We start from the raw sequence: 230686 nt of genomic DNA, 5'->3' as shown, positions 1-230686 counted from the left end.
TCATTGGCGTTGTACAAATGGGGCTTCCATTTGCAGAAGCGGCAACTCATTTTTCGAAACTAACAGTTGGGGACGGTATTGTATCCCAAATTCCTGCCTTGCTTATTTCGACTGCTACAGGGATTGTCGTAACACGAGCCTCTTCTAAAGGGAGTCTTGGTCAAGACATTACAGGCCAATTATTTGCTCAAGCTAAGCTGCTTTATGTAGCAGGAGGTACCATTGTATTACTAGGGCTATTTACGCCAATACCAAACTGGGTAACGCTGCCAATAGGCCTTTCGTTAATTGCGGGAGCTTATATGATGGAACGTAAGAAGCCAGAGGATGAAGAAGAATTACAAGAGATTGAAGAAGAAGTGGCTACTGACGGCATGAAGAGTCCTGAGAATGTTGTGAATTTATTAAATGTGGACCCAATTGAATTCGAATTTGGTTATGGATTAATTCCCTTAGTAGATGCCGCTCAAGGTGGGGATTTATTAGACCGTGTTATCATGATTCGTCGACAGCTTGCCTTGGAGTTAGGTATCGTGATTCCAGTAGTCCGTATTCGAGACAATATTCAGCTTCAACCAAATGAATATCGAATTAAAATAAAGGGGAATGAAATGGCACGAGGAGAACTTTTACTAGATCATTATTTAGCGATGAGTCCTGGCGACGATGATTCTATTGAAGGTATTGATACTGTCGAGCCATCATTTGGATTACCAGCTAAGTGGATTACAGAGCAAGTAAAAGAGGACGCGGAAATGTACGGTTACACAGTTGTGGACCCACCGAGTGTGGTGTCAACACATTTAACAGAAATAATTAGAGCAAATGCTCATGAGTTATTAGGCCGTCAAGAGACAAAGCAGTTAATCGATCATTTACGCGAATCCCATCCAATTTTAGTAGAAGAATTAACACCTGCACCTTTATCTACTGGAGAAATTCAAAAGGTACTGGGTAAGCTTCTTCGAGAGAATGTATCAGTGCGTAACTTGCCAATTATTTTTGAGACGCTTGCAGACTATGCAAAATTAACGAGTGATACAGATATCTTAGCTGAATATGTACGTCAAGCATTGGCTCGTCAAATTACAGCACAGTATGTTGGGGATAGTTCAGTATTAAAGGTGATTACGGTTTCTGGTAAAGTAGAAAAAATGATCGCTGATAGTATCCAACAAACGGATCACGGAAATTATTTAGCGATGGATCCACAAGATTCTCAAACAGTATTAGAAACTATTGCAGCGGAAGTAGAGCGTGTTTCGTTTATGGAGCAATCAGCTATTATATTATGCTCTCCAGCAGTTCGAATGTATTTACGTCAACTAACGGAGCGTTATTTCCCACAAATTCCGGTTCTATCCTATAATGAATTGGATGCTTCGGTTGAAATTCAAAGTGTTGGGGTGGTGAATGTTTAATGAAAATGAAAAAGTATTATGCATCATCCATACCAGAGGCGATGAAGCAAGTGCGAGCAGAATTAGGTGAGGACGCAGTCATATTAAATTCAAAAGTCGTCATCACAAAGAAATTTTTTGGCATGATAAAAAAGAAAAGTTTTGAAGTGGTTGCGGGTATTGATGCAATGGAGCCACAACAAGTGGCTTCAGTACCAACACCACCAGCTGGACTGCCAGTAGTAAAAAAAGAAAATGCAAGGTTACAAGAGATTACAAATGCTATTCAAGCAAAAATACATCAGGAGCCACCCCTTGGTGTAGCAGCAGTACATGAGGACGCTAGCATGTCAGAAGAATTGAGAAAAGAAATTGCTGATTTAAAATCATTAATGCAATCGATGCATAAAAAGACTACCCAAGCTCAATATCCCGATGAACTCTTACCCTTCATTGAATACTTAAGACAGCAAGAGCTAAGTGAAGAGCTCATCACAACGATAGGTGATGAGCTTTTTATGCATTTTAAAGAAGCATCCGAAATAAATTTCTCGCAATGTAAATTGATAGCAAAAAATTTACTACGTAAGAAGCTAGAAGTACTTCCCATCGGAGGATTATCCTACGAAAGAAAATATATAAACATTTTAGGACCAACAGGGGTTGGAAAGACTACAACCATTGCCAAAATGGCAGCTAGAGCTGTGTTAGAAAAAAAGAAAAAGATTGGCTTTATTACGACAGATACTTATCGGATTGCGGCAATAGAGCAGCTCAAAACATATGCTGGTCTCTTACAAGCTCCTGTTGAAATTGCTTACAATGCAACAGATTTTGAACAAGCAATCCAGAGATTATCACATTTAGATTTGGTTTTTATTGATACAGCTGGTCGAAATTATAAAGAAGTCAAGTATGTTGATGATCTCCAACGTCTCATAAAATTCGATGATCATGCAGAATCTTATTTAGTGCTTGCAATGACAACGAAAGAAAGGGATATGGAGAATATTGTAGATCAATTCAAGCAATTACCAATTGAAAAATTCATTTTTACAAAAATTGATGAAACAAATTCTATTGGCACAATGATCAATTTAATGATTAAATATAATAAAGGACTTGCTTACTATACGAATGGTCAAGAAGTACCAGAAGATATTGAAGAAGCTGATTTAGAAGCAGTACTTAATTTGTTTTTTCAAGGTGAAGAAAAATGAGAGACCAAGCTGAAGCATTACGCTTAAAAATGATGAAACAGCAAGGCGAACTAGGTAGAGCGATTGCAGTTGTAAGTGGCAAAGGTGGAGTAGGTAAAAGTAACTTCACAATGAACTTTGCCATGACTTTGGCCCAAAAGGGAAAAAGAGTTGTCATTGTAGATATGGATATTGGGATGGGGAATATCCATATCTTAATTGGGAAAAATGCTTCTTATAGTTTAAAAGATTACTTAGAAGGAAATAAGCTACTAGATGAGGTAATATTTGAAGGGCCTTATGATTTAAGGTATATTTCAGGTGGGTCAGGTATGACGAGCGTGCTTGATTGGTCTCATAGTATGTTTGAACGACTTATTCAAGCATTTGAAGAACTTCAAAAAAACTATGATTATATTTTATTTGATATGGGCGCTGGTGCTACTAATTGGTCGTTAGATTTACTCACATCCATTGATGAAATTATCGTCATTTCAACAGCGGAACCTACTTCTATTACAGATGCGTATTCCATGATGAAATATATTCATGTTCGAGATCCAGATAAGCAGTTTTATATTCTCTGTAACCGCGCTTTCAGTAAAGAAGAAGGAATAGAAACGAATGAACGTTTGCAGTTAACAATGAAACGTTTTTTAGACAAAGAAACGATCATTCTTGGTTCATTACCTGAAGACCCTGTTGTGCGTAAGGCAGTGCGCGAGCAAGTGCCATTCTCACTTGCTTATCCAGACGCATTAATATCAAAGACAATGCAACTTATAGTCGTTCGTTTTATGGAGCAACGTGCGGAGGAAATACATGCACATGATCAAACAACGAAAAAATTTTTAACGAAACTTAGAAGTATTTTCTCGAAAGGGCGTGATTAATTGGACTTTTTGCATAAAAGCAAGCTTTTAGTTGTGGATGATTCTGCTTTTATGAGAAAGCTAATTAGTGACTTTTTTGTTGGCAACTCGAAGGTGGAAGTAGTTGGAACAGCTCGAAATGGAAAAGATGCGATCAAAAAGATACAATCGTTGAAGCCAAACGTTGTAACAATGGATATTGAGATGCCTGAAATGAACGGGCTCGATGCTTTAAAAGAAATTATGATACAATGTCCAGTTCCTGTAGTAATGCTCTCAAGTACCACTCAACGTGGGACAGACAATGCAATTGCAGCAATTGAGAGCGGGGCAGTCGATTTTGTTGCCAAGCCTAGCGGGACCATCTCCCTTGATTTACATAAAATTCAAAATGAACTTGTGCACAAAGTGGAACAAGCTGCAACGGTGCCAGTTTCCAAATTGAAAAAACCTTCTGGAAGTAAACGACAACACGAACAAGTGACAAGGGTGAGTACCGTAATAAAGGAACCACAACAGCATGGACGAACAAATACGTCTACTAATGTTGTTTCTACTAAGGTAGCCGTAACTAAACCAATGGTAGAATGGAGTAAAATAGGAAAGAAGATTGTGTTAATTGGCACATCAACAGGAGGACCTCGCGCGCTTCAGGAGGTTGTTACTAAAATTCCTAAGTCTATTCAAGCTCCAATATTAATTGTTCAGCATATGCCTGCTGGATTTACTAAATCGCTTGCTAATCGACTTGATCAGCTAAGTGAAATTTCTGTTAAAGAAGCTGAACAGGGCGATATTTTGCAAAATGGAGTGGCTTATATTGCACCAGGTGGATATCATTTAAAACTTAGAAAAGTAGGGACAACTTTTGGCATTGTTCTTGATAATCAGGAAGCACCAAGATCTGGCCACCGACCTTCTGTAGATGTCATGTTCGAAGATGTTAGTCAATATAAAGATTTTGATAAAGTAGCAGTGATTATGACAGGTATGGGCCATGATGGCTCTAATGGTCTAAAAGCATTAAAACATACTGGCAATGTCATTGCTATTGCAGAATCAGCAGAAACTTGCATTGTATATGGTATGCCAAAAGCAGCAGTAGAAACGCAACTTGTTGATGAAGTTGCAGATGTAGATGATATTGCACAAACAATAATGAAATATTTGCCTTAAAAGGGGTGTCCTCTTATGGAAGTCAATCAATATTTAGAGATGTTTATTGAAGAAAGTAAAGAACATTTACAAGCGTGTAGTGAACATTTATTAGAATTAGAAAAAAATCCAGATGATTTGGCAATTGTTGGGGAAATATTCCGCTCTGCACACACATTAAAAGGTATGTCTGCCACAATGGGCTTCGAAGATTTAGCAGATTTAACCCATAAAATGGAGAATGTTTTAGATGCCATCCGTAATGAGAAGATTCATGTAACACCTGAAATTTTAGATGTTGTATTTGAATCTGTTGATCATTTAGAAGAAATGGTGATGGATATTGCGAATGGTGGAGATGGTAAGCGTGATGTTTCCTCAACTGTCGCACAACTAAAGCGTATAGAACTAGGCGAGGAAGCAGCAATACCAGAGGTGGTAGCAACGGTTGCTGCACCGGTTGTTGAAAGTGTATTAGAATATGATTCGTTTGAACAAACAGTCATTACACAATCGGCTGAACAAGGCTTTAATGCTTTTGAAATTTTAGTAACATTACGTGACGATTGCCTTCTTAAGGCAGCACGTGTATTTATGGTGTTTGAGATTTTGGAAAAAGATGGGGATGTCATTAAATCAAGTCCATCTGTTGAAAAGTTAGAAGATGAACAGTTTGATCAACAATTTTATGTAGCTTTTGTCACAAAAACAACAGCTGAGGATATGCAGAAAAAGCTAATGAAAGTTTCTGAAGTTGATGAGGTTATAGTGACTACAATTGACCAACGGAAATTTAGTGAAAAAGTATTTGAAGCGCAACAAGAAGTAGCAGCAACTGCAACAGCAGTGGCTGAGGTAGCTGCTATACCAACAAGTACGCCTGCTGCTAAAGCCGAGCCTATTGCAAAACCTGCTAAAGAAGCTACACCTTCCAAGGCTGACAAAAATCATGCACCTGTAGGTAATAAAACAATTCGTGTAAATATTGAACGTCTAGATATTTTAATGAACTTGTTTGAAGAGCTTGTCATTGATCGTGGTCGACTGCAATCTATCTCTACTGAAGTAAATCATGGCGAACTAAATGAAACAGTAGAGCGTATGAGTCGTGTGATGGGTGATTTGCAAACTATTATTTTAACAATGCGAATGGTACCTGTAGAAACAGTGTTCAATCGTTTCCCGAAAATGATTCGTCAGCTATCACGTGATTTAAATAAGAAAATCAACCTTGAAATTATTGGTGCTGAAACCGAACTAGATCGCACAGTAATTGATGAAATTGGAGATCCGCTTGTTCACTTGATTCGTAATTCTGTGGATCATGGCATTGAGAATCCAACTGCTCGTCGTGCAAAAGGCAAGCCTGAAGAAGGAACGGTCGTATTGCGTGCCTATCATAGCGGAAACTACGTCTTTATTGAAATTGAAGACGATGGCGCGGGCATAAATAGAGAAAAAGTGTTAGCGAAAGCTATTTCAAAAGGTATTGTTACACAAGAACAATCCTATTCAATGTCTGATAAACAAATTAATGAGCTTATTCTAGCTTCAGGCTTCTCAACTGCAGATGTTATTTCAGATGTATCTGGTCGTGGAGTAGGTTTAGATGTTGTAAAAACAACGATTGAATCACTAGGTGGCAATATTTCAATTGAATCAACACAGGATGTTGGATCCATCTTCTCGATTCAATTACCACTGACATTATCAATTATTTCAGTTATGCTTGTGGAGATTGAAAAGGAAATTTATGCTATTCCACTATCTTCTATTATCGAAACATCTATTATCCGTTCATCAGAGATTATGAATGCGCATAATCAAAAAGTAATCGACTTCCGTGGCAAAGTTGTGCCGTTGGTATTCTTAGAGGAAATCTTTGAGGTACCTCGTCAAGAGCATCAAGATGAAGAATTCCACTCAGTGGTGATTGTCCGTAAGGGTGAAAAACTTGCTGGTTTAGTGGTGGATTCATTCATTGGCCAACAAGAGATTGTCTTGAAGTCTTTAGGAAATTACTTAACAAATATCTTTGCCATTTCAGGAGCAACAATCTTAGGCAATGGTAAAGTAGCCTTAATTGTAGATTGCAACGCACTAATTAAATAAGGTGAATGAATAAGAGAGGTGTAAAGTATGACAAATGCAGTGGAGCAAGAAAGTATTAAAGTAATAGTTTTTCAGTTAGCAGATAAAGAATATGCAATTCCTGTGTCCCATGTTCAAGGAATTGAGAAATTAATGCATATTACACGTGTACCGAAAACAGCGAAATATGTAAAAGGTGTAATTAATCTACGAGGTGTTGTCACACCAATTGTGGATTTACGTGAACGTTTTGAATTACCTATTTCTGAACATGAGGAAACAACACGCATTATTATTATTTCATTAGAAGATATGGAAGTAGGCTTTGTAGTGGATTCTGCTAACGACGTTATTGATATTCCTGCAAGTGCTATTGAACCCCAACCAGAAGTCGTTGGCTCACTTGAAGAAGAATTTATTTCAGGCGTTGCTAAAGTAGAGAAGCGATTATTAATCTTATTACATTTAGAAAAAGTATTAAATCCACTAAAGTAGGGATCGATAATGACATTTAATCAAAAAATTACATCACTACATTTAGATGTATTAAAGGAGATTGGAAACATCGGTGCTGCGCATGCCGCGACAGCACTTTCCAATTTACTTGGGAAAAAAATTGATATGCGTGTGCCAAAGGTAGAGATGGTGTCCTTTAACGATATGATGGAGTTGGCTGGCGGATCAGAAAACGTAGTTGTTGGCATTTTCCTTCGTATTGAAGGTGATGCAGAGGGAAGTATGTTCTTTATTTTACCGATCGAACAAGCAAACCGCTTTATACGCCGACTTATTTTTGATGATTCTTTTGACTTTAAAAAACGACCTGTTTCAGAGTTAGGTTTATCAGCCATGCAAGAGATGGGTAATATTTTATCGGGCTCCTATTTATCTGCCTTATCGGATTTTACTAATTTGAAAATTTATCCAACTGTGCCAGGTCTAAGTGTTGATATGTTTGGAGCTATAATAAGCATTGGATTAATAGAATTATCTCATGTCAGTGATAATGTTATTGTTATAAATACATCCATTTTTGAAGAAGGTGTGGAAGACCATGAAACGGTGAGGGGCCATTTCTTCCTACTACCAGACCCTGACTCGTTTGATGCAATTTTTAAAGCATTAGGGGTTTCGTGATATGTTAACCAATAGTAGTGGACAAGTGATTAAAGTGGGAATTGCACAAATGGATGTAGTAAAGCTGCCTAACACGATTCGAACTTCTGGTCTTGGTTCATGTGTTGGTGTTATTTTGTATGATGAGTCAAAAAAAATTGCTGGTTTAATCCATGTGATGTTACCAGATTCAAGTTTAGGAAGAGCTGAGTCAATCAATGTCGCGAAATTTGCAGATTCAGGGATTGCTGCAATGATTGATTTACTAAAGTTAGAAGGCGTTCAAAAATTTAAACTCAAGGCAAAAATTGCAGGGGGTGCGCAGATGTTCCAATTTACTTCAGACAAAGATACAATGCGTATTGGTCCCCGCAATGTAGAAGCTGTCAAAAATGAATTAAAGAGGCAGGGCATCCCTTTAGTAGCCGAGGATACTGGTGGAAATAGTGGTAGAACGATTGAATTTAATCCTGCAACGTCGATATTACATATCCGAACAGTTAACCAGGGAGTGAGTGAAATCTAATGTTTGGTTCTATATTTTACAACCTATGGGGAGCATTAATTGCCTTTTCTATTTATTTTTTTAGTACATTTCAAAAACCATTTACGCCTCTGCGAATCCTGATAGGTTCTTTTATTGTAGCAATCATCGCATTTTTTGTAATGTTTATTGTACGTTTTCTAATTGCTTACATCTTGTTTACACCAGAGGAAGATGAGGAAGCGGTTGAAGGCGATATAGAAGAAAAGGAACTTGAATCAATAGAAGGCGTAAAACAAGAAGTGCCAATAGCTAATTCTACGGTTGAATTTCAAGATGAAAATTCAGAGGAAATTGCACAAGTAGTAAGAACGATGATGAGTCGAGAAGAAGATCAACAAGTAAATGCGTAACAGTAAGAGTCGTGAATAACGACTCTTTTTTATTTTGCTTTGGAGTATGTAGCATATGAAAAAACTTAAGTGAAATTAATTATTTTTATATAGCCATACCTTTGGGCTAGGAGATGTTTCACACGCTGAGGCAGAAGAAATGGCGAGCATCTTACGTGATGCAGGTATTACGATCGTGACGAGTGTCCCCCCTACGTAGAAAGTTTCCACCTGCTGGTTTATAACACAGAAAAGGAGTAACTGTTGTAATTGGGTGTGACAATATCTTTGATGTTTGGTCCCCATTTGGTAACGGGAATTTATTAGAACGAGCTGGTCGTTTGGCAAAAAGCTCAGGTTGGGGGGATGAACGCTCATTAGCCCAAATCCTTCAATTTATTACAGGAGGAAAAACTCCACTCAATCAAGCAGGTGAGCAAACATAGCCAAAAGTGAGAGATAGTGCAAATATGGTGTGTGGAGGCTTCTTGCTCTGCTGTAGCAATTGCTCGAAGGTCTCTACGTAAGGCAACTATATTCAATGGAAACCTTGTCTTTAGTTCGTTGTAAAGCATAATTTATTGATAAAGAGTGGTTTCTATATATTGGGTAGTATTGCTCTTTTGTTCAATTTGTTCTTTGCGCTACACTAGTGCTAAAACTATATCAAAAGAATGCAGTAGCTACCTACAAATAGCTTAATCATATCCAACTGTATCCAAGTGTCGTTACACAATCAGGATACAGTTTTTCTATGTCTTTCAAAAACAAAGGAATATATTAGAGACTAAGAGAAACAAATGAAATTATAGTCGATTCTTGTTATAATATAGGAAAGATGGCAACTGCTTATCGGGCTTAACTATTCAGGGCTCACGTCTAGATTAGCTTAAATGTGGATTTTTATAAAAAATAACTGAGAAATCCTGTTGAATGATAAATTTTAAGAGCGCAAGTAGTCGTTAGTAAACAGGCGTGAAAAAGCGTTTTTTAGAGAGGTGGATTTCATGACACAACCAATTCTGAACGATGAGCAAAAACTATGGAATCGCTGGATACATGAGCGTGACCCCGATGCGGGTGATTTACTTATAAAAAAATACATTTCTTTAGTATCTTATCATGTCCAACGTATTGGTGCAGGTCTGCCAAAAAGCGTCTCACGAGACGATTTAACGAGCTTAGGGATGGTAGGACTTTTTGATGCATTAAATAAATTTGACATTAACAGAGATTTAAAATTTGATACATATGCTTCGTTTAGAGTAAGAGGAGCCATCATTGATGGTTTACGAAAAGAAGACTGGTTACCACGGTCAGCGCGTGAAAAAGCTAAAAAATTAGATGCACAAATTGAACAACTAGAACAAAAATATATGCGTCATGTAACACCTGAGGAGCTTGCGGAGCATATGGAAGTATCTGTTGAAGATGTCTATCAAACTGTGCAAGAGCATTTTTTTTCAAATGTTCTTTCTATTAATGAACAACAAGACCAAGAAGAAACAGATGGCAAGTCATTTGTCATACGAGACGATACAACAAAAACACCTGAGCAAGCTATCATTAAATCAGAGTTGTTAGATGATCTTGCGGAAAATATTCAGAAACTCAATGAAAAAGAACAACTTGTCCTAAGTTTATTTTACACGGAGGAGTTAACTTTGACAGAAATTGGTGAAATGCTTGAACTATCAACCTCTCGTATTTCACAAATTCATTCAAAAGCGCTATTAAAGCTACGAAAGCTATTATCTAGTGAAATGATTAATGCGTAAATATCCTTGAGGGAGAGATTCCAATGAGTTTAAAAGGTGTCGAGTTACAGATTGCTATTCCAAAAACATTTGAAGCAGGAAAAATGGCGGATCAGGCACAGCAACAAGTATTGGCTCAGCAAGCACATGCAAATGAAGCATTAAAAAAAGAAGTAGAGCGCAAACAAAAAATTGTCAACACATCAGAAGGTATGGATGAAATTAGTGAGGATGAAGATGCGGGTGGTGAGTATTTAACAGGGATTCATAAAAAGAAAAAAAAGCATCAACAAGAAAAACAGGCACAACATCCGTTTAAAGGGAATTTCGTGGATTTTAGTGGATAGGAGTTTACAATGACAACCATTCTAATAGCGGTGCTATTCTTTTTACAGCTAATTTCATTTTATTTTCTTATCATTTTAAATACAAAGTTAGCAAAGTTTAAAGATTTGGAAAAGAAGCAAGAACGATTAATGAGGGAAATGGACGACACCATTAGTGTATATTTAGCTGAAATGAAAGATGAAAATGACCGTCTTATTAAAGAGCTACAAAATGTCTCGCAGTCAGAAATAGCTGCTAGTAGCTTGCAGCAAACGGAACAATATGTAACTCCTCAGGAGCAGCCATCTTTGCCAGTAGTACACGAGGTGAAAAGTGATAGTTCTCTATCCTTAGAAAAGGATGCTCGTATCTATGTACCTAAAAATATTGTCGCAAACGCTTATTCACGTCAGCAACATACTGGCTCGAAAATGGTGAAAACAGCTCCACCTTTAAAAGTGGAGGAGCAAAAAGAAGCTGAAAAATTACTGACAGTGGAACAACAAGCTCTAGAATTAGCAAAGCAGGGAAAATCACCAGAGGAAATAGCGAAACAACTGCAAAAGGGTAAAACAGAAATCGAGCTTTTACTGAAATTCCATCACTAAATTGTTGCGAATTGTTCAAAGCTATGATATAGTTGCAAATGGTGTTATTACTACACACGCATTTTGATGCAGTAAGTGGTGCTCTAAGCTTAGGGTAGCTTGTTGTAGATGATAAATGCGGAGGATAAAAACCAAACATATTAGGAGGAAATTCACATGTCAGTAATTTCTATGAAACAATTACTTGAAGCTGGTGTACATTTCGGTCACCAAACTCGTCGTTGGAACCCAAAAATGAAGAAATATATCTTCGTTGAACGTAACGGGATCTACATCATCGACTTACAAAAAACTGTTAAAAAATTAGAGGAAGCTTATGACTTCATGCGTCAAGTTGGTCAAGACGGTGGTAAAGTTCTTTTCGTTGGTACGAAAAAACAAGCACAAGAAGCGATCAAAGATGAAGCTGAACGTTCAGGCAACTACTACATCAACCAACGTTGGTTAGGTGGTACTCTTACAAACTTCGGTACAATTCAAAAACGTGTTGCACGTATGAAACAAATCGAAAAAATGGAAGAAGAAGGAACTTTCGAAGTTCTTCCTAAAAAAGAAGTAATCCAACTTAAAAAAGAACACGAACGTCTAATCAAATTCTTAGGCGGTATCCGTGATATGCACGATCTTCCAGACGTAATGTTCGTGGTTGACCCACGTAAAGAACGTATTGCGGTTGCAGAAGCTCGTAAATTAAACATCCCTCTAGTAGGTATTGTTGATACTAACTGTGATCCAGATGAAATCGACTACGTAATCCCTGCTAATGATGATGCTATTCGCGCTGTTAAACTTTTAACTGCTAAAATGGCTGACGCTTTAATCGAGTCAAAACAAGGTGAAGAAGAAGCTCCAGCTGTAGAAGCTGCTGCTGAGTAATTCACGTTTACAAAAAGGTGATAAGTGGCTCAAAACCCTTATCACCTTTTTTAGAACCTATCATTAAATTATGTTCAACCAATTTGAGGAGGAAACACTAAATGGCAAACATTACTGCACAATTAGTAAAAGAATTACGCGAAAAAACTGGCGCTGGTATGATGGATTGTAAAAAAGCGTTAGTACAAACTGATGGCGACTTAGAAGCAGCTATCGACTTCCTACGTGAAAAAGGTCTTTCTTCAGCTGCTAAAAAAGCTGACCGTATCGCTGCAGAAGGTACAACTTATATTTTAGAACAAGGTAACGAAGCAATCATCCTTGAAGTAAATGCTGAAACTGACTTTGTTGCGAAAAACGACAAATTCCAAGTATTAGTTGCATCTTTAGCTGAGCAATTACTTGCTGCTAAACCTGCATCAGTTGAAGCTGCTTTAGAGCTTGCAAATGCTGAAGGCGTAAAAATTGTAGATCAAATTTCTTCTGCTATTGCAACAATTGGAGAAAAAATTACACTTCGTCGTTTCGAAATTAAAACAAAATCTGATGCAGATGCATTCGGTTCATACTTACACATGGGCGGCCGTATCGGTGTATTAGTAACTTTAGAAGGCTCTACTGATGCAGCAGCTGCTAAAGATGTTGCTATGCACATTGCAGCAATTAACCCAACTTATGTTTCTCGCGATGAAGTTTCTGCTGAAGAAGTTGAACGTGAGCGTAAAGTATTAACTGAACAAGCTCTTAACGAAGGTAAACCAGAAAACATCGTTGCAAAAATGGTTGAAGGCCGTCTTGGTAAATATTTCGAAGATGTTTGCTTACTTGACCAAACTTTCGTTAAAAACTCAGATCAAAAAGTACGTGATTTTGTAGCTTCAACTGGTGGTTCTGTAAACGGCTTTGTACGTTACGCTGTTGGTGAAGGTATCGAAAAACGTGAAGATAACTTTGCAGAAGAAGTAATGAGCCAAGTTAAAGGTAACTAATTTAGCTTGCATTTGATTCTAATCAAATAATATCTAGATTATCTAGACAAAAAAATGGGGAACACAACATAGCGTGTTCCCTATTTTTCCGAAATGAATGAAAAAAATTGAAGATAATTTTCTATTCTGCCTTATTCACAACTAGCAATTATTGTTAGATATACTATAATGGAAAAGGGAATAGGGATGTTTTAAATAAAGTCTTACGGAGGTTTACAATGAGTGTACCGCAATATAAACGAGTAGTTATTAAACTAAGTGGTGAAGCGTTAGCTGGAGAAGCGGGCTTCGGTTTATCACCAAAAATAATCAAGTCTGTTGCAGAAGAAGTAAAAGAAGTAGTAGATCTTGATGTAGAAGTTGCTGTTGTTGTAGGTGGCGGTAATATATGGCGTGGAAAAATAGGTAGTGAAATGGGAATGGATCGTGCTGCTGCGGACTATATGGGCATGCTGGCAACCGTAATGAACTCCCTAGCTTTACAAGATGCACTTGAAAAATTAGGCATTGAAACACGTGTTCAATCTTCTATTGTGATGACTCAAGTAGCGGAGCCATACATTCGTCGTAAAGCAGTTAGACATCTTGAGAAAAAGCGTGTTGTTATCTTTGCAGCAGGGACAGGTAATCCGTTCTTCTCTACTGATACGACTGCCGCATTACGAGCAGCAGAAATTGATGCTGATGCAATTTTAATGGCTAAAAACAATGTCGATGGCGTTTATTCAGCGGATCCTAAAGTGGATGAGACAGCCATTAAATATGATACACTCACATACTTAGACGTTATCCAACAAGGCTTACAAGTAATGGATTCAACGGCTTCAACTTTATGTATGGATAACGATATCCCGCTAATTGTTTTCTCAATTACGGAGCCGGGTAACATTAAACGAGCTGTACAAGGCGAAAAAATCGGAACAGTTGTTAGGAGGAATGTATAATGGCTAAACAAGTATTAGAACAAGCTAAAGAAAAAATGAACAAAACAATCGCAGCTTTCTCACGCGAACTAGCATCTATTCGTGCAGGTCGTGCGAACGCATCTCTATTAGATCGTATTTCGGTTGATTACTATGGAGCAGCAACACCAATTAACCAACTTGCGGGTGTTTCTATACCTGAAGCTCGTTTATTAGTAATTACGCCTTACGATAAATCAATTTTAGGTGATATTGAAAAAGCAATTATGAAATCAGATATTGGTATTACACCAACAAATGATGGTTCTGTCATTCGTCTTATGATTCCTGCTTTAACAGAAGAGCGTCGTAAGGATCTAGTAAAACAAGTGAAAAAAGAAGCGGAAGATGCAAAAATTGCTGTACGTAATGTTCGTCGTGATGCAAATGATGATTTGAAAAAACTTGAAAAAGCTGGCGAAATCACAGAAGACGATCTACGTGGCTATGGGGAAGATATTCAAAAGTTAACAGATGAATTCATTGTGAAAGTAGATCAAGTAGCGAAAGATAAAGAAAAAGAAATTTTAGAGGTGTAAAGAAACCTTTTACACGTCTATGATGGAACTTTTTGATGAGATGAAGGCGTCCTATACTTAACAGGACGTCTTTTCTCTTTATTATTCATAGCCAAATTGCTTACTCAAATAGAGAGCATGTATGAATGTGAAAAGGTCATTAATGATACAATCATCATTATTTAACAAACTCATTCTTTAATATGTGTATAGTTCTAAAATAAGCTAGTACATACATAGTCAATTTAGAGGGAAAAAAAAGACAAAAGGCGCTTTTGTTTGTTATGATAGGTTAGTATACGTCCGATTAGTTGTAGTGGGGGAGTTAGCATGTTTAAAAAGCTATTAGGTAAACAAATAAATATGGATACACTATCATTGGAGGAGCGTGTGGCCCTAGCTAAAAGCGAGCCGATTCCTGCCCATGTAGCGATTATTATGGACGGAAATGGACGTTGGGCGAAGAAAAGAGCTATGCCACGTGTAGCTGGTCATCATGAAGGAATGAAGACGGTGCGTAAGGTGACAAGATTTGCGTCAGACTTGGGTATTAAAGTCTTAACTGTCTATGCATTTTCCACTGAAAATTGGAAGAGACCAAAACCTGAGGTAGATTTTCTTATGCGGTTACCTGTTGAGTTTTTAGGTTCCTTTTTACCAGAAATGATGGAGCGTAATGTACGTGTCGAAATGATTGGAGACCCATCTTTATTACCTGCCCATACACAAAAAGCGTTGTATGAGGCAATGGAAGAAACGAAGCATAATACAGGGCTTATTTTAAATTTTGCACTGAATTATGGTAGTCGTTCTGAAATGGTCAATGCCATGAAAATGATGCTTCAAAAAGTGCAGGACGGTCAATTAACGATGCAAGACATAACAGAAGATTGCTTAACATCTCATTTAATGACGGCACATTTACCTGAGCCAGATCTTTTAATTCGTACAAGTGGTGAAGTGCGATTAAGTAACTTTATGCTATGGCAGCTCGCCTATACAGAATTTTGGTTTACAGATACATTGTGGCCAGATTTTAGTGAGGAAAACTTACTCGAAGCGGTGGAAAACTATCAGAAACGTAATCGCCGTTACGGTGGGTTGAAGGGAGAAGAAACAACTTGAAACAACGAATTATTACCGCAATAATTGCAGCAGCACTTTTCATTCCATTCGTTATTTATGGAAAAGTACCATTTGCCATACTTGTGCTAGCAATGGCTATTGTCGGTTTTTATGAAATACTTAAGATGAAAGGTATTTCCATTTTTTCTGTACCTGGCTTCTTAGGACTGATCACTTTAATTTTACTGGTTGTCCCGAAGGACTGGAGTGAAAGGGTTGTAGAATTAATAGGCTATTCGTCTAATCTAATGGTAGTCTATGGTCTAATGATGCTACTTCTTATTTACGTGGTTTTAGTAAAAAATAAAATAACTTTTGATGAAGTTGGCTTTATTTTATTAGGCGCTTTTTATGTGGGATTAGGATTCCATTATCTAATTGAAACTAGAAATATTGGATTAGAGTATGTTGTCTATTGCTTATTAGTTGTTTGGACAACGGATTCTGGTGCATATTTTGTAGGGAGAAAATTAGGGAAAAATAAGTTATGGCCAGAAATTTCACCTAAGAAAACGATCGAAGGCTTTATAGGTGGAATAGTCATTGCTGTTATTTTTGCAGTCGGTATGCAACTCCTTTACCCATTCGCAAATGGTTATATATCACTTGTTTTTGTAACGATTTTTGCCTCTATCATTGGTCAAATGGGCGATTTGGTAGAGTCTGCTATTAAACGTCACTTTGATGTAAAAGATTCAGGCAATATTTTACCAGGGCACGGAGGAATTTTAGATCGCTTTGATAGTCTATTATTTGTCGTGCCTCTACTTCATTTTTTACATTTATTTGGTAATTAATTGTATAGGAAAAGACATCTTGCTAAATCATTTGCTTAGATAGAAAAAGGGGACAATTTGTTGTGAAAAAAATTAGTTTATTAGGTGCAACGGGTTCAATTGGTTGGCAAACCTACGATATCTTAAAAGAACAACGTGATGCTTTTCAATTAGTAGCTTTTTCATCAGGAAAGAACCTAGAGAAAACGCGAGAAATGATTGAAACATTAAAGCCAGAATTAGTTTCTGTGCAATTAGAAGAAGACGCACTGACACTAGCTAAAGAGTTTCCAAATATCCAATTTACGTTTGGAGCAAAAGGACTTGTAGAGGTCGCAACACATCCAGATTCGACTGTACTTGTCAATGCTGTGCTTGGAAGTGTAGGCCTTGAATCAACATTAGCAGCCATTCGTATGGGCAAAACGATTGCTATTGCTAATAAAGAAACGCTTGTAACTGCTGGTCATTTAGTGATGGCAGAGGCCAAAAAATACAAAGTAGCCATCTTGCCTGTAGATAGTGAGCACTCTGCCATCTTCCAATCGATGAATGGTGAGAATCCGAAAAATATCGAACGTTTGATTATTACCGCTTCTGGTGGTAGCTTCCGTGATAAAACACGAGAACAATTAAAAGACGTGACGGTCGCAGATGCACTGAATCATCCAAACTGGTCTATGGGTGCAAAGATTACGATAGATTCCGCTACAATGATGAATAAGGGATTAGAAGTCATCGAAGCACATGTTTTATTTGATATGCCTTATGATAAAATAGATGTACTTTTGCATAGAGAAAGTATTATTCACTCTCTAGTTGAGTATCATGATACTAGTGTTATTGCTCAGCTAGGTACACCCGATATGCGTGTGCCAATCCAATATGCTTTAAGCTACCCAGACCGTATACCATTACAAAATGGTCAGCGACTAAATTTAGCGCAAATTGGTCAACTACATTTTCAAGAGATGGACTTTGAGCGATACCCTGCTTTGCGTTTAGCGTATGAGGCTGGTCGTATGGGTGGTACAATTCTGACAGCAATGAATGCAGCAAACGAAGCGGCAGTTGCAGCCTTTTTACAAGGGAAAATCACATTCCTTGAAATTGATGAGACGATTGAACGTGTGATGCAGGCACACCAAAACATTGCAGTACCAGATTTACAAACCATATTACATGTGGATAGTGAGACAAGAAAAATAGTGTTAGACATGGTAAAATAACGAAAGCACTGTATCGTTAAACTAATCGCTATTAAAGGTGGGGTATTATGCAAACAGCCATTGCATTTATATTAATATTTGGTATGCTCGTCTTCTTCCATGAACTTGGACATTTCTTATTCGCCAAACGTGCAGGTATCTTAGTACGTGAATTTGCGATCGGAATGGGTCCCAAAATTTATGGAAAAACGCATGGTGAAACAATGTATACTATTCGATTATTACCAATCGGGGGATACGTACGTATGGCCGGCGAGGATATGGATGGCACGGAATTACAGCCAGGCTACCGAATAGGGCTTATTGTGAATGAAGATAATGTTGTTAAAAAAATTATTTTCAATCAAAATAATAAGCAATTACCAGATTTATTATTTTTAGAAGTTGAACGCGCCGATTTAGAGAAGGAGTTATTTGTAGAGGGTTATGATGAAGAAGAACGTCTAGTTCGTTATCAAGTAGCTAGAGACTGTGTGCTTGTGGAAAATGGTCGTGAACTTGTCATTGCGCCACACGATCGTCAATTTAATGCAAAGACAGTTGGTCAACGAGCAATGACTATCTTTGCAGGCCCTTTGTTTAACTTTATTCTCGCGTTTGTGATTTATTTAGTGATTGGATTGATCCATGGTGTACCAACATACGAGCCAATTATCACAGAGGTAGTAGAGAATGATCCAGCTGCACAAGCAGGGATGCTGGCAGGAGATAGAGTAACAGCTATTAACGGACAAGCAGTTGAAAAATGGCAAGATTTAGCTGCAATCGTTCAAGATCATCCAAACGAAGATATTGCTGTGACAGTTGAACGAAATGGACAATCAGTGAACTTAAATATGACTGTTAAGGAAATCCAGCAGGATGGCGAGAAATATGGTCAAATAGGTGTACGCTATGAAAGTCCCAGAGAATTTAACCCATTAAAGGCAGTTGTTTATGGAGCTCAAGAAACCTATAATATGACAGTGAAAATATTTGAACTATTAGGTATGCTAATAACTGGTAAGTTTACAATAGACGCACTTTCAGGTCCTGTAGGTATTTATAAAGCAACAGAGCAAGTTGCCCAATATGGTATTATGAACCTAATGAATTGGGCAGCAATGCTAAGTATTAACTTAGGAATTATGAACCTACTTCCATTACCAGCACTTGACGGAGGCCGTTTATTATTCTTTGGCTTTGAAGCTTTACGTGGTAAACCAATTGACCGTCAAAAAGAAGGTATTGTACATTTTGTAGGAATCGTCCTACTCATGATTCTAATGGTGGTTGTTACATGGAACGATATACAAAGATTTTTCTTTTAATTCATTGACAGTTAAATGAAATTTGATTTCCTAGCTTTGAGCGCAATTTCGATGAAACATTGCGCTCAAAGCTAAATTTGTTTATGCTATTGAGAGTATAAACTTATCTATTGAAAAAGGTGGAACACTGAATGAAGCAAAGTAAAACATTTATCCCAACGTTACGTGAAGTACCTGCTGATGCTGAGGTAAAGTCACATAAGCAATTACTACGTGCAGGGTTTATTCGTCAAAATACAAGTGGGGTATACTCGTATTTACCGCTTGCAAAACGTGTGCTAACAAAAATTGAAACAATTATCCGAGAAGAAATGGAAGCTATCAACTCCATTGAGCTACTAATGCCATCTCTACAATCTGCTGAGCTATGGCAGGAATCAGACCGCTGGGAAAAATACGGACCTGAATTAATGCGCTTAAAAGACCGACATGACCGTGATTTTGCATTAGGGCCAACACATGAAGAAGTCATTACAACTTTAGTCCGTGATGAAATTAAATCATATAAAAAATTACCGCTAACATTGTATCAAATTCAAACCAAATTCCGTGATGAAAAACGTCCTCGCTTTGGCTTACTACGAGGAAGAGAATTTATCATGAAAGATGCTTATTCTTTCCATGCGTCACGTGAAAGTTTAGATGAAACATATGAAGATATGTATCGTGCTTATTCTAATATTTTCTCCCGTCTCGGCCTAAACTACCGTGCTGTTATTGCAGATGCAGGTTCGATTGGCGGTAAAGGAACACATGAATTTATGGTCCTTTCTGAAATTGGGGAAGATACAATTGCGTACTCAGATACTTCTGATTATGCAGCAAATATCGAAATGGCTGAAGTTATTGTTGACTATCAACCATCTGATGAAGCTTTAAAAGATGTAGAAAAAGTAGCAACTCCAGAGCAAAAAACAATTGAAGATGTTTCAGCATTCTTAAAAGTAGAACCTGCTAATGTCATCAAATCTCTAGTTTTTGATGTAGATGGAGAGCTTGTAGTAGTGCTTGCACGTGGGGATCATGAAATTAATGATATCAAATTGAAAAATGCACTTGATGCAGGATCTGTGGAACTTGCAAGTGAAGCAGCGATTCAAGAATTATTAGGTTGTGGTGTTGGCTCAATTGGTCCAGTGAAATTACCGGTAGACGTAAAAGTTGTAGCAGACCATGCTATTAAATCTATCCGAAATGGTATTGCAGGTGCCAACGAAGATGGATTCCATTTAGTCAATGTTAACCCTGAGCGTGATTTTGCAGTTAATGACTATTTAGATATTCGTTTTATTCAAGAGGGAGATCCTTCTCCTGATGGACAAGGTAACATTAAGTTTGCAGAAGGTATCGAGGTTGGTCATATTTTCAAATTAGGTACTACATATTCTGCTAAAATGAATGGTACTTTCTTAGATGAGCAAGGTAAGGCTCAACCATTTATCATGGGGTGCTATGGTATTGGTGTTTCTCGTATTCTAGCTGCTGTAGCGGAGCACTTCCAAGATGACAATGGCTTTACATGGCCAACACAATTAGCGCCATATGATATTCATGTTGTGCCAGTAAACACAAAAGATGAGGCACAAGTGACATTAGCGGAGGAGCTTTATGGCTTATTAAAATCATACCGTTATGATGTGTTACTTGATGATCGTCCTGAACGAGCGGGTGTAAAATTCGCTGATGCTGATTTAATTGGCTTACCTGTTCGAGTAACTGTTGGTAAAAAAGCAACAGAAGGTATTGTAGAAGTGAAATTCCGTCAAACGGGTGAAACATTTGAATGGAAAAAAGAAGAAGTAATTGATCGTCTGAATGAATTTTTCCGTAAAAATTAATGACGAGCTAAAAATTGGTGATAATTAGAATTTGATGCTTTTAATAGAGGCTTTCGTATAATTTTGATAAGATAGATATAAATAATTCGCGACACTTCTGCGGGACAGTGAGCCAAGCAAGCAACAACAGATGGTAAAATATCTGTTAAACTTGAAGAGCGCCCGCAGTGTGGGAGCGAATTTTTTTCTTGAATTCATCACGCGTTTGAGACGAATTAGAACATGAGGCTAAAGAAATTGCCTCTTTCTGAAAGTAGGTGTCATTAGATTGGAACAGCAACAAGAGGCAAGAATGAGACTTCGAATGCTCTTGCAACAACTAGAGTTAACAGATGATGTATATATGTCATTTTTTGAGGAAGGTGAACTATCACGCCTGACAGTTCATAAAAAGGATAGACTTTGGCATTTCACAATTAAGTTAAAGGATATATTACCGTTTCCGTTATATCAGCTTTTCCGTACGCATTTGACAGAGAAATTTTCAGCAATCGCGCAAGTTAATACAACATTCGAAACATTGGAAAAAAATGTAACGGAGGAACTGGTGCAAGCGTACTGGCTAAATGTTGTGGAACAAATTGATGAGATGGCTCCAACGCTTAAAAATTGTCTCATCACCCAAATACCAACGTGGAACGGCCAAAAGATGACTTTATCCTGTATGCAGGAAATGGAATTTATGATGCTCAAAACAAAGTATGCTGACAAACTAGCAGAAAGCTATGGTCAATTTGGTTTCCCTCGTATGGCAATCGACTTTGTGCTACAAGAAGAAACAGAAGAAATGATAGCAGCACAGGAAGCATTTATGGAGCAGAAACGTCTGGAAGAAGTGGCTCTGGCACAGCAAGCGATGCAAGATTTCCAAAAGCGTGAGCAAGAGAAGAAAGACAATCCGGCACTGGCCAACCTTGGTGACCGTCCATTCCAACTTGGGATGCATATTAAAGATGATGAAATCATGGAAATTAAGCGGATTGTTGAAGAAGAGCGCCGTGTTATTATTGAAGGATTTGTCTTTGATACGGAAATAAAAGAATTAAAAAGTGGCCGTTCCTTATTACAAATCAAAATTACCGACTATACAGATTCCATCATTGTTAAAATGTTTTCTCGTGACAATGATGATGCTGAATTAATGCAACATCTGAAAAAGGGCATGTGGGTGAAAGTTCGAGGCTCTGTGCAAACCGATACGTTTATTCGTGATTTAATCGTCATGGCGAATGATATTAATGAAATCAAAAAAGAAACACGACAGGATTTAGCACCAGAGGGTGAAAAGCGTGTTGAATTACATTTGCATACACCAATGAGCCAAATGGACGCTGTTACACCTGTTGATCGGCTTGTTGCTCAAGCTGCAAAGTGGGGGCATCCAGCGATAGCTATTACAGATCATGCGGTGGTGCAATCTTTCCCTGAAGCATATGCAGCGGGCAAAAAACATGGCATTAAGATTATATATGGTCTGGAAGCAAATTTAGTTGATGATGGTGTACCAATTGCCTATGCTCCAGAGCATCGTTTATTAGCAGACACAACGTATGTTGTTTTTGACGTAGAAACGACAGGGCTATCAACTGCCTATGATACGATTATTGAATTGGCTGCAGTTAAAATTAAAGATGGACAAGTGATTGATAAATATGAAAGCTTTGCAAATCCACATCATCCACTTTCGGCCACTACCATTGAATTAACAGGTATTACAGATGATATGGTGCGAAATGCACCAGAGGTAGAGCAGGTCATTAAAGAATTTCATGCCTTTATCGGCGATGCAATCGTTGTCGCTCATAACGCATCATTTGATATAGGCTTCCTATATACAGGCTATAAAAAATTTGGTCTTGAAGAGACAATCCATCCTGTCATTGATACATTAGAGCTAGCAAGATTGCTTTATCCTACAATGAAAAACCATCGCTTGAATACACTGTGTAAAAAATTCAATATTGAATTAACACAGCATCACCGAGCAATTTATGATACAGAAGCGACAGGATATCTATTGTTGCAGCTATTAAAGGATGCTGATGAGCTAGCTATTAAATACCATGATGACTTCAATAAGCATATTGGTGGTGGGGATGCCTATAAAAAAGGTAGACCTATGCATTGTACAATTTTAGCAGTTGATAATGCAGGCTTAAAAAACTTATTTAAAATCGTCTCACACTCTCATACAAAAACATTCTATCGTGTTCCTCGGGTGACACGTGCTGTGCTTGAACAATATCGTGAGGGTTTATTAGTTGGATCAGGTTGCAGTAATGGTGAAGTATTCGAAACAATGATGAATAAGTCTCCAGAGGAAGCAGAGAAAGTCGCTCGTTTTTATGATTATATTGAGGTGCAACCGAAGGCTGTATATGCACCATTAATCGAACGCAATGTTGTACGTGATGAATGGACATTAGAAGATATTATCCGTAAACTTGTTAAACTCGGGAAGAAGCTAGATAAACCTGTTGTTGCAACTGGAAATGTTCATTATTTAGATCCGACAGATGGGATGTTTAGGCAAATACTTATTGGTTCACAAGGTGGAGCAAATATTTTAAATCGTTCTAAGCTACCAGAGGTACATTTTAGAACAACTGATGAAATGCTGAAAGAATTTGATTTTTTAGGACCCGATCTTGCAAAAGAAGTGGTTGTGACGAATGCTCAAAAAGTAGCAGCAAGTATTGGAGACGTTAAACCGATTAAGGATGACCTATATACACCAAAAATTGAGGGCTCTGATGATGAAGTAACCAATTTAACTTATGAAATGGCCCATCGTATTTATGGTGAGGAATTACCGGAAATTGTGAAAGCTCGAATTGAGAAAGAGTTAAAATCGATTTTGGGACACGGTTTTGGTGTAATTTATTTAATTTCTGCCAAGCTAGTGAAAAAATCATTAGCTGATGGCTATTTAGTAGGGTCACGTGGTTCGGTAGGTTCCTCATTAGTAGCCACTTTTATGGAAATCACAGAGGTTAACCCATTACCTCCTCACTATATTTGTCCTAGTTGTAAACATTCCGAGTTTTTCGATGATGGATCTGTCAGCTCAGGCTTCGATTTACCAAATAAAGACTGTACGGAATGTGGAACACCTTATAAAAAAGATGGACAAGACATACCATTTGAAACCTTCCTTGGATTCAAAGGTGATAAGGTACCAGATATCGATTTAAATTTTTCGGGTGAATATCAGCCTCAAGCGCACAACTATACAAAGGTGCTATTTGGTGAGGATTATGTATTCCGTGCGGGAACAATTGGTACAGTTGCGGAGAAAACAGCATATGGCTATGTGAAAGGCTATGCAAATGATCATAATTTACATTTTCGTGGAGCAGAAGTTGATCGTTTAGTTCAAGGCTGTACAGGAGTAAAACGTACAACTGGGCAACACCCTGGAGGAATTATTGTTGTTCCAGATTATATGGATATTTATGATTTCTCTCCAGTGCAATTCCCTGCAGATGCGCAGGATGCAGAATGGCGTACAACCCATTTTGATTTCCACTCTATTCATGACAATATTTTAAAGCTAGATATACTTGGACACGATGATCCAACGGTGATCAGGATGTTACAGGATTTATCAGGAATCGATCCTAAAACAATTCCGACCGATGATCCTGTCGTCATGAAAATTTTTAGTTCTCCTGAATCTTTAGGTGTTACAGAAAAGCAAATTGGCTGTAAGACAGGGACACTAGGTATACCAGAATTCGGTACGCGTTTTGTACGTCAAATGCTAGAAGATACAAAGCCTTCGACATTTTCGGAGCTTGTACAAATTTCTGGACTTTCCCATGGAACAGACGTATGGCTAGGGAATGCACAAGAATTAATTCAAAACGGTACATGTGTGCTAAAAGAAGTAATTGGTTGTCGTGATGACATTATGGTGTATTTAATTTATCAAGGTCTAGAGCCGTCACTAGCCTTCAAAATTATGGAATCTGTTCGTAAAGGGAAAGGTTTATCAGAAGAATTTGAAGCGGAGATGCTCGCTAATAAAGTACCAGGTTGGTATATTGAATCTTGTAAAAAGATAAAATACATGTTCCCGAAAGCCCATGCCGCAGCATACGTGCTAATGGCAGTACGAATTGCTTGGTTCAAGGTACATTTTCCAATCCTTTATTATGCAGCGTATTTCACAGTTCGAGCAGATGATTTTGATTTAATTGCAATGGTACAAGGATCGCAAATGATTCGAGCAAGGATTGATGAAATCAATATGAAAGGCTTAGATGCATCTACTAAAGAGAAAAACTTATTAACGGTGCTAGAGCTTGCACTGGAAATGTGTGAGCGAGGTATGAGTTTCCAAAAGGTTGACCTATATCGTTCCCAAGCTAGTGAGTTTGTCATTGATGGCAATTCACTAATTCCTCCGTTTGATGCAATTCCGGGTCTTGGAACCAACGTGGCGAAAACGATTGTAGCTGCTCGTGAAGAGGGAGAGTTTTTATCCAAGGAAGATTTACAGCAACGTGGTCGTGTTTCCAAAACACTTATTGAATACATGGACCAGCTTGGTTGTTTAGAAGGCATGCCTGATGCTAATCAGCTATCGCTATTCTAGTTTTGCAATTGTTTTGCATGGAAAGGTCATAATGTCAATTCAAATTCCTGACACAATATGGTTATCTATAATGAAGGAAATTTGCATTGTGTCGAGAACTGTGCTATTCTTATGGTAATAATTTGTTGATATTTTTCCAGCAAAAGAGTGGGGCATACCCGCTCTTTTCTGTTGTTTAACCGTAGCAAAACAAATTTTGACTAACAGCAGGTAAGACCGTAAAATTTCACCAAAGCAACTGGTGGAATTTCTGTTTTATTATGGTTCATTACTGCGTTAACTTGATAGTGATGAACAATTCATACGCTAGAATTTGATAAATACAGGAGGAAATAATGAGCAAAGTACCATCTTTAATTGAAGAGCTCGCTAAACCAATTGTGGATGAGTTAAATCTTGAGCTAGTGGATATTGAGTTCGTAAAAGAAGGACGTAACTGGTTTTTACGTGTCTATGTTGATACACCTGAAGGTGGAATTGACATCGATCAATGTGCTCAAGTGAGTGAACGACTAAGCTTGTTATTGGATGAAAAAGATCCAATTACACAAAACTATTATTTAGAAGTTTCTTCGCCTGGAGCGGAACGTCCATTAAAAAAAGATACAGATTTTGTCAAAGCAGTTGGCAAGTTTATTTATGTAAAAACCTATGAGCCCATCAAGGACATGAAGGAATTCCAAGGCTACTTAACGTCATACGATGAACATACATTAGTGATGGAAGTGCGTATTAAAACACGTAAAATAACAGTAACAATTGAACAAGAAAAAATCGCATTGGCACGACTTGCCATTGATTTTTCAGCATAAAGCATATTTAGGAGTGAAAACAAAATGAGTAGTGATTTGTTAGATGCGCTGAATGCGCTAGAAGAACAAAAAGGAATTTCAAGAGATGTGTTAATCGAAGCCATTGAAGCGGCATTAGTTACAGCTTACAAACGCAACTTTAACCAAGCACAAAATGTTCGAGTAGACTTAAATTTAGATAAGGGCTCAATTCGTGTATTTTCACGTAAAGATGTTGTGGAAGAGGTAGAAGATGATCGTTTGCAAATTTCTTTAGAAGATGCAAAAGTCATTAATCCAGCCTATCAGCTAGAGGATATCGTGGAGCAGGAAGTAACACCACGTAACTTTGGACGCATTGCTGCACAAACAGCAAAGCAGGTAGTTACACAACGCGTACGTGAAGCGGAACGAGGTTTAATTTATGAGCAATACGTAGATCGTGAAGATGATATCGTAACTGGCGTTGTTGAACGTTTAGATGCTCGTAATATCTATGTAGGTTTAGGCAAAGTAGAAGCGGCATTGCCTGTTAATGAACAAATCCAAGGTGAATCTTATCATCCGCATGATCGTATTAAAGTGTATATTACAAAAGTGGAACGTACAACACGTGGACCTCAAGTGATTGTGTCTCGTACACATCCTGGTTTATTACGTCGATTATTTGAGATGGAAGTACCTGAAATTTATGAGGGTATTGTAGAGATTAAATCAATTGCACGTGAAGCTGGAGATCGCTCTAAAATTTCTGTTTTCGCACATAATGAGGAAGTGGATCCAGTTGGTTCATGTGTTGGAGCAAAGGGAGCTCGTGTACAAACGATTGTCAATGAACTAAATGGCGAAAAAATTGATATCGTAGAATGGTCTGAAGACCCAGTTGTATTTGTAGCTAATGCATTAAGCCCATCAAAAGTATTAGATGTACAAGTGAATGAAGAAGAAAAGTCGACAACAGTCGTGGTACCAGACTATCAATTATCTCTAGCTATCGGTAAACGTGGGCAAAATGCTCGCCTAGCAGCGAAGCTTACTGGCTGGAAAATTGATATTAAGAGTGAGACTGATGCTCGTGAATTAGGTATTTATCCTTCGGCTACAAGCACTTTCATCCCTGCTGATGATGAAGAAAGTGATTTTGATGATGTAGCAGTTGACTTATATCAAGACGACGAAGAATAAGTAAGAAAGCCCGTGTGACAAGTTAGCTGACAGTATTCAGTGGGCCCCCTACGCCGACTGAATACTGTCAGAGCGTCAAGTAGAGCATGACTTGTCCACCTCTTACGACAAGCTTCAGAGAGGAATGGTGATTCTTATGGCTGTAAACAAAAAAGTACCTCTTCGTAAATGTGTAGCAACTGGAGAAATGCTACCAAAGAAAGAGATGATACGTGTTGTTCGTTCGAAAGAGGGCGAAGTAAGTGTAGATATCTCCGGGAAAAAGCCTGGGCGTGGTGCCTATGTCTCTAAATCAGAGCAGGCAGTTGACCTCGCGCGTAAGAAAAATGTATTAGGGCACCAACTTGATGTGAAAATTCCTGAAGAAATATATGAGGAACTTATTTTGCTGATTCGTAGGGAGTCTATTTTATGATGAATCAAGCAATATTTAATTTGCTTGGAATCGCGGCAAGAGCACGTAAGGTGATTTCAGGAGAAGAGTTAGTAGTAAAGGAAGTCCGCAATGGCAATGCTAAACTAGTACTGCTTGCAAACGATGCTTCTAAAAACTCTAGTAAAAAAATTCAAGATAAGTGCACGTACTACAACGTTGAGTATCATGTAATTGGAGATCGATATGATCTAGGACATGCTACAGGTAAGGAGGCCCGAGTGGCTTTAGCTATTACCGATAAAGGTTTTGCAAGTAAATTGTCTAGTCTACTCAACGAAAACTAATCGGGGGTGAGCAGATGACCAAAATCAGAGTTCATGAATATGCGAAGCAAGTGAATAAAACGAGTAAAGAGGTTATTGAAGCACTAAGTAAATTAAATGTGAGTGTAACAAACCATATGTCTATGTTGGAAAAAGACGCTGTGGCAAAGTTAAATCAAACATTTAAAGCAACACCTGAGAAAAATGTAGCAAAACAATCAACTCAAAACATGGCACAAAAGCCTCAATCAAATGGCCAGCAAAAACCACAGCATTCGGTGAAAAAGCAAGTAGGACAAAGGCAGCAATCTGCTACTTCTAAGCCAAAAGCAAACAATCAGCAACATGCACAGCAAAACTCAAATTCGTCTAACGAAAAATCTAAGAATACAAAAGGTAATCAAAATAGAAATATGACACAAAATAATAATAATAACAATAATAATCGTAGAGGTGGCGGTGGTTACAACCAACGTCCAAAACCAGGGATTCATGGAGGCAAACGTCGCCATCCAAAAACGCATCAACCATCAATTCCAGTGAAACAAAAGGAACTTCCAGAAAAAATTACTTTTGTTGAATCATTATCAGTTGCAGAATTAGCAAAAAAATTACACCGTGAGCCATCTGAAATCATTAAAAAATTATTCATGCTTGGCGTAATGGCAACAATTAACCAAGAATTAGATAAGGATGCAATTGAATTAATTTGCGCAGACTATGGTGTAGAAGTGGAAGAAGAAATTCGTGTAGATATTACGGATTTAGAAACACACTTCGAGCAAACAGAAGAAGTAAACGAGGCAGATTTATCAGAACGTCCGCCAGTTGTAACAATTATGGGTCACGTTGACCATGGTAAAACAACTTTATTAGACTCTATTCGCCATACAAAGGTAACAGCAGGAGAAGCTGGTGGTATTACACAACATATTGGTGCATACCAAGTGACAGAAGGCGACAAGAAAATTACATTCCTTGATACACCAGGACATGCGGCTTTCACAACAATGCGTGCGCGTGGTGCAAAAGTAACGGATTTAACAATTTTAGTCGTAGCTGCTGATGATGGTGTTATGCCACAAACAGTAGAAGCTATTAATCACGCCAAGGCAGCTGAAGTACCAATTATTGTGGCTGTGAATAAAATGGATAAACCATCGGCAAATCCAGATCGTGTAATGCAAGAATTAACAGAGCATGGCTTAGTTCCTGAAGCATGGGGCGGGGACACAATTTTCGTTCCAATTTCAGCGTTAAAAGGTGAAGGCATTGATACATTGTTAGAGATGATTTTACTTGTAGCTGAAGTAGGCGAGCTTAAAGCCAACCCAGAACGTTTAGCACTTGGAACAGTAATCGAAGCGCAGCTTGATAAAGGTCGTGGCTCTGTTGCTACGCTTTTAGTACAAGATGGAACATTAAAAGTAGGTGACCCAATCGTTGTAGGTCATACGTATGGTCGTGTACGTGCGATGGTAAATGATAAAGGTCGTCGTGTAAAAGAAGCTGGCCCATCAACTCCAGTTGAAATTACAGGTTTAAATGATGTACCTCAAGCAGGTGACCGTTTCGTTGTCTTTGAAGACGAGAAAACAGCGCGTCAAGTTGGGGAAACAAGAGCAATGTCAGCGATCCAAGCACAACGTTCAGAAAAACAACGTGTAACGCTAGATAACTTATTTGAACAAATGAGCCAAGGCGAAATGAAAGAGCTTAACTTAATTGTGAAAGCTGACGTTCAAGGTACTGTTGAAGCAATGGCAGCCTCTCTAATGAAAATTGATGTGGAAGGCGTAAATGTGAAAATTATTCACACAGGTGCTGGAGCTATTACCGAATCTGATATTTCTCTTGCAGCAGCTTCTAATGCGATTGTTATTGGATTTAACGTCCGTCCGGATGTTAACGCAAAACGTGCAGCAGAAGAAGAGGGTGTAGATATTCGCTTACACCGCATTATCTATAAAGTAATTGAAGAGATTGAACAAGCAATGAAAGGTATGCTTGATCCTGAATTTGAAGAAAAAATTATTGGTCAAGCAGAAGTTCGTCAAACAATTAAAGTATCAAAAGTTGGTACAATTGCTGGTTCATATGTAACAGAAGGAAAGGTAACACGTGACTCAGGTGTACGTGTGATCCGTGATAACGTCGTTATTTTTGAAGGTGAGCTAGATACGCTTAAACGCTTCAAAGATGAAGTAAAAGAAGTGGCAAAAGGATACGAATGTGGTATTACGATTACAAACTTCAACGATATTAAAGAAGGCGATATTATTGAAGCCTATATTATGGAAGAGGTTAAACGCGCCTAATGATCGTGTATGCAGAGGTTGAATTTATCATTCAAACTGCCCATTCGTTAAAGGAAAAGCGTGCTGTCTTACAGCGTATGATTACCCGCACAAAGCAGAAATTTAATGTTTCTATTGCGGAAATTGACCATCAAAATGTATGGCAGCGTACGAAATTAGCACTTGTTGCTGTTTCCTCATCAAAGGACGCAGCTGAGCGGGAAATTAATCACGCGCTCCATTATTTACAGTCAAATCCGTCATGGGAACAGCTTAATGTGTGGCGAGATTATTTATAAGTAATAGTAGATAGTTGAGAGTGTGAACAGCAATAATATATCAACTATCTGTACATCGAAATAGAGGTGACAAATTATGTCTCTACGTTCAAACCGTGTTGCCGAGCAAATGAAAAAGGAGCTTGGTGATATTCTTGGCCGTAAAATAAAAGATCCGCGTGTTGGTTTTGTGACTGTTACAGGTGTTGAAGTAACGGGTGATTTACAGCAAGCGACTATTTATATTACATCTTTAGGCAACGAACGTGAACGAGAGGAAACGCTTAAAGCTTTAGTAAAAGCTTCGGGCTTCATTCGCTCTGAAATCGGATCACGTATTCGTTTACGACGTACACCAGAATTAATCTTTGAATTTGATTCATCGATTGAATATGGTAACCGTATTGATTCATTGCTTAGAGATTTACACAAAGAATAAGCTAAAAAAGTCTGCCACATGCATGTTTATGCAGGCAGACTTTTTATCTTCATGGAAAAGGTTATATTGCCAATGAATTATAGAGTAGGCAATTTGGGAGGAGCTATATGAACGGTATTTTACCGCTTTGGAAAGAAAGAGGCATGACGAGCCATGACTGTGTCTTTAAATTACGCAAAATTTTACGGACAAAAAAAGTTGGGCATACAGGGACACTTGATCCAGGTGTTGAGGGCGTACTGCCAATTTGTATTGGCCAAGCAACTCGAATAGCAGAATATTTAACTGACGCAGGGAAAACCTATGAAGCCATTATCTCAATAGGTCGTTCTACGACAACCGAGGATGCAGAGGGTGAAACCGTTGAAGAAGATCTTACGGTAAAAAATTTTTCTCGTGAGCAGGTGTTAGAGGTTTTAGCTTCATTAACTGGCGTTATTGAACAAACACCACCCATGTTTTCAGCAGTAAAAGTAAATGGGAAGCGCCTCTATGAATATGCGAGAAAAGGCGAAAGTGTTGAAAGACCTACTCGCCAAGTAACAATTTATGATTTGGAGCTACTTGATGAGCTAGCACAATATGAGGGGCAAGAAATCACAATTCCAGTACGTATCGCTTGTAGTAAAGGGACATATATTCGAACATTAGCTGTGCAAATTGGTGAGGCTCTTGGCTATCCAGCACATATGAAGGAGCTTGTACGAACTGCTTCCGGTACTTTTACACGGAATAATTGTTTTACGTTAGCACAGGTTGCTGAGCTAATGGAGGATGAGCAAATAGCTACCTGTATTTTACCTGTCGAGTATGCATTAGCAGACTATCCATATATTGAGATTACGAGTGCTAATGAAAAAGAAATTTTCAATGGACAAGTGCTTCCAGCAGATGCATTATTAAATAGTCATGATAAAATTGTGTATGGAATCAATGGAAAGGCAGTTGCGGTTTATCAAGCTCACCCAACAAAGGATGGTTTGATGAAGCCACATAAGATGTTTCCGACGATAGAGTAGGAGGATTTTTCAATGGAGGTCATTCATTTAAAATACCCACATCAATTACAGCAACGAGAAAGCATGCAGCCGTATTCATTAGCTCTTGGCTTTTTCGATGGTGTACATAGAGGGCATCAAGCAGTTATCAAGGCGGCTAAGGAAGAGGGCAACAAGCGACAAATTCCAACTGCAGTGATGACATTCGATCCACATCCTTCATTAGTCCTTGGTGGACGTAACGAAAAGGTTTTTTATATTACACTCTTACAACAGAAATTACAGCTGTTTGAAGAACAGGGTGTGGATACGGTATTCGTTGTCCACTTCACTTCAGATTTTGCCAAACTTTCACCAGCGGCATTTATTGATACATTTATCCGTGGATTAAATATTCAGCATGTGACAGCTGGCTTCGATTATTCGTTTGGAGCATTTGGTAAGGGAACAATGGAAGATATGCGTTTATTAAGTAATGGTGAGTATGGCGTTACAATTGTTGAGAAGAAAACAGATGATGTTGAGAAAATCAGCTCTACTCGTATACGCAAGCTATTACAAGAAGGCGATATGGAAGAAGCAACAGTTTTATTAGGGAGACCGTTTGAAATCAATGGGATTGTTGTCCATGGTGATAAACGTGGTCGTACTATTGGTTTCCCTACTGCAAATGTCCAAGCATTAGAAGGAACGTTTATTCCAGCAAGTGGTGTTTATGCTGTACGTCTGCTTGTACAAAATAATTGGTATGATGGTGTTTGCAACGTGGGCTATAAGCCAACTTTCAAAGATCCAAATGATAAGCAATTATCGATTGAAGTTCATATTTTAAACTTTGATAAAAATATCTATGGTGAAGAAGTACATGTGGCATGGTATAAACGTATACGAAGTGAACGCAAATTCGATGGTATTGAGGCCTTGAAAACACAAATTGAAAAGGATAAACAAGAAGCAATCCGTTACTTTAACCAGCTATAAGAAGTCCTTCATTATTGTCGTCACATTAGCCAAGTCGACGTTTTACTTGCTTGACTATGTGATTTATGGTAATATTCATAAGTGCATAAATGCTTAACCTTAGCTCGGTAGATCGATGACTCCAACGTTTACTGTGCTAATGGGGATTAATTATAATTTAGGAGGTCCATACAAATGGCTATTACAAAAGAACGAAAAAACGAAATTATCGCTGAGTACCGTACTCACGAAAGTGACACTGGTTCACCAGAAGTACAAGTTGCAGTATTAACAGAGGAAATCAATGCTCTAAATACTCACTTACGTACTCACAAAAAAGATTTCCACTCTGAGCGTGGTCTTCTTAAAATGGTAGGTCGTCGTCGTCACTTATTAAAATACCTTCGTGAAACAGACGTACAACGTTACCGTGAATTAATCAACCGTTTAGGCTTACGTCGCTAATTAATAGCAAAAGTAATCCTATATTAGACTGTAGACAAACTGATGCTTGTCTACAGTCTTTTTTTTGAGATAATCTTGTTAATTTTGTTCAACAATAAGCCATAACTTTTTTACACTACGATGAACGATAGATAAAAATGATTTGATACTTGATAAAAGGGTGATATATTCTAATCACATTTCACAGCCCATTTATAGTCATTGCGTTCATCATTGCAGTGTAATTGAAGTAGATAAATTGAAGGCTAGATTGCTATTATATTTCATGAAATACAATCCAGCCAATTATAGGATAGAGGCTCAAAATTGGTACATAAGCGTCAATCATACAATCTAAATGCTATCATTGAATACTAGTAAACGATGGCTATGGGTTAAAAACTTTCTATGTTAATAGTTGGTGAAATGTAAACTAAATCATTTAGAAGGGTGAGTAGGATGTTTAACCAATTATTAAGAGAGAATAATATTGTTGCAGGTATTTTAACAGTTATTCGTGTTTATTTAGGCTGGCATTGGCTTACAGCAGGTTGGGGAAAATTGTTTAATGGCTTTGATGCATCTGGCTTTTTAGCCAATGCTATTGCAAATCCAGTGACAAGTGGAGAAGAGCTCGCATACCCACTGTATGTAAAGTTTATTGAATCATTTGCTTTGCCAAATGCTGAGCTAATTAATATTCTTGTGCCTTGGGGAGAATTTTTAGTAGGGCTAGGATTAATTCTGGGATGCTTAACGACATATGCTGCATTTTTCGGTATGGTCATGAATTTTGCCTTCCTAATGGCAGGTACTATATCTAGCAATCCTTGGGATATTTTACTTGCAATCTTTATAGCCGTTGCTGGTTACAATGCTGGGAAATTCGGGCTTGACCGCTTCATTATGCCAATCATAGGTGAAAAGATGGCGAGAAATAAGAAAAAAGAAGTTGTTCAACCTGTTAAAATTACATAATAAACTTTTTACATATCTACTATTAGGAGACTACTCATTAGTCTGAGTATACCCCGCCCATTATATGGGTGGGGTATTTAAGTTGTTGAAAAAAGAAATGTCACTAGCAGAAAAGCAAGGTGAGGGGGTGATTTCCGTTCCACTGGGCGTCCGATGATCCAGCTTTACTCACTTACGCTACTTTCACAAAAATTCTATTGATGGTTTTACTTTTCAATACTATGTAAATCCCGACTATTATTTGCCTGACTTACTAACTTTCCTAGATGAGCCAACTTTCTTTTACCTTATAGGATGTTGTATGATAAGCTCCATGTTATAATAAGTCTATTGTTTAAACTTGTATTTGAAAAACTAATGTTAGCGAAGCAGTTATTTCCATTTACATACATTACTTTTCGTCAAGAAGGAATCAATATAAAAAAATCCATATACCAAAAATGCTTTTTCAATAAAATAATGAAATAAATCTTAAATAAATTGGCAATAACTGAATTTAAATGTATGATTATTTCATGAAATATTATTTAGCATAGAACAAGCATTTTTGGTACACTTACTATTAGTACATACAGACGAAGTAAGTGTTTTTATAATAGAGAGGGGTTCATTGAATGAACGAAAAGAAAGTCTATTCCTATGAATGGGCTGGCCGTCCACTTGTAATTGAAGTAGGACAGTTAGCAAAACAAGCAAACGGAGCCGCATTAGTACGCTATGGCGATACTTCTGTACTTGCTACAGCAACAATGTCAAAATCACCTAAACCACTTGATTTCTTCCCATTAACAGTAAACTATGAAGAGCGTCTATATGCTGCAGGTAAAATTCCTGGCGGCTTTATTAAGCGTGAAGGACGTCCATCTGAAAAGGCGATTTTAGCAAGCCGTTTAATCGACCGTCCGATTCGTCCGATGTTCCCGGATGGTTTCCGTAATGAAGTACAAGTTATTTCTATGGTTATGTCAAATGATCCTGACTGTACATCTGAAATGGCAGCAATGGTTGGTTCATCATTAGCATTAGCGATCTCTGATATTCCATTTGATGGGCCAATAGCAGGTGTACAAGTTGGTTATATTGATGGACAATTCATTGTAAACCCGACAGTAGAGCAATCGAATCGCTCAACAATTCATTTGTCTGTAGCGGGGAACAAAGATGCTATCAATATGGTTGAAGCGGGTGCACTTGAGGTACCAGAGGAAATCATGTTAGAAGCAATTATGTTCGGTCATGAAGAAATCAAAAAAATCATTGCTTTCCAAGAGCAAATTGTGGCAGAGGTTGGTAAAGAAAAGTTACCAGTGACACTATTTGAAATTGATGAAGCAATTCAAGCCGATATAAAAGCAGCTTGTGAGACTGATATGCATGATGCAATTCAAACGGCAGAGAAACATGCTCGTGATGAGGCAATTCAAGCTGTGAAAGAGCGAGTTATCGCTTCCTATGAAGAGCAAGAAGCAGACGACGAAACAATGAAACAAGTGTACACAATTCTTGACAAGATGGTAAAAGAAGAAGTACGCCGTCAAATCACGGAAGATAAGATTCGTCCAGATGGTCGTAAGCTCGACGAAATCCGACCACTTTCTTCTGAAACAGGCTTATTACAACGTACACATGGTTCAGGTCTGTTTACACGTGGACAAACACAAGCACTTTCTATTTGTACATTAGGTGCGCTTGGTGATGTACAAATTATTGACGGTTTGGGTGTGGAAGAGTCAAAACGCTTTATGCACCATTATAACTTCCCACAATTTTCTGTAGGGGAAACGGGTCCAATCCGTGGGCCAGGTCGTCGTGAAATTGGTCATGGTGCGTTAGGTGAGCGTGCACTTGAAGCAGTCATTCCTGATGAGTCGGTCTTCCCTTATACAATTCGTTGTGTATCAGAAGTACTTGAATCAAACGGATCAACTTCCCAAGCTTCTATTTGTGCGTCTACATTAGCCATGATGGATGCAGGTGTTCCATTAAAAGCACCAGTTGCAGGTATTGCAATGGGCCTTATTAAAAAAGGTGAACATTATTCTATTTTAACGGATATTCAAGGAATGGAAGACCATTTAGGCGATATGGACTTTAAAGTGGCTGGTACAGCTAAAGGTGTAACAGCTCTACAAATGGACATTAAAATTGATGGTTTATCTCGCAATATTTTAGAAGAAGCACTGACACAAGCAAAAGTTGGACGTATGCATATTCTAGAATCAATGCTTGCTACACTGCCAGAGCCACGTAAACAATTATCTGCGTTTGCACCAAAAATTGTTATTGTAAAAATTAATCCTGATAAAATTCGCGATGTAATTGGACCAGGTGGTAAACAAATTAATAAAATTATTGAAGAAACGGGCGTTAAGATTGATACAGAGCAAGATGGTACAATCTATATTTCTTCTGCCGATGAAGCAATGAATGCACGTGCAAAACAAATTATTGAAGATATCGTACGTGAAGCAAAAGTAGGGGAATACTACTTATCAACAGTGAAACGTATTGAAAAATTCGGCGCCTTTTGCGAAATCTTCCCAGGGAAAGATGGCTTGCTTCACATTTCTGAAATTCAAGAGGAACGTACAAAGCAAGTGGAGGATGTCTTAAAACTTGGTGATCAATTACTTGTGAAAGTGATTGAAATCGACAAGCAAGGTCGTGTGAATTTATCTCGCAAAGTAGTAATTCAAGAGGAAAAAGAGCGCGCTGAACAAGAAAAATAATATCGATTAAAAGGCTGCGTAGATTGCGCAGCCTTTTTCGATAGTAGCAAGAAGAAAAGTAGAGGATTTTTATAATTGGGGGAGATAGTTTGGTTCAAGTACATACATGTCAGAATGGTGTTCGTATTGTATCAGAGCAAATTGATCATGTAAGATCAGTGGCATTAGGTATTTTTGTGAATGCTGGCTCTCGCTATGAGCTACCTGAAGAGAATGGTATCACACATTTTATTGAGCATATGTTGTTTAAAGGCACAACAACTCGTTCAGCTCGTCAAATTGCTGAAGAATTTGATCGAATCGGAGGAGAGCTAAATGCCTTCACATCGAAAGAAAATACATGTTACTATGCTAAAGTTTTAGATCATCATGCGGAGCTTGCGGTCACAATACTAGCAGATATGTTTTTTAATTCTACATTTGCGGAAGAAGAATTAGAAAAAGAGCGACAAGTAGTATTAGAAGAAATTTTAATGAGCGAAGATGCTCCTGATGATGATGTTCATGAGAAGCTGTGGGGTGTCATGTATCCGAATGATGCACTCGGTCGTCCAATACTAGGCACAGCTGCTACATTAAAGACATTTACAGCAGATGCTATACGACAATACATGGATAAACATTATGGGCCAGAGTCCGTTGTTATTTCTATTGCAGGTAATATTTCATCTCAGCTTATGCAAACGATTGAAGATTTATTTGGTCACTATCAACCTTCACCGCATGCTATTGCGCCTGTCCTGACAAATCCTTCATTTTATCCAGGGGAAATTACAAAAATACGCGATACAGAGCAGGCACATGTCGCGATTTCCTATCCAGCAATTGGTGTAAAAGATCCAGATATGTATAGCTTTATTGCGCTTAACAATATAATTGGAGGCAATATGAGTTCTCGATTGTTTCAGGAAGTACGAGAAGAACGTGGACTAGCCTATTCTATTTTCTCCTATCAATCGTGTTATGCCGATGTAGGTGCTTTTACGATTTATGGTAGTACTAGTCGACAGCAATTAGCACAGCTTCAGCACACGATTGATGCCACTTTATTAGATATTGTAGCGGGTGGTGTTACAGAGGAGGAGCTTGATAATGCGAAAGAGCAGCTTAAAGGCAGCTTTGTCCTTGGGCTAGAAGGGACGGGGGCTCGTATGAATCGTAATGGAACAAGTGAACTTGTCCATCGCAAGCATCGAACAGTAGACGAGGTTCTTAAATCGATCGATGCCGTATCGATGGAATCGGTGGATCGACTGATTGCCAAAATTTTAAAAGCAGAGCCAGCTATCTCAATCATAGGTCCTAGCGAATAAAGATATTTTAATTAGAAGCATATAAAAAGGAGAACTTTGATTAATTTCGAAGTTCTCCTTTACTATCTGGGAAAGTCTGTTATTTTCAATGTGGATAAGTGTCAACAACCCTCCATAAGATGAGTAGTGAACACCTTTGCTAAAAAGGTAGCACTTTATGAGCTGGTGTGGAAAACTTTACCCTCGAGGGATAGTGAGACTAGTTTGCCTTTAAACCAAGAAGGTAGCGGCCCTGCATATGCCCATAGGAAAGCAAGTAGCCTGCAATGGGAATCCATTTCCTATTTTTAATGAATGTTTAGCAAACTTCCTTTGCCATATATAAATAAAGACATTTGTGAAACACAAGAAAAGTGATGAGGATACTAACCAGTGTTGGTATGAATAAGATAATTAAATTTGCAGCTACTAGTGATAAATAATAATGAATAACAAAATTTAGCAGAATGATAAGCACAATAGCTGTAAGCATTCTAACCGTTCGCATTCTCTCTATTTCATCAAGATGCTGAATATAAAATTGACTACAGATGAGGAAAGAAGCGCTACTTATATAGGCACAGTACATAGCAAGATGCTCTATAAAATTTTCAGATGCATCAGGTTGTGAGAAATACATAGGCGCAAGGACAATAAAGAGCAATGCAATAAGGCCATAGCAAAATAAAAAATCGGATTGCAATTGTTTTTTCTTTGATAGAGGTAGCGTATTGACATACATTGTCCACTTTACTTGACGGTCGCCTCTATATATATTATCTACGATGTTGGCTGAAATTACGACAACAAATAATCCGATAGAAGGACTATCTACAAAAGGTAAATGAACAAAATGAAGAAGTAAACATATCGTCATTGTAAAAAGAATAGTCCATTTTTGTACGACGATTCTTTGTAACAACAGTGCTCGCATGGGATCCCTCCTAAAACTCTTTTCTTTTATAAATAGCAGTAGAAACAAGAGAGGAGAGGCAGAGCAGTATAAGTCCGCCCAAAGGTGCTAAATAGACATATTGCTTTAAATATAAAAAGGTTTGAGTCATATCAGGGATATATTCTTTAAACATCCCCGTTAAGAAGCCAGGGATAAAACAAAACGCAATGAGGACTATTCTTCCTTTAATAGAGCCAAATTTAATATAGATAGGTAGTAATACGGCTAATAAACAGAGCGCCGATGTTACGATCAAATTAAACGTTAGGAAAAATTCTGAAGTAATGTCGTTATTGGTAAAAAAATTGATGAAAAATAGGATAGGTAATGCCATAACAAGGCCGATAATCATTAACATCACACTAAGTATATATTTACTTAAAACGATATCCGTTTTAGGAATTGGTAAAGTATTAGCGTATTTATCCCACTTACTGTGTTCATCGTAGCTAAGCGCAGTTATCGCTTGTATCGTAACAATAAAAACAATAACAGCTAGAAGCATTGCGCTTTGCTGCATAAAAATCGCCATCACAAGAAGAAATACAAGAACAAATGCTTGTGCTTTCATTTGTCGTTGAATGGTCATTAAATCTTTTAGGATAAGTCCTACCATATTTAAACACTACCTTTCACGAAAAATAGCATAATATCTTCAATAGAAGGTCTTTCAAGTCTGAAAGCCTCATTTACTTCATTTTTCAGAACTAGTGCTTCTATTCCAAATGCACCAGGACGGGTTCTCAGAATAGCATGCTCTGGCAAGTCGTTTACTTCCTCATTGTTACCTTTGAAAATACCATATTCATATAATAAAGCATCTTTACTCTCGCTCAATAAAATCTCACCATTATGAATTAATGTAATATAGTCAGCAATTTTTTCTAAATCGCTTGTAATGTGCGAAGAAAATAAAATGCTGTGGGTTTCATCCTGCATAAATGCTAAAAATAAATCCAGAATTTCATCCCGAATAATAGGGTCTAAACCACTTGTGGGCTCATCTAAAATCAATAATTTTGGATGATGTGCCAATGCTAAGGCAATTGATAGCTTCATCCTCATTCCTCGTGAAAGTTCCTTAATCTTCTTCCTCTTTGGTACCTTAAATTGAGCCAATCTTTCAAAATAATAGTCTGAATCCCATGTTTGAAATACTTTTCTCATGATTTTGTCGAGTTGCGTCGCATTTAGCGTTTCTGGTACATGTAAATCGTCAAATACAACGCCGATGTCGTTTTTTATCGATAGTTCGTGTTCGACATGATCTTTGCCAAATAGCAAAATTTCGCCATATTCCTTTTTTAGTAAATTCAGCATGCATTTTATCGTAGTTGATTTGCCAGCCCCGTTTTCTCCAACAAATCCCATTACAGTGCCTTGAGGGACAGAAAAACTTATATCTTTTAGAAAAAAGCCTTCAAAGCCCTTATGTAAATCATGAATTTCAATGGCATTCATATTACTTATCCTCCTCTAACATTAAAGATAGTAGTTCTTGTAATTCTTCACTAGAAAGTCCAGCGGTTTTCGCTATTTTTGCTGCCTTTTGCAAGTGCCCCTCTACCTGCCGTAATAGCTCCTCGCGTAGAAAGTCTTGATTTCGTTCTGTGACAAAGCTCCCTTTACCAGCGACTGTTTCAATGAAACCATCTCGCTCTAAATCAGCATAGGCACGTTTAGTGGTCATCACACTTATTTTTAAATCCTTTGCTAAAGCGCGGATAGAAGGTAGTGCATCACCTGCCTGTAATTTATTAGCTAAAATAGCCTCCTTGAGCTGTATGGTGATTTGCTCATAAATAGGTTTTTCACTCGCATTACTTAAATGGATATGCACAAATCATCACCTCTTATAACTGTATATATACACTATATACAGATAGCGATGAAAATGCAACATATTCGTACTTTTGGTAGGGGTCACGATTTGCAAAAAGTCGGCATATATTGAGGTAACGGCTCAAGGAGGGAGATGAGGCATGTTACTATCTGAGATGGTGGATAAGGAGTTAATTCAAATTGAGGGTGGCGTACATTTTGGCATCCTGGCACATACAGAATGCCTATTAGATGTGCAAACAGGGAAAATACATGGTTTTGAAATTGTAAAAGATAAACTACCATTCCAAAAAAAGAAAATGAAAGTTAGTGAAATGATACCTTGGCATGAAATTATTTTAATTGGTGAAGATCGTATTTTATTTAATAAGACATCTACAGTACAGTCAGAATATTTACAGTGAGGTGAGCTTTTGGAAAACGAAAAATGGCTTGTTATCGGTGAGGACTCCCGATTAAAGGAACTAGCTACAATGCTAAGAAGTCCATCGAGAACAGTGTTTTATAAAAGAACGACCGTATGGAACGAAGAGTTAAATAAACTTGTTTTAGAATTCCAGCCTAATAAAATTGTATTACCTATTCTTCCATTAAAAATAGAAGTTGAGCAGCTCTATGGTATATCACAAGTGAAATTTTATACAGGTCGATTAACAATGCATTGGAAGCAATTACTAGAGAAAAATGAATCTATTTGCTATTTACAACAAGAATCATTTATTTGGCAAAATGCTCGATTAACAGCGGAGGGATTTATCGCCACATTTTACGGACTCGAGCAAAAATGTATTTACGGACAAAATTTCACAATCGCAGGTTTTGGTCGTATCGCAAAAATGCTCGCCTCTTTACTAGTTAAGATGGGTGCAAATGTTCATATTGTTGCACGTTCAGTTGTACAAGTGAGTGAAGCAAAAGCATATGGTTATAAAGCCACGAATTTAGATGATCGTCAATGGTCTATTACAGATGGCATTTTTATTAATACAATTCCTGCTAAATGGATCACAGAATCATTTATAGAGCATGTTCCAACTGTTTTATATGACTTGGCTTCAGAGCCAGGATGTTTAGATATAGATTCTGATCAATTACAAACATATGTACTATTGCCATCATTACCTGGGAAATACTTTGCACATGATGCAGCTACAATATTGTGCAAGGCAATAGAGGAGGAAGAAAATTGTTAACGGGGAAACGAATTGGCTTAGGTATTACTGCTTCTCATTGTACGTATGAAGATGTAGTACCTAAAATCCAAAATTTTATTGATGTCGGAGCAACAGTAATTCCAATCATTACCCATTCCGTTTTACATGCAGCTACACGCTTTGGTACAGGTGAAGAGTGGATTGCCAAAATAGAAGCTTTGACAGGAGAAAAAGTTATTTCTTCTATAAAAGAGGCAGAGCCATTTGGTCCATCCAATCCATTAGATGCAATGGTCATTGCCCCCATGACAGGCAATAGCATCAGTAAATTTGCTAATGCAGCAACAGATAGTCCTGTGTTAATGGCAGCAAAGGCAACTTTGCGTAATGGTTCACCTGTAGTTTTAGGTATTTCCACAAACGATGCACTAGGCTTAAATGGCATAAATATTATGAAGCTGTTAAATGCCAAAAATATATATTTTATTCCCTTTGGTCAGGATGCCCCTCACTCCAAACCAAATTCTTTAATTGCTGATTTTGAGCAAATGGTGGATACTGTTCATGCAGCAATTACGCAGAAAAAGCAATTACAACCGCTGTTGATACAATATTTCAAATAAATAAGAGATTACACACAATTTTCAGTATTTTTGTGATACAATAGCACACATTATGGAACATGTATTCAAGGAGAGATGACAGATGACAAAGCAGTTAACAGTTGCGGTTGTTGGGGCAACAGGTGCAGTAGGATCGAAAATGATGGAGCAGTTGATTAAACGTAAATTTCCGATTGGACATATTAAATTTCTAGCTTCTGCTCGTTCAGCAGGAAAATCAATCGAATTTGATGGGGAAACATATACAATTGAAGAAGCGACACCTGAGGCTTTCGAAGGCGTCAATGTCGCTTTATTCTCAGCTGGTGGTTCAGTATCAGCTGTGCTTGCACCAGAAGCAGCTAAGCGGGGTGCAGTAGTTATTGATAATACGAGCCATTTTCGTATGGATCCAGAGGTACCGCTTGTCGTGCCTGAAGTGAATAGAGGCGACTTAGCGAAGCATAAGGGAATTATTGCGAATCCAAACTGCTCGACAATTCAAATGGTAGCTGCACTTGAACCAATTCGTCATGCATTTGGTTTAACAAAGGTAATCGTTTCAACTTATCAGGCAGTATCAGGTGCGGGGATTTCTGCGATCCAAGAATTAAAGGCACAAAGCGAAAACTGGGATGCAGGTAAAGATGTAGAAGCAAATATTTTACCGTCTGGTAGTGATAAACGTCATTACCCAATTGCTCGTAATGTCATTCCACAAATCGATAAATTCACAGATAATGGATTTACATACGAAGAAATGAAAATGATTAATGAGACGAAAAAAATCATGCATGCACCAGAGCTAAAAGTAGCTGCTACTTGTGTTCGTGTGCCAGTCGTTTCAGGTCACTCTGAATCTGTTTATATTGAGGTAGAGAAGGACGCGTCAATCCAAGAGATTTTCGAAGTATTACGCAACGCACCAGGTGTGGTATTACAAGATGATATTGCAACACAAACTTACCCAATGCCTATTTATGCAGAAGGGGAAGACGCTACTTTTGTAGGACGTATCCGTCAAGATTTAGACAACAGCAAAGGGTTCCATCTATGGATCGTTTCTGACAATTTATTAAAAGGCGCCGCATTAAACTCTATCCAAATTGCAGAAGCAATGCTTGAGGATAACTTACTATAAGAGGGGTGTAAGGATGAATTTAGGTCGAATTGGAACGGCAATGATTACGCCGTTCAAAAATGATGGCACGATTAATTATCCAGAACTAGAACGTATTATTAATCATTTAATAGACAATGGTACTGATTGTATTGTTGCTTGTGGTACGACTTCTGAAAACCCAACTATGTCTACAGAAGAGAAAATTGAAGTTGTACGCTTTACAGTTGAGAAAGTAGCAGGACGCGTACCAGTTATTGCAGGTACTGGGGATAATGAAACAGCTTACTCTATCGCAATGACACATAAGGCAGAAGAAAATGGAGCGGACGGCATTATGCTTGTAGCTCCCTACTATAATAAGCCAAATCAACGTGGGATTTATGCTCACTTTGAAACCATTGCTAAACAAACGAGTCTCCCTGTTATGCTTTATAATGTTCCAGGGCGTACTGGGGTCAATGTTGCCTATGAAACTTCTGTTGCATTAAGCAAGATTCCTAATATTGCTTGGATTAAGGAAGCGAGCGGTAACTTAGATCAGATGGGTGATGTTATTGAGAATGTTGATCCAGCTGATGATTTCTTAGTGTATAGTGGGGACGATGGTTTAACACTCCCACTAATGGCCATTGGCGGAGCAGGTGTTATTTCTGTAGCTGCCCATGTGGTAGGCAATGATATGCAATTAATGATTAAAGCGTTTGAAGAAGGAAATCATAAGCTAGCAGCCCAAATTCACCGAGCCTTATTACCTTTAGTACGTGCGCTGTTCGCTCAGCCCAACCCTTCACCGATTAAATATGCGATGACAAAATTAGGATTTGATACACTCAATGTTCGTTTGCCAATGATGGAAATGACAGATGAAGAGAAAGCTAATTTTGATCGAATTTGGGATACGTATCAAGAAAAAGCGAAAAGTTTTAGATAAATAGCAGCGAGGCTGATAGCATTTCAGCCTCGTTTTTTATATTTTATAAAATAAAAAGTATGTACCAAATTTGTAACTCCTCGTCCTTACAAATACTTATTTAGCTCTATTTATACAGGATAGCCAATATTTGTTTTCCATCTGCTAGTAATAAGCAAATAGCAGGAAAATCTATTTCCAACGTGAAACATGTATTTTTAATTTGTGCAAAAGCTTTGCAAACCGTATAATAAATGTTAAGTGGTTGCTGTTCGGGATATTTTTTAGGAGGAAATAAATTGACAAAAAAGAAAAATGAATTAATCCGCATCATCCCTCTTGGTGGTGTAGGCGAAATTGGGAAAGCCATGTACGTAGTAGAAATTGATGAAGAGCTATTTGTGGTGGATAGCGGCTTAATGTTCCCAGAAGATGAAATGCTAGGTATAGATATCGTGATTCCTGACATTACTTACTTAGAAGAAAATAAAGAACGTGTGAAAGGTATTTTCTTAACACATGGTCATGAAGATGCAATTGGCTCTATTGCCTATGTATTACAAAAAATAAAGGCACCTGTGTACGGATCGAAATTAACTATTGCATTAGCAAAGGAACATTTAAAAGAATTACCTGCACCACATCAAGTAAAGTTTTTTGAAGTAACAAACCGTAGTCGTATGAATTTTAACTCAACGTATGTAACATTCTTCCACACAACACATAGTATTCCCGATTCGTTAGGGGTAGTGTTCCATACATCTGAAGGCGCGATTGTTCATACAGGAGAGTTTAAATTCGATCAGTCAGCGACAGGTAAATTTAAACCTGATTTAGCAAAAATGGCACAGCTAGGTGAAGATGGCGTTTTCATTCTATTATCTGAGTCTTGCGAAGCTGAGCGACCAGGATATACGACATCAGAGATTGTCATTGAAGAACAATTATCAAAAACATTCCACTCAGCACCAGGTCGTATTTTAGTAGCTGTTTACGCATCGAATTTTATTCGAATTCAACAAGTATTTGCTCAAGCTCAGAAATCATTCCGTAAGGTTGTAATTGTAGGCAAACCATTGGAAAAGGCAGTTGATTTAGGCGTACAGCTTGGTTATTTAACAGTCGAAGAAGATACAATTATTCCGATCTCGGAAATGCAAAAATATCAAGATGATGAAATTATCATTATTGCAACAGGCAACAGAGGAGAGCCTCTCGATGCTTTAGAAAAAATTGTCCGTAAGCACCATCGTGATATTAAAATTAAACAAGGTGATACGGTACTAATTACGTTTACACCTTCTCCTGGCATGGAAGTTCAAATGGCGAATACAATGAACTCAATGTCAAAAGCAGGCGCTGAAATTTTGACTTCTAGCAAAAATGTCCATGTTTCAGGACATGGTAGCCAAGAAGATTTAAAGCTGATGCTAAACTTAATGCAGCCAAAGTATTTTATTCCTGTACAAGGAGAATACCGTATGCTAATTGCGCACTCTAAATTAGCACAACAGCTAGGTATGCAAAAATCCCAAATTTTTATCGCGGATAAAGGGGATATCGTAGAATATAAAAATAATAAAATGCGCATGAGTGGTCGTGTACAAGCTGGTAATGTCTTAATTGACGGTATTGGTGTAGGCGATGTAGGTAATATTGTCCTTCGTGACCGTAAATTATTATCGCAGGATGGTATTTTCATTGTGGTGGTAACATTAAATCGAGCACAAAAGAAAATTGCCTCTGGGCCAGAAATTTTATCACGAGGCTTTGTCTATGTACGAGAATCAGAGGAATTAATGATTGAGGCTTCTGACATTGCGAGGAATGTGATTGAAAAGTACGTTGGGAAAGAAACCTTTGAATGGACGAACATTAAACAAGAAATTAGAGATACGCTAAATACGTATTTATTCCAAAAAACAAAACGTCGCCCAATGATTATTCCTATAATTATGGAATATTAATTGAACAAGCTCATCGTATATGCTTTGAGGAAAAAATAAATGAAAAAGGATTTTCTCCCAATTGCGGTGGAAAATCCTTTTTTTGAAATATTCAAGTTCTACATGTGATGATTCGCTACATATATAGAATGGATTGCAGAAGAAGGTGAATTAGATGGCAGTTAGTAAGAGAAAAAAAGTTACTAAAAGTAAAACGACAACTGAAAAAAAAGAAATGCATCCGCTTATGTACGAAATTTTAGGGTTGCTCTTAATTGCATTAGCAGTCATTATGATTTTTGAATACGGCATGATCGGGCGGATTCTACAAACAATCGCCATGTTCCTTTTTGGTAATTTACATTTTGCTGTTCCATTTATGCTTATATTTGTTGCATTGTTAATGATGATTGGTCGTAAAAAAGTTGGGATAAAGGATCGATTAATACTGGGCATGTTCCTCATTGTTTCGAGCTTAACGATTTTTAGCCATGGCATATTATTTGAACAACTATCCAAATCAGGTGGTCTGCTATCTGATTCTGTACTACGTGAATCATGGCGAATTTTGATTAATACAGATGGTATCATTCATCGTAGTAATGCTTTGGGGGGTGGCATGGTTGGTGCCCTACTCTTTAGCGGGCTTCATGTGTTGTTTGAAGCCTCAGGGGCAAAAGTTGTTGCTTGGGTTATTTTCTTTATCGGTTTAATTCTTGTCACTGGTAAAGCATTAGTGCCTTATTTAGCAGAAAAAACGCCAGATATATTTGGTAAATGGAAAAAAAAGCATCGTGATAAGAAAAAAAATACACCGAAAAAACCAAATAATCGTCGTTCAAGGGTAGAGAGTGGAGATGAAGTAGCAGCCGTTAATCAATCTATAGATATGCCTGAACAAGAAGAAGAAATACCACATGAACCGATTATTTCTGCGTTTACACAGAATGTTTCACAGGAAAGAGAAGTGTTGGATACAACTCACTTGGTGGAAAATGAACTAGAAGAAGCAACGGATGATGTCCAGATTCAGGGTACAGATGCAGTAGAAAATGCTGATTATCAGCTCCCATCATATAATTTATTACAATTACCACCACAACATGATCAAAGTGGTGAATATTCAGTGATTCAGGCAAATGCCAAAAAGCTTGAGCAGACATTACAAAGCTTTGGCGTAAAGGCAAAGGTGACACAGGTGCATTTAGGTCCTGCTGTTACGAAATACGAGATTTTACCAGATATCGGTGTGAAAGTAAGCAAAATTGTCAATTTGCAAGATGATCTTGCATTAGCATTGGCAGCTAAAGATATTCGTATGGAAGCACCAATTCCTGGGAAATCTGCGATTGGTATAGAAGTACCTAATAGTGAGGTCGCTATTGTAACACTTCGTGAGGTATTAGAATCGAAAGATGGTGCTAAGCCTGAGGCATTATTACAAGTAGCATTTGGTCGTGATATTACAGGACAAGCTGTATTAGCAGAGCTCAATAAAATGCCACATTTACTTGTAGCTGGTTCTACAGGTAGTGGGAAAAGTGTTTGTATAAATGGCATTGTTGTATCCATACTAATGCGTACAAAACCGCATGAAGTGAAGCTCATGATGATAGACCCAAAAATGGTTGAATTAAACGTTTATAATGGGATTCCACATTTATTAGCGCCTGTCGTAACGGATGCACGTAAAGCTTCGCAGGCACTGAAAAAAGTGGTATCTGAAATGGAACGTCGCTATGATTTGTTTTCTCATACAGGTACAAGAAACATTGAGGGCTATAATGCACATGTCCAAAAGGTGAATGATCAAACAGAGGAAAAGCATCCAAAGCTACCTTATATTGTGGTTATAGTAGATGAGTTAGCGGATTTGATGATGGTCGCATCAAGTGATGTAGAGGATTCGATTACACGTTTAGCGCAAATGGCAAGGGCAGCTGGCATTCATTTGATTATTGCCACACAACGACCAAGTGTAGATGTTTTAACAGGTGTCATTAAAGCAAATATTCCATCCAGAATTGCTTTTGCTGTTTCTTCCGCGATTGACTCAAGAACAATTTTAGACATGGGTGGAGCTGAACGATTATTAGGACGAGGTGATATGTTATTTTTACCTGCTGGAGCTTCTAAACCAAAAAGGGTGCAGGGTGCCTTTTTATCAGATCAAGAAGTGGAGGCAGTCGTTCATTTTGTTATAGAACAGCAAAAAGCTCAGTATCAGGAGGAGATGATTCCTACTGAAGAAGAAACCATTTTAGAGGAAACAGATGATTTATATGATGAAGCAGTCCAATTAGTTGTCAATATGCAAACAGCATCTGTCTCTATGCTTCAACGTCGCTTCCGTATTGGTTATTCAAGAGCTGCACGTATTGTTGATCAGATGGAGCAACGCGGTATTGTTGGGCCTCCAGAGGGTAGTAAACCTCGTCAAGTACTTGTTCACCAATACGATAACTAAGCAAAAAATGAAGACGAAAATGGTGAGAGCAATTGTATTTTTGTCCAAAAATTTGCAGATAAAATAAAGAAAGAATGAATTCTATAACAGATTTTACTCAAAACTGTTTATTTCATTCTGCAAAAATGTTATATTTATGAACGATTAGTAGGAATGTTGTACATCAGATGTCTGATCTCTAGTTTTGGTGGTGATATATGTGACTATTAAAGCAGATCATCGTCATCTCTATCTTCAAGTAATCGATCGTTTAAAATCTGACATTGAGGCTGGCATTTTTAAAGAAAATGAAAAGCTGCCTTCAGAATTTGAATTATCGAAATCACTAGGAGTCAGTCGAGCAACACTTAGAGAAGCACTTCGACTGTTGGAAGAGGAAAATGTGATTGTGCGCCGACATGGGGTTGGGACTTTTGTTAACCCGAAGCCGTTGTTTACATCAGGCATCGAGCATCTATCTAGTATTTCTTCTATGATCGAGACAGCAGGTATGGAGCCAGGTTCGCGATTTTTAAAAGCGACTGAGCACGTGCCTTCTGAGGAAGATTTAAAACGCTTCCAAAGTGATGGCGACGATAAAATACTCACGATTGAACGTGTCAGAACAGCGGATGGTGAGCCAGTAGTATACTGCATAGACAGGCTACCTGCAAGCTTCCTGCCTACTGACTTTGTCGAAAAAAAAGAAGTTTCACTGTTCTCTGCACTTGAGCAATCTGGCAAAATTCATGTAGCTTATGCTGTAACCTATATTGATCCAGTTGGGTATCATGAACAAGCCTCACCGATTTTAAATTGTGGACGTGAGACAGCTCTTTTAGTGTTAAAGCAATTGCATTATGATGATCATGATCAAGTAGTGCTCTATTCAAAAAATTATTTCCGAGCTGATAAATTCAGCTTCCATGTAGTTCGTAAACGGGTGTAGAACATTTCTAAATTTTTTCCTGCTAATTACAATACCTTTGGGGGGTTAATTAAATGAAAAAACGTAAATTTGGTTTAGTATTAACATCAGTATTAGCGGCAAGTGCTATTTTAGGTGCTTGTGGTACGAAAGACGACGAAAAGCCAGCGAAAGAAAATGACAATGCTTCAGGTGGCGAAAGCACAGAAGAAGCTTTCTCAGTAGCGATGGTTACTGACGTAGGTGGCGTTGATGACAAATCATTCAACCAATCTGCATGGGAAGGTGTACAAGCTTACGGTAAAGAGCACGATTTATCAAAAGGTGATGGTGGTTTTGACTACCTACAATCAGCTTCAGATGCTGACTATGAAACAAACTTAAACAACTTAGTTCGTCGTGACTTTAACTTAGTATTTGGTATCGGATTCATGATGGCTGATGCAATTGATGCAGTTGCTTCTGAAAATCCAGATAACCACTTTGCATTAATCGATGCTGAAGTAGAAGCAGACAACGTAGTAAACGTACTGTTCAAAGAGCAAGAAGGTGCTTTCTTAGCAGGTGTTGCTGCAGCGAAAACATCTAAAACAGGTAAAATCGGCTTCGTAGGCGGCGTTGATATTCCAGTTATTAACCGTTTCCACGCTGGTTTCGTTGAAGGGGCTAAAGCAGTAAACCCAGATATCGATATTCAAGTAAAATATACTGGTGCGTTTGATAAAGCGGATCTTGGTAAAATTACAGCGAACAGCATGTATTCTTCAGGTGTAGATGTAATCTTCCACGCTGCTGGTGCAACTGGTAACGGCGTATTCTCTGAAGCAAAAGAGCGTAAAGCGAAAGATCCAAATGCAGATGTATGGGTTATCGGTGTAGATGCTGACCAATACGAAGAGGGTAAAGTAGACGATAAAACAAACGTTACATTAACTTCTATGTTAAAAGGTGTTAATACAGCAGTAGTAGATATTTCAAATAGAGCGAAAAATGGTGATTTCCCAGGTGGAGAAACACTTGTTTACGGTTTAGCTGAAGATGGCGTTAAACTTGCAGATTCTCGCGGTGCGATTCCAGAAGATGTACAAAAAGTAATCGACGAATATAAAGAAAAAATTGCTAAGGGTGAAATCAAAGTTCCAGAAAAAGTGGAAAAATAATTCATCTTTTGATCATCATAAGGGACTCTTAGAAGGACCTTATGATGATTTTTCAATCTATCGTTATATTTAGATTATTCGCAATACTCTATTTAGCTAGATTTATAGAAACCTTATAGGGGTAGTAATTATGATTTGAATAATGATGGTAACAAGTTAATAGAAGAAAGGTTTCTAACGATGACCTTTCCTGTATTAATTTAGCAAAACATCTACCTCTATAGGTGGGATATTAAATCGGTAATAAAATATAGCCTCTAGTAGAAAATTTATTACTGGACGTATGGCTTATCTGTACCATCCATCATGTAGCAGCAGATACTATACGCTAAGATGAAAATACTTAATAATAGTGCCTATTAAGGGAGTGACAAATTTGGATTATGTGATTGAAATGCTAGGAATCCGTAAAGAATTCGGTAATTTCGTGGCGAATAATAATATCACCCTCCAACTGAAACAAGGCGAGATTCATGCATTGCTAGGTGAAAATGGTGCAGGTAAATCGACTTTGATGAACGTCCTTTTTGGTTTGTATCAACCAGAGGGTGGCGAAATTCGTGTACGTGGGAAGGCTGTAAAAATTACAAACCCGAATATTGCCAATGATTTAGGGATTGGCATGGTGCATCAACATTTTATGTTGGTAGAAAACTTTACGGTAACAGAAAATATCATTTTAGGCACTGAGCCTACTAAAATGGGAATTGTGAATATAAAAGATGCGGCTAAGAAAGTACAAGCACTTTCTGAAAAGTATGGTTTAGATGTTGATCCGAACGCCAAAATCGAGGATATCACGGTTGGTATGCAACAACGTGTAGAAATATTAAAAACCTTATATCGTGGTGCCGAAATTTTAATTTTTGATGAACCAACTGCATCATTAACACCGCAAGAAATTACCGAATTAATTCAAATAATGCGCCGTCTTATCGCAGAGGGTAAATCCATTATTTTAATTACGCATAAGCTAAAAGAAATTATGGAAGTTTCAGACCGAGTGACGATTATCCGTAAGGGAGAAGGGATTGGCACTGTTGTAACCGCTGCCACAAATCCTGATCAGCTTGCTGAAATGATGGTTGGCCGTCAGGTTGAATTCAAAACGGAAAAAACGGATGCGACACCGACTGACGAAGTGCTTGCAATTGAGAACTTGGTTGTTACAGACTATCGAAATATTGATAAAGTTAAAGGTCTTAATTTAAATGTTCGTAAAGGTGAAATCGTAGGTATTGCTGGTATTGATGGTAATGGTCAATCCGAGTTAATAGAAGCCATTACAGGTCTACGCAAAATTAAAAGTGGTAAAGTCAAGCTGAATGGTAAAGATATTACTAACATGAAGCCTCGTAAAATTACAGAGGAAGGCGTAGGACATATTCCACAAGACCGTCATAAGCATGGATTAGTTTTAGATTTCCCAATTGGTCATAATATTGCATTGCAAACATATTACCAATCTCCAATAGCGAAGGGCTTTGTGATGGACTATAAAAAGGTGTCAGAGAAAGCTCGCCAAATCATTAAAGAGTATGATGTGCGTACTGGTAATGGAGAGATGACACCAGCTCGTGCATTATCTGGTGGTAACCAACAAAAAGCAATTATTGGTCGTGAAATTGACCGTAACCCTGATCTATTAATTGCTGCTCTACCAACACGTGGACTTGACGTAGGAGCTATTGAATTCATTCACTCTCGTCTAATTGAGCAACGTGATAAAGGGAAAGCCGTTTTATTAATCTCATTTGAATTAGATGAGGTAATGAATGTTTCGGATCGAATTGCTGTTATCTATGATGGACAAATTGTCGATGAGTTAAATCCGAAAGAAACGACTGAACAAGAGCTAGGCTTACTAATGGCAGGGCAAAGTAAAAAAAATATAAAGCGTGATGCGAAGGAGGGGAACGACTAATGTCAAATCGTGTCATTAATATCCTCGTTCCTATCATCTCTATCATTATCGGTTTAATTGTAGGGGCTATCGTTATGGTAGTCAGTGGCTATGACCCAGTGCAAGGTTATATCGCTCTTTGGACAGGTATTTTTGGAGATTCATATTCAATCGGGAACACAATTCGTCAAATTACACCATATATTTTAGCAGGTCTTGCGGTAGCATTTGCATTCCGTACAGGGCTCTTCAATATCGGTGTGGAAGGTCAGCTAATTTTAGGTTGGCTAGCCGCTGCTTGGGTAGGTTATGCGTTTGAACTTCCTAAAATCATTCACTTACCATTAGCATTGCTTGCAGCAGCTGCAGCTGGTGCATTTTGGGCCTTTATTGCAGGTTTCTTAAAAGCGAAATTTAAAGTTCACGAAGTTATTGCGACAATTATGCTGAACTACACTGCACTTTATATTGCAAATGCAGTGATTAAAAAATTGTCCGATGGCAGCTTTAAAACAGAACGTATCCATGAGTCAGCTTCTTTACGTTCTCCGTTTTTAAGAGAGCTTACAGACAATTCAAGTCTTCACTATGGGATCATTGTTGCACTGTTAATGGTAGCTGTGATGTGGTTCATTTTAGAAAAAACAACACGTGGCTACGAGCTAAAAGCAGTAGGTTTTAACAAAAATGCTGCTGACTATGCAGGTATGAGTGTTAATAAAAATATTATTTTAGCTATGACGATTTCAGGTATGTTTGCAGGTCTTGGTGGTGCGATGGAAGCTTTAGGGACATTCCAAAACGCATCCATTAAACCTGGCTTTACGGGAATTGGTTTTGACGGTATCGCCGTTGCGTTACTTGGTGCCAATACACCACTTGGGGTAGTGTTTGGAGCATCCCTTTTTGGTTCTTTAAAGTATGGTGCATTAAATATGCCAAATGCTGCGGGTATTCCAGAAGAAATCGTATCCATTATTATTGCATTGATTATCTTCTTCGTTGCATCAGGCTATATTATTCGAGTAGGCTTACAAAAGCTGAGCAAGAAAAAGGAGGGACAATAACATGAGCTTTTTAGAAATGTTATATTTCATCATCCCTTCAGCGATTCTTTATGCAACACCTTTGATTTTTACGGCCATCGGTGGGGTATTCTCTGAACGCTCTGGTGTTGTCAACATCGGGCTAGAAGGCTTAATGATTGTCGGTGCTTTTGTTGGTATTTTTGTCAATTTAGAATTCGCTTCATCATTAGGGGCAGCAACAGTTTGGGTAGCAATGCTAGCAGCTGTTGTGATTGGTGCTGTGTTCTCACTTTTCCATGCTGTAGCTTCTATTTCTTTCCGTGCCGATCAAACGGTATCAGGGGTAGCTATTAACCTACTAGGTTTAGCTGCAACCGTATTCTTAGTAAAAATGATTTATGATAAAGGTCAAACAGATATGATAGACCAACCGATTCGTCGTTTTGGTGTTCCTTACTTAGAGGATATTCCGTTCTTCGGTCGTTTACTGTTCCATGATGTTTATAGCACATCTATTTTAGCGTTTGCTGTAGCATTCGGGGCATGGTTTATCATTTATAAAACACCATTCGGCTTGCGTTTGCGTGCAGTGGGTGAACACCCAATGGCAGCAGATACAATGGGTATAAATGTAAATAAAATGCGCTATATTGCCGTGATGATTTCTGGGGCATTAGGTGGTCTTGGTGGTGCAGTGTATGCACAAACAATTACACACGACTTCTCACACGCAACAATTGCTGGTCAAGGTTTCATGGCTATTGCTGCAATGATTTTCGGGAAGTGGCATCCAATTGGAGCACTAGGTGCAGCCTTATTCTTCGGTTTAGCACAAACATTAAGTATTGCAGGGAATCAAATTCCGCTAATCGAAAATGTTCCAGCAGTGTATCTACAAATTTTACCGTATGTGTTAACAATTCTTGCTTTAGCAGGCTTTATTGGTAAAGCAAATGCTCCAAAAGCGAGTGGACAGCCTTATATTAAAGGTAAACGCTAAGAAAAGCATTTTAAGGGACTGGGCAAGCTATGCTCAGTCCTTTTTCTATATAATTGGCGAAATTTTTAATTTTTCCCATACATACTTTGGATTCCTTTTGCAATTATAGACAATAGACATGTATAGTATGTGTAGTACATCGTTATATTAAGAAGGATAGGAGGGTTTCATATGTTTAAAACAATACCTTTTGCAAAAGGTGTCAATTTGCATATCCGACAAACGACCCAATTTAAAACCGTAAATTTTTCAATTAAATGGAGAAGAGCATTAACGGCTAAAAGTGCATCAGAGCGTACAGTATTAACAAATGTACTGCAGCACAGTAATGCTAAATATAAGACAACTGCTGCTTTTCGAAGCTTTTTAGATGACTTGTATGGTACAGTTTTGTATTTTGATACATCGAAGCGTGGAAATGAGCATACAGTTCTTATGAATGTAGAGACTGTTAATGATCATTATCTAGCGAATACAAGTGTCTTAAACGAAGTCCTTGGTTTATTGCATACAGCTATTTTTGAGCCTAATCTAGAAAATGGTGTCTTTAAGGAATCCGTTGTAGAGCGTGAGAAAAAGACAGTTATTCAACGTATTGAATCTATTTTTGATGATAAATCTCGCTTTGCTCAATTCCGTCTACAACAAATCCTGAGACCAAATGAGCCAGCATCAATTTCAGCGAATGGTAGTGTCGAAGAAATTCAAAAGATTACCACTGCCTCATTATTTGAGGCTTATCAATCGATGCTAGCTAACGACAAAATCGATATTTATGTAGCTGGAGACATTAATGAAGAGGAAATTGTTGCGAAATTAAAAAAAGCGCTACCATTTAAGGATCGTACTCCTAAGGAAGTTCCAGCAGTACTCCCACAACAACATCCAGACAATGATTATGTAAGAGAACAGCATGAAATGAAACAAGGTAAACTTCATATTGGCTTTAGCACACCTGTTAGATTTGGTGATGCAGATTTCTCTAAGATGCAAATTTTTAATGGCATTTTTGGTGGCTATCCACATGCCAAGTTGTTTATGAATGTTCGTGAAAAAGAGAGTCTTGCTTATTATGCTTCTAGTTCCTATGCTTCGCATTATGGACTTGTATTTGTTGTATCTGGGATTGAAGCTAAAAATGAAGAAAAAGCGCTATCTTTAATTAAAGAACAACTTGCCGTCATGCAGGCTGGAGACATTACAGATTTAGAGCTGGAGCAAACAAAGGCTATGCTGACAAATCAGCTAAAAGAATCCTTAGATTCGGCACGAGGTCAAATTGAAATTTTTGATCAATATAAGGATTTACCTGAGGAATTCTCAGTTCAGGCCTGGGCAAATAAGTGGAAAGCTGTGACAAAAGAAGATGTTGTTGCAATGGCAAAGCAAGTGCAGCTTGAAGCGGTCTATTTCTTATGTGGAAAGGAGCAAGCCGCACAATGAAAACAATAGAATTTAAACAATTAGATGAAACACTTTATTATGAAAAACTAGACAATGGCTTAGATGTTTATATATTGCCGAAAAAGGGCTTTTCTAAAACATTTGTTACATTTACAACAAAGTACGGCTCTGTCGATCGTACGTTCGTGCCAATTGGTGAAACAGAAAGTATTTCTGTACCAGATGGTATTGCACACTTTTTAGAGCATAAAATGTTCGAAAAAGAGGATGGAGACGTTTTCCAAAAATTTAGCGAATATGGTGCTTCTGCGAATGCATTTACATCGTTTACGCGTACAGCTTATTTATTTTCATCTACTGACAATATTTATAAAAGTACAGAAACTTTATTGAATTTTGTCCAAGAACCATACTTTACAGAAGCTACTGTCAATAAAGAAAAAGGAATTATTGGGCAAGAAATTACAATGTATGATGATCAACCAGACTGGCGTCTATACTTTGGCACAATCGAAAATATGTATCATCATCATCCTGTAAAAATTGATATCGCAGGTACAATAGAATCGATTGATGGCATTACAGCGGAGCACTTATATACGTGCTACAATACGTTTTATCATCCTTCGAATATGTTGTTATTTGTGATTGGTGCTGTTGAACCAGAAGAAATGATGACGTTTATTCGTGAGAATCAGGGTAAAAAAGAATTCCCAGAACCAACGCCAATTCAACGTTTCTTTGATAAAGAACCAACAGAGGTAGCCATTAAAGAACGTACATTAAATATGGATGTTCAAAAACCAAAAATTTATGTAGGTTTAAAAGCGAAAGACACTAATTTATCAGGTCAGGATATGTTAAAGCATGAGTTGTCGGTTCAAATTGCACTTGAACTTATTTTTGGGCGTACCTCTGATTTTTATGAGCGTGTTTACGAGGAAGGTTTAATTGATGAGACATATGCTTTTGATTTTACTTTAGAAAATGGCTTTGGGTTTGCCATGATCGGATCAGATTCAGCAGAGCCAGATAAATTGGCAAAAACGATTATGGACGAATTAACAAAATATGAAGGAAATAGCCAATTTGATCGTGCTGGTTTGGAGCGTATAAAACGCAAAAAAATTGGATTCTTCCTACGTGCATTAAATTCGATCGAGTTTATCGCAAACCAATTCACACGATATTCCTTTAATGACATGAATTTATTTGATGTAGTACCAATACTTGAGACATTAACCGTGGAGGATTTACAAAAAGCATTTGCTTCTATCCAAGGTGAAACACAGCAAACAGTCTTTAAAATTCTGCCAAGTAAGCAGGATGCACAGTGAAAAAATTTGCCCTTGTTTTAGGTGCATCAGGTGATATCGGTCATGCCATTTGTCAAAGCTTAGCTGAGGATGGCTGGTCCATCTATGTACATTATTCAAACAATCAAAATGCGGCACAGAGGTTATGTGTAAAGCTTTCCGAAAATTTCCCTGCACAAGAATTTATGCTTGTACAGGGGGATTTTTCAATTGTTTATGGAGCAGAAATGGTAGCTGCACAAATTTTTAATGTACAGGCTATTGTTTTTGCCAATGGACAAGCCCATTATTCCTTGCTCGAAGATACGACAGTGGAGGATATGGATGCTTTATGGCGTGTTCATGTTCAAAATCCTATGAGACTGACAGCTTTACTTTCTGGAAAACTTCGCAAGCATAAAGTGAGCTATGTACTATTTATAGGTTCCATTTGGGGAGAGGCTGGCTCAGCGGGGGAGGCACTTTATGCAACTGTTAAGGGTGCGCAGCATGCTTTTGTTAAATCCTATGCAAAAGAAGCGGCATTATCTCGGATTAGAGTGAATGCTATTGCTCCTGGCTTTATAAATACCTCAATGAACAGCCATCTAAATCAAGAAGAGCTTCAATACATTTTGGACGATATCCCACTAGGCTCCATTGGACAAACAAAGGATGTGGCTGAAATGGTACGTTTTTATTTGTCTGGTAAAGCTGATTATGTGACAGGACAAATCGTACGATTAAATGGAGGTTGGTACATATAATAATCTCTTTTGCACATACTACTTGTGTAAAGGAGGAGGAAGAATATGACCATTTTAGAAAACTGGCAAAAATGGACATCGTTTTTAGGACAAAACGTTATGCAAGCTGAATCAAGCGGTATGCCTAAGAAAATGATTCAAACGGCTGCTGTCCAAATTGGGGAATATTTGGCGACTAATGTCGACCCTAAAAACGAACAAGAGCGAGTGCTGTCGGATTTATGGGGCGTTGCCTCTGAAGATGAAAAACATGCATTAGCGAATTGTGTCATTAAGCTCGTACAAAATAAGCATGTGCAGTAAATAAAAGAGGAGAGCCAATCTCCTCTTTTTGCTATACTATAAACTTTTTATCTGTGAAAACGGGAACGTATGTAAGCCTATTTAACAGTCATCAAAAAAAATTAGTAAATAACGCTGTAATTCCATGTATTCTAACTTTCCATTACATAAAAAATCAGCTATGATGGAACTTATAAAGGATTTTTTACGTTAACTAATAGGAAGGGAACGAGTGTGTTGAGCGATTGGTACTTTGAATATGAAATTCAGGTGAATCGCCCTGGATTATTAGGAGATATTGCTTCACTTTTAGGGATGCTTCGTGTCAATATTATATCAATAAATGGTGTAGATGAGGATCGACGTGGTATGTTAGTGCATACAGACAATGATGAGGCAATTGAGCGTTTTCGTACAATTGTTTCGACAATGGAACATATTAACGTAACCAAATTTCGACAACCAAAACTTCGTGACCGTTTAGCCATTAGGCATGGTCGTTATATTCCTCGAGATGCAGATGAAAAAAACACATTCCATTTCGTAAGAGATGAACTAGGTATTTTAGTCGACTTTATGGCAGAACTCTTTAAAAAAGAGGGACATAAGCTGATTGGTATTCGTGGCATGCCACGTGTTGGAAAAACTGAATCCATAGTAGCCGCCAGTGTCTGTGCCAATAAAAAATGGATCTTTTTATCATCTACAATGATTAAGCAAACAGTTCGTAATAAGCTTGTGGGAGATGAATTTAGTCGTAACAATATTTTTATTCTAGATGGTATTGTGACTCGACGTTCATCCGATGAGAAACATTTGCAATTAGTGCGTGAAATGATGAATATGCCTTGTATCAAAGTTGTAGAGCATCCAGATATGTTTGTTCAGCATTCAGAATATAAAATAGAGGATTTTGATTATATTATTGAACTGCGTCATCACACTGATGAAGAAATTACTTATGAAATAATGGAAAAAAATCATATGTCCGAATCCGATTCTTTTGGAGGATTTAATTTTTAATTTGATGTTAAAGTAGGTGTTATTAGTGGCAGAATTAGGGACTCGACTGAAAGAGGCGAGACTGTCTAAAGGCTACAGCTTAGACGATTTACAAGAAATAACGAAAATCCAAAAACGTTATTTAGTAGGAATTGAAGAGGGCAATTATTCCATTATGCCTGGTTCGTTTTATGTAAGAGCTTTTATTAAACAATATGCAGAAGCGGTTGGTTTGGACGCGGAAGAAATTTTAGAGACATATAAAAATGAACTACCGAGCACTCCAAACGATCAAGTAAATCAATCAATAACGAATAGTCCTAGCAGAAGAAAAGTAACGAAAGGCCCTTCGAATAAAATGATGGAGGCTATGCCCAAAATCATTGTTGCTTTATTTATTGTAGTGATTATTGTGGTTATCTGGGTGCTATGGCAATCAAAAAACAGTCCAGGGACAAGCGAGGAAAACACTTCTACTCCTGAAATTGAATATGACACAAATGTCAAGCCAATTGATAGTGAGAAGGATAAAAAAGAACAAGAAAATAAAGATGCACAGAAAAATGATAAAGAAGATAAAAGCTCTACAGAAGAAACACCAACTGATGAAGATGACACTGATCAAACTGAAGAGATGAAGCAAACAATTTCCGCAGGTACTGTTGAAGCAGATGGTGCGACAACTTCTTATACGTTAACAGGTACGGATACAATGAAACTAAAAATCGAAGTATCAGGCCCTACATTTGTTGGTATTCGCAATCAACAGCAACAAGAAATATTAACAGATACGCGTGTCTATAATGCCGGGGAAGTAGTTGAATTTGACGCCTCAACACAAAACTATGTTCGTATTCGTCTCGGTAATTCAACGCAAGCTAAAATCTATATTAATGACGAACTTCTAACGTATGCACAACAAATTGTAACGCAAAATATCGTCATCAATTTCAATAAAGAACAGTAGTCATCACATGATGACTACTTTCTTTCATCATGAAAGGTGTTAGAAAAATGAACATTCCAAATAAAATTACCATCTCTCGAATCTTACTTATTCCATTCTTTGTCATTGTTATGATGTTTGATTTTGGCTGGGGAACATTATCACTTTTTGGTGCAGAGATGCCAATCCATCATTTTATAGGCGCACTTATTTTTATCTTTGCTTCAACAACCGATTGGGTGGATGGTTATTACGCACGTAAGTATAATCTTGTAACGACATTTGGGAAATTTTTAGATCCCTTAGCTGACAAGTTACTTGTCTCAGCAGCCTTTATTTTAATGGTCGAGCTTAAGATGGCACCTGCTTGGGTAATTATCATTATTATTAGTCGTGAATTTGCTGTAACGGGTTTACGTTTGATTTTGGCAGGTGGAGGAGAAGTCGTAGCTGCCAATCAGCTTGGTAAAATTAAAACTTGGGCACAAATTGTAGCGATTGCTGCTGCTCTTTTACACAATACAATCTTTACATTGGTTGGTATTCCATTTGATACAATCATGCTCTATGTTGCATTGTTCTTTACACTTTGGTCAGGATGGGATTATTTCTATCTAAATCGACGTGTATTACTTGAGTCTAAATAAGAAAGGTCTTGGGGTTCATGAATGCTGAAATTCTTGCGGTTGGCTCAGAACTATTATTAGGTCAAATTACGAATACAAATGCGAGGTTTATCTCAAGCCAGCTATCCGAGCTTGGCATCAACGTTTTTTATCATACCGTAGTAGGCGATAATGCAAAGCGTTTAGAACAAGCTATCGAAGTGGCAGAGTCTCGTGCAGATCTCATTATTTTTTCGGGAGGACTTGGTCCGACAAAAGATGATTTAACGAAGGAAACGATTGCACGTCATCTTGGTGTTTCTCTTGAGTTTGATGAAGTAGCATTGACGTATATTGAGCAATTTTTTGCTAAACGAGGACGTCCAATGACGGAGAATAATCGTAAACAGGCATTAATTTTAGCTGGGAGTGAGGTATTAGCTAATCACCATGGAATGGCTCCAGGTATGATCTTCACAAAAAATGATCGCACTTATATTTTATTACCAGGACCTCCAAAAGAGTTAGAACCAATGTTTCAATTTGAGGCTAAACCTAAACTTGCTGCGATGCTTAATGATGGAGGGATCATTGCATCACATGTTATGCGATTTTATGGAATTGGTGAGGCCGAGCTTGAAGTACAAGTTCAAACTATTTTAGATGCACAAACCAATCCAACAGTTGCTCCACTTGCTTCTGATGGTGAGGTAACGTTACGCGTAACAGCTAAAGCCGCAACAGAGCAACAAGCTGACCAGCTTATTAAGGCAAAGGTTGCAGAAATACAAGCACTTGTTGGTGATTATCAATATGGTGTAGATGATGATTCCCTTGCCTCAAAAACGGTAGAAATGCTACTGGATAATGAGCTAACGATTGCGGCTGCTGAAAGTTTAACTGCTGGTTTATTTCAATCTGAACTTGCGGAAATTCCAGGGGTAGGCAATGCACTTATAGGAGGCGTTGTTACCTATGCAGCAGATGCGAAAGTAAAACAGCTAGGCATTTCACAAGATTTAATTGATACACATGGTGTTGTGAGTGCTGAGTGTGCAGCGGCAATGGCAAGTGCTGTTCGTGAGAAATTTGCTACAAATATTGGGATTGGCCTTACAGGAGAAGCAGGTCCCACTGCGCATGATCATCAGCCAGTAGGTACGGTTTGGATTGGTATTGCTATAAATGATGAGGAGCCGCTTACATATTTACTTCATTTATCAGGCATGCGAAATACGAATCGACTCCGTGCGGTGAAATTTACATGTCATTATTTAATGCAGCTTTTAGAAGAACGTGGCTACGCAAAACGTTATTAAAATAGAGTAAAACATAGGAATTTGGGTAGAGGAAAACTATCCAAATTTTTATTTTGAAGGAAAATCGAATAAATGTTCGCTTTTTTCTTGCGTGTTTTCTCAAAAACAAGTATAGTAGAGATAGATAAAAACAGTGAACAGTTTTCGAAGGAGGAAAATGAATGAGTGATCGTAAAGCAGCCTTAGAACAGGCTCTAAAGCAAATTGAAAAGAATTTTGGTAAAGGTTCCATTATGAAACTCGGTGAAAAAACCGATTTAGAAATTGCGACATCTTCAAGTGGTTCACTTGCACTTGATGCTGCATTAGGAGTGGGTGGATATCCACGTGGACGTATTATTGAAGTATACGGTCCAGAATCATCTGGTAAAACAACTGTTGCTCTACATGCCATTGCTGAAGTACAAGCAACAGGTGGACAAGCAGCATTTATCGACGCTGAGCATGCATTAGACCCGATCTATGCGCAAAAATTAGGTGTCAATATTGATGAGCTATTATTATCACAACCCGACACAGGTGAGCAAGCACTTGAAATCGCAGAAGCATTAGTGCGCAGTGGTGCTATTGATATTATCGTCATTGACTCTGTTGCTGCCTTAGTGCCAAAAGCTGAAATTGAAGGGGATATGGGTGACTCTCATGTCGGCTTACAAGCACGTCTAATGTCTCAAGCTTTACGTAAACTTTCTGGTGCGATTAATAAATCAAAAACGATTGCTATTTTCATTAACCAAGTTCGTGAAAAAATTGGTGTCATGTTTGGTAATCCAGAAACAACACCAGGTGGACGTGCGCTTAAATTCTACAGCTCTGTTCGTTTAGAAGTGCGTCGTGCAGAAGCTATTAAACAAGGTAATGATATTGTTGGTAACCGTACTAAAATTAAGATTGTTAAAAATAAAGTAGCACCACCTTTCCGTACAGCTGAAGTAGATATTATGTATGGAGAAGGAATTTCTAAAGAAGGCGAAACAGTCGATTTAGGCGTAGAATTAGACATTGTACAAAAAAGTGGTTCTTGGTATGCATATGGCGATGAGCGCTTAGGTCAAGGACGAGAAAATGCTAAACAGTATTTAAAAGAAAATACTGCTGTCCTAGAAGACATAGCAAATAAAATCCGAGCTTCTTATGGTATTGCGGCTTCTTCTTATACAATTGCTGCCCATGATGATGAAGAAGAGATGGATGAAGAATTAATGTTACTTCTGGAAGAAGAATAATTAATGATTGCATTGTTCCCACTTTATTGAGGGGGGCAATGCATTTTTTTTGTCTATATTCTTAAATTTTTACACATAATAAGAGAGAGGCTATGTATTTATTTCTTATGTACTGTTTTTTTACTAATTGTTTTTAACATAAAAAATTTTCTAGTGAAATAGTAATAGGGGAAAAATTCACTGAATGGATAGGACTTACTTTTTTTGGCTAAGGTGGCGAACAGATGCCTGACTATCCTTGACAGAGCCTGAGGCTAGCTATACAATTAAATATGTATAATTTCTGAATTATGACTTTAAATAGGCAGTACATTTTATCCTCATTTAGCAAATGTTTTATAGTGAAATATCCTTTAAAATGGATGTCTAAACGCCTACTGGATGAAGATAATGCCTTTGGCCAATGAAACGGGTTTTGCATAAATTCTAACAAAATCTGGTGCATTTTAGCTAAGGCGACATAGATGTATGCGCCGACTGAAACTGTAATACCCAAATAGCAAGAGGAGGTGTTCATATGGATGGAATTACTATCATCTCCGCTTTGCTTGGACTCATCGTTGGTGCCGCTGTTAGCTATATCTACATGAAAAAAGTGAATGACTCAAAAATCACTGGTGCTAAACATGTCGCTGAAACAATCGTTGAAGAAGGAAAACGAGAAGCGGAGGCAATGAAGAAAGAAGCACTACTTGAAGCCAAAGATGAAACTCACAAATTTCGTACTGAAGCTGAAAATGACATTCGTGAACGTCGTTTAGAACTTCAAAAACAAGAGAACCGTTTATTGCAAAGAGAAGAGAATCTTGATCGCAAAGATGATGCTCTAAATAAGAGAGAAGCTGGCTTAGAGCGCAAAGAACAAGCTCTAGCTGAAAGACAACAGCATATTGAACAGATGGAGAGCAAAGTGGACGAGCTCATGGCATCACAAAAAACAGAGCTAGAACGAATTTCTGCTTTAACTAGGGATGAAGCTAAATCAATTATCCTCAATGAAGTAGAAAAAGAGTTATCAACTGATATTGCTGTGATGACGAAAGAAGCTGAAACACGTGCGAAAGAAGACTCAGATAAAAAAGCACGTGAAATTTTATCATTAGCACTACAACGCTTTGCTGCAGATCACGTAGCAGAAACAACTGTATCTGTTGTGAACTTGCCAAATGATGAAATGAAGGGACGTATTATTGGTCGCGAAGGCCGTAATATCCGTACATTGGAAACGTTAACAGGAATTGATTTAATTATTGATGATACGCCAGAAGCGGTTATATTATCAGGCTTTGATCCAATTCGCCGTGAAACAGCTCGACTTGCACTTGAAAAACTTGTACAGGATGGTCGTATTCACCCAGCTCGTATTGAGGAAATGGTGGAAAAAGCTCGACGTGAAGTGGATGAACAAATCCGCGAAACAGGTGAGCAAACTACATTTGAAATTGGTATTCATAACTTACATCCAGATTTAATGAAAATTTTAGGCCGCATGAAATATCGTACAAGCTATGGACAAAATGTCCTAAAACATTCAATTGAAGTCGCACATTTAGCAGGATTACTTGCTGCTGAACTTGGTGAAGATGTAGCATTGGCTCGTCGTGCGGGCTTATTACATGATATTGGAAAAGCAATCGATCATGAAGTTGAAGGAAGCCACGTTGAAATTGGTGTGGAATTAGCAACAAAGTATAAGGAACACCCAGTTGTTATTAATAGTATTGCTTCGCATCATGGTGATACTGAAGCAACATCTGTTATTGCGGTATTAGTCGCTGCAGCTGATGCATTATCAGCAGCTCGTCCAGGTGCACGTAGTGAAACACTTGAAAACTATATCCGCAGACTTGAAAAGTTAGAGGAAATTTCAGAAAGCTATGATGGCGTAGAAAAATCTTATGCGATTCAAGCTGGACGTGAAATTCGTATTATTGTACAACCTGAAAAAATTGATGATTTAGCATCTCATCGTCTTGCGCGTGATATTCGCAAACGTATTGAGGAAGAACTCGATTACCCAGGTCATATTAAAGTAACAGTCATTCGCGAAACACGTGCTGTGGAATACGCGAAATAAATAATAAAATAATAGGCATCCCTTGACCAAGGTCAGGGGATGCCTTTTTGTATGTGAATAAAATTCGATGTGATCTACCCAGTAAGAATAAATGGATGATTCCAACAATATAGTATGGAATAAAGCATAGTGAACTAGCCTCACCATGAATACCTTTTTAAAAATTAACCAGCCTAGTTATACTCCATTTTTACAACTGTTTTATGTTTTGACAAGGAGTGAAGAGCATTGAAAGAAACAATCACATTACAAGATATATTGAAAATAGTCCGAGAAAACTTTCTTTTTATCATAAGTTTTACACTTTTTGCAGCGTTGGTTACGGGCTTTATTAGCATCTTTGTGTTAAAACCTACCTATGAGGCAGAAACGCAAATTTTAGTTAATCAAAAAAATATAGAACAACCACATTTAGGTGTACAACAGGTTGAAACAGATCTCCGACTTATTAATACGTATAATATTATCATAACAAGTTCTGCTATTTTATCTAAAGTTATAAATAGGCTAGATTTGGATGTCACACCTGAAGTTTTAATGGATCAAATTACTGTATCTAGTGCCAATAACTCACAAGTTGTCAATATTAATGTTGTAGACAAGCAAGCAGGGTTGGCTGTCGAAATTGCCAATACAATAGCAGATGTGTTTCAAGAGGAGATCCAAGTTTTAATGACGGTTGATAATGTTAATATTTTGTCAGTTGCACAATTAGATAAGGAACCTGTACCGATTGCGCCAAATAAAACTCTTTATATAGTAGCAGCCTCGTTTATTGGTTTTGTTTTAAGTGCTGCTCTCATAATCATAATAGAGAGCTTAGATACTACAATCAAGACTGAGCAAGATATTGAAGAGCTAATAGGACTACCGATTATTGGCTTGATTAGTCAAATTAGTGATGCTCACAATAAAAGCACTAGGATAAAATCTCGTAAAACGAGGAGAGGATCATAATGTTTTGGAAAAAAAAGAAAAAGAAGAAGTTAGTGAAAATGGCACGAAAACTTGTGACGATTGCAAATGACCATTCTTTTATTTCTGAACAATTTCGAACAATCCGAACAAATATTACTTTTTCAATGCCTGATAGAGAGATTAAAACAATATTAGTAACATCTGCAACACCAGGTGAAGGAAAGTCAACCAATGCAGCCAATATAGGTGTTGTTTTCGCACAAGAAGGAAAACGGGTCGTCATCGTAGATGCAGATTTACGAAAACCAACAATGCATTATACGTTTCTATTGCAAAATGCTAGAGGACTATCAAATTTACTAACAAGACATTTTACAATTTCCGAAGTCGTCAATAATACAGATATTGCTAATCTATATGTCTTGACAAGTGGGCCTATTCCCCCCAATCCAGCAGAGTTACTAGCTTCTACCTTAATGGGGAGTGTAATTGAGGAACTAAAGAAAGAGTTTGACATCATTATTTTTGATGCGCCACCCCTATTATCTGTAACAGATGCTCAAATTTTGTCCAATAAATGTGATGGTACATTATTAATTGTGAACAGTGGAGTTGCAGAATATGAAAGTGTGCTAAAAGCAAAGTCAAGCCTTGAAGCCTCAAAAGCAAATATTTTGGGCGTAGTATTAAATAACTATAAAATGCCACTCCATCAATATTATGAGCAATATTATCGTTAATTCAAGTACCTAGACAGGGAAGTGAAGTACAGTGATTGATATGCACAGTCATATATTATTTGATGTCGATGATGGTCCGAAAACGATTGAAGAGACACTTTGTTTATTTGAGCAGGCAGTTTTGGAGGGGATTTCAACGATTGTTTCCACTTCGCATGCTTTACATCCATTGTATAATGTCTCCTTTGATGTCGTGAATGAGCAAATTGCACAGTTACAAATGGCAATTGACCAACGTAATATGCCGTTAAAACTTTACACGGGACAAGAGGTACGCTTGGCAGGTAACATTCTAGAATTGTATGAAAAAAAACAATTACATACATTAGCAAATTCCAATTATTTGCTGTTGGAACTTCCCTCTAATCATATTCCCAAATATACAAAGGATATCATTTACTCGTTATTAACAGCAGGCATAACACCAATTATTGCACACCCAGAGCGAAATAGAGTCATTTCAGAAAATCCAAGTCATTTGGAACAAATTATACGTGTGGGGGCACATGCACAAATTACATCAGGAAGTTTAGCAGGATTGTTTGGCAAAACCGTCCAAAAACTTTCGCTAAATTTAGTGCGCTCGAATCTTGTCCATACATACGGTTCAGATGTGCATAACTTAAATACACGTCCTTTCTTATTTGAAAAGGGACTTAGATTTTTAGAAAAACAAAAAGATTTGGATGTGGTAGATTTTTTGCTTGAAAATAACGAACGAATCATTAATAATCAGCCATTAATTGTATATGAACCAGATGATACTTTCACAAAAAATTGGTGGAAGTTTTTTTAAAATGGGAAAGCATCTTTAAGTTGTAAGGACAAAAGGTAGCAAAAAGTAGCTGAAGCGCTAGAGACATTCAGTGTTTAAGGGGGTTATATGAGATGCGAGTTGTTTTTATGAGGAGTAACCCTGTTTCTCCAGATCCAAGGGTTGAAAAGGAAGCACATTGCCTTGCAAAAAATAATTGGAATGTTCACATTTTAGCTTGGGATAGAGATAAAAAATATAAAATAAAGGACCAACTGTTAGAAGGTGATCATGCAATTCGTATTACAAGGTTTGGTATTCCGGCAACATTTGGAGGAGGTTTGAAAAAGAACTTAGTCCCATTTATAAAATTTCAACTTAAACTTTTTCAATGGTTACTTCGCCATAAAAATACGTATGATATGATTCACGCTTGTGATTTTGATACAGCGCTAGTAGGTACAATATGTGGAAAATTACTTCGTAAAAAAGTAATCTACGACGTATTTGATTCGTATACATCACCATTTTATGGACCACAGCGTATTGGAAAGGTCATTGCTAGTATAGATATACGTCTTATGAATAGTGTGGATGCAGTCATTATATGTACAGAAAAGCGCAAAGAACAGATAGCGAAAGCTTCACCTAAAAAAATAGAGGTCATATATAATACTCCACGTTATATAGATTCAAATGATTGCTTAGATTTGAATCCGAAAAAAATAAAAATAGTCTATGTAGGTATACTTACTGAAAATCGATTGATTAGTGAATTGGTTGAAGTAGTAAAGAATACGCCAAGTTATGAGCTGCATATTGGTGGATTTGGTAAGTTAGCTGATACATTGCTGCAAACTTCGAGAATGCATGACAATATACACTTTTATGGTAAGTTACCCTATGAAAAAACAATAGAGTTAGAGAATAGTTGTGACATTATGACGGCTATTTATGACCCTACCATTTCTAACCATTATTATGCCGCACCTAATAAATTCTATGAAGCATTAATGCTTGGAAAGCCTTTGATTATGGTGAAAAATACGGGAATGTCAGAAGTAGTTGCAACAAATAATTTTGGAGAACTTATTGATTACAATAGAGAGAGTTTACAAAACGGAATTGACAATTTGGTAAAGCGTAGAAAAGAATGGCCAGAAATTTCTCGTGAAATGAAGGCGCTGTACGAAGAAGATTATAGCTGGACGAAAATGGAGAAACGAATAACAGATTTATACAGTAATTTATAAAAACGATGCGGGGTATGAGCAGCAAAGGGAGTGGCATGTAGCGACTATCGAACCGTTTTTACAAACGTAAGAGCAATATGAAAATTTACGATAGTATTTTTAGGGGGACTAATATGAAAATATTATTTGTTGCACAAAATTTTCAAATGGGTGGTATCCAAAAGGCGCTAATTAATATGCTAAAAGAAATCAGCCTCTACGAGAAATACGAGATAGATGTTTTTACATTTAGCGGAGGGGAATTAATGAACGATATTCCCTCCAATGTGAAGGTAAATACAGGGAACTTACTGTTACAGCTAATTGCTACACCTTTTGTTGAAGTGAAAAAAAGAAATAACGTATGGCATATTATTTTACGTATTGTGTGTATGATAGTTGTTCGATTAATAGGTTCCCACACCTTCTATTCGATACTTTTAAAAAAACATCGCAATAATTGTCATTATGATATCGCCATTTCTTATTTTAATGATGTACCTAATCAATATTTCAATAAAGGGACCAATTTATTTGTAGATCAATTTGCGATAGCAGATCGTAAGTTCGCATGGATTCATACAGACCCCATTAAAGCGAATTTTAATTATAAGGCTTGTGTTAAAACTTATAAAAATTTTGATCGATTGTTGTGTGTTTCTGCAGCATGTAAGGAAAATTTGATAAATTTTCTTCCAGAATATCAACATAAAATTTCAGTAGTATATAACTTTTTTCCAATTGAAGAGATTAAAGAACTGGCATATCAATATACACCGTTTCTTAAAGGCGAGTTGGATTTAATATCTGTTGGGCGAATTGAAAATAGTACAAAAAGGTTCGACCTTATTCCACATCTGTGTAAGTTGTTAAAGGAAGCTTCTATAAATAATTTTCGCTGGCGCATTTTAGGGGATGGACCAGACCTACTTTCGAATCAGCAATTAGCTTTGCAACTTGGTGTAGAGGATGTAGTTGAATTTGTAGGGGAAATGAAAAATCCGTATCCATTTATAAAATGTAGTGATGTATTCGTTTTAACATCTGCCTACGAAGGCTACCCAATGGTCATTGGGGAGGCATTAATTGTACAAACGCCTGTTATTACAACGGACTTTGCCGCAGCAGGTGAACAAATTTGTAATGGTCATAACGGATTGATAACAGGCTTTAACATTCAAGATATCTTTCAAGTCATGTCTAGTGTTATGAAAAATACAGAATTACTACACAATATGAAAAATTACATAGAGGAAAATCACTACACAAACAAAAAAGCTCAAGAGCAACTAGTATTGGAGTTTGATGTACATGATAGAATCTAAGAATTTTAGTGTGCTCATTTGTATAATTTCAAGTATCTTTGTCGTATTCAAAATATATACAGGTAGTAATCTATTTCTCTGGTTCTTCTTCCTTTTAACTAGTATGGCGATGCTGCTAGATAAGCAGCAGCATCGAATGGACTATTTATTGTTTTTTATATCGTGGGTGTATGTCATTAAATTCGATATAACAGGATATTCACTGCTTGTTGTACTTAGTTCTTTCTATATTTTGTTAAGTATTTTGACGCTCTTTTTACAAAAGCAAGGTATTTCAAAACGACTCTTATTGACCTATTTTTTATTTGCATTTTATACGGTAGCCGTAACGTTAGTTAGTGGTGGTAATCTTATTGCAGTTTTAGGCTTTGTGTTGAATTATAGTGTGCTCTTTTGTGCAATATTGACCCTCCATGATAAGGCATATTTCAGAAGGTATACGTATATCTATGCATCGGGTTTACTAGCTGCTTCGATCGTTCGATTGATCAGTTATTCTATTCCAGAAATTGATCATTTTATAGAGTCAATGACCATTGTAAATACAGTGAAGACAATGAACTCGATTAGTACAAGATTTACGGGTTTAGATTTAGATCCAAATTACTTTAGTTTGCAAGTATTAATAGCAATGGCTTGTTTATTAGTGCTTTTTAATCTGGATGGAAAAAAGGAGAAAAAGTCAATTGTATTACTCGTAATATTAGCATTTTTTGGCATACTGACCTACTCAAAAATGTTTATTATTACATTAGTCATTTTCATTATGATGACATTTATTGTCTTCATTAAAAATAATGTGAAGACAGCTATTAAATTTTCGTCTTTTATCGTGATTATTTGTGGTGTTGCCCTCTATTTTTTTTACGAGAAGTTATTCGCAATTTATTGGATTCGTTTTTTTGGTTCAGGAATATCGACAGATGCCATTACCACTGGTCGAGTGAGTAGTTGGGGCCTTTTTGTAAATGAAATCTTTCAAAACACGAAAGTATTTATTTTGGGAGCAGGATTTGGCACAAGCTTTGCGAAGGTGAAGATGGCACATACAATGTACTTATCAACTCCCTATTATATAGGTTTAATTGGAGTAGCCTTGTCAGTACTATACATTTCAAGCCTCTATAAAGTACTTAGAGAGAATGTCGGAATTATGAATACACCAGGCTTTCAAATCCTCTCAATTAACGCTATTCCTCTCTATATCGTGTTGATAGCGAATATAGGACTTGATTCATTTGTCATGGATTATTTTCCATATCATATTTTATTAATTATGTTTGCACTGACTATGAGTAAAAGTAAGGGAACTACTATGAATGAGAGGTGAGGTGAGTGCCATATTTAAGCATTATTGTCCCTGTTTATAATACGGAACCTTACTTAAAAATGTGTCTTGATAGTATTATGAGACAGGAGTTCGTAGATTTTGAGTTGATATTAGTAAATGATGGCTCGACTGATAACTGCTCAGTAATCTGCGATGAATATGCCCAATTTGATACAAGAATTACCGTCATTCATCAAGCAAATAGTGGTGCTGTCAGTGCTCGTAAAGCAGGGCTAAGGGTCGCCAAAGGACAGTATATTGGGTTTGTAGATAGTGATGATTGGATTGAAGTTGATATGTATAAATTATTATGTAATACTGCACGTGATTTTGATGTAGATATTGTTATTTGTGACATTGTAGAAAATTATCCACATCAAGAAGTGAAGAGCTCACAGCTTGTCGCGCCCGGTTTGTACAGGAAGGATAGGATGGAAAAAGAAGTATATCCAATTATGCTATATTCGGGCGAGTATTACCGTTTTGGCTTATATCCATCTTTATCTAATAAAATATTTAAAAGAGATCTATTAGAGAAAAATCTCTTTGATGTGGATGATCAAATTTGCATGGGGGACGATGCTGCTTGTACATATCCTAGTTTACTTGATGCACAAAGTATTTATATATTAGAAAATCAGTATCTCTACCATTATCGTCAGCATTCTTCTTCCATGACGGCTAGTTATGATCAGATGTTTTTTAAAAAAGTACTTGTGTTGTATGAACAATTGAAAGTTTTAAAGTACAGGAAAGCAGACCAGGTTCCTAATTTTGCTGAACAACTTCAGTATTATTTTACTTATTTAGTGATGGCAGCGGTGAATAATGAATGGAATAGATTCAACCATAAGCGTTTACATGAAAAGCGTACCTTTATTAAGAAAATGTTGATTCATGAAGCGTTTCATGGATCGTTGCATGCGATTCGTATGACAAATATGCCGCTCAAATCAAAGGTCTATACTTGGTTACTAAAGAAAAAACAAATTCTTTTACTTTTCATGTTGAATAGGCTTAATCGGCGGATCAGTGATTGCAAAAGTTTAATTCCTACTTTTATTAAAAGAAAAGGTGCTTACCAGCATGAGAACTAGGAGAGTAGTTTTAAATTTAATGGCTAATGTATTGCTACAAGTTATTACAGCGGTTATTAATTTTATTTTACCTCGACTATTTATGACAACATACGGCTCTGCTACAAACGGGCTAGTTTCGTCGATTAAGCAATTTTTAAGTTATTTAAAAATAGTAGAGGCTGGGGTTGGTAATGCATCTATAGTGGCACTTTATAAGCCACTAGCCAAGGGCGATAAAGACCAAATAAATGGAATTCTTTCAGCAACTAATCTTTTTTATAGACGTTCGGGTTATGTCTTTGTTGGATTAGTCGCCATTTTGGCTATTTGTTATCCGTTACTAGTAGGAGATGAAGTGAATCCACGAACGGCTCTTTACATGGTACTTATTTTGGGCATTAGTGGCATGTGGGAGTATTTTTTTATAGGGAAATATTTAGTTCTGCTGTCGGCAGATCAAAAAAGCTATGTTATTTTTCGCATTCAAACAATGTTGCTTTTTGCGAGTGCACTATTGTCAGTTACTTTGATAGCATTTGGTTTTTCCATCGTTATTGTTGTTGCTAGTTCAAGTGCCATATTATTACTGGATGTTCTTTTTTTAAGGTTGTATGTTAAAAAGAAATATCCATATTTCAATAGTAAAAATCAAGCAAATAGGTTAGCAATTAAAGATAAATGGGATGCTTTAATTCATCAAATTGCCTCGTTAGTAGTATTTAACACACCGTTTATTTTAATAACGATTTTTCTAGGCTTAACAGAAGTCAGTGTGTTTACTGTTTATAGTATGGTGTTTAATGCAGTCACATTGTTTATATCTACTTTTTCAGGGGCGATATTAGCAGCCTTTGGCGACATTCTTGTCAAAGAGGACAAGGACGTTCTTCGGAAATATTTTCATCATTTTGAATATATTTTTTATGGCATCATTGCTTTTAGTTACACATGTACAGCTATTTTAATATTACCATTTATAAAGATTTATACAGCAGGTATTGAAGATGCCAATTACATAAGGCCTTGGTTGGCAATATTGTTTGTCATTGTAGGAGTAGCGAACACAATTCGGATTCCTGCGAATACGTTAGTGAACGCTGCAGGACATTTTAGAGAGACGAAAAATCGTGCCATTATGGAAGCATTAATCAACCTAGTAGTTTCTCTTGTTTTTGTACAGTATTTTGGCGCAGAAGGAATATTACTGGGAGGAATTTGTTCATATGGCTATCGTACTTATGATTTAATCATTTATTCTTCAAAAAAGATTTTACAAAATTCACCTAAAGATACTGTCAAAAAAATTGTGCAAAATAGTATCTTTGCACTTACTGCAGCGACACCATTTATATTTTTTATCGAGCTCCATATTACATCTGCAGGTTCATGGCTTGTAGCCGCTATATGTATTTCCTTATGGACGATGTTTATTTTATTAGTAGGTAATTTTATTATTGAGCCTCAAACAATGCGAGATATTTTGGTGCAATTAAAGCGAACAATTACCGATAGTAAATAATTTTATCCCTGCATTTAGTAAGGTAAGTAGCATAATAGAAAGGCGATTTGATCCCTTGAAATGGCAGGTGATGGTGATGAAGCGAGAAGTCAAAGAAATATATTTACTACGATTCGTTGCTTGCTTAGGAATTGTGTTAATGCATAGTGTTACGTTGGCATTAAACATGTATGACATAGAAGAAGGTCCACTATTCGTAATCCTGACATCTATTCAGCTGATCTTTATGTTCGGGACACCTCTTTTTATATTTATCTCAGAGTTTGTCATTGCCTATTCCTATTCAGATCGTTTGCCGAAAAAGTTTTATGTAAAACGTTATAAATATATGTTAATGCCATTTCTTTTTACTGGACTACTTGATGCCGTTCTTAAATCAATCGAATCACCTTCTATTGAATTTGCCAAAAAACTAATACTAAATTATTTGGAAGGTGATTTCCATGGTTATTTTATCGTGATCATTTTTCAGTTTTATTTCATACATCCATTTTTTGTGAAATTTATTGCCTCAAGATACCCAGCCTCTCAAGTAATAATGACTGCATTTATCATTAATTTTAGTTACCTAGCCTTTTTTAATTTTTTGGATCCATTTAAGTATTTTCCTGATTTAGCGTATACTAGTTTACAATGGGATTTTTTTAATAAGATGCCATTTCCTGCGTGGATTGCTTATTTTGTAGTAGCTTATTACTGTGGAAAAAATTATGATAAGTTTCTATCGTGGTTACAGCGTTTTCGTTATCTGTTACTAGCAGTATTACTCATCACAGTAAGCCTTTTGCTAACCTCTCAATTATCAGGTATTATTACGGAAGTTCATTCAAAGAGAATAGACGTTATCCTTTATACATTCAGTGTAGCTTTTCTGTTATTTTTCATCGCGAGTAACAGAAGAAAAATGCCGAAATTTATCATTTTTATTAGTCGTTATTCCTTCGGTATATATTTATTACATCCCTTAGTGATTAGCCTACTTAAAATTTTTTTAACGAATTTTATCGAAACATTAAGTGTATTTTCTATCATTGCCATTTCATTTATTGTCAGTATCAGTTGCTCCATTTGTATAACATATATAATGAGTAAATGGAAATTCGGCTCGTTTTTTATAGGGCAACTCAATAACAATGGGGACTCTCATAAAAAAGATGCACCATTTCCCATCCAGAAATCCTAAATAAACTGGTATTTAAGTGTGTGAATGGCGTAAGGTTTGCGTTTTACTTTGCGATTGCCAAAGCAAAGATGGTAAACTAAAAGATGTTATTTAGAGAAAGTGTGGTCTTGCATAATGAAAGTTCTATTTATTGGTGATATTGTTGGTTCAATTGGTCGAGATGCGGTGGAAAAATATTTACCTCGCTTAAAAAAGAAGTATAATCCAGATGTTGTGATTGCAAATGGGGAAAATGCTGCAGCAGGACGAGGGATTACTCGTAATATTTATAATAGCTTGCTGCAAATGGGTGTAGATGTTATTACAATGGGTAATCATACATGGGACAATAAAGATATTTTTGATTTTATCGATGACGCGGATTACTTAATCCGTCCGGCAAACTTTTCAAGTGAAGCACCTGGTAAAGGTATGGTCCAGATTTCTAAAAATGGCGTGACATTATCTGTCATTAATTTACATGGTCGCGTATTTTTACCACCACATGAGGATCCGTTTGCAATGGCAGATCAATTGATTGCAGAGGCTCGACAAATATCTCCACTTGTCTTCGTGGATTTCCATGCTGAAGCGACTAGTGAAAAAATCGCTCTTGGTTGGCATTTAGATGGAAAGGCTTCAGCGGTTGTTGGGACACATACACATGTGCAAACAGCAGATGCAAGAATTTACCCGCAAGGTACAGCTTATATCACGGATGTTGGTATGACAGGGCCGTACGATGAAATTTTAGGTATGACAAAGGAAAGTGTCATCTATAAATTCCAAACAAACATGCCATCTCGTTTTGAAGTTCCGAAAAAAGGGCGAGAGGTTTTAAGTGGTTTCTTTGTCGAGATGGATGATCGAACAGGAAAAGCTATTGCCTGTGAACGCATTTATATAAATGAAGACTATCCATTTCAAGGGTAGATAAGTCGAAGAATGTTTTTTTACGTTTCTTTTACGGGGATATAGGTTTCTTTGTCAAACTAGTCTATTTCCGTTTTGCGGAGCATAAAATGTGCTACGGACAATAACTTGAGGTCCAAAAAGGGGGACATGAGTTGTTGAGCGTAAACACTATTCGCGAAACGGGGAGGAATAATTGTGGATTCATTAAAAGTATCATCACGCTCTAATCCAAATTCAGTTGCAGGTGCATTAGTCGCGGTAATCAGAGAAAAAGGGCAGGCAGAAATGCAAGCAGTTGGGGCAGGTGCACTTAACCAAGCCGTGAAAGCAGTGGCCATTGCACGCGGATTTGTAGCGCCAAGTGGCACAGATTTAATTTGCGCGCCGGCGTTTGCCGATATTTTGATTGCTGGAGAAGAACGAACAGCATTGAAGCTGCTAGTAGAAAAACGTATTCGATAAAAAAGTAATGAAGTAAAATGCTCTGTCACATACTATTGTGGTGGAGCATTTTTTCGTTTTCCTGTTTTACATATGATAGTTGTCACTTGAAATAGGGGCGTGATTTTGCTTAGATTTGAAAATTACAACTTTATGAACAGGATTTTCAGTCAAAGGTCTGATTTTCGCCTAAATCGTGGAGAAACAATAGTCCAGACGGTTTCTTCGTGTTAAACTTATGAAGGAAAAATAATAGTACACATTGGATTTAAGGAGTTGTTGACATGTTACATCAGCTTTCATGGAAAGTCGGTGGGCAACAGGGTGAAGGGATTGAGAGTACAGGTGAGATTTTCTCAATGGCAATGAATCGTCTAGGTTATTTCCTATACGGTTATCGTCACTTCTCTTCTCGAATTAAAGGTGGCCATACGAATAATAAAATTACAGTTCGTCCAACAGAAGTACGTTCAATTGCGGATGATTTAGATATTTTAGTGGCATTCGATCAAGAAACAATTGATGTCAATTATAAAGAGCTTACAGAAAAGGGTATTATTTTAGCCGATGCAAAATTTGATCCTGTTAAACCTGAGGATTCTAAAGCACCATTATTTGCAGTACCGTTTACAGAAGTAGCAGCAGAGCTTGGTACTTCGTTAATGAAAAACATGGTGGCTATCGGGGCAACTGCATCATTGCTAAACCTAGAAGATGCAGTATTCCAAAATGTTGTCGATGATATTTTTGGTAAAAAGGGCGAAGAAGTCGTTCAAAAAAATATGGAAGCCATTACACGTGGTCGTCAAATTATGAATGAGCTATTAGTTGATCGTATAGGCGAATGGGAGCTTGCACCTGCCGATGGTAAACGTCGTATGTTTATGATTGGGAATGATGCGATAGCACTTGGTGCATTAGCTGCTGGGACACGCTTTATGGCAGCATACCCAATTACACCTGCTTCTGAAATTATGGAATACTTGATTAAAAAATTACCGAAATTCGGTGGTACGGTCATCCAAACGGAAGATGAGATTGCAGCAGCAACAATGGCTATTGGTGCAAACTTTGGTGGTGTACGTTCCTTTACCGCTTCAGCTGGTCCTGGTCTTTCATTGATGATGGAAGCAATCGGTCTTTCAGGTATGACAGAGCAACCTTTAGTAGTAGTGGATACACAACGTGGAGGCCCTTCAACTGGGTTGCCAACTAAGCAAGAACAATCTGACTTGATGGCTATGCTTTACGGTACACATGGAGAGATTCCTAAGGTAGTCATTGCACCTTCGACGATGGAGGAAGCTTTCTTTGATACGATCCAAGCATTTAACATTGCAGAGGAATTACAATTACCAGTAATCTTAATGACAGATCTACAATTATCCCTAGGAAAACAATCTGTAGAGCCATTTGATTATGATAAAATTGAAATTCGTCGCGGTAAAATTGTGATGGATGATCTTGAGGAAGCGGCAGATAAAGCCTACTTCAAGCGTTACGAAGATACAGAAGATGGTATTTCACCTCGTGTATTACCAGGTACATTACATGGTATTCATCACGTTACAGGTGTTGAACATGATGAAACAGGGAAGCCATCTGAGGCAACGGGTAATCGCCAAACTCAAATGGATAAACGCTTCCGTAAATTAGAGAGCTTGAAATTTGATAACCCAGTCTTTGTCAATGCACCACATGAGGAAGCCGATATTTTATTAGTAGGCTTTAATTCAACAAGAGGAGCTATTGAAGAAGTGCAAGAACGTTTGAATGCACAAGGAATGAAAGTGAATCATGCACATATTCGTTTAATTCACCCATTCCCTTCTGCAGAAATAGCACCTCTTGTTGCACAAGCGAAAAAGGTGATCGTTGTAGAAAATAACTATACAGGTCAATTAGCTAATATTATGAAGATGAATGTTGGTGGTCACGATAAAATCGCGACAATCACTAAATATAATGGTACACCATTCTTGCCAGGTGAATTAGAAAATCGTGTGAAGGAGTTGACTCGCTAATGGCAACATTTAAGGATTTTCGTAATACAGTGAAACCAAACTGGTGCCCAGGCTGTGGAGACTTCTCAGTACAAGCAGCTATTCAACGTGCTGCTGCAAATGTCGGCATTGAACCAAATGAACTTGCTGTCATTTCAGGCATTGGATGTTCAGGTCGAATTTCAGGATATATCAATTCTTATGGATTCCATGGTATTCATGGTCGTGCACTACCAATTGCACAGGGATTGAAAATGGCTAATCGTGATTTACATGTTATCGCTTCTGGTGGTGATGGTGATGGATTTGCGATTGGTATGGGGCATACCATTCATGCCATCCGCCGTAATATTGATATAACTTATATTGTAATGGATAACCAAATTTATGGTTTAACAAAAGGTCAAACATCTCCACGTTCAGCTGCTGGATTTATTACAAAATCTACACCAGGTGGAGCGATTGAGCCATCATTGAAACCATTAGAGGTAGCATTAACAAGTGGTGCAACATTTGTGGCGCAAGGCTTTTCTACAGATATTAAAGAATTAACAGCACTAATTGAAGCTGGTATTAACCATAAAGGTTTCTCATTTATCAATGTCTTTTCACCTTGTGTTACGTATAACAAAGTGAACACATATGATTGGTTTAAAGAAAATTTAACAAAATTAGCAGATGTTGAAAATTATGATCCCTCAGATCGTGGTATGGCAATGCGTACAGTAATGGAACACGAGGGTTTAGTAACAGGCATTATTTATCATGATACGGAAACAACGTCGTATCAAGAAAAAGTACCTGGCTACTCTGAGTTACCATTAACAGATATCGATATCAAAATGAGCGAAAATGATTTTAATGATTTAGTAAAAGAATTTATGTAAAATTGATAGAATCGAAGCATTTGGAATGAAGTCATTCCAAATGCTTTTTTTCATGCTTTAGAAAAGAATTACGAGCGATTGCGGATAAACGCATGGCTAACCCTAGTAATTGTTAGGGGATCCTTATGAAATCCTTATATTTATTTTTTACACTAAGGTCATCGAAAGGATGATGACTAATTATGAAAGACTTGATTTTGAAAACAAACAATTTGAATAAAGCGTTTAAAGGACAAAAAATCGTCGATAATTTATCGTTAGAAATTAAACGTAATTCAGTTTATGGCTTACTTGGACCTAACGGAGCGGGAAAATCTACAACCTTAAAGATGATAACGGGCATGCTACGACCTAATGCTGGAGATATCATTTTTAATGGACATCTATGGTCACGAAAAGATCTGCAGGATATCGGGGTTTTAATTGAAACACCCCCCTTGTATGATAATTTAACAGCTGAAGAAAATCTAAAAGTTCGAACGATCGCGTTAGGCATACCACAAAGTCGGATTGACGAAGTATTGGAGATTGTAGATTTAACGAACACGGGGAAAAAACGAGCAGGTCAGTTTTCTTTAGGAATGAAGCAACGTTTGGGCATAGCAATTGCACTGTTAAACAAACCGAAACTGTTAATTTTAGATGAGCCAACAAATGGTTTGGATCCAATTGGTATACAAGAGCTTCGTAAGCTCATTCGCTCATTTCCAGAACAAGGTATTACTGTTATATTGTCTAGTCATATTTTGCCTGAGGTAGAACAAGTCGTGGATGATATTGGCATTATTGCTGGTGGCAAGCTTGGCTATCAGGGACCAGCTCCACAAGGTCATGAATTAGAATCACTATTCATGCAGGTTGTCACTGCCAACAGAAAGGCAGGTCATTAGCATGTTAGCCATCATAAAAGCGGAACAATTAAAGTGGAAGCGAACTTTTATTCCCAAACTACTTTGGCTTACGCCACTTATAACCTTACTTATAAGCGCTGTACTTATGGGAGGTGAATATTTTCAAACAGGAGCTTATAACTGGTGGTATACGATGCTTCTGCCAGGTGCACTGACAATTTGCTGTGCCTTAGTGATTGAAAAGGATAAGAAGTTGAAATACCATAGTATACTTGCACTACCACTTGGCCTCAAAAGGGTTTGGTTAGGAAAAATACTTTCATCAGGTGTATGGCTTGTCCTTATCACTAGTATGTTCTTTGGAGGCATTACAGCAGGGGGCTGGCTATTTGGTCACAGCTTACCAATCACAAGCAGCCTATTAAGTTCTCTAGTTATTTTCGTAACGTTTTTGTGGCAAATTCCCTTATGTCTTTTTTTGGCAGCTAAATTAGGAACCTATTTGGCTATTTTGTTCAATATAGTGGCCAATATCATTGGAATTGTAGTATTTGCAGATGGAGAGCTATGGTATTGCTATCCCTTTGCAATTGGTGCACGTTTATTATGCTCAACTCTCGGCATATTACCAAATGGTCTACCAGTACCTGAGGGTAGTTCCTTACTCAATCATGATGTTATATTTCCTGGCTTATTGATAACGATCGCTTGGTTTATCATAATCGCTTCACTCACGACAAAGTGGTTTCAAAAAAGGGAGGCAAAATAGAAAATGGACATGGTACGATTATTGAGAGCGGAAATTCTTAAAACAAGACGAACTCCATTACTACTTACCCATCTACTTGTCCCCATTGTTATTTCTGGACTGTTTTTAGCTTATTATTCCTATTCACCATGGGATTTTCACGGAAAAGTAACTGCCTATTTTCAAGGCCTAGCGTGTGGACTACCTATTATTATAGGATTAGTATGTGCAATGGCATCTGAGCAGGAAGCAAACGCTGGTCGTTTCCAAGGTCTGCTAGCTACAACAAACATAAAAATAAAGACATATATGAGCAAGCTTATCTTATTATTATTGTTTAGCTTTGGAGCCATCTTTCTATCTATAGCTATTTTTAGTTTTGGCTTTAGAGAACTATTACATGAAGTAGATTTGGGCTATTCATTTTATAGTATGGCTGCTTGTATTCTATTCGGCAGTCATGTGATTTTCTATATGTTACATTTATTTGTAAGCTTCCAATTTGGTAAAGGCGCTTCGATTGGTCTAGGTATTGTAGAAGCCCTACTGGTCGCCCTATTGCTGACAGGCTTAGGGGATGGTATTTGGCCCTTTTTACCGTATGGATGGAGCGGTCATTTTGTTTCTTTATGGATTTTATCATCGACAGGAACAAATTTAACATTGCTAGAAGCAAGTATCCAGACTAGTATAATATTGTGCTTAGGTGGAAGCATACTAGCTTTTGCATTATCTTGCCTATGGTTTTGGAGATGGGAAGGTAGAGCAGCTGAAAATTAGAGGGTGAATTATGGCAAATATATTAGTAGTGGATGATGAAGTGGATATTTTAATGCTGATAAAAAATGCACTTTATAAAGATAGTCACTTGGTAACCATTGTGTCTAAACCGACAGAAGTAGGCAAGATGGATTTAGGTTCCTTTGATTTAATTTTGCTTGATGTGATGATGCCTATTATGGATGGCTTTACATTGTGTGGGCAAATTAGGCATGCTGTAGATTGTCCTATTCTTTTTCTTACAGCTAAATCCTTAGAAGAAGATGTGATGTATGGTTTAGGCCTAGGCGCAGATGATTATTTGATTAAACCATTTGGCATTGGAGAGCTACGGGCAAGGGTGAATGCGCATATCCGACGGGAAAGCAGAGAGAAGCGGAACATCCTTTATAGCGATAAAGTTCACTTTAATCTTTCTGGTAAAGAATTGTTTGTTCAGAATGAGCGCGTTCTGCTAACTAAAAGTGAGTATGAAATATGTGAATTTTTAGCACGTCATCGCGGGCAAGTTTTTTCTAAAGAACAAATATACGAAACGATTTTTGGGTTTGATGGTAAAAGTGACAGTACAGCGATAACAGAGCATGTCAAAAATATTCGGTCAAAGCTACATGCGTTTGACATAGAAGTCATTGATACCGTTTGGGGGATCGGCTATAAATGGAGACGATAAAACCGAGGAAAGGAACACATCTTCATACATTTTTCCTGAGATATTTATTCTTTCTTTGCTTAGGTATCATTTTATTAGTGGCACTATTAATCGGTCTATTTATGTTTGCCTTTTCAGCTAATATTATTTTACCTGCAAATTATGCAGAGTCACAAATCACTTTAGCAAAAGATCGTATTGCTACAAGCAGTTCGGTAACGGACGAGATGATTCCTGATCTTGTCGAATATGCAGTGGTTTCAAATCAGGGAGAGTTTATTTCAGGCAATTTAACAAAAGAAGAGGCTTCCTATGCATGGCAGTTAAAACAAAAGGGAGAGAAGCAAGGAAGTTCTCAATTTTATGCATTTATTGAGCGCGGACAAGAAATATGTATTTTACGCTATAGTTTAGTCCCTGAGTATCGCTCTGCTATCATAAGAAATTATTTACCTAACCCGCAATTAACGGTTTTATTAGTTTTTATTATTGGAGTTGTTGTACAAGCAGCAGTACTTGCTGTTCATTTTGGCAGAAGACTAAAACAAAAAATGATGGGTTTACAAGAAGCTATTGAAAAAATCCAACATCAAAATTTAGATTTTCATTTAAAACCATCTGGGATTCGAGAAATTGATGATATTGCTCTTTCCTTTGAGCAAATGAAGGAAGCATTAAATACTTCATTGACACAACAATGGCAGGCAGAAAGATTGCGCAGAGAACAAATTTCAGCACTGGCACATGACCTGAAAACCCCATTGACGATTATTCGGGGAAATGCCGAACTTTTATTGGACACTGCCCAAGATGAAATGCAAAAAGAATTTAACCATTATATATTAAAAAATACGGTTGAAATTGAAAAGTTCACAAAGCAATTAATGGATCTTTCGAATGTGGAGCAAGGTGTTGTCACATCAAAATCGAATGTAGCCATGCATTTATTTATTCAAAAGGTCGAACAACAAATGAAAGCTCTTGCTTTAGAAAAAAATCTTAAAGTTAGTGTAGAAAAGATCAGGCTACCTACTTCCATTATGATAGAGGAAGAGCCTTTTTATCGGGCTCTATTAAATGTGATTGTCAATGCAGTTGAGCACACACCAAATAACAGCAAAGTCACTTTATCTGTTGAAGGAAAGGAGAATGTTATTCATTTTACTGTGAAAGATAGTGGTACTGGTTTTTCAGCAAAAGATTTAAAAGAGGCTACCAAACAATTTTATCGTGGAGACCCAAGTAGAAATACAACAAATCATCATGGTTTGGGCCTTTATATTGCAGAGTCAGTCATTAAAAAGCATGATGGGGTAATAACACTCGCTAATGATTCGATAACGGGTGGAGGAAAAGTGACAATCACTATTCCTGTTATGAGGATGTAGTAGCAGTTTATTTTTTCCAATTTACTTCAGGCAGAGATCAAAGTCATTGCCCTAATGAAGTTCTTCATGTTACCCTAGTAATAAATTTAGTCCTTTTTAATGGAAGTAAGGTTTTACAACTAACTATCCTTATAAAGGGCTTTTTTTATAGAAAAAAGTTTTAAGGGTACTTAAATGGAGGAGTTTTTTATGGCAGAAAGAGGTAGACCTAAAGGCGCAAGTGGAGAAGAAAGTCGCGCATTATTACTTGAAATTGCAGCGAAAGAGTTTGCGCAGCATGGATATCATGAAACGAAGGTGAGTACTATAGTAAAAAGTGCATCATTAAGTCAGCCTACTTTTTATCTGTACTTTAAAAATAAAGAGGCCATTTTTGAAGAATTAGAAAATCTTTTTCGCTTACGAATGATGGATTTAGCCAAAAAAAGCCGCTTACAGCCTGCATTAGAGCAAGCAACAGTAAGAGAACGTATTATCCATAACGTTAAGGAATTATTAGCGTTTTTTGCTAAGAACCCAAATTTAACACGGATTGGATTATCTTTATCGTCAAAGGCTGATGAAATAAAGGCACAAATCGTCAAGCAAATAAAAGAGAATCTGGATTATGAAGTAGATGCTGGCTACTTTCGGAAAGATTTAGATACACATATCGTTGCAGAGTGCTTAATAGGTATTATTGAGCGCTTAACATTTGTTCAATTACTGCCAAAGCAAAAAAAGCCAGAAGAGATAGCCCAACATATTGTGAATTTATTGGTAGATGGTATGTTGCCTAAAGAATAATCTGCAAAATAATCATGCTATTGGCAAAGAAAGTAAACATCTTGTTTTTTAATTAAATATTATTTATGAGTTATTGTTTTACAATTGATTCAATTTACTAGTAGAAGCAACGTATCAGAAAAGAATGGTATGAATAGATGGTCTAATGGATAGAAGAATTTAAAAATAAATCATGCTATTATCTAAGAGTAAGAAAATACTGATTTTTCTATTTTTCTAGTTGTATATTACTTCGGAGTAATATAAAATCTAAAATAAGTAGTGATTATCATTAGCTTATCTGATGGTTGTTCACTCAATAAAAAATGAAAGTGAGGTGAAAAATAATGATGTTTCCACCACCAGTTAATTTTCCAAAAGGGGATACAAAGCCCTTCGGTAAATAATTATTACCTTAAGGTCTGACTTTTTAGTCAGACCTCCTCTTTTGAAATTTAACCAGGAAGGCTGTTTACCATGCTTGAACCAATATATGAATTAGAAAATGTAACTTTCTACTATAAAAAAGGTAAATTTAGAGCAAATAATGGCATTTCACTGACTATATATAAAGGTGAAATAATTGGGTTATTAGGACCGAATGGCGCAGGAAAAACGACACTGATAAAGCAAATGATAGGACAGTTAGCACCAACAGAGGGATCCGTGAAATTTCATCAACAAGAAGTATCTAAGAATCCGAAGTATGTATTGAAACAGATTGCCTATTATTCACAGGAGACTTTTGCTTTATCATTTTTAAAAACATGGGAAGCCATTTATTTTACGGGTAGATTAAAGGGGCTTTCCAAAAAAGAGTCGAAGCAACAGACAGATAATATTTTGCTGAGGTTAGACATGGAAGCTTATCGAGATAAGCTATTGTCAAAGCTTTCGGGTGGTCAAAGAAGACTCATTAGTTTAGGAGCAACTTTGATTGGTCAGGCATCCGTTATGATTTTGGATGAGCCTACAAATGAGTTGGATCCATTAAAACGGAAATTAGTATGGGACATCATTCGTGAGCTTAACCAAAAGGGTACAACAATTATTTTAGTCACTCACAATATTTTGGAAGCTGAAAAAGTTGTTCATCGTGTAGCTGTTATAGATAACGGAAAGCTGTTAGCCATTGACCATGTCGAAAAGCTAAAGAGAAGAGTAGACCAAAGAATGCGTTTAGAAATTTATGCACAGGAGGCCTCTATTCACTATATCCAAGACAGACTGAAAGCTTTTGGACAAGCAGAATTAGTAGAGGATACAAAACTCACGATGTTAATCGAGAAAAATATGGTTCGTACTATTGTTGAAATAATACAGGATGAGACGTTGAGCATTAGCCAATACTCTCTATTTCCACCGAGTCTAGAAGATGTCTATTCATTACTTCAAGAACAGCAAAGGAGTGAATAGTTAATGAATGCCTTTAGTCAATTCTTTGTTGAATTACTTATTTTATTTCGTATACAAATAGCTATTGTAAGGCATCAATTATTATGGATTATTGCAATGTCTTCCATTTTCCCAATAGTTACTTTAGTTTTTCTCGAATTTTTACTGGGTGAATCTAGCTCTGAACAATTAGCACGATTAATTATCGGTAATATGATTTTTAGTATTCTATTAATGGGGATGAATATTTTAGGGCAGGATATCTCGTATCAAAAATTTGGGGGCTACTTTACATATTACTCGTCTCTTCCCATTCGAAAGGTTAATTTTATACTATCTTTATTATTTTATGGAATTTTAACTTCCTTACCATCTTTTGTCATTGTATTTACATTTGGTCAGCAAATTTATGGGGTGAATCTTCATTTTGAGTGGCTTCTACTACCAGTTGCTTTATTGGCGATTTTTAGTGTAGTAGGCATTGGTGTATTAATGGGTTTTTTATCTCCAAATCCTCAATTTACAAATATTGTAGCGCAATTTTTGTTGATGTTTGTTACTTTCTTAACACCAGTTATGATTGAACTGAAAGACCTTCCCATCGTTCTGCAGTGGATTTCCTACGTGTTACCTACAACATATGTAGCGAATGTATTACACGGTATGTTAACTGTTGGATGGACCAATTCTACATACATAGATGTTCTTATCTTACTTATTTTTTCCTGTATTTCTTATCTATTGATCAGTAAAAAAATACATTGGCGTGTTCAATAAATTATTTGAATAGGGAGTTAAATTTATAATGAAAACTTTTGAAACTAAGATAGAGCAGTATGCTGAATTGGTCATAAAAATAGGTATTAATATTCAACAAGGACAGACTTTAGTGATTTCTGCCTCGATAGCTGCTGCCGATTTTGTTCGGAGGGTTTGCCGACATGCCTATCTCAATGGTGCACATTATGTTTATATAAAGTGGATTGATGAAGAGCTTGCTCGAATTGAATTTGAATATATGACAGAGCAAGGCTTAGCCTATACACCAGATTGGCTTGTGAAGGGGTATGAAGAAATGGCGAGTAGTGGTGCTGCTTTTCTTTATATTATTTCACCCCACTTGCAAAATATGGAGGGAATAGACCCTGTAAAGGTAGAAAAAGCAGAGTATGCTTCTGCACTTGCTTTTCGTTCTTTTACCGAAAGATTGATTGGAATGGAAGTTAGTTGGACTGTTATTGTTTATCCGACGGAGCAATGGGCAGCATCTATTTTCCCTGATTTAGAGCCCAAAAATGCTCTTGAGGAATTATGGGAAAAGTTTTTTGAAATACTCAGATTAAATGAAGAGAGCCCACTACAAGCCTGGGAAAAGCATGTTGAAACATTAAATAAAACAGCCACGTTCTTGAATGAAAAGTATTTCCGTTATTTACATTTCATTAGCGAAGACACAAATTTAAAAATAGAACTACCACAAAATCATCGTTGGGTAAATGGCCTGGAAACGAATGACAAGGGAAGCTCATTTATTTGTAATATGCCAACTGAAGAAATTTATACAACACCACTCAAAAGAGGGGTAAATGGAATAGTCAAAAGTACAAAGCCATTAGTTTATGAAGGGCAGATCATTGATCAATTTACACTTACATTTAAAGATGGAGAAATTATAGATTTCTTTGCAGAAAAAGGGATGGATGCATTACAAAGTATTCTTCACAAGGACGAGGGTGCTAGATATATAGGTGAAGTTGCATTGGTTCCTCATGATTCTGCAATCTCTGCGAGCAATCTACTGTTTTATCATAATTTATTCGACGAGAATGCATCCAGTCATTTAGCCTTTGGGCAAGCCTATACTTCAGGCTTGAAAGAAGACGGTTTAAACTTAGAAAACATAAATAATAGTATGATCCATATTGATTTTATGATAGGCTCACAAAACTTGCAGGTTAATGGAATACGTGAGGACGGTACTGCCGAAGCGATTTTAGTAAATGGTAAGTGGGTAACGAAATAAGGGGGAAGATGAATGGAAATAGTGCAGTGTAAGACTGATAAGGATTATGAAAAATTCGCTGTTTTCTTTTTGCAAAATAGAAATATATTTGATGATATGTATCCGATTTTAGATACACTTGGTAGTTTATATGTCATGATAGAGGAAACAAATCTGCTTCTCTTTCAAAATATACACGAGGAAGTATTTGCTGCAGCAAGCTATACATTGGGTGTAAGAGAAGATCAATTTAAAAATAAACATATCGTTTTTATTGATTGCGCACTTTTAAAGAAAGAATATCAAAATACTCGATCCTTTGTTAAGGGTTTTCTACAAATGCTAAAACATATTTTAGAAGAACACCCAGAAGTGAAGGAAGTCCAATTTTATGCTTATCGCCATCATGGCTATATTCACCGTCTTTATAAAAAGTTTGCCACTATTATAGATGAAAAAGAAGGATATTTTGGAATGCAAGATGTCTTCTCTGTGGAATTTCACAAATTGACTACTTTTTTAGAGGAATTTAATAAAAAACAAACCATTTAAACGGAATGGATAAAGGGCTATTTCAGGCAATGTTTCTATAAAAAATGCTACAATAAAAGAAAAAAAGAGGCGATGTACGTGAATAACGTCATTGATTTTATTGCAAAAAAAAAGGAACGTGAAGACCGAAAGCGTGCTCAGGATTTAGAACGTTATGTAGCTACACAATGTAATTTTCAACACCCTGAAAATATTGATGCTCTTGTAGAGGACAAATTGATTGAGGTTAAAGATCATACGTTATTTCTTGGCTTTCTATCCATTTTAAAGGATGAGCAAATAGAACCGTTAGATATTTTTCAAGATGTCTTTTCATTAGAGCCCTCTCGTTTTGAAATGTCCTACAATATGAGATGGTGGTCAGTTGTGCAATTGGCATTTACATTTTTAACAATTCTCAAGGAAAATGAGCCGCATACATATGCTGATTTTTTAGGTCTCTCCAAATAATCTAAGTATGTGTACGTCTGTAAAGCAAACGTACACATACTTAGATTTTTCTTATCTTCCCCCGCTAGCTTTACAAGCCTACTTCATTTATTCATTAAATTCATAGATATTTATAATTCCTCAATAATTTTTACTAAATATTCTTAACACCTCCATACTTGCTTAATGTTTGTTTTATAACATAACGTTTGTAAGCAAATAAAAATAAAGCAAAACAAATGGAGGGTCCAACACATGGCAATTCAAAAACTGTGGAAAAAAGGTCTAATTGGTGCATTAGCTATTTCCATGTTGGCAGCTTGTTCTGACAGTTCATCTAGTGCAAATGAGGTAAACAAGGATTTATCGCTTGAGGACATTACAGAAAAAGCAAAGGAAGAGGGCACTGTTCATTCTGTCGGTATGCCAGATACATGGGCGAACTGGGTAGAAACCTGGGAGGAACTCGGGACCGAATATAGCATCAAACACAAGGATACGGACATGTCGAGTGCAGAGGAGTTAGCGAAGTTTGAAGCAGAGAAGGATGATGCTACGGCAGATATTGGAGATGTCGGGATTGCTTTTGGACCAATCGCTAAGGACAAGGGCTTAACATTATCATACAAAACGTCTTATTGGGATGAAATACCTGATTGGGCTAAAGATGATGAGGGACACTGGATTGTTGGCTATACAGGAACCATTTCTTTTTTGACAGATAAAAATAATGTGAAGAATGCTCCAACATCATGGGAAGACCTAAAAAATGGAGATTACACAGTAAGTATTGGGGATGCATTAACAGCTAACCAAGCACAGTTTGCCATCTTAGCAGCGGCTATGGCATTTGGTGGAGATGAGTCCAACATCCAGCCAGGTATAGATTTCTTTGCAGAATTAGCGAAGCAAGGACGTCTACAGGGAGATCCATCAGTAGCAAACCTAGAAAAAGGTGAAATAGATGTTGCGATCTTATGGGACTTTAATGCATTAGGTTATCGTCATCAAATTGATGAGGACCGCTTTGATGTAGTGATACCTAAGGAGGGATCTGTCACTTCTGGTTATGCAACGGTAATTAATAAATATGCCAAAAACCCACATGCTGCCATGCTAGCACGTGAATATATTTTATCTGATGCAGGTCAAGAAAATTTAGCAAAAGGCTATGCGCGTCCAATTCGGGACGGAGTGAAATTACCACAGGATGTAAAAGATTTACTATTACCTGCTGATATGTATACGAATGCACAACCTGTTAAAGACCAAAAGAAATGGGAAGATACAACAAAGCAAATCCCTCAACTCTATCAAGAGCAGGTATTAATCCATGCAAAATAACAAAGTGGTTCTTATTGTTATCGATGCCTTGCGCTTTGACACAGCCTGCACACATATGGGGTTCTTGCACCATTTAGTCGAGCGTCAGGTAGCTGCTCGCTATAAGGTTTGCTCAGAGGTGCCTTCTTTATCAAGACCATTGTATGAGACGATTTTAACAGGTACACCCCCTATTGTACATGGCGTTACCAGCAATATGACAGTGCGTTTATCGAAAGGGCAAAGTGTCTTTCATATCGCAAAGGAGCATGGTTTAACTACAGCAGCCTCCGCCTATTATTGGGTGAGTGAGCTTTATAATAGAGCGCCATTTAATCATATGGAGGACAGGCTACAACTCGATACACATTTACCAATTGACAATGGTATGTTCTATTTTGAGGATCATTATCCAGATAGTCATGTATTTACCGATGCAGCATGGTTAATGGCTCAAAAGCAGCCTGATTTTCTGTATATTCATCCAATGAATGTTGATGATGATGGTCACAAATTTACGGCAGATTCTGCTCAATATCGCAATCGAGTTTTAGCGATGGATGCTTTACTATCCTTGTTTATTCCAAAGTGTATGGCGCTGGGCTATGAGGTTATCGTTACGGCTGATCATGGCATGACAAGAGATGGTAATCATGGCGGTACAACACATGAGGATCGTCATGTCCCGCTATTTGTCATTTCAGATGCAGTAAAGGCTGGTATAAAAGAAGGCGTTATTTCCCAATTACAAGTTGCACCACTGTGCTGTCATTTATTAAATATTAAGCCTGCTGAAGATATGGTGCCACTCCTATTAGACGGTGTGTTTACAGCAAAAGAGGTTTAATTATATAGTAGTCGCTCTCATTATAAGGAGCGGCTATTATCCCCATGAGCCGCAAGTCATTTATAGAAAGAAGTGAGTGTGTTGATATCGAAGCGGCAATCCATTGCTTGGCTTTCACCTTTTCTTGTATTACTATTATTGTTTTTCTTAGTACCGCTCCTATATATGCTCATTACCAGCTTTCAAAATAGTGAGGGCTTTACTCTGAAGCAGTATGAATCAATTTTGACGAACGACTACATTCTTCAAGGTTTTAAAAATAGTATTACTTTATCTGTTATCTCAGCTATGATTGCGTTACTTATCACCTTGTTTGCAGTTTATGCCATGATGAAGTTTTCAGAGCCAGTACGGGAGAAGATTTTAATACTTACGAACTTAACCTCCAATTTTTCAGGTATTCCGCTAGCATTTGCTTTTATCGTTTTACTTGGCAATAGTGGTTTATTTACATTGTTATTTGACAAATGGGATATTGAGGCGTTGACATCCTTTTCATTATACAGTTGGAGCGGTTTGTTACTTATTTACATTTACTTTCAGCTGCCATTATCACTAATGCTGCTATATCCCATTTATGATGGAATTCAGCAACAGTGGAAGGAGGCGGCAGCCCTTCTTGGTGCATCTAGCTGGCAGTTTTGGATGAAAATTGGTCTCCCTGTTATGCTCCCAGGAATTGTGGGAACCTTTAGTGTATTGTTCGCCAATGCAATGGGCGCGTATGCCTCTGCTTATGCATTAACAAGTAGTAATTATAATTTAGTGGCGATTCGTATCGGCTCCTTAATAAAAGGTGATATTTTTGCTCAGCCAGAGCTAGCCAGTGCCATTGCAGTTATATTAGCAGTGACAATGGTGACGGCCATGCTGATCAGTGAGTGGAGCATCTCTAAAACAAGGAGGAAAGTAAAATGAAAAAGCGTGGTTTGGCTGATTTCTTTTTCCTTCTGCTCGTGGGATATTTACTATTACCTGTGTTAGCAACAATGCTCTATGCGTTTGCAACAAAATGGAATAAAACGATATTGCCAGAAGGACTCACACTAAAATGGCTTTCCACATTGTTTCAGGATACCGATTTTATTCAGGCATTTGGTCGTTCAGTATTTTTAGCAGGGGGGGCAGTTAGCATTGCACTCCTTGTCATTGTGCCAGCCATTTTCGTCATCATCCTATACTTTCCAAGATATGAAAAATGGATACAGATGGCAGTGGTGATGGTGTATTCTTTTCCAGGAATCATTTTAGCTGTAGGGCTTATACGCGTTTATAGCCAAATAGGTATACCGATGATATTTGTTGTTTTAGGTGCCTATGTTGTGGGAATTCTTCCTTATATCTATCAAGGTACACGAAATAGTTTAAGAAATATAGATGCGAGGCAGCTACTTGATGCCGCTCAATTACTAGGCGCAACCAAAAGGCAGGCATTCACAAAAATTTTACTGCCTACCGTTTATCCAGGCTTATTTGCGGGGGCATTGTTATCCTTCTCTGTCTTATTTGGTGAGTTTGTCTTAATTAATCTTGTTGTAGGTTCTCGCTTTGAAACCGTTCAAATTTATTTAATGAAAAAGCTTAGCACAAGTGGACATATTGCTAGTGCTGTTGTTTTCATCTATCTCGTGCTAATGGGTCTTTTAACATTCATCATTGCTATCGTAACGAAACGATCGAAAGGTGCTACAAATCTATGAGTTATCTTGTTATTGAAGGGCTTCATAAAAAATATGGACAAGTATCTGTTTTAACCAATATTCATATGGAAATTCAAAAAGGAGAATTTATCACACTATTAGGTCCTAGTGGCTGTGGAAAGAGTACGATTTTGCGTATTGTTGCAGGCTTAACAGATGCATCGGCAGGTAAGATTTTGATTGAAGGAAAAAATATGAGTGGCGTACAACCGAAGGATCGTCAAGTGGGTATGGTCTTTCAATCCTATGCACTTTTTCCTAATATGACTGTGCTCGAAAATGTTGCTTTTGGTTTGCGTATGCAAAAAGTTAATAAGGCAGATATAGAGCAGCGTGTTCATGAAATGCTAGCGCTTGTTCATCTAAGTGAGAAAGCTAATGCGTATCCGAAAGAATTATCGGGAGGTCAACAGCAGCGTGTTGCTCTAGCTCGTGCATTAATTGTCCGACCTAAAGTACTGCTATTAGATGAGCCGCTTAGTGCGCTCGATGCTCAAATTCGCAAAAAACTTCAAGCAGATTTACGAGCAATTCAGCGAAAATTAAATATGACAATGATTCTAGTTACACATGATCAGGAGGAGGCAATGGCTGTTTCGGATAGAATATTTGTCATGAATAATGGCAGCATTGCCCAAAATGGTACGCCAACGGAAATCTATACGAAACCAAATAATGAATTTATTGCTAATTTTATCGGTCATTATAATGTTTTTCCACGCCAAACTTTAGAAAAAATGCTTGGAGCATCTTTAATAGAGCAAGCCACGAAATTTGCTATACGACCTGAGGCGTTACATCTCGATCAACGAGATGGGGACTTATGTCTCTTTGGGGTTGCCAAACAATCATTAATGAGCGGCAATATTATTCGTACTACGTTTGAAGGAGAAATGGCGTTTACAATGGAACAACTGCATCAACAAGGGAATTCGATTGAAATGGGAAAATCCTATAAGTGTTATGTCGCACAAGAAGATGTGATTGCACTATCATGACTTACGCTAAACTGGAAAGATTTGAATTTATTTTAAAACAATTAGATTCTGAAGGAAAAATTATTGTTGCCAATATTGCCGATGCCCTTCAGGTAGCACCAGAAACAATTCGCCGAGACTTTGATGAATTAGAACAACAGCATTTATTAACAAGAGTTCATGGCGGGGCTATTAAATATACGAATGTACGTAATGAACCGGTATTTTTACGCAAGCTACAAATGCACAAGGACGCAAAGAGACAAATTGCTCGTATTGCTGCAAAACGCATTTGCGACGGCGATACTATTGCAGTAGATACAGGTACTACAACAGTACATATAGCCGATTTTTTACTAGCTGTGGAAGATATAACGGTTGTAACGAATTCAATTGCAGCAGCTATTCAATTTAATTTAGCCATAGAAGAACGACGCATGACAGGCAAGGTCATATTACTAGGAGGCACGGCGAATCCAAAACAATCTTCTGTTGCAGGTGCTATGACGTTAGAAATGCTAGATAATATGAATTTTGATAAGGCTTTTTTATCGTGTGGTGGCATGAGTGAGGGCATTGTTTATGATTACGATTTGGATGAATCTCTTATTTCAAAGAAAATGCTCAAACATAGCAAAGTGAGTTATTTATTAGCCGATGCATCTAAAATTAATGGCAAATCATTTTTTCAAATCTGTCATCTTGATGAATGTACAGAAATTCTTTGCGAAAGCACTTGTCCATTAGAATGGCAGGCGTATGAGGAAAAATGGACGATATGTAATGGAGGGAAGAGTGGATGACAATTGATTATCACGTACATTTAGAAGAGGGACCTTATTCATTTCGCTGGCTAGAGCGTACATCGCAGGCACTGGAGTTTTTTCATTCGGATGATGAAACGGAAAAAGGCTCCAAACAACAAATAACTTGTCATTTACAGCGGCTAGCAAGGCGTGTGAAAAATGGCTGTTATAGTGAGGAATGGTTGGATTTATATCTCGAACAGGCAAAGCAGCTTGGCTTACGTGAGGTGGGGATTGTCGATCACTTATATCGATTTCAACAAACGCGTGCCTATTTTGAGCGCTTTATGAGGCTGGATGATAGTGAAATTGGGCAAATTCAGCGCTATTGGCTGGATCGTGTGATGACAGAAAATATGGATACTTTTGTGACGACCATTCAGCAGGCGAAGGAAAAGTGGCGTCAACATGGCATTACACTGAGACTTGGTATAGAGGCAGATTATTTTATTGGTGGAGAGGAGGAATTAACGGCTTTACTAGCAGGCTATCCTTGGGATTATGTAATTGGTTCTGTTCATTTTGTTGATGGGTGGGGCTTTGATAATCCACAAACACAATATCTTTTTGAGCAAATGGATCAACCCTCTTTACAACAAAATTATGAGCGTTTTTTTAAAGCAGTAGAGAAAATGATTCAATCCAATATGTTTGATTTTGTTGCTCATTTAGATAATTTTAAAGTATTTAATTATCAGGTGGAGGATCGTACGTTTCTTGAAGTTTGGTATAAACGTATTGCAAAGGCACTAACGTCTACTGAAACCGCCACTGAAATCAATGCCGGGCTGTATTATCGTTACCCTGTACAGGAAATGTGCCCGGGTCCTCGTTTTTTACAAATCTTACTTGAGCATGGAGTTGCTTTTACTGTATCCTCTGATGCACATTTCCCAGATGATTTAGGTAAATATACATTTGCCAATACAGAGCTGCTAAAGGGTTATGGCGTTCAAGCTATTGCCTCCTTTGAACAGCGAGTGAAAAAAATGATGACGTTATAGGTTGAGTAAAGGGCACTAAAGCTTCAATGTAGTGCCTTTTATTCGTATTACATAAGTACAATTTTACTCGCATACAAATGATTAAATTCATTTTTATAATGTGAGGCGATTCAGATTGACATCTATTAAAGAACAACCCTTTTTACCTATTATTATACAATCGGGTCAGCATGCATACGGGGTAGCCCGCTCATTTTATGCAGCCTACCGCATGAAAAGTCTTGTCATTGAGCCAGCAAAAAAAGGGAGGACGATGCGCTCACTCCTTTTGAAAGGCTCACAGGGAATTGCCACGCAGAATAGCGGTATTCTGGATTTTCAATACGTTGAACATTTAGATGATCCTACCCGTTTTGTACAAGCGCTAGTGGGATTGGCCATGCAGTGCCAACAAAAGAAATTGATTTTATTAGTTTGTGACTGCTACTATGCAGAGCTTATCATTGAAAATAAAGAGCAGCTTGAAAAGTACTTTATTTTACCTTACATTGATCAGGCTTTACTAAATAGGGTGCAAACAAAGGAGAAGTTCTACAGGCTTTGTGATAAATATCAGTTAAAATACCCCAAAACCATCATTATAACAAAGGAACATCATTCAAATAGAGAAATTCCAATCCAGTATCCCATTATTATTAAACCCTCCAATACCGTGGCCTATACGAACTGTTCCTTTCCTGAAAAGAAAAAAATATATCTAGTGCATGATGCACATGAGATGCAGCACATCTTTCGCTGTATTTATCGTTCTAGCTATCAAGACACCTTAATCGTTCAAGAATTTATTCCAGGCGACGATTCCTATATCCGTGTTCTAGATGTATATGTAGGAAGAGATCGAAAAGTAAAATTAATGTGTGTTAGCAACAAGCTACTCGAAGATCCATCTCCACAAAACAAAGGTATTTCTTTAGCTGTTATGACCGATTATGATGAACAGCTAATGGAATCCATTCGGCATTTTTTAGAGGACATCGGCTATACGGGCTTTGCTAATTTTGATATGAAATATGATGCAAGGGACGGGAAATACAAGCTCTTTGAAATGAATTTGCGAGCAGGGGCTTCAAGCTACTATGTGACCGCAAGCGGGTATAATTTAATGCAATATGTGGTGGATGATTATTTATACCAGGTTAATCATGAACGAACATATGTCCAGACGAAGCATGTATGGTCACTACTTCCTTCAAAAACACTATTTAAATACATGAAGAATGAAAAATTAAAAATAGAAGCAAAGCAATTAATGAAAGAAGGGCAATACACGGATGCATTACTATATAAAGAAGATATGAATATCAAGCGTTGGATAAAGCTGAAATTGTATCATTCATATTTACAGATAAAATACAGCAAGTATTTTAATAAGAGCAATAGTTAGCAAATGTGAACGCATGGATAGGACATTAAAACTTTCAGGATAGAACGCCAGAGCTGATGGATAATTACGCCTATCTTCATATAATTAAGTCGAAACCTCGACATTTGAGGCGCAAACCTTGTAGGAAGTATCAACTATTCAGTATAATAATAAAATGGGAATTCAAGTGCATGGATTTCGTTTGAAAGGAGTTACCTGATTGCGATGAATGAGGAACAACGCTTAGCTAATCAACAAGTCAATCAACCAAAAAAAGAAGACAAGCCTGAAAAGGATTATAGTAAATATTTTGAGAGGGTCTTTACAGCTCCATCCTTAAAAGATGCTAAAAAACGTGGGAAAGAAGATGTGAAGTATCATAAGGATTTTAGCATTGCAGAAGAGTTCGCAGGAATGGGCAAAGATCGCACCTTCTATATTCGTACTTATGGCTGCCAAATGAATGAGCATGACACAGAAGTAATGGCCGGGATTTTTATGCAGCTAGGCTACACACCAACAGAGGTGATTGAAGAGGCTGACGTTGTCTTGCTAAATACATGTGCTATTCGTGAAAATGCAGAAAACAAAGTATTTGGAGAACTTGGTTTCCTGCTGAAATATAAACGAAAAAACCCTGAGATGCTAATAGGGGTTTGTGGCTGTATGTCGCAAGAGGAATCTGTGGTTAATAAAATTTTAAGAAGCTACCCACATGTTGATATGGTGTTTGGTACACACAATATTCACCGTCTGCCAAACATTTTAAAAGAAGCCTACATGTCAAAAGAAATGGTCATAGAGGTTTGGTCTAAAGAAGGCGATGTCATTGAAAATCTGCCGAAGAAACGTCTTGGCTCCATTAAGGCTTGGGTTAATATTATGTATGGTTGCGATAAATTCTGTACGTATTGTATCGTTCCATATACACGTGGTAAAGAGCGCAGTCGCCGACCAGAGGAAATCATTGCTGAAGTTCGTGAGCTAGCGGCAGCGGGCTACAAAGAGATTATGTTATTGGGGCAAAATGTCAACGCTTACGGTAAAGATTTTGAGGATATTGATTATCGTCTTGGCGATTTAATGGATGAATTAAGAAAGATCGATATTCCGCGGATTCGATTTACAACGAGTCATCCACGTGACTTTGATGATCATTTAATCGAAGTTCTTGCAAAGCGTGGCAACTTAGTGGAGCATATCCATTTACCAGTACAATCTGGCTCGAATGACGTGCTAAAAATTATGGCGCGTAAATACACACGCGAGCATTTCCTTGGTTTAGTGGATAGAATTAAAGCGGCAATACCTGAAGTAACCTTAACAACAGATATTATCGTTGGCTATCCGAATGAAACAGAGGAACAGTTTGAGGAAACATTGTCCTTATACCGTGAAGTTGGCTTTGACGCAGCCTTTACGTATATTTATTCGCCGCGTGAAGGTACACCAGCTGCAAAAATGATTGACAATGTACCTGAAGAGGTGAAAAAAGAGCGTCTTCAACGTTTAAATGAAGTGGTGGGTGAATACTCTCGCAAAGCGTTAGAGCGTTTAAATGGTCAGGTTGTCGAAGTATTAGTTGAAGGCACAAGTAAACGACGCGACGATGTGTTAGCGGGCTATACGAGGAAAAATCGTTTAGTTAACTTCAAAGCACCAGCAGAAGTAATTGGTCAATTAGTGAAAGTAAAAATAACAGAGACTACATCCTATTCACTTACTGGTGAATTTGTGGAAGTCGTAAAAAATGAAAAGGTGGAAGCATAAATGACACAAGTCTTATATACAAAAGAAGATTTAATTAAAAAATCACATGAAATTGCACATATGATTGCAAATACGCCAGAGGTTGAATTTTTCAAAAAGGCAGAAGCGCAAATTAACGAAAATCAACAAGTACGTGAACGTATTGCAAGCTTAAAAAGCTTACAAAAACAAGCGGTTAATTTCCAACACCTAGGGAAAGAAAAAGCATTAAAAATGATTGAAGATAAAATTGCTAAAATCGAGGAAGAAATTAATGCCATCCCAGTTGTGCAACAATTTAAAGAATCACAAGGCGATGTGAATGATTTATTGCAACTTGTTTCAAATACGATCGCAAATAATGTTACAAATGAAATTATTCGCTCAACTGGTGGCGATGTTCTTCGTGGTGAAACGGGTTCATACGTAGAAAATAGTCAACCAGGTAGCTGCTCTTAACAGATTATAGAAATCAAAGCTCGAATGCTGTCATTCGAGCTTTTTTTACGTCTTCTTCTATTGAAGCATTCAGCTGCTATAATAGACCTCTCATCGAAAAGTTTTAAATGATCCATTTCATTCTCTAAAAATATATGTTCACCCAATGGGCGCTACCTGCATATGATGGAGTGAAAAGAGTCGAAGGAGGAATTGCGCTGAAACGTTTACGACAAATCGTGACGAAAGCAGTAGTTGCCAAAGGGAAGAAGAGAACGGAAGAACGTGTAACATTATCACCAACAAATAAACCGACAAGTATTTTAGGGTGCTGGGTAATCAATCACACTTGCTCTGCAAAAAGAGTCGGGAAATTTGTAGAAGTAACAGGGAAATTTGATGTCAATGTTTGGTATGCCTATAGTAATCATTCGAAAACAGCTGTGTTTTCTGAAACGATTCACTATAAAGACAAAGTGAAGCTTCACTATCGAGACGGTGAAATTAGCGTTGGTGATGATGTTCGTGTACGTGTGATACAAGAACCAAATTGTATTGAAGCGATTATCTCTCCATGTGGTACAAAGTTTGAAATTGTAGTGGAACGTGAAGTAGTTGTTGAGGTAATGGGTGAAACAACAATTTGTATTAGTGTCCATCCACTAGACTATGAAGAAGATTGGAGCCTTAATGATGAAAGTTCATCTTCATCCTCATCAAGCTCTAGTTCTAGCTCCTCTTCAAGTCCTGAAGGAGAAGGCAGGTATGTGTTAGAGTCTTCATCGTTTCCTGATGAACGACCAAGATAAGTCTAAAAAACATCATTTTTTGATACATGCGAAATGCTAGCATCTTAAAAAAGGTGAATAAAGCGTTTCGCATGTATCTTTTGTTATAATAAATATATCTATAAGGCAAGAGCGAGGTAAATAGTGATATGACAACATATACACCAATGATGCAACAGTATCTACAGGTAAAGGAAGATTACAAAGATGCCTTTTTATTTTTTAGATTAGGTGACTTTTATGAAATGTTTTTTGAGGACGCAATCAATGCCTCACAAATTTTAGAAATTACATTAACAAGCCGAGATGCAGGCGCAAAAGAGCGAATACCAATGTGCGGTGTGCCGCATCATTCGGCTAAAAATTATATTGAAACACTTGTGCAAAAAGGCTATAAAGTGGCTATTTGTGAACAAACAGAAGATCCAAAGCAAGCAAAAGGTGTGGTCAAACGTGAAGTTGTTCAGCTTATCACACCAGGAACAATTATGGAAGGGAAGGCTCTTGATGGTAAATCTAATCATTTTATTGGAGCGGCAGAGCAATTAGATGACACAACATTTGGCTATGCTTATTTAGATTTATCCACAGGTGAGGCAGTAGCATCTTCTATTGAAGGCGATGGAAAAGCCTTATTAATGCAAATGCAGGCTTACGGAATTCGAGAGCTGATTGTAACGGATAGTTTGCAGCTATTATTAGCAGAGCATGCCGTCAATGCCGGGATCGTACTTTCAATTGAAGTGAATGAAATGCCTATAGACAAAGCAGCAAGTTATCTAGAAGCTGTACCAAAACCGTTACAAATTGCGTGTCTTCGATTGTTAGCTTATATTGACCAAACGCAAATGAGGTCTTTATCACATATTCAGGCATTCACGTTTAATGAAATTAAAAATTATTTACGCATTGATTCAAGCTCAAAGCGCAATTTAGAGCTGATTCAATCGATTCGTGGTGGCGATCAAAAAGGTACACTCTTATGGCTATTAGATGACACCGTGACAGCGATGGGTGGGCGAAAATTAAAGCAATGGCTACACCAACCGCTTGCCACACGTTCAGCAATAGAGGCTAGACTAGCGATTGTTACGGATTTATTGGAAGAATATTTTGTACGAACAGAGCTTCAAGCATCCTTAAAACAAGTATATGATTTAGAGCGTTTGGCTGGTCGTGTTGCTTTTGGCAATGTGGGTGGACGAGATTTAGCCCAATTGCGTGATTCTTTACGCCAAGTGCCGACTATTCAACAGCAGTTGATGGGGTCAAATAAAGAAACATTACAGCAATTAGGTGCGGAACTTGATACATGCTCAGATGTCGAGGCATTATTAGCAAAAGCGATTACAGACAATCCCCCTATTACCATTAAAGAAGGGGATGTTATCCGTGACGGGTATAACGAACGCTTAGACGAACTTCGCTATGCCGCTCGTAATGGTAAGGATTGGATTGCCCAACTGGAACAAGAAGAACGTGTGAAAACGGGTATTAAAAATTTAAAAATAGGCTATAATCGCATTTTTGGTTACTATATAGAAATTACAAAATCAAATATTCATTTAGCAGATTTAACTCGCTATGAGCGAAAACAAACACTGGCGAATGCGGAACGCTATATTACACAGGAACTAAAAGAAAAAGAAGCATTGATTTTAAATGCTGAAGAAGAAAGCTTAACATTAGAGTACAACCTGTTTGTAGAAATTCGTGATGTATTAAAAGCTTATATTCCGCGTGTCCAAGCACTGGCTGCAAGCATTAGTGAATTGGATGTCTTACTAAGCTTTGCAAGCGTCTCAGAAAAATATCGATTTACGAAACCAGAATTTCATGGTGGACGTGCCCTTAAAATTATAGAAGGACGCCATCCTGTCGTTGAAAAAATGCTGAATAAGCAAATGTATGTACCAAACGATTGTGTGCTAGAAGAGCAGAATAATATGATGCTTATTACAGGGCCGAATATGTCTGGTAAAAGTACCTATATGCGTCAAGTAGCATTAATTGTTGTTATGGCACAAATGGGCTGTTATGTACCTGCTGAAAAAGCAAAGCTACCAATTACCGATCAAATTTTTACTCGGATTGGGGCGGCTGATGATTTAGCGGCAGGACAATCTACATTTATGGTGGAGATGCTTGAATCGCAACATGCTATTATGCATGCAACAAAAAATAGCTTAATGCTATTTGATGAAATTGGACGTGGAACATCGACCTATGATGGTATGAGCTTGGCACAATCAATGATGGAATATATTCATGACAAAATAGGAGCCAATACGTTATTTTCTACGCATTATCATGAATTGACAGCACTTGAAAAGGATTTGCCACGTTTACAAAATGTCCATGTTTCAGCCACTGAAAAAAATGGTACGGTCGTTTTCCTGCATAAGGTGAAAAAAGGAGCGGCTGATAAATCCTATGGTATACATGTGGCACAGCTTGCTCAATTACCTGAGGAAATTTTAGCTAGAGCACGTGTATTACTTGAGAACTTTGAGGCAGGGAAAGAAGTAGTTGCCGAAACACAGGTGATAGCTGAACAACCAATACAGATGTCTTTATTTACAGAAGACGAACCGATTTCCCCAGCCGAGACAAAGGTGCTAAAGAAATTAGAAAAGGTAAATATTCTAGGTACTTCACCGATGCAGGCAATGAATATTTTATATGAGCTACAGCAAGAGCTAGTGAACGCTAAAAAATAAAGGAGTGATACGTTAGTGGGAAACATACAAATTATGGACGAATGGCTATCCAATAAAATCGCAGCAGGAGAGGTAGTAGAGAGGCCAGCTTCTGTTGTCAAAGAGCTAGTGGAAAATGCTATTGATGCTGGGGGTACGTCCATTGATGTTTTTTTACTAGAAGCAGGTCTCACTTCTATTCAAGTAATAGATAATGGTAGCGGTATGGATGAAGAGGATGCACTAATGTCATTCTCTCGTCATGCTACTAGTAAAATTCATCAGGAACATGATTTATTTCGTATTCGAACACTTGGCTTCCGTGGTGAGGCTTTAGCATCCATTGCCTCTGTTTCTAAAATGACATTGATTACATCAAATGGTGAATCTGGAACACATTTAGAACTTGAAGGTGGACATATCCTCACTCATAAACCTGGTCCGTTACGTAAAGGGACTGATTTAACAGTCTCCCAGCTATTCTTTAATACACCTGCCCGTTTAAAATATATGAAAACCATTCAAACCGAACTAGGACATACAATAGACCTGATGAATCGCCTCGCACTTGGTAACCCACAAATAGCATTCAGATTATTGCATAATGGTCAACAACTACTGCAAACAAATGGCCGAGGAGATGTACAACAAGTGCTAGCAGCTATTTATGGAATACATAATGCGAAGAAAATGGTGTCATTCCAAGGCGAGTCACATGATTATCGAATTTCTGGCTTTGTATCCTTACCAGAGGTAACACGTGCTTCTAAAAATTATATGACTCTATTTGTTAATGGTCGTTGGGTCAAGCATTATTTAGTACAAAAGGCCATTGTGGATGCTTACCATACGTATTTACCTATCGAGCGCTTCCCAATAGTTGTTCTATATATAGAGGGTGATCCTTACTTAACAGACGTGAATGTGCATCCTGCAAAACATCAAATTCGTTTAAGTAAAGAGGCTGAGCTTTTGAAGTTAATAGAGGAAACCATTCGTGAAACAATACGCAACATTATTCGAGTCCCACAAATGGAAAAGAAAGAAAAAATAGTTAAACCAGCTACTGAGCAATTAAACATTTGGAAGCCTGCTCCGAAGATTGATGTGGAGAAAATGAATGCTATCGTAGAAAAATTATATGATGTCCAAACCATTCAAGAAAACAATCTTGAACAGACAGTTGAGCCTAAGCCTATTTCTACGGTTCGAGAGGAAAGTTGGCAGCCTACATCACAAATAGAGGCTGAAACAATTGATGAAGTAACAATAGCTGCACAGTCGGAAATATTGGAAGAGATGCCTACGAAGGAACCCTTTCCTGAACTCGAAGTAGTGGGACAAATCCATGGCACATACATTGTCGCACAAATGGAGGATGGTTTTTATTTAATTGATCAGCATGCTGCTCAGGAACGTATTAAATACGAATTCTTCCGTGAAAAAGTCGGTCAAGTTAATCCTCATGAACGTCAGGCATTATTGTTACCACTTACATTCCATTATGCAGCAGATGAAGCACTGATCTTACGAGAACACAGGCATGAATTAGAAGCTGTAGGCGTATTTTTAGAGGAATTTGGACAGTCATCTTTTGTTGTACGTGAGCATCCGAGTTGGTTCCCACAAGGGGAGGAACAGGAAATCATTGAGGATTTAATTGAACAGGTGTTGACAACTAAAAAGGCTGATATCAAAAAACTACGTGAGGCAGCCGCAATTATGATGAGCTGTAAAAAGTCAATCAAAGCCAATCATTATTTAACAAAAGAGCAAATGGAAACATTGCTACGAGATTTACGCAATGCAGATAATCCATTTACATGCCCACACGGACGTCCAGTGCTTATTCACTTTACATCATATGAAGTGGAAAAAATGTTTAAACGGGTTATGTAAGGGAGAGGGGGAAAATGGATGGGTGAATTTATTTTAGCGATTGATCAAGGAACGACAAGTTCAAGAGCCATTTTATTTGATAAAAAAGGTCAAATTGTTCATGTAGCACAAAAAGAATTTCAACAAATTTTTCCAAAGGCTGGCTGGGTAGAGCATAATGCCAATGAAATATGGGGTTCTATCTTGTCCGTTATTGCGGCAGTGTTAACCGAAAGTGGCCATGAAGCAAGTGAGGTTCATGCGATCGGCATTACCAATCAGCGCGAAACAACAGTGGTGTGGGATAAACACACAGGTCAGCCAATTTACAATGCGATTGTCTGGCAATCACGCCAAACACAGGACATTGTGAATACCTTAAAAGAACAAGGACAGGAAGAACATTTTCAGCAAAAGACAGGGCTACGCTTAGATGCTTATTTTTCAGCGACAAAAATTAAATGGATTTTAGATAATGTTGAAGGCGCTCGTGAAAAGGCAGAAGATGGAGATTTATTATTTGGGACGATTGATTCATGGATTGTTTGGCGATTATCAAAGGGAAAGGCTCATGTGACCGATTATTCAAATGCAGCTCGAACAATGCTCTACAATATTCATGAATTGAAGTGGGATGAGGAACTTTGCGAGCTTTTAGCTATCCCAATGTCCATGCTTCCAGAAGTGAGAAATTCATCAGAAATATATACAGAAACGGCTCCAAGTATATTTTTTGGAGAAAAAATTCCGATAGCTGGGATTGCGGGTGATCAGCAAGCCGCACTTTTTGGACAAACTTGTTTTAGCAAAGGAATGGCTAAAAACACGTATGGCACTGGCTGCTTTATGCTATTAAATACAGGAAAGCAGGCCGTGACATCAAAAAATGGTTTATTAACAACCATTGCGTGGGGAATAGATGGGACAGTAACCTATGCATTGGAAGGTAGTGTATTCGTAGCAGGATCAGCTATTCAATGGCTACGCGATGGACTTAGGATGATTCGTACAGCAGAGGATTCTGAATCCTATGCTAGAAAAGTAGATCATACCGATGGGGTTTATGTTGTCCCTGCCTTTGTTGGACTCGGTACCCCTTACTGGGATACAGATGCACGTGGCGCCATATTTGGGTTAACACGTGGAACATCAAAAGAACATTTTATTCGAGCAACACTAGAATCATTAGCCTATCAAACGAAAGATGTACTAGATGCAATGGAAGAAGCAGCAGGTACTCCGATTGAAGTACTCCGTGTAGATGGTGGAGCTGTCAAAAATCAATTTTTAATGCAGTTCCAAAGTGATGTTTTACAGCTACAAGTAGAGCTAGCAAAACTGAATGAGTCAACAGCACTCGGTGCAGCCTATTTAGCGGGGCTGGCAACAAGCTTCTGGCCAAACCAAGAGGCTTTATCTGCATTATGGGTGAGTGGGGAAACCTATCAACCTCACATGGATGAAGAACAAGCCACAGCTCTGTATACAGGATGGCAGAAGGCTGTAGAGGCAACACGAATTTTTAAATCATAGCTATTGGGGGAGAAAGGTATGTTTTCATTTGAGCAGCGACCAAAAATTTTATATTATCTAGAGCACTATAGCTTTGACGTATTAGTCATTGGTGGTGGTATAACAGGTGCAGGAATTGCATTAGATGCCGCATCAAGAGGCCTTTCTGTCGCATTAATTGATATGCAGGATTTTTCAGCTGGTACGTCGAGCCGTTCAACCAAATTGATTCACGGTGGTCTACGTTATTTAAAGCAATTTGATGTAGGCGTTGTAGCTGAAGTAGGGCGAGAGCGTGAAATTGTTTATGATAATGCTGTACATGTCACAACGCCTGAAAAAATGCTATTACCTTTATATAAAAAGGGTTCACTCGGTCCCTTCACAACATCTATGGCATTAAAGGTCTATGACCGCTTGGCGGGCGTCAAAAAACATGAACGTAGAACGATGTTAAATGCTCAGGAAACCCTGGCATTAGAGCCTTTACTCAATCAAGATGGCTTAGTCGGCGGTGGCTATTATGTAGAATACCGTACAGATGATGCCCGTCTAACAATTGAAGTATTAAAAAAGGCTGTAGAATATGGAGCGCTTTGCCTCAACTATGCTGAAATGACGGAATTTATTTATGAAAAGAAAAAGCTTGTTGGCATTAAAGTGAGGGATCATGTGACGGGGAAAATGCTCAATGTCCATGCCGCCCAAATTGTGAATGCAACGGGTCCTTGGGTTGATGACGTACGACAAAAAGATAAAGTAGCAGATAACAAGCAATTACGTCTAACAAAGGGCGTTCATATTGTCCTCAAACAAAAGGATTTCCCGCTAAAGCAAGCGGTTTATTTTGATATGGCTGATGGTCGTATGGCCTTTGCCATTCCACGAGATGGCAAAACCTATGTAGGGACTACGGATACTGTCTATGAAGGTAATCCTGTACATCCAGTGGCAACACAGCAAGATGTGGATTATCTAATTGAGGCTGCTAAAAAGGTCTTTCCAACTGCTACTATCACAAGAGACACAATTGAATCCTCTTGGGCAGGCGTCCGACCTCTGATTTATGAAAAAGGTAAGGATCCATCAGAAATTTCAAGGAAAGATGAAATTTGGACAGCGCCAAGTGGTTTAATGACGATTGCGGGTGGCAAGCTTACGGGCTATCGCCAAATGGCTGAAACGATAGTGGATAAAATTGTGAAGTCCCGTCGCTACAAGCATGCAAGTGCCTGTTTAACACGTGAGCTAGCACTTTCTGGTGCAAAGGGAATTAACGCTATTAATTTCCCTGACTATATTGCCTATAAAGCTCGTGAAGGCGTACAATATGGCTTAAATTATGATGAAGCCAAGCATCTCGTACAAAAGTATGGCACGAATGTAGATGCCTTATTTGATCGGGTGAAATTTTTACATGAACATGGTAGTACAATGCCTCTTGCCTTACATGCGATGCTACTGTATGGCATTGAAGCCGAAATGGTCTATACACCAAGCGACTTCTTTATCCGTCGGACTGGTTTATTATACTTCGATATTGAAGCAGTAAAACTTTATAAACAGCAAGTGATTCAGGTGATGCAACAACGCTTAAATTATACAGAGGAGCAAAAAAATAGATATATTGCTGAATTAGAACAAGCCATTAACGATGCAACAAATTTTGTGAAAGAAGGGGAGTAAGGGATGGAGCGTTATATTCAAATGTCGGATGAACAATTTGTCTTCACGCGAACATTGGAGCCTTCAACGCCATGTATTGGACATATTCACATTTTGCATGGCATGGCAGAGCACAGCGGTCGCTATTTACCATTTGCGAAAACACTCAACGCAGCAGGCTATGTTGTGACGATGCACGATCACCGTGGGCATGGTGAAACGGCAGCATATAATGGGACATTGGGCTTTTTTGCTGAAGAAAACGGCTTTGAGCGTGTTGTAAAAGATGCTCATGAAGTGATTACACAACTTCACGTACCATATGCTAATGTACCATTAATTCTCTTTGGCCATAGTATGGGTTCTTTCATTACTAGACGCTATATTCAATTATACGGAGAGCAAGTTGATAATGTTATTCTCTGCGGCACTGGAAATGTGACAGCCTTGCATGCTGTAGGAAATCTAGTAGCCAAGGCTTTAGCAAAGGGACTAGGAAAAGAAACTGAAAGTAAGCTGTTAAATCAATTGAGCTTTGGTAGCTTTAATAAGCAATTTCCTAATCCGAAGACTGCCTATGATTGGTTATGTTCAGTACAACAAGAGGTGGAAAAGTATATCGATGATCCCTATTGTGGCTTTATTCCAACGAATCAATTTTTCGTGGATTTGACAACTGGCTTTGCCACACTAAATCGTAAAAGAGAATTAGCAAAAGTAAGAAAAGACCTCCCTATTCTCTTGATTAGTGGCAGTAAAGATCCGGTTGGTGAACAGGGGCTAGGCGTTTACAAAGTTGCTGAACAGTTAGCAGCGGTGGGTGTAGAGGATGTAACGGTTTATTTATTAGAGGATAAACGACATGAAATTTTAAATGAAGACAATCAAGAAGCGGTCTTTCAAGTTTTATTACGGTGGTTAGAAAAATATGATAGAAACTAAATTGCAGCAGGCAGAGGTCGTAGCAATAGTGGGACCGACTGCCTCAGGTAAAACGGCATTAAGCATTGAACTGGCAAAAAAATATAACGGTGAAGTCATTAATGGTGATTCCATGCAAGTTTATAAAGGGCTCGATATTGGGACAGCTAAAATTACCGAAGAAGAGATGGAGGGCGTTCCTCATCATTTACTTAGCTTTTTAGAGCCTACAGAATCTTTTTCGGTAGCAGATTATCAAAAATTAGTACGTGCGAAGATCGCGGAAATACAAGCTCGTCAAAAATTACCTATAATAGTAGGAGGCTCTGGCTTATATGTACAAGCTGTCCTCTATGATTTCCAATTTACTGATGAAAAAGTAGATGAAGAAGCACGAAAAGCCTACTATGAGGAATTAGCAAAGCTTGGCCCTGAGGCAATGCATGACAAACTAAAACAACTAGACCCTCAAACAGCGCAGACAATCCATCCAAACAATACACGTCGTGTTATTCGTGCATTAGAAATGCTGGAATTAAGCGGTGTATCAAAAGCAGCTGAAGCGCAAAATCGAGGGGAAGTACCCCTTTACGACCATGTTATTTTAGGTCTAGGTCAAAACATGTCCCGTGACGTGCTATATGACCGTATTAATCGTCGTGTTGATTTAATGGTGGAAAATGGTCTTCTGCAAGAGGTGAAGGGATTATGGCAGCAAAATATCCGTGGAGTACAGTCTATACAAGCCATCGGGTATAAAGAATTATATGATTATTTAGATGGCAAATGTACCCTAGAGGAAGCCCTTGATAGCTTAAAACAAAATTCCCGTCGCTATGCAAAAAGACAGCTTACTTATTTCCGTAATAAAATGGATGTCCATTTTATTACGCCGGATGATCGATTATAAGAATAAAGAAAAATTTCTAAAAATTACTAATTGATAAATTGGTAGAACGTGCTACTATAGGAATGAAGAGGTAGAAAGTTAGTAGGGAGGCTATTTGATGAAATCAATCAATTTGCAAGATACGTTCTTGAACCAACTACGTAAAAACAGTGTTTTTGTAACTGTATTTCTGTTAAACGGATTTCAGTTAAAAGGGACTGTGAAATCATATGATAATTTTACAGTATTACTACTTGATGCTGAAAATAAGCAGCACCTAATCTACAAGCATGCCATTTCTACATTCGTACCAGCAAAACAAATAGAGTTTTTAGAGACAGAAGTATAATAAGTTTGTTAAACAGTTAGTGTTCTCACACTGGCTGTTTTTTTTGCTACAAGCTATAATGATAGTGGAATTTGATATTTTGGAGGACAAAGTTTATGAAAACAATGGAAACAACACAATTATTAGATCTGTTAGATGCAAATGAGGACCTATATATTATCGATGTACGTGAAGAGGATGAAGTAGCACATGGCATGATCCCAGGTGCTCAACATATTGCACTCGGAACTATCCCTGAACGTTTAGAGGAATTAGATGTACAAAAGCCATATATTATTGTATGTAAGGCTGGAGCTCGTTCTGCCAATGCGTGTGCTTACTTAGAGGCACAAGGATTTGATGTAACAAACCTTGAAGGCGGCATGCTGGCTTATGATGGAGAATTAGAATTTAAATAAAGTGTGAGTAAAAAGAAAGAGTTTTTTATCTTGGAATGACAACTTTCACCCCAATTAAAATTAATAGACCAGACATATTATATACTTAAATATGTTTGGTCTATTTTTTTGTTTTGTTCGTTCTCAACTAACAGAGCAGTTGAACGGCATGTCATATACAGGGATTTCTCCAAAATTAAATCTTTCGTGAGTTGAAAAATTTATTTGATTCTTAGTAAGCCTAGTTTAATAGCAGTAACAACAGCACCTAAACGAGTTTCTGCATTTAATTTGCGAATAATAGAGGATATATGATATTCCACTGTTCTCCTACTCATACCTAATTCTAAACTAATCTCATTATTGGTTTTGTCCTCAGCAATACGCTCTAAAATCTCATATTCTTTAGGTGTTAACTTTATCATATGTAATACTCCCCCCATTTATTTTCAGAAGATATCGTATCAATAAATTCCATTTTATTCTATATTCTGGATAAAAAATACCGTTTAATCAAATGTAAAAAGTGACAATTTTTCAAAAAATAATTAATTTTTCCCTAAGGTTGCGGAAAATACGGATACCTTATTTGAGAAATTTTGTTAACTTTGAACTACAAAACAAATTAATATTTACATATTAGTACCTAATAATTAATTGTTTTGTGGGAGTTATATGGGATCTGAGGAGGTGAAAAAATGCTCAAGAGAATTAATCATGGTTTTAATAGTGCTAGTTCTAGATCTAAATGGTGTGTTTTTTGTGATGCTAAAGATTATTGCAATAAGTGTGATGCTATGGATTGGGGATGTGCTGGAGGCTGGGAAACTTGTTTTAGAAAAGATACAGATGGTTCAAACAAGTGCTTAATTTTTTATTTGGCAATGTAGAGTAAATCATTATTTACTCTACATTGTATCAAGAAATGGGGGGATATTTATGATTGAATCTATGGAGAAAAAAATTAAAGTATCAAGTATTAAAGAGTTAGAAGTTAATCATAAAAAATATATTTATGTACCGAATACTAATGGTTTATTTGAAATAGATGATATTGTTTATTCTATTTTATCAAGTGACAACAAAAGCATAGTGGAAGTTTTTAATCAATTAAATGATAAAATAGCTGAAAATGAATTTAATAGTATTATTGAATCACTAATAGAAAATAGGATAATCAATGATACTACTGATAGAAATGCTGTTAACGAAGAAAATGTTAAAAACATAAGTGCACTCACATTAATGATGGTCCAAGAATGTAATTTACGATGTAAATATTGTTACGCTGGTGACGGAGAATATAACGAAAAAGGCAGAATGTCTATAATGACAGCAAAATCAGCAATTGACTATTTGCTAGAACAGTCAGGTGATCGTGATGATCTATCTATTGTATTTTTTGGGGGGGAACCTTTATTAAATTTTCCAGTAATTAAGCAAGTAGTAGAATATGCAAATTACAAAGTAAAATTACATAATAAAAAAATAGGTTTTAGTATGACATGTAATGGAACGCTAATAAATAAAGAAATCACAAAATTTGTTTTAGACAATAACATCGCTGTTCAAGTAAGTGTTGATGGGACTAAAAGCGATCATGACATAAATCGTTTTTATGGAAATAAAAAGGGAAGTTATGATGTTATTTTAAACAGAACAAAAGAATTAAGGGAGCAAAAACAACTGGGAGTTAGGGCAACCATTACTCCGAATAATGTTGATTTGGTAAATATATATGAGCATCTATTCGACTTGAATTTTAGAAGTATCTATGCTGCCCCAGCTATGCAGATGTTTACAGAAGATCAATTCATTGAATTGTCTAAAAGTTATGATGAATTAATTTGTTATTTCTAATATTTAGTTAATAAAAAAGAATATTATAAAGCTGTCAAACTCAATAATATAATGAAAAATTTAGAACGTATTCATATTGGACACGAATCAACATATTTTTGTGGTGCAGAGGTTAATTTTTTAGCCGTTGATATTAATGGTGATTTATATCCTTGTCATCGTTTTGTTAATAATAAAGAGTATAAACAAGGAAATATTTTTGAAGGAACATATTCCAGTGCGAAGTCAAAATTTTTAGAAGAAGCACACGTTTCAAATAGATTAAATTGTAATAAATGCTGGGCAAAAAATTTGTGTGGGGGTGGGTGTCACCATGAAAATTTAGAATCAACAGGTAAAGTAACGACACCACCTTTACATTATTGCATTTTAACTCAAAAGCAATTAGAAGCTACCTTGCATTTATATTTACGGTTATCAGATGAACAAAGAGAACTATTATTAGAAAAGAAAAATACAAGAGAGTTTGTTAAAAATGGAAATCAAAATTAAGAACTTAACAAAAAATTACAAAAATAGAAAGGTGCTAGACAATATCTCCTTAGAAATTCATAATGGTGTATTTGGTTTATTAGGGGAAAATGGGGCAGGAAAAACAACATTGATGGAAATAATCTCTACATTACTTCCATTTGATGACGGAGAAATTGAAGTTGCAGGGCTAAACGTAAAAAAAGAACCACTTAAGGTTTGTGAAATATTAGGTTATCTTCCTCAGAAGTTCGATTTTTTTCCAAAGGTTACTTTAGAAGAGTCATTTGACTATTTATGTAAGTTAAAAGGAATGAATAATAGTGAAAGTCGAAAACAGGAAATCAACTTAAGACTTCAAGAGGTGGGCCTATTAAGCGAACAAAAAAAATATATTCAAGAACTTTCGGGTGGTATGAAACAAAGATTTGGCATTGCTCAAGCTTTAATTGGTAATCCCAAAATAATACTAATTGATGAACCAACAGTAGGTTTAGATCCTCATGAGCGCATTTCATTTAGAAATTTAATTACTCGGATTAGTCGAGATAAAATCATTCTGCTTTCAACACATATCGTACAAGATATTGCTTCTACATGTAAAAATTTGATGGTGCTACAAAAAGGAAAAGTGAATTACTTAGGTAGTACAATAGACCTTATTAATAAAGTTCGAGGGAAGGTATGGCTTTATAATGTTTTAGATGATGAAATACCTCATGTGGATTTATTTGTATCTTTACAAGATAAAGGCAGCAGTATTGAGATTCGTTACATTGCAGATAGTCCATTACAAGGAAGTATATCGACAGAGCCTACTCTAGAGGATGCATATATTTATATAAATAGAAAAGAGTTATCCATATGAGAGAATTACCTTTTCTAATAAACTTTGAATTAAAAAGACTCATAAAAAGTAGAGCTATTTCCGTCATTCTTATACTAATAATGTTGGTTCTTCCAATTATCATGAATAACTTAGACACTCAGGAAACTTTTATTGAAAAATGGTATGGAACACTTCAATTACAAATGGTATTTTTACTTATTTTAATACCGAGTATGGTTTCATATGTTTGGAAGGGGTATCTTCAATCTTTTGAAAGAGCAGTCATCCTACTAAAATTGACAAATAGGTCGATGTATATAGTTGGAAAAATCGTAGCAGTTATTCTTTTTGTTTCAGTGTATCTATTTTTCTTCTACGTAGTTTTTTTTATATTTTATGTAAATAAAGTTCCTATTAGCATTCTATTAATTACATTGTTTCAAGTCTTCCTTTCTATTTTCTACAGCATTACCTTTAGCTTTTTCATTTCCTTTTATTTGAAACGTACTGTATATCTACACATTTTACTAATAATATATTTGGTATTCAGCATTTATTTAAATTCTCCTTATTTTTCTATATGGTTCAATCCTGATTTTATACAACATCAAATGACTGACCTGCTATTTAATGTAAAGAGAGGTATTTTTCTAAGTATTGGCATACTATTTATGTTTGGAAATGTGTTGCTATTTAAAAGAAGGGTGAATGACAAATGAGAGATATCTTTTTATTTTGGTCGAAAGTGGTCTTACGAAGTGATTATTTGTTGACTTATTATGCTATCGTCATTCTATTATGTATCTCTCAGTATTTCTTTACAGTCAGTGATGCTCAAGCATTGATTCCTTTATATGGGATTTTCTCAAGTGTATTAACGATTCAAATTATAACTTTGCATCAAAGATATCATGTAGAGAAAATTTTAATGATTTCCCCAATATCGAATGGAAAGCTTTTATTATGGCAATGGGTTTTCAGCTTTATTCTGACCACCCCTGCAATTATGTTACTAGTTGGTTTTGTAAAGTTTGTATATGTAGAGACACCAATATATAAAATTCTACTTATCGTTTTTATTTTTCAGCTATTTACTATATCCATTCCATTTTTGATGGCAACAATTTTTAAAAGTCAAGCAGTGTCTATAATTTTAATTGTCATCATTTATTTTTTATTAATGCTAATGCATGGTTATAGACTAGAAACGATTCAATATTTAGCTCCAACTCTTAACTTTATGTATCCAGATTTTATTCATTACTTAAATGTTATAGGTGTTTTATCCGTTTGTTTGTGTTCTATATCGTTCGCGATTTTATTCAGCAGGAAGGCCACCAATAAAACGGAAAAGTGGGTTGCTGGAATTATGACCAGTATGATGCTTTTCGTTCTATTAAGCTTACATTTTTATAATGGATATAAAGAAGAAGAGCTGTCAAATAAGCCTTATCAAAATTATCAATATAACGGGCTTACTGTCCAATACAAAGGTGTAAGTATAGAAAAAATGAAGAATTATGCGAATGTTTATAAAGACATTACTCAAATAATGGAGAGCTTTGGTGTCAACAACATTCCGTATCACACGCTGAAAATAACGAGGGTTTTTAGCCTTCCAGATAACAATAGTTTAGAAAATATTATTAGTAGCTCTGGCGACATCATTGAAATACGCCCGTATTCTAATAAATTTTTTGAATTTAACTATGGCTATAATATTACAGAAGACATGATAAATACATTAATGAATGAACAGTGGGAAAACAAGGAACAAACTAATTGCTATGAGGTTTTAAAAAGAACAATTGAGCAAAAGGTTATATACACAAATAAAAGCATGCTCTTTAGTGAGGCGAAAAAGAAGTCAGTAGAAAATTTGTTCATAAGTAATGAAAAAGATCCGTATATGGAAAAGTTTCTACATATATTACAGGAAGAACCGAAAAATGCTTATCTGTATATCAAAAGGTTATAAGAAAACCTTAACTAAATTAGGGAGACAGAGTATTATTTCATGAAAATATTAGGTGAGGTATTTAAGTATACAAAGCCATACAAAGCAAAATTATTTCAAGTAAATATTTTGATGGGCATTTCTATGATTTTAAGTATAGTACACCCCCTTTTATTTGGTAAATTTATTGATTCTATAACAGTAAAAGACCTCAATTCAGCATTCATAATTATAGTGTTTATGGCTTTTTTGTTTCTTTTTAATTTATTTTTTAAAGTAATCCAAAAATATTATTTAACGAAATTTGCCTGCTATCTACAAATGGATATTAAGTTAAAGATAATAAAAAGAATCATGGCTATGGACATGGATGAGTATCAATTAAAAGCAAAAGGTGAACTGATGAATAAAATAGAAAATGATACAAAGGCATTTTCTGAAGTAGTATCAGAGTTTTTAAATATTGTTGTAGATTTTATCAGCATAATAATTGTGTTAGTAATATTGATAAATCTTAATTTTATTTTAGCTAGTATTTTATTCATAGCTTGTCCTTTAGCACTTATCATTTTTAAATATTATGGAAGAAAAATAAGGATGATGGATACTGCCATCAAAGAAGATTTAGATTCTTATTTAACCTATTTGGGAGAATTACTGTCATCATTTAAATTATTTAAGATATTTAATACTGAGACAAACGCAATAGATAACTATCAAAAGAAAATTACCTTATTATACAAAAATACTCTTGATAAAATGCGTTTAAGTATAAAATCAGCATCAATAATAGAATTAATAAACTTTACAAGTTATTTGATTATCCTTATTATAGGTGCCTACTTTATTTATAAAGGAAGCCTCACGTTAGGAGTATTAATAGCATTCACTACCTATGCCAATAACTTTAGTCAGTCATTTTTAAGATTTTCTCAACTAAATTCATTTTTACAAGAAGCAATTGTGTCTGTAAATAGAGTAAAAAACTTAATGCAAGACAATAAATATCATCTAAAGAAATTAGAAGTACCTGACTATGTAAATTCTTCGCATCATTTTAGAAAAGATAAAATAGTATTACGGAATGTAAGCTTTACCTATACTAATGCATTATCTCCAGTTTTAGAAAATATAAATCTCCAAATACCTTTGAAGAAAATTGTATTGATTAAGGGAGAAAGCGGATCAGGTAAATCGACATTATTGAATATATTATCAGGTTTATACATTAATTATCAGGGTGAAATATTTCTATCCAATCAAAATATTAGATATATTCCTATTGATGTTTATAGAAAAAGGGTATGTTTGGTAACGCAAGAGCATTTTATAATGACAGGGACAATAAGGGAAAATTTGTTATTAGCAAAGCCGAATGCAACGGACGAAGAATTAATTCAAATTTGTAAAATGGTTAACATTTATTCATATATAGAAACGTTGGACTATAAATTTGAAACTCTTATAGGGCATAACGGGCTTGAATTATCTACTGGGCAACAGCAAAGACTTTCAATAGCAAGATCGCTTCTAAGAGATGCGGATATCTATTTGTTTGACGAGATTACTTCTGCGCTTGATAAAGACAATCAAATAAATATAGAAACATTACTTTTATATTTAAATAAAGAAAAACAAAAGACTGTTATATTGGTTACTCATCACCCTGTTTTAATAAGTGAAGCAGATAAAATTTTTGAAGTTGATAAGCATCAAGTGAATGAGAGGGATTCATTAGTTGTTACAAGCTCTTGATAAGCCTATATTGTTTGAATAGGTAGTGTTACTAAGTTAACACTCAAAAAATTTTTTCCTCTTGACACTAAAAAAGTTGTAAAGTAGATTTAACATAATTACATAAAAGCAATAGGTGCCCACTAGGGAGAATAGGGAATAAAGTGAAAAGCTTTAGCGGACCCGCCACTGTATAAGGGAATTTCATAGTGTATGCCACTAGCAAATTGCTGGGAAGGTACTATGAGGTGTTGAACTTGAGCCAGGAGACCTGCCTACATGCTTTAGAAGATATAGATGATGGAAAAGTCTGTAGTTTATTTGTCATGACAATAAACTACAGACTTTTTATTTTGTCTTAATGAGAACGAGAGGAGAAATAATCATGCAATTATTACAAGACACGATTCAAAACATTCAGGGGGCTGATATGAAAAGTATGGAGCAAGCCAGAAAGCGGATTGATGCGCTTTGTAAGCCCCCAGGTAGCTTGGGTAAACTAGAATCACTTGCCGTACAGCTCTCTGGTATAACAGGACAATTATATCCGATGGTCGACAAAAAAGTGATGATTGTCTGTGCTGCAGATCATGGTGTTTGCGAGGAAGGTGTAACCACGAATCCACAAGATGTTACGGTCTTTCAAACATTAAATTTTCCTAAGGGGGGTACAGGCGTTTGTGCGATTGCTGGCATTACCAATGCAAAGGTGGTCACAGTAGATGTTGGGGTAAAAGGAGATATTCCACTTGATGCAGGTGTCCTTATTCATAAAATTAAATATGGTACAGATAACATGGCACAAGGTCCCGCTATGACCAAACAAGAAGCCATTCAATCGATAGAAGTAGGAATCCGTGTGGCCACTGAGGAAATCATAAAAGGTGCTGATGTACTTGGGACTGGAGAAATGGGCATCGGCAATACAACACCAAGTGCTGCGATATTAGCTGTTTTGACGGGATGCAACCCTATCGAAGTAACGGGGTTTGGTGCAGGAGTAGGCCAAGGAGGCATTGCCTATAAAGCGGCAGTTATTGAAAAAGCAATTACCTTAAATAAGCCTAATCCAAATGATGTTATTGATGTTCTGGCTAAGGTTGGAGGGTTAGAGATAGGGGCGATGACAGGTATTATTCTTGGCGCAGCAGTCCATTGTAAACCCGTTGTCATTGATGGATTTATTTCGACTATAGCCGCCCTCATTGCTTATAAGCTCGAACCAAAAGTAATCGATTATATCATTCCTTCCCATGCTTCAGAGGAACCAGGGGCAAAAATTGCCGCTGCCTTACTAGGCATTGAACCAATGTTGCACATGAATATGCGTTTAGGCGAAGGTTCTGGAGCAGCCTTAGCCTTTCCTATTTTAGATGCAGCTTGCTCGATGATGAAAAACATGGTGACTTTAGAAGAATCAATGCAGTTGTTAAAAAGATAAAAACAATAAAACAGCCAATGACTTAATTTTTGGTCATTGGCTGAATGGTATTTATGCACGATTTAATTTTCGTAATGGCAAGCGCCACTTCATCATATAGGAAAGAATACGTAAAGCTGTAATTACTGCGAATAAAATATAAAGGAAAATATCCCCTGTAAAAACCTCGAAGCCGATTAACAATCCAGCAAGAGCTGCCCAAACCCCATAAACTTCATCACGGAGAACTAATGGTTTTCTTCTAGCTAATAAATCTCGTACAATTCCACCACCTGAACCTGTCAAAACAGCAGCTACAATGACTGCGCTTACTGGCATATCAAGCTTGACAGCATAGAGTGCGCCTTGAATTGCGAATGCTGATAAGCCAATCGCATCTGTGAAGTTACCCCAACGATGCCAATGTTGAATCAGATGATGGGGAAAAATAAAGAATATCGTAATCGCAGCAAGCGCTATTTGAAACATCATATCCTGTCCCCAAAGTGTTGTGACAGGTAGTCCAATGAGTAAATTTCGGATAGCTCCTCCACCAAAAGCAGTCACAATACCAAGTATATATACACCGAATAAATCGTATTCTTCTTCCATGGCAATAATTGCCCCCGAAATAGCAAAGGCAATTGTTCCTATAATACTAAAAACCTCCCAAGCCATCCCTTTCACCCCTTCTATCAATAAATAAACTTTTTTAAAAGTTAAAAGACTTTTTACGTAACAGAATCTATGAATTTAATAGCCAAAATCGGTCATTAAATACGCTTCTTGAAATGAGTCCGCACATTAGCTTAGCGTAAAATGCCCTTAGAAACAATAGGCAAGTTTTACAGGTGCACATACAAATTGATAAAATGTGATTAAAATAAAGAAAAACATTCGTCAAAAGCGTTCATATAACAGTAGTTGGTTAGGGAATTCTAGAGTGATTGAAGTCAATTTAGATAGTCAATAAATCTTACTGATTGAAATGCGAGACATTATGAAATGGAGAAGAAAGAATGACGTTTACATCAAAGTTATCAACAGAAACGCTATCGTTAGCGGAAAAAGTAGAGGAACAAGTTCGGCCTTATCATGCCAAGGTAGAAGAAATGGCGTTCTACAATCAGCAGAAGGTGCTAGCAGCTTTCAGAAAGCATCAAGTAAGTGATTATCATTTACATCCAACAAACGGCTATGGCTATGATGATGAGGGACGGGATAATCTAGAGCGTGTTTATGCAGAAGTATTTGGTGCAGAGGCAGCCATAGTTCGACCACAAATTATTTCAGGGACACATGCAATTACGCTTAGTCTATTCGGTATTTTACGTCCTGGTGATGAGCTGCTTTATATTTCTGGTCAGCCATATGATACATTGCAATCCATTGTCGATGGTGGTGAAAAAGATACAGGTTCACTGAAAGATTATAAAATCGGTTATCGACATGTGGATTTACTAGATAATCAGGTTATTGATTGGGCAGGTGTCGAGGCTGCTATTACAGCACAAACCAAAATGATCGCGATTCAGCGTTCAAAAGGCTATGCAACACGTCCATCCTTTACAATAGAAGAAATTGCAGATATGTGTGTAAAGGTACGTAAAATAGCCCCGAAAGCTGTTATTTTTGTAGATAACTGCTATGGCGAGTTTGTAGAGGCACAGGAACCTACAGAGGTCGGTGCTGACTTAATGGCAGGCTCGCTCATTAAAAATCCAGGTGGAGGCTTGGCTAAAATTGGTGGCTATATTGCTGGCCGAGCAGATTTAGTGGAGAAATGTGCCTATCGTATGACTTCTCCAGGTATTGGAGCAGAAGCGGGGGCCACATTAAATACACTAGGTGATTTTTATCAAGGATTTTTCCTGGCACCCCATGTTGTATCGCAAGCACTTAAAGGGGCGATATTTACAGCTGCAATGCTCGATGAAATTGGCATGAGTACTACTCCGAGCTATCATGCGAAGCGTACAGATTTAATTCAATCAGTATCTTTTCAAACAGCACAGCAAATGATTGACTTTTGTCGCGAAATACAAGCGAACTCACCGATAAATGCCCATTATGCTCCTGAACCAGCCTATATGCCAGGCTATGAAGATGATGTCATCATGGCGGCTGGAACATTTATTCAGGGGTCCAGCATTGAGCTAACAGCGGATGGCCCAATACGACCGCCATATACAGCATTTATCCAGGGTGGACTAACATATGAACACGTTAAATTTGCTATATGCAGTGCGGTTCAAGCCATTCAAAAAGCATAACAAGACAATAGATAAAGCCTAAATATGAAGAGTTTTTTACAATTTTTAATCAGATTGAAAAAAATAGTGCCATTCATGTTAGATAACCTTACATGGTTGGTTGACAGTAAAAAAAATTCGTTATATGATAAGCGGGTATTGGAGGAGGACTTAAATGAGTCGTGAAATTAGACGAACTATGCCGTTATTATCGATGAGTATCGTGATGCAATTAACAGAGCTTTCGGCAAGACAAATTCGTTATTATGAAGAACACCATTTAATTGAGCCGCACCGAACAGAAGGCAATCGACGTATGTTTTCACTAAATGACGTCGATATATTGCTTGAGGTTAAAGACTACTTAGAACAGGGTATGAATATGGCGAAGATTAAAAAAATATTTGCTAAAAAGAAAAATCCTGTTGCAACAACTGATGAGCAAGATTTAAGTGATTCAGAATTACGCCAAATTATGCGCGAAGAAATGCGTCAAGCACAGCGCATGCAAAAATCGTCCATCCGAAGAGGGGATTTATCTCGATTCTATTAATAAATAGGGTAGGGTAAACATAAAAGCTAGACAAATTATAGGAGTGTGGAAAACTGTGGGTAAATACACAAAAGAGGACATTAAACGTCTCATCGAAGAAAAAAACGTAAGCTTTATTCGTTTACAATTTACAGATATTCTTGGCACTATCAAAAATGTTGAGATTCCTGTAAGTCAATTAGACAAAGCACTGGAAAATAAAATGATGTTTGATGGCTCATCTATTGAAGGTTTCGTTCGAATCGAAGAATCTGATATGTATTTATATCCTGATCTTGATACTTTCGTAGTATTCCCTTGGACTTCTGAAAAAGGGAAAGTAGCACGTTTTATCTGTGATGTATACACTGCGAAAGGCGAACCGTTTGCTGGTGACCCACGTAACAACCTAAAACGAATTCTTAAAAAAATGGAAGAAATGGGCTTCTCAAGCTTCAATTTAGGGCCTGAGCCAGAATTCTTCTTATTCAAATTAGATGCAAAAGGCGAACCAACATTAGAAGTAAATGACCATGGTGGTTATTTCGATTTAGCGCCAACAGACCTTGGTGAAAATTGCCGTCGTGATATCGTGTTAGAGCTAGAAGAAATGGGCTTTGAAATTGAAGCATCACACCATGAGGTAGCTCCAGGACAACACGAAATCGACTTTAAATATGCGGATGCTGTTACTGCGTGTGATAACATCCAAACATTCAAATTAGTGGTTAAAACAATCGCTCGTAAACATGGCTTACACGCTACATTTATGCCAAAACCACTATTTGGTGAAGCGGGCTCTGGTATGCACTTTAACGTGTCACTATTTAAAGGCAAAGAAAATGCGTTCTATGATGAATCTACAGAATTAGGTCTTTCTGAAACAGCTATGCAATTCATGGCGGGTGTTCTTGCACACGTACAAGGTTTCACAGCTGTAACAAACCCAACAGTTAACTCTTATAAACGTCTAGTACCAGGTTATGAAGCACCATGTTATGTAGCATGGTCTGCACAAAACCGTTCACCATTAATTCGTATTCCATCTGCACGTGGCCTTTCAACTCGTGTTGAAGTACGCTCTGTAGACCCTTCTGCAAACCCATATTTAGCGATGGCTGTTATTTTAGAAGCAGGTCTTGAAGGTATTCGTCAAAGCCTAACACCACCTGCTGCTATTAACCGCAACATCTATGTGATGTCGGAAGAAGAGCGTCAAGCAAATGGTATTGAAAACCTACCTGCAGCACTTGATGATGCACTAACATTACTTGCTAAAGATCAAGTAGCACAGGAAGCATTAGGTGAGCATATTTATGCAAACTTTAAAGAAGCAAAAGAAATCGAGTTCGATATGTACCGTACAACTGTTCATCAATGGGAACGCGATCAATATTTAAAAATGTATTAATCATAAAGATACCGAGTGCCTGATAAAGGGTACTCGGTTTTTTTCTGAACATATTAGGAACGATGAGGTCATATGATAACCCCATCGTTATTTTAGTATTAGCGCATATGTTTATGATGGTGTGGCATATGGCAAGGGTTAGGTGGCATACCGCACATTGTATGTGTTTCACAGCATTCATTCACGACAGATTCTGTGCATGGGAAATAATACTGATGATCAATCATATGTTTGTTCACTGTTGTAACATGTGCAGGTTGTACGTGTGGAACAACTGTATGGATATAATTTGTGCGTACATATTGCTCTGGTGGTAAAAATTGTGGTGGATCATATTGCATGGGCATCATTTGTGGCGGACAGCAGTGTGGACCTTTTGCCGGATGGCGTCTTCGTTGAAACATGTTATTACCTCCTGTTTTGATAAGTTGTAGTTCATTATTAAGATATGAGATATACGTCGATAGGGTCTATTTATTTGCCTATTAATGCATAGGTAAATCTAACAAGTAACTAAAATAGTAGAAAATCTATAATCAATTTGCCTACGTCTTTGAGTGAAATGAAAGCATGACATATTGTTGAAAAAAGATGATGTTAACGGCAGGAAAAGCAATTTCGCGGGGCGAGGCGTTTTCCTTTCCAAAGGGCATAAGTTCTCCTCGATCATGTGCAAAACTTTTTTCATACTAACAGTAGAGAACAAAATAGCACATATTTTCGAAGTGAAGAAGTAACGAGTCTAACAGCCATCCACTTGCTTGTTTTTCAACACAATGAGTAGGTTTTAGTTTTATTAAAATAACGTTCTTCCTCGCGTCATTAGCTTATTGGTTAAATGTCATGAAATTTTAAAATAAATTTTTATTAAAAAAGTATGTTTTTTGAAAAAATAGATATTGTCAATAAAACAATCGTACAGTATACTCTTTAATTGATAATGATTATCGTTGTCGATTATTTCTTAGGAGGAAATGTATGCCAAAATTATCACTGCAAAAAAAGAACTTTTTTGTACTTTTCACACTACTATTAACCTTCGCGTTATTATTAGTTGGGTGTGGGGAGAAAACATCGAACTCCAGTAGTTCACAAGAGAACGACAAAGCAGAAGAAAGCAACACTGAATCAGCATCTTCTAGTCGTGAGATTACACATGCAATGGGTACTACAACGATTGAAGGCACACCTACAAAAATCGTTACACTATATCAAGGCGCAACAGATGTTGCAGTTGCTATGGGCATTAAACCAGTTGGGGTAGTAGAATCTTGGGCAGAAGCGCCTGTTTATAATTATATGAAGAATGAGCTTGATGGCGTTGCGATTGTAGGACAAGAAACACAACCAAACCTTGAAGAAATTGCAAAGCTTAAACCAGATTTAATTATTGCTTCTAAAGTACGTCATGAAGAAATTTATGATCAGTTATCGCAGATTGCACCAACAGTTGCTCATGAAACGGTTTTCGATTTCAAAGGAACAGCTGAAATGATGGGTCAAGCAATGAATCAAGAAGATAAGGTGAATGAATTACTTGGCGATTGGGATACACGAGTAGCTGATTTCCAAAAAAAAATCAAAGAGAAGCTTGGCGATAAATGGCCATTCCATGTTTCTGTTGTCAACTTCAGAGCAGACCATGCTCGTATTTATGTGACAGGTTATGCGGGTTCTATTTTATCTGAGCTTGGATTCCAAGGTCCTAAAAATTTAACAGATGATTCTTTAGAAATTGTGAAGCTAACTGACAAGGAAAGCATCACACAAATGAATGCTGATGTTATTTATATGTTTATGGAAAATGATGAGACAGTGAAAAAAACTTATGAAGATTGGACAAACCATCCACTTTGGAAAGAGCTTGACGCAGTGAAAGCGAATCAGGTTTATCAGGTAGATGAAATTAATTGGAATCTAGCAGGTGGTATTACTAGTGCTAATTTAATGCTAGATGATATTTATGACAAGTTTGAATTAGAAAAATAGTGAATGAAGGATGGGCTGTTAAAAGTGTTAGAGAATACTTGAATAACAGCCCTCTCATTGTAGTGTTTGAGCATAATTGAAACCTACATAAGCTAAATTGTGGATCAAGAAAGTTGGCATAACATGAGAATTATTCTTTCCAGTACACCGATGAAACAAATAGGTTTATTCATCAGCTGTTTGATTCTTTTGCTGGCATTTATATTCAGCATAGCTATTGGTCAAACGTCCATACCTTTTTCGTCAATCTATGATGCTATTTTTCATTTTGATGCTGCTAACAAGGAGCATGTCATTATTCGAACATCTAGATTTACAAGAGCTGTGATCGCTACAGTAGTTGGCGCAAGCCTTGCCATTGCGGGCGCATTAATGCGAGCATTAACAAGAAATCCTTTAGCAGCTCCTGATATTTTAGGTATTAATGCAGGGGCCATATTTTTTATTGTCAGTGCTATTACTCTTTTTTCCGTTCAATCTTTAATGAGCTATATGTGGATTGCCTTTTTAGGGGCAGGTGCAGCGGGGGCGATGGTTTTTTTCCTAGGCTCATTAGGAAGAGATGGGTTAACACCGATAAAAATAGTATTAGCTGGTGCAGCGATTACAGCTCTATTTGTCTCGTTTACGCAGGGGCTTTTAGTCATCGATGAACAAGGTTTACAAAGTGTCCTGTTTTGGTTAGCGGGTTCTGTATCGGGGCGTAGTATTGAAATGCTCGTGCCTGTCTTACCGTTTATTTTAGGAGTGACAGTTGTGGCAATATTTATGGGGCGTTCAATCAATATTTTACAATCAGGAGATGATATTGCCAAAGGATTAGGACAACGAACAATGATTACGAAAATCACGCTAGGCATAATTATTATCATACTGGCAGGCAGTTCAGTAGCTGTTGCAGGTTCAATAGGCTTTATTGGCTTGATTGTCCCTCATATGGCGCTCCATCTTGTTGGCACGGATTATCGCTGGATTATTCCCTACAGTGCCGTGTTGGGAGCAATATTGCTACTGTTGGCTGATATTGCGGCAAGATATGTGATTATGCCATTGGAAATGCCGATTGGTGTCATGACAGCCTTAATCGGAGCTCCTTTCTTCATTTATATTGCACGAAAGGGGTTAGCAAAAAATGCCTAATTATGTGTCGGTTCGAACGAAAACTAATCGTATATCCTTTCAAATTGCTAAAAGAACGGCTTGGATACTACTACTATTAAGCTTATTATTAGTCCTCATTACGGTTCTTGGTTTATCTGCGGGGAGCGAGTTTATCCATCCTGTCACAGTGGTGAAAGAATTATTAGGCTATGGCAATGGAGATTACGATTTTGTCTTACATACATTAAGGCTCCCGCGTGTCTTAATGGCCTTATTAGTTGGTGCTGCGCTGGGAGTTGCCGGTTTAATTTTACAAGGAATTATCCGTAACCCTCTTGCTGCCCCAGATATTATTGGTGTAACGAGTGGAGCATCGATGGGTGCAATTATTTTTATCGTGTACTTTATGGGCTCAGTCAGCATTCAATTTTTACCGTTAGCTGCTATATTAGGTGCTGGTATTGTCTCCTTCGTCATTTATCTACTATCATGGAGAAAAGGAGTCACACCCATTCGAATGGTACTAATTGGAATTGGTATCTCAGCCTTAGCAAAGGCGGTTGTGACGATGCTGCTTGTAATCAGTAATGTAGCCGCTACAACGAAAGCCTATTTATGGCTGACAGGTAGTTTGTATGGGGCCAATATGCAGGATGTCTATTTGCTATTACCGTGGCTAGTCATTTTAGTGCCACTAACATTTATTTTAGCAAGAACGGTGAATGTGAAGGAATTAGGCGATGAAATAGCGATAGGGCTAGGAGTAAAAGTACAAGTGTATCGATTACTTTTTCTACTCATTAGTGTCATGCTAGCTGGTTCTGCAGTAGCTTTTGCTGGTGGCATTGCCTTTGTTGGATTAGTGGCTCCTCATATGAGCAGAATGCTTGTTGGGCGTTCCTTTGCAGGATTAATTCCTGTGACAGCTATTATAGGTGGAATCATTGTCATTCTGGCTGATATGGTGGCACGCACAGCCTTTTTACCAAAGGACTTACCTACAGGAGTCTTTACTGCTGCAATTGGCGCACCATTCTTTATTTATTTATTATTTAGAACGCGCAATCAATAAAGCTTCATGATAAAAAAATTAAAAGCAGGAGAAGAAGGTGACAGGGTTTTGAAAAATGTCTTAGAAGCACAAAATTTACATGTAAGTTATGGAGAAAATCTTATTTTAGAGGATTTGAATCTTCAAATACCAAAAGGAAAAATTACAGTACTAGTTGGGGCCAACGGTTGTGGAAAATCTACACTACTTCGGACATTTGCACGACTACAAAAAGCGAAGTCGGGTGAAATTTTTTTAGATCAGAATAAACTAGATGCCATTTCAACGAAAGAAGTGGCGAAACGTTTAGCTATTCTGCCGCAGGGCCCTGTTGCACCAGAAGGATTAACTGTTCAGCAATTGATTAAGCAAGGTCGTTATCCACACCAAAGTTGGTTAAAACAATGGTCTACGGAGGATGAAGAAATTGTAAACAATGCGCTTGCAGTAACGCAGATGACTGAATTTGCTGATCGCCCAGTAGATGCATTATCAGGTGGTCAGCGGCAACGTGTATGGATTGCTATGACATTGGCTCAAAAAACAGATCTAATTTTACTAGATGAACCTACTACATATTTAGATATGGCTCATCAAGTAGAAATTTTAGATTTACTATTTGATTTAAATGAAAATGAAGGGCGTACCGTCGTTATGGTATTACACGATTTAAACTTAGCCTGTCGCTATGCCCATCATATTGTGGCTGTGCGTAATAAACAGGTTTATGCCCAAGGCAAGCCAGAGGAAGTGGTGACAGAAGAGATGGTCCAGGCTGTTTTTCGTATGGATTGTACCATTATTAAAGACCCGCTCTTTGGTACACCTTTATGTGTGCCACATGGCAAGGGGCGAACAGTTCAAACAGTGGAATTAGAGGAGGTAGGGATCTGTTGAGCCTATCACTGTCAGCTGAAGAAACATCCGTGTTACTAAGAGACTATCGATTGGCGATAGAGCCTGCAGTAGATGCTACATACTCTTTATATGCCAAAAATTTATTGGACAATGAACAAGCTCTAGATTATTTACAAAAAATTGCCCATTTCTTTCAATCGCCCTCTATCCTAGTTACGGCATCGTTATTTGCGAAGCGCTATAGCGTCTTAACGATAGCTTCAGCCTTCTATGCTATGTCCAGATACGATAAAGGACTACATTGCAGAATTGATAATATGTGGGTAGAAGCGGAATATACAAAACCTTGGCTTCCCAAAATTCGGCTAATCAATCGCACAGTGTCAATACCTACTGAAGACCGAGAAAAATGGCGTGATGAGGTTCTTAGAGAAATCTTTGCGAATAATTTAGCGAAGGTTTGGCAGTCGTTGGCGGAAATAAGTAAAATTCCAAAAACAATCTTATGGGAAAACACAGCTATTTATGTGAATTGGCTCTATGAAACAAAAATAGGGGAAGGAGCCAGTGAGCAAGAAAAGGCCCGTATACAAGAGGATTATCATTATATTGTAAACCTAGCACCAGGCTCTATTTTTGGAGAAAGAAAAAATCCTTTGACGAACTATTGTGGTCCTAAAGTGACGATTATGGAATCGGAGCAACCTGTACGCTTGAGAAAAACATGTTGTTTCTATTATCATACCTCTGAAGAAGCAAATGATTTTTGTATCTCCTGTCCAAAAATAAAAAGATGATCATAACAACAAAATCTCTAACCACCAAAAGTGAGTAAACACTTATCATTTCATAAGTGTTTATTCACTTTTATGTTGGTTGTCAATACCTGCCAATAAATAAGGAATTGCAGGTTTGATAAATTCTTCAGGCTGTATCTCCTGATTGCTAGTTCTCCATTCTATAGAAGCGCCATAGATTCCCCAGCTTAATATTACAGCAGTCATTTTTAGCGCTTCGTTCCCTGTCGCTGCATTTTGTTTCAATAACATTTTGTAAAAGATAATTTCAAGCTGCTCTCTAATAATTCGAGCAATTGTCTCTTCATAGCCTCGATGACAACGATTAGACAATGACTTTTGAAAATTAGTTATCGCTTTAAAGAGAATAAGGAAAGCTCCTTCATTAAGTTCGTTATGTTGTAGAAAGTCATCATTCAAATTAACTAATAATACTTCTGATAGGACCTTCTCTAACAAATCATATATATCTTCAAAGTGATAATAAAAAGTTGCACGATTAATCATGGCCTCTGTCGTAATATCCTTAACCGTTATATCCTTGAACTCTTTTTTACTAGAAAGTGCAATGAAAGAATCCATGATTAATTTACGAGTCCGTATAACACGAAGATCTGTCTTAGATGAGGTCATTACTTAGCACTCCTTTTTAAACAATTTCTTCAAAGTGTTGTATATACAACAATTCAAATAGATTATTGGTTTATTGATGATTTTATTATGAATAAAATACAACTGTAAGGCAAATAAGAGTGTTATATATTTATTTTTAATGAAAGTAAGAAAAGGGGATAGTCAATTGAAGAATCATCCAATGGTTTGTGATTTAGAGACAGGTGTATGTGGAGTAGCTGGCGAGGAGGAATTGGGGATGATTGATTTTAATCAACCAAAGAAATCCATTGAAGTATACTATGTAACTGATCCAATATGTTCTCATTGTTGGGCACTCGAACCCGTTCTTCGACGTTTTATCGAGCAGTACGGACACTATTTTAACTTTCATACGATTATGGGAGGATTACTAGAAAAATGGGGTGATGGTCCAGTAGATCCTGCTAATGGAATATCTGGACCTGCCGACGTTGTAGGACACTGGAGAGAAGTGGGAGAAAATTATCGCATGCCAATAGATGGAACAGTGATGATGAACAATCCAGTGCAATCATCCTATCCACCATCTCGTGTTTTTAAAGTGATTCAAAAAAATCAGCATGATGCTATAGCATTTGAATATTTGCGCAGAGCAAGAGAAGCGCTATTCGTATTCAATCAAAATATTGCAGATACATCCGTTATGATTGACATTGTAAATAGACTGGGGCTTGATGGAGCGGCTATTGTAAACGAATCAGAACAAACAAACGGGCAACCGTTATTAAATGAAGATTTTGACCTTGCAAGAAATCTAGGCGTAAGAGGATTTCCAACTATTATTATGATGAATGAAGATAATAAAGGGTTGAAAATTGTTGGTGGGCGTCCATTTGTAAACTATGTGGAAGGACTAAAACAGGTTCTCAATTTGGAAGAGCTGCAACCAAAACAACAGCCATCTCTTTTAAGCTTGCTTGAAAAAGAAAAGCTTCTATTTTCGAAAGAAATTGAAGTCATGTATGATTTGGAAAAGTCAGAGGTTATATCTTATGTGAAAAAAGAGCTTTCATCAGAGCAATATGAAATGAAAGAAATACTCGGTGAATGTTATATTACTACTAAATAATGAGGAGAATGGCAATGACATACGTATTACAGGTAGATTTTAAATTGGATGGACCATTTGGTGATGTGATGGCAGAAGCGTTTTCTGATTTAGCCAAAAGTATTTATGAAGAGGAAGGACTTTTGTGGAAAATTTGGACAGAGAGCCCTGAAACAAACGAAGCAGGCGGCATCTATCTATTCGAATCTAAACGCACAGCTGAACAATATATAGAAATGCATTCCAAAAGGCTAGCTGAATTTGGGATTACTACTATCAACGCAAAAATCTTTGCGATCAATTCAAAACTGACTGAAGTCACGAAAGGTCCAGTAAAACAATTAAAAAAATGCTGATGCATACTAGAATTGCTAGCTCATTCACAGGAGTCTAATTTCGAATTAAGAAGTTAGACTCTTTTATTTATGGATGTATAAAAATTCAGAATATTGCGAGGTTGAACCAAATGTGTTGTAGCGTTTACAATAGTTTTATAACACGTTAATGGTATAAAAACATGAATAATGTGAGTGTTATTCTATTTAATGCTCAATACTTCAAAGCTTTTAAAATAGTCCTATAACAGAAGGAGGGATGAGATAGTGAATGAACACAACATATATTTGCTTGTATAGTAGTACAACGATGGATAAATAAATGTTTCTTATAAACACTATTTTAATTGTTGTAATGCAAAATACATAAATTATTGAGATTAAAAGAGATGAGGTTTTATAAAAAAATGAAAAAGTATTCTGTTGCTACATATTTTTACTTCATTATTCCGTCTTTAATTGGTATCTTTCTATTTATGACCCCCCTTTTAACAGAAGAGGGCTGGAAAGTGCCCATTGCCATACTAGCCAATGTTTTAGCGGGGATTGTGGCTCCGGTCATTAGCTATTTTACAATTATAATGTTTGCCATCTCTGCGATTGGTGCACTGATAGCGAAATTTATCCCTCGTAAAAATGCTAAAGAACCTAGTATTTTAGATTCATTGTTTTATGTTAATTGGTTTTGGACCATTACTCGTTTTATCGGTTTAGCCTTTGCTTCAATGGTGGTCTTTAATTTTGGACCTTCTGCCATTAATAATGAAAATACAGGTGGACTCCTAATGGATCCAAATGAGGGACTTGTGACGTTTTTATTTACCATTTTTTTGTTTGCTGGTTTCCTTTTACCGTTTTTAACAAACTTCGGTTTACTTGAATTTTTCGGGACAATGATGGTGAAAATTATGCGGCCACTGTTTAAAAGTCCAGGGCGTTCTTCCATTGATGCTCTTACTTCATGGGTTGGTGATGGCACAATAGGTGTGTTAATGACAAGTAAACAATATGAGATGGGGAACTATACAAAAAAAGAAGCTGCGATTATTGCCACAAGTTTCTCAGTAGTGTCCATCACATTCTGTATCGTTGTGCTGGATACTGTGCATTTGGCACGCTATTTTATTCCTTATTATTTGACAGTAGTCCTTTGTGGAATTGTATTAGCCATTATTATGCCTCGAATCTATCCACTTGCGAAAAAAGAAGATACATATATAGATGGGACACCAGTAGATTATTCACGTGAGAAATTACCAGAGGGCTATAATTCTGTCTCACATGGCTTAGAAAATGCACTTGCTATTGCGCATGCAAATCGTGATCCTCGACAATTTTTCAAAGATGGCTCTAGAAATGTAATTGATTTATGGGTGGGTGTTGCCCCTATCGTTATGGCTTTTGGGACAATTGCCTTAATGCTTGCTGAATTTACAAGTATTTTTGTGATTTTAGGAAAACCATTCGAGCCAATTTTAACCGTCCTTGGCTTACCTGAAGCGGCTGAAGCAGCGCAAACAATGGTTGTTGGCTTTGCCGATATGTTTCTACCTTCTATTTTAGGGGCAGGGATTGAATCGGATGTTACTAGATTTGTTATTGCAGTTGTTTCTGTGTCACAGCTGATCTATATGTCTGAGGTAGGTGGACTTATTTTAGGTACAAAAATTCCATTGAAATTTTTGGATTTAGTCGTCTTATTTATACTACGTACGCTTATTTCTCTTCCAATTGCCGCATTGGTTGGTCACCTACTCTTCTAACTAAAATGCCAAGTCTTAAATGGACTTGGCATTTTTCATAAACAGATTGTAATCGATTTTCTTTAGACGTCTCCATAACGTCAGCATGTAGATAAAGAGTACTAAAATGATAAGATAGGCACTTAACATGGAGCCTGCCGTATTTCCCATAATGTTAAAGAAATTATTCAGTCCATGGAAAATAATTGTTACGATAATTGATTGACCTTCCAATACAAGTAAAGCTAGAACAAGGCCAACTAAAAGAGCATAGATGATTTGAAGAATCGTATCTTCTAGAGATTGGCCATCTAGTAATTGTAACGCATGTGTGACGCCAAACAATATACTAGAAATCCAGACAGCAGAAAAAGCCCCTTTTGCTAATAGCATGCGTAGCATAATGCCTCTAAATACAGACTCCTCAATAAACGCTACAATGAAAATTTGCATGATAAACATGACAACTAAATCACTAATAGATGTCATATTCAATCCTTTTGTGCTTACTAAGATGATGCCGAAAATAAGAAGAAGCGGTAAGGTGATGAAGAAATGATTCTTATTAATAGGATAAAAGAAATATTCTCTCCATTTCTTTTTCGTCGCTATATATATGAAGAGACCTAATGCAAATGGGATTGACAGCGCAAACTGTAGAAAAGGGCTTAAAGGTTGTTTGATAGAAACAAAGGCACCATTTAAAACATAGAAAAATAGGAGTAGAGACTCTAAACCAATTATTTTTATCAACATTTTTGAGTTCATGTTATTATCTTCCTCCTATTCTATTTATACAGGATTTACAGAAACCTTTCGCATACTAGCTGAAATAACTAGATAGAGGAAAATACTAAAAACAAACATGCTCCCTAAAATCGCTAATATAGATGAATTGGCTAATAGTTTATACAACGGAGAATACCATTCAAAGATCACCATTAATATAGGTATTAATGCTAGGAAACCAATTAAGCTATAGCCTCCTAGTATGCCTAAACGATAAAAAACAACGTTAAGGAGAAGGCCAGAACTTAGACAAAATAAAAGCAAGACCGTATCCAATACTACTGTTTGGAAAAATGAATGGGTAATATCAAAAAATAAGATAGGGTGGATGATAATAATATCTTTGATATTGAATAGGGTAGAAACATAAGAAATGATTTGATGAGCACACGCAATAATCAAGGCACCGACCAGACTCCAGCTGATAAAAAATAGCCCGACATACAACATATATTGCTGACGACTTAATCCTAGCTTTAAAAAATAGGGTAAGGTTTTATTGAGAAGTTTTGTTGCCATCATACTGTAAAAAATATAAACAGGAATTGAAATAGTCATAGCAAATGATACATATTGACCAAAAAATGCATCTAAGAAAAATGACAAAAGCACAATCGAAAATAAAATGCTCCAAAAAATAATATTTTGCTTCTTATAGCTTTGAAATAAGATATAAAAACTGCCTTTCATCGTGTTCATCGCCCTGGCCTCACTTTCTGTTTACTTAAATAGACGAGCATATCTTGAAGAGAAACAGATTCAAGCGTAATGTTCTGATCTTCAATGGATTGACCATTTGCGAAGACAATAGCTGTCATCTCTTGCATAAATGTATGTTGATAGATTACTTGTAAATCCCCAATTGCTCTCTCAACATCTGAGGCATTGCCTTTTACAGCCACAATATGATCTCGCCATTCATCAGTGGTCTTTTGGAGCAAAAGTTCGCCCTCATGTAGAATGAAAATTTCCTCAAATAGCTCGCTCGCCTCATCGATTAAATGTGTAGATAGAATAAATAATCGCGGATTTTCTGTTTGCTGCTCAATTAACAAATCATAAAACATATTACGTGCGGCTACATCTAAACCGATATATGGTTCATCGAATATAGTTATAGCTGTACAACTTGCAAAGCCTGTAATAATTCCAAGTGCGGAGACCATCCCTTTTGAAAGGTTACGCACTTTATCTTTTGGATTCAGGGCGAATACTTGTAGCAGTTCCTGAGCTAGCTCCTCATCCCATTTTGGATAAAAGAAGCGATTGGCCTTTAATGTTTGGGCAATGGTCATTTCTTCTTGAAAGTTGCCACTTTCAGCCACAAAGCAAATATCACGTAATGTGGATGGGGCATTAAAGACATTTTCTCCGTTAACTAAAATTTCTCCGCTTGTTGTAGAGATGAGGCCTGATAATAAATTCAAAAAAGTTGTTTTGCCAGCACCATTGTGTCCTAAAAGGCCAATAATCTTTGGTCCCTCCATGGTGAAAGAGATATTTTTCAAAGCTGCTTTCTGTTTATAGGATTTCGTGACATTACTCACATTAATTTTCATTCATGATCCCCCTTGTATCAATTTTTGTAACTCTTCATCTGAAATGCCTAGACGTCTTGCTTCCTTTTTCAATGGTTCAATATGTTGCTGGACAAAGCTTTCTTTACGCTCAGTAATTAAAATATTTTTGGCGTCTGCATGGACAAACATACCGACACCTCTCTTTTTATAAATGACGCCCTTATCCACTAATTCATTCACGCCTTTCCCAGCAGTTGCAGGATTAATCTGGTATTCTTTTGCAAACTCATTTGTAGATGGAATGCGATCTTCAGGCTGTAGCTGTCCATCTAGAATGGCATCTTCTATTCTTTCACGTATTTGTTGGAAAATGGGCTTTTCGTTATTTAAAGAATGAATCACAATCCACCTCACTTGTTAGTTGGTTAATTACTTGTGTAACTAACCATATAACTTATGGCATCCATTGTCAATGATTTGGTAAAAAAATGTACAAAAATTTTTACATAAAAAAAACCTTCTCATTTTTGAGAGGGCTCTAAGTAAACTAAATAGATGAACATGTTATTCATGAAAAAGCTTCCTTCACTTTCTATGTTTGAAAATAGTTTGCATCACAAAATATTATCAAAAAATCCTAGTAACTTGGCGAGAATTCCATTTTTGCATATGTGTCACATAACCACTATGCATATACTGTGGCAAGAGGGGGGGAGGTGAGCTTTTATGAGAATTAATTGGAAGGTTCGTCTTCAACATATTCCATTTCTACTAGGGCTATTTTCATTGCTGCTCTTACTCGCACAACAAGTGGCTGCAATTTTTGGCTATGATTTTACAGGGGTGATGAGTGAGCAAATATCATCTATTTTAAATACAGTCTTGTCCATTCTTGTGTTAATGGGGGTCATTGTCGATCCAACCACACGGGGCACTAGTGATAGTGAACGTGCCTTAATGTATCGGAGACCGAGATAAAATGAACAAAAAGTGTAATTTTACAATAAGGATAAATATGTTATAATGTTAGAAAATTGATAAAGTGGGGAGGATGATTGAATGTCCCTTGAATTGGAGCGCAGAATTGCAAAGCTCGAGGAGGAAATGGCAGATTTACGTCAGGAGTTGTCAGTATTAAAAGGTTCGCAAAGAGCTGAAAAAATTAATACTCTTGATGCCAGACAGTCGATGATCAAGCAATCAGAACCAATTAAACCAAAACCAGTACTGGAGTCGAAGCCTATCCCGACTAAAGTAGCGGAAAAAGAAGTGCAACCACAGCCATCGATGGAGGAACGTGTTATGTGGGCACTTCCAAAAGTATTCATGGTTATTTTAGTAATGGGCGTACTTTGGGGTCTAAAACTTGTCAGTGACTATGGCTATTTATCGGATGGCGTGAAAATCATCCTTGCCTATGTACTATCGGTGGGATTGGCGGTTATAGCCTATGTACTAGAGCGTAGGAAAGTAGGCTCATCAGCTATAACGATTTCTTTATATGGTGGGGCATTTATTGTTGGTATTTTAACAACCGCAGCGAGTGCCATATTATATGAAATCATTGGTCTTATTCCAGCACTAGGCATTACGCTGCTTTATATTGCCTATGGTATTGCCATTAGCTATTTGAAGAAAAATGAAGCACTAACTGTTTTTGTTGCCTTTACATCATTATTACTACCTTACTTACTAGAATATATGGATTTTAGTGCTGTCATTATTTTATTATTTGTGGTCGTATTGTTTGCTGCATTGCAGTTAGTGATTTACCAGCACAAGCAAAAGCTAGCCCTTTATATCGCCACATTCTTTTCAGTGCTAGCAGTGAGTGTTATAGCATTTATGAATAGTGATCAGCAAGTAGTTTTTGCACTTGGCTTACTTGTGATTCTAGCAATCTTTTATGCAATATGGTGTTTACTGTATAACGCACAATCCAAATGGAAGCCACTTCACATTGGACTCCAATTTTCTTTAGGCTCATTTAGTTTATTACTGCTGAACCTAATCATTCGTTCTCTTGAAAATGGAGAAATGCTACTCCTCATTTTAATGGCTTTATTTGGCGCTGTAGCGTTTTATAGCTATCGTCAAAAATGGCAGGAGGTACTGGATAGTGCTGTGACACTTGTGTTTATCACCTTCTGTAATATGATACTTCTATTGAATATTCCGAATAAAGTGGATGATTTATTGTATCCTTTGATTGCATTTGCAGGCGTGATGATGAGCTTACGAATACGTGCAAGTATGATGAAGGTCGTTACTTCACTTTCCCTTGTGATGACATTTACACTAAACTTTGTTTTCCATGAACCAAGTCCATTTTTCAGCATCGATCATTTAAGCTTATTTATGCCAATCATCTATTTCATCATTATTTATTTATATGCAAGACGTCCTAAAGAGGCACTCTCACCTTTTGAAAAGGTCATGAAGGATTTGTATGTAATCGATATTTTAGCAGTGGTCACAGCTGGCTATTTCTTAGCCTATATTAGCAAGCTAGATGCCGTATACTTTACAGCCACAAATGACATTCCATATATGGTGTGTATCGTACTAGCTGTATTATTTACTGGTTCTTTATTTGTAGAGGAAACTTACAAAGGGCGTGCTTTAACGCCAGTACTTGGCGCATTTTTCCTACTTGTCTCCTTGATGATTAGTACTAGGGTGTCAATGTTGGAAAGCTTAAACACTATCACTAGATTAATTTATTTAGCAGTGGTTGTAGCGATTGTCGCTGATGTGCTTGTAAAAGGAATTATTTATCGATTGTACGAGGACCGTCTGGGGAAATATGTGGACGCCATTGTAAGTACGGGGATTGTGCTCACGATGATTTCAATATGGGGGCTGATCCATCAGTTTACGTTTAACAACGCCCTTGATTGGAAGCTAAGTATCGCTCTTACAACTATTACATTATTCTTAACTGCTAGTGTATCACTATGGATTAGTTCCACACATCATTTAAAAACATTGCGCACAACAGGCTTTATTATTTTAGTTATCGCATTTATTAAGCTAATTTTCTTTGACTTATCTGCCCTTGATTTACTGATTAGAGCTGTTCTATTTATTACCATTGGTGGTATTGGAATGCTATTGTCGGGTAGGTTGTTGAGGAAAAATGAATAGAATAAAGATATAATTGCTAGTAAAAGGTAGTCATTAAATACAAAATACCAAAGCGTATACCTTTTATTGTAACGATGTTAAAAGGAAAGATGATAAAACAGCCAAATGAGAGTTGCATTTCTCCTTGGCTGTTTCATTTGTTTAGAAAATCATTAGGTTTCGCATTGTTTATTTCTTTGTAGTTATTAACTTTCTATAATAGAGCCTTCTTCAAGAGGTAATCTTCCACCATCAGGGTTAGGTAATTCTTCGAAATCATCCGATGGCCCTACACCTGGTGGCAGGGGAGGTAAATTAGAACCTTTGTAAATTCTACCATTACCAGTGAAATTTATAGAGTCAGCTATAACGGAACCTCTAATAGAAGCGCTCCCATCTATAATTAACTCAGCATTAGGTGCAATAACATATTGACCTGTAGTAGGTGTACTTCCAGAAACAGTGATTTTACTTCCTCCAGAAATAATATTACCATATACTTTAGAGCTCCCACCCAATGACATATTAGCACTTTGGTTAAATAATGTTGCATAAAATGGTGTCGAACCATTTAAGGTGAATTGTGATGAGCCTACGTAATAGAAATTAACTTTTGAAGGGTCTGCTGTATTTGCGTTAAATCCAGTAGTAGAGTTAAGAGCAGTGAATTTTTTTACATATAAATTCAACTTCCCATTCCCTGTGACATTTATTGTGCCATAATTCATATCAAAATCATCTACTAATAAATTTACTTCCTTATCTACATTAATAGTAATTGTTCTATTACTGTAAATTTCAATAGCTTTTAAATGAGTGTCTTCTGTTAAATTAAATGTTACATCAGTTCTTAGCCAAGCGAATGGCTGCCCCTCTCTTGTTGATAATACACCATTAGACACTAAATCTATTTTATTTCCACTTTTGGTTATCGTATATTTTTGTAATGGATAAAGCTCAGATAATTGATTTGTTTTATCTGATGTACTTTTCCAATAATCATTCGGTAAAAAGCTTTTTGGGTCAATGGCAAGTGGTGGTAATATGGCTTTAGGGTAATGCCACTCATTCTTTTGTTGTTGATTTTTAGTTGTAATGGACTGTTTTGTACTATCCATATTAATATTTCCACCAATTGAACCATCTTCAGTAAGGATTTTTCCAGAATAGTTATTAAAAATAACATTCCCGTACCTTAAAGATGTGTCTCCATGAATTTCACCACTACTATTAAATACAATATCTCCAGATGTCAGAACGGTATGATTTTCCCAACCTCCAGGTATAGTACCAATTTCGTCGCCATCTTCCTCCTCATCATCCTCATCTAATTTAATATATAGGGAAGGTCTAAGTTTTATTTCTTGATCAACTACACGCTCCCTAGTAGAATCAATTGTCCCAGATGAAATGATTTTGACTTTAAAATCTACACTTGTCGGTTGTAGATTAACAGATGCTATTTTACCTGGAGAGATAGTAAACGATGTGTCAGAAAAATCTCCATTATCAATTGCTTTATCAAATTCTTTTTTTAGAACTTCATTTACATAATGCTCCATTGCCATTTGCTTTGATAATTTTGGTAATTTATTAGCTTTGCGATAAATATTTTGTTCAGCAATCCAGCTCGTCATTTCTTGAATTGCGTCATCTTCAATTTTTCTTAATTTAAATTTTACTTCCTCTTTAGCTAAATTAACCCCCGCCTCAGCAATATAAAAAACCGCCTGATCTTTTCGCTCATAGTCTACTTGTTTTAGACTGTTTGAAGAGACACTGAGTAAAGAAATACCAAGGATTGAGATAATCACAACTAAAAATAACGCAAGCGCAAGAGCTGAACCTCGTTGATTTTTAATTTGTTTACTCATTAATTTCCTCTCCTTTGAGTAATATCTGTTGTAACAGTTTGACCATCTTCACTTATAATTTCAATAGCGCCTCCACTGATCGTAAATGATGATATTCTATATGCAATGACTTCATCCTTGCCGTTTGAATTTCGAATAATTTGATTATTTTCTAATCTATAAGTTGATATAATTTCATCACCTAACAATAATGTGTGTAGTTCTGTCGGAGGGTCGGTTGTTTCATCTTTTTCTGAATCGAGGTCATCACTCTTCCGAAAATCCTGCGTAATTACTTTTAATGCAAAGGATATATCCTTAATATCACGATTATGTGTACTTTGCTCAAGTTGTTGCTTTGTAGCAGATGTTACAATACTAATACTCAGCATGGATACGATGGCAAGAATAACAACGACTGTAAGCACTTCGAATAATGTAAGACCTTTGCTATTTCGAAGCCATTTCATTTTATTTTGTCCCCCCTAGTATATACACATTTTCCATAGTGGCTGTGCTGTTTGTGCTGTTTTCAATAACTTTTAGATGCACATAAATCGCATTTTTATAAGTGTCATCTTCAGGAAATGTTTCTAATGTTAAATAGTAAGTATAACGATCTTCTTCATGTGGTAGATATTTATACACTTGATTAGTAGGTAAAGAAGACAAGGACGTTCTAGTGCTTTCTTCATCCAATGTATAGCCCCCTGTTAAATCATCATAAGAATCAGCACCGCTAGACAAATTATAAATCTCCTCCATTTTTTTTTGTGCCGCATAAGTAGCATCCATAATATCATTTGACTTATGTGTTGTTTTATTTGACTGAACGAGTAAGCCGAAAAATGAAATTAACACAATGCCTATTATTAAAAGGGCGGCAACAACTTCGATCAACGTCATGCCATGATTGTTTTTAAGATGTTTTATCAAATCAATTCCCTCCCTATACAACTACTGATATATCAATAGTTTGATCTGTTTTGAGTATCCAATTTTATTTTATTGATTTCTTTGCACATACCTATATAATGAGGACTTCTCAGAGCAATGCTTTATTCAGCCGTTTGAAGACTAATAAATCTTTCATCATTTGGTGTTCATAAAAATAAATATCATATAAGGTGTGTAAAACCTCCTGAATATCATAATTATTTTTAATGCTAAAGATATAGTTATCTTCAATTTATTATAAAATAAAAATTTCTTATTATGTAAGTAAGTTCAAAATATAATGCATTATAATAGTTGATTAAGGCTATTATAACAAATTCAAACTATGTATCGAAAGGAATTTAAGGTTATGTATAGTTCTTTGTGACTAATTGTTGAATTATTTTTGAATTTTCATGTGAAATATCTAGTCAAAATCGGAACAAAGTTGCATTTTAGTAGTGCCAGAATACCATAGTTGTAGTATCATTTGTATATAAATAGAAAAACCACTAAGTTAAATAAAGGATGATGTGGATGAAAATATACATAAAAATAATTAGCTTGTTTTTGGTAATTGTTCTAATTGTGGGATTTTTTGTTCCATCATTTGTGCTAAATGACACAGTTTTTGCTAAAGAAGGTCCTGAATCTTCAACCATTGGAGGTATTGAGATCTACGATGTGAAAACCGCAGATTTGGCAACTACGCTACAAAATGCAATTTCAGAATGGCAAGATGCTGAAATGGAAATTGTTAGTGAGGGTATAGCCAAAACCATTGACTCGAAACAATTTGTTTTTGATCTATCAGCAGCTATTGCTCAGTACGAAATGCTGACAAAAAAGCCTTGGTATGCTTTTTGGCAAAAAGAAAAAGTAGTTCATATTCCCATTCCTGTTACCGTCAATGAAGCGATTACGCAGCAAATAAATGAAGCAGGTGTTTGGGATACAGATAAAACACTCCAGAAACTAATCTTACAGGCCAGCTATTTGAAGGAGCATAAGGTTGAAGCCGTTATCAATGAAGATTCCATGCAAACCGGGGAAAGGATTGCCTTTCAGATTGCCGAGCTACCAGCAAATAGTCAAGGAGTAGCAAAAATCATTCCGTTATTAAATGATGTCCATCTAGTTCCAAATCAATCCATCTCGTTGCTTACACTTTTAGATGAACAGGCTGGGGTTGTCAATGATGCAGGTTTAGATTTTGTGGCATCAATGCTATATAGTGTTATTCTTCAAACGGATTACGAAATTTTAGAAAGACACTCTCAGGAAATAAATCCAAGCTATTTGCAACAGGGAATTGAGGCAGATATCAATGCAGCTTTAGGAAAAGACTTACAATTTATTAATCGGTCTGAGCAGCTCGGTAAACTGAAAGCATCTATAGAGGGTAATCAATTAAAGATAGAAGTTTTTGCAGCCGCGAAAGACAAGGACATTACAGTACGTGTTAGCAAGGATAAAATTGTAAAGCCACGCATTATTTATCGCTATTCGGAGGAGTTAAAGGCTGGACAAGAACGAGTGGAGCAAGAGGGGAAAGAGGGTTCAAGAGTGGAAGTTTATCGTTCCATTGTAGAGAACGGAGCAACAGAAGAACAATTCATTAGTAGAGATTATTATGCACCTCAAAATCGAATTGTTACGCGTTCTTCGCAGGAGCCTGTTATTAACACAACGCCTACTCAGAACGTAGGGGCTGCTGCATCAGATCCTGATTTAGAAGTGGATTTAGATGGTAATGGCTTGCCTGATGTGAAACCTTCAAAACCAGAGGAAACAAAGCAAGAAGGACCAGAAATTGTCTATGGCTACTATGATAAGGGTGGTAATTTTGTACAAACAAGTCCATAACGATTGGAGGTATGTTTATGGCAATGAAGCCAGGGCGTAAACGTTTAGGGGATTTACTGGTTGAATCAGGTGTTATTACTGCTGACCAGCTTGAGTACGCATTAACGACTAAGATGAAAAATGAGAAGCTTGGAGATTTCCTTATCAAAGAAAATTTCTTAACAGAGCAGCAGCTTATTGAAGTCTTAGAATTCCAGCTTGGTATCCCTCATATCAGCCTGAATCAGTTTTCTATTAGTCCCGAATTATTACAGCTAATTCCAGCAGAGCTGGCAAAGCGGACAAATATTATGCCGATTCGCAAAGAAAAAAATAAATTATTTATTGCAATGGAAGACCCAATGGATTATTTCGCCATTGAAGAAGTTCGTATGACGACAGGCTGTCAAATCGAGACAAGTATTGCGGCAAAAGATGATTTATATCGGACGATAACAAAATACTATGATTTACAGGAATCAATGGATGCGGCCATGTTGGATTTGGCTGCCACAAGTACGGAAACACAAGAGGAAATAGAGAATGAGGATTCACCTATTGTTCGTTTAGTGAATCAAATTATTGCCAATGGTGTCGCACAGCGCGCTAGCGATATCCATTTTGATCCACAAGAAACAGAGCTTCGTGTCCGCTATCGAGTAGATGGTGTGCTACGTACTGAGCGATCCTTGCCAAAGCACATGCAAAATGTCGTGTTGGCTCGTATTAAAATTATGGGAAATTTAAATATTACAGAAAATCGTATTCCTCAGGATGGACGTATTAAAACTAATGTTAATTTTAGACCTGTCGATATCCGTTTAGCGACACTACCAACAGTTTATGGTGAAAAGGTAGTTATGCGTATTTTAGATTTAACCAATTCAGCCAATGATATTGATAAATTAGGCTTTAGTGCAAGTAATGAAGCACTTTTCAGGAAAATGATAGCCCATCCAAACGGTATGATGCTAATTACTGGACCAACAGGCTCAGGGAAATCCTCTACGTTATATGCAGCACTTTCTCATTTAAATGAAGAAGGCGTCAATATTATTACGGTTGAGGACCCAGTGGAATATCAGTTAGATGGTATCAATCAGATTCAAGTAAAAGAAGAAGTCGGCTTAACATTTGCGGTAGGGTTACGATCGATTTTACGACAGGACCCCGACATTGTAATGGTAGGGGAAATTCGGGATCTTGAAACAGCTCAAATTGCTATACGTGCTTCACTAACAGGCCATTTAGTATTAAGTACACTGCATACTAATAGTGCCATCGAATCTATCTCACGGCTCCATGATATGGGGATCGAGCCATTTTTATTATCCTCTTCCCTGGTAGGAATCATGGCGCAACGTCTTGTACGAAAAGTTTGTCGTGATTGTGCTGAACCATATATATTCACTTCTCGCGAGCTTGAAATACTTGAGGAAAATGGGGTGGAAGGCGTAACACATGGTAAAAAAGGGCGTGGATGTCCTGCCTGCAATCAAACAGGCTACAGAGGACGGATGGCGATTCATGAAATCCTCCCTGTTGATCGCCAAATAAAGGATATGATTTTAAATCGTGTTGGTGATCGCGTCCTCCGTGATTATATGAAAGAAAAAGGCTACCATACCCTATTAGTGGATGGATTACAAAAGGTTGTAGCAGGCCAAACAACCACATCAGAAATATTACGTGTTGCAAGTGCAGACTAGGGGTGAAAAAAATGACAGCATATTCAATCGTTGAATTATTAACACGTGCATTTGAAGAAAAAGCATCTGACCTTCATTTAACGAAAGGTATTCCACCGGTATATCGTATCCATGGGCAACTGGAGCATTACGGCACAGTCCCACTTGAAACAGAGGATTTAAAGGAAATGGTAAAGGTCATTCTTCCTGTCCATAAACAACAGGAATTTGAGGACAAGGGAGAAACGGACTTTAACTTTTCATTGCCTGGGAAATGTCGATTCCGTGTCAATGCATACCATCAACGAAATGAAGTAACGATTGCAGCTCGTTTAATTGAGGCTAAAATTCCTTCTATTGAAGCGCTCAATATGCCACAGGTGTTATATAAGCTTGCAGAAAAACCACAAGGCTTAATATTAGTGACAGGCCCAACAGGCTCAGGGAAATCAACTACCTTGGCAGCCATGATAGATCATATCAATGAAACAAGATCTAAACATATTATTACGTTAGAGGATCCAATTGAATATTTGCATACACATAAGAAGTCTGTCATCAATCAACGGGAGATTGGTGTCGATACAATGAGCTTTGCCAATGGTTTACGTGCATCATTACGTCAGGATCCAGATATTATTTTAGTTGGGGAGATGCGAGATTATGAAACCATTTCAACGGCTATTACGGCTGCTGAAACAGGGCATTTAGTTATGGCTACACTGCATACAAGTAGTGCACCAACGACGATCGACCGTATTATCGATGTATTTCCACCGCATCAGCAGAGTCAAATTCGTGTGCAGCTTGCGAATGTACTACAAGGGATTGTTTCTCAGCGTTTATTTGTACGTAAGGATGTAAAAGGGCGTATTGCTGCGACAGAAATTTTAGTACAGGCACCTGCTATTTCAAATTTAATTCGTAACGAAAAAATTCACCAAATTCCAAGTGTGATGCAGACAAGTAAAGCTTTGGGTATGCACACATTGGAATATTCGATGCAGCACCTAATTACGACAGGTAAGATTTCACTAGAGGATGCAAGACCATATATGAACGCTGGTGATTATAGTTGACGATATTTCGTTATAGTGGTCGTACCAAAACAGGAGCACCTAAAAAGGGCATTATCGAGGCACCGAATAAAAAGGTGGCCATGGAAAAGCTTCGAGCACAAGGAATTAATGCAAGAGAACTTCAAGAATCAAATAGCATTTTACATAAAGATATTGCTTTTGGGACAAAAGTGAAGCACCAGGAATTTGTTATTTATTGTCGGCAATATGCGACATTAATTCGTGCGGGCGTTCCTGTCGTTGAAGCAACCCATATTTTGGGTGAGCAAACACGGAGTAAACCACTAAAGCGAGCATTAATGCAGGTTGAAGAGGATATTCGAAATGGTATGGCATTTTCAGATGCAGCAGGCAAACACCCCAAAGTGTTCCCATTGCTATTTGTCAATATGATGCGTGCTGGTGAGGCTACAGGGAATGTCGACGATACATTAGATCGTCTTGCAAGCACACTTGAGAAGCAATACAACATTAAGAAAAAAATTCAATCTGCGATGACCTATCCAGCGATTTTATCGCTTTTAACACTAGTGGTTGGTATGTTTTTAATGGTGTTCATTGTGCCAACCTTTATGGATGCATTTAAGGAAATGAATTTGGAAATGCCGTTAATAACGGTCATTGTAGTGGGTATTAGTGATTGGCTCATTCAGTTTTGGTACCTTGTGATTTTAGGGCTATTGGTATTAGTAGTGGGTCTACACTATTTCTATAAAAATAATAAAGAGTTTCATTATGCCGTCAATGTATTTTTACTGCGTATGCCAATCTTTGGACAGCTTTTGCAAAAGGATATTATCGCGAGAATGACAAGAACCTTGTCAACACTCTTTAGCAGCTCCGTACCAATCTTACAAGCCCTAACGATTGTCGAAAAGGTTGGTGGTAATCCTGTAATGGGGAAAGTAGTACTGGAAGCGCGCGATAATTTAGAAAAGGGTGGCACATTATCAGAGCCACTTGAAAAAAGCTGGCTATTTCCACCACTCGTTACACAAATGACCTCAATTGGTGAGAAAACAGGCTCCTTGGATTACATGCTTGAAAAGATCGCTGATTTTTATGAAGAGGAAGTAAACCGTGCTGTCGATACCATGAAGTCACTCATTGAGCCTTTAATGATTGTGGTACTGGCTCTAGTTGTAGGAGTGATCGTTGCGGCTATATTCTTACCAATGTTCCAACTATATGAAAATATGTAATGTTTACAATATTGATATGGATGCCCTTTTGTTCCGCTTAATGGGAAATATCTACTTAGATTTGCTAACAAAAGGAAGCGGCAAGTAGGTATCTTCATGGTTAAGTATTAAAGGAGAGACTGGACATGGAAATGAGGGTAATGAACGAAAAGGGCTTGACATTAGTCGAGTTATTGGCAGTCATTGTTATTCTAGCTATCATTGCTGCCATTGCAATTCCAGCTATAAGTAATGTCATTGATAATTCACGTTATAAGGCATTAAAGGCAGATGCTATCAATGTCATTCATGCCGCGCAGTTCTATTTTATGGAGCATCCAACCGCCGATCAATGGCAGATGGTTGAAGTGGGAAAATTAGTATCTGATGGTTATTTAGACAGTGCAGGCAAAATATTAGAGGCAGATAAAGAAGGTCAGAATGCCAATGTCCAATTTATCGAGGGCACCTACTATTTCAATGCACATGCGATTTATTACAGCAATGGCAAATATATTAATTTTGATAATGCCACCTTACAGCATATTGCAGACGATATTCGTAAGGGCAGCAAGGGAACTGGTGGCAAATGTATTGGGCGAGATTGTGCAGCTTCGCCATAATGTTCAGAAGCGCGTGTACACACACTTCATATAAAACTATTAAGGAGGATTTCATTATGTTAAAAAAATGGAAAAATAAAAAACTATTGAAAAATGAGAAAGGTTTAACATTAGTTGAACTATTAGCTGTAATTGTTATCCTAGCAATTATCGCAGCAATCGCTGTACCTGCAATTGGTAATATTATTAATAAGTCGAAGGACCGTGCAATTTTAGCGGAGGCATCAAATATTCTAGCAGGTGCTAAAATTGCTTATATTGATGGGGCATGTAAAGAAAATAAATGTAATGATGAATCATTAAAACCGTATGTAGATGGTGTAGATTTAGCTGGTACTGTTGTTGAATTAAATACAACAACTGGTTGGGAAGTTACGTACCCTAGATTAAAGGATATTAAGTTAACAGAATTTCAAGTTAAAGATAATAAAGCAACAGAAAAAGAGATTAATGACAGATTGGTAAAAGCTGGCGGGGAAAAACCGGAAGATAATAAAGATACAAAAGGTAAGGAATAATCAGTCCTCCCAACCCACTCAGAAGCGCAAGAAAATTTGCGTTTCTGGCTGGGAAATGGATGACTAATTGAAAAAATCATTTATACTGAATAGGATAAGGGGGTCTTTTCACATGTTTAAGAGAAAAAGAAAGTCGCATGTTTCGATTGAACTGAAGGATTATGTGCTACGTGCGATTGTGGCGAAAGGACCAGAGCCTAATCAGTGGCAGGGCTATGAATACCCTTTAGCAGCTGGAATCGTTGAAAATGGGACAATAATCGACGAGGTAGCTCTTTTTGAGGTGATTAAAGAGCAAGTAATGAAATGGACAGGGAAAAAACAGGCTGTTCGCATGTTTGTCCCTGATACGACGGTTCTATTAAAAAACTTTGAGCACCCTAAAGATGTAAAGCCTCAGGAATTAAGAGGATATGCTGAGATGGAATTGGGACATTCCATTCATTTACCATTTCAGGACCCTTTAATTGATGTGTATGATGCAGATGCCGAGGATGGCAAGGCTATCTTATTTGCTGCGCCTTCTGAAGAGATTACGAAACTAGTAGGGATGCTGTTAGATGTTTCATTAGAACCCGAAGCTGCCGATATTCGTGCGCTTTGTAATATACGCTTATTAGAGCACATGTCCTTATTAATGCCTAATAAAACATATTTAATAGCAGAATGGTCGATTAATGAACTCTCTATCAGTATTTTTTCCAATGGCCAAGTGGAGTTTTTGCGCTATCAAACCATTGAAGTAGATATGACGCAATGGCAGGGGAAGAAGGAGAATGAGTTTAGCTATCAATTTATTTATAATGGCGAATCAGAGAATTATCAAATGGTCGTAATGGATCAGGTTCTAGAGATTGATCGGATGATGAATTTCTTTAAGTTTTCTTTACATAAAGGTGAAAAAACAGTGGATGAAATTATCATGCTTGGCGATAACCCACTATTGAAATCAATTGGGAACTTACTCGCTTCTAATTTAGAACCACCACTGAGGGTTGTCGATGGGAAAAAAATTGAGAAATCGTTTCCTCGCTTTAAGCGAGAATTTTCAACGTTGCTTGGCTTAGCTTTGAAGGAGGTTCGTTAATGGTTCCAGATATAAACCTCTTACCACAACTTGAAAAAAGAACAACCTCTCCCAAGCTTTTTTATAGCTTGGTGATTGTCATTGTGGGACTTATTGTAGCTTATTTCCTTTTTTTATTTTTTACATCCAAAAGTGAATTGTCTCGATTGACTGCAGAGGAACAGGCATTAACAACACAGCTTAATCAATTGCAGCAAGAGCTAGACGCACGACAAAGTGTCGATCAGGGTTCGTTGGAAGAGTCTGTGACTTTTATTCAAAGCGTTTCTTATCCTGTAACACCGTTAATTGATGAAACAAAAACTTTATTACCAACTCATTCCTATTTACGTAGCTACGTTTTCGGAGAGAACACAGTGAATATTGAAGTGGATTTTGAAACGATGACAGATATATCGAAATATGTGGAGCGACTTTTAATGAGTAGCTATTTTACAGATGCTCAAATTAACACTGTCTCAAACTTTGAAATAGAGCTAGGTGAACAAAGGGCGTTAACACCCCAACAAAAATTTAAAGAAGTACCGCGATATTCAGTGTCCATCACAGCAACAATCGATTTTATGTATTTAGCTGGAGGACGACGCTCATGAATAAATTAACGAGTAGTAAAAATTCATCTATGATCTTGTTACTGGCGTTGATAGCTGCTATTTTATTTGCGCTGTATTATTATTTGCTGTCACCAAAATTGGATGAGGTGAATGAAAAAGAGAGTAATGTATTGCAGGTGCAGCAAGAATTAGCTAATGTCAAAGAACAACTAGCACAATTAGACAAGGAGCAGGGACAGCCTACTATCAATATATTAGCCTTAAGACAAAAGCTACCTGCAACAAGAGCCGTTGAAAAGATTATTCTTGATTTAGCTGAGATTGAAGAGGTGACAGGAACTCGTATACTGTCTTTAACGGTTCAAGGTGAAGACGGCACTGTGACACCTTCTGATGTATCGAATGATCTCAATATGTTGGAGCAGGCTGAAGCAGAGGTCAATGGTGATCAGCAGAACAAGGAGAGTACTACACCGATTGCATCTCTTTCGGAGGACTCTTTACCAACTAATCTAAAGCTTATTACTTTTATATTAGAGGTGGGTGCGCTTGATTTTAATTCTCTTGAAAGCTTTTTACAGGAGGTTGAACAATTAGAGCGTGTCATGAAAACCGATAAGATTGAATTTAAATTGCCAGGAGAGCAGGCACAGCTTGAGAAAGATGCAGATCTTACGTTAAAGGCAACAGTGCAAGTGACGACGTTCTATTACGAGGAACAACAATAAAACTTTATTGATAGGCGCACCATACTTCATTTGTATGGGCGCCTATTGGTTTAGGAGGACATAAAATTGGAAATGGCTTATACGATCTTTATTTTTTTATTTGGACTTGTCTTTGGCTCTTTTTATAATGTAGTTGGCTTACGTGTACCACAGAAGGAGTCGATTGTACATCCTCCTTCACATTGTCCAAAATGCCAGAGACGACTAACGGCGCTTGATTTAGTACCAGTTTTGTCTTATGTATTTTTAGGAGGAAAATGTCGGGGTTGTGGCAATAAAATTTCTTGGGTTTACCCAGTCATAGAATTAATGACAGGTGTATTATTTGCCTTTGCTTATTGGCAGCTAGGCTTGGGCATAGAATTGATAGTAGCGTTCCTTTTTATCTCCTTATTAGTTATTATCGTTGTGTCAGATTTGGCCTATATGCTAATTCCAGATAAGGTGTTAGTATTCTTTTTACCTTTGCTAGCTATTGGACGAGTGCTGTCACCATTAACACCGTGGTGGGACTCTCTTGTGGGTGCTGTGGTTGGTTTTGGCATATTATATATCATTGCTGTGCTATCAAACGGTGGCATGGGTGGAGGCGATATTAAATTATTCTTTTTAATTGGTCTCGTTCTGGGTACGATTGATACACTGTTAACGCTATTTTTAGCAGCAGTGATTGGTATGATTGTCGGGATTACCATGTTATCGAAAAACAAACAGGGGAGAAAAACACCCATTCCGTTTGGGCCATCTATTGCATTGGCCGCAGTTATTGTTTATTTCTATGGCGATGTATTAATTAATTGGTATCTAGGCTTTTGGTAATTGTGCAATTTTCAAGAATTTGGAGGGAAGCAAGTGAAACCGATTATTGGTATTACAGCCTTTGTTGCGGATGATTTATCCTCTCAATTAAATGCTGCTTACAGTAAAAGCATCATTGAAGCAGGTGGAATTCCACTGATTATTCCAATTGGAGTAGAAGAAGAGGCAGCCCAGATTTTAGCCCTTACAGACGGTTTATTATTATCTGGTGGTCATGATGTGCACCCATTTCTATTCGGGGCTGAGCCTTCATTAAAGCTTGGAAAAATTCATCCAGCGCGAGATACGATTGAGTTAGCATTGATTGAAGCCGCATTCCAACGTAAGATGCCTATTTTCGGGATCTGTCGAGGAATTCAAATACTAAATGTTGCATTAGGTGGTACCTTATATCAGGATATTGATAGTGATCACTTTAGTACCAAGTTACTCCAACATATGCAGCAATCAGGTCGAGCTGTAGCTACCCATTCTGTACAGGTTATTGCTGACAATCTATTAGCGACTATCGTTGAACAAGAGAAGATTGCAGTGAATTCATTTCATCATCAAGCGGTGAATGTGTTAGCAGAAAAATTAAAAGTAGCAGCAAAATCCAGCGACGGTATTATCGAAGCGGTAGTTCATGAGGAGATGCCATTTTGCTTGGCTGTTCAGTGGCATCCTGAGGAACTAGCCATAGCAGGAGATGAGAGTGCTCAAAAGCTATTTTCAGCCTTTATTGAAGCGAGCTTAAAATTTAAGAAGGAAGCTTAGAAGGGGCATTATACAAAGAATCCAATCGTATATGGATTCTTTTTTTGCGTAAAAAAGAGGATACATGCTCTTAGAAGGAACATAATCCTCAAAACCTGCTTTAATCGTTAATGTACACGTCTGTAAAGACCTACAACTTGTCCTAAAATAGAAACTTGATCGACAATAATAGGTTCCATAGAAGAATTTTCAGGTTGTAAACGGAAATGGTTTTTCTCTTTAAAGAAACGTTTTACAGTTGCTTCATCCTCAGCTGTCATAGCTACAACAATATCCCCATTATTAGCTGTTGCCTTTTGTTTGACAATGACTAAATCTCCATCTAAAATCCCAGCTTCAATCATTGATTCCCCCATGATTTCTAGCATGAACAATTGATCTTCACTTGTGCCATACGTATCGGGTAATGGGAAGTATTCTTCAATATTTTCAATTGCTGTAATTGGAGAACCAGCTGTAACCTTCCCGACAAGTGGGACATGGATCACCTGTTGCTTTTGAATGGATTCTTCAGGCTCTAAAATTTCAATTGCGCGTGGCTTTGTTGGATCTCGACGAATAAAGCCTTTTTGTTCTAATCGAGCTAAATGTCCATGAACAGTTGAACTGGAAGCAAGTCCAACTGCTTCACCAATTTCACGTACTGATGGTGGATATCCTTTAGCTCGTACCTCTTCCTTAATGAAAGCTAAAATGTCCTCTTGTCTTTTCGAAACTTTTTTCATGAGTGCTCACCTCTTTTTTCTAATATCATTCTACTTATTTGATAGTATAACAGAATGCGAACATGTATGCAAACATAGGTTCGAAAAGTGTTTGACAAAAACGTTTGTTCGCTTTATTATGGGAACATACATTCCGAACAAACATTCTTAAAAAGGGGTAATGATTATGACATGGTTGAAGAAAAACACACATATCTCAATTTTAATAGGAGCTTGTTTACTATTTGCAGCATACCTTTACATTACTGATCCAGGAAAAGTTAGTTACGCAGAAATTCAAATTGAACATGGAGATAGCTTGTGGTCGTTAGCTGAGCAATATCGTGGTAAAATGAGTACTGATGATTGGATAAAGCTTGTAAAAACGGAAAATGAACTAGCAGATATTAAAATTGTAGCGGGAAAATCTCTAGTTATTCCTGTAGTGAGTGATCAAGCCAGTCCCATCAATACTATCGAAATTGCGAGAAATGAACAATGATAAATAATCAACTATCGGCTGTTGTCTATTGTCGCGTAAGTACTGAAAAAGAAACACAAAGCTCCTCATTAGAGCGCCAGCAGGAAGAGTTGCTGCGCTATGCTAAAGAGCAAGGCTATGCGGTGAAGGGCGTGTTTAAAGATCAACATAGTGGCTATGATGTAGAACGTGAAGGCTTACTAGAAATGCTTGATTTTATAAAAGATAAGAACATTAATGCTCTTTTTGTCCAAGATGAAACTCGTTTAGGACGAGGCAATGCAAGGATGGCTGTATTACATTTATTACAAAAGTCAGCAACTGACGTTTTTTCGATGCGTGATGCAGGCCCAGTTCAATTAAATGAAATGGATACGATGCTGCTTGAAATTTTAGCGATTGTAGAGGAGTATCAGCGTAGAATCCATAATGCTAAAATTCGACGAGGTATGCGACGTGCTGTAGAAAACGGCTATCGTCCAGAAAATAATTTATCGAACCGAGGTAATCCGCAGGGGCAGGAGCGAAAAGATCTACCTGTAGAGGAAATTGTGAAGCTCCGCAAACGTGGATTTACCTTTGAAGAAATTTCTATAACGCTTAGAGGGTTAGGATTTGAGGTAAGTAAGGCGACTGTACATCGTCGTTTCCAAGAGCACCAAGAAAGATTAGCAGGAAAATAATATTCCTGCTAATTTTTTTTCTGTAAAAAACTACTGAAGCGAAGAAAAGCTTTCGATGATAACATGATTAGGCAGTTGGAAAGGGTGCTCTTTATTTATTCGATCATAAAACATGATGCCATTTAAATGATCGATTTCATGCTGTACAACGATGGCCCCATAGCCCTGTAACTGTACAATGATTTCATGTCCATCGATGTCGTAAGCTTTGACTTTAATTCTCTCATATCTCGGTACAAAACCAGGGACAGGTCGATTTACAGATAGACAGCCTTCTCCCTCCGGTAGATAAATCATATTAAGGGAATGACTCATTATTTTAGGGTTAATCAGCATCATTTCTTGGTCATCAAAGAGTACAGCAAACATTCGTTTATCTACGCCAATTTGATTAGCAGAGAGCCCACTCCCAGGGCGAAGCTTATATTTTTTTGCTAGCGTTGGATTTTGGCTATTTTTCAGATATTGTAGCATGGCTAGGAGGGTATTTCGGTCCTCATTGGTCACGGGTATCGATACTTCTTGAGTTTGTTTTCTTAAAATTGCTGAGTGTTCTTTCACGAAGTCCTTCATTGTAATCATATAATTTGGGTGAAATTTAGTCATAGATAAACACCTCATCAATACGGCTATTGAGAACCTTAGCAATCTTAAAAGCTAATTCTAGGGTCGGATCATATTTATCATTTTCAATACTATTAATGGTCTGTCTCACAACTCCACACTCTTTTGCAAGAGCAGCTTGTGTTATGCCTAATTTTTTTCTTAAAATTTTGATGATGTTCTTCAGAATTATCCCTCCATTTTGTCCAAAGTATTAGACATATATCGTAAGATAAGAATTAAAAAATGTCCAACTAATTGGACATCTTTTGGTGTGAAAAACAAAACAGTCAATTGAAGGGGAGAAATGGATTTCCGTTGCAGGCTGCTTGCTTTCTTGTAGCACACAGACGGAACGGAAATCACCCCACAGCCTTGTTAAAAATTCTCATTCTACTAATGACATCATCTTTTTCAACAACATGAAATGCCCGATTAATTGGACATTTGGGTTTTAAATCATCACTTAATACCAATTTTCATCAAAATTTAGCTTTAACGCATGCCCGAAACAAATACCGAAAGGAATAAAACCTCTTCCTCTTGCTGTAATGATATTTCCATCTTGTACCACTAGTTCATCTGAATAGTTATGAAGTTCAAAGCATCCTAACTGCTCCATGCCATCTAAAGGTAGTCCTACTGTATATTTTTTGTTCTTTAAGACCCCTGCTTTTGCTAATAGGTAAGGGGAGCTAGAAATACTTGCAATCATTCCTCCTTTTGCAGATAGAAGATGAATGAAGTCTAGTAAGCTCTCTTCAAGTTGTAATGTAGAAATATCCATACAGCCTGGTAATAGTAGACTATCAATATCGTCAAGCTCTACCTCATTCACGGATAAATCAGCTATACAATTTAAACCAGATTCTCCTCTGATAGGTTTGGTATTCGATGCAAGTGTGATGATGGGTTTACCGCCTTGCATTAATATGGACAAAGCAACACTCAATTCATATTCACTAAATTGTGGGTATAATAACACCGCAGTTTTCTTCATTTCATACACCTCTTACCTTTTGAGTGTTCCATTCTTCCTCTAAAATAGCGTAATAGTATTCATCCCACCAAGTCTCTCCATGAGGAATGCATTTTTTGAAAAATCCTTCTTGGCGCATTCCGATTTTTTCCATGACTCGGTAAGAAGCGATATTTTCTGGCTGGCATGTGGCAATAATTCGATGAAGTTTCATTTTATTAAAGCTGTGATCTAATAGGGCCTTAGCAGCTTCAGAAGCATAGCCATGATTGTGATAGGCAGGATTCATAACCCATCCAATTTCATACGTATGATCGCCAAAGTATTTGTGGAAAACAAGATGACCAATGACTCGCTGTTGTTCACGTAAAACAATGGCGAAATGTTTTGCTTGCTCGTTGCTATTCTCTGTTATGAAATTTTGAACCTGATCTTCATTCAACACACCCTCTGGCATATAGTGCATGACCGTTTTGTCGGACATATAGCTATAAACGGCCTGCCAATCTGAGGCTTCAAATGTTCGAATAAGTAATCTAGGTGTTGTGATGTTCATGATAGCTCCTCCTAATATCTATCAAATTTTTCCTTTTATTATTAGTTATACACCTCTAACTTCTGGAAGTCATGTAAATAATGGCTAAGAAGTGTTTTTAAGGGTTGGTATAACTGCATTTTAAGGGAAACCATGCTATACTTTGCATACTGAGGTCATTAAGCTAGGTACTGAAAGGTGTGTAACCATGTTATCAAAGGAAAAAATTAACCGAATTAATGAATTATCTGCTAAAGCAAAAAGCGGACAATTAACAGAGGAAGAAGCAAAGGAGCGAACAGCGCTTCGCAAGGAGTATTTAGATACGTTTAGAGCAACTATGCGAGATACGATTGAAAACGTTAAAGTGGTAGATGCAGAAGGAAATGATGTAACTCCTGAGAAGGTAAAACAAGCACAAAAAAATAAATTTCTAAATTAATGTGACACAATTCAATAAAGTATGTATGAAAACGCAAATAGTATAACAAAAAGCATTGTTTTCTAAAGCAATGTTGACTAAACTGTAAAAGAACAATATATAGGACGAGAAAGGATGTCACAATATAATGACTCAACACGCGGATCTTTTAGCAATTAATGCTATCCGAACTTTGTCAATCGATGCTATTGAAAAAGCAAATTCTGGTCACCCAGGTTTACCAATGGGAGCAGCGCCAATGGCTTATACGCTTTGGACAAAACAATTACGCCATAATCCAGCAAATCCAAAATGGTTTAACCGTGATCGTTTTGTACTATCAGCAGGTCATGGTTCAATGCTTTTATACAGCTTACTTCACCTTGGAGGCTATGGTTTACCAATGGAAGAAATTCAAAACTTCCGCCAATGGGATTCATTAACACCAGGACATCCTGAATATGGTCATACAGTAGGGGTAGAGGCAACAACTGGTCCTCTTGGACAAGGAATCGCTATGACTGTTGGTATGGCAATGGCTGAGCGCCATTTAGCCGCTACTTACAATAAACCAGGTCATGACATTGTTGACCACTACACATTTGCGTTATGTGGCGATGGGGACTTAATGGAAGGTGTAGCAGCAGAGGCGATTTCATTAGCTGGTCACTTAAAACTTGAAAAATTAATCGTACTTTACGATTCTAATGATATTTCTTTAGATGGTGACTTAGAAAAGTCATTTTCAGAAAACGTTCAACAACGCTTTGAATCTTATGGTTGGAATTATTTAAAAGTGGCAGATGGTACAGATGTAGATGCTATTAATGCAGCCATTGAAGAAGCCAAAAAATCTACTGGCAAGCCAACATTAATTGAAGTGAAAACAGTGATTGGTTTTGGTTCTCCAAATAAATCTGGTAAAGCAGATTCTCACGGTGCACCACTTGGTACAGATGAAGTTGTCTTAACGAAGGCTGCCTATGAGTGGGCACATGAACCATTCCAAATTCCTGCAGAAGTTTACGATACATTTAATGCGGCTGCTGAAGTGCAAGGCGCACAACCAGAGGAAGCTTGGAATGCAAAATTTGCTGCATACAAAGAAGAATTCCCAGCGTTAGCAGCTCAATTCGAGAAAGCGATGAATGGTGAATTACCAGAAGACTTTGCTTCTGAGTTACCTGTATATGAAGCTGGTAAATCTGTAGCAACTCGTTCTTCTTCAGGCGATGCAATTAATGCTATTGCGAAGAAAACACCTTCATTCTTTGGTGGTTCAGCTGACCTTGCTGGCTCCAATAAAACAACGATGAAGGGTGCAGGAGATTTCTCAGCAGACGACTATGCTGGACGTAACATCTGGTTCGGTGTTCGTGAATTTGCAATGGGTGCTGCTATGAACGGAATGGCTCTTCACGGTGGTTTAAATGTATTCGGTGGTACATTCTTCGTATTCTCTGATTACGTTCGTCCTGCAATTCGTCTATCTGCATTAATGGGTCTTCCTGTAACATATGTATTCACACATGATTCGATTGCAGTAGGGGAAGATGGTCCAACACATGAACCAATCGAACACCTTGCATCATTACGTGCAATGCCAAACCTATCTGTTATTCGCCCTGCGGATGCAAATGAATCAGCAGTTGCGTGGGAGCTTGCAGTAGCAGCAGAAAAAACACCAACTGTTCTTGTATTATCTCGTCAAAACTTACCTGTTCTTGACGCTTCTATTGAAACAGTACGTGAGGGCGTAGCAAAGGGTGCTTACACAGTGTCTCCAGCTACAAAAGAAGTGGCAGATGCTATTTTAATTGCAACAGGCTCTGAGGTTTCGCTTGCTGTCGAAGCACAAAAAGCATTAAAAGCAGACGGTATAGATGTAGCAGTTGTTTCTATGCCATCTATGGATCGCTTCGAAAAACAAGACGCCGCTTACAAAGAATCTGTTCTACCAAAAGCTGTTACAAAACGTCTTGCAATTGAAATGGGGGCATCTTTCGGCTGGCATAAATATACTGGCTTTGAAGGCGATGTTCTAGCAATTGATAAGTTCGGTGCATCTGCTCCAGGTGAATTAGTAATGGAAAAATACGGCTTCACTGTTGAAAACGTAGTAGCAAAAGTGAAAGCATTATAATTTATAATAAATACCACAACACTCAGCGAAATAAACATCGCATGAGTGTTGTGGTACTTTTTTTAGCGGCAAACACAATATGTAAAAACTTCATAAAAAGGGTGAGTAAATGAAGAACTATAAAGTTGTGTTATTTGACTTAGATGGAACATTATCTGATCCTAAAATAGGAATCACTAAATCAGTGCAGTATGCTTTACAGAAAGCGGACGTCATGGTGAATGATTTGGATGAACTGGAACCATTCATCGGACCACCATTACAAGTATCTTTTCAAGAAATCTATGGATTCAATGATGCACAAATAACGCAAGCAATTGGTGATTACCGAGAACGATTTACGGAAAGGGGAATGTTTGAAAATAAACTCTATGAAGATATTCCAGCTTTGTTAGCTCATTTAAAGCAACAAGGATATATACTAACTATTGCCACCTCAAAACCAACTGTCTTTGCGGAACAAATCATAAAGTATTTTCAGCTAGAGTCCTATTTCGATCTTGTCGTAGGAAGTCACTTAGATGGTTCCCGTTCTGCCAAAGGTGAGATTATTGCAGAGGTGCTTCAACAGTTTGATTCCTATCCAAAAGAGCAATTTATTATGATTGGGGATCGAAAATATGATTTGATTGGCGCTCGTGAAAATCAAATCGATGCCATCGGTGTGACATATGGTTTTGGGTCGCTAGAAGAATTAAAAAATGAAGAGCCTACATATATTGTGGACCATGTAAATGATCTCCTAAAATACCTCTAAAAACACGAAAAACTGCATGTCAGCATGCAGTTTTTTTATGTAGGATTATTTAGCAAGCCCATTTTGGAAGGCGTAGACGACGGCTTGAGTACGATCTTGAACTTCTAGCTTTGCTAAAATATTACTAACATGTGTTTTTACTGTTTTCAAGGCAATATATAGCTCATCAGCGATTTCCTGATTGGCTTTACCCTGGGCCATTAGCAATAATACTTCCATTTCACGTTCAGTCAATTGTTCGTATAGTGGCGTACTATTGCCGTGGCGCATGCGGTGCATCATTTTGGAAGTGACCTCTGGCTCTAATACCGTTTCGCCACCCATCGTTTTTCGAATAGCATCTGCAATTTGTTTGGCATTAGATGTTTTTAAAATATAGCTTACCGCGCCAGCCTCTAAGGCAGGATATACTTTATCATCATCTAAAAAGCTAGTCACCATCATGATTTTTGCCTCAGGCCATGCTGCTAATATTTCCACTGTTGCCTCTGCTCCTGTCATAACAGGCATCACATTATCCATTAAAATAATATCAGGCCTTAGCGCTAGGGCACGTTCCACAGCTTCTTTACCGTTCTCAGCCTCACCTACAACCGTAATATCTGGCTGTGCTGAAAGATAGGCTGACACACCAATCCGTACCATTTCATGATCATCCACTATGAGCACTTGTATCATCGACATTGACCTCCTCTTTTTGTAAAGGAATTTTAACCTCTACAATTGTTCCTTCACCAGGCACTGATACAATTTTATAGGTGCAGCCAATTTCAACTGCTCGTTCAGCTATGTTTTGTAAACCGTATGATGTGGATTTATCTTCCTCCACATCAAAGCCTAAACCATTATCTTGAATTCGTAAAATAGCTAAGTCGTCTCGTGCCACAAGAAGTAATTCCACCTCACTTGCTTTGGCATGACGCAGCGTATTGGAGAGTGCCTCTTGTGCAATACGAAATAAATGATCTTCCTCTGCTTTAGTTAAGGCCATTTCTTCTAATTCATATTCTATATGGAAATAAACTTTTTGCTGAAGTTCAATAATCAATTCCTCTAAGCCTTGTGCCAATGTTTTATTGTGTAAAGCTACAGGCCGTAAGTGTAGCAGTAATGCACGCATTTCTAGCTGGGCCTGCTGAACGATTTTCTCAACCTGTTTTAAGCTAGTAGCATGTTCGTCATTTTCAGTTAATGCAGATAGTAACATAGAGGCAGCAAATAGTTGCTGTGACACAGAATCATGGAGTTCTCTAGCTAGTCGTTGGCGTTCAGCAATAATACGCTCCTGAATAATTTTATCATTGGCCTCAGCCCGTTCATTGGACAAACGCTGTAAACTTTTACGTTGCGTATCAATTAATTCACTCGTTTGGACAAGTGCCTTTTTTAACGATTTCGGAAGAGCTTGTTTTTTAGGAAAAACAAAATCAGGCTCGATCAGTTGTTTCACTATTCGTGTTGCCTGCGCTTCTCGTGCCCTTGCAGTCATACTGATCCAGCTGGCAAACAGGAAGCTAAGTATAAACAGGCTAACTAGGATGATGCCACCTAGAGGGATATTATCGTAATTCTGCTGCCATAAGGGCTCCCATGTTTTTTCATCAGGATTGCCCCATAGTGCAACAAGAAGACCGAAAACAGCACTCATTAAAATGAAAAATAATGTAAATAATCTTGAGATAAAGGCTATCATTTTCGTAGCACCTCCAAATCTCCAAGCCAGGTTGCGACATGAATAATCAGTACACGTTTAGCATCCTGGGGGTTGCCGTCTGAGAAAGTAATACTTTCATTTACTATACGTTGCGGCCCTACGTGTAAGCAGGAGAGCTCACCAAATAACGTCGTATACTGTAAACGGAATGGAATTTCATAAGGAATATAAATTTGAACTTTACCAATACCTTGTCGAATTGTAATAAGACTAGTGCCAGCTGGTAAAATCGTTTGCGTTGTATCGATGGTAATATCTCCAGCGAGGCGCTGAATTTGTACATCTTGCCATTTATAAGCTTCTATAGGCGCTGGCATTGTACCAATTAGGTCATTTTTAATCGCAGGGAGTTTTTCAAAAAGCTCTGCGCCAACTACTTTTGGCTCGTTTTCTCTTTGCAAGTATTGATAGAGCATATATAAGAGCATGATGACGATAAATAAACGTAAGCTCCACATCGTGAACAAAGCAATGGCAATAAAGAAAATTCCTGTCCATTTAAAAAATCGAACTTTTTTGGAAAAACTCAAATAAAGAAGTACAGCCCCAATCAATAAACAGAAGGCGCCACCATTATTAAATATAGTTAGCTCCACAAAGACGAGTAAAAAGAAGCAAAGAACCCAAAATGTGAGCTTATTTGTTGTGAAATTTTGCATGAGGGTCACCCTTCCTTCTAGAAATTGATGTGAGAAGCTGAACTTCTCTACATGCTTTAATACCTTTCAAGCATTTTTTTCAATGTGTCATTTATTAGTGTGACATCAAGTTTGTTTGGATAGTGAGCAGAGTGTTGTAATGTGATAAACTCCTTGCCATTTGGTGCATCTAAAATCTCGTAATATTGTTTAGATAATTCATAATTTGCCTGTTTATCATATATTCCATGAATAAGATAAACAGGGATTTCTATAGTTTTAACAGTTTCGAAAAAATTAGTAAGGATAATTTCTTTTTTTAATTCCTTGCTTTCGATAAGACTAAATTGGGGACCAGAAATAAATGCATGATAAATATTTTGTAAAGAATAGTCAGGTGAAGTGAAAGCCCCTTTGATTAAATTAAAAAGGTTCACCTTTTCTATGGTATCATCAGAATAATTCATTCCTTTATATTGATTGATAAGTTTACTAAACTGGTCTTCATCTTCTTCAAGATAGGGTTTTTTATCAAAACTCTCCAAAATTCTAAGAGTTTTCTCATCGTCAATTGCTTGGGCTTCGTTCTTTAGCCACTCATAACCAAGTTCCTGTCCCTTTGTTGGATTTGTTAATTGAGAAATGCCTAAATAAGCGTGAAACTTTTCGGGATATTTAGCTATTAATTGTGTTCCGATTACTGTTCCAAAAGATTGCCCAATGATAAAGATCTTTTCCTGTTTGTAATGTACTCTTATAAAATCCACAATACTATTTGCATCTTCTGTGAATTGAGCTAAGTTCATTGTGTTTAATGATAAGTTTTTATTATAACTTTTACCAGACCCCCGTTGATCATAAAATACAGCTACGCAGTTCTCTGTAATCTCAGGAAACAGCGTTCTAGCACTTACCCCATATGGAAATGGGGAGCCAGGGCCACCATGAAGGAATAAACAAAATGGTCTTTCTTTATCTTGCCCCTCTACTAGTATAAATTGTTTATCTCCATTGACAGTTATTTCTTTTAGTTCACTAATACCACCATTTTCAATAATGGCCGTACTTTGTTGCTTTATCTGCTGTTGAACAATGGAACGATAACACAATAAACAGATTGAAAGTACGAGGAGAAAAATTAAAACAAAAAGGCAGATTTTAATCATATGATGGACCCACTTTTTAATTTTCATCTTAGTTAATTCCTTTTCCAGTATTAATCGCAAGTAAAATCACATATTAAGGATTTGGAAGAGAAAAGCTCCTATAAACTACACTGTTTTTCTTCAAAGAAATGGGATGCTTCCTAAATAGAGGCATCCCTTATCTGTTTATATTATACCATGTTATTTATTTTCAATTAGCAGTGGTGAGCTTTCTTCTACTGCTTTTTTTTCTAATTCTGCCAGTCTTGCCTCAAAAGTTGTAAGCTCATGGTCTTTATCGATTTGATAAGCTAATTTATCGATATATGCTTCTAAATCTTCAAAGTTTGTTTTATTATTTTTGGCAATCATTCCATCCATTTGATGATGGGCACGAGTTACATTTTCTTTCCCCATCAGCTGTAATTGACGCACTTTCATATCTTTAATTTTATGCTTCATTGTTTCAAATTTACGCTCGAGCTCGAAGTATTCACGAGTACTTGCTTCAATGCTAGCTTGTAATGTAAGGTTACGAGCTGAATAAGCTGTTACTTCATCCGTAGCGAAATCAATTAAGTCCTGCTCTCCGCTAGATTTTGCTAATGCTAATTGAGATTCACGTTTCGCTAGTAAATCTGCGTTTTCTTTATATTCTTGCTCTAGCTTTTCTTTTAATTGCCCTTGTCGCTCTAATAATTTGCCTGTTTGTTCTGTTTGTTTTTCTGCTTCACGAATGTATTGATTTAACATCGCAATCGGATTTTTTTGTTCCTTCTTATCAAATAATTGGTGTAAGTCTGCCTCTATTGTATATCTAAAACGTTGAAATAAGTTCATTTAAAATCGCTCCTTTTATTTTGTTAAATTTGACCATTCTTTTTCAAAGTTTGTAAACGGATCTTCTTCTTTTTTTCCTTCAATTGTAGGGATTTTTACATCTTCACCATTCCATTTTTTATAGATAACATAGATAATGGCGATGGCAGCAAGACCTACCATTGCTGGAATGTTAGACACTGCTGATAGGACACCGATTAGACCAACTGTAAACCAGAAAATTTTACCGAAAGATGACTTACTAGCAATGTAGAAGTGCATGCCCAGTGCTACAAATAATCCAGAGAATAATAACCCCGCCAGTGGTCCAATTAACGCTAGTGCAACACATGCTGCAATGACGCCTCCAGTTAATAAAAGAAATTTTTTCATTTGTTTTAGCTCCTTTCGTTTGTACCTTTATGTTACCTATTTACAAGATTGTCTAAAACGGACTCGAAATTGATTTTGAACTAGGTCTTGAGGCTGAGATTCATCTAAGCAGCCAAAATAGAAGCTTTTTAGCCGTGTTTAATAAGACTTTTTCTTGTTTTTGGAAAAATATTAATTATTTTTGGTTGGAAATACCATTTGTCATAAAGTCATTTATAGACCCGAAACTAGAATTTTTTCGACAAAAATAGAAGAGAGATCCCTCCTTCGTTTGACAAATAAACAAGATTGAATGAGCTATACTTATGAAAAAGAAACTGAGCGAAGGAGGATTTCTGGTGAGAACCTATTCTATATATAAGATAAAAGAAGAGCATTTAACGTTTATTTTTGGCAGAGAGCGTAAGTTGTTAGAGATGATGCAAGGTTGTGAAGATGCCAATGAGAAATCCTTAAAAGAGCTTGCATATATATGTGAATCCGTTCGTTTTGAGGAGATTGCAGCCATGTTAGAGCATCAACTTGATTCCAAATATGCACACCTAGAAAGAGCTCGTAATGCTTTGTTTTTAGAACATCCGATCAAAGGTAAAATGGCTATTTATTTAGTAGATCGTAAAATTTGTGTTTACTGTGAAGGTTCGCGAATGCTAGATTTAGATTTATTTCAAATGCTTGCTAAAATGAGTGAACGTTTTATTGCTTTTAATAAACAGGATAATGAGTGTGGGTGGTTAAAGCCGATGAAGTATACAATGCACTAGGAAAATTCACTACAATATATAGTAACACGCTATTATTTGGTGTATAATGGAGCGTGGAGAGTTTTTCTCGGTATATTGTAGTGGAGGAGGTTGGTTGTATGCCTACATGGGGCTGGATTATTATCGTAATTATCGCATTAGCAGCGGGCGCAGCACTTGGTTTCTATTTCGCTCGTCAAGCTATGATGAAATATTTGAAAGAAAACCCACCTATTAATGAGCAAATGATTCGTATGATGATGGCGCAAATGGGTCGTACGCCGTCTGAAAAGCAAGTACGTCAAATGATGGCGCAAATGAATAAATTCCAGAAGTAATTTGGAATGTTCCGAGCAACTAGTTCAAGCTTAACTAGTTGTTTTTTTATTTTTAATAGTATTTAAATAATTCTTAAAAATCATACAACTCTATCGGGAAACTATGTATAATGGAGTTACTATATGGAAGGGAGTTGTGTATATTGCAAAAAGAAAAAACAAATGTAGAAAGTTTTGATCTAGATCATACAAAAGTAAAGGCACCTTATGTTCGTTTAGCAGGTGTGAAAACGGGCAAAAATGGCGATGAGGTATATAAATACGATATTCGCTTTAAACAGCCAAATAAGGAGCATATGGAAATGCCTGCATTGCATTCTTTGGAGCATTTATCTGCTGACATTATCCGTAATTACTCTGATCATATTGTTGATTTCAGTCCAATGGGTTGTCAAACAGGCTTCTATGTGTCCTTGATCAATCATAATGATTATGAGGATTTATTAGCTATTTTAGAGAACACATTTACAGATGTGACAAAGGCAACCGCAGTGCCTGCCTGCAATGAAGTGCAATGTGGCTGGGCTGCTAGCCATAGTTTAGAAGGGGCCCAAGCATTAGCGAAAGAGTTTTTAGCGAAACGTGATGAATGGCATATTATTTTTGAAGATTAAATAAAATAAAAACCTTGCGAGTAAAATAACGCAAGGTTTTTCATTGCCCTAAAAATGGAATGGAATGACATTCGAAGAAGAGGAATCCCGATTGATTTTTTGATAAATAAAATTGTCTAAAAAATCATGAATTAAATCCTCATATTCATCCATATTTTCATTAAAGGATTGTGCATGTGCCCCCGTATCAAAAAGTTTTAATTTTTTTGGACCGGTTTTTTTATTGTAGAGATCGAGTGACATGGAAGCTGGAATAAACGTATCTGGAATACTATGGATAAAGAGCACAGGTTTTTCAATATGTGTGACGGCTTCGGAAGGTGTTACACTTTTAAATGAGTAACCATCTCTGAGACGAACAAAAAAGTCAGCAAAACGAATAGGAATAATGGAGCCATATTTAAATTCAGTTTTTGCAATTTGTTTGAGTAACATAGAAAAGTCGGAGAACGCGCAATCTGAGATATAAAAATCAGCGCCATCCTCGACTGTTCCTGCATAGAGGAGCATGGTTGCAGCACCCATCGATTCACCGTGAATGCCAAGTATAGCATCCTCTCCAATCATGGCTTTGACTGTTTTCACCACGGCATCAAGATCGTTTTTCTCATAGTAGCCATAGCTTGTAGTCTTGCCTCCAGATTCACCATGGCGACGGTGGTCAAATATAACAGAATTATAGCCAAGTCTTTCAAAAAGGCGAGCATATTTCACGGAATTTATTTTATTTTCGGTGACACCGTGGCAAATGATGATCGTGTTATTTGTTTGCAATGGCTGAAACATAATGCCTCGAATTGTATAGCCATTTGGAGAATCAATATTCAGTTCACATTTCAAGTTTTTATTGTACCAAGCCTCATCAAAGCGTTTTGCGGTCGTTTCTCGTTCCCGTATAAATTCAGGGTCTTTTTGTTGGATATACATTAATTTATTGGAAAGCGCGAAGCCGAACAGACCTGTTGCAGCGGCGGCTAGCGTTGTTGTAATACCAGAGAATAAAAGCATCTTCTTTTTCATCATAAAACACCTCCACATGCTGTTTCTTATTTGTAATGTTCCCAACTAAGATTGTTTAAAACACGTCAACATTTTACAATATCTTTGGCAAAACTGCGATTATTTCTATTATCGAAAATCGTCATAATATTTGTTAAAATATACATATCTGCTAGTAGCATATGCATGCAGTGTTGATTCTTGAACGGGGAAAAGGGGAGAATGATTATGACAAACGAGGTAGTAATCGTGAGCGCGGTGCGTACTGCAATCGGCTCATTTCAGGGGACATTAAAAGATGTACCAGCGACAACGTTAGGTAGCATTGTCATTAAAGAAGCATTAGCGCGTGCTGGCGTAGCAGGAGAACAGGTTGATGAGGTCATTATGGGGAATGTTTTATCGGCTGGACTTGGACAAAATCCAGCGCGACAAGCGGCAATTAAAGCGGGGTTACCTCAAGAGGTATCAGCCTTAACAATTAATAAAGTATGTGGATCGGGTTTAAAGGCTGTTCATTTAGCAACACAGGCGATTTTAGCGGGAGATGCAGAGATTGTTGTTGCAGGTGGATTTGAAAATATGAGCCAGGCTCCATACGTATTAAAAAATGCACGAGAAGGCTTCCGAATGGGCGACCAAAAGATAGTAGATACAATGATTCATGATGGCCTATGGTGTGCTTTTAACGATTATCATATGGGCATTACAGCTGAGAATTTATGTGATATGTATCAAATTTCTCGAGAAGAGCAGGATGCTTTTGCAGCTCGTTCTCAGCAACGCGCAGAGGCAGCAATTGCAGCGGGCAAGTTTGAAAATGAAATCGTTGCTGTTGAGATTCCACAGCGCAAGGGAGAGCCACTGCTTTTCAATAAAGATGAATTTCCACGAGCAGGTGTGACAGCAGAATCATTAGGTAAGCTACGACCAGCATTTAAAAAGGATGGCTCTGTCACAGCAGCGAACGCGTCTGGTATTAATGATGGTGCGGCAGCGGTAGTGGTGATGTCAAAGGAAAAAGCACAAGAGCTAGGCATTCAACCAATGGCGATCATTTCAGCGAATGCTAGTGCTGGTGTAGATCCTGCAATTATGGGTACAGGTCCTGTAAAAGCAGTACAAAAAGCGCTGACAAAGGCTGAGATTACTTTAAACGATATCGATTTAATTGAAGCAAATGAAGCATTTGCAGCACAATCAATTGCTGTAGATCGTGAATTAAGCTTTAATCATGATAAACTAAATGTTAACGGGGGTGCCATTGCTCTTGGTCACCCAATCGGTGCTAGTGGTGCTCGGATTTTGGTAACGCTATTACATGAGATGGAAAAGCGTGATGTGAAAACGGGCTTAGCCACATTATGTATCGGCGGTGGACAAGGCGTAGCAACAGTTGTGAAGCGCCCTTGATGTCAATAAGAAGGTGATTAGAAATGGGAAAGAAACGAAAACAGCAACAACATACCGACAATAGTGTAACAGCTAGTCTACCTAAGCAAGAGGCCGTTACATTAGCAGATCAGCTAGGTGGCGATGTGCTAGCAAAATTAAAAGCAGCGAAGCAAGATTTAACTGCTAAAGAGCAGGCGGCAGAAGAAGAACGTCAAGCAAAACTGGCCTTTGAACGTAAACAACGAGAAAAAAACAAATCGTTTGAAGAACTTTTGAACGAATACGGTGATAAAGGTACTAAATATTAAGAGAGAACAGTGAATTCACATAGGTGGGTTCACTGTTTTATATTTACAGCATAAAATTTATACGGTTGTGGTCGATATATAAGGAGAGATTTTTGAAATTAATGGAACGGGAGACGCTGCCAATAACATATACCTAATTGTAGTTTAGTATCAATTAAATTATGTTAGGAGACAACATGGTAGAATTACAAACAGAAAGAATAAGATTAATTCCTTTAAACGCTAAGTATCTTAATTTACTAATAGCGCATGAGGAGCAAATGGCGGCGGAGTTGTCATTAAGTAAAGGTGTAGGGAGTTTAGATGACGAGCTTAAACAAGCGTTGTATTTTAGACTTTCCAAAGTATTAGAAGACGAGCAAAATTATCTGTGGCACACGAATTGGTTACTTGTCTTAAAAGAAAAAAATTGTGCTGTTGGTGGCATAATGCTAAAAGGTACGCCAAATGAGCAAGAGGAAGTGGTGATCGGGTATTATACTTTGCCTCCTTATTGGAGGCAGGGCTATATGACAGAATCAATCATAGCTCTTAAAGACTGGTTACTCCATCAGCCAAATGTAAAATACGTTATCGCTGACACGGAAAAAGAAAATATGGCTTCCCATCGAGTTTTGGAAAAAGCAGGGGCTGTCTTGTTTAAAGAAACGAAGTCCCTCTATTTTTGGCGGTTCCACCTTTAAAATAAAAGACAAAAGGCTATAATTGAGCCTTTTGTCTTTTATTTTTGAGTATTTTTCTTACTGCAACAATGAGACTAACAAAAACAATGGCTCCAGCTGTATCGACAAGCACATCTTGAGCACTCATTGTACGACCTGGCGTAAAGCCTTGACGAAATTCATCAAGCACCGCAATTATAGCTGTTCCACCGATAGCAATACTTGCTGCAAAACGTCTTTTTCCCCAGGCAAAGTAAAGGCCAAGTGCGATGCATCCAAATCCCATGAAGTGTGTCAATTTACGAATTAAAAACTCTACAAATGGAAAATAACCTCGCTCTTCCACTGAAACGATGATTCCCCAATAGGGAATTTTTAAAATAGATAGTTGTTCTTCGAAAGGTTTATTGGCGAGCAAATCTTCTAATTCTGGTAGTATACTCTGTTGCTCATAGGTCATACTAGAGGAGATTACTAGTACAACTAGACAAATGAGTAAAATTAGCCATTTTTTCATCGATGTTCTTGATAGTACTCATTTTTTGTTAGCACATTAGCTACCTTGAAATCTGTTATTGAATTAATTTTCTCGTAGGAAGCAAGCGTTTGTGCTAGTTGTTGTTGTGAGCTTGCACCAATGACCGTAGAAGCGATTGTTGGCTCTTTCAGATTAAAAGCGATAGCCAAAGCATGCAAATCATCATAGTGTATAGCTAAGTCTGTTAACGTTGATGTTAACTCCTCAGCAGTATAGGTGTTAAAACCATTTACATGTTGTAAACGTTGTTGCCAGCTATTCGTTAATAAGCCCTTTGCCACTGTGCCACGTGTTACAACAGAAGCACCCTGTTTCGCAATAAAGTTAAACCATTCTTCAGGGCGGCGATCGAGGGCACTGTATTGCATCATGACGCTTCTAGCGGAGCTTGCAGGTAAAAATCGCTGCAATACATTAGGACGTATGGAGGATATACCATATTCACGAATAAGCCCTTCTTTTTTCAGTCCTTCAAATGTGTCAATTATCCCGTCCCAATCATCTTCGATTGTGCCACCGTGTAATTGATATACATCAATGTAGTCTGTTCCTAAACGTCGTAAGCTAGCATGGACAGCTTCTTTTATATAGGATGGTGATGCATCCCAATGCCAGCCATCTATCCCTTCTGCCCACCGATTACCTACCTTTGTTGCTAGAATGATATCATGACGACGCTTACCTAACGTTGTACCGATAATCTCTTCATTTGCACCATAATCATATAAATCCGCTGTATCAATATAGTTAATGCCAGCATCTAATGCCATATCGACAATGGCAGCTGCTTGTGTTTTATCTGTCGAAAGAGACATGCCTCCTAAACTAATCTCTGAAATAAACAATTCACTTGTACCAAGCTGTCTTTTTTTCATACGAATGACCTCCTTCGATTTCTCTACTTGTAATGGTACAATGAACATATCTGAAGAACAAGCGAGGTTATCGTCAATGAAAAAGTTTGAGGAAAAAACAACGAAAACGACACCGATCTATGACGGTAGAATAATAAAACTACAAATTGATGATGTCACTTTACCAAATGGACAGGATGCAAAACGTGAAATAATAAAGCATCCAGGTGCAGTAGCAGTGATTGCTGTTACGGACGAGGGTAAACTAGTGTTAGTAGAGCAATATCGCAAAGCACTGGAGCGTTCTATTATTGAAATTCCGGCTGGAAAGCTTGAGCCAGGTGAGGAGCCAGTGATGACAGCACGTCGAGAATTAGAGGAAGAGACAGGTTATGGCGCACATCAACTTACTTTTTTACAAACATTTGCAACATCACCAGGCTTTGCGGATGAAGTTATTCATTTGTTTGTGGCGAAGGGATTATATACAATAGACAATAAAGCAGATTTAGATGAGGATGAATTTGTCGAACTATTAGAAGTTTCGTTGGAAGAAGCACAAGTAATGGTGGCTGACCAGCGTATATATGATGCTAAAACAGCATTCGCAGTGCTATGGCTAGCTGCAAATTTAGAAAATAATCTTTTAGCATAATAGAGACGGACGAGCATAAGCTGTACAAACCTTGATAGAAAAGGAGCATGTTTATGTCTCGTACGGTGTCTATTTTTTATCACGCTTCCATCATTGCAGTAAGTTTTGTTTGTGGCGTTATTTTCTTTCATATTATTGGTGGACCGAAAGCGGAACCCTTTCTATTATTTATAGAGCCTCGTTTAGCAGATGGGGACAGGCAATCCATTTTTCGTTTAGTACTGCCTGTTGCTATTTCCATAGGTCTTATATTATTACTAGCAACACATAGCGTCTTAAAGGTGTTAGTGCGTGTGACGGTAGCCATGCGTGCCACTTTTTTTGGCTTTAGTTCGGTTTTTTTATTACAAAAACTTGAAGCTTTTTGGCTTTATACGATTTGGTGGTTTCCATTTCAGCTCATCTATTGTATATTGTTGCTAGTCCTATGCAATTTACTTGTACCCGCTTGGTCAAAGCGAAAAATCGGGAAACAAGTATCTGGTCGGACAATTTTGTTGAATTTTATCGCATTTTTCATCATAATAGTTGCTGAGTTTATTGTTATTTCTTATGTGTTAAAATGATGGATTGAATAGACCAAAATTGTGATCAGATAAAAAAGTAGAAGCATGTTAGAAATCTATTCACTATCTTGTAATAGGATTTACTCCTTTGGTATAATGGAAAGAGTTTAGGGGGGCGTCACATGGAGAGCCGAATTGATCGTATAAAAAAACAGTTGCATAGTGCTAGTTACAAGCTGACGCCGCAGCGAGAAGCGACAGTTGCTGTTTTGCTTGAGCACGAAGAGGACCACCTAAGTGCTGAAGATGTTTATCTTTTAGTAAAAGAAAAAGCACCTGAGATTGGTCTAGCTACTGTTTATAGAACGTTAGAATTATTAACTGAGCTCAAAATTGTCGACAAAATCAACTTTGGCGATGGCGTATCGCGCTATGATTTACGCCAAGAGGGAGCTGCCCATTTCCACCATCATCTTGTTTGTATCGAATGTGGTGCTGTTGATGAAATTCAAGAAGATTTACTTGAAGATGTGGAAGCCGTTGTTGAAAAACGTTGGAACTTTATCATAAAAGATCACCGACTAACTTTCCACGGCATATGCTGGCGCTGTCATGATAAAAACGACGAATCGAATGAAGAAAAATAACGAAAAACTGTCTGTTTTAATCTTTGGTATAGATTGAATCGGGCAGTTTTTTGTTATTTTATTGAAGTATAGACACCATTAGGGTTGGTGGTTTATGTCGAATGGAGGGTCCTTTAGCACATTTCTTAAGGCCATGCTAAAATAGAGAATAATTGACAGTGAGGGGGCGTTGTGATGAATGAATTTCAATATGCAGTAGAGGACTATATCCATTTTATTCAGGTGGAAAGGCAGTTATCTGTTAATACATTAGCATCCTATCGCCGAGATTTAGAAAGCTATGTACATTTTTTAAAGGAAGCAGAAGGTATGTCTGATTTTAGTGTGGTAGAACGGACAACTATATTACGCCATTTAGAGCAATTGCGGGCACAGGGAAAGACAAGTCGTACCGTTGCCCGTCATATTTCTTCGATTCGGAGTTTCCACCAATTTTTACTACGAGAAAAGCGCGCAGAAACTGATCCGACAGTCCATTTGGAGATGCCGACAATTGAGCAAAAGTTGCCTAATATTTTATCTATCCAAGAGATTGAAGCTTTACTAACAGCTCCTAATAAAAGTAAGCCACAAGGTATACGTGATCTTGCCATGCTGGAGTTATTATATGGCTCTGGTATGCGCATCAGTGAACTTATTGCACTAGATTTAGCTGATATTCATATAACAATGGGTTTTGTACGTGTATTTGGGAAGGGTGGCAAGGAGCGAATCATTCCACTCGGCAAAAGCGCACTTTCGGCAATAAATGCCTATTTAAATGGTGCTCGTAGTCAATTACAGGGAAAGTACCCCAAAACAGATGCGTTTTTTATTAATCAAAGAGGGAAACGTTTAACAAGGCAGGGTTGTTGGAAATTAATGAAGGAGCATGCGCTAAAGGCAGGCATCCAACATGAATTAACACCACATACATTGCGTCATTCCTTTGCCACTCATTTGGTTGAAAATGGAGCCGATTTACGAGCGGTGCAGGAGATGCTTGGTCATGCAGATATTTCTACTACGCAGATTTATACACATATTAGCAAAACAAGATTATCTGAGGTCTATAAGCAATTCCATCCACGGGCTTAAAAGTTAATAGGAAAAAATTATATTTCAGTCGGATGTCTGACCTTTATTTTTCGCATTTTTTTGGTAAAATAGAGTCATGAGATTAGGAGGCAACCATTATGAATAAACCATTTAACAAAATCCATGTTGTTGTCATGGATTCCGTAGGTATTGGTGAAGCGCCAGACGCTGCAAAATTTGGGGATGTTGGCGCACATACACTAGGACATATCGCTGAAAAAATGAATGGGCTTACAATGCCAGTAATGGAGTCATTTGGTTTAGCGAATATTGAACCATTGCATGGAATGCATGCAACTACTGACCCTAAAGCATACTACGGTAAAATGCAAGAAGCATCAGTTGGTAAAGATACGATGACAGGCCATTGGGAAATCATGGGGTTAAATATTGATAAACCCTTTAAAGTGTATCCAGATGGGTTTCCAGCAGAGCTAATTGATGAGCTAGAGAAACGTACAGGTCGGAAAGTGCTATGCAATCAGCCAGCAAGTGGTACACAAGTAATTGAAGATTTCGGGAAGGAGCATATGGAAACAGGTGCGATTATTGTCTATACATCAGCCGATCCTGTTTTACAAATTGCTGCTCATGAAGAAATCATTCCGTTAGAAGAGTTATATAAAATTTGCGAAATTGCTCGTGAATTAACATTACAGCCTGAATATTTAGTAGGTCGCGTCATCGCACGACCATTTGTTGGTACGCCTGGAAACTTTACTCGTACATCCAATCGTCATGATTATGCGTTAAAGCCATTTGGTCGTACAACAATGAATGTTTTGAAGGACGCGGGATTAGATGTGATTGCAATTGGAAAAATCTCAGATATTTTCAATGGTGAAGGTGTGACAGATTCTGTACGTACAAAAAATAATATGGATGGTATGGATCAATTTGCAGAAGTTGTACGTCGTGACTTCCGTGGTCTAAGCTTTTTAAATTTAGTCGACTTTGATGCCAATTTCGGCCATCGACGTGATCCTCTAGGCTATGGACAGGCATTACAAGAATTTGATGCACGTCTACCAGAAATTCTAGAGGCAATGTCAGAAGACGATCTATTAATTATTACAGCAGATCACGGCAATGATCCAACCTTTCCAGGAACAGATCATACACGCGAATATGTACCACTAATTGTCTATTCACCACGTTTTAAAGGTGGTGCGGAACTTGCGCTTCGTGAAACCTTTGCAGATATTGCAGCAACAGTTGCAGAAAACTTTCATGTAGACGCACCGCCATTCGGTAAAAGTTTCTTACATGATTTGAAATAAGGGGGTTTTTTGTATGAATATGGTTCAATTGTTTGAAAAGAAAAAACAAGGATTAGAGCTTTCTCAAGCTGAAATTCAGTATTTTGTTGAAGGCTATACGACAGGCTCTATCCCAGATTATCAAGCAAGTTCTTTATTAATGGCAATACGTTTATTAGGCATGTCTGATGATGAGACATTTTATTTAACTAAGGCAATGATCGAATCAGGCGATGTCATTGATTTAACATCTATTGAAGGCTTTAAAATTGATAAACACTCAACTGGAGGGGTTGGTGACAAGGTTACACTTGTTGTTACGCCAATTATTGCTGCTCTAGGAATTCCTGTTGCGAAATTTAGTGGTAAAGGCTTAGGGATTACTGGTGGGACAATTGATAAACTTGAATCCATTCAGGGCTTTAAAACAGAGCTTTCATCACAGGAGTTCATTGATAATGTCAATCAGCATAAAATTGCCGTTGCTGGACAAACAGGTAATCTAGTACCAGCCGACAAAAAATTATATGCATTGCGTGATGTGACAGGTACTGTCGATTCTATTCCATTAATCGCAGCGTCGATTATGAGTAAAAAAATTGCAAGTGGTGCCGATGGTATAGTCCTCGATGTAAAATGTGGCTCAGGTGCGTTTATGAAGACGCAGGAAGAAGCACAGCGTTTAGCAGATACAATGACGGCTATTGGAGAAAAACTTGGCCGTAAAGTTATCGCACACATCAGTGATATGGATAATCCGTTAGGGAAAATGATTGGTAATAAGCTTGAGGTAGTGGAGGCTTATGCCCTATTAAGTGGACGTATGGAAGAAACGCATGAAGATTTGGTTGATGAATGTGTTGTCATCTCTTCCTTGATGTACCAAATTGCGGCAGGTGTGAATGAAGCGGAAGCAACAGCTGCTGTTAAGCGAGTGCTAGCAGATGGCTCTGCAGCTGCAAAATTCGAGGAGTTTATTGTGGCGCAAGGAGGAGTAGTCTCTGATATTGTTCAAAATGACACAGCTCATAAAGTAGCAGTGACAGCGGTTTCAGAGGGCACGGTGGAGACGATTAATGCTTTATTAGTTGGAGAAGCAAGTGTTAGTCTAGGCGCTGGACGTTTAACGAAGGAATCAAAGCTTGATTATGATGCAGGAATTCAGCTAATCGCCAAAAAAGGTGATCATGTCAATAATGGCGATACGATTGCTTATTTGTATTCCAATCAGCCAATTGATGAAGAGACAATTAATAAAATTCAGCAAGCTTATACAATTGCATAAAGATTATTAGCGAGAGCCCTCACTTATAAGGGTTCTCGCTTTTTTGTGCGTTCGATGAATCGCCAAAATTTAGAGCTCGATAGCGTTTAGAAATTGTAGATTTATCCCATACTGCACATAACCTAAAAAGCTATAAGTATGTCGATTAGACACTATTTCGGAAGACTTTGCACTAGTTCTGTCAGCCACAAGGATTCAACCTATTGAATGTGGAATTGCACGAGGAGGAGGCGATGTTCATGCATTATCAATTAGAAATGGTCACAAGAGAGACAGTCGTTATACGTTTGTTTGGGGAGCTCGATCATCATGCCGTTGAACAAATTCGAGCGAAAATTTCTGCAGCAATTTTTCAAGGCACTGTGACGACCATCATTTGGAACTTGGAAGGACTATCTTTCATGGATAGTTCGGGAGTTGGATTAGTGCTTGGTCGTATGCGTGAGTTAGAGGCAGTTGCTGGGCGAACTATATTATTGAATCCATCGCCAACAATGCGAAAAGTATTTCAATTTTCAGGTTTAGGACCGTGGATGATGGATGCAACAGAGGAACAAGCGATTGATCGCGTAAGGGGGATTGTAAATGGATAACGAAATGACATTAACTTTTTTGGCAATTAGTGAAAATGAAGCTTTAGCGCGTGTAGCTGTTACAGGCTTTATTGCTCAATTAGATCCAACTATTGATGAGCTATCAGAATTTAAAACAGTTGTCTCAGAAGCAGTTTCCAATGCTATTATTCATGGCTATGAAGAAGATGGTAAGGGTGTTGTGACAGTTCATGCTAAACGTGAGGATGATATTGTGACAGTATCTGTCATGGATAAAGGGATAGGAATTGAAGACGTTAGTCGAGCGATGGAGCCATTATTTACAACAAAAAGTATGATGGAGCGTTCGGGTATGGGCTTCACGATTATGGATAGCTTCTCAGATCAGCTGACAGTTATATCAAAATGGCAAGAAGGAACAACTGTAACATTCACGAAGAAATTTTACACAGTTCGCACAGCGGTAATGTGAGGTTAAACCCGTGAAGCCGTTAGAACAGTCGTCCGATAAGCTATTGTCTCAGGAGGAAATGCGTGATTTAATTGCACGCGCACAGCAGGGCGATCATGAGGCTCGTAAACGAATGGTAGAAGGCAATACGAGACTTGTGTGGTCCATTGTTCAACGTTTTACAACGAGAGGTGTTGAGCTTGAGGATTTATTCCAGATTGGCTGCATAGGGCTCATGAAATCTGTGGATAAATTTGATTTAACCTATGATGTGAAATTTTCAACCTATGCTGTACCGATGATCATTGGAGAAATTCAGCGCTTTTTAAGGGATGATGGCATGGTGAAGGTGAGCCGCTCTATTCGTGAGCTCAATTTTAAAATCCGTCATGCTACAGATGAATTTATTAAAAAGAATGAACATCCACCAACCATTCAAGAGCTTGCTCAGGTGCTTGGTGTGACAACAGAGGAAATTGTTACCGCATCCGATGCACTGAGAGACCCTGCCTCTCTTCATGAGCAATTGTATGAGAGTGAAGGGGATTCCATTACACTAATGGATCAAATGAAGGATGAAAAATCGGAGCAACTCTTTGATTACATCCCATTAAAAGAAGTACTAACAAGACTTGAGCCAAGAGAGCAGTCTATCATATATCTTCGCTATTTTTCAGATTGCACGCAAACTGAAATTGCAAATAGATTAGGTATTTCGCAGGTACAGGTTTCCCGTTTAGAGAAAAAAATCCTTGCCCAGCTGAAAAGTTGGATGGCAACAAGTGCAACAGTGGAGCAGGAAGCAATAAAAAAAGACATCTAAGAAAATGGTGACAGCATGACAAATAAATTATTTAACAGCTTAGAAGAAGCCGAAGATTTTCTTATAGAACAATTTGGTGACGGCGAATCGTTTGACGTTGGTATTAAACACTTATTTGTCAAAGATTTGCCGGTCCTTTGTGCATATATTAGTGGGCTTGTAGATGGAGAAGCTTTAACACAGTTACTATCTAGCATGCTTCCAGAAGAGGACATTGAAATTGATGTAGAGGATGAGAAGGAATATTTTGAGTCTTACTTTAATTTCCATGGACGTTCAGAAGAAACAGAGCGTAAAGCCTATTTACTAGCCATTTTAAGTGGACAAGTCACCTTTATTACTAAAAGTGGCTATTGCTATGTTGCGGAGCTTAGAAACTATCCAGGTCGTTCTCCAGAAGAGCCGGATAATGAAAAAGTTATCCGTGGATCAAGGGATGGCTTTACAGAAGGGATTTCTCAAAACACTGCCTTAATACGTAGGCGAATTCGTAATAGTAATCTACGTTTCGAGCTACATAAAATATCCAAAATCGGTCAAACCGACGTGGCGATCGCGTTTATGAAGGATGTTGCCAATGAAGATATGCTCGAAAGTTTACGACAGCGTCTTGGACAAATAAATCATGATGGCTTGACGATGGCCGATAAATCATTAGAAGAATGGCTCTTTAAACAAAAGTTCCACCCAGTTCCATTTGTACGTTATACGGAGAGACCTGATATTGCTGCAGCGCATCTACTTGAAGGGCATATAGCTATATTAGTCGATACTTCTCCATCCGTTATTTTAGTACCTGTTACAGTGTTTCATTTATTGCAGCATGCAGAGGAATATCGTCAAGCACCCACAGTAGGGACGTTCGTACGTTTTATGCGATATTTTGGCTCTGTAATGGGTTTACTTTTATTGCCATTGTGGTATGTATTTGCAACGAATGAATCCCTACTTCCAGATGCCCTCTCCTTTTTAGGTACGGAGGAGAAATCGCATGTACCTTTATTACTACAAATTTTGATTGCAGATATTGGAATAGAATTTTTGAGGATGGCCGCCATTCATACTCCGTCACCACTGTCCACAGCGATGGGGTTGGTTGCGGGGGTAATCATTGGTCAAATTGCCATTGATGTTGGATTATTCTCTTCAGAGGTGGTCCTCTATACAGCGGTGGCAGCCATTCTTATTTTCATTATTCCATCCTATGAGCTTAGTATCTCCATTAAAATTTTTAGGTTACTGTTACTTCTGATGACGGGTCTCTGGGGTGTCAATGGGTTATTTATTGGTTTATTTTTATTGTTTACGTATTTATGTTCATTGCGACCAATGCAGGCACCTTATTTATGGCCGCTTGTTCCATTCTTTCCAACAGCGATGCTTCGTGTCATTATTCGCTTCCCAATGACAGCGGATGCACTAAGACCTTATGTAGTCGCTTCCAAACAGCGAAAAAGATCATAGGAGCCGTTGCACTCGTTTTTTTCATGTGATAAAGTTCACATATAGTATTTTGTGATTTTTGCAAAAATTATTTTCATTCAAGAAAAAGTAAGAACTATACATTTGTTTTTTATAGTTGAGGGAAATAATTTTTTGATGGAATGGTTCTAATATAGTAAAGAACCATTCCACTTTCAAATCGTAAAAATAACAAGATGGAACGATGTGAAAAGGGAGAGATGCACATGCATTTATATGGAACACAAGCGATTTCTGAAGATGGTCATTTAACAATTGGACAGGTAGACACATTAGAGCTAGCAAAAGAGTATGGTACACCACTTTTCGTGTATGATACTGCACTTATTCGTAAGCGTGCGCGTAGCTTTATCGATACGTTTAAAAAACTAGGTGTAAAAGCAGAAGTAGCTTATGCTTCAAAAGCATTTGCATGTGTAGCAGTGTATCAATTAGCAGCAGAAGAAAATTTATCATTGGATGTTGTATCTGGTGGCGAATTATTTACGGCCTTAAAGGCTGGTTTCCCTGCAGAGCGCATTCATTTTCATGGTAACAATAAAAGCATTGCTGAATTAGAGCTAGCTTTTGACTCCAAGATTGGATGTATTGTTGTAGATAATTTCTATGAAATACAGCTTTTAAAAGATATTTCGGAGCGCCGTCAGCAAAAAATGCGTATATTATTACGTGTTACACCAGGTGTGGAAGCACATACGCATGATTTCATCACGACAGGTCAAGCAGATTCAAAATTCGGCTTTGACTTAAACAATGGTCAAGCAGATGAAGCATTCCAACAAACATTTAACCATGAATTCCTAGAGCTTCTTGGTTTACATTGCCATATTGGCTCACAAATTTTTGACACTGCCGGCTTTGGGTTAGCTGGAGAAAAATTGATTGACAAAATTTCTGATTGGAACAAGACTCACGGATTTACATGTACTGTGTTAAACTTAGGTGGGGGCTTTGGTATTCGTTATACTGAAGAAGATGCACCGCTTGAACCACAAGTATATGTAGAGGATATGATTACAGTTGTCAAAAATAAAGCAACTGTTCTTGGACTGAAGATGCCGGAAATTTGGATTGAACCAGGTCGATCACTTGTAGGTGATGCAGGAACATCTCTTTATACAATCGGTTCACAAAAAACTGTGCCAGATGTGCGGAAATATATTGCTGTTGATGGAGGTATGAGCGATAATATCCGTCCCGCATTATACGACGCTAAGTATGAGGCAGTCATTGCAAGTAAGGCGAACGAGCCGAAAGATGAACTTTATACAGTTGCTGGTAAATTATGTGAATCTGGCGATAAATTAATTATTGATGCTAAACTACAAGATGCTGCTTCAGGTGATGTATTAGCCATCTTCTGTACAGGTGCGTATGGTTATTCGATGGCTAGTAACTATAATCGTGTGCCAAGACCTGCAGTTGTATTTGTAGAGGATGGACAGCATCAACTAGCTATTCGCCGCGAAAGTTATGAAGATATTGTGCAAAACGATCTCCCGCTAACTTTAAAAAAGGGTGAGTAAATTTGAGGAAAAATAAGTGGGTATTACTAGCGTCCATTACAACATTTATTTTATTATGGGGCGTAGTCTATTGGGTGTTGGCGTCGAAAGGTATTCTCGGACCTGGTTCGTAAGACAGAAATTGGCTTGCGGTAAAAGTACAAATCGTGTAGGATAGTCAAAGATTATGTACAGCTAGAAAAAGAGGGAATAGACAAATATGTTAATTCGATATAAAAAAGCTTTAGAGAAAATAGCAATGGGGCTACTTTCATTTATGCCTAACGAAAAAGACGTAAAAAAGCTTACAGAAACCATCCACTCCTATGAAAATGACGATAATTGGGTTTTATACTTATGGAAAAAGAATGATGAATATGTTGGCATTGTAGGGCTTGTTGTTGATGAGCATAATATAGCCACAATCCAGCACGTGTCGGTGATCCCTTCCTATAGAGGAGAGGGCGTAGCAACGGAGATGCTTCAAGAAGTGGCGGAACTTGGCCAATATGAAAGTGTACGCGCTACAGATGAAACACGTAGTTTTGTTCAAAAATGTATTCATTGTATCGATGAAAAAGCAGACGATTAACAACGTCTGCTTTTTCTTTGTTTGCTTTCTTGTCGCTCTGCAAGAATATGTGAGCGATCTCGAAGCATATGTTTATGAAGAAGATAATTTGAGCTATTTGATGGCAAAAGCTTTATACGTACTAGGGCTAAATCCAGCAAGTGAGGTGAGAGAGGAAGCTGGAAAGATTGAAAGGACTTGCCCATTTCAATCGAAGTGATAGCTTTTGTTATTTGTGTTAGGAGTTCAAGATAATCAATTTCTTGGAAAAAAACATGCCCTTCATTTACTTGAAAGTTATGAAGTGCTTTTTCTAAAATTCGTTTAGCACCAGTATTGTTACCACGTCGCCAATGATAGAAACCTGTTGCCAGCTGCACATAGCCGACAAGCGGATGCATTTTATCGCCAGGTGCAATTTCCTTCCAATATTCCTCTAGCACTTCATGGCATTCAAAAAAATCTTGATTGCCATTAAAATAGGCACAGTAATCTATAAATAAAGTATGATGCTGTGGATGCATTTTGGACTCCTTTCCACTATACTAAAAGAACATAGAATCTCAGGGTGGTAAAATAATGTCTTATGAAGTAAAATTAGAAGCCTTTTCAGGGCCTCTTGATTTATTATTGCATTTAATTCACAGATTGGAAATTGATATCTATGATATCCCAATGGCTGAAATTACACAACAATATATCGACCATATACATGCAATGCAAGTATTAGAGTTAAATGAAGCAAGTGAATATTTAGTAATGGCAGCAACGTTACTGGCAATTAAAAGCCGCATGTTATTGCCAATTCACGAAGGAGAGATGGAGGACGCAGAATTAGAAGTGGACGGCCCTGACCCTCGTGAAGAACTGGTGCAACGCTTAATCGAATATAAAAAATACAAGGAAGCAGCTAGTAATTTGCAGGAGCTTGAAACAGACCGAGCACAGGTATTTACGAGGCCACCTGCTGATTTAACAGGATTAGCCTCAGAAGAACAGATGGCTTTATTTGATTTGAATGTGAATATCTATGATATGCTTGGAGCATTTCAGAAATTAATGCGTCGCAAAAAATTAAAAAAACCATTAAAAACTACTGTAGCAAGGCAGGAACGATCAGTAAAAGATCAAATGCGCTCTGTTGTGGATTCTTTACGATTAACAGGTGGACGTGCATCATTTTTCGAGCTTTTTCCCTTTGAAGATAAGCCAACACTTATTCTGACGTTTGTATCTCTTCTTGAACTGATGAAACGTCAGGTCGTCATCGTAGAGCAAGATGGTAACTTTGAAGAATTAACGGTTACCTTACAGAAGGAGGAATGGGAAGATGACGAAAACATTGATGTTACAGAGTAGAATTGAAGCCTTATTATTTGTTGTAGGAGATGATGGCTTAACGATTAAACAACTTTCACAACTCTTAGGAGAGCAGGAAGAGCTGATTCTGCAAACAATGAATACCTTGAGAGAAACCTACGAAGAAGATTTAACAAGAGGAATCACGGTGAAAGAAATTGCAGGCGTTTATCAGCTCATTACAAAATCTGAGTTTGCCGATACGATTCAAAGATTAGTAGAAAATCCAACCGCACAATCCTTATCTCAAGCCTCCCTCGAAGTGTTGGCAATCGTGGCATACAAACAGCCCATTACCCGTGTAGCAATAGAAGATTTGCGTGGTGTCAAGTGTGAGCGTCCCATTCAAACATTAGTTTCACGAGGATTAATTAAAGAAGTAGGACGGTCAGAAGGGACTGGACGTGCCATCTTATATGGAACAACCAAAGAATTTTTACATTATTTTGGCTTAAATAGTATAGAAGAAATGCCTCCTCTACCTGAAGAGGATCTTGTTGATACAGAACAAGAAACAGATTTATTTATGACAAAGTTCCAAGAGACATTTAGCGTGGCAAAATAATGGGTATAATGGTTGGCCTTCAACATAAATATAAATCTATAATTTCCTATCACATTGAATAAGGAGTGGCTCGTTGCTTCGGTTATTTCGTTTAACACTGTTTATGATCATTGTGTTAATGGTAATGCTTCCTCAGACTAGCTTTGCAAGAGGAGGAAGCGGCTATGCTGTCTTAGATGGCGATACTGGACGGATTTTAATAGGGTCCAATAGCGATGAACGATTACCTATTGCTAGTCTAACGAAAATTTGGACAGCACTTGTGGCAATTGAAAATAGTGACTTGCAGGATGAAGTTGTAATATCTCCGAAGGCTGCTATGGCTGAGGGAAGCTCTATTTACCTACAGGCTGGTGAAACGGTGACAGTTGAAACGTTATTGTATGGCTTAATGCTGCGTTCCGGCAATGATGCTGCAACAGCTTTAGCCGAACATGTAGGAGGCTCTGTAGAGGGTTTTGTCAAATTAATGAATGAAAGAGCTGTTATTGCAGGTCTTACCAATACCGTCTTTATGAATCCTTCTGGTCTTCATCATGATGAGCATTTATCGTCTGCAAGAGATACTGCTGAGATGTTAAGACTTGCTTTGCAAAATAAAACCTTTGAGAAAATTGCTTCAACGGTACTTTATCGGGCAAATACAGTAAACGGAATGCTATGGGAAAATAAACACCGTCTATTAAGAGAAGGCTCAGGAATGGCGGCAGATATAGATGATGAGACAGAACAGCCTGTTAGTTCCTTAAAGTCAGCCACTGGTACTGCTTTCGCTGGGAAAACGGGCTTTACTAAGGTTGCTGGACGAACACTTGCAACGGCCTTTCAAAAGGACGGGCAAATCTGCATTGTCGTCACATTAAATGAATCAGATGATTGGAATGTACATCGAGGCTTATCTAATAAAGTATGGCAAGATTATAGTCTTGAAACAGTAGTGAAAAAGGGTAAATACAATGTCAATAAAAAGTTAGCTATTCGTTTACAAGAGCCCGTTCGACTACAGTTAAATAAAGAGGAGAAAGAACAAGTGAGGCAAGTATTACATGTTTCAAGGAAACGCCAAGAAGCAGTTTTGTCGATCTTTATAGGAGAAGAACGGATTTATGCAACGCCAGTAAAAGTTGAATCAGCGGATCGTTAAAAACGATTTGCTGATTTTTTTACATTATTTGATCAATTGATGTTAAATTTGGTAAAATGATAATGAGTGTAAAAATTCTTAATTTTCTTAAAAAGGGGGTGCATAAATTGAGGAAAGCTTCAATGGAAAGTAATGGTAGGCAAATTCAATTTGGGCTAATCATTATCTTATTTTTATCAAGTTTAATTGTCCCTGTCATTCTACTATATCCAATTCAAGAGATACTATATCGACCAAATGAATTTTATTATTTTGCACCTTATTTTAATGCTTATATTATCTTTATGGTCTCTTTATTTGTCATGGCCCTCGTACTACTAATCAATTATTTGATCATACCTAAAACGAAAAAAAGAAAGAATATTCAACGTGGTCTAGTGTCTACTTCCTTATTAATTGCCTTAGGTTTCATCGCATTAAGCTTTAATACTTATAAATGGATAGATTCAAGCGGTATTCATATGAATCCATTTTTTAGTTTAAAAGTAAATTTTGTCGAGTGGGAAGAAATAGTGAAAGTTGAGCAGGTTAATCTAGAAAAAAGTGGTGTGACAAAGCCTGATCATCTGGTTTTTACAATTCAAGATGGTTCCACAATTGAGGAACCTTTGGCAGGCAACATGGTACTGGCTAAAAACTATATAGCCAATGAGTTAAAGCAGCGTGGCCTAACAATTGAAAATGTATACAAATAAAAGCTGCCGAATGGTAGCTTTTTTTGTGTCAAAATAAACATTTTACAATCGATTCGCATGATTATCAAATGAGTATACTGCTAGTAAACAAAACAAAATCTCGGTTCAAATGTTAAGAAATTAACGAATGAGAAATTAGTCGGAATACTTAATTAAAAAATGTGAAATTTGTTTTTCTTTAATAATGTCTAAAAGTATGACATAATTTTCACAGATTAGCGGGAAAAATAACCCTATTCATTGGATCGAAATCGAATGATGACGAACGTGTCAATGTGAAAGAAAACTAGAGGTGAAGAAATGGAAAGATTACAAAAGGTCATTGCCTATGCAGGCGTTGCATCAAGGCGCAAGGCAGAGCAATTGATTTTAGAAGGTAAAGTTAAAGTAAATGGTGTAGTGGTTCGTGAGTTAGGAACAAAGGTATCTAATTCCGATACAATTGAAGTAGAAGGTGTGAAATTAGAAAAAGAAGATAAGGTATATTTCTTACTTTACAAACCACGTGGAACAATTTCTGCAGTTACAGACGATAAAGGACGCAAAACTGTCACAGATTTATTTCATCATATTCCGCAACGTATTTTCCCAGTTGGTCGTCTTGATTATGATACATCTGGATTATTGCTATTGACAAATGATGGAGAATTTTCCTATATGTTGACACATCCGAAATTTAAAATTGACAAAACATATATCGCTCGTGTCAAAGGTGTGCCAACAATTGAAGGACTTAAAAAGCTTCAACGTGGGATCAAATTAGAAGATGGTAAGACAGCACCTGCTAAGGTAAGCATGACATCTTTCGATGAAAAAGCGGGCAAAGCTATTTGCGAAATTACGATTCATGAAGGGCGCAATCGCCAAGTTCGTCGTATGTTTGAAGCGATTGGAACACCCGTTGTTAAATTAAAACGCGAACGCTTTGCTTTCTTAGATTTATTTGGCCTTACTCCAGGAGAATACCGTGAATTATCAAAGCATGAAGTAAAGCAACTACGTGTGTTAGCAGAAACAGGAAAGCTTGATTAATGCAATGGTGCCAGAAGAAAGTGTGGATACCACAAGAGGTATTTGGATGTTTACACTTTCTTTGTGGTGAAATCGTTCATAAATCATTCATAATTAATAGCTAAGTGTTTTTGTATCATTTTGCTATAATAGGTGAGAATAGTACACCTAGTAGCAGTTTGTTCAAAAAAGCTGTAACACATTTAATCCGGTATTGTTGACGTCAATGTGAAAGAAGCTTTTACATATTTATAGACGTATAGAGAGTGAAAAAGTTCTATTTGTTTCTTCAATATGTAAAAGCAACGCAAGCCGTAATTGATAGGGGGTTTATTAACTTGGAGAAAAAGAAAAAACGTCTTGTACTGCGAACTGTCATTTTAGCTGTGTTAGCGTTGGCAATCGGGTACACAGTATATGGAACAGCAACAAAGGAAAAAGTAGAGTTAGTAGCAGTAGGCTCTGAGGCACCTGACTTCACGTTAGTAGATTTAAACGGTGAAAAACATAAATTGTCGGATTATAAAGGGCAAGGGGTATTTTTAAATTTCTGGGGAACTTGGTGTAAGCCTTGTGAGAAGGAAATGCCCGCAATGGACAATCAGTATCAAGAATTTAAAGATCACGGTGTACAAACATTAGCTGTCAATATTGCTCAAACAGATTTTGAAGTACAGAATTTTGTCGATCGATATGGGTTGTCATTTCCAGTAGTTATCGACAAAACAAAAAGTGTTATGACTGCTTATAATGTAGGACAATTACCTGCAACAGTGTTAATTGATCCAGAAGGCAAAGTGGCCAAAATTATTACAGGTGAAATGACGGAGAAAGATATTGCTTCGTACATGGAATTAGTGAAGCCAAATAAGGAGTAAATGACGATGGAAAAAATCATTTGTGCTTGTGGTCATAGTAATCCATACGGCACGAAGCTTTGTGAGAAATGTGGTCGTCCTTTAACCGAAGAAGAAAAACAAAATAAAGTTGTTGATATGCGCTATGATGGTATGGCCATTCGCTCCAAAACATATAACAAATCATTTGTTGATAAAATATGGAATTTCTTCTCAAGTGTTAAAGTTGGTATATCCTTAATTATTATCACATTAATTGCTGCTTCAGTCGGAACATTACTACCGCAAGAGTTTTACGTAAAAGCTTCTGATATGGAGAAGGGGGCTTATTACGCAGACGTATATGGTACATTCGGTAAAATCTATTATACGTTGGGGCTTTCGGATTTATATAGCTCATGGTGGTTCCAGATTTTAGTTGGTATGCTAGCAGTTTCAATTATAGTGGCAAGTCTTGACCGAGGCATTCCACTTTATAAATCATTAAAGAATCAACGTGTTAAAAGACATGAAAGCTTTATGAAGCGTCAGCGCATTGTTGCAGAAGGACAAGTGTCAGCGAGTGCGGAGGAAACGCTTGATAAAGTGGCTCAAAAAATGACTGAGATGAAGTATTCTGTTCGTCGAGATGGTAGCGCTCTCTTAGCTGAAAAAGGACGCTTTTCTCGTTACGGTCCGTACATAAACCATGTAGGTCTCATCATTTTTTTAGGTGGGGTCATGCTACGTCTAGTTCCAGGCTTCTATGTTGATGAATCGATATGGGTGCGTGAAGGTGAAACACGAGCTATCACTGGAATGGAAGGCTATTTCATTGAAAACCGTGACTTTATTTTAGAAACACATGATAATACACCTCAAGGTGAGCAAGTTAAACAGGGTGTGAATGTAGTGGCTAAAAACTTCCAGACCGATATTACACTTTACAAGCAACCTGAAGATGCATTGCCTGGGGATACGGAAAATCTAGAAAAAGTAAAAGACTATTCTATTCGTGTAAACCATCCTTTGAAAGAAGATGGCTTTGCCCTTTACCAGATGGATTATCGTCTAAATGAATTAAAACAGATGAACTTTGAATTAATTAATAAGACGACAGAGAAATCATTAGGTAAGGTAGAGATTGATTTAACAAATCCTAAAAAAGAATATGATTTAGGGAATGGTTCATCCGTTCAAATTCTTGTCTATACACCTGATTTTGATGGATTTGAAAATGGAGAACCTCAGACTAAAACGTCTATTCCAAATAATCCTGCATTTTTATTTAAAATGACTACACCAGAAACTCCTGAAGGAGAAGTAAGCTTTGTTGAAATTATGCAGCCTCCTTTAGAACCACTGGGTGAAAATAAATACAGAATGAAATTTGCTAGTGCAGAGATGCGTGATATGTCAGGTATTACGGTGCGAAAAGATAGTACCATCCCTATTCTGTTTGTTGGTGGGGTCATCTTTATGATCGGTGTTGCCATTGGCTCTTACTGGAATCATCGTCGTTTATGGCTTCAAGTGGAGCCAGACGGCCGTGTGTTAATGGCTGCCCATGTCAACAAAAATATGTTCAGCATGAAAAAGGATTTAGATGCTGTTACAACATTTGCTGCATTGCCTCCGTATAAAGATCAGTTAGAGAAAGATGAGGCTAGCGAAGAGTCCACTACTGGTGGCATTAAAGAAAAGGAAGGTGACAACACCTTATGAGTTTGATTGACTTAAGTGGAAACTTACTATTTGTAGCGTTTATTGCTTATCTAGTTGCGACATTATTATTTGGTGGTTCAATTAAGCAAGGTAATGCTACTGGTAAAAATACTGGCAAATGGGGCAAGCTTGCCATTGTGGTTACTATAATTGGTTTCCTATCACAGCTTGGCTATTTTATTACGCGTTGGATATATACAGGACATGCGCCAGTAAGTAATATGTTCGAATTTACAACTGCCTTTGGTATGTTCATTGTCGGCGCGTTTATCTTAATTTATTTTATTTATCGTTTGACGGCACTTGGATTAGTGGCATTGCCTGTTGCGCTTTTGATTATTGCTTATGCAGCAATGTTCCCGAAAGAAGTAAGTCCTTTAGTGCCTTCATTACAAAGTCATTGGTTAACAATTCACGTTATTACAGCAGCATTAGGGCAATCTATTTTAGCCATTAGTGCTGTGGCAGGACTTATTTACTTATTAAAAGTAGTAGATTTAACAAAGCCCTCTAAACAACGTTTTTGGTTAGAAGCCGTTATGTACTGTCTTGTAGTCGTTGTTGGATTTGTCGCGGTAACATCTACATTTAGTGCGATGGATTACGAGTCTAGCTATAATTATGTGGATAAAGAAGGAACTACTCGTAAAATTATTTACAATTTACCTCCAGTATTCGGTATGAATGAATATGAAGTGATAGAAGAACATGGCATGTCGCCATTAGTAGAAATGCCAGCGTTAATTAATGCAAAAAAATTAACAACCGTTGTTTGGTCATTACTGGTAGGATCTGTGTTGTATTTATTAATTCGTTTAATTGCTCGCCGTCGAATTAGTGCCATTTTCCAACCACTTGTTAAACGTGTCAATTTACAATTACTTGATGAAATTGGTTATCGTTCAGTGCTGATTGGTTTCCCTGTATTCTCTCTTGGTGCTTTAATCTTTGCGATGATTTGGGCACAAATTGCTTGGAGTCGTTTCTGGGGTTGGGATCCAAAAGAAGTATGGGCTCTTATTACATGGTTATTCTATGCAGCATTCCTGCATTTACGTCTATCAAAAGGCTGGGAAGGTCGAAAATCTGCTTGGTTAGCACTAATTGGTTTTGGGATTATTTTATTCAACCTAATTGCTGTTAACTTAATTCTTGCAGGTTTACACTCCTACGCGTAACCTGTGAAGCAACAAGCCTTTTCGCTGTAGCGAAGAGGCTTTCTTTTCTTTTCAATATGTGTCACACCATGTACAATAGAAGTTAGAGAAAGATGGAAGAGAGGGATCGTGAAAGTGTCAGAAAATATTTCAGTATTAGTAGTAGATGACGAGGATCGTATTCGCCGCTTATTAAAAATGTATCTTGAGCGAGAAGGATACCTTGTTGACGAGGCCGAAAATGGAGAACAAGCGATCGAGAAATCTTTAGAAAAAGAGTATCACTGTATTTTACTTGATATTATGATGCCTGAAAAAGATGGGCTAGAAGTGTGTGCAGAAATTCGAGAGCGCGCAGCAACACCAATTATTTTATTAACTGCTAAAGGCGAAGAAGCGAACCGTGTACAAGGCTTTGAGCTTGGTGCAGATGACTATATCGTTAAACCATTTAGTCCTCGTGAGGTTGTGTTACGTGTGAAGGCTATTCTACGTCGTTCACAGGCTTTCTCACCAACGACTAATGCATCTTCTTCAAAAGATTTAGTGGTGTTCCAACACTTAATGATTGATCATGATGCACACCGTGTGACTGCAGAGGGCATTGAGGTTAATTTAACACCGAAAGAGTATGAATTGCTGTACTTTTTAGCGAAATCGCCAGACAAAGTATTTGACCGTGAACAACTACTAAAAGAGGTATGGCATTATGACTTCTTTGGTGATTTACGTACAGTGGATACACATGTAAAACGTTTACGTGAAAAACTCAACCGAGTTTCTGAAAACGCTGCTAAAATGATTGTGACGGTTTGGGGCGTTGGATACAAATTTGAGGTTGTCAATGAATAGAATATGGAATAGTGTTGTCGGGAAGCTATGGGTAACCATATTGCTTCTCGTTTCATTTGTATTATTTGTTTTCACGGTATTAATGCTGGAATTTCTTCAAAATTACCATATGCAGCAAGCAGAAATTTCATTGCGACAAACAGCAGCAACAGTAGCAAGTATAGTAGATGACAATGAAACAGCCGAATCTACCTCGGAATTATTAAAAGATATTTTACCTACAGGGACCAATGCATTGATCGCTATCAGTCATGTTGAAGTGTCCTTTGCGATGCAAGAGGGTGTCAACAAAAAAGAAATACAAGATACTATTTTAGCCAATAAATCTTTTCATGAAGTGTTTCAATCAGATGAACCGATTATTAAAGAAATGATGATGCCTTCTTCAACTGATCAAGAAAAGATGGAATCTTATGTCGTACTTGGTTTTCCCCTAAATGTTGAAAATGCAGTACATGGAGCTGTCTTCATCTACCAAAGCCCAGATGCGTTACATAAAACGTCTAAGGAAACAACGAAAATTGTCTTTTTAGCAGCCTTCATTGCATTTGTGTTGACGACATTCTTCGCATTCTTCCTTTCTTCACGGATAACTTCGCCATTAAGAAAAATGCGTGAATTAGCTTTTGAAATTGCAAAAGGGAATTTTGAAGCGAAAATGCCCACTACTCAAAATGATGAAATTGGTCAGCTTGCCGTTGCCTTCAACCAAATGGGCCGTCAATTAAAGCATAATTTAGAGGTTATCAATCAAGAAAACGAACAGCTTTCTAATATTTTGACATCTATGACAGATGCAGTGATAACATTTAATCGGGATCGTACAATATTATTAAGTAATCCACCAGCTGAACGTCTAATGCAAAAATGGTTTGTGAATAAAGGCTCACAAAGTGCAAAACCTATTCCGCCAGAGCTGTATCATATGCTTGATCATGTACTGATGTTTGAGGATAAACTAGAAGAGGAAATTGAAATGGATGGCAGCTATTATACATTTACCATTAGTCCTCTTTATAGTGGAGAAATGATACGTGGTGCTGTCGCTGTTATTCGTGATATGACTGAACAGCATCGCTTAGAAAAACTAAGATCGGATTTTATTGCCAATGTCTCTCATGAGCTTCGGACACCGATTGCCATGCTCCAAGGTTACTCAGAAGCATTAATGGATGACGATTTTATTCAGGATCAGGAAGAGCGAAATGAGATTACCAAAATTATTTATGATGAATCGAAGCGAATGGGTCGCCTTGTGACAGATCTATTAGATTTGGCACGCATGGAATCAGGGCATATGACGCTTTATAAAGATGAATTACCAATTAATTCTACATTCGAACGTATTACACAAAAGTTTGCACAGGTAGCAAAAGAAAAGCATGTTCGTCTGTTGTTTGAAAGTGAATTTAATGACGAGGCCATGATTAATATAGATGAGGATCGCATTGAACAAGTGCTTACAAATTTAGTCGACAATGCCCTGAGACATACAGATGAAGGGTCTGTAACTGTGAAAATAGAGCAGGAGCCGACATTTGCTAAAATATCTGTTCAAGATACAGGACATGGCATTCCTCAAGAGGACTTACCCTATGTCTTTGAACGTTTTTATAAAGCCGATAAGGCACGTACTCGTTCCAAGGGTGGAACTGGTCTTGGCTTAGCCATTGCTAGAAATATTGTGAAGGCTCACTCAGGTAATATAATGGTAGACAGTGTGTTGAAAGAGGGTACGACCTTCACGTTTTATTTACCGTTCGATTAATAACAAGTATTGCTATTAATTGGCTGTAACTTCTATGAATGTAAGACGACAAATATTATAGAACGGGGGTGGAGTGCTTTGAATGACTCCGTGTTCCATCGACTATACGATGCATATCACCAAGACGTGTTTCAGTTTTTAATATATTTAGTAAAAAACCGTACACTTGCCGAAGATTTAGCACATGAAGTTTATGTACGAGTGTTGCGCTCATACGATCAATTTGCAGGCAATAGTAGTGAGAAAACTTGGCTATTTGCTATTGCTAAAAATGTAGCGATTGATCATTTTAGAAAGCAAGCTGTACGTCAAAAGCATTCACATGATTTCTTTGACTGGGAAACGGAACAGCTCCATTCAACCACACCATCACCGGAAGATATGCTACAGGCCAGTGATGAATTTATGCAGGTAGAATCAGCACTTGAAAACTGTACAGGCGATCAAAAAATGGTTATTATTATGCGCTATTTTCAAGATTTATCGATTGCAGAAACAGCGCAAATACTAGATTGGACAGAAGCTAAGGTAAAAACGACCCAGCATCGAGCCATTAAATTTTTAAGGCAACAGCTACAGCCGATTAGAGAACAGGAGGCGAAACGGCAATGACGCATAAGCCATTTGATGATGAACAGCTTGAACATGTCTTGAACAATGCCCCTAAGCTTTCTGACCGCCGTTCAAAAGAAGAAATATTAAATCGGTTAATGGCAGATGCTCGCTTGCAGGATAATAGTCACCTTCAAGAAGCGATACAACAACCTATAGAGAATGAAGAAGCACAACAAGAAAGTAAACCTTTAATTCAAGATGAACGACCATCACGATTTAAGTTCCGTAAAATGCCGATTTTTACGAGTGTAGCAGCAGTTTTCGCGATAACGGTACTCGTTGGCTTCATGTTGATGAATAATGACGCTAGCCAAAAAGATTTAGCTAGTACGCCAGAAACGGCTAATTACTCTACGTTACAGGAAGATCGTTCTGCCAATGAGGCAGCTACCCAGGATGAGGCACTTCAATCCAGTATTGTATCGGAGCATGAGCGTCTGTTATCTTTACGGTCATCTGTCTATGAGGAAGATGTGAAAGATGCTGTCGTATTTCGTATTGGTTTGGCAGGACGCGATGCAGAAAGTGTTCCAATGACATATGTGATACCAAATGAGCGTGTAGCAACTGATTTTGGAACAGAAAAACCTTCTACCTTACAGATGTATGAAAAATATGCTCCTCAAATAGATGAAGAAGCCAAAGGGTTTACGGATTATCATCCATTTAAAGGTGAACTGAAGGAGAAGGAAGACAAGCTTGTCCACGTTTTACCAAAGGACAATGACTATGATATTGCATCAGCTACCGTTAATGAGTACAAAGGGACTTTAGAGGATACCTTCTCGGATTCTGAATATACGGAAGTTGAGATTCAAAATGAAGATGGCACACCTTATGAGTTTTCTCAAGAGGGTGAGCCAAGTCAAGCCATGTCATTAACAAACGCCAAGCATTTTAATTATTACTTATACCAAGATGAGAATGGGGCAGAATATCTGTCACCAGATTTCCGTCAAACATTTGCTAATGTTACAGAAGCACTTACACTAATGAAAAACAAAAATGATGATGTTTATGTAACAGTGGTTCCTGAAAACGTAACATATACCGTGAAAGAGGAAGCGGAAGGTGTAGTCGTAACATTCGACATTCCCTTAGATTTAGCATCGATGGAGCCAATTCGCGCTACCCAATTGATTGAAGCGATGATGTTAACTGCTGCTAGCTTTGACCAACAATTACGCTTAGATAATGTGGTCCAAGAAAGTTGGGAAGGATTCGATTTAAAAAATTATTTGCCAAAGCCTGTGGGGCCAAATAAACAATATATGCCTTAGGCAGAATCAAAAATGGAGCATTCCTGTAACATGGAATGCTCCATTTTTACAATACATACAAATCTAATCGGATTTTTTTAAGCAGAACTGTTTACTTTTTCTTGATAATTAATTATAGTAAGGTTGTAGTATAAAATAATATGATTCATCTTCGGGGCAGGGTGAAAATCCCGACCGGCGGTAATAGAGTGGTGAACCGTTAATGTTTCCATTAACTCGAATGGTTTATGCTTCGCTCTTCAGCCCGCGACCTGTGCAAATTTATTTGCATGGCTGACTTGGTGTGATTCCGAGGCCGACAGTTAAAGTCTGGATGGGAGAAGATGGAGGTACGATCGTCATTCATTGTTATGAAATAAACTATAAACGAGCGCTTTTTTGTATGGCTTTTTAAACGGTGCTCAAAAATAGTTTAAATTGACGCTTATTCGTCATGCCTTTCTCCCTTGTGCTCTTCATGCATAAGGGTTTTTTGTGCTAACATTGAAAGATCGTCACCTTTCTTCTTGCGAGATTGAATCAGCAAAGAGGAGAGAGTTTTCTATGAAGAAAAATGTTAAACTTCAATCGTTTATTACGATTGGCATGCTGAGCAGTATTTCGTTTTTATTAATGCTTTTTAATTTTCCAATTCCACCATTTCCAGCATTCTTGGAAGTCGACTTTAGTGATATGCCTGCATTAATAGCAGCCATCACAATGGGGCCTGTAGCTGGTATTTTAGTAGAATTATTTAAAAATGTATTGGATTGGATTTTCTCTGGAACGCCAACAGGTGTGCCAGTAGGTCATATTGCCAACTTTGCAACAGGTATTTTATTTATTTTGCCAGTAAGCCTTATTTTTAATCGCTTTAAAACAATTGCTGGTCTTGTTGGAGGTTTAGCGACAGGAACAGTCGTAATGGCAGTAGGCATGAGTATTTTAAACTACGCTGTATTTTTACCGATGTACACATACTTCTTAGGAATGGAACCTGTTGTAGGTGACTCACTTTATAAAATGATTATCGCTGGGATTTTACCATTTAACATTGTAAAAGGTATTTTATTAACGGCTATTATGGCGTTTTTATTTACTACTATGCGCAAGTGGATCGACCGCCAGCGTTCTATCTATATAACAAAATAATTTTTACTAACCTCGGGTGAACATACCTGAGGTTTTTTTGGTGGAAGGAATGATGGATAGAGAAAGGTGTGAAGAATAATAAATATAGAAAAAAGTAATAGGGTAAAACAGCTAACTAGTACTTTATAAGTATAATCTAGTCGAAAGCTATATTTTCATGTAAAATAGAGAAGAGTTTAGAATGTTTGAGGAGTTTGAAGAGATGAGTGGAAAAAAAGGACAGTGGTCTAGTAAATTAGGTTTTATTTTAGCATCAGCTGGTGCGGCGATCGGACTAGGAGCAATTTGGAAACTTCCCTATGTAACGGGACAAAGTGGTGGAGGAGCATTTTTCCTTATCTTTGTGTTATTTACCTTGTTAATAGGACTACCAATGTTATTGTCCGAGTATGTGTTAGGACGTGGTACACAATCCGAGGCTGTAACAGCGTATAAAAAAATTGCCCCAACTAAGCCAGGCTGGGCTTGGATTGGTCGAATGGGCGTGCTAGGCTGTTTTTTATTATTAACTTTTTATAGCGTAGTCGGAGGTTGGATCTTTATTTATAGCGGGCTAGGTGTAGCTGGCGCGGTAATTGATCCAGCAGTAGATCCAGCTGAATTATTTGGAAAAATTATAGGCACGCCATGGATTACACTAGTTGGTCTAGTGTTGTTTACATTAGCCAACGTACTTGTGATTTCATTAGGTGTACAAAATGGGATTGAAAAAGCCAATAAATGGATGATGCCGTTACTTTTCATAATGTTCATTGTCCTTGTTGTGCGTGCTGTTACATTAGATGGGGCAATGGAAGGGGTAAAATTCTTCTTATGGCCTGATTTCTCGAATATTACGGGTAAGGCATTATTAGAAGCCCTCGGGCAATCGTTCTTTGGGTTAGCAGTTGGCTTTTCTTGTCTAGTTACATATAGCTCTTATCTAAAAAAAGATGTCAGTCTTCCGAATTCAGCAGGTTCTGTAGTGTTGTTAACCGTGCTCGTTTCATTTTTAGCAGGTTTAGCGATTTTCCCTGTTGTGTTCGCCTTTGATTTAGAGCCAGCAGCGGGTCCAGGTTTGCTATTTATGGTACTACCAACAGCATTTAGTCAAATGCCATTCGGTGAAGTGTTTTTAGCCATGTTTTTATTGCTATTTTTATTTGCTACATTAACGTCATCATTTAGTTTATATGAGATTATCGTCGCAGCATTTATGGAGCATAGTCAGAAATCCCGTCCCATGTGGACACTTATACTTGGTATAGTCGTATTTATTGCAGCTATTCCAGCAGCGCTTTCTTCGAGTGTTTTATCGGATATAATGATTTTCGAGAAAAGTATCTTTGATGCAACCGATTTTTTAGTGTCGAATATCATGCTTCCGCTAGGGAATTTATTCATTGCTATTTTTATTGCCTATGTAGTAGATAAAGAATTTGTGAAGAGAGAATTGCTAACGGGTAGTCAAATGGGACAAGGGTATTATTCGACATATCGTATGTTAATGCTAGTTGTTGTACCGTTTATCATTCTAGTTGTGTTTGTTAATATGCTACTGCAGTATTAAAGAAAAAGAAAAGGGTGTATTCCGTAATAGGAAATACACCTTTTCTTAGTGTTACAAAACAAAACAAAACAGTCAATTGAAAGGTAGAAATGGATTTCTGTTGCTGGCTGCATGCTTTTCTATGGACGAGCGCCGAACTGCTTCCGCTCCATGTAGGGGCTCGCCTGTCTAGTTATCCCATGGAAGTCAAATACCTTCCACTTCAATCCAAAAAACTAATCTTTTTAGCGAAGGTTTTATAAAGTATAAGAGTTCATTACTCTTTATGAAGAGGTGTTGTCACTCAGCACTTCACTTCACTTCACCACATTGAAAATAAGAGCCTATCTCCTCTAAGAATACAGATAATGGGTAGATTTGATCGCTATGCTACTATGAGGTAAAGCCTGCTTTGTAGAATGGTTGATAGCGTCACTCCTATGGGATTTAACGGCTCATCGGACGCCCTCCTGGAAAGGACGTTGGCAGAACGGAAATCAACCTCTCGCCTTGTAAAGTTACTATTTCTACCGTTGACATCTTCTTTTTTAACAACATAAAAAGGTGTATTCCGTTAATAGGAATACACCTTTTATTATGCTTATAGAGATTAATAATCGTTAAGTGATAGTTCACCTAGCCAATCTTCTTTAATAATCTTCCTTGCTTGTTCTTCACTTTCGGCAATAGGGAATACTTTATCAACCTGTGAAATAGCGAATAAGTTGCGAATGAAATCATCGACGACAATAATGGCGATTTTCTTATCTTTTACAGACACCTTCTTAGCAAAATTAACGATCATCCCGAATCCAGTACTATCAATATTTGTTACCCTTTGCATATCGATAATGTATCCGTGTTTTGTGTCTAAGCTAAGTGTTTGCAGCTCTGACTTTATTTCTTCAATCATCCCGTATTCTAAATCGCCTGTAAACGCAATCACAATATAATCAGCCTTTGTGTCAATATTCATTGCAATTTTCTTCTGATTCATCCTATAGCGCCTCCATTTTTCTTTTCTTGTTTGGGGATTTATTCAAACTTAAATTTATTCACTTCATTTTGTAATTTATCAGCAATTGATGATAACTCATCTGAGCTTTGTGTAATTTCGGCAACAGTCGCATATTGCTCTTCTGAGGTTGCGGCAATCTCTTCTGTAGCTGCTGCAGCGTCCTCGATGATGCGAGAAATATCTTGAATGGCTTGTTGCACATCTAGGGAGTTGTCGTTAACATGTGTAAATGCCACTTTCATTTGTTCGACACCTTCTTCAGTTTCGACCACTTTCTCCACGATTTCTTTTAAGGCACTTCCACCTTTATTAATGATCGTTACTTGCTCCTCAACAGCTAGTAAATTACTTTCCATTGTCCGTACAGTCACAGAAGTTTCCGCTTGGATATCATTAATAAGATTAGTAATTTGTCCAGCTGCTAAACTTGACTGTTCAGCTAACTGACGAACCTCTGATGCAACGACAGCAAAACCTTTTCCTTGATCACCTGCTCGTGCCGCCTCGATGGCCGCATTGAGTGCTAACAGATTTGTTTGTTCTGCGATGCCAGTAATAACGGTAATAATACCACCAATTTCTTCTGAGCGCTTTCCTAATTTTTGGATAGAATCAGTTGCATAAGACACTGTTTTCGTAACATCACTTAGATGCATAATCGCTTCGGTGATGGCTTCTTCTCCTTTACGTGCGATATGAGTGGACTCGATAGCACTGTTTAAAGTGATTTCGGCTTTTTGTAAGCTCTTTGATACTTCCTCAATCGTTTTTTGCATCATTGAAACTATTCGTTCAGCCTGATCAGATTGAGTGGTAGTACCAACGGCGATTTCATTCATTGTTAGTGCAATCTGATTAGATGCTTCGCTTGTTTGATGAGATGATTCTGCCAAAGTGTGTGACGACTTTGCAATTTGATGTGCACTACCAGCCACAATCTTTATCGTCTCTGTTAAATGATTTTTCATACTACTAAATGCACGTGCTAATTCAGCGATTTCGTCTTTGCCTTTAGGGTTTAACAGTTTAACATTTAAATTTAGGTCTGCTAGTTCCTTGGCATTGGTACTTAGAATGTTAATAGGATTAACAATTTGCTTTTGTAAGAACCAACTAATTCCTCCGATCATTACAATGGCGATCACTAAGGAAATCGCTACATTCTCCAGTGCAGATTTTGTGGCAATGCCTATATAAGGAGCGGTAGGGACAGCGGTTGCCCATACACCGATAACCTCGCCTTGACTATTTACAATCGGATCATAGGCTGCTTGATGCAAACTTCCTAAGACATTGGCAGAACCGATAAAGCGTTTTTTTTCTCCCAGTACAACAGTAGCAACCTCGTCAGAAACCTTTGTATTTAAAGCGCGTTGACCATTATCCACTATATTGGTACTTATACGCGTATCGTTTTGAAAGATGGATACAGCATTTCCATTTGTGAGTTCTCCAACTTTATCAGCTACCTCAAAGTTTTCTACCATATTGATATCGCCCTTATAGAGTTGGTTGTTTTTAATGGACCATTCTCCAGGATATTTAGCGTCTAAATATTCATAGCTCAACTGTATATCTGATAAAAGCTTTGTATCAGCACTTTCTAATAGATTGTTCTTGGCAACAAAAAAATTGACTCCTGCTAAAAGGGAAGTAAGTAAAATAATACAACCAAATATAAGCAGATTCATTTTCTTTCGTATAGATAACTTCATTAAAACGCCCCCAATTTTACGTTTACTTTTATAGATGAATCTTTTTGGAAATACCAACTAAAAATTTTGTTTCAGAAATATTTTCGAACCAAATATGGTCGACCATATTTTTGACAAAAAATAACCCGCGTCCACGATCAGCATAATCAAGTTTGTCTAAATCGAATTGAAGAACTTTGTCCCAGTCCTTTTCGTCAATGCCTTTTGCTTCGTCAGTGACTGTTATTTTTATTTCTTCGTTTGATGGAGTTACATGTATTTGAATCTCCTTTTGAGCGGGTATATCAATTTTTCCCATAGCCTCTACGGCATTGATGACTAGTTCATGAACAACAAATCTTAACTCTCGTTTATAAGGTAGATTATATAAATCTGTATAATTCTCCATAACTTGATCAATAAAGGCTATAGCTTGTGTATCAGGATTTACATTGAGTGTGAATTCCATCTTCAATCACCTACCCTTTAATGTAATTGTTATTGAAACGACTGTGATGTCATCGCTGTAATCATTATCAAATAAATTGTACTTTTGAGAAAATTTTTGTAGTGCATAGCTGTTATCCTGTGAAGCATAAGTGTAGAAAAAGTCCATATCAATTGAGTTTTGCTCGTTCAATGTTAATAATCCATCCGTATAAAGAATAATACGATGCCAGCCTGATAAAGGTATTGTTTTTTTATTTATTTGAATAGTAGGGAATAGTCCGAGGATAGGCGTATTCGCTGGGAGGAAGACTGTTTCTCCATATTTTCCAAATAAAAAGCCAGAAGGGTGAGCCGCATTCACATAGTGCAAAGTGCCGTTTTTTGTATCGAGAAGTATGTAGATTGCTGTCATTAAAAAACGGTCCATATCTTCATCAGAAAATAGCTCGTAAATTTGGCGGTTAAGTTCTTGGATTACGGCTACTGGATCAATTAACTTAGTAATTATTCCTTTTAATAATGATCTGATGGACATAGTAACGAGTGATGCAGCTATGCCATGCCCCATTGCATCGTACAGAAGAATGGCGGTTAAATGGTCATTAATCTTAAACCAGCAGTACATGTCACCTCCTAGTGTATTGGATGTTACATAAAGACCATCAACCTGTATTTGCTCAAGATTTAATGGAGGAGATAGTGCATTCTTTTGGAATTTTTTTGCAATAAACAAATCTTTTTGAATCATACTTTCTTGCTGCTTTCGAAGTTTGGCTTCCCTCTGATATTTTAAGGCTACTTGAATTCGAGTCTTAAAATGAGTAAAATCAAACGGCTTTAAAATAAAGTCGAAAATGCCTGCTTCAAAAATCCTATCGATTGTTATGTTTTTTTCGTAGGTAGTAGATAGTAGGATAGGGACATCTATCCAATTTTTAAGTGCATGAATGTGCTGACAAATTTCCTCGCAATTGCTGAGTGTCATTTTCGTGTCAAGTACGATTAATTCCAGCTCATCTTTCAAAGCTGAATCTACTAAATAGTTCATTGCTGCTTCCGTTGTTGAAAAGCAATGAATATTGGGGATGCTGATACGATGAAAATACTTTTGCAGACGTAGCACATCATTACTTACGCTGCCAATAATTAATACTGACATGCCTACTTAATTCACCGCCTTATGTATCTATAACTAAATATTTCCTGGAAGCCAACATAATGATTTCTAACCATAATTATATACTCCGTATTTACTTATAATATGAATAAATTAAAATTCTAATTTGCTATAAATTTACCAATAAATATCGCATTATACAAGGCTTTTGTGATATAAAGTAAAACTTAATCAATAGGATTTTTGACATCTTGGTTCTTGGATAGGGTTCACGGGTTATCTTTTTAACGATGTTCTTGATATATCTCCATTTGATGCATGTAGAAGTAGTGAATGCTTCGTCTCGTCATGATATAGGCTGTTTATTTTTAGAATGACGAAGAATTTTTATAAGACTAAAGGCCTTTTGTAGAAAGTGGTAGTTTTGCCCTTTTTTAAAGATGAAAGATCTCGCTATTTGAGATGGAAATAGGGTAAGAAAAATTAATCTAAAATAAGGATTAATATATTCGATAAAAGGCATGTCATAAAACCTTACATACACATTGCTTATTCTTCAAAAATAATGTATTTTTAGAACAGTTATAAAAAACGTGTTAATAAAAATTACATTGGAGTGGTGAAGAATGAAACATTATACCAAAGAAGATATTATACGCCGAGTGAAGGAAGAAAATGTGAAATTTATTCGCCTACAATTTACAGATATTTTAGGGACAATCAAAAATGTGGAAGTTCCTGTCAGTCAATTAGGAAAAGCGCTTGATAATAAAGTGATGTTTGACGGCTCTTCAATCGAGGGTTTTGTGCGTATTGAAGAATCAGATATGTATTTAAAGCCTGATATCAATACCTTCGTGATTTTTCCTTGGACTGCTGAAAAGGGGAAAGTAGCTCGCTTTATATGTGATATTGCAAGACCAGATGGTACACCGTTTGAAGGAGATCCACGCGCCAATTTAAAGCGCGTATTGAAGGAAATGGAGGAGCTGGGCTTTACGTCGTTTAATTTAGGGCCAGAGCCTGAATTTTTCCTATTCAAGTTGGATGAAAAGGGGCATCCGACACTGGAATTAAATGATAGTGGAGGCTATTTTGATTTAGCGCCAACTGATTTGGGAGAGAACTGTCGTCGTGATATTGTTTTAGAGCTAGAGGGAATGGGCTTTGAAATTGAAGCATCTCATCATGAAGTAGCACCAGGCCAGCATGAAATCGACTTTAAGTATGCGAGTGCTATTGAGGCATGTGACAATATCCAAACATTTAAACTGGTGGTAAAAACCATTGCTGCACAGCATGGTCTCCACGCAACATTTATGCCAAAGCCACTATTTGGGGTCAATGGCTCAGGAATGCATTTTAATCTCTCCTTATTTGAAGGTGACAAAAATGCCTTCTATGATGAACATGCAGACTTGCAATTAAGCGCAACCGCACGTAGCTTTATGGCAGGAATTATGAAGCATGTGCATGGCTTTACGGCTATCACGAATCCACTTGTCAATTCCTATAAACGATTAGTACCTGGCTATGAAGCCCCTTGCTATGTAGCATGGTCTGCTCAAAACCGTTCACCATTAATTCGCATTCCAGCAGCACGTGGGCTATCTACACGAATTGAATTGCGCTCAGTTGATCCAGCAGCAAACCCTTATTTAGCAATGGCTGTAATTCTAGCATCAGGGCTGGATGGCATACGAAAAGATTTAACACCACCAGCCGCGGTAGACCGTAATATTTATAAAATGACAGCAGCAGATCGGGAGTTGAACGGGATTGATAGTTTACCATCCTCATTAGAATTTGCGCTGATTGAATTAGAGATGGATGCCATTGTTCGTGATGCATTGGGAGACCATATTTATGATAAATTTACAGCTGCCAAAGAAATTGAATGGAATAAATATCGCACACGTGTCCATAACTGGGAGCGTGAGGAATATTTAACGATGTACTAAAGGTGTTGGGGCTTTTTTAGCTCCAACTTTTTTGTGTGACATGAACTTCTTTTTGCTCTATCATAAGATTAAAGGAGTGTGGACAATGACACAGATAACTCAAGTTGTGACAATTCAAAACAATGATATTGTGCAATTTGAACTTGATATTAACCGTGCTTTAGTAGATTTAAAAGGCTTTTTCATACTTGATATCAAATACAATACGCTCTTTATTGGAGAGCAGACGGTCATCCATTCTGCTTTAATTATTTATCAGCAAAACAATTACACTATTTAACAAGAGGGGTCATGTCGATGAGACGTGACTTTTTTTATTTAAATAACGATAAGAGAAATACCCGATCTTCTGGAAATGTTAGGGGTAAAAGTGCTACTTCCTCTTTAGATTTCCATGCTATGTCATATATTAATTCATCGGGATCATGTATCATCATTTGTCCACCTGTTAAGATGGTTTGAAAATAGCGAACTTCCACTACTTCATTGTACTTATAATAAATTTCCTTAATAATATCTACTGTATAGCCTGTTTCTTCATAAACTTCTCGTATACAGCAAGTCTTAAAATCTTCCGTGGCCTCTTTTCCACCTGATGGCACAGTCCAAGTTTTCTCTTCATCAACAGTTCCTTGTAAAACCATTAATAACTGATTACTTTCATTCAAACAAATAGCAGCAGCACCTAACCATTTCATCGCAAAGTCCCCCTATATCTTCTCTTATACCGTTTTACCATTTAATAGAAACTCTTGTAAATATATTTTAGAAATATTTTGGATGTTTTTTGATTTCTACTACAATGGAATTTTAGGGAAAAATAGTGAGTGGGATAAGAAATTAAAAGTGGGGAGCTAGTCAAAAAATGCTTTCCATTTAACCTGTCCGAAGTTAGCATAAAAAGACAGGTTATGCAGCAATATCTATTTTAAGATGGAATCAAGGAGTGAGAGCAATGAGTTGGATTGAGTCGATACAAAAGGCCATTAATTATATGGAAGAACATTTATTAGAGGATATTACGATTGAACAGATTGCACAGGAGGTTAATTCATCTGTCTTTCATTTTCAGCGAACCTTTGCCATTTTGACAGATATGTCTATTGCAGATTATCTACGGCGAAGAAGATTAACGTTAGCTGCACAAGAATTGCTGGGTACTGAACAAAAAATAATCGATCTCGCCTACAAATACGGCTATGAAACTCCTGAAGCCTTTACTAAAGCGTTTCGAAAACAGCACCATGTAACGCCTAGTGAAGCAAGAAAGAAGCAAGGACCATTACAATCATATAATCGCCTGGTCATACAGGTAAGCTTGAAGGGAGCAGAACCAATGAAATATAAAATTATTGAAAAAGACAAGTTTCAAATTGTGGGTGTAAAAAGAACATACAACTGTCAAAATGGAGAGAATACTACGGAAATACCTCTATTTTGGCAAGAGGTAAACCAAAGTGGCTTTGATCACCAGCTATACCAATTAAATAATGGCACTGTCAATGGTGTATTAGGTGTTTGTGTACCTAATACTGAACAGGGACAAAAGGGCTTCATTGATTATTGGATTGCTACTGATCATGTAGGAGAGGTAGGAGAAGATCTCTTAACAATGGAAGTACCTGCATCCAAATGGGTTGTCTTTGAAGTACATGGACCTATGCCTGATGCAATGCAAAATACGTGGAAACAAATTTATTCAGAGTGGTTCCCATCCAACCCATATGAACCAGCAGGAACAGCGGAATTGGAGGTTTATCCTGAAGAGGATGCTTATCGCCCTGATTCGTATTCAGAAATTTGGATTCCAATTAAATAACAAGAAAGCCGAGGATGCTATACTAGTGCATCCTTGGCTTTTATTATTCTACTGAAAAAATTTACCCTTTTTTTAATTTTGTTAAAGATGTAAAATATATATATGTTTGGAATAAACGGTTTAACGACGTTTATTAATCGTTACATAATTTCATGAGGGGGTTAAGAAATGATGAGAGGTACGATTCAAAACAAACGTGTGGAAATTTCACAAGAGGACGCACAGCAATACTTAAAGTTGGGAAAAGTTGCGCATGTTGCAACAGTTGATGAGGAAGGTTTTCCTTATGTTATTCCGTTTGTCTATGTATATGAAGGGGAGGACAAACTATACTTGCATATTGGTAATCTTCGAGAAAGTCACTTTTGGTCAAATATCAAACATAATCCTAAAATTTGTATAGAAGTTTGCGATATGGGTGATTTACATCCAGGCAAAAAATACGCGTGTCAATCCGCACTAGTTTATCAAAGTGTTGTTTTGTTTGGACATATCGCAAGAATTGAAGAGGAAACGAAAAAAGAGTGGTTCTTTGATGCGTTACTGGAGAAGTATGGCAATCCCGAATGGACATTTGAAAGAGAAGGCTATCCAATTATGCCCAAAATTGAACTATTTGAAGTAAAAATAGAAAAGCTGACAGGGAAAATTAATCACGGCATGTATCACTAATTAAAAAGGCTAAGTATTGGTTGAATTCTGCCATGCTTAGCCTTTTCTCATTAAGATTTTGTTAAAGTGTAAAGTTGTAGAGTATCTTCAGTATTATGCTTCTCTTGGTAAATGAAGTTCAATTTTTTTAAAACCTTGATTGAATTGATATTGGCAGCGTCAACTTCTGCCACAATTGTTTCCATTTGTAAGTGCTTAAAGGCATAATCAATTAAAGCAGTTATAGCTTCTGTTGCATAGCCTTTTCCCCAATATTCCTTGCTCAAATCATAGCCAATCTCGGTTAGAGCATTGTCATAATCAATCATATTAAAGCCACATGAGCCAATGATATGTTTGGATGCCTTTTCAAAAATAGAGAAGCGGATTGCCTTATGTTGCTTAGTTAATTGTTCTAGAAGTTCAATCATTTCCAAGGCCTGCTCTTCTTGTGTAAACTGGGTAATATTCATATACTTGGTTACATCAGGATCAGACCAAATAGCTAATAAACTTTTAGCATCAGCTTTCCTCATTTTTCGTAACCGTAATCTTTCCGTGTCGATATGGTCAATCAATACTTTTACCTCCAAAATTATAATGATGTTGGATGAAAAATATTGCTATCTGCGCATAAGTCAGTCCCTTCATATGGATTTAAGTTTATTATAATAGAAATGATATATACTGCAAAATACTGGAGGAAATAGCATGATAAAAGTCTCGGAAGAGCAATATCCTATCATTAAACAATTTATTTCAAGAGCCCCGACATTTGTTTATAGTATACTAGATCGAATGATAGAAGGAGCTGTCTATTCCGATACAGTTGCTTTTCGAACATTATTATTCCACACGAAATCAGGGATATACTATGTATATGGCGCTGAAAGTAAGACTTCGATTGATCATCAGCTAGCCTATTGTTTGCAACAGGCTATAGAACAACAGAAACGGTTTACCTTATTTTCTTATTCAGAACAGTGGAATACTAAAATCGAACAATTGTTAAATAAACAGCTGAGAAAGCTAGAACGCTATACATTTACATTTGATGAAAATATTTATAATCATCGAGAGAAGCGTGGGGAAGGTGACTACGAAGTCAGAACTATTACTGAACCCCTGATTAAAAATTCACTGGAATTTGATCAGACATATTATGAGGAATATTGGGATTCTATCTCTAATTATCTCAAGAATGGTTTTGGCTTTTGTTTCGTACACAAAGAACAAATCATTAGTGAAGCCGTCTCTATTTTTAAATCAAATGAGTATGCAGAAATTGATATTATGACAGATTCAAATTTCAGAGGACAAGGATTAGCAAGTAGCATTGCTGAAACATTTATAGATCATTGTCTTGTCAACCAGCTAAAGCCTTGTTGGGATTGTGATATTTCGAATACAGGATCCATTCACCTAGGCACAAAGCTTGGTTTTACGACACCACAAAAATATGCTATCTATACAAAAAGCTAGCCCACGTGGTTATTAAAAACATCGTGAGCTTTATCTGCTTTTAAAAGAAACGATTGCGTAACTCAAAAACTCGATAGAACAGTCTAGCGTCTCTAGCCATTTTATTTGGTGCATTCATATGGGGGCGGAGGCATTGTTGAAACAATTCATCACAGTATTTTGTGCTACCGTGGCGTTCATAGCATTCATCATGCAGTTTACAGCAAGCATCCACTGCATTTGTAGGTGTACCTGGTCCTGAGCAGCCGGGACCACAGTATCGGTAGCCAGGATAACAAAAACCGAGCTTGCGATTTCTATTCATCTCCTAAACCTCTCTTTTCGATGTTTTTACTATAAAATATGTAATATTTCATCGTAGAAGAGGATAAAAAACTATAAGACTATTCTTTTTGATTTGTAAGGTTCCTGTAAGCTTAAAAATAATTAGTTGTAAGGATAGGGAGTTATGCTAGCTATAGCATAAAAGATAAGGAGCTTTTTCAACATGAATCCATCCGTTACACAAAAAGAACGAATCATTTCCTTAGATATTATACGGGGATTAGCATTATTTGGTATTTTATTTATTAATGTAGGTGCTTATCAGCTCATAATAGAAGGTGCACCAATGCCTGATATGAGTGGAATGAATGGGGTTATTGATTCACTTATTAATATTTTTATAGAAAAGAAATTTTTCTCTATCTTTTCATTCCTATTTGGGGTTGGCTTTTATATTTTTGCTACACGTGCAGAAGCGCGGGGGGATAGACCGAGAATGCGCTTTGCAAGACGCTTATTTGCTTTATTGGTTATAGGTATTATTCATATTTTTATATTTTGGGGCTCTATCCTAGCCATTTACGCAGTGATTGGTTTTTTATTGCTACCATTTTACTCTGCGAAGGTTTCAACGATTTCTAAATGGTTGTTTACGATTATCGCACTGCATATTCTGGCACTATTAGGACAAATGTATATGCCGTCTAATGCGCTTTCGTCAGCTATATTTGGCTTTTTAGGCAATGATGCCGTAGCCATCTTTATTATGTTTTTAAGTGGATTTTTAGTAGCAAAAGCTGATTGGATTGGGCATATTGGAGCGCATAGTCAAAAAATAAAACGGTTGCTTTATAGTACTTTCCCATTCTTTATTGGATTCTCATTATGGATTTGGTTTGGCTCACAAGCAGATGACCAACAGCTTCAATCTATCATTGGCTTAGGGGTTGTTCCCACAACCTATTTTTACCTAAGTTGTTTATTTATTCTATTAGAACATAAAACAATAGCGAAGCTACTTCAGCCAATTGGACGTGTTGGGCAAATGGCCTTTACAAATTATTTGGCGCAAAGCTTTATTGGAACAGCCATCATTTCATTAATGGGGCTAGAAGTAGTTTCACCATCAGATATTGTAGTGATAGCGAGTATTACGTTTATCATTCAAATAATTTTTAGTGTGATTTGGTTTAAGTTCTTTACAATAGGACCATTTGAAAAATTATGGCGATATATGACTTATGGAAAAAAAGTCGTGTCCAAACAATCATAAAACACTGTAAATCCCAAACAATCCTGCTGTTTGGGATTTTTTTCTGCTAAAATAAATTGTATGTTTTTGTAAAAAATGAAACCTATAATGGTAGATATTCGTAAACTAGGTACTAGAAATAAAGGAGCGTTTATAATATGGCAAAGCAAATAAAAAAATATATGGCTGTGACAACGGCATCTTTGATGGCTGTACAGCTAGCAGCATGTGGAAATAGTGAAACTCAAACAGCAGAAGAATACCCTTTAACTACTTCTAATCAGGTAACGGAAGATCAAAATCAAGCAATTGCAAGTGATGAAATACAAAGTGTTTACAATAGTGAAATGGCTGATGCCTGTGATGAATGGCAAGAAGGTGATGATGGTTCCTTTGAATGTATCGATGAAAATTCACCTTACTATGCACAGCATTTCTTTAATGGTTTGATGTATGCAACGGCTGGAGCCATGATAGGAAGTGCGATATACAAAAGTCGCAATTTAAAAAATGGTACAGATCGAGATGAGCCAAGCAATGGTGGCGGTTCAGCAGTGCCACGATCGTCATCAAGCGCTAAGGATGAAAGTAAACCAACAAATGGCATCACAAACAGTACGCAAAATAAGGCTAGTTCAACTTCAGGTAGCTCAACTTCAAGTGGATCAAATTCTTATTCAACTGGACAAGGCTCCTATTCGACGGATAGTTCATCTAAGAGTTCCAATTCCTACTCCAATAGCTCTTCCTCAAGCACAGGAAAATCGGGCTTTGGTTCTGGTGGGGCATCTCGTGGCGGCTCGTCCTCCTCGTAAGGTTTGGATAGGGAGTGAAGAACATGATGAATCACACACAGCAACGACAAGCATTTTACTCAAAATTCCCTGACTTCTTTCCTGACTTTGAGGATTTAGAGTATGCATTATATGATGTTTTAGAATTGCCAAAGCAACAAATTGATCAACTTCATTATGCAACACAGATACTTTGGCGGATCTTTTTAAAAGTTGGGAAACAATTTAAACATTTATCGGTCGATCAGCTCTTAGCCTTAGGTATTCGACCGGAAATGATCCCATATATTCAGTTAGACTATTTACAGCAGCAATCAATTCTGGCACGATTTGACTTTATTTGTACAGAGGAGGGCTACATTAAATGTTTAGAGTTAAATGGAGAAACCCCTTTTCTTGTACAAGAAACCTTCAAGATGAATGAAGCACTATGTCAGCATTTTGGCTTTAAAAATCCCAATGATGTAACAGCCTTACAAAAAGCATTGTCGGGCGCTCTTTTTGATGCCATTCAATATTTACATCATGTCAAAAAGCCAAAGATTGTCATCACAGGAAAAACAGCAAAAGAGGACTACGAAGAGTATTGCCAGGTACAGTTTATCAAGTCCTGTATTCCTTTTACCATTGAGTATGTACCTATTCAAGAACTTATCATCTTTTCTAAGGACACGTCTGAGGTAGCACAAGGTCTATATACACCTACAATGGAGAAAATTGATATTTTATTTAGACCTGCACATCCTGTAGAGTTTTTAATAGATGATGTGGCAGCAGATGGTGATCGCATTGGCTTGCATCTTTTAGAGCTTGTCAAAAAACGAAAGCTAGCAATTATTAATCCACCTGCTGCCTATGTATTACAATCGAAAATCTTATTATGGTTAATATGGGAGCGGAGAAATGATCCATTGCTCTTTACTTCCGAGGAACGAGCAGCTATTTTGCAATATATGCTTCCTACATACCTTACAGCAGAACCATTTATTCGAGATGATGTACCCTATGTCAAGAAGCCTGTTTATTCTCGTGAGGGAAATACAGTAGAAATTTATGCAGGAAGTGGGCGGAGAGTAAATGCTTCCACATCCAAACACTATGATGATAATTTGTTTATTTACCAACAGTATGTGGAGATGCCTAGCAGAACAGTGCAGTTAAAAGAAGGGTATCACGCTAAGAAGTGGCTAATTGGCTCATTTGTTGCTGATAATCGAGCATGTGGTTTAAGCTGTCGGGTAGGCAATCAAATTACAGAATGGGATTCACATTGGTTAGCCGTTGGTTACAAGGAATAGCAAATCTATAGTGCTGAAAAACAAAACCACCCACAAAATTTTTTTAGAAGGTGAAAATGGATTGCCGTTGCAGGCTACTTGCTTTCCTGTGGGCGAGCGCCGAACTGCTTCCTTCGCTCCGCTCCGTGCAGGGTTTCGCCTGACTCGCTATCCCACGGGAGTCAAGTAGCCTTTCACTCCAACCTACAAAAGTGTTATCTTTTTAGCAAAGGTTTTCAAATAAAGTGAAGGTGTTCACTTCTTGTCACTCATCACTTCTCCACATTGAAAATAAGAGCTTATCCCCTCTATGAATACAGATAATGGGCGATTTTATTACTATGCTACTATTAAAAAAGTAAAGACACTTTGCAGAATGGTTGATTGGAGAGGAGCGGCTCATTGGACGCCCCCTGGAAAGGACGCTGGCGGAACGGAAATCAACCCTTACCTTGCCAAAAGGTATTATTCCTCCTAGCGATATTATCTTTTTTCAACAACATGAATTGGCGAGACTTTTAAAAGTCTCGCCAATCGTTTGGTCCTTATTCATTCCAGCCTTTACAGACATCAATCCATTCTTTATAGGGAGCATATGTTTCAAGTTCTGAAATGGTTACCTCAATGGCTGAATTACTACTACCGCACGCTGGAAATACTGTAGTAAAACGTTTTAAAGATTCATCTAAATAAATGGCTACGCCCTCGTTCACACCAAAAGGACATACACCCCCGACATCATGGCCGATCATCGTCTCCACATCATCTTTGGATAACATCTTTGCCTTCGTACCAAATACGGCTTTATATTTTGCATTATCGATTTTTGCATCACCAGCAGCCACAATTAAGATCGCTCCATCATCTATAAGAAAAGATAAAGATTTTGCTATGCGCTCTGGCTCACAGCCAAGCGCCTGTGCTGCTAATTCAACTGTTGCGGAGCTTTCTTCTAATTCTTGTATTTTGTGTTCTACGTGCCATTGTGCTAAATGGCGACGTACTTTTTCAATTGCCATATGTACATCCTCCTACTTGTATTTTGAGATTTTCGTAAAGATTCCCTTTTCTATAGTTGATATACCACCTTCATACAAAAAGCATTCATTAAAATCAAGACAAAATTAATTTTACCATAATTTTCAGAATATATAGTTGTGAATGCTTTAACTTTCGGGTACCATTGGTGTAAGGAGTGTAAAATTACACTAGGGAGGTCTTTGTATGCTTAAGTTTATACAAATAGTATCGATACTAATTGGTTTGTCCGTTGTGACATTAATGGTTGCATTCATTATCACATTAAGTGGTGGGCTGCATTTAATTAATTTGGTCTTTACTATACCCGTTTGTTTATTTATCTGGATTGTTTGTAGCATGTTTAAATGGACCAACACAAAAAAACGAAGGGGCTTGCTATTTGGTGTCATGGGAATCGCCCTGTTGATTGCAGCCATTAAACCGATTCAACATTATTATAAAATGAGTATTCCCACTGTTGATGCGGAAATTGATGTAACAGTCTATCAGCCATTTGTCCCTGGCAATGAAGTAGTGAAAAATAAAGCTTCCTTACAATTGACAGAGTCATTACCACGATTAGATGGAGCAACAGCCATGTACCCTTTATATGCGGCTTTTGTGGAGGCTACGTATCCCAAAGGGGAGTATCCTCCATATAATAGTAGAGTTCAAGTAAGTCGTACACCAGAGGCCTATCAAAATTTAATAGCTGGAGATGTTGATTTAATTTTTGTGGCAGCCCCGTCCACCTCACAAGAATGGCAGGCAGAAAAGGAAGGACTTACATTTGATATGACGCCAATTGGTCGAGAGGCATTTGTCTTTTTTGTGCACCGTAAAAATAAAATCGATAATTTAACACTTGAGCAGGTCAAAAAAATATATGCTGGAGAAATAACTAATTGGCGTGAAGTGGGTGGGGAGGATGAGGCCATTCGTGCTTTTCAACGCCCAGCAGATAGTGGAAGCCAAACGACACTAGAAAAGCTGATGGGCAATACGCCAATCATGGAGGCACCCACTGAAGATGTTGCATCAGGGATGGGCGGAATCATTCGGGAAGTGTCGCAATATCGAAATTATAAAAATGCCTTGGGCTTTACGTTTAGATATTATTCTACAGAGATGGTTGGTAACAAAAAGATCAAATTACTATCCATTGACGGAGTAGCACCAACAAAAGAGAATATTCAAAATGGTACATATCCTTTAGTGTCTGAATTTTATGCCATCACAGCAGGAACGGAAAATCAAAATGTACAGAAACTGATTGATTGGATACTTTCTGAGGAAGGGCAGGCAATGGTAGAAAAGGTCGGCTACGTACCAGTGGAAAATCATTGAATAGTTTGCTATACTAAGAGTAATAATCGAATAAAAGTTTTCTAGGGTTCCGTAGCGCTTGCTAGTCTGGTCCGAGAGAAAACCACAAATTGATTTTGTGACACGGAAGGATAAAAGCCTGGGAGATACTGTTTAAAGACAGTTTCTTCAGGCTTTTTTTGTTTGGCTAAAATCAAGTCATTTGGCGAATGCTGAAAAAGTAGTTGGATCATCCAATTAGTCGGCCGTGTCTTATAAAATGGAGGGATTTATGATGAATAAACAATGGATCAGCGTCATTGTAGCGGCTTGCTTTGAAGTTGGCTGGGTCATTGGGTTAAAGCATGCAACAAGTGTACTAGAATGGATTGGTACAGCAATTGCCATTTTTATTAGTTTTTATTTGCTCATTAAAGCAGGTGAGCATCTACCAGTTGGGACCGTTTATGCAATCTTTGTCGGATTAGGAACAGCTGGTACTGTATGTGCGGATAGCTTGCTATTTGGAGAGCCGTGGAAATTAGCAAAAATCATATGTATTGTTGTGTTACTTGCAGGAGTTGTAGGCTTAAAGCTTGTAACGGGAGAGCCTAAGGAACAAGAGGTGAGTGAATAATGGCATGGATGGCATTAGTTGTTGCAGGGTTATGTGAGATGATGGGTGTATATATGATTAGTAAATATAATAAGGCGAAGAGTATGAAAAATTTAGGACTGTTGATTGGTGCATTCACCTTAAGTTTTGCAGGCCTTGCCTATGCGATGGAAACATTACCGATGGGTACTGCCTATGCGATCTGGACAGGGATTGGTGCAGCTGGGGGAGCACTGCTAGGTATGCTGTTTTTTAATGAATCTAAGGACTGGCGACGCATTGTTTGTATTGTCCTTGTATTAGGAGCAGCAATCATGTTGAAATTGCTATCATAATTAAACAGGCACTCCTCTTATGCAGGAGTGCCTGTTTTTATATTATTTTTTTACGTCTTTTGTCCATTCAGCCACTTTATCTGGATTAGCATCAACCCATTCTTTCGCAGCGTCTTTTGGATCTTTACCATCCATAACTTCTAACATAACACTTTCTAAATCTTCTGCTGTCCAGTGGAAGTTATCGAGTACTGAATATACATCTGGTAAATCTTCTTTTAAGCCTTTACGTACGAATGTATTAATCGTTTCTTCTCCACCATATACACCCTTTGGATCTTCTAAGTATTTAAGATCATATTTCGCAAATTTCCAGTGTGGTGACCAGCCTGTGACAATAATCTCTTCCTTATCTTTCAGTGCTTTTGATAATGCAGTTGTCATCGCACCAGAAGAAGAAGTAATAAAGTTCCAATCTGCTAAATTATCATATTCTTCTAATGCTTTTTCTGTAGCAGCAGTAATGCCCGCACCTGGCTCAATACCAGTGATTGTATGATCTGCTTCATTAGATAAATCTTCAATAGAATTGACATCCATATAGCTTGGTACAACTAAACCGATTTTTGCACCAGCAAGGTTTTCACCTAGCTCATCTAAATCAGCTTTATATTTTTCATATTGTGAAGCATGTGTATGTGGTAGCCAAGCAGCAACCATTCCATCAGCCTCTCCTTTCGAGACAGCCTCCCACATGATCGCATTATCCAAAGGAGTTAATGTTACATCATAACCTAATTCTTCGAGTACCTGCCCAACAACATTTGTTGAGGCAATTTCTGTATCCCACTCAACATAGGCTAGGTTTACCTCCTTAGAATCACTGTTTTTTCCAGAACTTGAGCCAGAGTCGCCTCCACTACATGCAGCAAGCATGAAGCCTAGACCTAGAGCCATTCCTAACTTTGATAGTGTTTTCAGTTTCATCGAATCTCCCTTTCTCTTCATCATTTTGTATCAAACTGCCGACATCCATCGGAGGATGGTAGCTAGAAAGATGATATTTTTATAATGCTTTCTTTTTATTAAAGCTTTGTGTTAAACGGTCAATAATAATCGCGAAAATAACTAAGCCTAATCCTGCAACGAAGCCATTCCCAACTTGGGTACGTTGTAGAGCTGTTAATACTTCACGTCCTAGACCAGGAGCCCCGATCATAGAGGCAATAACTACCATAGAAAGTGACAGCATAACGGTTTGGTTAATCCCTGCCATAATGGTTGATTTAGCAAGGGGAATTTCTACTTTAAATAATTTTTGGCTAGCTGTACTACCATAGGAGTCTGCAGCTTCCACTAATTCTTTTGGTACTTGACGAATACCGAGGTTTGTCATACGTACAGTTGGGGGTAAAGCAAAGATAACGGATGCAAAGACACCAGGTACAATACCAATGCCAAAAAAGGCAACAGCTGGAATTAAATAGACAAAGCCAGGCATTGTTTGCATGAAATCTAGTATTGGTTTAATAATGTTTTCAGCTACCGTTGATTTTGACATTAAGATACCTAGTGGAATACCGATGATGATGGATATAATACTGGAAAAGATCACAAGCGTGGTTGTTTCCATAAGATGAGTCCATAATCCTTGGTTATAAATAAACAACAAGCCGATTAATGAGAATGCAGCAAGCCCTAACTTTTTGCCTGAAACGAAGAAGGCAAATATCACGACAAGAAGTATAAGAATAATGGCTGGGATACTAATTAATAAATCAGTGACCTGATTCATGAGTAGTTTTCCGAATTGCTGAATAGAGTTAAAGAACGCTGAAAAATTACTCGTCAACCAGTCCATAGCTGATTCTACCCACGGAGCTAGTGGTAATGTTGGAATATTATCTAAAAAGTTATTCATGTGCTTCGGCCTCCTCATCGCTAGTTGACAGTGCTTGGATGACAACGCCCCTAATTAGTACACCAAGCAAGCGACCATCTTTCACAACGGCAATAGGAGTAGGAGAATTATAAATCATCCCTAAAATATCCTGTAGTAGCATATCTGGTGGAACTGTTAACACTTCCGATTGCACAATAGAATGGACGGTTTGCTCTTGCTTCTTCGCTGCAGCCAGTGCATCGTCTGCAGTGATATAGCCTTTTAAATGTCTATTTTTATCAACAGCCATTAATAAACTAACAGCCTCTTGACGCATACGCTTTAGTGCCACTTTAGGGCCATCTAGGTCTGTATTGACATAAACTGGACGTACCATGACATTTTCAGCTGTCAATACTTTAGAACGATCCACATCTTCCACGAATGTCTTGACATAATCATTTGCTGGGTTGGTTAATATTTCTTCTCCCGTACCAATCTGAATGATAGAGCCATCCTTCATAATGGCAATGCGATCTCCAATGCGTAATGCTTCATTTAAATCATGTGTGATAAATAAAATTGTTTTTTTCAATGTTTGTTGTAGATCGAGTAGCTCATCTTGCATTTCCTTGCGAATCAATGGATCAAGTGCTGAAAATGCTTCATCCATTAGTAATATTTCAGGATCATTAGCAAGGGCTCGTGCTAAACCAACACGCTGCTGCATACCACCTGATAACTGATTTGGATACTGGTCTTTATAAGCGAGTAATCCGGCATTTTCTAAAGCCTGTTCAGCTTTCGCTTGCCGTTCTTCTTTTGAAATACCTCGTATTTCAAGGCCATATTCGGTATTTTGAAGTAATGTACGATGGGGGAATAAACCGAAGTTTTGGAAAACCATGCTCATTTTGTTTCTTCGTACAGACCGTAGACTTTCTTTTCCCATAGTAGAAATATTTTCTCCATCGATATATATATTTCCGCTCGTTGGTTCAATTAGGCGGTTTAAAAGCCGTATAAGCGTGGATTTGCCACTTCCTGACAATCCCATAATAACGAAGATTTCTCCTTCGTTGACAGTAAAGCTTGCATCGTATACACCAACAGTTGCACCTGTTTCTTTTAAGATATCAGTCTTGCTTTTTTGTTGCTTGACGAGTTCTAGTGCTTGGGGAATATGTTTGCCAAACACTTTTGATACGTGTTCTATTTTAATTTTTTCCATAGAAGCACTCCTTTCGTAGATTATTACTATGTGAGGATAATGATACCCAAAAATAAACAAGTAACAACCTTACTGTAACAAAGGGTTGTTACTTTTGTCAAATCGACAAATAAGAAAAAATCCGTTTAAACGCTGTTATATCAGCGCTTAAACGGATTTTAATTTGGGTATAAAAAGCTTTGAACTCTAGCGAAACTTTCATCATTTCCAACAAAATAAATTATGTCCCCTTCTTCAAATGAGACATAAGGACCAGGGGATAATAATAATTCATTGCCACGTCGAATACCAACGATGGTACTAGAAGTATTTTGCCAAAAATTTAAAGCTTGTACAGTTTGATGGATGCATGGACTCTCAGCTGTCATTTCTAATTGATAGGGAATGAACGGATTGACTGATCGGTAATGCTCTGTGCGGCTAATTAGTTGCTTTGCCTTGTCTTGTAAATTAATCAATTCATGATGTTGCTTCTGAATACTTGTCAAAAGCTCATTTTGTATTTCATGAATCGATTGTACATCATGAAACTGTCTGACGAATTGAGCCGCTTTTTCATACGATTTTATAATTACGCCGCTACCTTTTGAAGCTTCAACAATTTCTAAGTCTTGCAAAACGGCAATTGCTCTTCTTGCAGTCTCAGCAGAAACATTATATTGACTGGCAAGAGAGGATCTTGCATATATTTTATCGCCAATGCTGTATTTTCTTTCAACAATCTTGGAGGCGAGATCAATGGCTATTTGTTGATATTTTGGTTGCTTTAGTTGAACATTTTTTTCTAAGTTCATGTTAAACTTCCTTTCGTCATTACAGTACCACAGCTTATTATAGACTAGCCTGCACAGAAAAAATAGCATCTCCATAAGCTAGTAGTATATGATGAAAAAGTAATAATAAAATTATCATCTCTAATAATTATAATGAAAGAGTAATAGCTGTCGATTGACACTTTTTAGTTATTATTATAAACTAAGTTACGTTATGTAAGTAATGTGAAAATACAAGTGTTCAGTTGGTGAATTTAGCCAACTATTTCTATAGAAGGTTGGAGATTAATATGACAATTACAACTAAAGTGATGGACTTAGTAAAAGATAAAATGGCATTAATAAAGCATACAAATACAGAGAATATTTGCCTAGTTGGACCAGTGAAATTACCTGTAAAACAAGGCGATTTTTCTGCAACTTTTCAGTGGTATAACTGGCTTAAAATTGATGCGAATTTAACTAAAGAAGAAATCATTGATGGATTAGCCGCTGCTAATTTAGCATTTTTACAACAATCCTCTGTGCTTGTATATGGTGATTTTACCCATTCAGAAGAGGCTTTAATCCGAATGCATAGTATTTGTCACACAGGCGACATATTTGGCAGCCAGCGTTGTGATTGTGGCTACCAGTTGCACGAGTCTATGAAAATGATTGTTGAGCATGGTTGTGGTGCTATATTTTATTTAGCTGATCATGAAGGTCGTGGAATTGGACTATTCTCTAAATCTCTTGCTTATTTATTGCAAGAGGAAGGGCTCGATACAGTTGAAGCAAACCATGCACTTGGCTTCCCAGATGATACACGATCTTATGACGAAGCACTTGCGGTATTAGCGACACTGCGTACCAAACCTGTAACACTCATTACAAATAATCCGAAGAAATTGGCTGCATTACAGGCTCGTGGCATGGCTGCGGAAGGGCATGTTCCTTTATGGGGCGGTTTGACAGAGACGAATCGTTTTTATTTAGAAACGAAAGTTGAAAAATCTGGACATATACGTGAAAAGCAATAGGTGGAGGTTGCGATGATGATGAATATAGATGAAAAATATATGCAACTGGCTTTGGATTTAGCAGCTAGTGCTAAAGGAAATACGAACCCTAATCCACTTGTTGGGGCTGTAATCGTGAAGAACGGTGTGATTGTAGGCACAGGTTTACACAGAAAAGCAGGGGAACCACATGCTGAAGTGCATGCTTTTCGAATGGCTGGAGAGCATGCACTGGGTGCTACGTTATATGTAACGTTAGAGCCTTGTTCACATTACGGTAAGACACCTCCTTGTGCCAATTTAGTGAAGGAATCTGGTGTCAGTCGAGTGGTAGTTGCTATGCAGGATCCAAATCCAGCTGTAGCAGGTCGTGGCATCCAATTGCTACAAGATGCAGGAATAGTGGTGGAAGTAGGGGTTTTAGAGCAACAAGCGCGCCGTTTAAATGAGCGTTTTATTCACAATATGCTTACGCACCGTCCTTTTGTTATTTCAAAATTTGCTATGACTTTAGATGGGAAAATTGCTACGCATACAGGACATTCAAAATGGGTAACTGGAGAGGTTGCCCGTGAGGATGTTCACAATATTCGTCATGAAGTAGATGGAATTCTAGTTGGTGTGGGCACAGTCATTGCTGATAATCCTTCTTTAACAACAAGGCTTAAGGAAGGATATGGAAAAAATCCGACACGTATTATTATGGATAGTTCTCTACGTACACCTGACAATGCGAATGTCTTGAATACAGAGGATGCACCAACGATTCTTGTTTGTAGTGACGACGTAAGCCAAGAAAAGATTCATTTATTTACAGAAAAAGGTGTTACAGTTTTACCGGTACAAAAAAATGAATATGGATTACAGATTGATGAAATGCTTGAAAAGCTTTATATACATGGCATAACAGATATTTTGCTAGAAGGTGGAAGTAAAATGAATGCTTCCTTTTTACAGCAAGGTGCAATCGATAAATATGTAGTATATATAGCGCCTAAAGTTTTGGGTGGAAATCTATCGTTAACGCCGTTTGCTGGCTATAATCCCTCTCTCATGCATGAGGCATGGAATGTTGAGTTTGCTTCATTTGATAAAATAGGCGAGGATTTGCGTATTATTGCTTATCCAAAGCATGGTGAAGCAAAATGAACTATCAAGCAGATGTCTGTATAGTAGGGGCAGGGCCTGCTGGTGCATTATTATCCTACCTACTTGCTAAAAATGGGCTGACAGTGATTTTATTAGAGCAAAATGTAGCGCTTGGTCAGGCATTTCGTGGCGAGCATTTAAATGAGGAAGGGGAGGCTGTTTTAAAAAGCCACCATCTTTTCGAAGCAGTTGAGGCACTCGGTATATTACGAATGGAGAAGCTTGAGTATTATGCTGGTGGCAGAGCATTTAAAACAATTCTTCCAGATGAAGCCGTAGGACATTTAGGCATTCATGTACCACAGGCAAATTTATTAAAAGGAATTTTACAAAAAGCACAGCTGTTTCCTAACTTTACATGTCTGCTACATACAAAGGTTACAAAGCTGATTGCGGATGCTACTGGTCATTATAGGGGCGTTATGGCGATAAAAAACGGAGACTCTATAAAAATCGATAGTCAGTTAATTATCGGTGCGGATGGTCGTTATTCTACGATTCGTAAGCAAGCACATATAGATGTTCAGAAACAGAAGCATGGCTTTGATTTACTGTGGGCTAAAATTCCTGCACCAGCAGATTGGGAACCATCTATAAAAATGGCACTCATCGATAATAAGCAGCTGTCATTGTTTACACAAGTTGGTGGTTATCTTCAAATAGGCTGGAATATTGAGCAAGGTAGTTTCCCTCAGCTTCGAAAACTAGCATTTACACCCTTTATCCAGCAGCTTGTGGAGGCATTTCCAGCATTAACGAAGACAGTGCAGGCACAGATAACTTCCTGGCAGGATTTTGTTTTGCTTGATGTCTTTAGTAGCCATTGTAATAGTTGGGGGACAAAGGGCCTTGTCTTACTAGGAGACGCCGTTCACACAATGACACCAACAGGCGCGTTTGGGTTGAATAGTGCACTAAAAGATGCAGATTGTCTTGCATCATTGCTAAAGAAAGACACATTAGCACAATTTAACGTACAATATTTTCAACAAATGCGTGAGCAAGCCATTGAGGAAGTATTAGCAAAACAAATTGAAAAAGAGCAGACATTTGCTTCTAACTTTATAAATAAGGCTTCGTGAAAGGACGAACAACTAGATGAAGTTTGGCTTTGATATAGATGACACATTAATTGATTTACGAGCACATGCCTTTTCACTTTATAATAAAAAGCTTGGCAAAAAGGTTTCCTTTGAAACCTTTCAAGCAATACAACGAGTAGAAATTCATGAACCATTTGGATTAACAAACGAGGAAGGTTCTGCCATGTGGAATAGCGTATTGGAAGAGATCTATTTTACGGATTGTCCATCTTTTGATGGTGCTTTAAAAGCCCTCCAAGCTTTAGCAGAGCAGGGACATGACATTTACTATATCACATCTCGTCCAAAACAATATTGTGGGCAAACAAAAGCTTGGATGGAAGCACAGGGCTTTCCAATAACAGACGGTCATTTTTTTTGTGGCATGCAAGATGCAGAAAAAGTAGCCATTATAAAAGAGCTGGCTTTAGATATTTATGTAGATGATAAACCAGCAGTACTTGAGACACTTCATGATGTGACAACTAAGGTAATCTTAAAGAATCAATCTTATAACCAGCATGTAAATCTTCCACGTTTATATGATTGGCAAGAGTTTCAAACGATGTTATCAAAATAAAGGATTGGTGCAACGACTAACCGTTGTACCAATCCTTTTTTTGCTAAAATCGACTAAGTTGAAAGGTAGATAAATCTTGTTTACTTTTGCCTTCTACAATTAAATCTGCAAGAGCTTCCCCAACGGCACTACTAAATTTAAAGCCATGACCAGAAAAACCTGCAGCAATCACAATATTCTGATGTTCAGGTAAAAAGTCGATAATGAAATCTTCATCTGGTGTCATCGAATACTTACATGTTTTTCCGTATTTAAGCGTTCCATGCTGAGGCATAAACTGATCAATAAAGTTTTGTAAGTCAACAGCATCAGATGCATCAAACGGACGTAGAGGATCGTTTGGATTAACCACATCACCACCATCGTGTCGTCCAAGCTTTAACCCCGCTCCATTAATACTTGGAAAACCGTAGTAGGTTGAATCGGCAAATTCAAAGCAGTAGGCTGGGAAAACTTCATCACGATACAGCTGCTCATCTGCCTCAAACCATGCAAAGGTTTTCCGCGTTGGTGTGACGGGTATGCTCACGTCTACTGTTTGTAGTAACTCTGTTGCCCATGCACCCGCCGTTACTATTAATTGCTTTGCTTTATAGCTATTATGTATTGTTTGTACCTGTACAATATCACCAGCTTGGATAGCCAATACTTTTTCATTGGCTCGGAGGCTTGCCCCTGCCTCTAAGGCTAATTTTTTATAGGCTTGGATACATGCTTCAACACGAAGGACACCAGCTGTAGGTTCAAAGCAAGCAACTAAATTATTTGGCAAGTATAACCCTGGCCATTTGTTCATCGCTTCAGCAGGTGAATAGTGTTCAAGTGCTAAATTATAGAGCGCAGCACTAGCCTTCACATTTTGAATGAAGGCACATGTTGGCTCTCCAATATTAACTACACCAGTTTGTATAAATAAGCTTTCATTTGCTAAAGACTCTAGCTCTTGCCAAAGCTCGCCAGCTCTTTTTACAAAAGGTACATAGCTAGCTCCCTCACCATAAGCAAAGCGAATGATTCTTGTATCCCCATGATGACTACCTTCTTCATGTGGTGGCGTAAAGGCATCTAGCATAAGTACATTTTTTCCTTCCTTTGCTAAATAGTAACCAGCCGCCATCCCCATGGAGCCAGCACCAACTATTATGACATCATAGTCCATTCTAATCCCTACTTTTTTGCTCTAGTATAACAGATTTATAGGGAAGGAAACAGAAATTTTAGAAAATAAATAGACACAGCACCTGCAATCCGAATGGACTAGAGATGCTGTGCGTTGTAGATAGCTACTATTTTGAGCGTGGTAAAATTTTATTAAGGACAATCGCTACGAGCGCAGCGGTTGCAATAGGCGAACCAAATAAATACTGCACGGTTGTAGGTAAGGAATACAGGAAATCATCAGGTAATAATGTCAATGCTAACGTTAAAATAACAGGAATCGCGATGACATACATTTCCTTTTCACCAATATGTTCATTTTTCATGACCTGTAAACCACTAATGGCTATTATGCCGCAGACGATCACAAATACACCACCAATAACAGCTGAAGGAATTGCTGAGATGAGTGCTGCTAGTTTACCAGAGAAGCCGAAGACGATAAACCAAATACCTGCTGCTATAAAGACACGACGGCTCGCAATCCCAGTGATAGAGATCACACCTGCATTAGTAGAATAACCAGTAACAGGAGTGGAGCCAAGTAAAGAAGCAATAAAGCAGCCAATTCCTTCACCAATCACACCACGGTTAATTTGTTTATTTGTTAAAGGTTGGTCGATGACATTGCTAATGGCAAACCATGTTCCTGTTGTTTCAGCCATTAAGACAATATATATAATGACCATGGTGATAATAGCAGAAAAATTAAAGCTAAAACTAAAATCTGCAAATGGAATTTGTGGCATGCTAAACCATTTAGCTTGCGATACAGGAGATAAATCTAAAACACCCATGATATTTGCTGCGATACTACCAGCAATTAAGGCAATGATGACAGAAGCAATTCGGAATAGACGTCCTTTTTGATGGAAGACTGTACCTAACATGACACAAATAATTAACACGAATGCTGAGATCAGGGCTAAATAAATGTTTTGATTTATGGATGCACCTGCTCCATTAAAAATATTATCACTTAAACCAACAGGCATTAAGGACAGTCCAACCACAAAGATAATCGTTCCACCAACAATTGGTGGAATAAATGTTTGGACAATTTTATTGAAGATACCTGTATAGCCTAAAATAATAACCAAAATGGCTCCAATTAAACTAGCACCTAGCACAGTACTCCAACCTAAATCTCCACTACCACTTGCTGCATAGATCCCAACAATGGCACCAAGTGGAACATAGGATGGACCTTGTGCCATCGGTAATTTCATACAAAAATGTGTTTGCACAATCGTCGCGACCCCAGCTGCAATAAAGGTTGATTGAATCAAGGCGCTTGCCTGACCAGTTTGTAGACCGATTAGCATGGCAATTAAAAAGGGCACCACATAAACATCCATAGCCATAACATGCTGTAAACCGAGTAGAGCAGACTGACTGAACGAAATTTTTTCATCTGGTAACACGGTTAATTGTGTTTGTTTTGTTTGATTAGTTAGTTTTCTATGTTGTGTTTCCACGAAGTTGTACACCTCAAAATAATAGATTTTTATTAGAGAATAAGAGAATGATTAGCCTCTCGTATGAACTTTATTTCCTTGCACCCATACCTCGCGGATATTTTCGGGGCGTACAAGATACATGATTTTTTGGAATATATCGTGTAAATCTTCATTTTGATCAAAAATCGGAAGCCTAGCAGTAGGAATTTTTGTATCGATAATTTGTACATCCCATGTATAGTTTTCCTGTAAACGGCCAATTGGAAGACTTAAGCTTTCTCCACCACCAGCTGTCGCAAGATAGAAGGCCTCATTTATTGTAATGCGTGAATTTGGGACACCACGTTTTTCGGCGGAAATGGTTGTATCTACACCATCCTCTAGCATTCTTGATGACATAACAGCTTGTCTTGCATTATCAAAAAGACTTGGAGAAAATCCGCCTGAAACATCTGAACCTAGTCCAATATCAACGCCCATTGCATGAAAGCGGGCGATTGGAATCACGCTGTTAGCAAAATAGGCATTAGAGATTGGACAATGGCCTATGGCAGTGCCAGTTTCAGCAAATAATCTGGCATCCTCATCGCTTAAGAAATTACAATGAGCCATGACAGATTTATCACCTAACAAACCAAAGTCATGTAAGGCGGCGGCATCATTTTTGTTGAATCGTTCTTTGACGTAGCTGTGCTCCCAGTCACTTTCACTACAGTGTGATTGAATATGTGTATCATATTTCGCAGCTAATTCACCCAAACCCTTTAAGGCACCGTCTGTACAGCTTGGAATAAAGCGGGGAGTGACAACAGGATAAACACCCTGTTTAGTCGTTTTGGCTAAATTTTTTACAGCTAAAATAAATTCCTCCGTATCCTCTAATGCGGTTTTTGTGTTTTCATCTCGATAAAAATCAGGATTCTGTTCAGGATCGTCCATGACTACTTTTCCGACTAATCCTCGCTGTCCCTTTTCAGCACAGATTTTCGCTAAAAGTACACTGGCCTCCTTATGAACCGTCGCAAAATATAATGATGTAGTTGTACCATTGGCAAGTAGTGTGCTTACTAAATCATCATAAACTTCTTGAGCAAATGCTAAATCGGAGAATTTTGATTCGATAGGGAAAGTATATGTGTTTAACCAATCGTAAAGAGGAATGTCTAAAGCTGTCCCAGATTGTGCCCATTGAGGTGCATGTACATGCAAATCGACAAATCCCGGTAGGAAATATTGCCCTTCAGCTAATGCATGGAAGTTATTTTGATCTTGATATGTAATTAAGAGTTGTTGGTAATCAGCTTGTTCAGGAGCGACAGTTTTAACAATCATGCCGTCAGCATTAATGAAAAATAAATAATCTTTTAAAATGTGAACGTCAGTAGCAGATTTACTAGTAAAAGCTGTTCCTTTGAAAATATGCGTATATTCAGACATAAAAACCACCTTAATGTTCGTTTATTGATAATAACACGGATTATTATAGGCTATAAAAACTATTAAGTCTACAAAAAAACGAATATTAGTATGGTGACTAAAGAAACATATACACCTTTTTAACTACATTTTTACAGCTTTGACAAGCGTTGATAGATAACGAAAGAAGGCACCTATTTGAGAGTGCCTTCTTTCTACATAATCGATTCATGGATGATGTGAAGAAAATTATTAAAGGATGTGGAGTGATGCAATTCATTTTTTCTTGTACAAAGGTAGATCGGTCGTTGGATATCAATGTCCTTAATAAAAACGCGGGCAACTTGCTGCTGTAGAATAAAGCTAGAAGCTGCTATGGATGGTGCTAGCATCGTACCAAAACCTGCTGCAATGGCATGTATGGATTCATTAATTCCGTCTAGTTGTAAACCTACTTTCGGTGGAGGAATTTTATGCACTTTACATAGGGCATTTAAGTATTCTTTTGTGGAACTACCATCCTCCCTTGTGACGAAGGGCTGCTGCATAAGTTCTGCAAGGGACACTGTTTGACCTGCCAGATGATGATTGTACGGCACAATAAACCAATAATCCAAATTCATTAGAAATTGATAATTAATATCAGCATGATGTCCATCTTCTTTGACGATAAAAGCTAAATCAGCTTTATAATGGAGTAAATCCTCAATCACTTGCTGGGAATTGGCGGTCTTTAAATGAATATGTGTTGCTGGATAAACTTGTTTAAATTGAGCTAACCATTTAGGTAGTAAAAAATGGGAGGGAACATGCGTGGAGGCAATTTGCAGTTCTTCATTGCCCGTATTTTTAAGCTGTTCAACTTTATTTTCAATATCAGATTCTAGATCAAATAAGCGCTGTGCCTGTTTGTATAAAAAAGTACCATTTTGTGTTAGCGAAATGCCCCTACCTTTGGCTTCTAGCAGTGTCAAGCCTAGTTCTTTCTCTAAATTTCGAATTTGAATGGTTACAGCAGGCTGACTAATCATAAGTGTCTGTGCTGCTTTGGAAACACTATTGAGTTCAGCCACCTTTGTAAATAAACGTAGAGCATGTAAATTCATGTCATTACACCTTTCATAAATTTTTTTTATGCTTTTATATACATTATATATTAGATTTATTAATTTGCGCTCTGTATCCTTTTAATTACAGTAGAATATATGAGAGGGGGGTTCATCATGAATCGACAACATGTAGGAATTGTCTTTGGAGGAATTTTGTTATTGGTTGTTGCAATGGGGATTAGTCGATTTGCCTTCACACCGATTCTACCCTTTATGCGTCATGATGTAGGATTTTCATTGGAAGTGGCTGGGTTTTTAGCTTCAAGCAATTATATTGGTTATTTCATTGGCGCATTATGGGCAGGGTTCATTTATCGACAACGTAAAAATGTTTTGATGGCAAGTGTTGTTACCAATGTCCTATCTGTTATATTAATGGGCTTAATAGAAGTGTATAGTGTCTGGCTAGTTCTGCGTTTAATTGCGGGCATTACAGGGGGCCTTATTTTTGTGTTAACATCGAGTATTATTATGGATTACTTGGCGAAGCATTCATTATCACGATGGTCTGGCTATGTATTTAGTGGAATAGGCTTAGGGATTGCTATTTCAGGTTTATGTGTACCTGCTATAGAAGCAAGATTTGCTTGGCAGGGTGCATGGTTAGGCTTAGGGATTTTATCAGCAATTTTTTTATTTATTACCTCTTATTTATGGAGAAGTTTAGTGGTGCAGGACAGCACAAAAGTTACGAAATCTCTTGATACAAAAATGACAAAGGGTTTTATGCCATGGTTGATTTTATCCTATGGCTTAGAGGGGTTAGGCTATATTATTACAGGTACTTTTTTAGTCGATATTATTCATAATATTCCTTCTCTTCAAGCTTACTCTTCCTATAGCTGGGTCATTGTGGGGCTAGCGGCTATCCCATCAGCTCCTGTTTGGACGGTCTTATTAGAGAAGTTTTCAGCTATAAAAATTTTGTTTGTGGCGTACATACTGCAAGTGGTTGGTATCCTGTTACCTGTTTTTGCACAAACGGTATGGAGCGTTTTACTAGCATCGTTTTTATTCGGTCTAACCTTTGTAGGTATTGTCACGCTAACTACTTCCTATGCACGACAGCTATTCCCGACAAAGAGCGGATTCGTTGTTTCTTTATTAACAACCTTTTATGCTTTTGGACAAATTATCGGACCGATTATCGCAGGAAAACTGGTTGAAGTTTATAGTAGCTATAAAGCAGCACTTATATTTGCTGGTGTCATAGTGTTTCTTGCATTGCTCGTTATGGTAATTGGTAGATGGCTAACTGTAAAAAAAGAAGCTGTTGCTGAACATACAATTTCTATATAACGCATAAAAGCCAGAAATCCTATTTGGATTTCTGGCTTTATCATTTACTTAAAGAAGCCGTGCCTCTATCTACATGGTATTAAAAAATAAAATAAAAGTCTATATATTTTTTTCTTTATATGGAAAAATAGACAAGTGCACACAGGACGTAACGTTACGATTTTACTTTGAAATGGGGACTGTAAATGAACACAGAACAAGCTATTCAACGCTGGAATCGATATGCGGAAAGGTATACAGCAAACTACGATGAGCAGGGGGATATTCATCGTGTCGTACTGTTAAATCCAACCATCTTTTCTTTGCTAGGTGAGATAGATGGAAACCATCTATTAGATGCAGGATGTGGAGAAGGCTATTTAAGCAGATTACTGGTAAAGAAGGGTGCAAGAGTAACAGCTGTTGATTTTTCACAAAAAATGCTAGACATTGCTATGGAAAGAACACCACAGCAGGAAGCTATTCAATTTTTACACGGGAATTGTGAAAATTTATCCTTTTTAGCAGATGAACAATTTGATGGTATTGTTTCAAATATGGTTCTCCAAGATTTAGAGGATTATCAGGCTGCTCTGTGTGAGATGTTTCGATTATTAAAACCTAATAGCACTTTTATTTTTTCGATTTTACACCCATGCTTTGTGACACCAAATAGTGGATGGATGAGACATGAGCAGCTAGATCAACAATACTGGAAAGTCCAACGTTATTTTTATGAAGGGGAGTATCACCAGCTAGATGCTGACCCACCGATAGTTCTATACCATCGAACATTAACAAGCTATGTGCAAGCAATTAGGCAAGCTGGATTTACGATTGATGCTATGGTAGAGCCTAAGCCATCACAAGACATGCTAGAGAAGTATCCTCAATTTGTGGAAGATTTGCATTGTGCAGATTTTATTGTTTTTAAATTAAGGAAATAAAGGAGAAGTACCCATGCGTTTATTTCATGTCAGTGAAGACCCTACTATTATGATTTTTCATCCTCGACTGCCTGAGCGACCAGATTTAGATGCCAAAAAAGGGCTAGTATGGACAATCAACGAAAAATGCCTGCCAAACTATTTAACGCCAAGAGATTGTCCGCGTGTCTGCTTTCATGCAGGAGATCAAACAACAGAGCAGGACAGACAGCAATATCTATCTCAAGCTTCACATGTAGTGGTCATAGAAAACAAGTGGTTAGAAGTATTGAAAACTACAAGTCTTTACCTATATGAGTTTGATAGTAAAGGATTCACTTTACAGGATGATATTGCGGGCTATTATACGAGTGAAATAACACAAATACCCATCCATGTCTCAGAGATCAATGATATAGCTAAAGCATTATTGGAGCGCAATGTTGAATTGCGAATCGTGGATAGCTTATGGGAAATACATGATAAAATCCAAACTACAAGCTTAAATTGGTCGATGTGCAGAATGCGCTTTGCACAACCAAGATTCTAAAAACAAGCCTCGTTATGCACCTATTGCATGGACGAGGCTTATTTATTATTAGACAGTCGATGTTTGTTCAATTGGTGCTGAAGAGATATTGACTAATTTCTTATCTTGATATGTAAAAATATAATCATAGTTTGCTGTTTCATTGAGCATCTTAGGTAAATAATATTTTAAGTCCGCAATACCTACATTTTCAGGGTGGAAAATCCAAGTAAGCTCCTTC

Annotated in this window: 232 protein-coding genes, 1 pseudogene and 3 riboswitches (2 of these 236 only partly in view); of the genes and pseudogenes, 186 read left to right on the top strand and 47 right to left on the bottom strand. The window is 37.5% G+C overall.

Annotation, left to right across the window (positions count from 1 at the left end):
• The 35 genes from flhA to QH639_RS23625 all read left to right on the top strand — a co-directional run.
• Nucleotides 1-1421 carry the 3' portion of a flagellar biosynthesis protein FlhA gene (gene flhA, locus QH639_RS23800; protein WP_131521895.1) on the top strand. It extends 610 nt beyond the left edge of the window, so only the last 1421 of its 2031 coding nucleotides appear in the window; its start codon lies off the left edge, out of view; the stop codon is at nt 1419-1421.
• On the top strand, nt 1421-2620 hold the full coding sequence (gene flhF / locus QH639_RS23795; RefSeq protein WP_131521894.1) for a flagellar biosynthesis GTPase FlhF: 1200 nt from the start codon (nt 1421-1423) through the stop codon (nt 2618-2620). Before flhA ends, flhF begins: the two co-directional genes overlap by 1 nt.
• The gene (locus tag QH639_RS23790; RefSeq protein WP_131521893.1) at nt 2617-3492 is read left to right on the top strand and encodes a MinD/ParA family protein; all 876 of its coding nucleotides are present in this window, start codon (nt 2617-2619) and stop codon (nt 3490-3492) included. The genes flhF and QH639_RS23790 overlap by 4 nt, the downstream gene beginning before the upstream one ends.
• Nucleotides 3493-4647, top strand: a complete 1155-nt coding sequence (locus QH639_RS23785; RefSeq protein WP_131521892.1) for a protein-glutamate methylesterase/protein-glutamine glutaminase — start codon at nt 3493-3495, stop codon at nt 4645-4647. It begins immediately after the preceding gene.
• Nucleotides 4648-4662: 15 nt separating this feature from the next.
• Complete coding sequence (locus QH639_RS23780; protein ID WP_131521891.1) at nt 4663-6738, top strand: chemotaxis protein CheA; 2076 nt, start codon at nt 4663-4665, stop codon at nt 6736-6738.
• 27 nt (nt 6739-6765) lie between these two features.
• A complete protein-coding gene (locus QH639_RS23775) occupies nt 6766-7212 on the top strand; it encodes a chemotaxis protein CheW (RefSeq protein ID WP_004269272.1) in 447 nt (148 codons plus the stop codon).
• Between the two features lie 9 nt (nt 7213-7221).
• Nucleotides 7222-7854, top strand: a complete 633-nt coding sequence (locus QH639_RS23770; RefSeq protein ID WP_131521890.1) for a chemotaxis protein CheC — start codon at nt 7222-7224, stop codon at nt 7852-7854.
• Nucleotide 7855: 1 nt separating this feature from the next.
• The gene (locus tag QH639_RS23765; protein ID WP_004269269.1) at nt 7856-8359 is read left to right on the top strand and encodes a chemotaxis protein CheD; all 504 of its coding nucleotides are present in this window, start codon (nt 7856-7858) and stop codon (nt 8357-8359) included.
• Nucleotides 8359-8730 carry a hypothetical protein gene (locus QH639_RS23760; protein WP_131521889.1) on the top strand — a complete coding sequence of 124 codons (372 nt, stop codon included), beginning with the start codon at nt 8359-8361 and terminating at the stop codon, nt 8728-8730. Before QH639_RS23765 ends, QH639_RS23760 begins: the two co-directional genes overlap by 1 nt.
• Nucleotides 8731-9716: 986 nt before the next feature.
• Nucleotides 9717-10487: a FliA/WhiG family RNA polymerase sigma factor gene (locus tag QH639_RS23750; RefSeq protein ID WP_036080567.1), complete on the top strand. Its 771-nt coding sequence runs from the start codon at nt 9717-9719 to the stop codon at nt 10485-10487.
• Nucleotides 10488-10510: 23 nt separating this feature from the next.
• Nucleotides 10511-10813, top strand: coding sequence for an RNA polymerase subunit sigma (locus QH639_RS23745; protein WP_131521888.1), 303 nt, complete (start codon nt 10511-10513; stop codon nt 10811-10813).
• 9 nt (nt 10814-10822) lie between these two features.
• On the top strand, nt 10823-11401 hold the full coding sequence (locus tag QH639_RS23740; RefSeq protein WP_131521887.1) for a hypothetical protein: 579 nt from the start codon (nt 10823-10825) through the stop codon (nt 11399-11401).
• A 156-nt stretch (nt 11402-11557) separates the two neighbouring features.
• Nucleotides 11558-12277 (top strand): 30S ribosomal protein S2, encoded by a 720-nt coding sequence (rpsB, locus tag QH639_RS23735; RefSeq protein WP_004269262.1) that lies wholly within the window; start codon nt 11558-11560, stop codon nt 12275-12277.
• A 101-nt stretch (nt 12278-12378) separates the two neighbouring features.
• Entirely contained in the window at nt 12379-13266 is an 888-nt protein-coding gene (gene tsf, locus QH639_RS23730; protein ID WP_131521886.1) for a translation elongation factor Ts, read from the top strand.
• A gap of 218 nt (nt 13267-13484) precedes the next feature.
• Entirely contained in the window at nt 13485-14210 is a 726-nt protein-coding gene (gene pyrH / locus QH639_RS23725) for a UMP kinase (RefSeq protein ID WP_004269260.1), read from the top strand.
• Nucleotides 14210-14767: a ribosome recycling factor gene (gene frr, locus QH639_RS23720; RefSeq protein ID WP_004269259.1), complete on the top strand. Its 558-nt coding sequence runs from the start codon at nt 14210-14212 to the stop codon at nt 14765-14767. Before pyrH ends, frr begins: the two co-directional genes overlap by 1 nt.
• A 309-nt stretch (nt 14768-15076) precedes the next feature.
• Nucleotides 15077-15871 (top strand): undecaprenyl pyrophosphate synthase, encoded by a 795-nt coding sequence (locus QH639_RS23715; protein ID WP_004269258.1) that lies wholly within the window; start codon nt 15077-15079, stop codon nt 15869-15871.
• Nucleotides 15868-16668 (top strand): phosphatidate cytidylyltransferase, encoded by an 801-nt coding sequence (locus tag QH639_RS23710; RefSeq protein WP_281115353.1) that lies wholly within the window; start codon nt 15868-15870, stop codon nt 16666-16668. Before QH639_RS23715 ends, QH639_RS23710 begins: the two co-directional genes overlap by 4 nt.
• 62 nt (nt 16669-16730) lie before the next feature.
• Entirely contained in the window at nt 16731-17876 is a 1146-nt protein-coding gene (dxr, locus tag QH639_RS23705; protein WP_131521884.1) for a 1-deoxy-D-xylulose-5-phosphate reductoisomerase, read from the top strand.
• Between the two features lie 47 nt (nt 17877-17923).
• Entirely contained in the window at nt 17924-19186 is a 1263-nt protein-coding gene (gene rseP, locus QH639_RS23700) for an RIP metalloprotease RseP (protein WP_054550529.1), read from the top strand.
• A 131-nt stretch (nt 19187-19317) separates the two neighbouring features.
• Nucleotides 19318-21024, top strand: coding sequence for a proline--tRNA ligase (locus tag QH639_RS23695; protein WP_281115352.1), 1707 nt, complete (start codon nt 19318-19320; stop codon nt 21022-21024).
• 268 nt (nt 21025-21292) lie between these two features.
• Nucleotides 21293-25624, top strand: a complete 4332-nt coding sequence (locus QH639_RS23690; RefSeq protein ID WP_131521882.1) for a PolC-type DNA polymerase III — start codon at nt 21293-21295, stop codon at nt 25622-25624.
• A gap of 335 nt (nt 25625-25959) precedes the next feature.
• Nucleotides 25960-26436, top strand: a complete 477-nt coding sequence (gene rimP, locus QH639_RS23685) for a ribosome maturation factor RimP (RefSeq protein ID WP_004269252.1) — start codon at nt 25960-25962, stop codon at nt 26434-26436.
• 24 nt (nt 26437-26460) lie between these two features.
• Nucleotides 26461-27600 carry a transcription termination factor NusA gene (gene nusA, locus QH639_RS23680; RefSeq protein WP_131521881.1) on the top strand — a complete coding sequence of 380 codons (1140 nt, stop codon included), beginning with the start codon at nt 26461-26463 and terminating at the stop codon, nt 27598-27600.
• Between the two features lie 136 nt (nt 27601-27736).
• Complete coding sequence (gene rnpM, locus QH639_RS23675; protein ID WP_131521880.1) at nt 27737-28015, top strand: RNase P modulator RnpM; 279 nt, start codon at nt 27737-27739, stop codon at nt 28013-28015.
• Nucleotides 28012-28320, top strand: a complete 309-nt coding sequence (locus QH639_RS23670) for a YlxQ family RNA-binding protein (protein WP_016994544.1) — start codon at nt 28012-28014, stop codon at nt 28318-28320. Before rnpM ends, QH639_RS23670 begins: the two co-directional genes overlap by 4 nt.
• Before the next feature lie 14 nt (nt 28321-28334).
• Nucleotides 28335-30617 carry a translation initiation factor IF-2 gene (gene infB / locus QH639_RS23665; RefSeq protein WP_281115351.1) on the top strand — a complete coding sequence of 761 codons (2283 nt, stop codon included), beginning with the start codon at nt 28335-28337 and terminating at the stop codon, nt 30615-30617.
• The gene (locus QH639_RS23660) at nt 30617-30895 is read left to right on the top strand and encodes a DUF503 domain-containing protein (protein ID WP_010858486.1); all 279 of its coding nucleotides are present in this window, start codon (nt 30617-30619) and stop codon (nt 30893-30895) included. The genes infB and QH639_RS23660 overlap by 1 nt, the downstream gene beginning before the upstream one ends.
• A 76-nt stretch (nt 30896-30971) precedes the next feature.
• Nucleotides 30972-31313 (top strand): 30S ribosome-binding factor RbfA, encoded by a 342-nt coding sequence (gene rbfA, locus QH639_RS23655; RefSeq protein WP_004225003.1) that lies wholly within the window; start codon nt 30972-30974, stop codon nt 31311-31313.
• Between the two features lie 107 nt (nt 31314-31420).
• Nucleotides 31421-32332: a tRNA pseudouridine(55) synthase TruB gene (truB, locus tag QH639_RS23650; RefSeq protein WP_281115350.1), complete on the top strand. Its 912-nt coding sequence runs from the start codon at nt 31421-31423 to the stop codon at nt 32330-32332.
• A gap of 12 nt (nt 32333-32344) precedes the next feature.
• Nucleotides 32345-33292 (top strand): riboflavin biosynthesis protein RibF, encoded by a 948-nt coding sequence (gene ribF / locus QH639_RS23645; protein ID WP_131521877.1) that lies wholly within the window; start codon nt 32345-32347, stop codon nt 33290-33292.
• A gap of 174 nt (nt 33293-33466) precedes the next feature.
• Entirely contained in the window at nt 33467-33736 is a 270-nt protein-coding gene (gene rpsO, locus QH639_RS23640) for a 30S ribosomal protein S15 (protein ID WP_004224992.1), read from the top strand.
• A 438-nt stretch (nt 33737-34174) separates the two neighbouring features.
• Nucleotides 34175-34693 (top strand): DoxX family protein, encoded by a 519-nt coding sequence (locus tag QH639_RS23635; RefSeq protein ID WP_048391558.1) that lies wholly within the window; start codon nt 34175-34177, stop codon nt 34691-34693.
• Between the two features lie 614 nt (nt 34694-35307).
• A complete protein-coding gene (gene pnp, locus QH639_RS23630) occupies nt 35308-37422 on the top strand; it encodes a polyribonucleotide nucleotidyltransferase (RefSeq protein ID WP_131521876.1) in 2115 nt (704 codons plus the stop codon).
• 89 nt (nt 37423-37511) lie between these two features.
• Nucleotides 37512-38735, top strand: coding sequence for a M16 family metallopeptidase (locus QH639_RS23625; protein WP_281115349.1), 1224 nt, complete (start codon nt 37512-37514; stop codon nt 38733-38735).
• 298 nt (nt 38736-39033) lie between these two features.
• Here QH639_RS23625 and QH639_RS23620 read toward each other — a convergent pair whose 3' ends face one another.
• Genes QH639_RS23620 through QH639_RS23605 form a run of 4 tightly spaced genes read right to left on the bottom strand, consistent with a single transcriptional unit; the run spans nt 39034 to nt 41509 of the window.
• On the bottom strand, nt 39034-39648 hold the full coding sequence (locus QH639_RS23620; RefSeq protein ID WP_131521874.1) for an ABC-2 transporter permease: 615 nt from the start codon (nt 39646-39648) through the stop codon (nt 39034-39036).
• A 10-nt stretch (nt 39649-39658) separates the two neighbouring features.
• Nucleotides 39659-40285, bottom strand: coding sequence for an ABC-2 transporter permease (locus QH639_RS23615; RefSeq protein ID WP_131521873.1), 627 nt, complete (start codon nt 40283-40285; stop codon nt 39659-39661).
• Between the two features lie 2 nt (nt 40286-40287).
• Entirely contained in the window at nt 40288-41130 is an 843-nt protein-coding gene (locus QH639_RS23610; protein ID WP_131521872.1) for an ABC transporter ATP-binding protein, read from the bottom strand.
• A gap of 1 nt (nt 41131) precedes the next feature.
• Nucleotides 41132-41509, bottom strand: coding sequence for a GntR family transcriptional regulator (locus tag QH639_RS23605; RefSeq protein ID WP_004224968.1), 378 nt, complete (start codon nt 41507-41509; stop codon nt 41132-41134).
• Nucleotides 41510-41651: 142 nt separating this feature from the next.
• Here QH639_RS23605 and QH639_RS23600 point away from each other — a divergent pair, with 142 nt between their 5' ends.
• The 65 genes from QH639_RS23600 (at nt 41652) to QH639_RS23280 (ending at nt 111807) form a co-directional block, all read left to right on the top strand.
• Nucleotides 41652-41915, top strand: a complete 264-nt coding sequence (locus QH639_RS23600) for a YlmC/YmxH family sporulation protein (RefSeq protein ID WP_004224966.1) — start codon at nt 41652-41654, stop codon at nt 41913-41915.
• A gap of 9 nt (nt 41916-41924) precedes the next feature.
• Nucleotides 41925-42704, top strand: coding sequence for an NAD(P)-dependent oxidoreductase (locus QH639_RS23595; RefSeq protein WP_004224963.1), 780 nt, complete (start codon nt 41925-41927; stop codon nt 42702-42704).
• Nucleotides 42698-43288, top strand: a complete 591-nt coding sequence (locus QH639_RS23590) for a dipicolinate synthase subunit B (RefSeq protein ID WP_004224962.1) — start codon at nt 42698-42700, stop codon at nt 43286-43288. Before QH639_RS23595 ends, QH639_RS23590 begins: the two co-directional genes overlap by 7 nt.
• Nucleotides 43289-43370: 82 nt before the next feature.
• Nucleotides 43371-44408, top strand: coding sequence for an aspartate-semialdehyde dehydrogenase (locus QH639_RS23585; RefSeq protein ID WP_131521871.1), 1038 nt, complete (start codon nt 43371-43373; stop codon nt 44406-44408).
• A gap of 13 nt (nt 44409-44421) precedes the next feature.
• On the top strand, nt 44422-45321 hold the full coding sequence (gene dapA, locus QH639_RS23580; protein ID WP_048391545.1) for a 4-hydroxy-tetrahydrodipicolinate synthase: 900 nt from the start codon (nt 44422-44424) through the stop codon (nt 45319-45321).
• A gap of 278 nt (nt 45322-45599) precedes the next feature.
• Nucleotides 45600-47267 carry a ribonuclease J gene (locus QH639_RS23575; RefSeq protein ID WP_048391543.1) on the top strand — a complete coding sequence of 556 codons (1668 nt, stop codon included), beginning with the start codon at nt 45600-45602 and terminating at the stop codon, nt 47265-47267.
• Nucleotides 47268-47421: 154 nt separating this feature from the next.
• The gene (locus tag QH639_RS23570; RefSeq protein WP_131521870.1) at nt 47422-49713 is read left to right on the top strand and encodes an FtsK/SpoIIIE family DNA translocase; all 2292 of its coding nucleotides are present in this window, start codon (nt 47422-47424) and stop codon (nt 49711-49713) included.
• A gap of 199 nt (nt 49714-49912) precedes the next feature.
• Nucleotides 49913-50641 carry a GntR family transcriptional regulator gene (locus QH639_RS23565; protein ID WP_131521869.1) on the top strand — a complete coding sequence of 243 codons (729 nt, stop codon included), beginning with the start codon at nt 49913-49915 and terminating at the stop codon, nt 50639-50641.
• A 53-nt stretch (nt 50642-50694) separates the two neighbouring features.
• On the top strand, nt 50695-51780 hold the full coding sequence (locus QH639_RS23560; protein WP_048391537.1) for a BMP family lipoprotein: 1086 nt from the start codon (nt 50695-50697) through the stop codon (nt 51778-51780).
• Between the two features lie 376 nt (nt 51781-52156).
• Entirely contained in the window at nt 52157-53704 is a 1548-nt protein-coding gene (locus QH639_RS23555; RefSeq protein WP_054550535.1) for an ABC transporter ATP-binding protein, read from the top strand.
• Complete coding sequence (locus QH639_RS23550; protein WP_131521868.1) at nt 53704-54750, top strand: ABC transporter permease; 1047 nt, start codon at nt 53704-53706, stop codon at nt 54748-54750. Before QH639_RS23555 ends, QH639_RS23550 begins: the two co-directional genes overlap by 1 nt.
• A 1-nt stretch (nt 54751) precedes the next feature.
• A complete protein-coding gene (locus tag QH639_RS23545; protein WP_048391533.1) occupies nt 54752-55711 on the top strand; it encodes an ABC transporter permease in 960 nt (319 codons plus the stop codon).
• Nucleotides 55712-55882: 171 nt separating this feature from the next.
• Nucleotides 55883-57154: an EF-P 5-aminopentanol modification-associated protein YfmF gene (gene yfmF, locus QH639_RS23540; protein ID WP_131521867.1), complete on the top strand. Its 1272-nt coding sequence runs from the start codon at nt 55883-55885 to the stop codon at nt 57152-57154.
• Entirely contained in the window at nt 57151-58452 is a 1302-nt protein-coding gene (yfmH, locus tag QH639_RS23535; RefSeq protein WP_131521866.1) for an EF-P 5-aminopentanol modification-associated protein YfmH, read from the top strand. Before yfmF ends, yfmH begins: the two co-directional genes overlap by 4 nt.
• Complete coding sequence (ymfI, locus tag QH639_RS23530; protein WP_131521865.1) at nt 58449-59177, top strand: elongation factor P 5-aminopentanone reductase; 729 nt, start codon at nt 58449-58451, stop codon at nt 59175-59177. The genes yfmH and ymfI overlap by 4 nt, the downstream gene beginning before the upstream one ends.
• Nucleotides 59178-59222: 45 nt before the next feature.
• On the top strand, nt 59223-59480 hold the full coding sequence (locus QH639_RS23525; RefSeq protein ID WP_004224939.1) for a DUF3243 domain-containing protein: 258 nt from the start codon (nt 59223-59225) through the stop codon (nt 59478-59480).
• Nucleotides 59481-59696: 216 nt separating this feature from the next.
• Nucleotides 59697-60482 carry a DUF3388 domain-containing protein gene (locus QH639_RS23520; RefSeq protein WP_026023397.1) on the top strand — a complete coding sequence of 262 codons (786 nt, stop codon included), beginning with the start codon at nt 59697-59699 and terminating at the stop codon, nt 60480-60482.
• Nucleotides 60483-60498: 16 nt separating this feature from the next.
• Complete coding sequence (locus QH639_RS23515; RefSeq protein ID WP_193767401.1) at nt 60499-61428, top strand: helix-turn-helix domain-containing protein; 930 nt, start codon at nt 60499-60501, stop codon at nt 61426-61428.
• A 47-nt stretch (nt 61429-61475) separates the two neighbouring features.
• A complete protein-coding gene (gene pgsA, locus QH639_RS23510) occupies nt 61476-62054 on the top strand; it encodes a CDP-diacylglycerol--glycerol-3-phosphate 3-phosphatidyltransferase (RefSeq protein ID WP_004224936.1) in 579 nt (192 codons plus the stop codon).
• A gap of 17 nt (nt 62055-62071) precedes the next feature.
• A complete protein-coding gene (locus tag QH639_RS23505; protein ID WP_131521863.1) occupies nt 62072-63331 on the top strand; it encodes a competence/damage-inducible protein A in 1260 nt (419 codons plus the stop codon).
• Between the two features lie 161 nt (nt 63332-63492).
• Nucleotides 63493-64557, top strand: coding sequence for a recombinase RecA (recA, locus tag QH639_RS23500; RefSeq protein WP_016992835.1), 1065 nt, complete (start codon nt 63493-63495; stop codon nt 64555-64557).
• 517 nt (nt 64558-65074) lie between these two features.
• Nucleotides 65075-66634, top strand: a complete 1560-nt coding sequence (gene rny / locus QH639_RS23495) for a ribonuclease Y (protein ID WP_004224930.1) — start codon at nt 65075-65077, stop codon at nt 66632-66634.
• 228 nt (nt 66635-66862) lie between these two features.
• Nucleotides 66863-67591, top strand: coding sequence for a YveK family protein (locus QH639_RS23490; RefSeq protein ID WP_131521862.1), 729 nt, complete (start codon nt 66863-66865; stop codon nt 67589-67591).
• Nucleotides 67591-68292, top strand: coding sequence for a CpsD/CapB family tyrosine-protein kinase (locus QH639_RS23485; protein ID WP_131521861.1), 702 nt, complete (start codon nt 67591-67593; stop codon nt 68290-68292). Before QH639_RS23490 ends, QH639_RS23485 begins: the two co-directional genes overlap by 1 nt.
• A gap of 40 nt (nt 68293-68332) precedes the next feature.
• Nucleotides 68333-69088: a tyrosine-protein phosphatase gene (locus QH639_RS23480; RefSeq protein WP_284705924.1), complete on the top strand. Its 756-nt coding sequence runs from the start codon at nt 68333-68335 to the stop codon at nt 69086-69088.
• A 92-nt stretch (nt 69089-69180) separates the two neighbouring features.
• Nucleotides 69181-70299 carry a glycosyltransferase family 4 protein gene (locus QH639_RS23475; protein WP_131521859.1) on the top strand — a complete coding sequence of 373 codons (1119 nt, stop codon included), beginning with the start codon at nt 69181-69183 and terminating at the stop codon, nt 70297-70299.
• Between the two features lie 113 nt (nt 70300-70412).
• Nucleotides 70413-71603 carry a glycosyltransferase gene (locus QH639_RS23470; RefSeq protein WP_131521858.1) on the top strand — a complete coding sequence of 397 codons (1191 nt, stop codon included), beginning with the start codon at nt 70413-70415 and terminating at the stop codon, nt 71601-71603.
• Nucleotides 71590-72933, top strand: a complete 1344-nt coding sequence (locus QH639_RS23465; RefSeq protein WP_131521857.1) for a hypothetical protein — start codon at nt 71590-71592, stop codon at nt 72931-72933. The genes QH639_RS23470 and QH639_RS23465 overlap by 14 nt, the downstream gene beginning before the upstream one ends.
• 5 nt (nt 72934-72938) lie before the next feature.
• Nucleotides 72939-74030 (top strand): glycosyltransferase family 2 protein, encoded by a 1092-nt coding sequence (locus tag QH639_RS23460; protein ID WP_131521856.1) that lies wholly within the window; start codon nt 72939-72941, stop codon nt 74028-74030.
• Complete coding sequence (locus QH639_RS23455; protein ID WP_131521855.1) at nt 74020-75531, top strand: lipopolysaccharide biosynthesis protein; 1512 nt, start codon at nt 74020-74022, stop codon at nt 75529-75531. The genes QH639_RS23460 and QH639_RS23455 overlap by 11 nt, the downstream gene beginning before the upstream one ends.
• A gap of 76 nt (nt 75532-75607) precedes the next feature.
• Entirely contained in the window at nt 75608-76714 is a 1107-nt protein-coding gene (locus tag QH639_RS23450) for an acyltransferase family protein (protein ID WP_131521854.1), read from the top strand.
• A 114-nt stretch (nt 76715-76828) separates the two neighbouring features.
• Nucleotides 76829-77626, top strand: coding sequence for a TIGR00282 family metallophosphoesterase (locus QH639_RS23445; RefSeq protein WP_048391507.1), 798 nt, complete (start codon nt 76829-76831; stop codon nt 77624-77626).
• A 177-nt stretch (nt 77627-77803) separates the two neighbouring features.
• Entirely contained in the window at nt 77804-78070 is a 267-nt protein-coding gene (locus tag QH639_RS23440) for a stage V sporulation protein S (protein WP_004224903.1), read from the top strand.
• A 263-nt stretch (nt 78071-78333) separates the two neighbouring features.
• The gene (locus QH639_RS23435; protein WP_131521853.1) at nt 78334-80073 is read left to right on the top strand and encodes a 2-oxoacid:acceptor oxidoreductase subunit alpha; all 1740 of its coding nucleotides are present in this window, start codon (nt 78334-78336) and stop codon (nt 80071-80073) included.
• A complete protein-coding gene (locus QH639_RS23430; protein WP_131521852.1) occupies nt 80073-80939 on the top strand; it encodes a 2-oxoacid:ferredoxin oxidoreductase subunit beta in 867 nt (288 codons plus the stop codon). The genes QH639_RS23435 and QH639_RS23430 overlap by 1 nt, the downstream gene beginning before the upstream one ends.
• A 182-nt stretch (nt 80940-81121) precedes the next feature.
• A complete protein-coding gene (locus QH639_RS23425; RefSeq protein WP_237899687.1) occupies nt 81122-81829 on the top strand; it encodes a lantibiotic protection ABC transporter ATP-binding protein in 708 nt (235 codons plus the stop codon).
• A gap of 1 nt (nt 81830) precedes the next feature.
• A complete protein-coding gene (locus QH639_RS23420) occupies nt 81831-82559 on the top strand; it encodes a lantibiotic immunity ABC transporter MutE/EpiE family permease subunit (protein WP_131521850.1) in 729 nt (242 codons plus the stop codon).
• Between the two features lie 3 nt (nt 82560-82562).
• Nucleotides 82563-83318, top strand: coding sequence for a lantibiotic immunity ABC transporter MutG family permease subunit (locus QH639_RS23415; RefSeq protein ID WP_131521849.1), 756 nt, complete (start codon nt 82563-82565; stop codon nt 83316-83318).
• A gap of 10 nt (nt 83319-83328) precedes the next feature.
• Nucleotides 83329-83991, top strand: coding sequence for a response regulator transcription factor (locus QH639_RS23410; protein WP_131521848.1), 663 nt, complete (start codon nt 83329-83331; stop codon nt 83989-83991).
• Entirely contained in the window at nt 83979-85358 is a 1380-nt protein-coding gene (locus tag QH639_RS23405) for a sensor histidine kinase (RefSeq protein WP_131521847.1), read from the top strand. The genes QH639_RS23410 and QH639_RS23405 overlap by 13 nt, the downstream gene beginning before the upstream one ends.
• 189 nt (nt 85359-85547) lie before the next feature.
• Nucleotides 85548-86144 (top strand): TetR/AcrR family transcriptional regulator, encoded by a 597-nt coding sequence (locus tag QH639_RS23400; protein ID WP_131521846.1) that lies wholly within the window; start codon nt 85548-85550, stop codon nt 86142-86144.
• A gap of 456 nt (nt 86145-86600) precedes the next feature.
• Entirely contained in the window at nt 86601-87539 is a 939-nt protein-coding gene (locus QH639_RS23395) for an ABC transporter ATP-binding protein (protein ID WP_131521845.1), read from the top strand.
• A gap of 3 nt (nt 87540-87542) precedes the next feature.
• Nucleotides 87543-88295, top strand: a complete 753-nt coding sequence (locus QH639_RS23390; protein ID WP_131521844.1) for an ABC transporter permease — start codon at nt 87543-87545, stop codon at nt 88293-88295.
• 28 nt (nt 88296-88323) lie between these two features.
• On the top strand, nt 88324-89541 hold the full coding sequence (locus tag QH639_RS23385; RefSeq protein WP_131521843.1) for an aminopeptidase: 1218 nt from the start codon (nt 88324-88326) through the stop codon (nt 89539-89541).
• Between the two features lie 12 nt (nt 89542-89553).
• A complete protein-coding gene (locus QH639_RS23380; protein WP_131521842.1) occupies nt 89554-90072 on the top strand; it encodes a hypothetical protein in 519 nt (172 codons plus the stop codon).
• 72 nt (nt 90073-90144) lie between these two features.
• Nucleotides 90145-90522, top strand: a complete 378-nt coding sequence (locus tag QH639_RS23375) for an ELKS/Rab6-interacting/CAST family protein (RefSeq protein WP_227744978.1) — start codon at nt 90145-90147, stop codon at nt 90520-90522.
• A 234-nt stretch (nt 90523-90756) separates the two neighbouring features.
• Nucleotides 90757-91845 (top strand): ABC transporter substrate-binding protein, encoded by a 1089-nt coding sequence (locus tag QH639_RS23370; protein ID WP_131521841.1) that lies wholly within the window; start codon nt 90757-90759, stop codon nt 91843-91845.
• Nucleotides 91835-92671: an alkaline phosphatase family protein gene (locus QH639_RS23365; RefSeq protein ID WP_131521840.1), complete on the top strand. Its 837-nt coding sequence runs from the start codon at nt 91835-91837 to the stop codon at nt 92669-92671. The genes QH639_RS23370 and QH639_RS23365 overlap by 11 nt, the downstream gene beginning before the upstream one ends.
• 72 nt (nt 92672-92743) lie before the next feature.
• Entirely contained in the window at nt 92744-93589 is an 846-nt protein-coding gene (locus QH639_RS23360; protein ID WP_193767400.1) for an ABC transporter permease, read from the top strand.
• Nucleotides 93586-94371, top strand: coding sequence for an ABC transporter permease (locus QH639_RS23355; RefSeq protein ID WP_131521838.1), 786 nt, complete (start codon nt 93586-93588; stop codon nt 94369-94371). The genes QH639_RS23360 and QH639_RS23355 overlap by 4 nt, the downstream gene beginning before the upstream one ends.
• On the top strand, nt 94368-95369 hold the full coding sequence (locus tag QH639_RS23350) for an ABC transporter ATP-binding protein (protein ID WP_131521837.1): 1002 nt from the start codon (nt 94368-94370) through the stop codon (nt 95367-95369). The genes QH639_RS23355 and QH639_RS23350 overlap by 4 nt, the downstream gene beginning before the upstream one ends.
• Entirely contained in the window at nt 95366-96151 is a 786-nt protein-coding gene (locus QH639_RS23345; RefSeq protein ID WP_131521836.1) for a DeoR/GlpR family DNA-binding transcription regulator, read from the top strand. The genes QH639_RS23350 and QH639_RS23345 overlap by 4 nt, the downstream gene beginning before the upstream one ends.
• Nucleotides 96148-97158, top strand: a complete 1011-nt coding sequence (locus tag QH639_RS23340; protein WP_131521835.1) for a histidinol phosphate phosphatase domain-containing protein — start codon at nt 96148-96150, stop codon at nt 97156-97158. Before QH639_RS23345 ends, QH639_RS23340 begins: the two co-directional genes overlap by 4 nt.
• A 115-nt stretch (nt 97159-97273) precedes the next feature.
• Nucleotides 97274-98542 carry a carboxylate--amine ligase gene (locus QH639_RS23335; protein ID WP_131521834.1) on the top strand — a complete coding sequence of 423 codons (1269 nt, stop codon included), beginning with the start codon at nt 97274-97276 and terminating at the stop codon, nt 98540-98542.
• 204 nt (nt 98543-98746) lie between these two features.
• Nucleotides 98747-100291: a tRNA (N6-isopentenyl adenosine(37)-C2)-methylthiotransferase MiaB gene (miaB, locus tag QH639_RS23330; protein ID WP_048391476.1), complete on the top strand. Its 1545-nt coding sequence runs from the start codon at nt 98747-98749 to the stop codon at nt 100289-100291.
• Nucleotides 100292-100729 carry a YlbF/YmcA family competence regulator gene (locus QH639_RS23325; protein WP_048391473.1) on the top strand — a complete coding sequence of 146 codons (438 nt, stop codon included), beginning with the start codon at nt 100292-100294 and terminating at the stop codon, nt 100727-100729.
• Nucleotides 100730-100863: 134 nt separating this feature from the next.
• On the top strand, nt 100864-101517 hold the full coding sequence (cotE, locus tag QH639_RS23320; RefSeq protein WP_175400709.1) for an outer spore coat protein CotE: 654 nt from the start codon (nt 100864-100866) through the stop codon (nt 101515-101517).
• Nucleotides 101518-101645: 128 nt separating this feature from the next.
• Nucleotides 101646-104216: a DNA mismatch repair protein MutS gene (gene mutS / locus QH639_RS23315; RefSeq protein ID WP_131521833.1), complete on the top strand. Its 2571-nt coding sequence runs from the start codon at nt 101646-101648 to the stop codon at nt 104214-104216.
• A gap of 15 nt (nt 104217-104231) precedes the next feature.
• A complete protein-coding gene (gene mutL, locus QH639_RS23310; protein WP_281115348.1) occupies nt 104232-106094 on the top strand; it encodes a DNA mismatch repair endonuclease MutL in 1863 nt (620 codons plus the stop codon).
• Between the two features lie 18 nt (nt 106095-106112).
• Nucleotides 106113-107606, top strand: a complete 1494-nt coding sequence (gene glpK, locus QH639_RS23305) for a glycerol kinase GlpK (protein WP_281115347.1) — start codon at nt 106113-106115, stop codon at nt 107604-107606.
• An 18-nt stretch (nt 107607-107624) separates the two neighbouring features.
• Entirely contained in the window at nt 107625-109271 is a 1647-nt protein-coding gene (locus QH639_RS23300; protein WP_281115346.1) for a glycerol-3-phosphate dehydrogenase/oxidase, read from the top strand.
• A 3-nt stretch (nt 109272-109274) separates the two neighbouring features.
• Entirely contained in the window at nt 109275-110192 is a 918-nt protein-coding gene (locus QH639_RS23295) for an alpha/beta fold hydrolase (protein WP_281115345.1), read from the top strand.
• A complete protein-coding gene (gene miaA, locus QH639_RS23290) occupies nt 110179-111081 on the top strand; it encodes a tRNA (adenosine(37)-N6)-dimethylallyltransferase MiaA (RefSeq protein ID WP_048391396.1) in 903 nt (300 codons plus the stop codon). Before QH639_RS23295 ends, miaA begins: the two co-directional genes overlap by 14 nt.
• A gap of 97 nt (nt 111082-111178) precedes the next feature.
• Nucleotides 111179-111409 carry an RNA chaperone Hfq gene (hfq, locus tag QH639_RS23285; RefSeq protein WP_004225825.1) on the top strand — a complete coding sequence of 77 codons (231 nt, stop codon included), beginning with the start codon at nt 111179-111181 and terminating at the stop codon, nt 111407-111409.
• 95 nt (nt 111410-111504) lie between these two features.
• A complete protein-coding gene (locus tag QH639_RS23280) occupies nt 111505-111807 on the top strand; it encodes a rhodanese-like domain-containing protein (RefSeq protein ID WP_131521828.1) in 303 nt (100 codons plus the stop codon).
• Between the two features lie 200 nt (nt 111808-112007).
• On the opposite strand, the pseudogene QH639_RS23275 reads toward QH639_RS23280, so the two are convergent.
• Nucleotides 112008-112202 (bottom strand): annotated as a pseudogene (locus QH639_RS23275) (response regulator transcription factor); the annotation flags it as partial.
• A 301-nt stretch (nt 112203-112503) separates the two neighbouring features.
• Here QH639_RS23275 and QH639_RS23270 point away from each other — a divergent pair.
• The 7 genes from QH639_RS23270 to cobT all read left to right on the top strand — a co-directional run bounded on the left by QH639_RS23270 (nt 112504) and on the right by cobT (nt 120078).
• Nucleotides 112504-112656, top strand: coding sequence for a hypothetical protein (locus QH639_RS23270; RefSeq protein WP_281115344.1), 153 nt, complete (start codon nt 112504-112506; stop codon nt 112654-112656).
• 69 nt (nt 112657-112725) lie between these two features.
• Entirely contained in the window at nt 112726-113646 is a 921-nt protein-coding gene (locus QH639_RS23265; protein ID WP_281115343.1) for a radical SAM protein, read from the top strand.
• Between the two features lie 51 nt (nt 113647-113697).
• Nucleotides 113698-114138 carry an SPASM domain-containing protein gene (locus QH639_RS23260; RefSeq protein WP_281115342.1) on the top strand — a complete coding sequence of 147 codons (441 nt, stop codon included), beginning with the start codon at nt 113698-113700 and terminating at the stop codon, nt 114136-114138.
• On the top strand, nt 114122-114985 hold the full coding sequence (locus tag QH639_RS23255) for an ATP-binding cassette domain-containing protein (protein WP_131519480.1): 864 nt from the start codon (nt 114122-114124) through the stop codon (nt 114983-114985). Before QH639_RS23260 ends, QH639_RS23255 begins: the two co-directional genes overlap by 17 nt.
• Nucleotides 114986-115661: 676 nt before the next feature.
• Nucleotides 115662-116924, top strand: a complete 1263-nt coding sequence (locus tag QH639_RS23250) for an ABC transporter A family member (protein ID WP_281115341.1) — start codon at nt 115662-115664, stop codon at nt 116922-116924.
• 39 nt (nt 116925-116963) lie between these two features.
• Complete coding sequence (locus tag QH639_RS23245; RefSeq protein WP_131519482.1) at nt 116964-118658, top strand: ABC transporter ATP-binding protein; 1695 nt, start codon at nt 116964-116966, stop codon at nt 118656-118658.
• 96 nt (nt 118659-118754) lie between these two features.
• A riboswitch (cobalamin riboswitch) is annotated at nt 118755-118930 on the top strand.
• 92 nt (nt 118931-119022) lie between these two features.
• Nucleotides 119023-120078 (top strand): nicotinate-nucleotide--dimethylbenzimidazole phosphoribosyltransferase, encoded by a 1056-nt coding sequence (gene cobT, locus QH639_RS23240; protein WP_281115340.1) that lies wholly within the window; start codon nt 119023-119025, stop codon nt 120076-120078.
• Nucleotides 120079-120129: 51 nt separating this feature from the next.
• Here the strand turns inward: cobT and QH639_RS23235 are convergent, their stop codons facing one another.
• A complete protein-coding gene (locus tag QH639_RS23235) occupies nt 120130-120735 on the bottom strand; it encodes a trimeric intracellular cation channel family protein (protein ID WP_004225816.1) in 606 nt (201 codons plus the stop codon).
• 341 nt (nt 120736-121076) lie between these two features.
• Between QH639_RS23235 and QH639_RS23230 the strand changes: the two genes are divergently transcribed.
• From QH639_RS23230 to glnA (QH639_RS23220), 3 genes are all read left to right on the top strand, one after another.
• Nucleotides 121077-122330 (top strand): methionine gamma-lyase family protein, encoded by a 1254-nt coding sequence (locus QH639_RS23230; protein ID WP_131519484.1) that lies wholly within the window; start codon nt 121077-121079, stop codon nt 122328-122330.
• A gap of 154 nt (nt 122331-122484) precedes the next feature.
• The gene (locus QH639_RS23225; RefSeq protein WP_131519485.1) at nt 122485-122862 is read left to right on the top strand and encodes a MerR family transcriptional regulator; all 378 of its coding nucleotides are present in this window, start codon (nt 122485-122487) and stop codon (nt 122860-122862) included.
• A gap of 55 nt (nt 122863-122917) precedes the next feature.
• A complete protein-coding gene (gene glnA / locus QH639_RS23220) occupies nt 122918-124252 on the top strand; it encodes a type I glutamate--ammonia ligase (RefSeq protein ID WP_004225810.1) in 1335 nt (444 codons plus the stop codon).
• A 98-nt stretch (nt 124253-124350) separates the two neighbouring features.
• On the opposite strand, the gene QH639_RS23215 is transcribed toward glnA (QH639_RS23220), so the two are convergent.
• On the bottom strand, nt 124351-124656 hold the full coding sequence (locus tag QH639_RS23215; RefSeq protein ID WP_016991980.1) for a CotD family spore coat protein: 306 nt from the start codon (nt 124654-124656) through the stop codon (nt 124351-124353).
• Between the two features lie 574 nt (nt 124657-125230).
• On the opposite strand from QH639_RS23215, the gene QH639_RS23210 reads away from it, so the two are divergent.
• From QH639_RS23210 to QH639_RS23190, 5 genes are all read left to right on the top strand, one after another.
• Nucleotides 125231-126241: an ABC transporter substrate-binding protein gene (locus QH639_RS23210; RefSeq protein WP_281115339.1), complete on the top strand. Its 1011-nt coding sequence runs from the start codon at nt 125231-125233 to the stop codon at nt 126239-126241.
• Nucleotides 126242-126364: 123 nt separating this feature from the next.
• Complete coding sequence (locus QH639_RS23205) at nt 126365-127381, top strand: FecCD family ABC transporter permease (protein ID WP_131519487.1); 1017 nt, start codon at nt 126365-126367, stop codon at nt 127379-127381.
• Nucleotides 127374-128414 (top strand): FecCD family ABC transporter permease, encoded by a 1041-nt coding sequence (locus tag QH639_RS23200; protein ID WP_281115338.1) that lies wholly within the window; start codon nt 127374-127376, stop codon nt 128412-128414. The genes QH639_RS23205 and QH639_RS23200 overlap by 8 nt, the downstream gene beginning before the upstream one ends.
• Before the next feature lie 48 nt (nt 128415-128462).
• A complete protein-coding gene (locus QH639_RS23195; protein WP_131519489.1) occupies nt 128463-129290 on the top strand; it encodes an ABC transporter ATP-binding protein in 828 nt (275 codons plus the stop codon).
• A complete protein-coding gene (locus tag QH639_RS23190; RefSeq protein WP_237899746.1) occupies nt 129287-130048 on the top strand; it encodes an IucA/IucC family C-terminal-domain containing protein in 762 nt (253 codons plus the stop codon). The genes QH639_RS23195 and QH639_RS23190 overlap by 4 nt, the downstream gene beginning before the upstream one ends.
• 60 nt (nt 130049-130108) lie before the next feature.
• Here the strand turns inward: QH639_RS23190 and QH639_RS23185 are convergent, their stop codons facing one another.
• Nucleotides 130109-130681, bottom strand: a complete 573-nt coding sequence (locus tag QH639_RS23185) for a TetR/AcrR family transcriptional regulator (protein WP_131519491.1) — start codon at nt 130679-130681, stop codon at nt 130109-130111.
• A gap of 166 nt (nt 130682-130847) precedes the next feature.
• Here QH639_RS23185 and QH639_RS23180 point away from each other — a divergent pair, with 166 nt between their 5' ends.
• The 3 genes from QH639_RS23180 to QH639_RS23170 all read left to right on the top strand — a co-directional run bounded on the left by QH639_RS23180 (nt 130848) and on the right by QH639_RS23170 (nt 133848).
• The gene (locus QH639_RS23180; RefSeq protein ID WP_131519492.1) at nt 130848-131771 is read left to right on the top strand and encodes a DsbA family protein; all 924 of its coding nucleotides are present in this window, start codon (nt 130848-130850) and stop codon (nt 131769-131771) included.
• A 14-nt stretch (nt 131772-131785) separates the two neighbouring features.
• Nucleotides 131786-132106: a monooxygenase gene (locus QH639_RS23175; protein ID WP_131519493.1), complete on the top strand. Its 321-nt coding sequence runs from the start codon at nt 131786-131788 to the stop codon at nt 132104-132106.
• Between the two features lie 386 nt (nt 132107-132492).
• Nucleotides 132493-133848 carry a YjiH family protein gene (locus QH639_RS23170; RefSeq protein WP_131519494.1) on the top strand — a complete coding sequence of 452 codons (1356 nt, stop codon included), beginning with the start codon at nt 132493-132495 and terminating at the stop codon, nt 133846-133848.
• Between the two features lie 15 nt (nt 133849-133863).
• On the opposite strand, the gene QH639_RS23165 is transcribed toward QH639_RS23170, so the two are convergent.
• Genes QH639_RS23165 through QH639_RS23150 form a run of 4 tightly spaced genes read right to left on the bottom strand, consistent with a single transcriptional unit; the run spans nt 133864 to nt 136538 of the window.
• Nucleotides 133864-134595, bottom strand: a complete 732-nt coding sequence (locus QH639_RS23165; RefSeq protein ID WP_131519495.1) for a CPBP family intramembrane glutamic endopeptidase — start codon at nt 134593-134595, stop codon at nt 133864-133866.
• A gap of 24 nt (nt 134596-134619) precedes the next feature.
• Nucleotides 134620-135315 carry a hypothetical protein gene (locus QH639_RS23160; protein WP_054550576.1) on the bottom strand — a complete coding sequence of 232 codons (696 nt, stop codon included), beginning with the start codon at nt 135313-135315 and terminating at the stop codon, nt 134620-134622.
• Nucleotides 135312-136175 (bottom strand): ABC transporter ATP-binding protein, encoded by an 864-nt coding sequence (locus QH639_RS23155; RefSeq protein WP_131519496.1) that lies wholly within the window; start codon nt 136173-136175, stop codon nt 135312-135314. The genes QH639_RS23160 and QH639_RS23155 overlap by 4 nt, the downstream gene beginning before the upstream one ends.
• Entirely contained in the window at nt 136176-136538 is a 363-nt protein-coding gene (locus QH639_RS23150; protein ID WP_131519497.1) for a GntR family transcriptional regulator, read from the bottom strand.
• A gap of 324 nt (nt 136539-136862) precedes the next feature.
• Here QH639_RS23150 and QH639_RS23145 point away from each other — a divergent pair, with 324 nt between their 5' ends.
• Both QH639_RS23145 and QH639_RS23140 read left to right on the top strand, forming a co-directional pair.
• Nucleotides 136863-137114, top strand: a complete 252-nt coding sequence (locus QH639_RS23145) for a phage holin (protein ID WP_131519498.1) — start codon at nt 136863-136865, stop codon at nt 137112-137114.
• 81 nt (nt 137115-137195) lie between these two features.
• A complete protein-coding gene (locus tag QH639_RS23140; RefSeq protein WP_131519499.1) occupies nt 137196-139283 on the top strand; it encodes a DUF2339 domain-containing protein in 2088 nt (695 codons plus the stop codon).
• A 185-nt stretch (nt 139284-139468) separates the two neighbouring features.
• On the opposite strand, the gene QH639_RS23135 is transcribed toward QH639_RS23140, so the two are convergent.
• The 3 genes from QH639_RS23135 to QH639_RS23125 are packed head-to-tail and all read right to left on the bottom strand — an operon-like array spanning nt 139469 to nt 142051.
• Complete coding sequence (locus tag QH639_RS23135; protein ID WP_131519500.1) at nt 139469-141136, bottom strand: pilus assembly PilX N-terminal domain-containing protein; 1668 nt, start codon at nt 141134-141136, stop codon at nt 139469-139471.
• On the bottom strand, nt 141136-141585 hold the full coding sequence (locus tag QH639_RS23130) for a PulJ/GspJ family protein (RefSeq protein WP_131519501.1): 450 nt from the start codon (nt 141583-141585) through the stop codon (nt 141136-141138). The genes QH639_RS23135 and QH639_RS23130 overlap by 1 nt, the downstream gene beginning before the upstream one ends.
• Before the next feature lies 1 nt (nt 141586).
• Nucleotides 141587-142051, bottom strand: a complete 465-nt coding sequence (locus QH639_RS23125) for a type IV pilus modification PilV family protein (protein WP_131519502.1) — start codon at nt 142049-142051, stop codon at nt 141587-141589.
• A 537-nt stretch (nt 142052-142588) separates the two neighbouring features.
• On the opposite strand from QH639_RS23125, the gene QH639_RS23120 reads away from it, so the two are divergent.
• The 11 genes from QH639_RS23120 to QH639_RS23070 all read left to right on the top strand — a co-directional run bounded on the left by QH639_RS23120 (nt 142589) and on the right by QH639_RS23070 (nt 152929).
• The gene (locus tag QH639_RS23120; protein WP_131519503.1) at nt 142589-143917 is read left to right on the top strand and encodes a G5 domain-containing protein; all 1329 of its coding nucleotides are present in this window, start codon (nt 142589-142591) and stop codon (nt 143915-143917) included.
• 17 nt (nt 143918-143934) lie between these two features.
• Nucleotides 143935-145605 carry a GspE/PulE family protein gene (locus QH639_RS23115; RefSeq protein WP_369823970.1) on the top strand — a complete coding sequence of 557 codons (1671 nt, stop codon included), beginning with the start codon at nt 143935-143937 and terminating at the stop codon, nt 145603-145605.
• Nucleotides 145606-145616: 11 nt separating this feature from the next.
• On the top strand, nt 145617-146663 hold the full coding sequence (locus QH639_RS23110) for a type IV pilus twitching motility protein PilT (RefSeq protein WP_016991992.1): 1047 nt from the start codon (nt 145617-145619) through the stop codon (nt 146661-146663).
• On the top strand, nt 146660-147865 hold the full coding sequence (locus QH639_RS23105) for a type II secretion system F family protein (RefSeq protein WP_036080216.1): 1206 nt from the start codon (nt 146660-146662) through the stop codon (nt 147863-147865). The genes QH639_RS23110 and QH639_RS23105 overlap by 4 nt, the downstream gene beginning before the upstream one ends.
• A gap of 125 nt (nt 147866-147990) precedes the next feature.
• Nucleotides 147991-148467, top strand: coding sequence for a prepilin-type N-terminal cleavage/methylation domain-containing protein (locus QH639_RS23100; RefSeq protein ID WP_131519504.1), 477 nt, complete (start codon nt 147991-147993; stop codon nt 148465-148467).
• Nucleotides 148468-148523: 56 nt separating this feature from the next.
• Entirely contained in the window at nt 148524-148985 is a 462-nt protein-coding gene (locus QH639_RS23095) for a prepilin-type N-terminal cleavage/methylation domain-containing protein (protein ID WP_131519505.1), read from the top strand.
• A 112-nt stretch (nt 148986-149097) separates the two neighbouring features.
• Nucleotides 149098-150072: a type IV pilus biogenesis protein PilM gene (pilM, locus tag QH639_RS23090; protein WP_131519506.1), complete on the top strand. Its 975-nt coding sequence runs from the start codon at nt 149098-149100 to the stop codon at nt 150070-150072.
• Nucleotides 150072-150665, top strand: a complete 594-nt coding sequence (locus tag QH639_RS23085; RefSeq protein WP_281115337.1) for a PilN domain-containing protein — start codon at nt 150072-150074, stop codon at nt 150663-150665. Before pilM ends, QH639_RS23085 begins: the two co-directional genes overlap by 1 nt.
• Nucleotides 150662-151354 (top strand): hypothetical protein, encoded by a 693-nt coding sequence (locus QH639_RS23080; RefSeq protein WP_131519508.1) that lies wholly within the window; start codon nt 150662-150664, stop codon nt 151352-151354. Before QH639_RS23085 ends, QH639_RS23080 begins: the two co-directional genes overlap by 4 nt.
• Before the next feature lie 66 nt (nt 151355-151420).
• Complete coding sequence (locus tag QH639_RS23075) at nt 151421-152173, top strand: prepilin peptidase (protein WP_131519509.1); 753 nt, start codon at nt 151421-151423, stop codon at nt 152171-152173.
• Nucleotides 152174-152206: 33 nt separating this feature from the next.
• On the top strand, nt 152207-152929 hold the full coding sequence (locus QH639_RS23070; protein ID WP_281115336.1) for a gamma-glutamyl-gamma-aminobutyrate hydrolase family protein: 723 nt from the start codon (nt 152207-152209) through the stop codon (nt 152927-152929).
• A gap of 107 nt (nt 152930-153036) precedes the next feature.
• Here the strand turns inward: QH639_RS23070 and lexA are convergent, their stop codons facing one another.
• Nucleotides 153037-153654: a transcriptional repressor LexA gene (gene lexA / locus QH639_RS23065; protein WP_004232118.1), complete on the bottom strand. Its 618-nt coding sequence runs from the start codon at nt 153652-153654 to the stop codon at nt 153037-153039.
• Between the two features lie 166 nt (nt 153655-153820).
• Between lexA and yneA the strand changes: the two genes are divergently transcribed.
• Complete coding sequence (yneA, locus tag QH639_RS23060) at nt 153821-154135, top strand: cell division suppressor protein YneA (RefSeq protein WP_066036589.1); 315 nt, start codon at nt 153821-153823, stop codon at nt 154133-154135.
• Nucleotides 154132-154797 (top strand): YneB family resolvase-like protein, encoded by a 666-nt coding sequence (locus QH639_RS23055; protein WP_004232122.1) that lies wholly within the window; start codon nt 154132-154134, stop codon nt 154795-154797. The genes yneA and QH639_RS23055 overlap by 4 nt, the downstream gene beginning before the upstream one ends.
• Before the next feature lie 30 nt (nt 154798-154827).
• Here the strand turns inward: QH639_RS23055 and def are convergent, their stop codons facing one another.
• From def to QH639_RS23035, 4 genes are all read right to left on the bottom strand, one after another.
• Complete coding sequence (gene def, locus QH639_RS23050) at nt 154828-155403, bottom strand: peptide deformylase (protein ID WP_131519511.1); 576 nt, start codon at nt 155401-155403, stop codon at nt 154828-154830.
• Nucleotides 155396-155587 carry a helix-turn-helix transcriptional regulator gene (locus QH639_RS23045; protein ID WP_066036592.1) on the bottom strand — a complete coding sequence of 64 codons (192 nt, stop codon included), beginning with the start codon at nt 155585-155587 and terminating at the stop codon, nt 155396-155398. The genes def and QH639_RS23045 overlap by 8 nt, the downstream gene beginning before the upstream one ends.
• A 279-nt stretch (nt 155588-155866) precedes the next feature.
• Nucleotides 155867-156400, bottom strand: coding sequence for a DJ-1/PfpI family protein (locus QH639_RS23040; protein WP_131519512.1), 534 nt, complete (start codon nt 156398-156400; stop codon nt 155867-155869).
• Between the two features lies 1 nt (nt 156401).
• Nucleotides 156402-156935, bottom strand: a complete 534-nt coding sequence (locus tag QH639_RS23035; RefSeq protein WP_131519513.1) for a GNAT family N-acetyltransferase — start codon at nt 156933-156935, stop codon at nt 156402-156404.
• 187 nt (nt 156936-157122) lie between these two features.
• On the opposite strand from QH639_RS23035, the gene QH639_RS23030 reads away from it, so the two are divergent.
• From QH639_RS23030 to QH639_RS23020, 3 genes are all read left to right on the top strand, one after another.
• On the top strand, nt 157123-157356 hold the full coding sequence (locus QH639_RS23030; RefSeq protein WP_004232132.1) for a DUF896 domain-containing protein: 234 nt from the start codon (nt 157123-157125) through the stop codon (nt 157354-157356).
• Between the two features lie 127 nt (nt 157357-157483).
• Nucleotides 157484-159478, top strand: coding sequence for a transketolase (tkt, locus tag QH639_RS23025; RefSeq protein ID WP_131519514.1), 1995 nt, complete (start codon nt 157484-157486; stop codon nt 159476-159478).
• A gap of 109 nt (nt 159479-159587) precedes the next feature.
• Nucleotides 159588-160235: an HAD family hydrolase gene (locus tag QH639_RS23020; protein ID WP_131519515.1), complete on the top strand. Its 648-nt coding sequence runs from the start codon at nt 159588-159590 to the stop codon at nt 160233-160235.
• 45 nt (nt 160236-160280) lie between these two features.
• Here the strand turns inward: QH639_RS23020 and QH639_RS23015 are convergent, their stop codons facing one another.
• The 6 genes from QH639_RS23015 to QH639_RS22990 all read right to left on the bottom strand — a co-directional run bounded on the left by QH639_RS23015 (nt 160281) and on the right by QH639_RS22990 (nt 164944).
• A complete protein-coding gene (locus QH639_RS23015) occupies nt 160281-160913 on the bottom strand; it encodes a response regulator transcription factor (protein WP_009370700.1) in 633 nt (210 codons plus the stop codon).
• Nucleotides 160888-161928: a sensor histidine kinase gene (locus QH639_RS23010; RefSeq protein WP_131519516.1), complete on the bottom strand. Its 1041-nt coding sequence runs from the start codon at nt 161926-161928 to the stop codon at nt 160888-160890. The genes QH639_RS23015 and QH639_RS23010 overlap by 26 nt, the downstream gene beginning before the upstream one ends.
• Nucleotides 161925-162608 (bottom strand): cell wall-active antibiotics response protein LiaF, encoded by a 684-nt coding sequence (gene liaF, locus QH639_RS23005; protein ID WP_131519517.1) that lies wholly within the window; start codon nt 162606-162608, stop codon nt 161925-161927. Before liaF ends, QH639_RS23010 begins: the two co-directional genes overlap by 4 nt.
• Before the next feature lie 56 nt (nt 162609-162664).
• Nucleotides 162665-163780, bottom strand: a complete 1116-nt coding sequence (locus QH639_RS23000; RefSeq protein ID WP_131519518.1) for an alpha/beta fold hydrolase — start codon at nt 163778-163780, stop codon at nt 162665-162667.
• A 153-nt stretch (nt 163781-163933) separates the two neighbouring features.
• Nucleotides 163934-164572 (bottom strand): PspA/IM30 family protein, encoded by a 639-nt coding sequence (locus tag QH639_RS22995; protein ID WP_131519519.1) that lies wholly within the window; start codon nt 164570-164572, stop codon nt 163934-163936.
• Between the two features lie 15 nt (nt 164573-164587).
• Nucleotides 164588-164944 (bottom strand): lmo0954 family membrane protein, encoded by a 357-nt coding sequence (locus tag QH639_RS22990; RefSeq protein WP_048391315.1) that lies wholly within the window; start codon nt 164942-164944, stop codon nt 164588-164590.
• Nucleotides 164945-165282: 338 nt separating this feature from the next.
• On the opposite strand from QH639_RS22990, the gene sirA reads away from it, so the two are divergent.
• The 3 genes from sirA (at nt 165283) to QH639_RS22975 (ending at nt 166639) form a co-directional block, all read left to right on the top strand.
• Nucleotides 165283-165708: a sporulation inhibitor of replication protein SirA gene (gene sirA, locus QH639_RS22985; RefSeq protein WP_004232148.1), complete on the top strand. Its 426-nt coding sequence runs from the start codon at nt 165283-165285 to the stop codon at nt 165706-165708.
• Between the two features lie 98 nt (nt 165709-165806).
• On the top strand, nt 165807-166025 hold the full coding sequence (locus QH639_RS22980; RefSeq protein WP_004232154.1) for a YneF family protein: 219 nt from the start codon (nt 165807-165809) through the stop codon (nt 166023-166025).
• A 110-nt stretch (nt 166026-166135) separates the two neighbouring features.
• Complete coding sequence (locus QH639_RS22975) at nt 166136-166639, top strand: S-ribosylhomocysteine lyase (RefSeq protein ID WP_048391314.1); 504 nt, start codon at nt 166136-166138, stop codon at nt 166637-166639.
• Nucleotides 166640-166687: 48 nt separating this feature from the next.
• Here the strand turns inward: QH639_RS22975 and QH639_RS22970 are convergent, their stop codons facing one another.
• Nucleotides 166688-167659 carry an alpha/beta hydrolase gene (locus QH639_RS22970; protein ID WP_281116226.1) on the bottom strand — a complete coding sequence of 324 codons (972 nt, stop codon included), beginning with the start codon at nt 167657-167659 and terminating at the stop codon, nt 166688-166690.
• 207 nt (nt 167660-167866) lie between these two features.
• Between QH639_RS22970 and QH639_RS22965 the strand changes: the two genes are divergently transcribed.
• The 3 genes from QH639_RS22965 (at nt 167867) to QH639_RS22955 (ending at nt 170024) form a co-directional block, all read left to right on the top strand.
• A complete protein-coding gene (locus QH639_RS22965) occupies nt 167867-169051 on the top strand; it encodes an acetyl-CoA C-acetyltransferase (protein WP_193767295.1) in 1185 nt (394 codons plus the stop codon).
• Nucleotides 169052-169074: 23 nt separating this feature from the next.
• A complete protein-coding gene (locus QH639_RS22960; RefSeq protein WP_036080173.1) occupies nt 169075-169341 on the top strand; it encodes a YqkE family protein in 267 nt (88 codons plus the stop codon).
• A 176-nt stretch (nt 169342-169517) separates the two neighbouring features.
• On the top strand, nt 169518-170024 hold the full coding sequence (locus QH639_RS22955; protein WP_281115335.1) for a GNAT family N-acetyltransferase: 507 nt from the start codon (nt 169518-169520) through the stop codon (nt 170022-170024).
• 16 nt (nt 170025-170040) lie between these two features.
• Here QH639_RS22955 and QH639_RS22950 read toward each other — a convergent pair whose 3' ends face one another.
• Both QH639_RS22950 and QH639_RS22945 read right to left on the bottom strand, forming a co-directional pair.
• Nucleotides 170041-170520, bottom strand: coding sequence for a VanZ family protein (locus QH639_RS22950; protein ID WP_131519521.1), 480 nt, complete (start codon nt 170518-170520; stop codon nt 170041-170043).
• A complete protein-coding gene (locus QH639_RS22945; RefSeq protein ID WP_131519522.1) occupies nt 170517-171416 on the bottom strand; it encodes an aldo/keto reductase in 900 nt (299 codons plus the stop codon). The genes QH639_RS22950 and QH639_RS22945 overlap by 4 nt, the downstream gene beginning before the upstream one ends.
• Nucleotides 171417-171492: 76 nt before the next feature.
• Here QH639_RS22945 and QH639_RS22940 point away from each other — a divergent pair, with 76 nt between their 5' ends.
• The 12 genes from QH639_RS22940 (at nt 171493) to QH639_RS22885 (ending at nt 182231) form a co-directional block, all read left to right on the top strand.
• Entirely contained in the window at nt 171493-172050 is a 558-nt protein-coding gene (locus QH639_RS22940; protein WP_237899812.1) for an NUDIX domain-containing protein, read from the top strand.
• Nucleotides 172051-172103: 53 nt separating this feature from the next.
• Nucleotides 172104-172616 carry a hypothetical protein gene (locus QH639_RS22935; protein ID WP_131519524.1) on the top strand — a complete coding sequence of 171 codons (513 nt, stop codon included), beginning with the start codon at nt 172104-172106 and terminating at the stop codon, nt 172614-172616.
• 122 nt (nt 172617-172738) lie between these two features.
• On the top strand, nt 172739-173203 hold the full coding sequence (gene fur / locus QH639_RS22930) for a ferric iron uptake transcriptional regulator (RefSeq protein WP_004232171.1): 465 nt from the start codon (nt 172739-172741) through the stop codon (nt 173201-173203).
• Between the two features lie 174 nt (nt 173204-173377).
• The gene (xerD, locus tag QH639_RS22925) at nt 173378-174280 is read left to right on the top strand and encodes a site-specific tyrosine recombinase XerD (protein WP_131519525.1); all 903 of its coding nucleotides are present in this window, start codon (nt 173378-173380) and stop codon (nt 174278-174280) included.
• A 98-nt stretch (nt 174281-174378) separates the two neighbouring features.
• On the top strand, nt 174379-175560 hold the full coding sequence (gene deoB / locus QH639_RS22920; RefSeq protein WP_131519526.1) for a phosphopentomutase: 1182 nt from the start codon (nt 174379-174381) through the stop codon (nt 175558-175560).
• A gap of 13 nt (nt 175561-175573) precedes the next feature.
• A complete protein-coding gene (locus tag QH639_RS22915) occupies nt 175574-176824 on the top strand; it encodes a thymidine phosphorylase (protein ID WP_048391297.1) in 1251 nt (416 codons plus the stop codon).
• 239 nt (nt 176825-177063) lie between these two features.
• On the top strand, nt 177064-177417 hold the full coding sequence (gene spoIIAA / locus QH639_RS22910) for an anti-sigma F factor antagonist (protein ID WP_004232181.1): 354 nt from the start codon (nt 177064-177066) through the stop codon (nt 177415-177417).
• On the top strand, nt 177410-177850 hold the full coding sequence (spoIIAB, locus tag QH639_RS22905) for an anti-sigma F factor (protein WP_048391296.1): 441 nt from the start codon (nt 177410-177412) through the stop codon (nt 177848-177850). Before spoIIAA ends, spoIIAB begins: the two co-directional genes overlap by 8 nt.
• A 10-nt stretch (nt 177851-177860) precedes the next feature.
• On the top strand, nt 177861-178652 hold the full coding sequence (gene sigF, locus QH639_RS22900) for an RNA polymerase sporulation sigma factor SigF (RefSeq protein ID WP_281115334.1): 792 nt from the start codon (nt 177861-177863) through the stop codon (nt 178650-178652).
• A 15-nt stretch (nt 178653-178667) separates the two neighbouring features.
• Entirely contained in the window at nt 178668-180116 is a 1449-nt protein-coding gene (locus QH639_RS22895) for a spore germination protein (protein WP_131519528.1), read from the top strand.
• A 224-nt stretch (nt 180117-180340) separates the two neighbouring features.
• Nucleotides 180341-181660 carry a diaminopimelate decarboxylase gene (lysA, locus tag QH639_RS22890; protein WP_131519529.1) on the top strand — a complete coding sequence of 440 codons (1320 nt, stop codon included), beginning with the start codon at nt 180341-180343 and terminating at the stop codon, nt 181658-181660.
• 199 nt (nt 181661-181859) lie between these two features.
• Nucleotides 181860-182231 carry a GNAT family N-acetyltransferase gene (locus QH639_RS22885; protein WP_004232192.1) on the top strand — a complete coding sequence of 124 codons (372 nt, stop codon included), beginning with the start codon at nt 181860-181862 and terminating at the stop codon, nt 182229-182231.
• On the opposite strand, the gene QH639_RS22880 is transcribed toward QH639_RS22885, so the two are convergent.
• Nucleotides 182228-182734, bottom strand: a complete 507-nt coding sequence (locus QH639_RS22880; protein WP_237899821.1) for a DUF309 domain-containing protein — start codon at nt 182732-182734, stop codon at nt 182228-182230. The genes QH639_RS22885 and QH639_RS22880 overlap by 4 nt on opposite strands.
• A 55-nt stretch (nt 182735-182789) precedes the next feature.
• Here QH639_RS22880 and QH639_RS22875 point away from each other — a divergent pair, with 55 nt between their 5' ends.
• The 14 genes from QH639_RS22875 to QH639_RS22810 all read left to right on the top strand — a co-directional run bounded on the left by QH639_RS22875 (nt 182790) and on the right by QH639_RS22810 (nt 197897).
• Nucleotides 182790-183569 carry a segregation/condensation protein A gene (locus QH639_RS22875; protein ID WP_131519531.1) on the top strand — a complete coding sequence of 260 codons (780 nt, stop codon included), beginning with the start codon at nt 182790-182792 and terminating at the stop codon, nt 183567-183569.
• Nucleotides 183541-184134 (top strand): SMC-Scp complex subunit ScpB, encoded by a 594-nt coding sequence (gene scpB, locus QH639_RS22870; RefSeq protein ID WP_131519532.1) that lies wholly within the window; start codon nt 183541-183543, stop codon nt 184132-184134. Before QH639_RS22875 ends, scpB begins: the two co-directional genes overlap by 29 nt.
• Nucleotides 184135-184207: 73 nt before the next feature.
• On the top strand, nt 184208-185278 hold the full coding sequence (locus tag QH639_RS22865) for a D-alanyl-D-alanine carboxypeptidase family protein (protein WP_131519533.1): 1071 nt from the start codon (nt 184208-184210) through the stop codon (nt 185276-185278).
• Nucleotides 185279-185385: 107 nt separating this feature from the next.
• Nucleotides 185386-185973 (top strand): alkaline shock response membrane anchor protein AmaP, encoded by a 588-nt coding sequence (locus QH639_RS22860; RefSeq protein ID WP_227744819.1) that lies wholly within the window; start codon nt 185386-185388, stop codon nt 185971-185973.
• A gap of 300 nt (nt 185974-186273) precedes the next feature.
• Nucleotides 186274-187005 carry a pseudouridine synthase gene (locus tag QH639_RS22855; protein WP_131519534.1) on the top strand — a complete coding sequence of 244 codons (732 nt, stop codon included), beginning with the start codon at nt 186274-186276 and terminating at the stop codon, nt 187003-187005.
• A gap of 317 nt (nt 187006-187322) precedes the next feature.
• A complete protein-coding gene (resA, locus tag QH639_RS22850) occupies nt 187323-187862 on the top strand; it encodes a thiol-disulfide oxidoreductase ResA (RefSeq protein ID WP_004232210.1) in 540 nt (179 codons plus the stop codon).
• A gap of 6 nt (nt 187863-187868) precedes the next feature.
• Nucleotides 187869-189545 carry a cytochrome c biogenesis protein ResB gene (resB, locus tag QH639_RS22845; RefSeq protein ID WP_131519535.1) on the top strand — a complete coding sequence of 559 codons (1677 nt, stop codon included), beginning with the start codon at nt 187869-187871 and terminating at the stop codon, nt 189543-189545.
• The gene (gene ccsB / locus QH639_RS22840) at nt 189542-190723 is read left to right on the top strand and encodes a c-type cytochrome biogenesis protein CcsB (RefSeq protein ID WP_048391290.1); all 1182 of its coding nucleotides are present in this window, start codon (nt 189542-189544) and stop codon (nt 190721-190723) included. The genes resB and ccsB overlap by 4 nt, the downstream gene beginning before the upstream one ends.
• A gap of 114 nt (nt 190724-190837) precedes the next feature.
• Entirely contained in the window at nt 190838-191554 is a 717-nt protein-coding gene (locus QH639_RS22835; RefSeq protein ID WP_004232215.1) for a response regulator transcription factor, read from the top strand.
• Nucleotides 191547-193322: an ATP-binding protein gene (locus QH639_RS22830; RefSeq protein WP_131519536.1), complete on the top strand. Its 1776-nt coding sequence runs from the start codon at nt 191547-191549 to the stop codon at nt 193320-193322. Before QH639_RS22835 ends, QH639_RS22830 begins: the two co-directional genes overlap by 8 nt.
• 78 nt (nt 193323-193400) lie before the next feature.
• Nucleotides 193401-193934: an RNA polymerase sigma factor SigX gene (sigX, locus tag QH639_RS22825; protein WP_009370717.1), complete on the top strand. Its 534-nt coding sequence runs from the start codon at nt 193401-193403 to the stop codon at nt 193932-193934.
• Nucleotides 193931-195217 carry an RNA polymerase subunit sigma gene (locus tag QH639_RS22820; protein WP_259419244.1) on the top strand — a complete coding sequence of 429 codons (1287 nt, stop codon included), beginning with the start codon at nt 193931-193933 and terminating at the stop codon, nt 195215-195217. Before sigX ends, QH639_RS22820 begins: the two co-directional genes overlap by 4 nt.
• Nucleotides 195218-195360: 143 nt before the next feature.
• A riboswitch (FMN riboswitch) is annotated at nt 195361-195546 on the top strand.
• Nucleotides 195547-195760: 214 nt separating this feature from the next.
• Nucleotides 195761-196348, top strand: a complete 588-nt coding sequence (locus tag QH639_RS22815; RefSeq protein WP_036080135.1) for an ECF transporter S component — start codon at nt 195761-195763, stop codon at nt 196346-196348.
• A gap of 202 nt (nt 196349-196550) precedes the next feature.
• A complete protein-coding gene (locus QH639_RS22810) occupies nt 196551-197897 on the top strand; it encodes a sodium-dependent transporter (protein WP_227744820.1) in 1347 nt (448 codons plus the stop codon).
• Between the two features lie 589 nt (nt 197898-198486).
• On the opposite strand, the gene QH639_RS22805 is transcribed toward QH639_RS22810, so the two are convergent.
• The 4 genes from QH639_RS22805 to QH639_RS22790 are packed head-to-tail and all read right to left on the bottom strand — an operon-like array spanning nt 198487 to nt 202197.
• A complete protein-coding gene (locus QH639_RS22805) occupies nt 198487-198873 on the bottom strand; it encodes an STAS domain-containing protein (protein ID WP_009370722.1) in 387 nt (128 codons plus the stop codon).
• A gap of 38 nt (nt 198874-198911) precedes the next feature.
• Nucleotides 198912-200609: a methyl-accepting chemotaxis protein gene (locus tag QH639_RS22800; protein WP_131519539.1), complete on the bottom strand. Its 1698-nt coding sequence runs from the start codon at nt 200607-200609 to the stop codon at nt 198912-198914.
• A gap of 28 nt (nt 200610-200637) precedes the next feature.
• A complete protein-coding gene (locus QH639_RS22795; RefSeq protein WP_131519540.1) occupies nt 200638-201057 on the bottom strand; it encodes an ATP-binding protein in 420 nt (139 codons plus the stop codon).
• Nucleotides 201058-201063: 6 nt separating this feature from the next.
• Nucleotides 201064-202197 (bottom strand): SpoIIE family protein phosphatase, encoded by a 1134-nt coding sequence (locus tag QH639_RS22790; RefSeq protein WP_281115333.1) that lies wholly within the window; start codon nt 202195-202197, stop codon nt 201064-201066.
• A 584-nt stretch (nt 202198-202781) separates the two neighbouring features.
• Here QH639_RS22790 and glnA (QH639_RS22785) point away from each other — a divergent pair.
• Nucleotides 202782-204116: a type I glutamate--ammonia ligase gene (gene glnA / locus QH639_RS22785; RefSeq protein ID WP_237899834.1), complete on the top strand. Its 1335-nt coding sequence runs from the start codon at nt 202782-202784 to the stop codon at nt 204114-204116.
• A gap of 85 nt (nt 204117-204201) precedes the next feature.
• Entirely contained in the window at nt 204202-204396 is a 195-nt protein-coding gene (locus QH639_RS22780) for a hypothetical protein (RefSeq protein WP_048391275.1), read from the top strand.
• 34 nt (nt 204397-204430) lie between these two features.
• On the opposite strand, the gene QH639_RS22775 is transcribed toward QH639_RS22780, so the two are convergent.
• The gene (locus QH639_RS22775; RefSeq protein WP_131519543.1) at nt 204431-204814 is read right to left on the bottom strand and encodes an NUDIX hydrolase; all 384 of its coding nucleotides are present in this window, start codon (nt 204812-204814) and stop codon (nt 204431-204433) included.
• A gap of 257 nt (nt 204815-205071) precedes the next feature.
• Between QH639_RS22775 and QH639_RS22770 the strand changes: the two genes are divergently transcribed.
• Nucleotides 205072-205935 carry an AraC family transcriptional regulator gene (locus QH639_RS22770; protein ID WP_237899836.1) on the top strand — a complete coding sequence of 288 codons (864 nt, stop codon included), beginning with the start codon at nt 205072-205074 and terminating at the stop codon, nt 205933-205935.
• 168 nt (nt 205936-206103) lie between these two features.
• A complete protein-coding gene (locus QH639_RS22765) occupies nt 206104-206607 on the top strand; it encodes a pyridoxamine 5'-phosphate oxidase family protein (protein ID WP_227744821.1) in 504 nt (167 codons plus the stop codon).
• 50 nt (nt 206608-206657) lie between these two features.
• Here the strand turns inward: QH639_RS22765 and QH639_RS22760 are convergent, their stop codons facing one another.
• The gene (locus QH639_RS22760; RefSeq protein WP_259419242.1) at nt 206658-207164 is read right to left on the bottom strand and encodes a GNAT family N-acetyltransferase; all 507 of its coding nucleotides are present in this window, start codon (nt 207162-207164) and stop codon (nt 206658-206660) included.
• Nucleotides 207165-207297: 133 nt separating this feature from the next.
• Between QH639_RS22760 and QH639_RS22755 the strand changes: the two genes are divergently transcribed.
• Complete coding sequence (locus QH639_RS22755; RefSeq protein ID WP_281115332.1) at nt 207298-208068, top strand: GNAT family N-acetyltransferase; 771 nt, start codon at nt 207298-207300, stop codon at nt 208066-208068.
• Between the two features lie 40 nt (nt 208069-208108).
• Here QH639_RS22755 and QH639_RS22750 read toward each other — a convergent pair whose 3' ends face one another.
• Nucleotides 208109-208372, bottom strand: a complete 264-nt coding sequence (locus tag QH639_RS22750) for a Parvovirus coat protein VP1-like protein (RefSeq protein ID WP_081011051.1) — start codon at nt 208370-208372, stop codon at nt 208109-208111.
• 183 nt (nt 208373-208555) lie between these two features.
• On the opposite strand from QH639_RS22750, the gene QH639_RS22745 reads away from it, so the two are divergent.
• The 3 genes from QH639_RS22745 to QH639_RS22735 all read left to right on the top strand — a co-directional run bounded on the left by QH639_RS22745 (nt 208556) and on the right by QH639_RS22735 (nt 211676).
• Complete coding sequence (locus tag QH639_RS22745) at nt 208556-209605, top strand: DUF418 domain-containing protein (RefSeq protein ID WP_281115331.1); 1050 nt, start codon at nt 208556-208558, stop codon at nt 209603-209605.
• 137 nt (nt 209606-209742) lie between these two features.
• Entirely contained in the window at nt 209743-210399 is a 657-nt protein-coding gene (locus QH639_RS22740) for a hypothetical protein (RefSeq protein ID WP_281115330.1), read from the top strand.
• A 23-nt stretch (nt 210400-210422) separates the two neighbouring features.
• Nucleotides 210423-211676: a glutathionylspermidine synthase family protein gene (locus QH639_RS22735; protein ID WP_281115329.1), complete on the top strand. Its 1254-nt coding sequence runs from the start codon at nt 210423-210425 to the stop codon at nt 211674-211676.
• A gap of 524 nt (nt 211677-212200) precedes the next feature.
• Here QH639_RS22735 and QH639_RS22730 read toward each other — a convergent pair.
• A complete protein-coding gene (locus QH639_RS22730; RefSeq protein WP_281115328.1) occupies nt 212201-212674 on the bottom strand; it encodes a YbaK/EbsC family protein in 474 nt (157 codons plus the stop codon).
• Between the two features lie 205 nt (nt 212675-212879).
• Between QH639_RS22730 and QH639_RS22725 the strand changes: the two genes are divergently transcribed.
• The 3 genes from QH639_RS22725 (at nt 212880) to QH639_RS22715 (ending at nt 214931) form a co-directional block, all read left to right on the top strand.
• Nucleotides 212880-214022, top strand: coding sequence for a PstS family phosphate ABC transporter substrate-binding protein (locus tag QH639_RS22725; RefSeq protein WP_237899850.1), 1143 nt, complete (start codon nt 212880-212882; stop codon nt 214020-214022).
• A 30-nt stretch (nt 214023-214052) separates the two neighbouring features.
• Nucleotides 214053-214149: riboswitch (guanidine-I (ykkC/yxkD leader) on the top strand.
• Between the two features lie 126 nt (nt 214150-214275).
• On the top strand, nt 214276-214617 hold the full coding sequence (locus QH639_RS22720) for a DMT family transporter (RefSeq protein ID WP_281116225.1): 342 nt from the start codon (nt 214276-214278) through the stop codon (nt 214615-214617).
• Nucleotides 214617-214931 (top strand): DMT family transporter, encoded by a 315-nt coding sequence (locus QH639_RS22715; RefSeq protein WP_131519563.1) that lies wholly within the window; start codon nt 214617-214619, stop codon nt 214929-214931. The genes QH639_RS22720 and QH639_RS22715 overlap by 1 nt, the downstream gene beginning before the upstream one ends.
• A gap of 42 nt (nt 214932-214973) precedes the next feature.
• Here QH639_RS22715 and QH639_RS22710 read toward each other — a convergent pair whose 3' ends face one another.
• From QH639_RS22710 to QH639_RS22695, 4 genes are all read right to left on the bottom strand, one after another.
• Nucleotides 214974-215858: a glycine betaine ABC transporter substrate-binding protein gene (locus QH639_RS22710; protein WP_131519564.1), complete on the bottom strand. Its 885-nt coding sequence runs from the start codon at nt 215856-215858 to the stop codon at nt 214974-214976.
• Nucleotides 215859-215937: 79 nt separating this feature from the next.
• Nucleotides 215938-216792, bottom strand: coding sequence for an ABC transporter permease (locus tag QH639_RS22705; RefSeq protein WP_016991840.1), 855 nt, complete (start codon nt 216790-216792; stop codon nt 215938-215940).
• Entirely contained in the window at nt 216785-217984 is a 1200-nt protein-coding gene (locus tag QH639_RS22700) for a quaternary amine ABC transporter ATP-binding protein (RefSeq protein WP_004232299.1), read from the bottom strand. Before QH639_RS22700 ends, QH639_RS22705 begins: the two co-directional genes overlap by 8 nt.
• A 158-nt stretch (nt 217985-218142) precedes the next feature.
• Complete coding sequence (locus QH639_RS22695; protein WP_131519565.1) at nt 218143-218778, bottom strand: GntR family transcriptional regulator; 636 nt, start codon at nt 218776-218778, stop codon at nt 218143-218145.
• 269 nt (nt 218779-219047) lie between these two features.
• Here QH639_RS22695 and QH639_RS22690 point away from each other — a divergent pair, with 269 nt between their 5' ends.
• The 4 genes from QH639_RS22690 to QH639_RS22675 are packed head-to-tail and all read left to right on the top strand — an operon-like array spanning nt 219048 to nt 222569.
• Nucleotides 219048-219779, top strand: a complete 732-nt coding sequence (locus QH639_RS22690) for a GTP cyclohydrolase II (RefSeq protein ID WP_281115327.1) — start codon at nt 219048-219050, stop codon at nt 219777-219779.
• A gap of 15 nt (nt 219780-219794) precedes the next feature.
• Nucleotides 219795-220907, top strand: coding sequence for a bifunctional diaminohydroxyphosphoribosylaminopyrimidine deaminase/5-amino-6-(5-phosphoribosylamino)uracil reductase RibD (ribD, locus tag QH639_RS22685; RefSeq protein WP_281116224.1), 1113 nt, complete (start codon nt 219795-219797; stop codon nt 220905-220907).
• The gene (locus QH639_RS22680; RefSeq protein ID WP_281115326.1) at nt 220904-221989 is read left to right on the top strand and encodes an FAD-dependent monooxygenase; all 1086 of its coding nucleotides are present in this window, start codon (nt 220904-220906) and stop codon (nt 221987-221989) included. The genes ribD and QH639_RS22680 overlap by 4 nt, the downstream gene beginning before the upstream one ends.
• 16 nt (nt 221990-222005) lie before the next feature.
• Nucleotides 222006-222569: a 5' nucleotidase, NT5C type gene (locus QH639_RS22675; RefSeq protein ID WP_281115325.1), complete on the top strand. Its 564-nt coding sequence runs from the start codon at nt 222006-222008 to the stop codon at nt 222567-222569.
• 43 nt (nt 222570-222612) lie between these two features.
• Here QH639_RS22675 and solA read toward each other — a convergent pair whose 3' ends face one another.
• The 4 genes from solA to QH639_RS22655 all read right to left on the bottom strand — a co-directional run bounded on the left by solA (nt 222613) and on the right by QH639_RS22655 (nt 227709).
• On the bottom strand, nt 222613-223728 hold the full coding sequence (gene solA / locus QH639_RS22670; RefSeq protein WP_131519570.1) for an N-methyl-L-tryptophan oxidase: 1116 nt from the start codon (nt 223726-223728) through the stop codon (nt 222613-222615).
• Nucleotides 223729-223855: 127 nt separating this feature from the next.
• Complete coding sequence (locus tag QH639_RS22665) at nt 223856-225205, bottom strand: uracil-xanthine permease family protein (protein WP_281115324.1); 1350 nt, start codon at nt 225203-225205, stop codon at nt 223856-223858.
• A 51-nt stretch (nt 225206-225256) separates the two neighbouring features.
• Complete coding sequence (guaD, locus tag QH639_RS22660) at nt 225257-226624, bottom strand: guanine deaminase (protein WP_281115323.1); 1368 nt, start codon at nt 226622-226624, stop codon at nt 225257-225259.
• 194 nt (nt 226625-226818) lie between these two features.
• On the bottom strand, nt 226819-227709 hold the full coding sequence (locus QH639_RS22655; protein ID WP_281115322.1) for a LysR family transcriptional regulator: 891 nt from the start codon (nt 227707-227709) through the stop codon (nt 226819-226821).
• Nucleotides 227710-227826: 117 nt separating this feature from the next.
• On the opposite strand from QH639_RS22655, the gene QH639_RS22650 reads away from it, so the two are divergent.
• From QH639_RS22650 to QH639_RS22640, 3 genes are all read left to right on the top strand, one after another.
• Nucleotides 227827-229011: a YbfB/YjiJ family MFS transporter gene (locus QH639_RS22650; protein WP_048391235.1), complete on the top strand. Its 1185-nt coding sequence runs from the start codon at nt 227827-227829 to the stop codon at nt 229009-229011.
• A 185-nt stretch (nt 229012-229196) separates the two neighbouring features.
• A complete protein-coding gene (locus QH639_RS22645) occupies nt 229197-229937 on the top strand; it encodes a class I SAM-dependent methyltransferase (RefSeq protein ID WP_281115321.1) in 741 nt (246 codons plus the stop codon).
• A 13-nt stretch (nt 229938-229950) separates the two neighbouring features.
• Entirely contained in the window at nt 229951-230466 is a 516-nt protein-coding gene (locus QH639_RS22640; protein WP_281115320.1) for a DUF6886 family protein, read from the top strand.
• A 48-nt stretch (nt 230467-230514) separates the two neighbouring features.
• Here QH639_RS22640 and QH639_RS22635 read toward each other — a convergent pair whose 3' ends face one another.
• On the bottom strand, nt 230515-230686 hold the 3' end of the coding sequence (locus QH639_RS22635) for an NUDIX hydrolase (RefSeq protein ID WP_281115319.1). Its footprint extends 314 nt past the window's final position; only the last 172 of its 486 coding nucleotides appear in the window; its start codon lies beyond the right edge, outside the window — the gene reads right to left on this strand; the stop codon is at nt 230515-230517.

The organism is Lysinibacillus sp. 1 U-2021, assembly GCF_029916965.1.
GTDB lineage: Bacteria > Bacillota > Bacilli > Bacillales_A > Planococcaceae > Lysinibacillus > Lysinibacillus capsici.
The sequence above is the reverse complement of the archived record's forward strand: the minus strand, read 5'-3'. Positions and strand labels throughout refer to the sequence as shown.

Coding starts and splice junctions, on each gene's coding strand:
- flhF (WP_131521894.1), top strand. CDS start 1,421: ATGAAAATGAAAAAGTATTATGCATCATCCATACCAGAGGCGATGAAG.
- QH639_RS23790 (WP_131521893.1), top strand. CDS start 2,617: ATGAGAGACCAAGCTGAAGCATTACGCTTAAAAATGATGAAACAGCAA.
- QH639_RS23780 (WP_131521891.1), top strand. CDS start 4,663: ATGGAAGTCAATCAATATTTAGAGATGTTTATTGAAGAAAGTAAAGAA.
- QH639_RS23775 (WP_004269272.1), top strand. CDS start 6,766: ATGACAAATGCAGTGGAGCAAGAAAGTATTAAAGTAATAGTTTTTCAG.
- QH639_RS23770 (WP_131521890.1), top strand. CDS start 7,222: ATGACATTTAATCAAAAAATTACATCACTACATTTAGATGTATTAAAG.
- QH639_RS23765 (WP_004269269.1), top strand. CDS start 7,856: ATGTTAACCAATAGTAGTGGACAAGTGATTAAAGTGGGAATTGCACAA.
- QH639_RS23760 (WP_131521889.1), top strand. CDS start 8,359: ATGTTTGGTTCTATATTTTACAACCTATGGGGAGCATTAATTGCCTTT.
- QH639_RS23750 (WP_036080567.1), top strand. CDS start 9,717: ATGACACAACCAATTCTGAACGATGAGCAAAAACTATGGAATCGCTGG.
- QH639_RS23745 (WP_131521888.1), top strand. CDS start 10,511: ATGAGTTTAAAAGGTGTCGAGTTACAGATTGCTATTCCAAAAACATTT.
- QH639_RS23740 (WP_131521887.1), top strand. CDS start 10,823: ATGACAACCATTCTAATAGCGGTGCTATTCTTTTTACAGCTAATTTCA.
- rpsB (WP_004269262.1), top strand. CDS start 11,558: ATGTCAGTAATTTCTATGAAACAATTACTTGAAGCTGGTGTACATTTC.
- tsf (WP_131521886.1), top strand. CDS start 12,379: ATGGCAAACATTACTGCACAATTAGTAAAAGAATTACGCGAAAAAACT.
- pyrH (WP_004269260.1), top strand. CDS start 13,485: ATGAGTGTACCGCAATATAAACGAGTAGTTATTAAACTAAGTGGTGAA.
- frr (WP_004269259.1), top strand. CDS start 14,210: ATGGCTAAACAAGTATTAGAACAAGCTAAAGAAAAAATGAACAAAACA.
- QH639_RS23715 (WP_004269258.1), top strand. CDS start 15,077: ATGTTTAAAAAGCTATTAGGTAAACAAATAAATATGGATACACTATCA.
- rseP (WP_054550529.1), top strand. CDS start 17,924: ATGCAAACAGCCATTGCATTTATATTAATATTTGGTATGCTCGTCTTC.
- QH639_RS23695 (WP_281115352.1), top strand. CDS start 19,318: ATGAAGCAAAGTAAAACATTTATCCCAACGTTACGTGAAGTACCTGCT.
- rimP (WP_004269252.1), top strand. CDS start 25,960: ATGAGCAAAGTACCATCTTTAATTGAAGAGCTCGCTAAACCAATTGTG.
- nusA (WP_131521881.1), top strand. CDS start 26,461: ATGAGTAGTGATTTGTTAGATGCGCTGAATGCGCTAGAAGAACAAAAA.
- rnpM (WP_131521880.1), top strand. CDS start 27,737: ATGGCTGTAAACAAAAAAGTACCTCTTCGTAAATGTGTAGCAACTGGA.
- QH639_RS23670 (WP_016994544.1), top strand. CDS start 28,012: ATGATGAATCAAGCAATATTTAATTTGCTTGGAATCGCGGCAAGAGCA.
- infB (WP_281115351.1), top strand. CDS start 28,335: ATGACCAAAATCAGAGTTCATGAATATGCGAAGCAAGTGAATAAAACG.
- QH639_RS23660 (WP_010858486.1), top strand. CDS start 30,617: ATGATCGTGTATGCAGAGGTTGAATTTATCATTCAAACTGCCCATTCG.
- rbfA (WP_004225003.1), top strand. CDS start 30,972: ATGTCTCTACGTTCAAACCGTGTTGCCGAGCAAATGAAAAAGGAGCTT.
- truB (WP_281115350.1), top strand. CDS start 31,421: ATGAACGGTATTTTACCGCTTTGGAAAGAAAGAGGCATGACGAGCCAT.
- ribF (WP_131521877.1), top strand. CDS start 32,345: ATGGAGGTCATTCATTTAAAATACCCACATCAATTACAGCAACGAGAA.
- rpsO (WP_004224992.1), top strand. CDS start 33,467: ATGGCTATTACAAAAGAACGAAAAAACGAAATTATCGCTGAGTACCGT.
- QH639_RS23635 (WP_048391558.1), top strand. CDS start 34,175: ATGTTTAACCAATTATTAAGAGAGAATAATATTGTTGCAGGTATTTTA.
- pnp (WP_131521876.1), top strand. CDS start 35,308: ATGAACGAAAAGAAAGTCTATTCCTATGAATGGGCTGGCCGTCCACTT.
- QH639_RS23620 (WP_131521874.1), bottom strand. CDS start 39,648: ATGCGAGCACTGTTGTTACAAAGAATCGTCGTACAAAAATGGACTATT.
- QH639_RS23615 (WP_131521873.1), bottom strand. CDS start 40,285: ATGGTAGGACTTATCCTAAAAGATTTAATGACCATTCAACGACAAATG.
- QH639_RS23610 (WP_131521872.1), bottom strand. CDS start 41,130: ATGAATGCCATTGAAATTCATGATTTACATAAGGGCTTTGAAGGCTTT.
- QH639_RS23600 (WP_004224966.1), top strand. CDS start 41,652: ATGTTACTATCTGAGATGGTGGATAAGGAGTTAATTCAAATTGAGGGT.
- QH639_RS23585 (WP_131521871.1), top strand. CDS start 43,371: ATGACAAAGCAGTTAACAGTTGCGGTTGTTGGGGCAACAGGTGCAGTA.
- dapA (WP_048391545.1), top strand. CDS start 44,422: ATGAATTTAGGTCGAATTGGAACGGCAATGATTACGCCGTTCAAAAAT.
- QH639_RS23570 (WP_131521870.1), top strand. CDS start 47,422: ATGGCAGTTAGTAAGAGAAAAAAAGTTACTAAAAGTAAAACGACAACT.
- QH639_RS23560 (WP_048391537.1), top strand. CDS start 50,695: ATGAAAAAACGTAAATTTGGTTTAGTATTAACATCAGTATTAGCGGCA.
- QH639_RS23550 (WP_131521868.1), top strand. CDS start 53,704: ATGTCAAATCGTGTCATTAATATCCTCGTTCCTATCATCTCTATCATT.
- QH639_RS23545 (WP_048391533.1), top strand. CDS start 54,752: ATGAGCTTTTTAGAAATGTTATATTTCATCATCCCTTCAGCGATTCTT.
- yfmF (WP_131521867.1), top strand. CDS start 55,883: ATGTTTAAAACAATACCTTTTGCAAAAGGTGTCAATTTGCATATCCGA.
- yfmH (WP_131521866.1), top strand. CDS start 57,151: ATGAAAACAATAGAATTTAAACAATTAGATGAAACACTTTATTATGAA.
- QH639_RS23525 (WP_004224939.1), top strand. CDS start 59,223: ATGACCATTTTAGAAAACTGGCAAAAATGGACATCGTTTTTAGGACAA.
- pgsA (WP_004224936.1), top strand. CDS start 61,476: ATGAACATTCCAAATAAAATTACCATCTCTCGAATCTTACTTATTCCA.
- QH639_RS23505 (WP_131521863.1), top strand. CDS start 62,072: ATGAATGCTGAAATTCTTGCGGTTGGCTCAGAACTATTATTAGGTCAA.
- recA (WP_016992835.1), top strand. CDS start 63,493: ATGAGTGATCGTAAAGCAGCCTTAGAACAGGCTCTAAAGCAAATTGAA.
- rny (WP_004224930.1), top strand. CDS start 65,075: ATGGATGGAATTACTATCATCTCCGCTTTGCTTGGACTCATCGTTGGT.
- QH639_RS23485 (WP_131521861.1), top strand. CDS start 67,591: ATGTTTTGGAAAAAAAAGAAAAAGAAGAAGTTAGTGAAAATGGCACGA.
- QH639_RS23480 (WP_284705924.1), top strand. CDS start 68,333: ATGCACAGTCATATATTATTTGATGTCGATGATGGTCCGAAAACGATT.
- QH639_RS23475 (WP_131521859.1), top strand. CDS start 69,181: ATGCGAGTTGTTTTTATGAGGAGTAACCCTGTTTCTCCAGATCCAAGG.
- QH639_RS23470 (WP_131521858.1), top strand. CDS start 70,413: ATGAAAATATTATTTGTTGCACAAAATTTTCAAATGGGTGGTATCCAA.
- QH639_RS23465 (WP_131521857.1), top strand. CDS start 71,590: ATGATAGAATCTAAGAATTTTAGTGTGCTCATTTGTATAATTTCAAGT.
- QH639_RS23455 (WP_131521855.1), top strand. CDS start 74,020: ATGAGAACTAGGAGAGTAGTTTTAAATTTAATGGCTAATGTATTGCTA.
- QH639_RS23450 (WP_131521854.1), top strand. CDS start 75,608: ATGAAGCGAGAAGTCAAAGAAATATATTTACTACGATTCGTTGCTTGC.
- QH639_RS23445 (WP_048391507.1), top strand. CDS start 76,829: ATGAAAGTTCTATTTATTGGTGATATTGTTGGTTCAATTGGTCGAGAT.
- QH639_RS23435 (WP_131521853.1), top strand. CDS start 78,334: ATGTTACATCAGCTTTCATGGAAAGTCGGTGGGCAACAGGGTGAAGGG.
- QH639_RS23430 (WP_131521852.1), top strand. CDS start 80,073: ATGGCAACATTTAAGGATTTTCGTAATACAGTGAAACCAAACTGGTGC.
- QH639_RS23425 (WP_237899687.1), top strand. CDS start 81,122: ATGAAAGACTTGATTTTGAAAACAAACAATTTGAATAAAGCGTTTAAA.
- QH639_RS23420 (WP_131521850.1), top strand. CDS start 81,831: ATGTTAGCCATCATAAAAGCGGAACAATTAAAGTGGAAGCGAACTTTT.
- QH639_RS23415 (WP_131521849.1), top strand. CDS start 82,563: ATGGACATGGTACGATTATTGAGAGCGGAAATTCTTAAAACAAGACGA.
- QH639_RS23410 (WP_131521848.1), top strand. CDS start 83,329: ATGGCAAATATATTAGTAGTGGATGATGAAGTGGATATTTTAATGCTG.
- QH639_RS23405 (WP_131521847.1), top strand. CDS start 83,979: ATGGAGACGATAAAACCGAGGAAAGGAACACATCTTCATACATTTTTC.
- QH639_RS23400 (WP_131521846.1), top strand. CDS start 85,548: ATGGCAGAAAGAGGTAGACCTAAAGGCGCAAGTGGAGAAGAAAGTCGC.
- QH639_RS23395 (WP_131521845.1), top strand. CDS start 86,601: ATGCTTGAACCAATATATGAATTAGAAAATGTAACTTTCTACTATAAA.
- QH639_RS23390 (WP_131521844.1), top strand. CDS start 87,543: ATGAATGCCTTTAGTCAATTCTTTGTTGAATTACTTATTTTATTTCGT.
- QH639_RS23385 (WP_131521843.1), top strand. CDS start 88,324: ATGAAAACTTTTGAAACTAAGATAGAGCAGTATGCTGAATTGGTCATA.
- QH639_RS23380 (WP_131521842.1), top strand. CDS start 89,554: ATGGAAATAGTGCAGTGTAAGACTGATAAGGATTATGAAAAATTCGCT.
- QH639_RS23375 (WP_227744978.1), top strand. CDS start 90,145: ATGTACGTGAATAACGTCATTGATTTTATTGCAAAAAAAAAGGAACGT.
- QH639_RS23370 (WP_131521841.1), top strand. CDS start 90,757: ATGGCAATTCAAAAACTGTGGAAAAAAGGTCTAATTGGTGCATTAGCT.
- QH639_RS23365 (WP_131521840.1), top strand. CDS start 91,835: ATGCAAAATAACAAAGTGGTTCTTATTGTTATCGATGCCTTGCGCTTT.
- QH639_RS23355 (WP_131521838.1), top strand. CDS start 93,586: ATGAAAAAGCGTGGTTTGGCTGATTTCTTTTTCCTTCTGCTCGTGGGA.
- QH639_RS23350 (WP_131521837.1), top strand. CDS start 94,368: ATGAGTTATCTTGTTATTGAAGGGCTTCATAAAAAATATGGACAAGTA.
- QH639_RS23345 (WP_131521836.1), top strand. CDS start 95,366: ATGACTTACGCTAAACTGGAAAGATTTGAATTTATTTTAAAACAATTA.
- QH639_RS23340 (WP_131521835.1), top strand. CDS start 96,148: ATGACAATTGATTATCACGTACATTTAGAAGAGGGACCTTATTCATTT.
- miaB (WP_048391476.1), top strand. CDS start 98,747: ATGAATGAGGAACAACGCTTAGCTAATCAACAAGTCAATCAACCAAAA.
- QH639_RS23325 (WP_048391473.1), top strand. CDS start 100,292: ATGACACAAGTCTTATATACAAAAGAAGATTTAATTAAAAAATCACAT.
- cotE (WP_175400709.1), top strand. CDS start 100,864: ATGTTCACCCAATGGGCGCTACCTGCATATGATGGAGTGAAAAGAGTC.
- mutS (WP_131521833.1), top strand. CDS start 101,646: ATGACAACATATACACCAATGATGCAACAGTATCTACAGGTAAAGGAA.
- glpK (WP_281115347.1), top strand. CDS start 106,113: ATGGGTGAATTTATTTTAGCGATTGATCAAGGAACGACAAGTTCAAGA.
- QH639_RS23300 (WP_281115346.1), top strand. CDS start 107,625: ATGTTTTCATTTGAGCAGCGACCAAAAATTTTATATTATCTAGAGCAC.
- QH639_RS23295 (WP_281115345.1), top strand. CDS start 109,275: ATGGAGCGTTATATTCAAATGTCGGATGAACAATTTGTCTTCACGCGA.
- miaA (WP_048391396.1), top strand. CDS start 110,179: ATGATAGAAACTAAATTGCAGCAGGCAGAGGTCGTAGCAATAGTGGGA.
- hfq (WP_004225825.1), top strand. CDS start 111,179: ATGAAATCAATCAATTTGCAAGATACGTTCTTGAACCAACTACGTAAA.
- QH639_RS23280 (WP_131521828.1), top strand. CDS start 111,505: ATGAAAACAATGGAAACAACACAATTATTAGATCTGTTAGATGCAAAT.
- QH639_RS23270 (WP_281115344.1), top strand. CDS start 112,504: ATGGTTTTAATAGTGCTAGTTCTAGATCTAAATGGTGTGTTTTTTGTG.
- QH639_RS23265 (WP_281115343.1), top strand. CDS start 112,726: ATGATTGAATCTATGGAGAAAAAAATTAAAGTATCAAGTATTAAAGAG.
- QH639_RS23260 (WP_281115342.1), top strand. CDS start 113,698: ATGAAAAATTTAGAACGTATTCATATTGGACACGAATCAACATATTTT.
- QH639_RS23255 (WP_131519480.1), top strand. CDS start 114,122: ATGGAAATCAAAATTAAGAACTTAACAAAAAATTACAAAAATAGAAAG.
- QH639_RS23250 (WP_281115341.1), top strand. CDS start 115,662: ATGAGAGATATCTTTTTATTTTGGTCGAAAGTGGTCTTACGAAGTGAT.
- QH639_RS23245 (WP_131519482.1), top strand. CDS start 116,964: ATGAAAATATTAGGTGAGGTATTTAAGTATACAAAGCCATACAAAGCA.
- cobT (WP_281115340.1), top strand. CDS start 119,023: ATGCAATTATTACAAGACACGATTCAAAACATTCAGGGGGCTGATATG.
- QH639_RS23235 (WP_004225816.1), bottom strand. CDS start 120,735: ATGGCTTGGGAGGTTTTTAGTATTATAGGAACAATTGCCTTTGCTATT.
- QH639_RS23230 (WP_131519484.1), top strand. CDS start 121,077: ATGACGTTTACATCAAAGTTATCAACAGAAACGCTATCGTTAGCGGAA.
- QH639_RS23225 (WP_131519485.1), top strand. CDS start 122,485: ATGAGTCGTGAAATTAGACGAACTATGCCGTTATTATCGATGAGTATC.
- QH639_RS23215 (WP_016991980.1), bottom strand. CDS start 124,656: ATGTTTCAACGAAGACGCCATCCGGCAAAAGGTCCACACTGCTGTCCG.
- QH639_RS23210 (WP_281115339.1), top strand. CDS start 125,231: ATGCCAAAATTATCACTGCAAAAAAAGAACTTTTTTGTACTTTTCACA.
- QH639_RS23205 (WP_131519487.1), top strand. CDS start 126,365: ATGAGAATTATTCTTTCCAGTACACCGATGAAACAAATAGGTTTATTC.
- QH639_RS23200 (WP_281115338.1), top strand. CDS start 127,374: ATGCCTAATTATGTGTCGGTTCGAACGAAAACTAATCGTATATCCTTT.
- QH639_RS23185 (WP_131519491.1), bottom strand. CDS start 130,681: ATGACCTCATCTAAGACAGATCTTCGTGTTATACGGACTCGTAAATTA.
- QH639_RS23175 (WP_131519493.1), top strand. CDS start 131,786: ATGACATACGTATTACAGGTAGATTTTAAATTGGATGGACCATTTGGT.
- QH639_RS23170 (WP_131519494.1), top strand. CDS start 132,493: ATGAAAAAGTATTCTGTTGCTACATATTTTTACTTCATTATTCCGTCT.
- QH639_RS23165 (WP_131519495.1), bottom strand. CDS start 134,595: ATGAACTCAAAAATGTTGATAAAAATAATTGGTTTAGAGTCTCTACTC.
- QH639_RS23160 (WP_054550576.1), bottom strand. CDS start 135,315: ATGAACACGATGAAAGGCAGTTTTTATATCTTATTTCAAAGCTATAAG.
- QH639_RS23155 (WP_131519496.1), bottom strand. CDS start 136,175: ATGAAAATTAATGTGAGTAATGTCACGAAATCCTATAAACAGAAAGCA.
- QH639_RS23145 (WP_131519498.1), top strand. CDS start 136,863: ATGAGAATTAATTGGAAGGTTCGTCTTCAACATATTCCATTTCTACTA.
- QH639_RS23140 (WP_131519499.1), top strand. CDS start 137,196: ATGTCCCTTGAATTGGAGCGCAGAATTGCAAAGCTCGAGGAGGAAATG.
- QH639_RS23135 (WP_131519500.1), bottom strand. CDS start 141,136: ATGAGTAAACAAATTAAAAATCAACGAGGTTCAGCTCTTGCGCTTGCG.
- QH639_RS23130 (WP_131519501.1), bottom strand. CDS start 141,585: ATGAAATGGCTTCGAAATAGCAAAGGTCTTACATTATTCGAAGTGCTT.
- QH639_RS23120 (WP_131519503.1), top strand. CDS start 142,589: ATGAAAATATACATAAAAATAATTAGCTTGTTTTTGGTAATTGTTCTA.
- QH639_RS23115 (WP_369823970.1), top strand. CDS start 143,935: ATGGCAATGAAGCCAGGGCGTAAACGTTTAGGGGATTTACTGGTTGAA.
- QH639_RS23110 (WP_016991992.1), top strand. CDS start 145,617: ATGACAGCATATTCAATCGTTGAATTATTAACACGTGCATTTGAAGAA.
- QH639_RS23100 (WP_131519504.1), top strand. CDS start 147,991: ATGGAAATGAGGGTAATGAACGAAAAGGGCTTGACATTAGTCGAGTTA.
- QH639_RS23095 (WP_131519505.1), top strand. CDS start 148,524: ATGTTAAAAAAATGGAAAAATAAAAAACTATTGAAAAATGAGAAAGGT.
- pilM (WP_131519506.1), top strand. CDS start 149,098: ATGTTTAAGAGAAAAAGAAAGTCGCATGTTTCGATTGAACTGAAGGAT.
- QH639_RS23085 (WP_281115337.1), top strand. CDS start 150,072: ATGGTTCCAGATATAAACCTCTTACCACAACTTGAAAAAAGAACAACC.
- QH639_RS23080 (WP_131519508.1), top strand. CDS start 150,662: ATGAATAAATTAACGAGTAGTAAAAATTCATCTATGATCTTGTTACTG.
- lexA (WP_004232118.1), bottom strand. CDS start 153,654: ATGAAAAAAGTTTCGAAAAGACAAGAGGACATTTTAGCTTTCATTAAG.
- yneA (WP_066036589.1), top strand. CDS start 153,821: ATGACATGGTTGAAGAAAAACACACATATCTCAATTTTAATAGGAGCT.
- QH639_RS23055 (WP_004232122.1), top strand. CDS start 154,132: ATGATAAATAATCAACTATCGGCTGTTGTCTATTGTCGCGTAAGTACT.
- def (WP_131519511.1), bottom strand. CDS start 155,403: ATGACTAAATTTCACCCAAATTATATGATTACAATGAAGGACTTCGTG.
- QH639_RS23040 (WP_131519512.1), bottom strand. CDS start 156,400: ATGAAGAAAACTGCGGTGTTATTATACCCACAATTTAGTGAATATGAA.
- QH639_RS23035 (WP_131519513.1), bottom strand. CDS start 156,935: ATGAACATCACAACACCTAGATTACTTATTCGAACATTTGAAGCCTCA.
- QH639_RS23030 (WP_004232132.1), top strand. CDS start 157,123: ATGTTATCAAAGGAAAAAATTAACCGAATTAATGAATTATCTGCTAAA.
- tkt (WP_131519514.1), top strand. CDS start 157,484: ATGACTCAACACGCGGATCTTTTAGCAATTAATGCTATCCGAACTTTG.
- QH639_RS23020 (WP_131519515.1), top strand. CDS start 159,588: ATGAAGAACTATAAAGTTGTGTTATTTGACTTAGATGGAACATTATCT.
- QH639_RS23015 (WP_009370700.1), bottom strand. CDS start 160,913: ATGATACAAGTGCTCATAGTGGATGATCATGAAATGGTACGGATTGGT.
- QH639_RS23010 (WP_131519516.1), bottom strand. CDS start 161,928: ATGATAGCCTTTATCTCAAGATTATTTACATTATTTTTCATTTTAATG.
- liaF (WP_131519517.1), bottom strand. CDS start 162,608: ATGCAAAATTTCACAACAAATAAGCTCACATTTTGGGTTCTTTGCTTC.
- QH639_RS23000 (WP_131519518.1), bottom strand. CDS start 163,780: ATGAAAATTAAAAAGTGGGTCCATCATATGATTAAAATCTGCCTTTTT.
- QH639_RS22995 (WP_131519519.1), bottom strand. CDS start 164,572: ATGAACTTATTTCAACGTTTTAGATATACAATAGAGGCAGACTTACAC.
- QH639_RS22990 (WP_048391315.1), bottom strand. CDS start 164,944: ATGAAAAAATTTCTTTTATTAACTGGAGGCGTCATTGCAGCATGTGTT.
- QH639_RS22980 (WP_004232154.1), top strand. CDS start 165,807: ATGCCTACATGGGGCTGGATTATTATCGTAATTATCGCATTAGCAGCG.
- QH639_RS22975 (WP_048391314.1), top strand. CDS start 166,136: ATGGAGTTACTATATGGAAGGGAGTTGTGTATATTGCAAAAAGAAAAA.
- QH639_RS22970 (WP_281116226.1), bottom strand. CDS start 167,659: ATGAAAAAGAAGATGCTTTTATTCTCTGGTATTACAACAACGCTAGCC.
- QH639_RS22965 (WP_193767295.1), top strand. CDS start 167,867: ATGACAAACGAGGTAGTAATCGTGAGCGCGGTGCGTACTGCAATCGGC.
- QH639_RS22960 (WP_036080173.1), top strand. CDS start 169,075: ATGGGAAAGAAACGAAAACAGCAACAACATACCGACAATAGTGTAACA.
- QH639_RS22955 (WP_281115335.1), top strand. CDS start 169,518: ATGGTAGAATTACAAACAGAAAGAATAAGATTAATTCCTTTAAACGCT.
- QH639_RS22950 (WP_131519521.1), bottom strand. CDS start 170,520: ATGAAAAAATGGCTAATTTTACTCATTTGTCTAGTTGTACTAGTAATC.
- QH639_RS22945 (WP_131519522.1), bottom strand. CDS start 171,416: ATGAAAAAAAGACAGCTTGGTACAAGTGAATTGTTTATTTCAGAGATT.
- QH639_RS22940 (WP_237899812.1), top strand. CDS start 171,493: ATGAAAAAGTTTGAGGAAAAAACAACGAAAACGACACCGATCTATGAC.
- QH639_RS22935 (WP_131519524.1), top strand. CDS start 172,104: ATGTCTCGTACGGTGTCTATTTTTTATCACGCTTCCATCATTGCAGTA.
- fur (WP_004232171.1), top strand. CDS start 172,739: ATGGAGAGCCGAATTGATCGTATAAAAAAACAGTTGCATAGTGCTAGT.
- xerD (WP_131519525.1), top strand. CDS start 173,378: ATGAATGAATTTCAATATGCAGTAGAGGACTATATCCATTTTATTCAG.
- deoB (WP_131519526.1), top strand. CDS start 174,379: ATGAATAAACCATTTAACAAAATCCATGTTGTTGTCATGGATTCCGTA.
- QH639_RS22915 (WP_048391297.1), top strand. CDS start 175,574: ATGAATATGGTTCAATTGTTTGAAAAGAAAAAACAAGGATTAGAGCTT.
- spoIIAA (WP_004232181.1), top strand. CDS start 177,064: ATGCATTATCAATTAGAAATGGTCACAAGAGAGACAGTCGTTATACGT.
- spoIIAB (WP_048391296.1), top strand. CDS start 177,410: ATGGATAACGAAATGACATTAACTTTTTTGGCAATTAGTGAAAATGAA.
- QH639_RS22895 (WP_131519528.1), top strand. CDS start 178,668: ATGACAAATAAATTATTTAACAGCTTAGAAGAAGCCGAAGATTTTCTT.
- lysA (WP_131519529.1), top strand. CDS start 180,341: ATGCATTTATATGGAACACAAGCGATTTCTGAAGATGGTCATTTAACA.
- QH639_RS22885 (WP_004232192.1), top strand. CDS start 181,860: ATGTTAATTCGATATAAAAAAGCTTTAGAGAAAATAGCAATGGGGCTA.
- QH639_RS22880 (WP_237899821.1), bottom strand. CDS start 182,734: ATGCATCCACAGCATCATACTTTATTTATAGATTACTGTGCCTATTTT.
- QH639_RS22875 (WP_131519531.1), top strand. CDS start 182,790: ATGTCTTATGAAGTAAAATTAGAAGCCTTTTCAGGGCCTCTTGATTTA.
- scpB (WP_131519532.1), top strand. CDS start 183,541: ATGACGAAAACATTGATGTTACAGAGTAGAATTGAAGCCTTATTATTT.
- QH639_RS22855 (WP_131519534.1), top strand. CDS start 186,274: ATGGAAAGATTACAAAAGGTCATTGCCTATGCAGGCGTTGCATCAAGG.
- resB (WP_131519535.1), top strand. CDS start 187,869: ATGGAAAAAATCATTTGTGCTTGTGGTCATAGTAATCCATACGGCACG.
- ccsB (WP_048391290.1), top strand. CDS start 189,542: ATGAGTTTGATTGACTTAAGTGGAAACTTACTATTTGTAGCGTTTATT.
- QH639_RS22830 (WP_131519536.1), top strand. CDS start 191,547: ATGAATAGAATATGGAATAGTGTTGTCGGGAAGCTATGGGTAACCATA.
- QH639_RS22820 (WP_259419244.1), top strand. CDS start 193,931: ATGACGCATAAGCCATTTGATGATGAACAGCTTGAACATGTCTTGAAC.
- QH639_RS22815 (WP_036080135.1), top strand. CDS start 195,761: ATGAAGAAAAATGTTAAACTTCAATCGTTTATTACGATTGGCATGCTG.
- QH639_RS22810 (WP_227744820.1), top strand. CDS start 196,551: ATGAGTGGAAAAAAAGGACAGTGGTCTAGTAAATTAGGTTTTATTTTA.
- QH639_RS22805 (WP_009370722.1), bottom strand. CDS start 198,873: ATGAATCAGAAGAAAATTGCAATGAATATTGACACAAAGGCTGATTAT.
- QH639_RS22800 (WP_131519539.1), bottom strand. CDS start 200,609: ATGAAGTTATCTATACGAAAGAAAATGAATCTGCTTATATTTGGTTGT.
- QH639_RS22795 (WP_131519540.1), bottom strand. CDS start 201,057: ATGGAATTCACACTCAATGTAAATCCTGATACACAAGCTATAGCCTTT.
- QH639_RS22790 (WP_281115333.1), bottom strand. CDS start 202,197: ATGTCAGTATTAATTATTGGCAGCGTAAGTAATGATGTGCTACGTCTG.
- glnA (WP_237899834.1), top strand. CDS start 202,782: ATGAAACATTATACCAAAGAAGATATTATACGCCGAGTGAAGGAAGAA.
- QH639_RS22780 (WP_048391275.1), top strand. CDS start 204,202: ATGACACAGATAACTCAAGTTGTGACAATTCAAAACAATGATATTGTG.
- QH639_RS22775 (WP_131519543.1), bottom strand. CDS start 204,814: ATGAAATGGTTAGGTGCTGCTGCTATTTGTTTGAATGAAAGTAATCAG.
- QH639_RS22770 (WP_237899836.1), top strand. CDS start 205,072: ATGAGTTGGATTGAGTCGATACAAAAGGCCATTAATTATATGGAAGAA.
- QH639_RS22765 (WP_227744821.1), top strand. CDS start 206,104: ATGATGAGAGGTACGATTCAAAACAAACGTGTGGAAATTTCACAAGAG.
- QH639_RS22755 (WP_281115332.1), top strand. CDS start 207,298: ATGATAAAAGTCTCGGAAGAGCAATATCCTATCATTAAACAATTTATT.
- QH639_RS22750 (WP_081011051.1), bottom strand. CDS start 208,372: ATGAATAGAAATCGCAAGCTCGGTTTTTGTTATCCTGGCTACCGATAC.
- QH639_RS22745 (WP_281115331.1), top strand. CDS start 208,556: ATGAATCCATCCGTTACACAAAAAGAACGAATCATTTCCTTAGATATT.
- QH639_RS22740 (WP_281115330.1), top strand. CDS start 209,743: ATGGCAAAGCAAATAAAAAAATATATGGCTGTGACAACGGCATCTTTG.
- QH639_RS22735 (WP_281115329.1), top strand. CDS start 210,423: ATGATGAATCACACACAGCAACGACAAGCATTTTACTCAAAATTCCCT.
- QH639_RS22730 (WP_281115328.1), bottom strand. CDS start 212,674: ATGGCAATTGAAAAAGTACGTCGCCATTTAGCACAATGGCACGTAGAA.
- QH639_RS22725 (WP_237899850.1), top strand. CDS start 212,880: ATGCTTAAGTTTATACAAATAGTATCGATACTAATTGGTTTGTCCGTT.
- QH639_RS22720 (WP_281116225.1), top strand. CDS start 214,276: ATGAATAAACAATGGATCAGCGTCATTGTAGCGGCTTGCTTTGAAGTT.
- QH639_RS22715 (WP_131519563.1), top strand. CDS start 214,617: ATGGCATGGATGGCATTAGTTGTTGCAGGGTTATGTGAGATGATGGGT.
- QH639_RS22710 (WP_131519564.1), bottom strand. CDS start 215,858: ATGAAACTGAAAACACTATCAAAGTTAGGAATGGCTCTAGGTCTAGGC.
- QH639_RS22705 (WP_016991840.1), bottom strand. CDS start 216,792: ATGAATAACTTTTTAGATAATATTCCAACATTACCACTAGCTCCGTGG.
- QH639_RS22700 (WP_004232299.1), bottom strand. CDS start 217,984: ATGGAAAAAATTAAAATAGAACACGTATCAAAAGTGTTTGGCAAACAT.
- QH639_RS22695 (WP_131519565.1), bottom strand. CDS start 218,778: ATGAACTTAGAAAAAAATGTTCAACTAAAGCAACCAAAATATCAACAA.
- QH639_RS22690 (WP_281115327.1), top strand. CDS start 219,048: ATGACAATTACAACTAAAGTGATGGACTTAGTAAAAGATAAAATGGCA.
- ribD (WP_281116224.1), top strand. CDS start 219,795: ATGATGAATATAGATGAAAAATATATGCAACTGGCTTTGGATTTAGCA.
- QH639_RS22680 (WP_281115326.1), top strand. CDS start 220,904: ATGAACTATCAAGCAGATGTCTGTATAGTAGGGGCAGGGCCTGCTGGT.
- QH639_RS22675 (WP_281115325.1), top strand. CDS start 222,006: ATGAAGTTTGGCTTTGATATAGATGACACATTAATTGATTTACGAGCA.
- solA (WP_131519570.1), bottom strand. CDS start 223,728: ATGGACTATGATGTCATAATAGTTGGTGCTGGCTCCATGGGGATGGCG.
- guaD (WP_281115323.1), bottom strand. CDS start 226,624: ATGTCTGAATATACGCATATTTTCAAAGGAACAGCTTTTACTAGTAAA.
- QH639_RS22655 (WP_281115322.1), bottom strand. CDS start 227,709: ATGAATTTACATGCTCTACGTTTATTTACAAAGGTGGCTGAACTCAAT.
- QH639_RS22650 (WP_048391235.1), top strand. CDS start 227,827: ATGAATCGACAACATGTAGGAATTGTCTTTGGAGGAATTTTGTTATTG.
- QH639_RS22645 (WP_281115321.1), top strand. CDS start 229,197: ATGAACACAGAACAAGCTATTCAACGCTGGAATCGATATGCGGAAAGG.
- QH639_RS22640 (WP_281115320.1), top strand. CDS start 229,951: ATGCGTTTATTTCATGTCAGTGAAGACCCTACTATTATGATTTTTCAT.